Source organism: Staphylococcus equorum, from assembly GCF_029531845.1.
In the GTDB taxonomy this organism is placed as follows: Bacteria; Bacillota; Bacilli; order Staphylococcales; family Staphylococcaceae; genus Staphylococcus; species Staphylococcus equorum_C.
Genome location: NZ_JAMBPV010000003.1, coordinates 1 through 230,686, shown reverse-complemented (window position 1 = coordinate 230,686; position 230,686 = coordinate 1). Strand labels below are relative to the sequence as shown.

227 protein-coding genes and 2 pseudogenes (1 of these 229 cut by a window edge) are annotated in these 230,686 nt (G+C 32.5%); 163 read left to right on the top strand and 66 right to left on the bottom strand.

What is annotated here, in order from left to right; translation table 11 throughout:
• The 3 genes and pseudogenes from M4L39_RS05815 to M4L39_RS05805 form a co-directional block, all read left to right on the top strand.
• A protein-coding gene (locus M4L39_RS05815; RefSeq protein ID WP_277581183.1) for an aldo/keto reductase crosses the window boundary here: on the top strand, positions 1–969 show its 3' portion. 15 nt of this gene lie to the left of the window's left edge; 969 of the gene's 984 nt are visible here — the last part of the coding sequence; its start codon lies beyond the left edge, outside the window; it ends in the stop codon at positions 967–969.
• A 53-nt stretch (positions 970–1,022) separates the two neighbouring features.
• Positions 1,023–1,213: pseudogene (locus tag M4L39_RS05810) on the top strand (ketoacyl-ACP synthase III); the annotation flags it as partial.
• Positions 1,214–1,514: 301 nt separating this feature from the next.
• Complete coding sequence (locus M4L39_RS05805) at positions 1,515–2,264, top strand: SGNH/GDSL hydrolase family protein (protein WP_277581182.1); 750 nt, start codon at positions 1,515–1,517, stop codon at positions 2,262–2,264.
• A 227-nt stretch (positions 2,265–2,491) separates the two neighbouring features.
• Here the strand turns inward: M4L39_RS05805 and M4L39_RS05800 are convergent, their stop codons facing one another.
• From M4L39_RS05800 to M4L39_RS05790, 3 genes are all read right to left on the bottom strand, one after another.
• Entirely contained in the window at positions 2,492–3,370 is an 879-nt protein-coding gene (locus M4L39_RS05800; protein ID WP_277581181.1) for a PEP/pyruvate-binding domain-containing protein, read from the bottom strand.
• Between the two features lie 171 nt (positions 3,371–3,541).
• Entirely contained in the window at positions 3,542–5,194 is a 1,653-nt protein-coding gene (locus tag M4L39_RS05795) for a PEP-utilizing enzyme (RefSeq protein ID WP_277581180.1), read from the bottom strand.
• Between the two features lie 350 nt (positions 5,195–5,544).
• Positions 5,545–6,084: a TetR/AcrR family transcriptional regulator gene (locus M4L39_RS05790; protein ID WP_277581179.1), complete on the bottom strand. Its 540-nt coding sequence runs from the start codon at positions 6,082–6,084 to the stop codon at positions 5,545–5,547.
• Between the two features lie 190 nt (positions 6,085–6,274).
• On the opposite strand from M4L39_RS05790, the gene M4L39_RS05785 reads away from it, so the two are divergent.
• Positions 6,275–7,711 (top strand): DHA2 family efflux MFS transporter permease subunit, encoded by a 1,437-nt coding sequence (locus tag M4L39_RS05785; RefSeq protein ID WP_277581178.1) that lies wholly within the window; start codon positions 6,275–6,277, stop codon positions 7,709–7,711.
• A 110-nt stretch (positions 7,712–7,821) separates the two neighbouring features.
• Here M4L39_RS05785 and M4L39_RS05780 read toward each other — a convergent pair whose 3' ends face one another.
• Positions 7,822–8,136: an antibiotic biosynthesis monooxygenase family protein gene (locus M4L39_RS05780; protein ID WP_277581177.1), complete on the bottom strand. Its 315-nt coding sequence runs from the start codon at positions 8,134–8,136 to the stop codon at positions 7,822–7,824.
• Between the two features lie 163 nt (positions 8,137–8,299).
• Positions 8,300–8,653 (bottom strand): winged helix-turn-helix transcriptional regulator, encoded by a 354-nt coding sequence (locus tag M4L39_RS05775; RefSeq protein ID WP_277581176.1) that lies wholly within the window; start codon positions 8,651–8,653, stop codon positions 8,300–8,302.
• 275 nt (positions 8,654–8,928) lie between these two features.
• Between M4L39_RS05775 and M4L39_RS05770 the strand changes: the two genes are divergently transcribed.
• The 3 genes from M4L39_RS05770 to M4L39_RS05760 all read left to right on the top strand — a co-directional run bounded on the left by M4L39_RS05770 (position 8,929) and on the right by M4L39_RS05760 (position 10,949).
• Positions 8,929–9,099 (top strand): hypothetical protein, encoded by a 171-nt coding sequence (locus M4L39_RS05770; protein ID WP_277581175.1) that lies wholly within the window; start codon positions 8,929–8,931, stop codon positions 9,097–9,099.
• Positions 9,100–9,317: 218 nt separating this feature from the next.
• Positions 9,318–9,542, top strand: coding sequence for a hypothetical protein (locus tag M4L39_RS05765; RefSeq protein WP_277581174.1), 225 nt, complete (start codon positions 9,318–9,320; stop codon positions 9,540–9,542).
• Between the two features lie 402 nt (positions 9,543–9,944).
• Positions 9,945–10,949, top strand: coding sequence for a fatty acid desaturase (locus M4L39_RS05760; protein ID WP_277581173.1), 1,005 nt, complete (start codon positions 9,945–9,947; stop codon positions 10,947–10,949).
• A 233-nt stretch (positions 10,950–11,182) separates the two neighbouring features.
• On the opposite strand, the gene M4L39_RS05755 is transcribed toward M4L39_RS05760, so the two are convergent.
• A complete protein-coding gene (locus tag M4L39_RS05755; protein ID WP_277581172.1) occupies positions 11,183–11,845 on the bottom strand; it encodes an ABC transporter ATP-binding protein in 663 nt (220 codons plus the stop codon).
• Between the two features lie 15 nt (positions 11,846–11,860).
• On the bottom strand, positions 11,861–12,910 hold the full coding sequence (locus tag M4L39_RS05750) for an ABC transporter permease (protein WP_277581171.1): 1,050 nt from the start codon (positions 12,908–12,910) through the stop codon (positions 11,861–11,863).
• Between the two features lie 350 nt (positions 12,911–13,260).
• Here M4L39_RS05750 and M4L39_RS05745 point away from each other — a divergent pair, with 350 nt between their 5' ends.
• The 7 genes from M4L39_RS05745 (at position 13,261) to M4L39_RS05715 (ending at position 20,920) form a co-directional block, all read left to right on the top strand.
• The gene (locus M4L39_RS05745) at positions 13,261–14,769 is read left to right on the top strand and encodes an NAD(P)H-binding protein (RefSeq protein ID WP_277581170.1); all 1,509 of its coding nucleotides are present in this window, start codon (positions 13,261–13,263) and stop codon (positions 14,767–14,769) included.
• Positions 14,770–14,782: 13 nt separating this feature from the next.
• Complete coding sequence (locus M4L39_RS05740; protein ID WP_277581169.1) at positions 14,783–15,268, top strand: TspO/MBR family protein; 486 nt, start codon at positions 14,783–14,785, stop codon at positions 15,266–15,268.
• A 16-nt stretch (positions 15,269–15,284) separates the two neighbouring features.
• Entirely contained in the window at positions 15,285–15,752 is a 468-nt protein-coding gene (locus M4L39_RS05735; RefSeq protein WP_277581168.1) for a glycosyl-4,4'-diaponeurosporenoate acyltransferase, read from the top strand.
• Between the two features lie 18 nt (positions 15,753–15,770).
• Complete coding sequence (locus M4L39_RS05730; RefSeq protein WP_277581167.1) at positions 15,771–17,258, top strand: phytoene desaturase family protein; 1,488 nt, start codon at positions 15,771–15,773, stop codon at positions 17,256–17,258.
• A gap of 69 nt (positions 17,259–17,327) precedes the next feature.
• On the top strand, positions 17,328–18,386 hold the full coding sequence (locus tag M4L39_RS05725) for a glycosyltransferase (protein ID WP_277581166.1): 1,059 nt from the start codon (positions 17,328–17,330) through the stop codon (positions 18,384–18,386).
• 156 nt (positions 18,387–18,542) lie between these two features.
• Positions 18,543–19,418, top strand: coding sequence for a phytoene/squalene synthase family protein (locus M4L39_RS05720; protein ID WP_277581165.1), 876 nt, complete (start codon positions 18,543–18,545; stop codon positions 19,416–19,418).
• Positions 19,415–20,920: a phytoene desaturase family protein gene (locus M4L39_RS05715; RefSeq protein WP_277581164.1), complete on the top strand. Its 1,506-nt coding sequence runs from the start codon at positions 19,415–19,417 to the stop codon at positions 20,918–20,920. The genes M4L39_RS05720 and M4L39_RS05715 overlap by 4 nt, the downstream gene beginning before the upstream one ends.
• A 62-nt stretch (positions 20,921–20,982) precedes the next feature.
• On the opposite strand, the gene M4L39_RS05710 is transcribed toward M4L39_RS05715, so the two are convergent.
• Complete coding sequence (locus M4L39_RS05710; RefSeq protein ID WP_277581163.1) at positions 20,983–21,408, bottom strand: pyridoxamine 5'-phosphate oxidase family protein; 426 nt, start codon at positions 21,406–21,408, stop codon at positions 20,983–20,985.
• 409 nt (positions 21,409–21,817) lie between these two features.
• On the opposite strand from M4L39_RS05710, the gene M4L39_RS05705 reads away from it, so the two are divergent.
• The 6 genes from M4L39_RS05705 (at position 21,818) to M4L39_RS05680 (ending at position 28,402) form a co-directional block, all read left to right on the top strand.
• Positions 21,818–23,194: a cryptochrome/photolyase family protein gene (locus tag M4L39_RS05705; RefSeq protein WP_107564566.1), complete on the top strand. Its 1,377-nt coding sequence runs from the start codon at positions 21,818–21,820 to the stop codon at positions 23,192–23,194.
• 33 nt (positions 23,195–23,227) lie between these two features.
• A complete protein-coding gene (locus tag M4L39_RS05700; protein ID WP_107564567.1) occupies positions 23,228–23,953 on the top strand; it encodes a tryptophan-rich sensory protein in 726 nt (241 codons plus the stop codon).
• A 392-nt stretch (positions 23,954–24,345) separates the two neighbouring features.
• Positions 24,346–25,371: an NAD-dependent formate dehydrogenase gene (locus M4L39_RS05695; protein WP_107601460.1), complete on the top strand. Its 1,026-nt coding sequence runs from the start codon at positions 24,346–24,348 to the stop codon at positions 25,369–25,371.
• A gap of 527 nt (positions 25,372–25,898) precedes the next feature.
• The gene (locus M4L39_RS14565) at positions 25,899–26,057 is read left to right on the top strand and encodes a hypothetical protein (protein WP_164971923.1); all 159 of its coding nucleotides are present in this window, start codon (positions 25,899–25,901) and stop codon (positions 26,055–26,057) included.
• A gap of 86 nt (positions 26,058–26,143) precedes the next feature.
• Entirely contained in the window at positions 26,144–26,956 is an 813-nt protein-coding gene (locus tag M4L39_RS05685) for an alpha/beta fold hydrolase (protein WP_129303713.1), read from the top strand.
• 627 nt (positions 26,957–27,583) lie between these two features.
• Positions 27,584–28,402, top strand: a complete 819-nt coding sequence (locus tag M4L39_RS05680) for an oxidoreductase (protein WP_277581162.1) — start codon at positions 27,584–27,586, stop codon at positions 28,400–28,402.
• A gap of 50 nt (positions 28,403–28,452) precedes the next feature.
• Here M4L39_RS05680 and M4L39_RS05675 read toward each other — a convergent pair whose 3' ends face one another.
• On the bottom strand, positions 28,453–32,781 hold the full coding sequence (locus tag M4L39_RS05675) for an amino acid adenylation domain-containing protein (protein WP_277581161.1): 4,329 nt from the start codon (positions 32,779–32,781) through the stop codon (positions 28,453–28,455).
• A 276-nt stretch (positions 32,782–33,057) separates the two neighbouring features.
• On the opposite strand from M4L39_RS05675, the gene M4L39_RS05670 reads away from it, so the two are divergent.
• Together M4L39_RS05670 and M4L39_RS05665 are read left to right on the top strand one after the other, a co-directional pair.
• Positions 33,058–33,261, top strand: a complete 204-nt coding sequence (locus M4L39_RS05670) for a hypothetical protein (protein WP_346818185.1) — start codon at positions 33,058–33,060, stop codon at positions 33,259–33,261.
• 453 nt (positions 33,262–33,714) lie between these two features.
• Complete coding sequence (locus M4L39_RS05665; protein WP_277581159.1) at positions 33,715–34,989, top strand: condensation domain-containing protein; 1,275 nt, start codon at positions 33,715–33,717, stop codon at positions 34,987–34,989.
• 473 nt (positions 34,990–35,462) lie between these two features.
• On the opposite strand, the gene M4L39_RS05660 is transcribed toward M4L39_RS05665, so the two are convergent.
• Positions 35,463–35,801 carry a winged helix-turn-helix transcriptional regulator gene (locus M4L39_RS05660; protein ID WP_198456260.1) on the bottom strand — a complete coding sequence of 113 codons (339 nt, stop codon included), beginning with the start codon at positions 35,799–35,801 and terminating at the stop codon, positions 35,463–35,465.
• 90 nt (positions 35,802–35,891) lie between these two features.
• On the opposite strand from M4L39_RS05660, the gene hxlA (M4L39_RS05655) reads away from it, so the two are divergent.
• Positions 35,892–36,524 carry a 3-hexulose-6-phosphate synthase gene (gene hxlA, locus M4L39_RS05655; protein ID WP_198456261.1) on the top strand — a complete coding sequence of 211 codons (633 nt, stop codon included), beginning with the start codon at positions 35,892–35,894 and terminating at the stop codon, positions 36,522–36,524.
• A gap of 1 nt (position 36,525) precedes the next feature.
• On the top strand, positions 36,526–37,074 hold the full coding sequence (hxlB, locus tag M4L39_RS05650) for a 6-phospho-3-hexuloisomerase (protein WP_198456262.1): 549 nt from the start codon (positions 36,526–36,528) through the stop codon (positions 37,072–37,074).
• 266 nt (positions 37,075–37,340) lie between these two features.
• On the opposite strand, the gene M4L39_RS05645 is transcribed toward hxlB (M4L39_RS05650), so the two are convergent.
• The 3 genes from M4L39_RS05645 to M4L39_RS05635 are packed head-to-tail and all read right to left on the bottom strand — an operon-like array spanning position 37,341 to position 39,974.
• A complete protein-coding gene (locus M4L39_RS05645; RefSeq protein WP_198456263.1) occupies positions 37,341–38,255 on the bottom strand; it encodes an LCP family protein in 915 nt (304 codons plus the stop codon).
• Entirely contained in the window at positions 38,233–38,823 is a 591-nt protein-coding gene (locus M4L39_RS05640) for a phosphatase PAP2 family protein (RefSeq protein ID WP_198456264.1), read from the bottom strand. Before M4L39_RS05640 ends, M4L39_RS05645 begins: the two co-directional genes overlap by 23 nt.
• Positions 38,820–39,974 (bottom strand): FtsW/RodA/SpoVE family cell cycle protein, encoded by a 1,155-nt coding sequence (locus M4L39_RS05635; protein WP_431197649.1) that lies wholly within the window; start codon positions 39,972–39,974, stop codon positions 38,820–38,822. The genes M4L39_RS05640 and M4L39_RS05635 overlap by 4 nt, the downstream gene beginning before the upstream one ends.
• 614 nt (positions 39,975–40,588) lie before the next feature.
• Here M4L39_RS05635 and M4L39_RS05630 point away from each other — a divergent pair.
• Both M4L39_RS05630 and M4L39_RS05625 read left to right on the top strand, forming a co-directional pair.
• Positions 40,589–41,137, top strand: a complete 549-nt coding sequence (locus M4L39_RS05630) for a TetR/AcrR family transcriptional regulator (protein WP_277581158.1) — start codon at positions 40,589–40,591, stop codon at positions 41,135–41,137.
• 135 nt (positions 41,138–41,272) lie between these two features.
• Positions 41,273–42,733, top strand: coding sequence for an MDR family MFS transporter (locus M4L39_RS05625; protein WP_277581157.1), 1,461 nt, complete (start codon positions 41,273–41,275; stop codon positions 42,731–42,733).
• 218 nt (positions 42,734–42,951) lie between these two features.
• On the opposite strand, the gene M4L39_RS05620 is transcribed toward M4L39_RS05625, so the two are convergent.
• Together M4L39_RS05620 and M4L39_RS05615 are read right to left on the bottom strand one after the other, a co-directional pair.
• Positions 42,952–43,665 carry a hypothetical protein gene (locus tag M4L39_RS05620; RefSeq protein ID WP_057511417.1) on the bottom strand — a complete coding sequence of 238 codons (714 nt, stop codon included), beginning with the start codon at positions 43,663–43,665 and terminating at the stop codon, positions 42,952–42,954.
• Positions 43,655–44,485: an ATP-binding cassette domain-containing protein gene (locus tag M4L39_RS05615; RefSeq protein WP_172793135.1), complete on the bottom strand. Its 831-nt coding sequence runs from the start codon at positions 44,483–44,485 to the stop codon at positions 43,655–43,657. Before M4L39_RS05615 ends, M4L39_RS05620 begins: the two co-directional genes overlap by 11 nt.
• Positions 44,486–45,160: 675 nt before the next feature.
• Here M4L39_RS05615 and M4L39_RS05610 point away from each other — a divergent pair.
• Positions 45,161–45,859, top strand: coding sequence for an HAD family hydrolase (locus M4L39_RS05610; protein ID WP_277581156.1), 699 nt, complete (start codon positions 45,161–45,163; stop codon positions 45,857–45,859).
• 73 nt (positions 45,860–45,932) lie between these two features.
• Positions 45,933–46,322: a hypothetical protein gene (locus M4L39_RS05605; protein WP_277581155.1), complete on the top strand. Its 390-nt coding sequence runs from the start codon at positions 45,933–45,935 to the stop codon at positions 46,320–46,322.
• A gap of 410 nt (positions 46,323–46,732) precedes the next feature.
• On the opposite strand, the gene M4L39_RS05600 is transcribed toward M4L39_RS05605, so the two are convergent.
• A complete protein-coding gene (locus M4L39_RS05600; protein WP_277581154.1) occupies positions 46,733–47,395 on the bottom strand; it encodes a deoxynucleoside kinase in 663 nt (220 codons plus the stop codon).
• Positions 47,388–48,005, bottom strand: coding sequence for a deoxynucleoside kinase (locus M4L39_RS05595; RefSeq protein ID WP_277581153.1), 618 nt, complete (start codon positions 48,003–48,005; stop codon positions 47,388–47,390). The genes M4L39_RS05600 and M4L39_RS05595 overlap by 8 nt, the downstream gene beginning before the upstream one ends.
• A 62-nt stretch (positions 48,006–48,067) precedes the next feature.
• On the opposite strand from M4L39_RS05595, the gene tadA reads away from it, so the two are divergent.
• The 3 genes from tadA (at position 48,068) to M4L39_RS05580 (ending at position 50,117) form a co-directional block, all read left to right on the top strand.
• Positions 48,068–48,559, top strand: coding sequence for a tRNA adenosine(34) deaminase TadA (gene tadA, locus M4L39_RS05590; protein ID WP_277581152.1), 492 nt, complete (start codon positions 48,068–48,070; stop codon positions 48,557–48,559).
• A 100-nt stretch (positions 48,560–48,659) separates the two neighbouring features.
• On the top strand, positions 48,660–49,532 hold the full coding sequence (locus M4L39_RS05585) for a Cof-type HAD-IIB family hydrolase (protein WP_277581252.1): 873 nt from the start codon (positions 48,660–48,662) through the stop codon (positions 49,530–49,532).
• Positions 49,533–49,550: 18 nt separating this feature from the next.
• A complete protein-coding gene (locus tag M4L39_RS05580; protein ID WP_277581151.1) occupies positions 49,551–50,117 on the top strand; it encodes an NADPH-dependent FMN reductase in 567 nt (188 codons plus the stop codon).
• A 72-nt stretch (positions 50,118–50,189) separates the two neighbouring features.
• Here the strand turns inward: M4L39_RS05580 and M4L39_RS05575 are convergent, their stop codons facing one another.
• The 5 genes from M4L39_RS05575 to M4L39_RS05555 all read right to left on the bottom strand — a co-directional run bounded on the left by M4L39_RS05575 (position 50,190) and on the right by M4L39_RS05555 (position 53,645).
• A complete protein-coding gene (locus M4L39_RS05575; protein ID WP_277581150.1) occupies positions 50,190–50,534 on the bottom strand; it encodes a transcriptional regulator, SarA/Rot family in 345 nt (114 codons plus the stop codon).
• A gap of 4 nt (positions 50,535–50,538) precedes the next feature.
• Positions 50,539–51,378, bottom strand: a complete 840-nt coding sequence (locus tag M4L39_RS05570; RefSeq protein ID WP_277581149.1) for a transcriptional regulator — start codon at positions 51,376–51,378, stop codon at positions 50,539–50,541.
• A gap of 333 nt (positions 51,379–51,711) precedes the next feature.
• A complete protein-coding gene (gene folE2 / locus M4L39_RS05565; RefSeq protein WP_277581148.1) occupies positions 51,712–52,590 on the bottom strand; it encodes a GTP cyclohydrolase FolE2 in 879 nt (292 codons plus the stop codon).
• Between the two features lie 14 nt (positions 52,591–52,604).
• Positions 52,605–53,270 (bottom strand): bacillithiol biosynthesis deacetylase BshB2, encoded by a 666-nt coding sequence (gene bshB2, locus M4L39_RS05560; protein ID WP_277581147.1) that lies wholly within the window; start codon positions 53,268–53,270, stop codon positions 52,605–52,607.
• A gap of 12 nt (positions 53,271–53,282) precedes the next feature.
• Positions 53,283–53,645, bottom strand: a complete 363-nt coding sequence (locus tag M4L39_RS05555; protein ID WP_162492976.1) for a YojF family protein — start codon at positions 53,643–53,645, stop codon at positions 53,283–53,285.
• Positions 53,646–54,201: 556 nt separating this feature from the next.
• Between M4L39_RS05555 and hxlA (M4L39_RS05550) the strand changes: the two genes are divergently transcribed.
• The 11 genes from hxlA (M4L39_RS05550) to M4L39_RS05500 all read left to right on the top strand — a co-directional run bounded on the left by hxlA (M4L39_RS05550) (position 54,202) and on the right by M4L39_RS05500 (position 66,851).
• Positions 54,202–54,834, top strand: coding sequence for a 3-hexulose-6-phosphate synthase (gene hxlA, locus M4L39_RS05550; RefSeq protein ID WP_198456261.1), 633 nt, complete (start codon positions 54,202–54,204; stop codon positions 54,832–54,834).
• A 1-nt stretch (position 54,835) separates the two neighbouring features.
• Positions 54,836–55,384, top strand: a complete 549-nt coding sequence (gene hxlB, locus M4L39_RS05545; RefSeq protein WP_277581146.1) for a 6-phospho-3-hexuloisomerase — start codon at positions 54,836–54,838, stop codon at positions 55,382–55,384.
• Positions 55,385–55,657: 273 nt separating this feature from the next.
• Entirely contained in the window at positions 55,658–58,618 is a 2,961-nt protein-coding gene (gene fdhF / locus M4L39_RS05540; RefSeq protein ID WP_277581145.1) for a formate dehydrogenase subunit alpha, read from the top strand.
• A complete protein-coding gene (locus M4L39_RS05535; RefSeq protein ID WP_277581144.1) occupies positions 58,618–59,247 on the top strand; it encodes a DUF1641 domain-containing protein in 630 nt (209 codons plus the stop codon). Before fdhF ends, M4L39_RS05535 begins: the two co-directional genes overlap by 1 nt.
• Before the next feature lie 705 nt (positions 59,248–59,952).
• Positions 59,953–61,299: an alanine/glycine:cation symporter family protein gene (locus M4L39_RS05530; RefSeq protein ID WP_277581143.1), complete on the top strand. Its 1,347-nt coding sequence runs from the start codon at positions 59,953–59,955 to the stop codon at positions 61,297–61,299.
• 281 nt (positions 61,300–61,580) lie between these two features.
• Positions 61,581–62,942, top strand: a complete 1,362-nt coding sequence (locus tag M4L39_RS05525; RefSeq protein WP_277581142.1) for an AMP-binding protein — start codon at positions 61,581–61,583, stop codon at positions 62,940–62,942.
• Positions 62,942–64,084: a thiolase family protein gene (locus tag M4L39_RS05520; protein WP_277581251.1), complete on the top strand. Its 1,143-nt coding sequence runs from the start codon at positions 62,942–62,944 to the stop codon at positions 64,082–64,084. Before M4L39_RS05525 ends, M4L39_RS05520 begins: the two co-directional genes overlap by 1 nt.
• The gene (locus M4L39_RS05515; protein ID WP_277581141.1) at positions 64,056–64,412 is read left to right on the top strand and encodes a hypothetical protein; all 357 of its coding nucleotides are present in this window, start codon (positions 64,056–64,058) and stop codon (positions 64,410–64,412) included. The genes M4L39_RS05520 and M4L39_RS05515 overlap by 29 nt, the downstream gene beginning before the upstream one ends.
• A gap of 7 nt (positions 64,413–64,419) precedes the next feature.
• The gene (locus M4L39_RS05510) at positions 64,420–64,683 is read left to right on the top strand and encodes a hypothetical protein (RefSeq protein ID WP_277581140.1); all 264 of its coding nucleotides are present in this window, start codon (positions 64,420–64,422) and stop codon (positions 64,681–64,683) included.
• A gap of 172 nt (positions 64,684–64,855) precedes the next feature.
• Positions 64,856–66,268, top strand: a complete 1,413-nt coding sequence (locus M4L39_RS05505; protein ID WP_277581139.1) for an MFS transporter — start codon at positions 64,856–64,858, stop codon at positions 66,266–66,268.
• 142 nt (positions 66,269–66,410) lie between these two features.
• On the top strand, positions 66,411–66,851 hold the full coding sequence (locus M4L39_RS05500) for an ASCH domain-containing protein (protein ID WP_277581138.1): 441 nt from the start codon (positions 66,411–66,413) through the stop codon (positions 66,849–66,851).
• A 263-nt stretch (positions 66,852–67,114) separates the two neighbouring features.
• Here the strand turns inward: M4L39_RS05500 and vraX are convergent, their stop codons facing one another.
• Positions 67,115–67,285, bottom strand: coding sequence for a C1q-binding complement inhibitor VraX (gene vraX, locus M4L39_RS05495; protein ID WP_277581137.1), 171 nt, complete (start codon positions 67,283–67,285; stop codon positions 67,115–67,117).
• A gap of 272 nt (positions 67,286–67,557) precedes the next feature.
• On the opposite strand from vraX, the gene isaB reads away from it, so the two are divergent.
• Positions 67,558–68,067 (top strand): immunodominant staphylococcal antigen IsaB family protein, encoded by a 510-nt coding sequence (gene isaB / locus M4L39_RS05490; RefSeq protein WP_277581136.1) that lies wholly within the window; start codon positions 67,558–67,560, stop codon positions 68,065–68,067.
• A gap of 77 nt (positions 68,068–68,144) precedes the next feature.
• On the opposite strand, the gene thiD is transcribed toward isaB, so the two are convergent.
• The gene (thiD, locus tag M4L39_RS05485) at positions 68,145–68,975 is read right to left on the bottom strand and encodes a bifunctional hydroxymethylpyrimidine kinase/phosphomethylpyrimidine kinase (RefSeq protein WP_277581135.1); all 831 of its coding nucleotides are present in this window, start codon (positions 68,973–68,975) and stop codon (positions 68,145–68,147) included.
• Between the two features lie 369 nt (positions 68,976–69,344).
• Between thiD and M4L39_RS05480 the strand changes: the two genes are divergently transcribed.
• The 4 genes from M4L39_RS05480 (at position 69,345) to M4L39_RS05465 (ending at position 72,331) form a co-directional block, all read left to right on the top strand.
• Positions 69,345–70,001 carry a uracil-DNA glycosylase gene (locus M4L39_RS05480; RefSeq protein WP_277581134.1) on the top strand — a complete coding sequence of 219 codons (657 nt, stop codon included), beginning with the start codon at positions 69,345–69,347 and terminating at the stop codon, positions 69,999–70,001.
• 2 nt (positions 70,002–70,003) lie between these two features.
• Positions 70,004–70,393 carry a DUF5327 family protein gene (locus M4L39_RS05475; RefSeq protein WP_277581133.1) on the top strand — a complete coding sequence of 130 codons (390 nt, stop codon included), beginning with the start codon at positions 70,004–70,006 and terminating at the stop codon, positions 70,391–70,393.
• Between the two features lie 24 nt (positions 70,394–70,417).
• Positions 70,418–70,780, top strand: a complete 363-nt coding sequence (locus M4L39_RS05470) for a DUF423 domain-containing protein (protein ID WP_107514541.1) — start codon at positions 70,418–70,420, stop codon at positions 70,778–70,780.
• Between the two features lie 63 nt (positions 70,781–70,843).
• Complete coding sequence (locus tag M4L39_RS05465; RefSeq protein ID WP_277581132.1) at positions 70,844–72,331, top strand: APC family permease; 1,488 nt, start codon at positions 70,844–70,846, stop codon at positions 72,329–72,331.
• A 239-nt stretch (positions 72,332–72,570) separates the two neighbouring features.
• On the opposite strand, the gene M4L39_RS05460 is transcribed toward M4L39_RS05465, so the two are convergent.
• The 3 genes from M4L39_RS05460 to hemQ all read right to left on the bottom strand — a co-directional run bounded on the left by M4L39_RS05460 (position 72,571) and on the right by hemQ (position 75,160).
• Positions 72,571–73,023, bottom strand: a complete 453-nt coding sequence (locus tag M4L39_RS05460; protein ID WP_277581131.1) for a threonine/serine exporter family protein — start codon at positions 73,021–73,023, stop codon at positions 72,571–72,573.
• Between the two features lie 11 nt (positions 73,024–73,034).
• Positions 73,035–73,802, bottom strand: a complete 768-nt coding sequence (locus tag M4L39_RS05455) for a threonine/serine exporter family protein (RefSeq protein ID WP_172457968.1) — start codon at positions 73,800–73,802, stop codon at positions 73,035–73,037.
• 608 nt (positions 73,803–74,410) lie between these two features.
• Positions 74,411–75,160, bottom strand: a complete 750-nt coding sequence (hemQ, locus tag M4L39_RS05450; RefSeq protein ID WP_277581130.1) for a hydrogen peroxide-dependent heme synthase — start codon at positions 75,158–75,160, stop codon at positions 74,411–74,413.
• Positions 75,161–75,330: 170 nt separating this feature from the next.
• On the opposite strand from hemQ, the gene pta reads away from it, so the two are divergent.
• The 6 genes from pta to M4L39_RS05420 all read left to right on the top strand — a co-directional run bounded on the left by pta (position 75,331) and on the right by M4L39_RS05420 (position 82,670).
• A complete protein-coding gene (gene pta, locus M4L39_RS05445; RefSeq protein WP_277581129.1) occupies positions 75,331–76,317 on the top strand; it encodes a phosphate acetyltransferase in 987 nt (328 codons plus the stop codon).
• Complete coding sequence (locus M4L39_RS05440) at positions 76,317–77,153, top strand: lipoate--protein ligase family protein (RefSeq protein WP_277581128.1); 837 nt, start codon at positions 76,317–76,319, stop codon at positions 77,151–77,153. The genes pta and M4L39_RS05440 overlap by 1 nt, the downstream gene beginning before the upstream one ends.
• A gap of 596 nt (positions 77,154–77,749) precedes the next feature.
• Positions 77,750–78,673: a mevalonate kinase gene (gene mvk, locus M4L39_RS05435; protein WP_277581127.1), complete on the top strand. Its 924-nt coding sequence runs from the start codon at positions 77,750–77,752 to the stop codon at positions 78,671–78,673.
• Between the two features lie 5 nt (positions 78,674–78,678).
• Positions 78,679–79,662, top strand: coding sequence for a diphosphomevalonate decarboxylase (gene mvaD, locus M4L39_RS05430; RefSeq protein ID WP_277581126.1), 984 nt, complete (start codon positions 78,679–78,681; stop codon positions 79,660–79,662).
• Between the two features lie 12 nt (positions 79,663–79,674).
• A complete protein-coding gene (locus M4L39_RS05425; RefSeq protein ID WP_277581125.1) occupies positions 79,675–80,751 on the top strand; it encodes a phosphomevalonate kinase in 1,077 nt (358 codons plus the stop codon).
• Between the two features lie 314 nt (positions 80,752–81,065).
• Entirely contained in the window at positions 81,066–82,670 is a 1,605-nt protein-coding gene (locus tag M4L39_RS05420; protein WP_277581124.1) for an alpha-glucoside-specific PTS transporter subunit IIBC, read from the top strand.
• A 67-nt stretch (positions 82,671–82,737) separates the two neighbouring features.
• On the opposite strand, the gene M4L39_RS05415 is transcribed toward M4L39_RS05420, so the two are convergent.
• On the bottom strand, positions 82,738–83,487 hold the full coding sequence (locus M4L39_RS05415) for a MurR/RpiR family transcriptional regulator (RefSeq protein ID WP_277581123.1): 750 nt from the start codon (positions 83,485–83,487) through the stop codon (positions 82,738–82,740).
• Positions 83,488–83,714: 227 nt separating this feature from the next.
• On the opposite strand from M4L39_RS05415, the gene M4L39_RS05410 reads away from it, so the two are divergent.
• From M4L39_RS05410 to M4L39_RS05305, 22 genes are all read left to right on the top strand, one after another.
• Complete coding sequence (locus M4L39_RS05410; protein WP_277581122.1) at positions 83,715–84,797, top strand: Gfo/Idh/MocA family protein; 1,083 nt, start codon at positions 83,715–83,717, stop codon at positions 84,795–84,797.
• Positions 84,798–84,815: 18 nt separating this feature from the next.
• Entirely contained in the window at positions 84,816–85,532 is a 717-nt protein-coding gene (locus M4L39_RS05405) for a ThuA domain-containing protein (RefSeq protein WP_277581121.1), read from the top strand.
• A 28-nt stretch (positions 85,533–85,560) separates the two neighbouring features.
• Positions 85,561–86,598: a Gfo/Idh/MocA family protein gene (locus tag M4L39_RS05400; protein ID WP_277581250.1), complete on the top strand. Its 1,038-nt coding sequence runs from the start codon at positions 85,561–85,563 to the stop codon at positions 86,596–86,598.
• Between the two features lie 30 nt (positions 86,599–86,628).
• Complete coding sequence (locus M4L39_RS05395) at positions 86,629–87,597, top strand: sugar phosphate isomerase/epimerase family protein (RefSeq protein WP_277581120.1); 969 nt, start codon at positions 86,629–86,631, stop codon at positions 87,595–87,597.
• Positions 87,598–87,842: 245 nt separating this feature from the next.
• Positions 87,843–88,184, top strand: a complete 342-nt coding sequence (locus tag M4L39_RS05390; RefSeq protein WP_277581119.1) for a DUF1450 domain-containing protein — start codon at positions 87,843–87,845, stop codon at positions 88,182–88,184.
• A gap of 457 nt (positions 88,185–88,641) precedes the next feature.
• The gene (locus M4L39_RS05385; RefSeq protein ID WP_277581118.1) at positions 88,642–89,577 is read left to right on the top strand and encodes an aldo/keto reductase; all 936 of its coding nucleotides are present in this window, start codon (positions 88,642–88,644) and stop codon (positions 89,575–89,577) included.
• 262 nt (positions 89,578–89,839) lie between these two features.
• The gene (locus M4L39_RS05380) at positions 89,840–90,382 is read left to right on the top strand and encodes a flavodoxin family protein (RefSeq protein ID WP_277581117.1); all 543 of its coding nucleotides are present in this window, start codon (positions 89,840–89,842) and stop codon (positions 90,380–90,382) included.
• Positions 90,383–90,517: 135 nt separating this feature from the next.
• The gene (locus tag M4L39_RS05375) at positions 90,518–90,997 is read left to right on the top strand and encodes a GNAT family N-acetyltransferase (protein WP_277581116.1); all 480 of its coding nucleotides are present in this window, start codon (positions 90,518–90,520) and stop codon (positions 90,995–90,997) included.
• A 17-nt stretch (positions 90,998–91,014) separates the two neighbouring features.
• Positions 91,015–92,331 (top strand): HD domain-containing protein, encoded by a 1,317-nt coding sequence (locus M4L39_RS05370; RefSeq protein WP_277581115.1) that lies wholly within the window; start codon positions 91,015–91,017, stop codon positions 92,329–92,331.
• Positions 92,332–92,488: 157 nt separating this feature from the next.
• Entirely contained in the window at positions 92,489–93,001 is a 513-nt protein-coding gene (locus M4L39_RS05365; protein ID WP_277581114.1) for a YwhD family protein, read from the top strand.
• Positions 93,002–93,288: 287 nt separating this feature from the next.
• A complete protein-coding gene (locus M4L39_RS05360; protein ID WP_277581113.1) occupies positions 93,289–93,702 on the top strand; it encodes a DUF1934 domain-containing protein in 414 nt (137 codons plus the stop codon).
• Positions 93,702–95,369 carry an arginine--tRNA ligase gene (gene argS / locus M4L39_RS05355; protein WP_277581112.1) on the top strand — a complete coding sequence of 556 codons (1,668 nt, stop codon included), beginning with the start codon at positions 93,702–93,704 and terminating at the stop codon, positions 95,367–95,369. Before M4L39_RS05360 ends, argS begins: the two co-directional genes overlap by 1 nt.
• Positions 95,370–95,535: 166 nt before the next feature.
• Positions 95,536–96,171, top strand: coding sequence for an endonuclease III domain-containing protein (locus M4L39_RS05350; RefSeq protein WP_277581111.1), 636 nt, complete (start codon positions 95,536–95,538; stop codon positions 96,169–96,171).
• 60 nt (positions 96,172–96,231) lie between these two features.
• Complete coding sequence (locus M4L39_RS05345) at positions 96,232–96,501, top strand: MerR family transcriptional regulator (protein ID WP_277581110.1); 270 nt, start codon at positions 96,232–96,234, stop codon at positions 96,499–96,501.
• Positions 96,471–97,001 (top strand): TipAS antibiotic-recognition domain-containing protein, encoded by a 531-nt coding sequence (locus M4L39_RS05340; protein ID WP_346818186.1) that lies wholly within the window; start codon positions 96,471–96,473, stop codon positions 96,999–97,001. Before M4L39_RS05345 ends, M4L39_RS05340 begins: the two co-directional genes overlap by 31 nt.
• A gap of 197 nt (positions 97,002–97,198) precedes the next feature.
• Positions 97,199–98,083, top strand: coding sequence for an ABC transporter substrate-binding protein (locus M4L39_RS05335; RefSeq protein WP_277581109.1), 885 nt, complete (start codon positions 97,199–97,201; stop codon positions 98,081–98,083).
• Between the two features lie 143 nt (positions 98,084–98,226).
• Positions 98,227–99,177: a FecCD family ABC transporter permease gene (locus tag M4L39_RS05330; protein ID WP_277581108.1), complete on the top strand. Its 951-nt coding sequence runs from the start codon at positions 98,227–98,229 to the stop codon at positions 99,175–99,177.
• Between the two features lie 76 nt (positions 99,178–99,253).
• Complete coding sequence (locus M4L39_RS05325) at positions 99,254–99,952, top strand: HAD family hydrolase (RefSeq protein ID WP_277581107.1); 699 nt, start codon at positions 99,254–99,256, stop codon at positions 99,950–99,952.
• A gap of 3 nt (positions 99,953–99,955) precedes the next feature.
• Entirely contained in the window at positions 99,956–100,753 is a 798-nt protein-coding gene (locus M4L39_RS05320; protein ID WP_277581106.1) for an alpha/beta fold hydrolase, read from the top strand.
• 134 nt (positions 100,754–100,887) lie between these two features.
• The gene (locus tag M4L39_RS05315; protein ID WP_277581105.1) at positions 100,888–101,394 is read left to right on the top strand and encodes an SA0570 family protein; all 507 of its coding nucleotides are present in this window, start codon (positions 100,888–100,890) and stop codon (positions 101,392–101,394) included.
• 171 nt (positions 101,395–101,565) lie between these two features.
• Complete coding sequence (locus M4L39_RS05310) at positions 101,566–102,276, top strand: hypothetical protein (RefSeq protein ID WP_277581104.1); 711 nt, start codon at positions 101,566–101,568, stop codon at positions 102,274–102,276.
• A 206-nt stretch (positions 102,277–102,482) separates the two neighbouring features.
• On the top strand, positions 102,483–103,295 hold the full coding sequence (locus M4L39_RS05305) for an alpha/beta fold hydrolase (protein WP_277581103.1): 813 nt from the start codon (positions 102,483–102,485) through the stop codon (positions 103,293–103,295).
• A gap of 283 nt (positions 103,296–103,578) precedes the next feature.
• On the opposite strand, the gene sarA is transcribed toward M4L39_RS05305, so the two are convergent.
• The 3 genes from sarA to M4L39_RS05290 all read right to left on the bottom strand — a co-directional run bounded on the left by sarA (position 103,579) and on the right by M4L39_RS05290 (position 106,300).
• A complete protein-coding gene (gene sarA / locus M4L39_RS05300) occupies positions 103,579–103,953 on the bottom strand; it encodes a global transcriptional regulator SarA (protein ID WP_057512962.1) in 375 nt (124 codons plus the stop codon).
• Between the two features lie 361 nt (positions 103,954–104,314).
• Complete coding sequence (locus M4L39_RS05295) at positions 104,315–105,262, bottom strand: efflux RND transporter periplasmic adaptor subunit (protein ID WP_277581102.1); 948 nt, start codon at positions 105,260–105,262, stop codon at positions 104,315–104,317.
• A gap of 108 nt (positions 105,263–105,370) precedes the next feature.
• Positions 105,371–106,300, bottom strand: a complete 930-nt coding sequence (locus tag M4L39_RS05290) for a DMT family transporter (RefSeq protein WP_277581101.1) — start codon at positions 106,298–106,300, stop codon at positions 105,371–105,373.
• 217 nt (positions 106,301–106,517) lie between these two features.
• Between M4L39_RS05290 and M4L39_RS05285 the strand changes: the two genes are divergently transcribed.
• Positions 106,518–106,751 carry a hypothetical protein gene (locus tag M4L39_RS05285; RefSeq protein WP_277581100.1) on the top strand — a complete coding sequence of 78 codons (234 nt, stop codon included), beginning with the start codon at positions 106,518–106,520 and terminating at the stop codon, positions 106,749–106,751.
• Positions 106,752–107,005: 254 nt separating this feature from the next.
• Here the strand turns inward: M4L39_RS05285 and M4L39_RS05280 are convergent, their stop codons facing one another.
• Both M4L39_RS05280 and sroA read right to left on the bottom strand, forming a co-directional pair.
• The gene (locus M4L39_RS05280; RefSeq protein ID WP_277581248.1) at positions 107,006–107,224 is read right to left on the bottom strand and encodes a DUF2922 domain-containing protein; all 219 of its coding nucleotides are present in this window, start codon (positions 107,222–107,224) and stop codon (positions 107,006–107,008) included.
• 16 nt (positions 107,225–107,240) lie between these two features.
• Positions 107,241–107,447, bottom strand: coding sequence for a sigS mRNA-stabilizing protein SroA (sroA, locus tag M4L39_RS05275; RefSeq protein ID WP_277581099.1), 207 nt, complete (start codon positions 107,445–107,447; stop codon positions 107,241–107,243).
• Between the two features lie 148 nt (positions 107,448–107,595).
• On the opposite strand from sroA, the gene M4L39_RS05270 reads away from it, so the two are divergent.
• The 9 genes from M4L39_RS05270 to M4L39_RS05230 all read left to right on the top strand — a co-directional run bounded on the left by M4L39_RS05270 (position 107,596) and on the right by M4L39_RS05230 (position 116,492).
• Positions 107,596–108,147, top strand: a complete 552-nt coding sequence (locus tag M4L39_RS05270; protein WP_277581098.1) for a tyrosine-type recombinase/integrase — start codon at positions 107,596–107,598, stop codon at positions 108,145–108,147.
• Between the two features lie 23 nt (positions 108,148–108,170).
• Positions 108,171–110,567: a DUF4040 family protein gene (locus M4L39_RS05265; RefSeq protein WP_277581097.1), complete on the top strand. Its 2,397-nt coding sequence runs from the start codon at positions 108,171–108,173 to the stop codon at positions 110,565–110,567.
• Positions 110,554–110,979, top strand: coding sequence for a Na+/H+ antiporter Mnh2 subunit B (gene mnhB2, locus M4L39_RS05260; protein ID WP_277581096.1), 426 nt, complete (start codon positions 110,554–110,556; stop codon positions 110,977–110,979). The genes M4L39_RS05265 and mnhB2 overlap by 14 nt, the downstream gene beginning before the upstream one ends.
• Positions 110,976–111,326, top strand: coding sequence for a Na+/H+ antiporter Mnh2 subunit C (gene mnhC2, locus M4L39_RS05255; protein ID WP_002508404.1), 351 nt, complete (start codon positions 110,976–110,978; stop codon positions 111,324–111,326). The genes mnhB2 and mnhC2 overlap by 4 nt, the downstream gene beginning before the upstream one ends.
• Positions 111,313–112,818: a Na+/H+ antiporter Mnh2 subunit D gene (mnhD2, locus tag M4L39_RS05250; RefSeq protein ID WP_277581095.1), complete on the top strand. Its 1,506-nt coding sequence runs from the start codon at positions 111,313–111,315 to the stop codon at positions 112,816–112,818. Before mnhC2 ends, mnhD2 begins: the two co-directional genes overlap by 14 nt.
• Positions 112,818–113,300, top strand: coding sequence for a Na+/H+ antiporter Mnh2 subunit E (gene mnhE2 / locus M4L39_RS05245; RefSeq protein ID WP_277581094.1), 483 nt, complete (start codon positions 112,818–112,820; stop codon positions 113,298–113,300). Before mnhD2 ends, mnhE2 begins: the two co-directional genes overlap by 1 nt.
• Positions 113,297–113,599, top strand: a complete 303-nt coding sequence (mnhF2, locus tag M4L39_RS05240; RefSeq protein ID WP_277581093.1) for a Na+/H+ antiporter Mnh2 subunit F — start codon at positions 113,297–113,299, stop codon at positions 113,597–113,599. The genes mnhE2 and mnhF2 overlap by 4 nt, the downstream gene beginning before the upstream one ends.
• Complete coding sequence (locus tag M4L39_RS05235; RefSeq protein ID WP_057512954.1) at positions 113,574–114,020, top strand: Na+/H+ antiporter subunit G; 447 nt, start codon at positions 113,574–113,576, stop codon at positions 114,018–114,020. Before mnhF2 ends, M4L39_RS05235 begins: the two co-directional genes overlap by 26 nt.
• Positions 114,021–114,440: 420 nt before the next feature.
• Positions 114,441–116,492 carry a cation:proton antiporter gene (locus M4L39_RS05230; protein ID WP_277581092.1) on the top strand — a complete coding sequence of 684 codons (2,052 nt, stop codon included), beginning with the start codon at positions 114,441–114,443 and terminating at the stop codon, positions 116,490–116,492.
• A 393-nt stretch (positions 116,493–116,885) separates the two neighbouring features.
• On the opposite strand, the gene mntC is transcribed toward M4L39_RS05230, so the two are convergent.
• From mntC to M4L39_RS05215, 3 genes are read right to left on the bottom strand one after another with little or no spacing between them, the layout of a single operon-like run.
• A complete protein-coding gene (gene mntC, locus M4L39_RS05225; RefSeq protein ID WP_277581091.1) occupies positions 116,886–117,818 on the bottom strand; it encodes a manganese ABC transporter substrate-binding lipoprotein MntC in 933 nt (310 codons plus the stop codon).
• The gene (locus tag M4L39_RS05220) at positions 117,815–118,648 is read right to left on the bottom strand and encodes a metal ABC transporter permease (RefSeq protein WP_431197633.1); all 834 of its coding nucleotides are present in this window, start codon (positions 118,646–118,648) and stop codon (positions 117,815–117,817) included. Before M4L39_RS05220 ends, mntC begins: the two co-directional genes overlap by 4 nt.
• Before the next feature lie 26 nt (positions 118,649–118,674).
• Entirely contained in the window at positions 118,675–119,397 is a 723-nt protein-coding gene (locus tag M4L39_RS05215) for a metal ABC transporter ATP-binding protein (protein WP_277581090.1), read from the bottom strand.
• 120 nt (positions 119,398–119,517) lie between these two features.
• Between M4L39_RS05215 and M4L39_RS05210 the strand changes: the two genes are divergently transcribed.
• Positions 119,518–120,162: a metal-dependent transcriptional regulator gene (locus M4L39_RS05210; RefSeq protein ID WP_277581089.1), complete on the top strand. Its 645-nt coding sequence runs from the start codon at positions 119,518–119,520 to the stop codon at positions 120,160–120,162.
• Between the two features lie 103 nt (positions 120,163–120,265).
• On the opposite strand, the gene M4L39_RS05205 is transcribed toward M4L39_RS05210, so the two are convergent.
• Entirely contained in the window at positions 120,266–121,015 is a 750-nt protein-coding gene (locus tag M4L39_RS05205) for a M50 family metallopeptidase (RefSeq protein WP_277581088.1), read from the bottom strand.
• 243 nt (positions 121,016–121,258) lie between these two features.
• Here M4L39_RS05205 and tarA point away from each other — a divergent pair, with 243 nt between their 5' ends.
• A complete protein-coding gene (gene tarA, locus M4L39_RS05200; protein WP_277581087.1) occupies positions 121,259–122,005 on the top strand; it encodes an N-acetylglucosaminyldiphosphoundecaprenol N-acetyl-beta-D-mannosaminyltransferase TarA in 747 nt (248 codons plus the stop codon).
• A 77-nt stretch (positions 122,006–122,082) separates the two neighbouring features.
• Here the strand turns inward: tarA and tagH are convergent, their stop codons facing one another.
• Positions 122,083–122,877: a teichoic acids export ABC transporter ATP-binding subunit TagH gene (tagH, locus tag M4L39_RS05195; protein ID WP_057512946.1), complete on the bottom strand. Its 795-nt coding sequence runs from the start codon at positions 122,875–122,877 to the stop codon at positions 122,083–122,085.
• Positions 122,878–123,270: 393 nt separating this feature from the next.
• Between tagH and M4L39_RS05190 the strand changes: the two genes are divergently transcribed.
• The 4 genes from M4L39_RS05190 (at position 123,271) to tagD (ending at position 126,958) form a co-directional block, all read left to right on the top strand.
• A complete protein-coding gene (locus M4L39_RS05190; protein WP_069832640.1) occupies positions 123,271–124,071 on the top strand; it encodes an ABC transporter permease in 801 nt (266 codons plus the stop codon).
• A gap of 248 nt (positions 124,072–124,319) precedes the next feature.
• Entirely contained in the window at positions 124,320–125,411 is a 1,092-nt protein-coding gene (gene tarB / locus M4L39_RS05185; protein ID WP_277581086.1) for a teichoic acid glycerol-phosphate primase TarB, read from the top strand.
• Complete coding sequence (locus tag M4L39_RS05180) at positions 125,408–126,466, top strand: glycosyltransferase family 2 protein (protein WP_277581085.1); 1,059 nt, start codon at positions 125,408–125,410, stop codon at positions 126,464–126,466. The genes tarB and M4L39_RS05180 overlap by 4 nt, the downstream gene beginning before the upstream one ends.
• A 93-nt stretch (positions 126,467–126,559) precedes the next feature.
• Positions 126,560–126,958 carry a glycerol-3-phosphate cytidylyltransferase gene (gene tagD, locus M4L39_RS05175; protein ID WP_021339380.1) on the top strand — a complete coding sequence of 133 codons (399 nt, stop codon included), beginning with the start codon at positions 126,560–126,562 and terminating at the stop codon, positions 126,956–126,958.
• A 233-nt stretch (positions 126,959–127,191) separates the two neighbouring features.
• On the opposite strand, the gene pbp4 is transcribed toward tagD, so the two are convergent.
• A complete protein-coding gene (pbp4, locus tag M4L39_RS05170) occupies positions 127,192–128,484 on the bottom strand; it encodes a penicillin-binding protein PBP4 (RefSeq protein ID WP_277581084.1) in 1,293 nt (430 codons plus the stop codon).
• Between the two features lie 238 nt (positions 128,485–128,722).
• Between pbp4 and M4L39_RS05165 the strand changes: the two genes are divergently transcribed.
• The 12 genes from M4L39_RS05165 (at position 128,723) to M4L39_RS05110 (ending at position 142,524) form a co-directional block, all read left to right on the top strand.
• Positions 128,723–130,441: an ABC transporter ATP-binding protein gene (locus M4L39_RS05165; RefSeq protein ID WP_277581083.1), complete on the top strand. Its 1,719-nt coding sequence runs from the start codon at positions 128,723–128,725 to the stop codon at positions 130,439–130,441.
• A 389-nt stretch (positions 130,442–130,830) separates the two neighbouring features.
• Positions 130,831–132,060, top strand: coding sequence for a NupC/NupG family nucleoside CNT transporter (locus M4L39_RS05160; protein WP_277581082.1), 1,230 nt, complete (start codon positions 130,831–130,833; stop codon positions 132,058–132,060).
• Positions 132,061–132,577: 517 nt separating this feature from the next.
• Positions 132,578–133,414, top strand: coding sequence for a YitT family protein (locus M4L39_RS05155; protein WP_277581081.1), 837 nt, complete (start codon positions 132,578–132,580; stop codon positions 133,412–133,414).
• Positions 133,415–134,004: 590 nt separating this feature from the next.
• Positions 134,005–134,808 carry an ABC transporter ATP-binding protein gene (locus M4L39_RS05150; RefSeq protein WP_277581080.1) on the top strand — a complete coding sequence of 268 codons (804 nt, stop codon included), beginning with the start codon at positions 134,005–134,007 and terminating at the stop codon, positions 134,806–134,808.
• A gap of 9 nt (positions 134,809–134,817) precedes the next feature.
• Entirely contained in the window at positions 134,818–135,819 is a 1,002-nt protein-coding gene (locus M4L39_RS05145; protein ID WP_277581079.1) for a FecCD family ABC transporter permease, read from the top strand.
• Positions 135,816–136,832: a FecCD family ABC transporter permease gene (locus M4L39_RS05140; protein WP_277581078.1), complete on the top strand. Its 1,017-nt coding sequence runs from the start codon at positions 135,816–135,818 to the stop codon at positions 136,830–136,832. Before M4L39_RS05145 ends, M4L39_RS05140 begins: the two co-directional genes overlap by 4 nt.
• Positions 136,833–137,069: 237 nt before the next feature.
• Positions 137,070–138,035 carry a dihydroxyacetone kinase subunit DhaK gene (gene dhaK / locus M4L39_RS05135; protein WP_277581077.1) on the top strand — a complete coding sequence of 322 codons (966 nt, stop codon included), beginning with the start codon at positions 137,070–137,072 and terminating at the stop codon, positions 138,033–138,035.
• 40 nt (positions 138,036–138,075) lie between these two features.
• Positions 138,076–138,651, top strand: coding sequence for a dihydroxyacetone kinase subunit DhaL (gene dhaL, locus M4L39_RS05130; protein WP_277581076.1), 576 nt, complete (start codon positions 138,076–138,078; stop codon positions 138,649–138,651).
• Between the two features lie 2 nt (positions 138,652–138,653).
• Complete coding sequence (gene dhaM / locus M4L39_RS05125) at positions 138,654–139,016, top strand: dihydroxyacetone kinase phosphoryl donor subunit DhaM (RefSeq protein ID WP_277581075.1); 363 nt, start codon at positions 138,654–138,656, stop codon at positions 139,014–139,016.
• Positions 139,017–139,185: 169 nt separating this feature from the next.
• Complete coding sequence (locus M4L39_RS05120) at positions 139,186–139,686, top strand: hypothetical protein (protein ID WP_277581074.1); 501 nt, start codon at positions 139,186–139,188, stop codon at positions 139,684–139,686.
• Positions 139,687–140,152: 466 nt separating this feature from the next.
• Positions 140,153–141,220 carry a YkvI family membrane protein gene (locus M4L39_RS05115; protein WP_277581073.1) on the top strand — a complete coding sequence of 356 codons (1,068 nt, stop codon included), beginning with the start codon at positions 140,153–140,155 and terminating at the stop codon, positions 141,218–141,220.
• Positions 141,221–141,492: 272 nt separating this feature from the next.
• On the top strand, positions 141,493–142,524 hold the full coding sequence (locus M4L39_RS05110; protein ID WP_277581072.1) for an alpha/beta hydrolase: 1,032 nt from the start codon (positions 141,493–141,495) through the stop codon (positions 142,522–142,524).
• 232 nt (positions 142,525–142,756) lie between these two features.
• On the opposite strand, the gene M4L39_RS05105 is transcribed toward M4L39_RS05110, so the two are convergent.
• Complete coding sequence (locus M4L39_RS05105; RefSeq protein ID WP_277581071.1) at positions 142,757–143,263, bottom strand: GNAT family N-acetyltransferase; 507 nt, start codon at positions 143,261–143,263, stop codon at positions 142,757–142,759.
• A gap of 121 nt (positions 143,264–143,384) precedes the next feature.
• On the opposite strand from M4L39_RS05105, the gene M4L39_RS05100 reads away from it, so the two are divergent.
• The 5 genes from M4L39_RS05100 to M4L39_RS05080 all read left to right on the top strand — a co-directional run bounded on the left by M4L39_RS05100 (position 143,385) and on the right by M4L39_RS05080 (position 148,050).
• Complete coding sequence (locus M4L39_RS05100) at positions 143,385–144,302, top strand: 3-beta hydroxysteroid dehydrogenase (RefSeq protein ID WP_277581070.1); 918 nt, start codon at positions 143,385–143,387, stop codon at positions 144,300–144,302.
• A gap of 16 nt (positions 144,303–144,318) precedes the next feature.
• The gene (locus M4L39_RS05095) at positions 144,319–144,993 is read left to right on the top strand and encodes a response regulator transcription factor (RefSeq protein ID WP_277581069.1); all 675 of its coding nucleotides are present in this window, start codon (positions 144,319–144,321) and stop codon (positions 144,991–144,993) included.
• Positions 144,986–146,014, top strand: a complete 1,029-nt coding sequence (locus tag M4L39_RS05090) for a sensor histidine kinase (RefSeq protein WP_277581068.1) — start codon at positions 144,986–144,988, stop codon at positions 146,012–146,014. Before M4L39_RS05095 ends, M4L39_RS05090 begins: the two co-directional genes overlap by 8 nt.
• 397 nt (positions 146,015–146,411) lie before the next feature.
• Positions 146,412–147,029 carry a DUF47 domain-containing protein gene (locus tag M4L39_RS05085; protein WP_002508370.1) on the top strand — a complete coding sequence of 206 codons (618 nt, stop codon included), beginning with the start codon at positions 146,412–146,414 and terminating at the stop codon, positions 147,027–147,029.
• A 13-nt stretch (positions 147,030–147,042) separates the two neighbouring features.
• Positions 147,043–148,050 (top strand): inorganic phosphate transporter, encoded by a 1,008-nt coding sequence (locus tag M4L39_RS05080; RefSeq protein ID WP_277581067.1) that lies wholly within the window; start codon positions 147,043–147,045, stop codon positions 148,048–148,050.
• A 315-nt stretch (positions 148,051–148,365) separates the two neighbouring features.
• On the opposite strand, the gene M4L39_RS05075 is transcribed toward M4L39_RS05080, so the two are convergent.
• The gene (locus M4L39_RS05075; protein WP_277581066.1) at positions 148,366–149,181 is read right to left on the bottom strand and encodes a LysM peptidoglycan-binding domain-containing protein; all 816 of its coding nucleotides are present in this window, start codon (positions 149,179–149,181) and stop codon (positions 148,366–148,368) included.
• Positions 149,182–149,621: 440 nt separating this feature from the next.
• Here M4L39_RS05075 and M4L39_RS05070 point away from each other — a divergent pair, with 440 nt between their 5' ends.
• From M4L39_RS05070 to M4L39_RS05055, 4 genes are all read left to right on the top strand, one after another.
• Positions 149,622–150,281 (top strand): Bax inhibitor-1/YccA family protein, encoded by a 660-nt coding sequence (locus M4L39_RS05070; RefSeq protein WP_277581065.1) that lies wholly within the window; start codon positions 149,622–149,624, stop codon positions 150,279–150,281.
• 322 nt (positions 150,282–150,603) lie between these two features.
• Positions 150,604–150,960 carry a transcriptional regulator, SarA/Rot family gene (locus tag M4L39_RS05065; protein ID WP_277581064.1) on the top strand — a complete coding sequence of 119 codons (357 nt, stop codon included), beginning with the start codon at positions 150,604–150,606 and terminating at the stop codon, positions 150,958–150,960.
• Between the two features lie 230 nt (positions 150,961–151,190).
• A complete protein-coding gene (locus M4L39_RS05060) occupies positions 151,191–151,907 on the top strand; it encodes a YebC/PmpR family DNA-binding transcriptional regulator (protein ID WP_277581063.1) in 717 nt (238 codons plus the stop codon).
• 1 nt (position 151,908) lies between these two features.
• The gene (locus M4L39_RS05055; RefSeq protein ID WP_277581062.1) at positions 151,909–152,409 is read left to right on the top strand and encodes a cupin domain-containing protein; all 501 of its coding nucleotides are present in this window, start codon (positions 151,909–151,911) and stop codon (positions 152,407–152,409) included.
• A gap of 112 nt (positions 152,410–152,521) precedes the next feature.
• Here M4L39_RS05055 and M4L39_RS05050 read toward each other — a convergent pair whose 3' ends face one another.
• Positions 152,522–153,634 carry a 5-methyltetrahydropteroyltriglutamate--homocysteine S-methyltransferase gene (locus M4L39_RS05050; protein WP_277581061.1) on the bottom strand — a complete coding sequence of 371 codons (1,113 nt, stop codon included), beginning with the start codon at positions 153,632–153,634 and terminating at the stop codon, positions 152,522–152,524.
• Positions 153,635–153,846: 212 nt separating this feature from the next.
• Here M4L39_RS05050 and M4L39_RS05045 point away from each other — a divergent pair, with 212 nt between their 5' ends.
• The 5 genes from M4L39_RS05045 (at position 153,847) to M4L39_RS05025 (ending at position 158,874) form a co-directional block, all read left to right on the top strand.
• Entirely contained in the window at positions 153,847–154,575 is a 729-nt protein-coding gene (locus tag M4L39_RS05045) for a DUF402 domain-containing protein (protein ID WP_277581060.1), read from the top strand.
• Positions 154,576–154,792: 217 nt separating this feature from the next.
• Entirely contained in the window at positions 154,793–155,647 is an 855-nt protein-coding gene (locus M4L39_RS05040; RefSeq protein ID WP_277581059.1) for a LysR family transcriptional regulator, read from the top strand.
• Positions 155,648–155,742: 95 nt separating this feature from the next.
• On the top strand, positions 155,743–156,951 hold the full coding sequence (locus tag M4L39_RS05035) for a sugar efflux transporter (protein WP_277581058.1): 1,209 nt from the start codon (positions 155,743–155,745) through the stop codon (positions 156,949–156,951).
• Positions 156,952–156,957: 6 nt separating this feature from the next.
• On the top strand, positions 156,958–157,446 hold the full coding sequence (locus M4L39_RS05030) for a DUF456 domain-containing protein (RefSeq protein WP_277581057.1): 489 nt from the start codon (positions 156,958–156,960) through the stop codon (positions 157,444–157,446).
• Positions 157,447–157,713: 267 nt separating this feature from the next.
• The gene (locus M4L39_RS05025) at positions 157,714–158,874 is read left to right on the top strand and encodes an MFS transporter (RefSeq protein ID WP_277581056.1); all 1,161 of its coding nucleotides are present in this window, start codon (positions 157,714–157,716) and stop codon (positions 158,872–158,874) included.
• 237 nt (positions 158,875–159,111) lie between these two features.
• On the opposite strand, the gene M4L39_RS05020 is transcribed toward M4L39_RS05025, so the two are convergent.
• On the bottom strand, positions 159,112–159,795 hold the full coding sequence (locus M4L39_RS05020; protein ID WP_277581055.1) for a DUF1129 family protein: 684 nt from the start codon (positions 159,793–159,795) through the stop codon (positions 159,112–159,114).
• 95 nt (positions 159,796–159,890) lie between these two features.
• Between M4L39_RS05020 and M4L39_RS05015 the strand changes: the two genes are divergently transcribed.
• The 4 genes from M4L39_RS05015 to M4L39_RS05000 all read left to right on the top strand — a co-directional run bounded on the left by M4L39_RS05015 (position 159,891) and on the right by M4L39_RS05000 (position 161,948).
• Positions 159,891–160,361 carry a GNAT family N-acetyltransferase gene (locus tag M4L39_RS05015; RefSeq protein WP_277581054.1) on the top strand — a complete coding sequence of 157 codons (471 nt, stop codon included), beginning with the start codon at positions 159,891–159,893 and terminating at the stop codon, positions 160,359–160,361.
• 42 nt (positions 160,362–160,403) lie between these two features.
• Complete coding sequence (locus M4L39_RS05010) at positions 160,404–160,616, top strand: SA0632 family lipoprotein (protein ID WP_069815252.1); 213 nt, start codon at positions 160,404–160,406, stop codon at positions 160,614–160,616.
• Positions 160,617–160,977: 361 nt separating this feature from the next.
• Complete coding sequence (locus M4L39_RS05005; RefSeq protein WP_002508354.1) at positions 160,978–161,274, top strand: hypothetical protein; 297 nt, start codon at positions 160,978–160,980, stop codon at positions 161,272–161,274.
• A gap of 98 nt (positions 161,275–161,372) precedes the next feature.
• Positions 161,373–161,948, top strand: coding sequence for a GNAT family N-acetyltransferase (locus M4L39_RS05000; protein ID WP_277581053.1), 576 nt, complete (start codon positions 161,373–161,375; stop codon positions 161,946–161,948).
• Between the two features lie 144 nt (positions 161,949–162,092).
• On the opposite strand, the gene M4L39_RS04995 is transcribed toward M4L39_RS05000, so the two are convergent.
• Positions 162,093–163,523, bottom strand: a complete 1,431-nt coding sequence (locus tag M4L39_RS04995; protein ID WP_277581052.1) for a PLP-dependent aminotransferase family protein — start codon at positions 163,521–163,523, stop codon at positions 162,093–162,095.
• Positions 163,524–163,706: 183 nt separating this feature from the next.
• On the opposite strand from M4L39_RS04995, the gene M4L39_RS04990 reads away from it, so the two are divergent.
• Positions 163,707–164,324: a LysE/ArgO family amino acid transporter gene (locus M4L39_RS04990; RefSeq protein WP_277581051.1), complete on the top strand. Its 618-nt coding sequence runs from the start codon at positions 163,707–163,709 to the stop codon at positions 164,322–164,324.
• A 148-nt stretch (positions 164,325–164,472) separates the two neighbouring features.
• Here the strand turns inward: M4L39_RS04990 and M4L39_RS04985 are convergent, their stop codons facing one another.
• The 4 genes from M4L39_RS04985 to M4L39_RS04970 all read right to left on the bottom strand — a co-directional run bounded on the left by M4L39_RS04985 (position 164,473) and on the right by M4L39_RS04970 (position 167,416).
• Positions 164,473–165,039 (bottom strand): TIGR00730 family Rossman fold protein, encoded by a 567-nt coding sequence (locus M4L39_RS04985; protein ID WP_277581050.1) that lies wholly within the window; start codon positions 165,037–165,039, stop codon positions 164,473–164,475.
• A 2-nt stretch (positions 165,040–165,041) separates the two neighbouring features.
• Positions 165,042–165,506 carry a YaiI/YqxD family protein gene (locus M4L39_RS04980; protein ID WP_277581049.1) on the bottom strand — a complete coding sequence of 155 codons (465 nt, stop codon included), beginning with the start codon at positions 165,504–165,506 and terminating at the stop codon, positions 165,042–165,044.
• A gap of 5 nt (positions 165,507–165,511) precedes the next feature.
• Positions 165,512–166,213, bottom strand: a complete 702-nt coding sequence (locus tag M4L39_RS04975; RefSeq protein WP_277581048.1) for a hypothetical protein — start codon at positions 166,211–166,213, stop codon at positions 165,512–165,514.
• A 327-nt stretch (positions 166,214–166,540) separates the two neighbouring features.
• Positions 166,541–167,416 (bottom strand): undecaprenyl-diphosphate phosphatase, encoded by an 876-nt coding sequence (locus M4L39_RS04970; RefSeq protein WP_277581047.1) that lies wholly within the window; start codon positions 167,414–167,416, stop codon positions 166,541–166,543.
• Positions 167,417–167,681: 265 nt separating this feature from the next.
• On the opposite strand from M4L39_RS04970, the gene M4L39_RS04965 reads away from it, so the two are divergent.
• Positions 167,682–169,313 carry an ABC transporter ATP-binding protein/permease gene (locus M4L39_RS04965; RefSeq protein WP_277581046.1) on the top strand — a complete coding sequence of 544 codons (1,632 nt, stop codon included), beginning with the start codon at positions 167,682–167,684 and terminating at the stop codon, positions 169,311–169,313.
• A complete protein-coding gene (gene cydC / locus M4L39_RS04960; protein ID WP_277581045.1) occupies positions 169,310–170,986 on the top strand; it encodes a thiol reductant ABC exporter subunit CydC in 1,677 nt (558 codons plus the stop codon). The genes M4L39_RS04965 and cydC overlap by 4 nt, the downstream gene beginning before the upstream one ends.
• Positions 170,987–171,132: 146 nt before the next feature.
• Here the strand turns inward: cydC and M4L39_RS04955 are convergent, their stop codons facing one another.
• Entirely contained in the window at positions 171,133–171,576 is a 444-nt protein-coding gene (locus M4L39_RS04955) for a MarR family winged helix-turn-helix transcriptional regulator (protein WP_277581044.1), read from the bottom strand.
• Between the two features lie 223 nt (positions 171,577–171,799).
• Here M4L39_RS04955 and M4L39_RS04950 point away from each other — a divergent pair, with 223 nt between their 5' ends.
• The 5 genes from M4L39_RS04950 to mdh all read left to right on the top strand — a co-directional run bounded on the left by M4L39_RS04950 (position 171,800) and on the right by mdh (position 175,714).
• The gene (locus M4L39_RS04950) at positions 171,800–172,726 is read left to right on the top strand and encodes a CobW family GTP-binding protein (RefSeq protein WP_277581043.1); all 927 of its coding nucleotides are present in this window, start codon (positions 171,800–171,802) and stop codon (positions 172,724–172,726) included.
• A 31-nt stretch (positions 172,727–172,757) separates the two neighbouring features.
• Positions 172,758–173,666 carry an aldo/keto reductase gene (locus M4L39_RS04945; protein ID WP_277581042.1) on the top strand — a complete coding sequence of 303 codons (909 nt, stop codon included), beginning with the start codon at positions 172,758–172,760 and terminating at the stop codon, positions 173,664–173,666.
• A 25-nt stretch (positions 173,667–173,691) separates the two neighbouring features.
• The gene (locus M4L39_RS04940; protein ID WP_277581041.1) at positions 173,692–173,991 is read left to right on the top strand and encodes a hypothetical protein; all 300 of its coding nucleotides are present in this window, start codon (positions 173,692–173,694) and stop codon (positions 173,989–173,991) included.
• Between the two features lie 59 nt (positions 173,992–174,050).
• Positions 174,051–174,662 carry a DedA family protein gene (locus tag M4L39_RS04935; RefSeq protein ID WP_277581040.1) on the top strand — a complete coding sequence of 204 codons (612 nt, stop codon included), beginning with the start codon at positions 174,051–174,053 and terminating at the stop codon, positions 174,660–174,662.
• A gap of 116 nt (positions 174,663–174,778) precedes the next feature.
• Positions 174,779–175,714: a malate dehydrogenase gene (gene mdh, locus M4L39_RS04930; RefSeq protein WP_277581039.1), complete on the top strand. Its 936-nt coding sequence runs from the start codon at positions 174,779–174,781 to the stop codon at positions 175,712–175,714.
• A 342-nt stretch (positions 175,715–176,056) separates the two neighbouring features.
• Here mdh and M4L39_RS04925 read toward each other — a convergent pair whose 3' ends face one another.
• The 3 genes from M4L39_RS04925 to M4L39_RS04915 form a co-directional block, all read right to left on the bottom strand.
• Complete coding sequence (locus M4L39_RS04925; protein ID WP_277581038.1) at positions 176,057–176,332, bottom strand: hypothetical protein; 276 nt, start codon at positions 176,330–176,332, stop codon at positions 176,057–176,059.
• Complete coding sequence (locus tag M4L39_RS04920; protein ID WP_277581037.1) at positions 176,329–176,946, bottom strand: DUF1361 domain-containing protein; 618 nt, start codon at positions 176,944–176,946, stop codon at positions 176,329–176,331. Before M4L39_RS04920 ends, M4L39_RS04925 begins: the two co-directional genes overlap by 4 nt.
• A 381-nt stretch (positions 176,947–177,327) precedes the next feature.
• Complete coding sequence (locus tag M4L39_RS04915) at positions 177,328–177,747, bottom strand: PPC domain-containing DNA-binding protein (protein ID WP_277581036.1); 420 nt, start codon at positions 177,745–177,747, stop codon at positions 177,328–177,330.
• A 195-nt stretch (positions 177,748–177,942) separates the two neighbouring features.
• Between M4L39_RS04915 and norA the strand changes: the two genes are divergently transcribed.
• From norA to M4L39_RS04860, 11 genes are all read left to right on the top strand, one after another.
• On the top strand, positions 177,943–179,103 hold the full coding sequence (gene norA, locus M4L39_RS04910) for a multidrug efflux MFS transporter NorA (protein ID WP_277581035.1): 1,161 nt from the start codon (positions 177,943–177,945) through the stop codon (positions 179,101–179,103).
• Between the two features lie 248 nt (positions 179,104–179,351).
• Entirely contained in the window at positions 179,352–180,092 is a 741-nt protein-coding gene (locus M4L39_RS04905) for a hypothetical protein (protein ID WP_277581034.1), read from the top strand.
• 172 nt (positions 180,093–180,264) lie between these two features.
• Entirely contained in the window at positions 180,265–181,137 is an 873-nt protein-coding gene (galU, locus tag M4L39_RS04900) for a UTP--glucose-1-phosphate uridylyltransferase GalU (protein ID WP_277581033.1), read from the top strand.
• 82 nt (positions 181,138–181,219) lie between these two features.
• Positions 181,220–181,705: a Cys-tRNA(Pro) deacylase gene (gene ybaK, locus M4L39_RS04895; RefSeq protein WP_277581032.1), complete on the top strand. Its 486-nt coding sequence runs from the start codon at positions 181,220–181,222 to the stop codon at positions 181,703–181,705.
• A gap of 235 nt (positions 181,706–181,940) precedes the next feature.
• Positions 181,941–182,699: a DeoR/GlpR family DNA-binding transcription regulator gene (locus M4L39_RS04890; protein ID WP_277581031.1), complete on the top strand. Its 759-nt coding sequence runs from the start codon at positions 181,941–181,943 to the stop codon at positions 182,697–182,699.
• The gene (gene pfkB, locus M4L39_RS04885; protein ID WP_277581030.1) at positions 182,696–183,619 is read left to right on the top strand and encodes a 1-phosphofructokinase; all 924 of its coding nucleotides are present in this window, start codon (positions 182,696–182,698) and stop codon (positions 183,617–183,619) included. The genes M4L39_RS04890 and pfkB overlap by 4 nt, the downstream gene beginning before the upstream one ends.
• A gap of 1 nt (position 183,620) precedes the next feature.
• On the top strand, positions 183,621–185,567 hold the full coding sequence (locus tag M4L39_RS04880; RefSeq protein WP_277581029.1) for a PTS fructose transporter subunit IIABC: 1,947 nt from the start codon (positions 183,621–183,623) through the stop codon (positions 185,565–185,567).
• 203 nt (positions 185,568–185,770) lie between these two features.
• Positions 185,771–186,928: an N-acetylglucosamine-6-phosphate deacetylase gene (gene nagA, locus M4L39_RS04875; protein WP_277581028.1), complete on the top strand. Its 1,158-nt coding sequence runs from the start codon at positions 185,771–185,773 to the stop codon at positions 186,926–186,928.
• Positions 186,929–187,231: 303 nt separating this feature from the next.
• Positions 187,232–188,581, top strand: a complete 1,350-nt coding sequence (locus M4L39_RS04870; RefSeq protein ID WP_277581027.1) for a hemolysin family protein — start codon at positions 187,232–187,234, stop codon at positions 188,579–188,581.
• A gap of 287 nt (positions 188,582–188,868) precedes the next feature.
• Positions 188,869–189,708 carry an aldo/keto reductase gene (locus M4L39_RS04865; RefSeq protein WP_277581026.1) on the top strand — a complete coding sequence of 280 codons (840 nt, stop codon included), beginning with the start codon at positions 188,869–188,871 and terminating at the stop codon, positions 189,706–189,708.
• A 507-nt stretch (positions 189,709–190,215) separates the two neighbouring features.
• Positions 190,216–191,280, top strand: coding sequence for a glycosyltransferase family 2 protein (locus M4L39_RS04860; RefSeq protein WP_277581025.1), 1,065 nt, complete (start codon positions 190,216–190,218; stop codon positions 191,278–191,280).
• Positions 191,281–191,689: 409 nt separating this feature from the next.
• Here M4L39_RS04860 and M4L39_RS04855 read toward each other — a convergent pair whose 3' ends face one another.
• From M4L39_RS04855 to queC, 5 genes are all read right to left on the bottom strand, one after another.
• The gene (locus M4L39_RS04855) at positions 191,690–191,941 is read right to left on the bottom strand and encodes a GlsB/YeaQ/YmgE family stress response membrane protein (protein ID WP_069833301.1); all 252 of its coding nucleotides are present in this window, start codon (positions 191,939–191,941) and stop codon (positions 191,690–191,692) included.
• Positions 191,942–192,005: 64 nt separating this feature from the next.
• Positions 192,006–192,599, bottom strand: coding sequence for a hypothetical protein (locus tag M4L39_RS04850; protein ID WP_277581024.1), 594 nt, complete (start codon positions 192,597–192,599; stop codon positions 192,006–192,008).
• 239 nt (positions 192,600–192,838) lie between these two features.
• A complete protein-coding gene (gene queE / locus M4L39_RS04845; protein WP_277581023.1) occupies positions 192,839–193,555 on the bottom strand; it encodes a 7-carboxy-7-deazaguanine synthase QueE in 717 nt (238 codons plus the stop codon).
• On the bottom strand, positions 193,548–193,973 hold the full coding sequence (queD, locus tag M4L39_RS04840; RefSeq protein WP_277581022.1) for a 6-carboxytetrahydropterin synthase QueD: 426 nt from the start codon (positions 193,971–193,973) through the stop codon (positions 193,548–193,550). Before queD ends, queE begins: the two co-directional genes overlap by 8 nt.
• Before the next feature lies 1 nt (position 193,974).
• Positions 193,975–194,646 (bottom strand): 7-cyano-7-deazaguanine synthase QueC, encoded by a 672-nt coding sequence (queC, locus tag M4L39_RS04835; protein ID WP_277581021.1) that lies wholly within the window; start codon positions 194,644–194,646, stop codon positions 193,975–193,977.
• 253 nt (positions 194,647–194,899) lie between these two features.
• Here queC and M4L39_RS04830 point away from each other — a divergent pair, with 253 nt between their 5' ends.
• The 7 genes from M4L39_RS04830 to ltaS all read left to right on the top strand — a co-directional run bounded on the left by M4L39_RS04830 (position 194,900) and on the right by ltaS (position 202,113).
• Positions 194,900–195,493: an anthranilate synthase component II gene (locus M4L39_RS04830; protein ID WP_277581020.1), complete on the top strand. Its 594-nt coding sequence runs from the start codon at positions 194,900–194,902 to the stop codon at positions 195,491–195,493.
• The gene (locus M4L39_RS04825) at positions 195,477–196,619 is read left to right on the top strand and encodes a chorismate-binding protein (RefSeq protein ID WP_277581019.1); all 1,143 of its coding nucleotides are present in this window, start codon (positions 195,477–195,479) and stop codon (positions 196,617–196,619) included. Before M4L39_RS04830 ends, M4L39_RS04825 begins: the two co-directional genes overlap by 17 nt.
• Positions 196,619–197,227 carry an aminotransferase class IV gene (locus M4L39_RS04820; RefSeq protein WP_277581018.1) on the top strand — a complete coding sequence of 203 codons (609 nt, stop codon included), beginning with the start codon at positions 196,619–196,621 and terminating at the stop codon, positions 197,225–197,227. Before M4L39_RS04825 ends, M4L39_RS04820 begins: the two co-directional genes overlap by 1 nt.
• A 236-nt stretch (positions 197,228–197,463) precedes the next feature.
• Complete coding sequence (locus M4L39_RS04815) at positions 197,464–197,667, top strand: hypothetical protein (protein WP_277581017.1); 204 nt, start codon at positions 197,464–197,466, stop codon at positions 197,665–197,667.
• Positions 197,668–197,689: 22 nt separating this feature from the next.
• Positions 197,690–198,397, top strand: a complete 708-nt coding sequence (gene pxpB, locus M4L39_RS04810) for a 5-oxoprolinase subunit PxpB (protein ID WP_277581016.1) — start codon at positions 197,690–197,692, stop codon at positions 198,395–198,397.
• Entirely contained in the window at positions 198,385–199,389 is a 1,005-nt protein-coding gene (locus M4L39_RS04805) for a biotin-dependent carboxyltransferase family protein (RefSeq protein WP_277581015.1), read from the top strand. The genes pxpB and M4L39_RS04805 overlap by 13 nt, the downstream gene beginning before the upstream one ends.
• 780 nt (positions 199,390–200,169) lie before the next feature.
• Positions 200,170–202,113 carry a polyglycerol-phosphate lipoteichoic acid synthase LtaS gene (ltaS, locus tag M4L39_RS04800; protein WP_277581014.1) on the top strand — a complete coding sequence of 648 codons (1,944 nt, stop codon included), beginning with the start codon at positions 200,170–200,172 and terminating at the stop codon, positions 202,111–202,113.
• A 209-nt stretch (positions 202,114–202,322) separates the two neighbouring features.
• Here ltaS and M4L39_RS04795 read toward each other — a convergent pair whose 3' ends face one another.
• Positions 202,323–203,141, bottom strand: coding sequence for a ZIP family metal transporter (locus tag M4L39_RS04795; protein ID WP_277581013.1), 819 nt, complete (start codon positions 203,139–203,141; stop codon positions 202,323–202,325).
• Positions 203,142–203,269: 128 nt separating this feature from the next.
• Between M4L39_RS04795 and M4L39_RS04790 the strand changes: the two genes are divergently transcribed.
• From M4L39_RS04790 to M4L39_RS04765, 6 genes are all read left to right on the top strand, one after another.
• Positions 203,270–205,153 (top strand): ABC-F family ATP-binding cassette domain-containing protein, encoded by a 1,884-nt coding sequence (locus tag M4L39_RS04790; protein ID WP_277581012.1) that lies wholly within the window; start codon positions 203,270–203,272, stop codon positions 205,151–205,153.
• 12 nt (positions 205,154–205,165) lie between these two features.
• The gene (gene recQ, locus M4L39_RS04785; RefSeq protein ID WP_277581011.1) at positions 205,166–206,944 is read left to right on the top strand and encodes a DNA helicase RecQ; all 1,779 of its coding nucleotides are present in this window, start codon (positions 205,166–205,168) and stop codon (positions 206,942–206,944) included.
• Between the two features lie 267 nt (positions 206,945–207,211).
• On the top strand, positions 207,212–208,177 hold the full coding sequence (locus M4L39_RS04780; RefSeq protein WP_277581010.1) for an ABC transporter ATP-binding protein: 966 nt from the start codon (positions 207,212–207,214) through the stop codon (positions 208,175–208,177).
• Entirely contained in the window at positions 208,174–209,688 is a 1,515-nt protein-coding gene (locus M4L39_RS04775; RefSeq protein WP_277581009.1) for an ABC transporter permease/substrate-binding protein, read from the top strand. Before M4L39_RS04780 ends, M4L39_RS04775 begins: the two co-directional genes overlap by 4 nt.
• Before the next feature lie 177 nt (positions 209,689–209,865).
• Positions 209,866–210,921, top strand: a complete 1,056-nt coding sequence (gene hisC, locus M4L39_RS04770; RefSeq protein ID WP_277581008.1) for a histidinol-phosphate transaminase — start codon at positions 209,866–209,868, stop codon at positions 210,919–210,921.
• Between the two features lie 264 nt (positions 210,922–211,185).
• Positions 211,186–211,734, top strand: a complete 549-nt coding sequence (locus M4L39_RS04765) for a 5' nucleotidase, NT5C type (protein ID WP_277581007.1) — start codon at positions 211,186–211,188, stop codon at positions 211,732–211,734.
• A gap of 178 nt (positions 211,735–211,912) precedes the next feature.
• On the opposite strand, the gene M4L39_RS04760 is transcribed toward M4L39_RS04765, so the two are convergent.
• From M4L39_RS04760 to M4L39_RS04740, 5 genes are all read right to left on the bottom strand, one after another.
• On the bottom strand, positions 211,913–212,872 hold the full coding sequence (locus M4L39_RS04760) for a diacylglycerol/lipid kinase family protein (protein ID WP_277581006.1): 960 nt from the start codon (positions 212,870–212,872) through the stop codon (positions 211,913–211,915).
• A 166-nt stretch (positions 212,873–213,038) separates the two neighbouring features.
• Positions 213,039–214,547, bottom strand: a complete 1,509-nt coding sequence (locus tag M4L39_RS04755; protein ID WP_277581005.1) for a peptide MFS transporter — start codon at positions 214,545–214,547, stop codon at positions 213,039–213,041.
• Between the two features lie 258 nt (positions 214,548–214,805).
• Positions 214,806–216,320 (bottom strand): peptide MFS transporter, encoded by a 1,515-nt coding sequence (locus M4L39_RS04750; RefSeq protein WP_277581004.1) that lies wholly within the window; start codon positions 216,318–216,320, stop codon positions 214,806–214,808.
• Positions 216,321–216,643: 323 nt separating this feature from the next.
• A complete protein-coding gene (gene queF, locus M4L39_RS04745; protein WP_277581003.1) occupies positions 216,644–217,144 on the bottom strand; it encodes a preQ(1) synthase in 501 nt (166 codons plus the stop codon).
• 14 nt (positions 217,145–217,158) lie between these two features.
• A complete protein-coding gene (locus tag M4L39_RS04740) occupies positions 217,159–218,046 on the bottom strand; it encodes a DMT family transporter (RefSeq protein WP_277581002.1) in 888 nt (295 codons plus the stop codon).
• A 701-nt stretch (positions 218,047–218,747) separates the two neighbouring features.
• On the opposite strand from M4L39_RS04740, the gene nrdI reads away from it, so the two are divergent.
• From nrdI to M4L39_RS04700, 8 genes are all read left to right on the top strand, one after another.
• Complete coding sequence (nrdI, locus tag M4L39_RS04735) at positions 218,748–219,146, top strand: class Ib ribonucleoside-diphosphate reductase assembly flavoprotein NrdI (protein WP_277581001.1); 399 nt, start codon at positions 218,748–218,750, stop codon at positions 219,144–219,146.
• The gene (nrdE, locus tag M4L39_RS04730; protein WP_277581000.1) at positions 219,109–221,214 is read left to right on the top strand and encodes a class 1b ribonucleoside-diphosphate reductase subunit alpha; all 2,106 of its coding nucleotides are present in this window, start codon (positions 219,109–219,111) and stop codon (positions 221,212–221,214) included. Before nrdI ends, nrdE begins: the two co-directional genes overlap by 38 nt.
• 115 nt (positions 221,215–221,329) lie before the next feature.
• Positions 221,330–222,298 (top strand): class 1b ribonucleoside-diphosphate reductase subunit beta, encoded by a 969-nt coding sequence (gene nrdF / locus M4L39_RS04725; protein ID WP_277580999.1) that lies wholly within the window; start codon positions 221,330–221,332, stop codon positions 222,296–222,298.
• Positions 222,299–222,629: 331 nt separating this feature from the next.
• Entirely contained in the window at positions 222,630–223,598 is a 969-nt protein-coding gene (locus M4L39_RS04720) for an ABC transporter permease (protein ID WP_277580998.1), read from the top strand.
• The gene (locus M4L39_RS04715; protein ID WP_277580997.1) at positions 223,588–224,547 is read left to right on the top strand and encodes an iron chelate uptake ABC transporter family permease subunit; all 960 of its coding nucleotides are present in this window, start codon (positions 223,588–223,590) and stop codon (positions 224,545–224,547) included. The genes M4L39_RS04720 and M4L39_RS04715 overlap by 11 nt, the downstream gene beginning before the upstream one ends.
• Positions 224,544–225,344: an iron ABC transporter ATP-binding protein gene (locus M4L39_RS04710; RefSeq protein WP_277580996.1), complete on the top strand. Its 801-nt coding sequence runs from the start codon at positions 224,544–224,546 to the stop codon at positions 225,342–225,344. Before M4L39_RS04715 ends, M4L39_RS04710 begins: the two co-directional genes overlap by 4 nt.
• A gap of 105 nt (positions 225,345–225,449) precedes the next feature.
• Positions 225,450–226,496 (top strand): ferrated catecholamine ABC transporter substrate-binding lipoprotein SstD, encoded by a 1,047-nt coding sequence (locus M4L39_RS04705; RefSeq protein ID WP_277580995.1) that lies wholly within the window; start codon positions 225,450–225,452, stop codon positions 226,494–226,496.
• 219 nt (positions 226,497–226,715) lie between these two features.
• Positions 226,716–227,039: a PH domain-containing protein gene (locus M4L39_RS04700; protein WP_277580994.1), complete on the top strand. Its 324-nt coding sequence runs from the start codon at positions 226,716–226,718 to the stop codon at positions 227,037–227,039.
• 185 nt (positions 227,040–227,224) lie between these two features.
• Here M4L39_RS04700 and M4L39_RS04695 read toward each other — a convergent pair whose 3' ends face one another.
• The 3 genes and pseudogenes from M4L39_RS04695 to M4L39_RS04685 form a co-directional block, all read right to left on the bottom strand.
• The gene (locus M4L39_RS04695) at positions 227,225–227,539 is read right to left on the bottom strand and encodes a CHY zinc finger protein (RefSeq protein WP_277580993.1); all 315 of its coding nucleotides are present in this window, start codon (positions 227,537–227,539) and stop codon (positions 227,225–227,227) included.
• 11 nt (positions 227,540–227,550) lie between these two features.
• Positions 227,551–228,504, bottom strand: a complete 954-nt coding sequence (gene murB / locus M4L39_RS04690; protein WP_431197648.1) for a UDP-N-acetylmuramate dehydrogenase — start codon at positions 228,502–228,504, stop codon at positions 227,551–227,553.
• 117 nt (positions 228,505–228,621) lie between these two features.
• Positions 228,622–229,165 (bottom strand): annotated as a pseudogene (locus M4L39_RS04685) (GrpB family protein).
• A 127-nt stretch (positions 229,166–229,292) separates the two neighbouring features.
• On the opposite strand from M4L39_RS04685, the gene M4L39_RS04680 reads away from it, so the two are divergent.
• Together M4L39_RS04680 and ytxJ are read left to right on the top strand one after the other, a co-directional pair.
• A complete protein-coding gene (locus M4L39_RS04680) occupies positions 229,293–230,186 on the top strand; it encodes an EMYY motif lipoprotein (protein WP_277580992.1) in 894 nt (297 codons plus the stop codon).
• Between the two features lie 153 nt (positions 230,187–230,339).
• The gene (gene ytxJ, locus M4L39_RS04675) at positions 230,340–230,660 is read left to right on the top strand and encodes a bacillithiol system redox-active protein YtxJ (RefSeq protein WP_277580991.1); all 321 of its coding nucleotides are present in this window, start codon (positions 230,340–230,342) and stop codon (positions 230,658–230,660) included.
• Positions 230,661–230,686 lie beyond the last annotated feature (26 nt).

Below are 230,686 nucleotides of genomic sequence, written 5' to 3'. Positions count from 1 at the left end.
TTAGGTAATACAGGTATGATGATCAGTGAAGTTAGTTTTGGCACATGGGCAATAGGTGGTGCATGGGGTAAAACAAATGATGAAGATGCATTAAGTGCTTTAGAGTATGCAATTGATCAAGGTGTGAATTTCTTTGATACAGCTGATGTCTATGGAGACGGTCATAGTGAAGAATTATTAGCCAAGGCGACTGCAGGAAAAGAAGATGAAATTTATATTGCAACAAAATTCTGTCGACAAGGAGATATTGCTGACCCACAAAATTATAGTTATGAAACGATAAAATCATACTGTGAAGACAGTCTTCGTCGATTAAACAGAGATACAGTTGATTTGTTTCAAATCCATTGTCCTGCTACTGAAATTTTAAAAGATGGTAGTGTCTTTGACGTATTAGACCAATTAAAAGAAGAAGGTCTCATAAGACATTATGGGGTGAGTGTTGAGTCAGTTGAAGAAGGTTTAATATGTTTAGAATATCCTAATGTAGCAAGCTTGCAAGTTATTTTTAATATGTTCCGCCAAAAACCATTAGAGGAATTAATTCCTAAAGCTTACCAACAAGGTGTAGGCATCATTACGAGAGTGCCACTTGCAAGTGGATTGTTGACAGGAAAATTTACAGCAAAAACTAAATTTGCTGAAGATGATCATCGTAAATTCAATGAAAATGGCGAAGCTTTTAATATAGGTGAAACATTTTCAGGACTAGGTTTTCAAAAAGGGGTAGAATTATCTGATCAACTAACATGGATTAAAGAAGGTCGTCCTTCTATGGCAAGTGCAGCATTAAGATGGATTTTAGATGCTAAAGAAATATCTTGTATTAATCCAGGATTTAGAAATGTGAGACAAGTGAAACAAAATTTAGAGGCATTAAATACTAAATCTTTCACAGAGGACGAAAAGTTGAAAATCGAAAACTTTTACAAAGAAAAAGTAGAAGGGTTTATCATGGGTACATATTAATAAATTAAATTGCCAAAATAGCTGATTAAGGTTCATATGTACAGGATTAATTAGGTTGGGAAAATGCAGGAGCGCTTGATATTAACGCTGCTTGTGCAGAATTTACATATGGACTTAATATAGCGAATGGACTTATTACTTCTGAGTAAAATAAAAAGTTTTAGTTATTGATGCAGAAACATGGTCAAAAATTACTGACTACTCAGACCGAGGTATGTGTATACTATTTGGTGATGTGAACGGACTCCAATGAGTGGGAGTAAAATAAAAACACTTCCGTTGAATTCATATTAAAATGAATTTATGCGGAGGTGTTTTTTTCTACGAAGAAAGTAGCTAGTGGATTCAGTAAAAACTAACGACAAAGTAATAGAAAATGAAATTCAAGAACAATAGCAGGATAAATAATATTTGTGCATAGTGGTTTTTGAGATACAAGTAACTCTAGAGCGCATATTTAGAAAATATTGACAGTTTTTTTGCTTCAATAATTTTACAGTTGTATTATTAATATGTAAATTGCATGATGACTAGGAGGAATATAGATGAATAAACTCAGAACAATTTTGCAAGCGACAGGCGCAGTAATCTCTTTAATCAAAAATATACCGAATATAATTAAAGGTAACAAAGATGAATTTGAACCAAATGACAGTTATTTAGATAAAAACAGTAATTTGAATACTAAAAAAATACTGTTTTTAGGTTCTTCAATCACCTATGGTGCTGCAGCTAAAGGAAATTCATTTGTTGAATTTTTAAATAAAGAATACGGTGTGAACACAATTAAAGAAGCTCAATCAGGTACAACACTGGCTGGTAAACAAAAATCAAGTTATGTAGAAAGATTGAAAAGCAATGTTTCTACAGAAAATATATTAGAGGGCTTTGTATGTCAATTATCTACAAATGACGGAAGATTCAACAAACCTATAGGATCAATCAATGAATCTTATTATATTCATGATTTTGACACGGAAACAACCATAGGTGCCATTGAATTTATTATTTCATATGTTAAAGAAAATTGGGATTGTCCTATTGTATTTTATACTTGTATACGTGATAAAGACCCTTACTATGAATTTTTGATAAATAAATTATTTGAAATAAAAAGTAAATGGGGTATTCACATTATTGATGTATGGGGGGATAAGGCAATAAACAAATTAGCTAAAGATGATAAAGCAATGATGGCAGATGATGCTCATCCAACTATTAAGGGTTACCGATATTTGTATACACCAATATTCTCTGAGAAGCTTAATGCTATATTAAACGAAAATTATTCTTAAATAGTATAATTTTGATTTTGAAATGATTAAGAGACCCATTTAAAACATATATTATTTTTTGTGATATTTTTCAACTTAAAGTTTATGAGACATAAAAAATTCCCTCCAAAAATTTCACTTTTTAAGTGTCTACTTTGAAGGGAGCATATCAGTGCACAAACTTGTAGTGTTTTTTTATACAGGTAGAATTTCTATTAACCATAATTCTTTGAATATAATATTTAATTTCATGTAGTTATTGGACGAACTTGTAAAATGTAAATTCTTTCTTGTTCGATGCCAAATTCTATATCAACAGGATAACCAAAAGATGATTCCAATTTTTGAGTATACTTTGCTAATTCTTGCGCAATGTTATCATTTATACAATAAGAATTTTTCTCCAATTCAGTGGTTTCAACTTCAGATATACCTTCTTCACTAGCAAGCATTTTCATTTCTTTTAACCCAAGTTGTTTAGCTATTTCGCAAGTTGATTTATTTACAATAAAAGTATCAGGCGTAACCATACCTGATACGATACTTTCTCCTAATCCATAACTAACATTGATTATACATTCATTTAAATTATCAGTAATTGGATTTTGGCTAAAAATAACTCCGGAAGTTTCAGGAATTAAAAGCCCTTGAACCACAATACTCATCGATAAGTTGTTTGCATCAACAGCCATTGTATTAAGATAACTTTGGACACGTTCTGCAAAAATAGAGGCCCAACATAATTTAATTTTCTGAATAAGATCTTCTTTGGTTTGGACATTTAAGTATGTTTCATATTGTCCTGCAAAAGAAGCATTTTCTAAATCTTCAGCGCTTGAGGATGAACGTACTGCAACTGCATTGAAATTGTTTTTAATTAAATTGAAAGCATCTATGATTTCAGAGTAAATACTTTCAGGTATTTTACCCTCAATAATTTTTTGTTGGATATCGCTATCTTTAAGTGACAATTTATTAAATTCAATAAATTTGTGAAAAGTATCTGGTAAAACGATAAAACCATTTGGTACTGGCCAATCTGCTTGCTTAAGTTTAATTAAATTAAGCGCCTTTGATCCTATAGAATTTGTGATATTTTCTGCGTTGTCGAACGTCTGAGTAAACATATGTTATCCCTCTTTGTATTTTGTATAATTTAAATGGTTATGTGTTCTTTTTATTTGTTATAAAATGTGATCTATTCTTAGCTATGGGCGAGAATGCGACACTGATATCATTGCAGTGTTAATAAGTTGGAAAATAATGCTTGATATCAGTGTAGTTATCAATAAAAATCTTTAAGTTTGATCACCAATTTTTACGCATCCATTTGTGCCTTCAACAGTAACGATGTCTCCATCTTTCAATTCAGTTGTAGCATTTTTAGTCCCAAGTACAGCAGGTATTTGATATTCACGTGCATTAATCCCTGGATGAGATAGTATGCCTCCAACATTTGTCACAATAGCTCCTGCTCTTAAAAATAGAACAGACCAAGCTGGCGTAGTCATATGTGTTACAAGAACATCTCCATCTTCAAGTTTATTAAATTCATCTTCATTATTAATTATTTTTACAGTACCTGTATATATGCCTTTAGAACCAGCTAGCCCATTAATATATCCAGAGGCATAAGTGCTTGGGTCTTCGTTATTTGAAGCGTCGCCAGTAGCTCTTTCAGAAATAATATCTAGTTTTTTTTCATTATGAGCAGGTGGGTTGCCATAATATGAAGGACTTTGCTCATTCATATCATGTTGATACTCTAATTTTCTTTCGGAAATCATTTCTGTTAGTGATTCTGGGTTTTTTAGAACTTTTTGAAGTTCATCTAAATATAAATAAAAAACGTCTTCAGTTTCATTGATTATCTGTTGATCCACTAAAAAATTACTTAGATGCAAGAGTAATAAACGTGTCTTTGCTGTTGGCATTTCATCCATATAAAAGTGATGGTCATCATCAAGGTTTGATGCATCTAATGCCCATTGATAATATGTTTTAAATTGCTCTTTTGTCGTACCTTGTGGTATAGAAGACAAGACTTCTTCATATTTGCGCTGTCTTGTTTCAACAGCATTTTGGAAACGTTGTTCCACATTTACGTTACTACTGACATAACTTGCAATTGTCGTTAAAGGTATTGTAGGATTTTCAAACCAAGTTTGATCTGTTAATACTCTTGATCTTACGGTTTTATTACCATAATTACTTAAAAACTTTTGAAAATCGCTTTCGAATTTTCTTTCTGATGGCGTTTCATGTAAGTGATTTAATAGTTCCACAGGTTCAATAGTTTGGAATTTTAGCTTAAGATCTTTATTTTCTTTCACTTGTTGTGATAGTTTGGAAAGTTCTTTATCTATCTCTAATGATTTATTCCACACGCCAATTAGCATGTCATAAATAATAGTAGTATCTTTATCACCAGTCGCTTGCTCATAAAGTTTTTCTAATTCTTTATGTAATTGGTGATGGGGCAACATGATTTCAGATTGGTAAGTAAATGATTTAGGGTACATTTCAATTACATAGTCGAGCATTATTTGAGCATTATCAAAGGTAACTTCTTGACCTAGCATATAATCTATTTTTTCAAAAAATGGAAAAAAGAAGGTTTCTAACACGTTCTGAAAGCGAGTGTTTAATTCTGGGTATACGGGCTGCACAACATTTAAAAATTGGCTGTGTCGTTCGTTAATATCGTATTCAATAGGTTCGCGTTTCATATAAATATGACTATTTTCAAATCTCGTTTTAATTGCAGGAACAGGCGCCTTGAGTTGTTCTAAAGATTTATTTACTGAACCTTGTACTTCGTATAGAAACGAAGCGAATAAAGGTTTTATAGTATTTGAAAGTATTGTAGTTTGCTCCCAATAGCCTTCCTTTTTATCATTATCTGTTAACTGTAGCAGTTCTTTGTAGCTTTCTATCGCTTTAGTTTTCAAAAATCTTCCTCCTAATATAAAAAATACATTCTGGTAACAACATGATTTAAAGTGTTTTGCAAAAGTAAATCGCTCACTCTTTAAACTACAAAGTGTTTGTTATTTAACAATGTATAAATTATATTAACAGTTATAAATATATTATTCAATCAACACTTAATAAATAAAGTCTATTAAGTGTCATAATTTTAAAAAAAGAAAAGGCGGGAATGTGCAATCAAAATTTGATTGCACATTCCCGCCTCCACAAAGATGACTAGAAATCAGGCAGTTAAGATTCAATCCATTAAAAATAATAGATTGGAGCTTTCCATTTGAGAATGAGACATTTATGTCCCAAACTCATGAAGTTAAAATTTACTGAAATGTATTTCTGATATTTTTTCAACTAAATATTTAGGTGTATAGGGCATATCTTCTTTTAACCAACATACAATTGTTCCTATTATGGCAGAAGATTCATACCATAATTTTATGTCTTTATTCTTAGCATATTTGCTTTGTTCAATACCGTTATATATTTGTGTTTCAATGATATTTAAAATTTCATTTCTAAATCCTGGTAATTTATTAGAAACTAAAATCAATTTATAGAGACGGCTCTCTTTCTGTACGTGTGTTAAAAAATTAATAAGATTGTTCCAATTGTGTGAGTCATCTTCATATGCAGATAAATTTTCACGAACTGTATTCACAGTTTCAATTGCTAGTTTCTCTAACATATCAGTTAAATCTTTATAATGTGAATAGAAAGTGACTCTATTAATCATTGCTTTCTCACTTAACATATTGATCGTAATGCTTTCAACGTTTTTTTCTTCGAGTAAATCAATTAATGCATTTTTAAGCATATAACGTGTTCTTTCTATTCTTAAATCATGTTTCTTCATATATATCACCTCAAACAATTTTTTGGATTTTGTCTTTTATCAAACCGTTAATAAACGTAATGATTCAAATGGTATTTTAAGCAACATAAAACGATATTTTGTAATTTGTTTATCTGTTTAAACTCTATTATAATAGTTAATTGTCAATTAAACAACAATGTGTAATTTAAAAGATGAAGGAGTCTTAATAGTGAGCAATCAAATTAATATAAATAAATTTCCTAAAAAGATAATTATCACTATTTTAATTTTAGGAACATTTTTAACAGCTTTTAATCAAACTGTGATGAGTGTAGCAACACCACAAGTCATGAAAGATTTAGATGTTTCGGCAGCTACAGCACAGTGGTTAACAACTGCCTATATGTTAGTAAATGGCGTCTTAGTACCTATTACAGCATTTTTAATGAAACGATTTACGACGAAACAATTATTTACGAGTGCAATGTTCTTATTCTTACTTGGTTCATTGATAGCAGCAATGTCTACTGATTTTACATTTCTGTTAGTCGGAAGAATGGTTCAGGCCTCAGGGGCAGGTATTATGATTCCACTCTTGTATAGTGTAGTAATGATTTTATATCATCCGTCTGAACGCGGTACGGTCATGGGTATGGTTTCTTTAGCAGTATTATCTGCACCAGCCATCGGACCAACTATTTCAGGTTATGTTATTGATGTACTGTCATGGCAGTCACTATTCGGTGTTTTAGTACCTGTATCACTTATCGTTATTGTATTAGGATATTTCTTCCTTGAAAACGTAACTGAAATACAGAAAGATAAAATTGATTTAACGAGTATGTTATTATCAACAATTGCATTTTCATTTATATTATATGGTTTTAGTAGCGCAGGAGAAAAGGGATGGACAAGCACCATCGTGATGATATCATTTGTAGTCGGCATCATTTCACTGATTCTATTTATTATAAGACAATTGAAAGCTATAAATCCATTTTTGGATCTAAAAGTATTTAAATACGGCACATTTACATTAACGAATATTATTAATATAGGCGTTACGATTATAATGTATGCCGATATGATTTTATTACCTATCTATTTACAAAATGTACTTGGTTATTCGGCTATGGAATCAGGTGTTTTCATGCTTCCTGGGGCAGTATTGATGGCTGGGATGAGTCCTATAGCAGGTAAATTATATGATTTGTTTGGAGCAAAATGGATTACTATCGTAGGTGTTATTATTACAATTGTCTCAACGATACCATTTATAGACTTATCACAAGATACCAATTATTACTATTTATTAGCAGCAAGTACAGGAAGAAGGATTGGTATGGCCTTACTCCTAACACCAATTCAAACTGCGGGTCTGAATGTGATACCGAAAGAATTAAGTGCGCATGCTTCAGCAGTATGGAATACAATCAGACAAATTGCTGGCGCGATTGGCACCTCATTGCTTGTTACAATTATGACTATGGGTTCAAAAAATTATATTACCGATCATGCGAGTGCATCTGATTCGCAAGCACAACTCATGTTACAAGCTAATATACATGGTATTAATATTGCTTATTTTGCAATTGTTATAGTAGCTGTTATCAGTTTAGTACTGTCCTTTTGGATTAAAGAAAGAAAAGCTATAAAGGAAGATTAATTTTATAAAATAATCGTTATTAAGAGAAAAATTTACTGTTGAACCACTAAAGACACTTCTGTTTAAAAGAAGTGTCTTTAGTGGTTTTTCTGTTAATTACAGATTATATTTTATATATCTAGTAACTCAAATTGTTTTAGTTGTTTTTCAATACTTGTAGGTTTAGAATTTTCTTTTTCTTCCTTGCGCATATTTTTATGTTCTTCAACATGTGCTGGACGTGACACCCATGCTTGGAAATCCTTTTTTTCATTCCATTTCGATACAATAGAGTATGAAATTTTAGATTTTGTTTCGTTTTTCCAAATTTCCACGTCTATTAAACCATCATATCCTGAAAAATCATCTTTAGCATGGCTTACTTTGTTATCCAAAATCGCTCTATCTTCTATATTAGCTGTAAAATTAGCTTGTGCTATGAACATATATGTCATCCCTCCTTGACGGTATAAACTAATTTTAGCAAAAATAAAAAGTTAAAACATATGAAATGCATTAAATTAATATTCTGTGATTAATTCAACCAAAGTGTCTTAACTTTATTCCCGCTATTTGGGGGCAGTCTTTATTTATGTCCAAGGCTCGGGATTAAATGTCTCTGTATTCTCTTCCATAAGCTTCCATCATATCTATAATTGGCATGAGTGCTTGACCTTTGTTTGTTAGACTATACACAACTTTAGGCGGAACTTCTGCATAAACTATTCTATTAATAAGACCATCATTTTCTAATTCTTTAAGTTGTTTCGTTAATGAACCTTGAGAAATGCTTGTTAAAAATTTCTTTATCTCTCCAAACCTATAATCACTTTCTTTTAGATACCATAAAATTAAATTTTTATAACGACCTGATAAAATATTCTGGGTATAAGCGATACCATATACGTCTCGATGCTCTTCTATAACGTTTTCGTCAAAGTCATAATTACATATTTTAACCATCTAAACCCCTCTATATCACAATAGTACTATTTTTAATACTATGTCATTATTTATTACCTACTTCAATGATGATTCCATTCGTATTAATATACTACATAGGATATTTATTGAAAAGCAGTCCTTTTTAATTATGGCTTCTGATAATCATTTGTTATGTAAACGATACCGAACAGGTCATTTATTAAACCCCTCAGCAGATTATTAGTGAGCAGAGTTATTGTTATTTCTGCAATGTATTATTACAATTGTTTATAAGGGGAGCATGGGGGATACTAATGGTTAACTTTGATAAAAAGGAAATAGAAATAAGCAAAACAAATGAAACACGATCTAATGAAATATCTAAAATGATTGCAGAAGGCGGTTGGGGCGCTGACCAGTATTACACTATAGACAAGCAACAACCCGATCAAACCCGATCAAAAAATTTTAATAGAAAATATTGACCAATTCAAAGATGAAATAAGTCAAAAAGATAATGATGATTTAATTGATCTATTAATACTAAACGCTCAAGAAAACACCAACTCAAAAGATAATCATGCTTTGATTATTATAAAAAAAGAACTGCTTAGCCGAATGTAATAAAAATTAAATTTAAAAAAACTGAGACACCTAAATCTTTAGGTGTCTTTACTATTCTAATAATAAGGAGCAAAAATTTGTGAAAACAAAAGATCAACAACCCTGTATTTTAGATGACGAGCTAGGGTCAAGAGAAGAAGTTGAAATACATCAGCAAAGAATTAAAGAATTAGAAGGATATAATGGACAAGAGGGTAAAAGTTATAATAGTAAAATCATTATTTTTACAAATATACTGCTATTTACATTAACAATCATTTTATACGTTATTATACAGGCAAATAAAAATAGCACTTTAAGATAAACAATGGTTATAAACAAACTAATTCTTTTGAAAAATAGAATTAGTTTGTTTGTAGTCATAACACAAAATTTTACGTACCAAAACAATTGTAATAATAAAAGAAGCTATTGCCGAAATGATTAAGAAACTTCTTGTCGAATAGGAAGTCTCTTTTAATATATTTTGTTTGTTTACTACTCTTAAAGGGAAAATTGATTAAAATTGTTAAATGAAGTTTAAGGGGTGAATCTTTTCTATATTAGCACTTAATAATTTTTTCTAGAAATATAAATATAACAAGGGTAAATAAAAAAGTTGAAAAATGTATTGCTAACAAATCATTCACAACTTTAAAAATAAATCATACAGTAGTTTAATCTCGTTGTACTTATCGCAAGTAAATAAGAGAAGGGAAAGGAATTTATGGAAAAAGAAAAAAAGAATTTATTAAAAACAGTAAAACCTTTTGCAGGATCAAATTCTAAAAAGAGTATAATTCAAATTATAGGCACTTTGCCTCCGTTATTTGTTCTTCTTACTATGGCCGCGTTTTTATTTTATGTTCATTGGTCCTTAGCAATATTATGTAGCGTCGTTGCTTCTTGCTTTCTGGTTCGGACATTTATCATATTTCATGATTGTTGTCATGGGTCTTATTTGAAAAAGAAAAAAAATAACGATTTACTTGGTAATATTACAGGGCTAATGACAACTTTCCCGTATACAAAGTGGCGCCGTGAACATATGGCACATCACGCTGGGAGCGGCAATTTAGAAAAACGTGGCATCGGAGATATTTGGGTGATGACAGTTGAAGAATATCGAGAGTCTTCACGTATAGACCGTTTAGCATATCGTGCTTACCGAAATCCTTTTGTTATGTTCGTCTTAGGACCTTTTTTCTTAGTCTTCATTTCAAATCGTTTTAACTCAAAAAAGGCTAAACAGAAAGAACGTCTTAACACTTGGATGCATAATATACTATTAGTCGTATTACATGGCTCATTAATCTATCTCTTGGGCCCTGCTGCATATTTTGCGGTGATTGTACCTATGGTTTTCATTTCAGGTATGGCAGGTATATGGCTATTTTATATCCAGCACACGTTTGAAGATTCTTATTTCGAGGAACCCTCAGAATGGGAGTTTGTCAAAGCGTCTATCGATGGTAGCTCATTTTATAAGTTACCTAAAATCTTGCAATGGGTTACAGGCAACATTGGCTATCACCATGTACACCATTTAAACCCAGGAATTCCAAATTATTCTCTAGAAACAACACATAATAATGTTACTCCTTTACACCATGCGACCTCAATAACATTTAAAGAGAGTTTAGCATCGCTAAAATACAAATTATACGATGAAAGACGTAAGCGATTTATTACATTTAGAGAATTTTCTCAAAAGTATGATTTTTCGGGATAATCGTGTAATCGGAATCAAAAACTCGTTTGGGAATATGTGAAATAAACCAATGCCAAATCATGCAGTTTAACAATATAAATTATTATATAATCAACAATTAAAAACGATAGTTATTAAGACAAAATTTGATTATGAAACGATTAAAAGACTCCTTATTAATAAGGAGTCTTTTTTGATATATCTTCTGATAATCATTCGTTCTGTTAACTATCTATTTTTATTATAGTTTAAAATTATTTCAAATTGAGTATTCCATCATTCATATGGTAAATTTTATCACAATAAGCCGTTAGTCTTTCATCATGAGTGACTATAATACAAGTTTTATTTCTAGTTTTAGTTTGTTCTTGTAACATTTTCATGACTTCCATAGCATTATCAGTATCGAGTGAAGCCGTAGGCTCATCAGCTAATATTATAGAAGGATTGGTGTAGAGAGCCTTTGCGATAGCAACTCTTTGTTTTTGTCCCCCAGATATTTCACTTGGTAATTTACGTCCTAAGTCATTTAATCCCAATTGGTCCATCATATTTTTGTAATCTTCATCAGCTAAAACATCTTTTTTTTGTTTCTTTAACAGTTTAAACTGCTGTTTAACGCTTAAAAAAGGTACTAAATTTGTTGCTTGTAAAATAAAACCAATTTCTTCCATTCTAGTATGTGCTAATTGTTTTTGATTCATTTTAGATACAGGTTTGTTGTTAATAACCACTTCTCCTGAACTAGGTGTTTGTAATGCCCCAGCTATAGTTAAAAAAGTACTTTTACCAGATCCTGAAGGTCCAACTATAGCAATAAGTTCATTTTTATAAAATTTTAAATTTGTTGATTTTACAGCTTCAATAGTTTGGTCGCCATCTTCGAAAAATTTTGTTACATCTTTAAATTCTAGCATTTATTATACTCCAATCTATCCTATGGCTTTTAATGGATCAATCTTTCTAATCGTTAATACAGAGAACAAGCTACCTGCGAGTGAAATTAAAATAAGCACAATTCCAAATATAATCAGTGTAAGGAAATTGAACATTATTGGTACAGCATTTGGTAAAAAGATACTTGTTAGTAGAGTTAAACCTAAACCAATTAATGTTCCGATAAAAGATAGGATGAATGTTTGTGATAATACTACTTTTGCTAAATAGCTATTGGTAAAGCCTTGTGCCTTAAGCACTCCAAATAAATTTGTTTTTTGGAGTGTTATTACATATAAAAATATACCAATTACAGTAGCAGATATAACAAATAAGAATGTAATCATAAAGTTTAACGTTAGATTTTGAGCTTGATAACCTGGTAAGTTTTCCACAAATTTATCAATTTCTATTGCCTCTAAATCGTTATCAATATTTTTATTTGCCCATCTACTATCTTTCACGACTATAGCATTTGTCTTATCATTAGTAAGCATTGGATTGATTTTTTCTATTGTTTTATTATTAGAAAATAATACAGGTGATGCATTATATTTAGCACTTTCGCTAAAACCAACAATTTTTAACTTTTCATCTGATTGAGATAAAGTCAAATTATCACCAATATGAAAGCCTTTTTCTTTTAATGTAGCATCTGCCACTACTTCGTTGTTGTTTTTAATATTACTTCCTTCAATAATATTAGGTACTAAAAATGAATTAGCTGTAACACCAAATAATAGGGCATTTTCTTCTTTCTTACTATTAGAAGCAATCACACCTGTTTGTTTAAGCGTGGTTTGTTCTTTATATTTATCAGATAACTTATTTTTATCAAAGCTAGATTGTTCTACCGTTTGATTGGCATCTTTGTTAAGAATAATTGCATCTGCTTCCCATTTGTCTATGCCTTCTTTATTCATATTTATAAGACCATTTGCCAAACCAGAAAGTAGAAAAAGCAAATAACTAATCATAATAAGTACACCGATAATTAAGCTGAATTTTAATTTATTTCTTTTGATTTCATTCCAAGCTAAAAACATGTATGCCTCCTTAAAAACTGATAAGTATATGTATCCGTAAATGATTTTTTATTAATAGTATTATTGTACATCTAATTGTGCACGAATCAAAGAGATTGAAAGTTTATTTTTAATTTTAAAATCAATTTAGATTCATCTGATTTAAAAAACATATATTAAATATATGTTTTTTTCTGAAATTATGGGGAATATTTTCTATAAGAGACATAGAACTCTTCTCATTAAATTATATTTTTTAAAACTACATGTTATATAACGTAAGTTTTATTTAAGCGAGGTGGGAATTCCTACTCGCTTTTTTTATTAAAATATAATTCATTTTAAACTTTATATGATAGGAGAATGAAAATATGACTGAAATTTTACTAACAGGCGCTTCTGGCTATATTGGTGGACATCTTAAAGAGAGTTTAAAACAAGATTATGAAATAGTAGCTATTTCTAGAAATATAGATAATAAAAAAAATGAGAACAATGTAACTTGGAAATCTGCAGATTTATTTGCTTTAAATGAGATTAGTAATGTAATGGAGGGCGTTGATACTGCAATATATTTAGTACACTCTATGATGCCATCAGCAAAACTTACACAAGCAAATTTTGAAGATATGGATGCTTTACTTGCAGATAACTTTGCTAGAGCTGCTAAAGCAAATGGTGTTAAGCATATTATTTTCATGAGCGGATTGATTCCAAAAACCAATACATTGTCTCCTCATTTAAGAAGTAGATTAGAATGTGAAAAGATTTTAGGCTCATATGATGTTCCTGTCAGTACTTTGAGAGCTGGATTAATTATAGGTTCAAAAGGAAGTTCATATCCAATACTAAAAAAACTTGTTGAACGTTTGCCTATGCTTGTTTTACCTAGTTGGGCTTACAATACGACTTTACCTGTGGCAATTGAAGATATCATTGATGGTTTAGTTGCTATGGTCAAAAGATCTCCTGAATATAATGAATCAATAGATATTGGTGGCCCTGAACATATGACTTATAAGGATTTGTTTAGACGTACTTCAAATGTACTAGAAAAACCTTTACCTATGGTAGATTTACCAATTATCCCAATATGGTTAAGTAAATATTGGGTGAAGCTGATTTCTGGAACGCCCAAAGAAATGCTCTACCCTTTAATGGATAGTTTGGTTCATGATATGAATAGGAATAAAACAAAAACTGTGGAAGATATTTCTATTGGAAAAGTTAATTATGAAGAGAGTGTTGAAAAAGCACTAGAAGAAGAAAAAAATACTACATCCAAAAAAGGAAAGTCGAAAAAGCAGCCATTAAAAATCAAGGATGTTAGAGCAATTACACGTATAGATATTCCTCGTGAGTATACAATAAGTGATATTGAAAGTGTGTATGCGAATTTCTTAAAACGTTTTACTTTTAATGTTATTGAAGGCGAAATTAATGATAATTATTTTGGAATTAAAATACCTTTCTTGAACAAAATGTTATTTCTATTAGAAAAAGATCATGATGCCTCTGATGATAATCGTATTTTATATCGTATTATTGGTGGTGATTTTTCATATTCAAACAGTGGTGGTAATGCAAGCCTAGAGTTTCGACGTATTTTAGATACAGATAAAGGGCTAGTTGCTTTACAAGAGTATCAACCTACGTTGCCATGGTTGGTATATAAATTGACTCAGGCTAAACTACACAAAAGTGTAATGAATCTGTTTGCTAATAAAATGAGTTATTTAGCAAACAATGGGACAAATAGAACTGATAAGATGTGTAAAATAGTTAAACCAATTGTAATTGCATCAGTAAGTATTACTCTTTTTAAGAAATACAAAAAATATTTAGCAAGAAGAAATAAAATGTCTAATGCTGAATTGTAAGGAGTCTGAATCGATGTCTTTAATTAAAAATATAGCTAGAATAACCGTTCCATTTATAGGCGGAAATTTAATTGGAAAATTTGCAGTAAAAAATGCGCGTAAAGACTATAGAAAAAACGTGAAGCCACCATTTTCACCACCTGGCTATGTATTTCCAATAGTTTGGCCCATACTCTATACAAGTATGGGTATTGCATATACGATAGCTAAAAACACTAAAAATATAAAAAATACTAAAAGTGTTACAAACTCCCATTATACTCAATTAGGACTGAATTATTTATGGTCTCTTTTATATTTCAAATACAAATTAAGAGGCTCAGCATTGATAGAAAGTTATGTGCTTTTATTAGCAGTTATTGTAATGAGCATTAATTTTTATAAAACGAATAAATTTAGTGGTTTAATTATGATTCCTTATATTATGTGGTCTACTTTTGCAAGTTACCTTACAACGGGTAATTGGATATTAAATAAAGATAATCCTGATTATCATTAAAATGGGGCTATAATTTATGAAAAAAGAAGCTTTTATTTGTACACTATATTGGTTTTTAATGCATATGAGTATCTCAATGATAGGCACTATATTATCTAACAAATTTTTCGAAAAAAATACTAGGTATTTCAAAACCTTTAATTGGGAGCATGAAGGCAGATTTTGGGAAAAATGGTTTAGGGTAAAATCTTGGAAAGATCATCTTCCTGATGGAAATAAATTAAATTCTAAAATTAAAAGCAAAGTAAGATTAGAAAAAATCTATTCAAAAACATATATTGAAGAATTTATCATAGAAACAAAAAAGGCTGAACTCATTCATATATTATCTGTTACCCCTTGTTTGATATTTTTGAATCAAGAAAGAAAAATAAAAAATATAAACATCTTATATGCTATCTTAGTTAATGTCCCATTCGTAATTGTTCAGAGATATAATCGGCCTAAATTAGAACGTTATTATCAGCGTAAGTTTTTAAAGTAGAAGCGAGGTGTTTTAGTAATGAAAAAGAGTGTTGTCGTTATTGGTGGCGGATTGGGAGGTATCACTGCAGCTATTAGAATGGCTCAAGAAGGGTATCAAGTTGAATTATATGAAAAAAATGGGCATATTGGCGGCAAAGTAAACCGTTTAGAAACAAAAGGGTTTGGGTTTGATTTAGGGCCTTCTATTTTAACAATGCCCGAAATTTTTAAAAGCTTATTTCGCTATAGTAGTAAAAAAATAGAAGATTATATCAATATTGAAAAATTAGAATTACAAATAAGAAATTTTTATCATAACTACGAAATTATTGATTTATATCAGTCATTACAAGATACATTTGAAAATAACCAAAATGTCTCACAAAAAGATATAGATGAAATGCAACAATTTTTTGATTACGCAGAGCGCATACATCGCTTTACAGAATTAGGTTATTTTAATAAAGGGTTAGATTATATTAAAAATTTAATTCAATTTCATGGTCCACTTAGCGCGCTTAAAGGATTTGATTATTTTCATACTATGCAACAAGCTATTAATAAGCGAGTTAGTAATCCCTATCTTCAAGAAATGCTAGGGTACTTTATTAAGTATGTAGGGTCGTCTTCATATGATGCCCCTGCAGTGATGTCTTTACTACCACAAATGCAACACGAACAAGGTCTGTGGTACGTTTCAGGTGGTATTCATAAATTAGCAGAAGGATTAGAACAACTTGCTTTAGAAGAAGGTGTAGAAATCCATCTTAATCAAAGTATAGTTGCAATGGGAACAGGCCAACAAAATCAAATTACATATATTGAATTAGAGGACCAAACACGTATTAAGGCTGATTACTTTATTTCTAACATGGAAGTATTACCCTTGTATAGAAAGTTATTAAGTATTAATGAAAAAAAATTAGAAAAACTGGAAGATAAATTTGAACCAGCAAGTTCAGGTTATGTGATGCATTTAGGAGTTAGTAAGCAATACCCACAACTTAAACATCATAATTTCTTTTTCTCAATTGATTCTAAACGTAATTATCATGAGGTGTTTCATGAATATAAATTACCTACAGATCCGACTATATATGTGGTTAATTCAAATAAAACAGATGAGAAACAGGCACCAAAAGGGTATGAAAATATTAAAGTGTTACCTCATGTTCCATATATTCAAGAGCATCCATTTAGTAAAGTTGAATATGAACAGTTTCGAGAAGTGATTTTAAAAAAATTAGAAGCAATGGGTCTCACTGATTTAAGACAAAATATCGTTTATGAAGACACATGGACGCCGCATGATATTGAACAGAAGTACTGTTCTAATAAGGGTGCAATTTATGGTGTGGTGTCAAATCGCAAGAAAAACCACGGCTTTAAATTCCCTAAGAAAAGTCCATATTTCAGCAATTTATACTTTGTAGGAGGTTCAGTAAATCCAGGGGCAGGTATGCCTATGGTGGCATTGAGTGGAATACAAGTTGTAGATCAGATTATAGATGAAGATGGTGAATAATCCAAAATGCATATCATATATGGGCTATTTATATGTTTAATATTTATATCAATAGTAAGTGGATACTTTATGTATAAATTTCGTCGAAAAATACCACACATATCAAATAATGTTAGTGATAATAGCCAAGTAAGTATTATTATTCCCGCACGCGATGAGGAACATAACTTAGCGCAATTACTTTCTTCGATTCATCATAAGAATCAATATGACATTATCGTTATGAATGATGCGTCTTCTGATAGAACGAAGGCAGTCGCTGAATGTTATAATGTAAGGGTATATGACGTTTCTAATGATTCAACTTGGAAAGGAAAGTCTCATGCTTGTTTTGAGGGTGCAACTTTTGCACGTGGCTCTTTGTTGTTATTTTTAGATGCAGATGTAATGTTAACAGATGCCTTTAGCATCGATAGATTGTGTGAACAATACAAAGTACAACAAAGCAAAGGAATATTATCTGTACAGCCCTACCATGTTATCCAAAATTGGTACGAAAATATCTCGGCTATATTCAATTTAATGACAATTGTAGGTATGAATATATTTTCAATTACTAAAGGTAAGAAGGGCACTAAAAGTGCTTTTGGCCCCATACTTTTAACAAATAAAGCAGATTATAAAGAGGTTCAAGGTCATTTGAATGCTAAGAATGAAATAATAGAAGGCTTTGCATTAAGTAAAGCTTATAACGATGCAAACATGCCTGTAGAAATGTTTGAGGGCGAAGGTATAGCTAACTTTAGAATGTATCCACAAGGTTTTAAAGCTCTTATCGAAGGATGGAGTAAGCATTTTGCACTTGGTTCTATGATAACTAAAAGGAGTACAATGTCTTTAATATTTATATGGTTAATGGGCTCTGTCCTCTCTACTTTGCTTATATTAGCATCAACGCAATTAAACGCTGTTTCTATTATTTTTTCAATAATAGTTTATGTTATTTATACTTTTCAATTCTATCTTTTAATTAGAAGAACGGGAAATTTTTTCTTTATTGCTAGCGTATTTCACCCAATACTTTTTATGTTTTTTTTAGCAATATTTACTAAATCATGGATTGATATAAATATATTCAAAAAAATCATATGGAAAGAACGGGAAATAACTTTCAAAAATAAAAAGTGAAGGTTTTATTTTTGGTATGGACCTACAATTGTTATGATGCTGAAATTTATAAAAATATGGACAATTAATTAGAAATGAAGCAAGTACTGTATACTTTAATTCAATAGAAAAATAAATTTAAGAGTAAATAAAATTTGTTCAAGGAGGTGTAGATTAGTGAATCAATTAGAGAAAGATTATAACTATTGCCATAATGTTATGAAAAACCATTCAAAAACATTCTCATATGCTTTTGATTTTTTAGAAACCGAAAAGAAAAGCGCAGTATGGGCTATATATGCAGTTTGTCGAATTATCGATGATAGTATTGACAGGGATAAAGATGTAAATCAGTTATTAAAAATAGCATCAGACCTAGAAGGTATTTATAATAACTCACTTCAACGTTACCAAAGTGATAAAGCTATTATGAATGCTTTCAAAGATACTTTGAATTACTATGCAATACCGCATGAGCCACTGCGTACTTTAATAAATTATGTTAAAGCAGACCTGGATTTAAAAAATATTCCTACAGATGCTGAATTATTTAATTACTGTTATGGTGTGGCAGGTACAGTGGGAGAATTATTAACACCTATATTAGCTTCGAAAAATAAAGAAAACAATACATATGCAAAAAATGCCGCCATTGAATTAGGTAAAGCACTTCAATTAACGAATATCTTAAGAGATGTTGGTGAAGATTTCGAAAATGGAAGGGTTTACTTAAGTGAAGAAAAGTTAAATCAATATATAATTAATTTGCAAGAGATTTATCAATCGGGCGTTACACAAGACTATATAGATTTATGGGAAAGCTATGCTCAAGAGGCTACCCAATTTTATAAAAAAGCGTTCAATGGAGTAAACTATTTTGATACAGAGGTTCAGCATATTATTGAATTAGCATCTCTATCGTACTTTGAAATTTTAGAAGAAGTGAGAAAAGCACATTATACGCTATATAAAAAAGTATATGTAAGTAAAGTTAAAAAAATGAAAATCTATAGTAAAATGATTTCGAAATATAATAGGAGTGAAACAATATGAAGATTGCAGTAGTAGGTGGCGGTGTTTCAGGTTTGGCTGCAGCTTCAAGGTTGTCAGAAAACGGCCATCAAGTCGATGTATATGAGAAAAATAAGCAAATCGGTGGTAGGATGAACCAAATTAAAAAAGACGGCTTTACGTTTGATATGGGTCCTACAATCGTTATGATGTCTGAAATATATCATGATGTATTTAATTACGCACAGAAAGATATGAATGACTATTTAGAAATTAAGCAATTATCTTATATATATGATGTGTACTTTAGTGACACAGATAAAATTCGTGTCCCGACTGACCTTGCACAATTAAGAGATATGCTTGAATCGATTGAACCGAATTCTACGCATGGATTTATGTCTTTTTTAACTGATATATATAATAGATATGAAATTGCACGTAAATACTTTTTAGAGCGCACATTTAGAAAACCTTCAGACTTTTATAATCCTTTTACGTTATATCAAGGTATGAAGTTGAAAACATTTGATACTGCGGATAATTTAATTGAGAAATACGTAGATAACGAGAAAATTCAAAAGTTATTAGCATTTCAAACATTGTACATAGGCATTGATCCTAAGCGTAGTCCTTCACTGTACTCTATCATTCCGATGATTGAATTGATGTTCGGTGTTCATTTTATTAAGGGTGGCATGTATAGCTTTGTAAATGCCCTTGAACAATTAAACTATGAATTAGGAACTCAAATTTATACGAATGCAAGTGTTGAAGAAATTATTATTGATCAAAGATTTAAACGTGCGGAAGGATTAAAAGTAAATGGTAAAATTGAGAAATATGACAAAATACTGTGTACCGCAGATTTCCCTTATGCCGCATCTGAACTATTAAATGAAGATAATCAAACTAAAAAATACACACACGAAAAAATTGAAAAAATGGACTATTCTTGTTCTGCATTTTTAATGTATATAGGCTTAGATAAAGATTTATCAGAGGACGTGTTGATTCACAACATTATTTTCTCAAACGATTTTAACAATAATATTGAAGAAATTTTTGGAGGTGAATTATCACATGATCCATCAATATATGTGTATGCACCAAGTGTCGAAGATGAATCATTAGCGCCGGAAGGTCAGACTGGCCTCTATATATTAATGCCAGTTTCTGAACTGAAGACAGGGGATGTTGATTGGTCTGATAAGCAATCTATAGAAGACGTGAAAAATATAATTTATAAAAAATTGGCTACTGTCAAAGCATTAGATAATTTGAAAGAACATGTAGTCACAGAAATCATATATACACCTAATGATTTTGAAGGTGATTATAATGCAAAATTCGGTTCTGCGTTTGGCTTAATGCCAACATTAGCACAAAGTAATTACTATAGACCCCCTAATGTAAGTAGAGACTATGCCAATTTATATTTTGCTGGGGCAAGCGTACATCCAGGGGCAGGCGTGCCAATCGTATTAACAAGTGCCAAAATAACCGTTGAAGAAATATTAGAAGATATAAAAAATGACATTTAAAAACAAGCGTTTAGTTTTACTGTATTGTTCCAAGTAAACTAAACGCTTGTTTGTGTTTTAAATTAGTCAAAAGTAATCGTTTGAGGCGTACCTAAAGCGCCATCATTCATAATTTTAATAGCCTTTGGTGTTACTTTGAGTACGCATAAGTCAGGATCTTCTTTAGACTCAAAGTAAGTTTTATCTTGTTTTTCCCATAGCCAATCAATTGTTTCTTTATCTTTGATGATTTCAACAATTGCGTCTATTTCAAGAAAACTGCGATTTTTCGTATCATCATACCCTAGTAAGATATAGGCTTTCGGATTATCTTCAAACTCAGTAACTTTGGTAGAGTTTATACTCGTTTTAGTATAAAGCGTAAGGTCATCGTTATAAAAAACCATATATCTACTATTAGGCACGTTATTATGCGCTGTTGATAATACACCAATTTTTGATTGGTTCAATACATTTTCAATGTTAGATAGTACTTTCTCTTTATTCATATTAAATTCACCTCTTTTATTTGATACCCTGAATTTTTAGTCGATACTCGTAAGTCATGCTATAAAGTCGTTATATTTATATGCAGGGGAGATAGGGTAAAAATATAGAAGTATTGTTAAAACAAAAATATTTCATATAAATTAATTGAATCTATGATAAAAAAACTTAGAACTGTAACCAACGAAACCTAACAAAAAAAATTATTCTGATTACACTTAAAATATTTTAAAAATTATGATTTAACAGGTGAAAAATAGAGTTATTAAAACTTAATATAGTGTTTAAATCTAACAATATTAATGAGGAAATAATAAGGGGTTTTTAAAGCAATTTGTACATCAATAACCAACAAAATATTTAAATTAAAGTAATAACTTACTTTAATTTAATAAGTTTAGGAGGCAAAACATGCATTTAGGAGTTATTCTTAACCGGGTGTTTAGAATAAAAGATAATCCTTTGTTTGATTATGTAGTAAACAATCAAGAAGAAATTGAAAAATTATATCTCATTTTACCTTTAGAAGATCTATCAGATGCAGGGGAATCAAAACAACAATATTATGATACAGTAGCGAGTGGTTTCGTTAAAACTTTGCATAAACATAATATTTATCCTTATGTAGTATCTTACAAAAGTTTAGGAAAACTAGCCGATCAATTAGGGTTAACACATGTTTTGGTTGGTAAAGATATCATGAGCTATCATAATATGGAATATGATTATCCTCATCTCAAATTAGCATTTCAAAAGCATAGTATAGAGGTCATTGGAGAACGCGTAAACCACTATTTCCAACCTTTAATGACTGTAAATAAGCAACAACAACCTTATAAAGTATTTACAAGTTTTTATAAAGCCAATAGAAGAAATTTAGTACATACTCCAAGTAAGCATTACCAATATAAACAGTTAAGTCAATACGCTGAGAAAGGTTCAAATCAGAGCAAAATATCCCTGAATTCAGCAGAGGATATAGAACAACAAGCACGTAAAGCTTGGGAAAGCTTTTTAAGTGAAGATATTTCAAATTATAAAAAAATGACAGATGATGTTTCACAAGATTATGTCAGCGGGTTAGGTAAATATTTGGCATATGGTTTGCTTGATATTCATGAAATTATTAATGATTTGCTTGAGTATTATGAAAATGATGAAGCTAGCTATGAGTCATATATTAGAGAAGTGATGTTTAGAGAATTTTATTATATTTTAATGACGCAATATCCAAAAACTGCAACTAAGTCCTTCACTGAAAAATATCGTAATATGCAATGGTCATATAGCAAGCAAAATTTTGACGCGTGGAAAATAGGGAAAACTGGATTTCCAATTGTAGATGCAGCAATGCAAAAGCTTAACGATACTGGGTATATGCACAACCGTTTAAGAATGGTTGTTTCCCAATTTTTAACAAAGAATCTATTTATTGATTGGACTTGGGGAGAAGAATACTTTAGACAATACCTCATCGATTATGACAATGCGTCCAATGTGCATGGCTGGCAATGGTCTGCATCTACCGGCACGGATGCGGCGCCGTATTTCAGAATGTTTAACCCAATACGCCAAAGTGAACGTTTTGATGCCAAAGGTTATTTTATTAAATCTCAACTAGAACTATTTAAGGATGTTTCAAGTAACTATATTCATAATCCTTCAAAAAATAAAGATAAACTGAAAGAAAATTATGATATTGAAATAGGGAAGGATTACCCTAAAACTATGGTAGACCTTAAATTAAGTAGAGAATTCGTTATGAACAAGTTTAAAAGTTTTCGGTAATAATTAAATAATTTAGACACGGAGGTAATAATAGTGATTAAGCAAAACAAATGGATTATTTTATATTTTATATCTTTTTTAATTATGATTTTATTAAATTATTTAAGTGGTGGAAATATAGGAAGTGTGACAGAAGATAACCAGGCAATTATACAACCTGCAGGTTTTGCGTTTTCAATTTGGGGGTTAATTTATGTCCTTATTTTAGCATGGATTATTAAGCTGTTTGTTTCAAATAGTCATAAAAGTATCATAGTTAATGAATTAAAATACCTGCCTATCATTAACTTTCTATTAAATGGTTTATGGGTGGTAGTTTATACACAAAAATGGATATTTGCTTCAGTTTTAGTAATCATTGCGCTGCTATACACGATTTCAAAAATTTATACTACACTAAATAAATATAAAGGCTTTAATCGCTTGCCTTTTTCAATTTATTTTGGTTGGGTTACTGTTGCTACTATAGTTAATATTTTCACGTTAGTTTTAAATCATAATATTGAAACAATCTTAGGACTGAATGAGTTGATTTGGACAATAATCATATTAATTATTGCTACATTAATAGGGATTTTTATATCCATTTCATTTAAAGATTGGTTATATCCACTTATCTTTATATGGCCTTACTTTGGAATATATTTTGAAAATAAAGATCTCTATTTAAGTTTAAATATTACATTGATTTTAGCAAGTTTATCATTAATCATTGTTTCTATTATTATAGGTTTTCAAAGAAAAAATTATGATCGTTAGAATAATAACCACTTAGTTAAAATGTTAATATCCGTAACGCTGTTATATAAATAAGTAAATGTTTTGAAAATATATAACCCCCTCACTATAGTTTATAGTGAGGGGGTTATATTGTTATGTTCTTTAATATCTTTCTCATGAAAAATTGTTTGCCCTGTCATGTGTAAGTAAAGCTTAGTATCATATTTACTTTTGCATTATATAATCATTTAAGTTGCACAATATCATTTGATATATCTTAAAACTATTGGAAAATTTTCGACCCATCCAAGTTCGTAATCATAAATAACGCCTAAGGATAACAGTATGTCTATTACCTTTTTTATATGATTAAAATTAATGAAAAAGGTAATAGACATATATAAACTCTTATAGAATGAGGTTGATAAATTATGAAAATCGTTGGATTATTTCCTTCAGACTCTAGTGGAAAAAGCGAAAACCAACTTTTAAACGATAGATATGCATTAGGCATTGAATCGTTTTTAGAAGATAAAGACCATGAATTTGTAGTCATAAATAGCGATGAAGAGGTAGATCAGCATTTAGAAGACATGGACGTTATTATTAGTTCCCCATTTTTACCAGCTTATATGGATGAAAATAGAATTAGAAAAGCTTCTCAACTTAAGTTAGCTATAACAGCTGGCGTTGGTTCAGATCATATAGATTTAAACACAGCGAGTCAAAATGATCTAACAGTAGTAGAAGTTACAGGTTGTAACACAATTAGTGTTGCTGAACATACTGTGATGGATGTTTTAATATTACTCCGTAACTTTATGGAAGGTCACCGCCAATCTTACGATGGGGAATGGAATTTATCTAAAGTAGGTAATCATGCGCATGATCTTCAACATAAAAAAATTGGTATTTTTGGATACGGGCAAATTGGAGAGCTAGTAGCTGAAAGATTACAACCATTTGATGTTAAAGTACAGCATTATAGACGTTCAAGCCAAGAAAATACACCATATTCTAAATATGTTGATTTTGATGAATTAGTTTCCACAAGTGATGTCATTGTAATTTTGTCGCCGTTAACTTCAGAAACAGATAATTTATTCAATTACGATGTGTTAAGCCGTATGAAAGAAGGTAGTTATTTAGTCAATACAGCACGTGGCAAGATTGTAAATAAAGACGATTTAATAGAGTTAGTAAATAATAACCACATACAAGGTTACGCGGGCGACGTTTGGTACCCACAACCAGCGCCTCAAGACCACCCTTGGAGAACGATGCCACGTAATGCGATGACAATTCATTATTCAGGGATGACATTAGAAGCACAAAAACGTATAGAAAATGGCGTGAAAGGCTTCTTAACAAACTTTTTTAATGAAGAACCTTATGATGAAAAAGACGTTATTGTTTCAGGTGGTACAATAACAAATAGTAGTTATAAATCTAAATAATTTAACAGATAGATTTTATACCATAGGACAAAGAATTCATGTAAATCGTATATTAATGATAAAAATTATACGTATGTTTCTGAAGATCTATGAGAACAACAACTGAGAGAGATAGAAAATATTAAAGTGATTTATGCTGATTTTATTCATTATGGCCTACATCCTCTAATTTTGCAGGTGTATACAAAACAATCGTTATTGCTTCAAAATTTGATTTTGAAACGATTGAGAGACTCTTTTTTCAATAAGGAGTCTCTTTTAATATGCTTTCTGATAATCGTAGATTATGTAAATATTCATTATTATAACAAAACAATCATTAAGACATTTGTGTACAACAATATATACAAAAAGCTGTCAATGAGATTGATAACCATGTTGGTGTTATTGCCGCTGTATGTCATGACATAGCAGCTTTATTAAATGTAAAAAATGAAAAGGGTAGATATTTTATTGATTAGAAATCTATTACGGGTTTTTCAAATACAGAAGAAATACTCGCTAAACGGAAATATGATGTTCCATTTATGTTAGCAATGCAATTGAAAAATAACGGTGCTCGTTATAGTGAAGCTAAGCTTCCATTTAGACCTTATGTACAAGTTGACGGTAAACTCGTCACAGGCCAAAATCCACAGTCTCCTAAACAAGTTGCGCAAGCTGTTTCTAAGTTGTTACATCAATAAGTATTGTGTGAGTGTGGTTTAAGTTTATATAATTAAGTGAAATTAAAATGTGAAATACTTTTTAAATTTAAAAGGAGGACGTTTATATGACTCATAAAATTAAAGTAGACGAAAACACATATTTGAATGTTGAAGATATTGGTGAAGGGCATCCGGTAGTATTTTTACATGGATGGCCAGCAAACAATAAAATGTTTGAATACCAAGCACAACGCGTTGTAGAAAATGGTTATAGATATATCGGTATTGATTATAGAGGCTTTGGCTTATCTGATACCACAGCTTTTGACTATGATTACGATAGTATTGCAGATGATATACAAAAAGTCATTGATGAATTAGAAATTGTAAATTATAGTATCGTAGGATTTTCTGTTGGCGGTGCTTTAGCATTGAATTATGCAGCTAAACACAATAACCCTAATTTACAAAAAATGGTTCTTTTAGGGCCAGCGGGACCAAGTTTCGTGCAACGTGATGGTTACCCATATGGTATGAAAGCAGATGAAGTGACTGAATTAATGGAATCCATTTCTGAAGATCAACCTAAGACAATTACAGATTTTGGTGAGGTATTCTTTAGTTCAAATACAAACGTCTCTGATGCTTATAAAACATATTTTAGTAATTTAACATTAACATCATCATTAATTGGTACAGTAAAATTAGCTGAGTCATTAAGGGATGAAGATATCAGAGAAAAAGTTAAAAATATAGATTTACCCGTTTATGGCATCCATGGTACAGATGACGCTGTTTGTCCTATTGAATTTTCTGAAGAACTCGAAAAAATAATGCCTAACTATCAGTTAACAAAAGTTAAAGATGTCGGTCATGCCTTGTTTGTAGAAAAGAAACAAGAAGTTAATGATTTATTACTCGAATTCTTATCGAAATAAAAAGACATATTACAAACTAAAAAACACCTAATATATTAATAGACGTGGTTCTCGCAGGTATTTTTATAACTTTAATTTAGTTATTTAACGTTCGTTAAAGACACTTCTTTTAAAAGAGGTGTCTTTTTACTTAAGGTATAGAAGTGCTGATTTCTTTAGATTCACTAGTTTGAAAAATTCTAATATTATTGTTTAATAGACAATACTTGAACTTGTACCAGTAATCAAATTGTATTTCGTGATTTTAATGTTTTCTCAAGCTTATATTATATAAAATAATAATGTAGTTTAAAGATTTCGAATAACTTATCATAGAGAATCATAATTTCAGCTGTTTACTCATTCTTCCTAAACTAGTTATTCTATAATTCAATCACTTCATTTTTAATTTTATTAATCACTATAATAAGTGCTGACGTTTAATGCTTTATAATTCATTGAAAACGTAGATATATTCAATTACTTAATAGGTTATGGGATGGAAATTTTTGAATTATGATTTGATAGATTATTGTATATGAAATTCAATATATACTTAAGTTAAATAAAAATACAAATTTTTATAATTTTTAAAAAAATATTATGGGTGATATGATTGTTTCATACTTTAAAGAAAAGGTGATTTAGATGACAGTTGCTTTAATTACAGGCGCAAGTAGTGGAATTGGATTTGAAACAGCTAAAATGTTAGCAAAAAAAGACTATCGCGTTTATGCTGTTTCAAGAAATATAAAAAACATGCAAGCTTTATTAGCGTATAATGTTAACATAATTCAATTAGATATAACAGATTATACTGCAATTCATGAAGTGGTTAATCATATTTTAACCCAAGAGGGACATATAAATATTTTAATAAATAATGCTGGATATGGATCCTATGGTGCTGTTGAAGATGTATCTATTGAAGAGGCCAAAAGACAATTTGAAGTGAATTTGTTTGGCTTATCAGAATTAACAAGAGCTGTTATACCTTCTATGCGTGAACAAAAAGCAGGAAAAATTATTAATATATCATCTATTGGGGGACGTATACCTAACTATTTTGGAACTTGGTATCATGCGTCTAAATATGCATTAGAAGGATATAGTGAAAGTTTACGTCTAGAACTTTCTGATTTTGATATAGACGTTATTGTTATTGAACCAGGTGGTATAAAAACGGAGTGGGGAATGATTGCAGCTCAAAATCTTAAATCAGTCGCAAAAGGGGGGCACTATGAAGAAAAAGCTTTAAAAATGGCACAATCAATGATTAAACAGCAATCAGTCAACTTTCTCTCGCATCCTTCTGTAGTAGCAAAAGTCATTATTAAGTCTATTGAAAAGCGTCATGTACAAACGAAATATGTCGCAGGATTCATTGCTAAACCACTTATCGTTTTACATGCGATATTACCAATCAAATTATTTAATTGGATTTTAAAAAAACAAATATCTAAATAAATTTAGTTATAAAAAATGAGGTAGCAAAATATATTTTGCTACCTCATTTTTTAGAAATTATTTTTAGTGTGGCTAACCATTTTAGTTAACAGGTTTGTGCTTATTGGTCTCCATTGAAAATCTAATTTTTCGAGTATAAAGTTAGTTTTGTAATCTAATGTTTCAAAATGTGATTTGTTAAATAATGTATTGTCTAAAATACCTGTGTGTAGTAAAAAAGCGTTGACATCATCATTTAACATATCTAATTCAATACATTCTATTAAGTAATCCATAAAATCATTCCAATGTACATCTTCAATATAATTACCATTTTCGTTATAAACTGACATTAACTTTTTAAATGGTAAGAAATGTGTATTATAAACATGATAAATTTCATTTTGTAACTGATTATTCAATATCAATTTATTACACGCTTGTGCGGCTTTGTTTACGGGCGTAAAGTCTAAATTGTCCAAGTTCGGAAATTTTTGTAATTTCTTGAATGATTTGATGACATTGTAAAAAGCATTGTTTTCTTCATTCTTCTGGAAAATACCTGTTTCAGAATCGCATTGCAGATTACCTAATCTATAAATATTTGTTTGAATACCCTCATCACGGTAAGCAACGAGCAATTTTTCAGCTTCTATTTTACCATCCATATAAACATTGTTTGGTTTCTGACCAATGTCAATATCATCTTCTGAGAAAATAACAAACTTTTTATTTTCGATGTTACCTGAAGCAACACTTTTCGTGGACATATGGTGAATTTCTTTAGGCTTGTTTTCTTTAGCAAATTTGGCTAAATTATTAATTGCGTTAACGTTCGTTTTATAGGATGAATTTTCGGTTGCAAAATGATTTACGTTTGCTGCAGCATTAATAATAATATCTACATTATTCGTTAGGTATTCATAAGTATCATTGTCAAAATCTAAACGTTCCATTTCAATATTTCCTTCCACAAAATGAATACGCTTTTTATATTTAAGGTTTAGTGGAGAACCGAAATAATATAACCAATTTTCCTTTAGTTTAATTTCGCCACTTAATTCTTCACTACTTCTTACCATGATATAAATAGTGAAATCTGTACGGGCAAGTAAATCTTTTAATACATGGATACCAAAATAACCTGTCGCACCTGTTAGTAGTACTTGCTTATCTAATTTAACTATATTTTTATCAATGTTTTTATAATTTTCACTACTTTTCTCTTTATAATCGTTGATAGCATTCATAAACTCGCTATGAAAATGATGCTTTTGTTCTCTATTAATGTCTTTAAGTGAATTCAATTTTTCTATGGTATTCGTATCTCCACGTTCAAGTAATGCTTTACTAATACATCTAATCGTTTTTAATTCAAATATATCTTTAATAGATATATTATATGATCTCGATAACAATGACGTTAATTTGATGGCTTTAATTGAATCTCCACCAACTTCAAAAAAATTGTCTTGTACACTCACACGATTCATATTTAATATTGATTCAAATGCCTCCGCAACTATGCTTTCCATTTCATTACTTGGCTCAATATAAGTTTTACTTCCAACTTTAATTTCAGGTAATTGCTTTTTATCCAATTTACCATTGGATGTTACGGGTAACTTGTCTATTTGTGTCATGTAAGATGGAATCATATAAATTGGTAATTTTTCACTTAACTTCGTTTTGATATCATCAAACGCTATTTCTTCATCTGAGAGTAAATACGCACAAATAGCTAATTCTTCTCCTACCATTGGTTTAGCAACAACTGTAACGTCTGAAACTTGGTCAATTTGACGTAAAGTGTTTTCAATTTCTCCTAGTTCAATACGATAACCACGGATTTTAACTTGCTCATCTATACGACCTAAGTAGCTAATATTGCCATCGGCATTCCACTTCGCTAAGTCACCTGTATGATATAATTTACCTTCACCAAACAGATTATCAATAAATTTTTGTTGTGTTAATTCAGGACGATTTAAATAACCATCGGTTACACCTACGCCCCCAATACAAAGTTCTCCTGGCACACCAATACCCATGAGATTATTATCTTCGTTCATAATATACGCTTGCGTATTCGCAATAGGTCGTCCAATTGGAACAGCGTCATAAATAATATTATTTTCAAAATCAAAATTTGTGACATCAATCGTAGTTTCAGTGGGACCATAGACATTGATTAATTGTGTATTGTTTTTTTTACCAATCGACTCATTAAATTGATTCACTAATTTTGGTGTCACTGCTTCACCACCAACTAAGACGTAGTTTAAGCTAGAAAGTAAGTGCGCTTGCTTCGTCGACTTGATGTAATCGATAAAGGGGATAAACATCGAGGGTACAAAGACAGCCATCGTTACCTTAGACATTTGGATTAATGAAGTAATTATTTCTGGGTTGCCTTCTTCACCTGAAGGTAAAAGTGTTGCTTGTGCACCCACCATGGCCCATCCAAATAATTCCCATATTGATGGATCAAATGTAAATGGCATTTTGAATAAAATGTTATCATTACTACTTATATCAAATCGATTAATTCTCCTATTAAGGTTATTCATCACACTTTTATAGGGCATCTTAACACCTTTGGGCTTGCCTGTTGTACCAGAGGTATAAATAATACACATTAAATCGGACACATTTGTGGTATATGATAAATTATCGGTAGATTGTATAGGTGTATTTATATCCTCCATTAAATTTATAACCGTTTGATTAAATTCAATGGAAGTATCTAAAACGCTATCCGTTAATAAAGTATGGGGTTTACTGTCAGTTAAAATATAGTTGACACGTTCACTTGGATAATCTGGGTCAATTGGTACATAGGCCCCGCCTGCTTTTAAAATACCGTAAATACCAATTATCATTTCTAAATGTCGATTTGTCATTATACCTACAAGACGATTCGATTTTACGCCTTCATGTCGCAATTGATGCGCGAGTTGGTTCGCTTTAACATTCAACTCACTATAACTGAGACTTTCACCTTCGTAAGTAATCGCCGTTTGATTAGGTGTTTGCACTACTTGATTTTCAAAGCGTTCCACAAAGGTCTGTGTGTTGTTCAAATTCATCTCTGTGTTGTTAAATTCGTTCAATATAGCTCTTTTCTCATCTTCACTAATTAACTCTATGTCTTTAATTTGCTTATTTGGATTTTCTATTGCTGTTTCTATAATTTTCAATATAAAATTATGTAAATCTACAATTTCTTTCTCATTCACAACAGCAACTTGATAATCATAATCTATAGCTAAAGCGTTATCTCTATTTCTATTACTTATACTTATAGCTAACGATGTATTGTTTGAGCCATTATCTAGCCATTCGTCTGAATAACCATTTTCTATAATTTTCGAATCATATTGCTTATTTTGAAAAGAGACCATACAGTCTAATATTCCAGCTTTACTCCCACTATCTTCTATAATTTTTCTATAGGGATATTTTCTATGCTTTAGTAAATTAAAACTTTCGTATTTTGTTTTGGTTAGTAAATCAGTAATAGAATTATCACTAGAAACATCTACTATAATAGGCAAGGTTCTTGAAAAAGCGCCTGTAAGCTCTTTTTCTGTTTTTTTATTTCTGTTATGCATTATTGAGCCAATTGAAATTTTTTGTGCTAAAGTTTTTTTATATTTTAAAATAATCATGGCAGTAGTAAATAAGTTGCTAATACTTATATTATTTTTTTCGCAAAATGTCTTTAATTTAACTGTATCTACATCAGTTAAATTATAACTTTGCCTATCTCCTTGAGCACAGTTTGTTGCGTTTTTTTTAAATAATTCGTTATTTTCGAAATTTTCTAACTTTTGCAACCAAAATTGTTTATCTTTTTCAAATCTTTCCGAATTTTTATATTTTATTTCTTCTCTAACATAATCAAAATATGTAGATTTCAATGTTTCCGTTTTAGTTCCATCAATTAAGTAATTACAAATTGTATTCACAGCTATCGTCATACTCCATCCATCTGAGATAACATGATGTTGTAATAATAATATTCCAGTTTTTCCTTCAGGTAACTTTATTATTGTAAATTCAAACAAATTACTATTTATGGAAAATATGCTTTTGCTCACTTGTTCATCAATCCAATGACGATATCCTTCTTGATCATTGGTAAAATCAATAACATTAAACTTTTCATCTTTATGTTCACTAATATATTGTTCATATCCTGATTTTTCTTTTTTAATTTTAATTCTATAACTCTCGTGTTTTTTTATTAAATTATTTAATGCTTTTTCAGTTTCCGATATCGTTACTTTATTTTTAATGTTAACAATTCCTGCTATATTATTGATACTAGTATTTTCGTAATATTCTTGTAACTGAATAATTTCGATTTGTGCATCTGATAAAGCAACTTTTTCCATAATTCAACCTCCAAAAAATTTATATTCTAAGATTAACATATTTTTAATAAAACTTAGTATATAATATTTTATTTTAATGAAGTATAAAGAAATAATAAATGTTTTAGAAAATGGTGATTAAACAACTCAAAATATAATTCTTTATGATAAATTATTCGAAATCTCTAAACGATAATATTATTTGATAATATAAGTTAGAAGATCACCAAAAGGATTAAACGTTCATTAAAACCAGATTATAAGACGGCAAGTATCTCCTCATATATACAAGTAAAATTGGGTTTGAAAAGTATATGGGAGATTGATATTAATGCTGCTTGCGCAAGATTTCCTTGCGGACTTAATATAGCGAATGAACTTCTTGCTTCTGGGCAAAATAAAAAAGTATTAGTTACAGAAGCAGAAACATTATCAAAACGACTTATTACACTGATCGAGGCATATGTATATTATTTGGGGAGGCTGCCGGTACCTTTTTAGTAGATATAGCGAAGATGAAATGAATTTTATAGTAAGTAGTGCTGGATTTAGATGGGGATAAAGGGTATAAGTTATATTGCTCAGAGTCATTTGAAGCAAAGCTTTGATGAGGATTAAATATTATTTGAGAGATTATTGTATATAAAAATCAATATATACTTAATTAAAATAAAAAAAGTTTATATTTTTAAAAAAAGATTATGGGTGATATGATGGTCTTATATTTATAATAGGAGGTGGTTACTAGGCAAAAGCTTAAATAATCTGCACAAGGAAGACACTACGAAGAAAGGGCTTTAAAAATTGCAAAATTCGTGATTGAAAAACCAAGATATGTCGGTGGTTTTTTGACTTAAATGATTATCTGTTTTTTATTCAATATTACCATTTAAATTATATACTTAGATTTTAAAAAGACTAATATCAAAATAATTTATGAAGGAGAGACATTGAATGTTTACTAAAAATCTAACCTCTGCACAAATGAATTACGTAATGGGTGAATTAACTTATTGCAATACAAGCCGTTACAGTCTTTCCTTTTTATTACATACTGACAATTTTTACTCTTATGATGCTATAAATAATGCACTAAATAATCTTGTTGAAAATTTTGATGCATATAGAATTCATATAACTACTGAGCAGGAAAGCCCAAAACAATATATAGAAAAATTTGAATTCCAATACTTCCCATTAGTAGAATTTCAAGACACTAAGCAATTTGAAAATTGGATTAATCAACAAAAAAATAAATGCATATTTGATTTTAATCAAGATTTATATGAGGTTAAAATTGTGAAAAAACCTGACGGAAACCATTGTATTTTCTTCTTACATCATCACACCATTACTGATGTTTGGAGCATAACTCATACAGTTAATTATATAGCTAAAACTCTTATTGGTCTGAATATGGAAGATAATTCATATTCTTATATAAGTACAGTGGAAAATGAACAGAAGTATGTAGCATCGAGCCGTTTTGAAATTGATAAAAACTATTGGACTGATAAACTATCCAATTATGAAATTGTCAGTTTTTTACCGGTATTAAAAAGTACAGGTTATAAGTCATTAAGAAATTCATATCATCTCAATGAATATGAATTTAATCTACTTCATAAAATATGTAGTGATTTTTCAATTAGTATTAGTACATTGTTTATGTCTTTAGTACACTTATACATCAGTAAATTATCAAATAGAAATAAAAACTCAATAGGTTTGATGTTACATAATAGAAGTAGTAAAATTGAAAAATCAATTTGTGGTTTGTTTACCAATGCTTTACCATTAATTGTTGAAATAAATCCCGAACAATCTGTTGAAACATTTATAAATTTAGTTAAAAAAGAGAATTTCAGTCTACTAAAGCACAGAAAATTTCCTAGTCATTTATTAGTAGAAGAAATGAAAAATAACAACCCATTAGCCTTAGTCGATTGGATAATTTCGTATCAAAGTGTAAAGTATGATAGTGAAATCACAAAAGCAGGTTTTAATGATGAATGGTTAATAAATAAAGAATCTGTTTTCAATACATTAAATATACATCTTAGTGATAGAAATAATGAAAACACATTGCATATCGATTATGATTTTAATACGCGATATTTAAATGCTTCAGCCGTTGAACGCATACACCATAGCTTAATGAATATTTTAATTCAATTTCATAATAATCACGATGCATACTTAAAAGACATAGAGATTGATACCATTTAAGAAATGATTAACCATAAAAAATTTTTTTATGGTTAATCATTTCATGTACAATACAATCACATAAGCTTCCGCCTTGGGATTGTATTGTACAATTAATGCTGCATTTTAATCGTTCAAATGTTCTTTTCGAATAAGTATTATTCTAAATTAGCGATAGAAGAAGCTAATCAGTTAGAGAAAAAGGTTCAAAGTAATCATAGCCAAAAGAATTAAAGTAACAAGTCTTTAGATAAAAATACGTAGATTTTTAAACGTTCGTTATTGCTACAAGATTTGATTTGGAAACGACTAAGACACTTCTTTCTTAAAAGAAGTGTCTTTTATTTATTATAGGTTAAAAAGATAATTTATAATTGAAGAAATACTGAATTTTTTAGTATTAGTATTATAGAGAACGTTAGTCTTAAGCTCTGGGAACTCATGTTTTAATGAGAATTGTGTGAAATTCTGGTAGTTATCTATTATTATATATTTTAACTTTTAAGTAATTTTAGATATTCATCTCCCCATTCGCAAATACCATAGACTACGTTCTCGAGAGACAAGCCAATATCAGTTAAACGATATTCAACTTTCGGAGGGACTACTGGGTACACAGTTCTTGTAATTATCATATCTTTTTCAAGTTCTTTTAATTGTCTGATCAGCATTCTTTGGTTAATATCGGGTAATTTTTTTTGTAACTCACTTAACCTAAGTACTTCTGATTGTAATAAGTGGTAAATAATAGGGATTTTCCATCTACCGCCAATTACCGATAAAGCTAAATCTTTAGAAGTGTAAAACAATTTATTATTATATTCTATTAACATAGACTACTCCTTAGTGACAAATATGTCAGTATTGTATTAATTATGACATTGTATCATACTGGCGATACAATACTTAGGAGGTAATAACTTATGGAATTACAACTAGCAATTGATTTATTGAATAAAGAGGAAGCTACAGAACTTGCGAATAAAGTTAAAGATTATGTAGATATCGTAGAAATTGGTACACCAATCGTTATTAATGAAGGTTTACCAGCGGTTCAATATTTAAACGATAATATAGAAGGCGTAAAAGTACTTGCAGATTTAAAAATTATGGATGCTGCAGACTACGAAGTAAGCCAAGCAGTTAAATTTGGTGCAGACGTAGTAACAATTTTAGGCGTTGCAGAAGATGCATCAATTAAAGCAGCAGTTGAAGAAGCACATAAAAGTGGTAAAGAATTATTAGTAGATATGATTGCAGTACAAGATTTAGAAAAACGTGCTAAAGAATTAGATGATTTAGGCGCAGACTATATCGCTGTGCATACTGGTTATGACTTACAAGCTGAAGGTCAATCTCCTTTAGAAAGTTTACGTAAAGTTAAATCAGTTATCTCTAACTCAAAAGTAGCTGTTATTGGTGGTATTAAACCAGATACAATTAAAGAGGTTGTAGCAGAAGAACCAGACTTAGTTGTTGTTGGTGGCGGTATTGCTAACGCAGACGATCCAGTTGAAGCTGCTAAACAATGTAGAGATGCGATTGAAGGCAGATAATATGACTGAAATTACAAATTATCGCTTAATATTAGATGAATTAGACCATACACTATCGCACGTTAAAGATAGTGAAGCAAAAGCGTTTTTAACACAAGTAGTTGAAACGAACCAAATATTTGTTGCAGGCAAAGGTCGTTCAGGCTTTGTAGCAAATAGTTTTGCAATGCGTTTAAATCAATTAGGCAAATATGCGCATGTTGTGGGTGAGTCTACGACGCCGTCTATTACTGAAAATGACTTGTTTGTGATTATCTCTGGGTCAGGTTCGACAGCGCATTTAAGATTATTAGCAGATAAAGCTAAATCTGTAGGTGCAGAAGTTGTGTTATTGTCGACAAACCCGGCTTCAGCGATAGGTGAACTTGCAAATGCAGTTATTGAATTACCGGCAGGGACGAAATATGATGCTGAAGGTTCAGCACAGCCCTTAGCTAGCCTATTTGAACAAGCATCACAAGTGTTTTTAGATAGTATTGTTTTAGACTTAATGATTGCATTAAAAGTTGATGAAGAAGCAATGCAACAAAACCACGCAAATTTGGAATAACCAAATATAAGTGTTAATAAAAGTAAAAAGAGAGAGGAAACTAAATTTTAGTTTCCTCTCTCTTTTTATTTCCATATATTAAAATTAATCTAAATGTTTAATGGTTTTTATATTAATTACAATATTAAGATGAATTTTGATTTTAATATGCTTTCTGATAATTATTGATTATGTGAATAGTTATTAAAGTGAAACGCTAAGTTAGTTTATTACCATTTAACCACGCATTTTTAGAATTTTTCATTTCATTAAATAAGGACTTATTGTTATTTTAAATTATTTTTATATTCGGCTATTTTATTTATGTTATCTGTTTCGTCTGGTTCAAAATACCAAACACCGTCCGACTCTACTAAATTTTCTCCGTCAATCGACATTTTTTCCATTGATTGTGTAGCGTCTTTATAATTTGAATATAATGATTTTAAATCTCCTACATTGAGATTAGTTGTAACATTATTTTCACTTACTTTGAGTATTTTGTTTAATTTAAATATACTTGAAGACTGGCTAGCAGATTTAGCTAATGTATGAATAACTTGGCGCTGTCTTTCGGCACGTCCTTCATCACCGCCTGCACCTTCTTCTTTACGGCTACGTACATAATCCAAGGCTTTTTCCCCATCTAAATCTACTTTTTTCCCCTCTTCAAAACTCGATCCATTGTAGCTGAAAGTAGCATTACTTGTTACAGTTACTCCATCAAAGATATCAATAACCTGTTCAAACCCGTCCATGTCTAAAGTCACATATGCATCAATCGGCACGCTTAAATTTTGTCTAAGTGTATCCATTGCTATTTTTGGACCTCCATAAGCATAGGCATGTGCAATTTTTTCATTGCCGGCAACACCCGGAATCTCACTACTCATATCTCTAGGGATTGAAATAAGTTTTGTTTTTTTCTTTTCAGGGTTAATAGATGCAATTAATAAAGTATCTGTTCGTTGCCCCATATTTTCTTCTGCACGTTCAATATCTGAATCTACCCCGAAAATCGCAATAGAAATTGGTTTTTTAGATTTTATTTTCGCTTGGGCTGCTTTCGATTCTTCACCTGTCTTCTGTGAATCATGTATAGATTGATTTAAATGGATTAATTTATACGTAAAAAAACCGATGAGAATAATTAAAAGAATAAGTATAGTAATTAAGATTTTACCTTTTTTCGTTAGTTTCATAATGTGACTCCTTCTCTTCGGCTAGTCTCAAGCTTAATAACATAATTGTTAATACAATTAGGCTGCCTATCGTGTCAGAAAAATAATGTGCGTTAACATAAACTCTCGATATCATCATCGTAATAATTAAGGCGGTTCCAACGATTTTTGTCCATTTATTTTTTGTAATTAAAATAAGCAAAGTTACTAATAGACTTACACTTAATACATGCATACTTGGAAAGCTATAACCATCAAAATATATTGATGGTCTTGGACGCCCAATTGTATATTTCATAATTGTCCCAATTAAAAAAACACTGAAACTCCAAAATCCGTATAATAAAAATTGATCTTTGTTTTTAAAAAACAGAATAGCTAAAAGAAACAATACTAATAATAAGCAATTAAATGGAGAAAAAACATTAGATATAAAATGTAGCGTTTGTACAACCGTACCGCTAGGTAGATATTGATTTAAAAACTGGTGTACATAATAATCTATATTGAACATAAAACCATTGATAATCGATAACATAAGTAGAACGAGACTTGAATATAATAATGTGGAGAAATATATTTTATTCATTTATATCGCTCCTCTTTCTTAATTTCTCTTATAACCGCTAGCATACTGCCTAAAGCGATACTAATGCTTAGCATAGATGATCCCCCGTAACTTAATAACGGTAATGTTACGCCTGTTAACGGAATCAAGCCTGATACACCGCCTAAGTTTATAAATACTTGTATAAATAAGTAACTCACTACGCCCACACAAATAAGTTTGTAGAAATGATTGTTGGTTTTATTAGCATATGTAAAACCTTTAAATATTATAAAAGCATACATAATTAATATGAACATCACGCCTATGAGTCCCAACTCTTCAGAAATAACTGTGAATATAAAATCTGTATGTGGTTCAGGTAAATAACCTAATTTTAAAATTCCGTTTCCTAATCCACGTCCAAAAAAACCGCCGTTACTGATTGATACAAGCGCGTTAGTAAGTTGATAACCGTCATCATTTTCATATTTAAAAGGATCTAAAACCACTTTTATACGCTTCATCCTATATAGATTTTTAGAATCAAAAACTAAGGTATAAATTATGTATAATACTGTTGGTATTGAGGTAATAGCTAAAATTTGAACTTTTATTTTATTTTTGATATCAGAATACATTAAAATTGAAGCAATAATTGCAACAGTTAATAACATTCCTCCTAAATCTCCTTGCATTAATACAAGTACTAAACCTGCACCTAAAACACCTAAAGGTGGCACTAAATTTTTCAATTTATAGTCTCGTTTGTTTGTTAAGCGTTTATCTATAATAAATGCAAGGTAAAAAATAGCTACTAATTTTAAGAATTCTGATGACTGCACACTAAATAATCCTAGGTTAATCCAATTCCTCGAACCATTAACGTCTTTACCAATTAAAAGTGTTAGTAACAGTAGTGCTATCGTGCCTATAACCATAAACTTTTGGATACTAATACTTTTTAATGCATTAATATTAAAATACATACTAATAAATAGCATTAAGATAAAACCCAGAACGGAAAAAAGATACTGTCTTTTCATAAAGAAATTGGCCTCTATTGGTACTCCGTTAGTTAAGGTTCCTTTTGAAGCCGAAACCATGCTCGCACTGTAAATCATTATTACACCTATAACACTTAATATTATAAAAATGGATAGAATACCTAAATCCAAATTCTTAATGCGCATTTTAATTTTTTTTATTACCTTTAACATTACCTTAACCCTTTCTTAACTATTTATTTACAATTGTCACATAATTTTTATGTGCTGACAAATAATTTTAGGTTGACCTAAAATATATTGATTTTTTAGAGTTAGGTAGCCTCAAGAGATCAAATAAAGTACAACGTATTTGATTATTATATTTTATAAATAATCTGTCACTTCTCAAAAATAAGTATTAAGTTTTCCCGTAACTACTTTTTTAAGAGATTCTGCAACTATGGCTTTTAAATTATATGTAAATCGGAAAATGTAGTGGCTAATATAATAGAATTTTAGATATTAAAGCATTTGAATCAAAACAAGAGTGTACATTTAGCCCCTACCTTGATTAAACATTTAAAGATTCTTGTGAAATACTGTTTCTATTTGTACGATTAGGGCGTATGAGAATGGGTGTTTAAAATAATTGTAAGTGAGACAGAATTTGCTTTTGAAACGATTAAGCCACTTCTTTGAAAAGAAGTGGCTTTTAATATTTTAACCTTTCGATAACAACTCATTACGTTGACCAAACAAAAATACCGTGTTATATTCACTATACTGAACGGTAAGTATAGTAAAATTGAGATTAGGGCGTGAATCAAATCAATAAAAAGCAAGAATTATTAAGTTTAGCAGCAAAGATTATACAAGAAGATGGTATGCATAAATTGACCATGGATTATTTAGCTAAAAAGGCAAATATCACTAAAGGTGGTGTCTTATACCACTTTAATAATAAAGAAACATTAATAAAAAAAATGAATGAAATGGTTATAGAAGAATTTGAAACGGCCATAGAATATCACATTTCTATGCTTTCAGGGTCTTATAAGTTCACCAGAGCATATGCTCTGGCAACCCTTGACTGTTTACGTGAATCAAATAACACACAGTTAACAGCGGTTTTAATTTCTTCTCGCGAAGATAAAAATAGTTTGAAACTATGGAAGGATGTTACGCAGACTTGGCAGGAAAGATTTGCACTAGACGAAGGCAATCCTGATGAAATTTTAAAACTGCGTTTAATTAGTGATGGTCTTTGGTTTTCTATAATGTACGAATACCTCGACATGGAACAAATGCAACAAATGGAAAGAATCGTTTTCGAAATTTGTAATTCCTTAAATCAGGAGAATAAATAAATGGTCATTTTAATTGAAGGCACTTATATAAATTTCATCATTCTTAATATGTACCGTAAATACATTTCATAAGTATTAAGCAGATGATTAAAATTTTTAGTTAATTTAAATATTTATGACAGAGAGGGCCTTAACATGAACAATAACAAGCATCAAAAATATGAATATCTAGCAGATGATCCAAATTTTAAAACATTACCGATTATATTTTCACTAATTATTGGAGCTTTTTTTGCTATATTAAATGAAACATTATTAAATATTGCCCTTACATCTTTGATGAAAGAATTTGATATCACTTTACCAACTGTACAATGGATGACGACAGGGTTTATGTTAATTATGGGAATCGTAGCACCGATTTCTGCGCTGTTATTGCAGTGGTTTACGACAAGACAGTTATTTTTAAGTACTATGACCATTTTCACTCTTGGAACAATAATTTGTGCGGCGGCGCCAGCCTTTTCTATACTCCTTATTGGACGGTTCATTCAAGCAATCGGGACTGGGATGCTTTTGCCTATTATATTTAATGTATTTTTGCTGATTTATCCCCCCTTGAAACGTGGAAAAATCATGGGAATCGTTGGGTTTGTTATCATGTTCGCGCCAACTATTGGCCCAACTCTATCTGGAGTGATTGTTGAATATCTAGGTTGGCGTTTTTTATTTATTATGGTAATCCCATTTTCAATATTCTCAATTGCATTTGCGTTTAAATTTTTAATTAATGTTTCAGAAGTTACTAAACCTAAAATCGATTATTTATCATTAGTGTTTTCAACTATAGGTTTTGGGGCTGTTATATATGGCTTTAGTAGTGCTGGAGAAAGTAAATCAGGCTTTTTAAGTATAAATGTATTAATCCCAATAATTGTTGGAATCATTGGAATTGTCTTATTTTCAATAAGACAATTAAATTTAAAAGAACCTCTAATAGATTTAAGAGTATTTAAATATCCTATGTATACACACGCTGTTTTAATGTTTTTAATAATCATCATGACGATGTTTGCTTCAGAAATAATTTTACCTATCTATATGCAAGGGCCATTGGCTTTAACTGCAGCTACTGCGGGGTTAATTTTACTGCCAGGTAGTTTACTTAATGGGGCAATGTCGCCGTTGATGGGATATCTATTTGATAAATTTGGCCCGCGTGTTTTGATGATTCCTGCATCAATTGTGCTAAGTGGGGCAATGTATGTGATGAGTAGATTAAATGTGGACACGCCTTTGTGGGTTGTTATTGTTAGTTATATCTTGTTGATGTTATCTGTTTCAGCAATTATGATGCCTGCTGAAACCAATGGGTTAAATCAACTTCCAAAACACTTATATCCACACGGGACTGCAGTGATGACAACTTTACAACCAGTTGCTGGAGCAATTGGTGTTGCAGTATTTGTTAGTATTATGAATGCAAGACAGCTTCAATTTTTACAAAATTCAGGGAAACCACAAGATCCTGACACAATAAATCAGGCAATGGTCGCAGGAGTTGAACTCGTTTATTTTATTAGCTTTGCTATATCCATTATTGCCGTTATCTTATCGTTTATTGTCTACCGAGCGACGCCGAAAAAAATAGATTAATTATTTAACAAATAATTATACATTTTAAAAGGTATGACTAAACAATAAGACATAGCAATCCAACAAGAAAAAATGATCGTTATTAAGACCTGTGTTAATTTTGAAACAATAAAGAGACTCCTTTTAACAAGAGTCTCTTTTATTATGTTTTGTGTTAACTATAGATTATGTAAATTAAAAGTGGTTAAAAATATGGCTCTAGTATAGTTATTTTAGTTTTATTCTTTCAAATCGCTTTTTTTAATTATTATGAAAAAAATTAAAACTAAAACAATTAAATAAAAATAAGTGTATCCCATATTGAAAAGCAAAGTAGTATTCATTTTCACATTATCTCCATATGTTAATATCTCGTTTATCTCAGAAAAAGGAGGTAGTATCCAAGATATGGATTTTAAAAAAGGAATATATGTTATGAATACTTCTTTTAATAAAGAAATGAGTAAAATAAATACACCCATTAACCAAGCGTATTTTTTATTTGATAATGAAGTATTGGCAAGTATAAATGCAATACTTATTCCCAATATACAACCAGAGATGTGAGAATAGACTCCTAAAAACAAATGGAAAAATTGAATGTTTTTATCATATACATTCATTATTACTGGGTATCCAATAGCAAACAAAATCAAAGGAAGTAATAGTAATAATGAAAATACAAATTTGCCTATTAAATATTTGTATAATGACTGTAGTTGAATATAATGTAATTCTTTTTCGCTTAAAGTATCACTCTGTAAAATCATTACAGTAAGCCAAGTAGAAATGAAAGTAAGAACTATAAAACTTATTCCATAGCTAGATAAAATAGGGATGTCCTTATATACATATAAAAGCATAATCCATGTAATATAGATAACGTAAGGAGGAATGAATTTATAACTCCTTCCAAAATTTCTAAATTGATATTTGAGAAAATTATTCATCATTAAACAATTCCTTTACTTCTATGATGTGATTATTACGCTCTATTAATGACTTAATAACTTGGTCACTTTTATCGGACGGTAAAGTAATGAATATAATATCTGAGTCATATTTCAAATCAGTTAACGTAGTATATGTCCTTAGTAGTTCTAAAGCATCGTTACTAAATTTAGTTATAATTCGTTTTAAATGACTAACTTGTTTAGATGATACATCATTTACATTTTGTACAAAGCCTGTTTTCATATCTAAAACGTGGGTGCAAATGCTAGTTGCAAACTCATTTTCATGAGAAGTGAAAACAACCGTTGCTGTACCTTTTAAATCATTTAAAATAGTTTTCACTATATCTTGAGTAGCTGAGTCTAACCCAGATAAGGGTTCATCAAATAAATATACATCTGAGTCAGATAATAATGACTGTATTATGTTTATTTTCTGCAAAGTACCTTTAGAACAATATTTTAACTTCCCCTTTTTTTGAGAATTAAGTTTAAACAGTTCCAAATAATACAGAGTAGTTTCTCTTTTTTGGTTATATACTTTTGATATGTAATCAAGATATTCTAAAATTGTAAAGTTTAAATTTGATGGGAAATTGTCAGGCGTATAAGATACTTTTTTGTATTTTCTTTGAATATCGCCTTCTGTGGGATGTAGAAAACCAGCGATTAATTTCAAAGTAACACTTTTACCAGAACCATTTGCCCCCTGTATAAAAGTGGTTGATTTTTCTGGTATTTCAAAAGAAATATTTTTTAAAATATAATTTCCACTAAACTTTTTTGATAATTCATTTGCTTTAATAGCTATATCATCCAAATTAAAACCCTCGTTTCTTTCCTTTTTAACATGCCCTATATTTATCATAATATATTGATAGTATATACTTCCTACTATATTATTTAAACGTAATAAATTTTATTAGCCGTAATTTTTAAAACGTTCGATTTTGATACAAAACTTCTTAAAGTGATAAAAAAAAGTTTTTTTGATTATTTAAATCCATAAACTTGTCTTATAACCAATGTATGATAATTATTAAAAAATATGAGCTTTAGACAGCTTAAACATAACTGCAATTATGGCAGTTATGTCTTTTATTTTGTGTTTTGTCTATTTTGAATATTTTCCTGCGCTTTCTTAGCGCCGTTCAAAATTTCATCTATATGATAAAAGCCATTTACAATAATGATAGAGAGAATAATTAATCCAATACCCTTTAACCAACTTTTGGAAGAGTTAGTTTTTTGTCTCTTTGAAAAAATATGCCAATTAATGTTGCAGCTACAATGATTACAAATAGATATACCATATATCATCTTCCTTTTTTATAAAAAATATTAATATAAACAGATCTTTTCAAAGTTCTCCAAAACATTGAATTTTAGAATAATATTCGCTCAGTTTCATTATTTGTTTAGGCCTATATCTTTATATTAAAATAAAGTGCGATATAATTTAGTATGAAGTTAATACATAGGAGCTGTTCAAGCGATGAAATGGATTTTATTTGATAAAGATGGCACGTTAATATATTTTGACGGTAGTTGGATGAAGATTGGCTTGCAACTCGTCGACGATTTCATGGAAGCATATAAGGACGATATCCATGATATAGACGCAGCATATAAGCATTTAGGTGTCGTAGATGGAGAAATTCAACCTGGCACAATAATGGCTTCAGGCGCTTTAGAAGAAATGGTCAAAGCGTTATGTGGTATTGCTGGTCAGGACGTTTCTAAGTGGGCTCAAAAGAGAAGCCAAACACTTGTTGATAATAGAGTGCCAGAAAATGTTCTGGTAGAAGGCATTTATGAAACGTTGGAGACGCTACAAAATCAAGGTTATAAAATGGGGATAGTAACAAGTGATTCTAAAAAAGGCGTGGAACAATTTTTAGAAGTAACTGGTTTTGATCATTTCTTTGATGTAGTGATATCTACCGAAGCCAATGCAGTTGAAAAACCTAATCCAGAAGTACTTAACCCCTTGTTTAACCATTATGACGTGTCACCACAAGATGTAACCATCGTGGGTGATACTGCGAATGATATACAAACAGGTGTAAATGCTAAATTAGGCCTTACAATTGCTGTACTAACAGGTGTAGGTTTAGAACAAGAATTTGATAAAGCTGACCATGTTGTAGATAATGCGAATGACGTTCTAGGAATATTAAATCAATATGCGTAGTTCACAAATTATGTCATAATATACGTATCGTATATTATGACTTTTTCTTTATTATAAACTTTGAGGTGATTGAATGATTGATGGAAAATACGCAGATTATCAAGGTGAAACTTATAAAGTAGTTGATATTGTTGGTAATGAATTGGTACTGGCAACAGAAGACGAAAAGGCATTGGAACGTGGTTTTGAAGCACAAACAGCAAATCAATCAGCGCATACATTATATTTTAAACATATCGCGAGAGATGATGTAGATGAGCTTTATGCGTTATTTCAAGAAGCGAGGTATGAAGGCGCCGTTTTTGATTTATACCAAGATACAGAACAACAGCTTTATATTGGGACAGAAGATCAAGACAAAGCGAGCACATTTGGATTAGATCAGACGGATGAACATTACTATAGTAAGTATGTGTCAGAAGAGGAAATAGAGAAAATTATCTATCGCAGACATATTGAATAGTACATTGTCATAATAGTGAAAAAGGAGTGGGACATATAAATGCCTCACTCCATTCTTTTTTATAGCTGCTTTTCCTTTAGACAATATTTCTTTAAATAATGTCAGTACTTTGGGCCAATTCCTGACTAGTTAATATAACACCAGTACAAGACTACAAGAAGAGGTTTTATCATATCTAGCGAGTGTTGGATATATAAAATTGACTTGCGCTATAATCGTTTTAGCATTCCTAACTTGATTTCATACGAGACGCCTGAGGAAACAACACGAGTCGAAGACTACAGGCTGAGACCGTGTCCTAGGCAAGCGAGTATGAAATATATAGAAAAATCGAAGTTTTACTTTAGGAAAACGTGCAAAAAAATGCCAACAAAGTCGCAGACTCTGTTGACACTCCTTTTGTATTTGTATTAGCGTTGATCCACTTTACGATGTGTTTCAATGATATGACGAATCTTATCAATAACTGGGTTTAATGAGTCTGGATCATCATGTAAGTCATATTCATTAATATTCACACGTACAACAGGACATGCATTAAATTCACTGATCCAGTCGTCGTAACGTTTGAACAGTTTTTGCCAATATTCTGGGTCAGTTTCCATTTCCATCTGACGACCACGTTGTTTAATGCGATCAAGGACTTCATCATAATCACATTCCAAATAAATCAGTACATCTGGTTTAGGGAAATAAGGTGTCATGACCATAGCATTGAATAATTCAGAATATGTTTCAAAGTCTTCTGGGCTCATTGTACCTTGTTCTTCATGCATTTTTGCGAAAATGTCGACATCTTCGTAAATCGAGCGATCTTGAATGAAACCACCGCCATATTCAAACATGCGTTTTTGTTCTTTAAAACGTTCAGCTAAGAAATAAATTTGCAAGTGGAAACTCCAACGTTCAAAGTCGTTGTAAAACTTATCGAGGTAAGGGTTATGGTCGACGTTTTCAAATGAAGTTCTAAAATTCAAACGTTCGGCTAAAGCTTTAGTTAATGTTGATTTTCCTACGCCTACAGTACCAGCGATAGTAATCACAGCATCTTGAGGGATACCATATTTATTCATGCAATTGTCCTCCAATCAGTGGTTTCACTAATTCTAAAATATAATTATAATCATCATTGTGTTTAACGAAATCAAGGTGCGTCGTGTCGATGCGAATTACGCGCTCTCCGTCAGCTTTTAACGAATTGTAATAGGCATTATAATCACGCTTTAAATTAAGTAGGTAATTATCCTCAATTTGATGTTCAAAACTGCGGTTACGTTGTGCTATACGTGCTTTTAAGGTTTCTAATTCTGCATCTAAAAAGATGATGATATTAGGCATTTCTAGATCTTCAGTTAAAATATCATAAATTCTTGAGAATTTACTGTATTCGGCACCCGTTAAGGTATTATGTGCGAAAATTTTATTTTTATAAATGTGATAATCACTAACGATACCACTTTCATTTGAAACAAGATCCTGGAATTGTTTGTAACGATTACATAAAAAGAACATTTCTGTTTGGAAACTCCATTTAGAAATATCTTCATAGAAATCTGATAAAAAAGGATTTTCATTTACAATTTCTTTTTCTTCATAGTAATTGTAAGTTTGACTAAGTTTGTGCGCTAAAGAAGACTTTCCGACACCAATCGGGCCTTCAACAGCAATAAATTGTTTTTTCATATTTACCGCTCCAATGTTAAAATAGACAATAAATATTGTACCATATGTGAGGTGTAAGACACATGACAACTGACCAAAATTATATGAAAATTGCGATTGAAGAAGCTAAAAAAGCAGGGGATATTGGTGAAGTACCTATTGGTGCTGTTATCGTTCAAGATAATGAAGTGATTGCCAGAGCACACAATTTGCGAGAATCATCACAAGATCCGACTGCTCACGCGGAACACCTTGCAATTCAAAAAGCTGCTGCTGTCGTTGGTAGTTGGCGTTTAGAAAACTGCCGACTTTATGTCACGCTAGAACCATGCGTGATGTGTGCTGGAACGATTGTAATGAGCCGTATCCCGCATGTGATTTATGGAGCTAAAGATCCAAAAGGAGGCTGTGCAGGCAGTCTAATGGACCTGTTACAAGAACCAAGATTTAATCACCGGGCAACGGTTCAAACAGGTGTATTGGAGGAAGCGTGTAGCTGTTTATTAAAAACATTTTTTAAAAATTTAAGAAAAAATAAAAAAATCATACGAACAGACGATAATACAAATGACTAAAGATTTGGTAGAATATGAATGTGTTACAAATTTGTGGCAAATGAGAATGATGTGTAATCAAGATTGTGTTATCGATCATAGAAGGAAACGAGGTAAATTAATGATAAAGTTAATTGCAACAGATATGGATGGTACATTATTAAATGCGGCACATGAGATATCAGAAGAGAATATTAAAGCAATTCAATATGCACAGTCGCAAGGCATAACAGTAGTTATAGCTACAGGGCGTGCTTTTTATGAAGCGAATTCACCTGTGAATCAAACAGATTTGAAAGTACCTTACATTTGTTTGAATGGTGCAGAAGTAAGAGATGAATCTTTTAATATCATGAGTACATCTAAATTGAATCGTGAGTTAATTAATAGAATCACAACAGAGATGAATAAGGAAGATATTTATTATCAAGTTTATACAAACTTAGGTATCTACACTGAAAATCCTCAGCGTGATTTAGAAATATATATAGATATTGCAGAACGTGCTGGTCAAAAAGCAGATGTAGAAAAAATTAAAGCTGGTATTCAAAAACGAATTGATAATGGTACTTTAAAAGTTGTAGATAATTATGACAAGATTGAAGATACACCTGGGGAAATCGTCATGAAAATCCTTGCTTTTGATAGTGATTTAGAAAAGATTGACCGTGCAAGTGAGAAACTGGCGCAATCAGAAAGTCTTGCGATTTCTTCTTCCTCAAGAGGTAATATTGAAATTACACACTCAGATGCACAAAAAGGTATAGCGTTAGAAACGATTGCAGAGCGTCTTAATATAGATATGGAAAATGTTATGGCAATTGGTGATAACATGAATGATATTTCTATGTTAGAGCGTGTAGGTTACTCTGTAGCAATGGATAACGCAACACCTGAAGTAAAAGCAGTATCCAAGTATTCAACAGATACAAATGAGCAAAGTGGTGTCGGAAAAGCGATTATCAAATTGCTCAAAGAAAATAATGAAATTTAGTATGAGGAGAAGTGTATTATGAAAGGTTTAATCATTGTAGGGAGTGCGAAAATAGGTTCACACACAACAGCACTATCCCAATATTTAAAAGGGCATTTTGAAGAACATGAATTTGAAGTTGAAATTTTTGATCTAGCAGAAAATCCAATTCATCAACTCGATGTTTCAGGAGCTTCTAGTCCAAGTGAAACATATAAAAATAATTTAAGTACATTACAATCTAAAGCAAGAGAAGCGGACTTTTTCGTTTTAGGAACTCCGAATTATCATGGTTCATACTCTGGTATTTTGAAAAATGCTTTAGATCACTTAACTATGGACGATTTCAAAATGAAACCTGTAGGCCTTATTGGTAATAGTGGTGGCATTGTAAGTTCAGAACCGCTATCACATTTACGTTTAATTGTACGTACATTATTAGGTATTGCAGTACCAACACAAATTGCCACGCATGATACAGATTATAAAAAATTAGACGATGGTACATTATATTTAGATAATGAAGAATTCCAATTACGCGCTAGATTATTTGTAGATCAAATCATTTCTTTTGTTAAAAATAGTCCTTACGAACATTTAAAATAGGTTAAATGATTAAAATATACTAAATAACTGTTAGGTTTCTACATAGGAATCTAACAGTTATTTTTATGTATGCTATTTTGGGGTTGATGGTTTTAAAATAGAAGCTACAATTGTATGATATTGTTCTAGAATAGACTTTATCTTGGGTAGGTCGATATCATGTAAATGAATGCAGCGCTCATCATATGTATCTCTAGATTTTTTTAATAGACCCAGCTCAATAAGATTGTTGATTTGTATTGAAATTGGTGTGTGTTGACTATACAACAGCCTTTTGAGTTCAACCGCTTCAATACTTTCTTTGTTAATAAAAAGTAATTTATCCAATATAACTATTTCAGTAAATGTAAGATTCAAATTTTGTTTCACTACTTTTTTAATTAATTTTCTCTTTTCTTCGTACGTTATCATATTCATGTCATCACCACGTTAAGTTATTTTTTTGAATGTTTATTTGTTTTTGAATAATGGGTGCACATCTATTTTGAATGCCTTCTATAACAGGTTGCTTGTATTTAAATTCATAGGGGCTTACACCTCTGATTTCTTGAAAGTAATGTATATAATCCTTGAGTGAACGAAAATGATACTGTCGCCAAACAAAATCTAAAGCACAACCATTTAATAAGGCACATGCTGAAAAGTGAATTTTTAAAGCAATGATGTAGTTTGATAAAGTACAACACATAAGTGCTGAAAATTCACGCGATAAAAAGCTGTTATTCACAAAAAAATGGTGCGCAATGTCCTGACAAATTAACTTTCTTTCACAATTGTTATTAATATATAGAATTACGTCTTTAATCAATACATTTTTAAAATTTCGTTCAGATTTAGAGTGGGGTATTGTATCAATGTTATTAAGATAGATCGCTTCAATTAGAAATAATAATTTTCGTTCTATATCTGAAATAATTGATTTATTTAAAATAGATAAGATGACGTCGCTATAATGTGCTTTCAAATCGGGTTTATCATTACCCATTATATTATTCTTTTTTTGAACATACTTATTCGAAAGTTTATAATAATAGTAATTATTTATAGATAGACATAATAGCGTGCCTTCGAAGTTGATATCATTAATACATTCATAGTCTTGAATATAAAAGATGTCTCCAGCACGGTAATGTTGAAAATCGTTATTTTTAATTATTGTAATTTCTCCCTCGAAAACTAAGTAGATATTTAAAAAATGGTTAGTACGTAAACATTTGAAATTGGATGTTTTATTATTATATATCTTTAAACCATAATCCATTATTTATTTCACCACACCTATAGACTAAGGAGTATGTCCTCTATAATAATAATTTTAATATGAAAAGTGTATATAGAACATCAACAAAATTTAACTCTTGATAGACATTATTTTAAAATTAATATGGGACTTTAAATTTTAGAGTAAATAATTTAATAGTAACCCTTAAAATTTTACTTTTTAATAATTAAAAACATAACGTCAAATAAGTAATGTAGAAAATAGAAATAACATTAACTAGATATATTCAAATTATGAACAAAAAAAGAGTACTAATAAATATCTATTAGTACTCTTATAATAAATAAAGCGTATGAGTTAAATTGTGCTTAACTATTTTTGATATTTTAATTTGGCGAAAGCATCATGTTGGTGAATAGATTCTTCATTGCGACATTCTATTTCAAAACCATCAAGCCACTCGAATCCTACTAAATCTGCAGCGATAAGACGGATAAGGTCTTCTACAAATCTTGGATTTTCATAAGCGTGTTCTGTAACGCTTTTTTCATCAGGACGTTTTAAAATAGGATATAAAATAGAGCTTGCATTAGCTTCCATTGCATCTAGAATTATTTCTTTATAATCACTTATTAAATCAACATCTTTACTTAGATAAGCTTTTACAGTGATAATACCACGTTGGTTGTGTGCTGAGTATTCACTAATCTCTTTTGAACAAGGACATAGTGTAGTGACCGCAGCTTGGATTGTAATCTCTTTACGTGTTACGTCATCTTTATCAATCGCTAAACCATAAGTTACATCGGCATGACCGATAGCTTTAATTTGAGTGACTGGGCTGTAACGGTCGAAGAACCACTTAGCTGAGACATCTAAACCAGCAGCGTTTTGTTCCATGCTAACTTGTAAGCTACGTAATAATTGATAAAGTGCGTCAAAGTCTAGTTCGATACCATTATCATAATGCTTTTCGACACTTTCTAATATACGGCTCATATTAATGCCTTTTTCGTCTTGGTTTAAACTTGTTGAAAAACTAAAGTTTCCAGCAGTTTGGAAACGATCTACAAGTACTGGGTAAACTAGGTTTTTTATGCCTACCTCTTCGATTTCAAATAAGAAATCTTTATGCGTACTTTGTAAGTCTTTCATATTTTCTTTTTTAGTTGGTTTCGTACCTTCGATAGGGTCAACGGAACCAAAGTGCTTCCATCTGCCTTCTCTAGTAGATAAGTCAAATTCTGTCATGCTATTGCCTCCACTTAAGATTCAAAGTTATAAGTCCAATAAGGTTCTACTTCTAAGAAACTGTGTGCTTCTCCAGGTACGTCAGGTGTTGCAAGTGACTCTAAGAATGGACCTGTTTGAGATGCATGTGCTTCAAATGTACGTAGTTTAACCTCTTTATAATCACTGATCTCATTTAGAATGTCTGGCGCACCTAATTTTTCATGTGCGTCATTACTAAATGCTACAAGCTGTAAACGTGGTCTTTCAGATTCTGGCATACGACCAACTGTTCTCACAACTGCTTCTGCAGTAGCTTCATGGTCAGGATGAACAGCAAACTGTGGATAGAAAGAAATAATAACAGATGGTTGTAATTCATCAATTAGGGTTTTAACCATTGCATCCATTTCATCGTGTGGTTCGAACTCTACAGTTTTATCTCGTAAACCCATTTTACGTAAATCAGTTATGCCTATTGCTTCCATTGCTTTTTCTAATTCTTTTTCACGAATATCTGGTAATGTCTCACGCGTAGCAAAAGGTGGATTGCCTAGATTGCGTCCCATTTGTCCGAGTGTCAAACATGCGTACGTGACTGGAACTCCATTATCGATATAGCGTGCTAATGTGCCTGCAGATGAGAACGATTCATCATCTGGATGTGGAAAAATTACTAATACTTGGCTTTCCTCTGCCATGATACGCCCTCCTTATGCTTTGAACGGTTGAGTACTAATTTCTAAAGCAGCAGCTAATTGACCTTCATAGTTAAACCCTGCTAGAAGAAACTCACCATTCTCATTCACTTCATAATGTGTTAACCCTTGGACATAGACCCAACCGCTATCTTTCAGTTTAAGACCGACACGGAAAGGATCTTTGTTGCCACCTTTAAGTTGAGCGTGCTCGTAGGTCACTTGAATATTTCTTAAAAAAGTTCCTGCATTAAATACACGTTGGTCAAAGTGAGCAGCATATGCGCCATTTGTTGTTTCAACATGTAAGTATACAGGTTTATGCTCATATGAAGAAAGTAATGCTTGTACTTCCTCATTGTTTATTTGTTCCAAAATTTTGCCTCCTTGCTTCCAAACCCAACATTACAAAATGCAATTATTTATAATTACTTAACAGAATAGTTTTCGATGATATAAGTCTATACTTTAGTGTAAACCGACTCGTATATATTTTCTACCAGAAAAGTGAATTTATATCTAAGAATTGTATTTTATATTTTGATTATCTCTTCATTCTACTAAAAACCACAACAGAAATGTATCACTCTGCTCAATTTATAGTAAAAAGTCTCAACTTAATAGTGAAATAGGGCTGGAATCCAATTCCTGTTAAAAATATATAAAAGAAGTATAATGCATAAGTGTAATAACATTTATATATAATTTGCATAATAATTAATTTATTATGACTGTAGTTTTAACAATAAAACATAGAATTAACATAGGTATTAACGGGTATATTCATTTTATGTAGAGGATGTACGGGTATTTGTCGTGTTATTTTACTAGTTTAATATATGAAACTAAGGGTAAATAGCTTAAGTGCAACATTATATAGTAAGTTAAGTCACAACGGTGGCTCTATAATTTAATTCAAGAAGGGATGATCATTTTGGAATTACAACTAGCAATTGATTTATTGAATAAAGAGGAAGCTACAGAACTTGCGAATAAAGTTAAAGATTATGTAGATATCGTAGAAATTGGTACACCAATCGTTATTAATGAAGGTTTACCAGCGGTTCAATATTTAAACGATAATATAGAAGGCGTAAAAGTACTTGCAGATTTAAAAATTATGGATGCTGCAGACTACGAAGTAAGCCAAGCAGTTAAATTTGGTGCAGACGTAGTAACAATTTTAGGCGTTGCAGAAGATGCATCAATTAAAGCAGCAGTTGAAGAAGCACATAAAAGTGGTAAAGAATTATTAGTAGATATGATTGCAGTACAAGATTTAGAAAAACGTGCTAAAGAATTAGATGATTTAGGCGCAGACTATATCGCTGTGCATACTGGTTATGACTTACAAGCTGAAGGTCAATCTCCTTTAGAAAGTTTACGTAAAGTTAAATCAGTTATCTCTAACTCAAAAGTAGCTGTTATTGGTGGTATTAAACCAGATACAATTAAAGAGGTTGTAGCAGAAGAACCAGACTTAGTTGTTGTTGGTGGCGGTATTGCTAACGCAGACGATCCAGTTGAAGCTGCTAAACAATGTAGAGACGCGATTGAAGGCAGATAATATGACTGAAATTACAAATTATCGCTTAATATTAGATGAATTAGACCATACACTATCGCACGTTAAAGAGAGTGAAGCAAAAGCGTTTTTAACACAAGTGGTTGAAGCGAATCAAATATTTGTTGCAGGCAAAGGTCGTTCGGGCTTTGTAGCAAATAGTTTTGCAATGCGTTTAAATCAATTAGGCAAATATGCGCATGTTGTGGGTGAGTCTACGACGCCGTCTATTACTGAAAAGGACTTGTTTGTTGTCATCTCTGGGTCAGGTTCGACAGAGCATTTAAGATTATTAGCAGATAAAGCTAAATCTGTAGGTGCAGAAGTCGTATTATTGTCGACAAAACCAGCATCAGCCATTGGTGAACTTGCCAATGCAGTGATTGAGTTGCCAGCTGGGACGAAATATGATGCTGAAGGTTCAGCACAACCATTAGGTAGCCTATTTGAACAAGCAACACAAGTGTTTTTAGATAGTATTGTTTTAGATTTAATGACTGAGTTAAAAGTTGATGAAGAAGCAATGCAACAAAACCACGCAAATTTGGAATAACCATAATTTAAATAAAACAACATCATTGAACAATATTAAAGGCTTCTGTGTAAAATTAACAGAAGCCTTTTTATTATGCTAAAAATCATGTATATAAATTTTACTTTTCAGATATAGAGTTTAATTAACTTGGTTACGGCAGGTTTTATCAACCTTATATTAATCGAATAATTAAGTTAATCCTTTTATTATTTATTGCTTTTTTATATAAAAAGTTTTAATTCTATAACCTAGGGAAAAAGGTAATAAATTGGGTAAAAAGGGGCGATGTTAATGTCTATATCAATGGCTTTTGATTTTATGTTGAATGATGAGATAAAGCGGGTTGAAGCACCGGAAACAGTACGTAGTTATTTAGAAAGAAATGATGTTGAACTGCCGAGTCTTTGTTATCACCCAAGTCTCGGTGCAATTGAAACTTGTGATGCTTGTATCGTCAAAGTGAATGGTGAATTTGAACGTGCGTGTTCGACAGAATTAAAACCAGGGGACGTCATTGAAACTAAAGATAATGAAGTCCATGAGGCACAACTTATTGCATTGGACCGAGTTTTAGGCAACCATGAACTTTATTGTACAGTATGTGATTTTAACAACGGTAACTGTGAAATACATAATACAGTTAAACAGATGAAAATTGAACACCAAGAGACGCCACACACAACTAAAGGTTCTGAGGTTCAGCGAAATGCATTTTACCGCTATGATCCAGATCAATGTATTCTTTGTGGAAGATGTGTAGAAGCTTGTCAGGATCTACAGGTCAATGAAACTTTATTAATTGACTGGACCTTAGAAAGACCACGTGTCATTTGGGATAATGATACGACGATTGATGAGTCATCATGCGTTAACTGTGGACATTGTTCAACAGTGTGTCCTTGTAATGCAATGATGGAAGTAGATATGGAAGGAGAAGCAGGTTTCCTTACAAGTATGGCAGAGAAAAATTTCAGGCCATTAGTAGAGGCGACAAAAGAAGTTGAAACAGGATACGGTTCATTAATGACTGTTTCAGATGTTGAAGCACAAATGAGAGAACAGCGTATTGAAAAAACAAAAACAGTCTGTACCTATTGTGGTGTGGGATGTTCATTTGACGTATGGACGAAGGACCGTGAAATTCTAAAAGTTGAACCGTCTATAGATGCGCCAGCAAATGGTGTATCTACATGTGTAAAAGGGAAGTTTGGATGGGATTTCGTAAATAGTGAGGAACGTCTTGAAAAACCACTCATTCGTGAAGGTGACTCATTTAGAGAAGCAGAATGGGAAGAAGCATTGAACTTAATTGAAGACAAATTCAAAGCGAAGATTGCCCAAAAAGGTGCAGATGCGTTAGCTTTCATCTCATCTTCCAAGTGTACAAATGAAGAATCTTACTTAATGCAAAAACTTGCGCGGGGCGTAGTGGGTACAAATAACATTGATAATTGCTCAAGATATTGTCAGTCTCCGGCGACAATGGGCTTATGGCGTACAGTAGGGTACGGCGGTGATTCTGGTGGAATTAATGAAGATATTGCTGAAGCTGAACTTATCATTTCAATAGGCTCTAATACTGCTGAATCACATCCTGTTTTAGCCACACGTATTAAGCGTGCTCAAAAATTACACGATCAAAAAGTTATCGTAGCAGATTTACGCAAACACGAACTTGCCGAACGCGCAGACTTATTTGTACAACCAGCACCAGGCAGTGATTTAGTATGGTTGTCAGCAGTAACAAAATATATTATTGACCAAGATTGGCAAGATGATGCTTTTCTTGAACAGCATGTTAATGATGTTGATGAATATATGGATAGCTTGGAACAATATACGCTTGAGTATGCGGAAGAAGCCACAGGCATGTCACAAGAAACGTTAATTGATATAGCCCATTCAATACATGAAGCAGAGTCTACTTCTATTTTATGGGCGATGGGTGTTACACAACATGGCGGTGGTAGTGATACAAGTACAGCAATTTCTAATCTGTTGCTCATTACTGGTAACTATATGAAGCAAGGTGCGGGCGCATACCCACTTAGAGGTCATAATAATGTGCAAGGTGCCAGTGACTTTGGTAGTATGCCAGACCGTTTCCCTGGTTATCAATTTGTATCTGATGATGAAGTACGTCATCGCTTTGAAGAAAACTGGGGAACAAAAATCCCTACAAGATCAGGTTTAAATAATCATGAAATGGTAGATGCAATTCATGAAGGCGAACTCGATATTGTCTATATCAAAGGCGAAGATATGGGCATCGTTGATTCGAACATTAACTATGTACAAAAGGCTTTTGAAAAATTAGATTTCTTTGTAGTGCAAGATATATTCTTCTCTAAAACTTGTGAATATGCTGATGTAATATTACCAGCAAGTCCGAGTCTTGAAAAAGATGGAACATTTGTTAATACAGAACGTCGTTTCCAACGTATTTATAAAGCATTGGAACCATTAGGAGAATCTAAACCAGACTGGCAAATTATTACAGAAATTGCCAACCGTTTAGACGCAAATTGGGATTATGCACATCCAAGCGAAATCATGGATGAAGCGGCATCTCTAACACCTCTTTTTGCAGGTGTAAGTTATAACCGTTTAGATGGGTACAATAGTCTTCAATGGCCAGTAGCTGCAGATGGGGCAGATACGCCACGCCTATTTGAAAAAGAATTTCCACTGCCGGAAGGTAAAGCGAAACTTTGGCCAGTAGAGTGGACTAAACCACTGGATTTCGGTAATGAATATGATCTACATGTTAATAATGGTCGTTTATTAGAACATTTCCATGAGGGCAATATGACATATAAATCTGAAGCAATCACTGGAAAAACACCGAACGTCTTCCTTGAAGTTTCACCTGAACTAGCGAAAGAACGTGGGATCGAGGATGGCACTAAAGTTCGTTTAATGTCACCTTATGGCAAAGTGAAGGTCGACTGTATTGTTACTGAAAGAGTAACAGGAAATCAACTTTATCTTCCTATGAACACGAACGGAGAAGGTGCGATTAACCATTTAACAAGCTCACATGCTGATAAAGATACTGATACACCAGCTTATAAAGAAGTTTCAGTGAAAATGGACATATTAAAACCAGAAGGTGAAAGTCCATTAACTACAAAAAATCACCGTTATGGTAATCCACAACCACAAATTGGTGTAAACGTTAAAGAAAAATGGGCACGTAGTGATTATAAATTCCCTGGAGATGTCGTAAAAGAAAAGAGGGTAAATAAATAATGGCTAAAGCAACGAAAATCATTTATAAGCAAGAAATCGACCCTGAAATTAAGCATGAACAAGAAGTGAAAGAACTAGAACAACAACTACTGGAACATAAAGATAGTTTAGAGGACTTGTTTTCTATATTGGAAAAAATGAAAGATCATAAACTTCTCGAAATGATGGATGCTGGTCTTGGTCAGAGTGAAGATATTATTCACCGACTAGTAATGTCAGTGCAAGAAACAGATGCTTCAAAATCTATGAAAAATATGCTTATGATTGTGCAGTTACTAGGTACAATAGATATGGAAGAGCTAGAACCTATAGTACTCAAATTTAATAAAGGAATTGAAAACGCAGGTAAATTTGAACATGGCAAAGGTCATGGAGGATATCTAAGTCTGATATCTGCGTTAAGAGATCCTCAAGTGATTGAAGGTACAAATGTAGTGCTTAGAATTGTTAAAGGACTTGGGGTAGATGTAAGCGATGAGAAAAAATCTACATCACAATTAGAAAAAGATGAAGAAAGACATCAGCGAGAACAGCAAAAAAATAGTGGGAAACCATCTTCATCAAAATGGGTTGTCCTATCAGTTGCAGCAATTGGAGGATTAATTCCATTACTATTTATGAAAAAGTAAGGATTTCATGTATAAAAGGTGATGTTTTATTTAGTACAAAAATGCCGACAAAGCATTTAGGCTCTGTTAACAATATATAAGAGAGAGAAAGACTAAATGATACGTTTTTCTCTCTCTTTATTTTTGCATTTTAAAATTAATCTAAATGAACTCGATTATGATCTTCCATACTATTTTCTTTTGTCATATCTAAACATTGTTTGCATGTTATAAAAGTGATTATTGCAAGTGAAGCTATGATGTTAATAGTTAAAAGTTTCTTCATTTTAATCATCCTAACTGTTTAATGGTTTTTATATCAATTACAATGCACTAAGTTCGTTTTTGACGAGTTTTTATTTTCAAAAAAGCACAATAGATATGCGTGATAAAAATTTGTTGCATATTACCTTTTCCCTTATGCTGAATTTCTAATCAAACATATCTAAAGCGTAAACGTTATAGCTATGTTAAATAAGTCATTGATAACAACGTGTATAGTAATAATTATTTAATACTACAATTTATTTTAATATTAAAAATAATAAATTTAAAAATTATAAAAAGGCTTAATTAGAATCTATAAGTGAATTTTAAAAGGGTAACTAATGATTAGAAATAAAACAAATAGGGGATACTATAAAAAAATAGTTTAGTTACCTTTAGACTGTTTTTACGCAAATCTATGACAATTTGATTTTAATACATTATTAAAGGGGAGATGTAATGGAAAAAATCGTTGCTTTTTCAGATTGGCTTTGGGGATTTCCTTTAGTTACTTTATTATTAGTTGCAAGTTTATATTTAACAATAAACTTGAAATTTATTCAATTTAGACATTTCTTTTATATGATGAAGCAGACCTTTGGAAGTATCAATAAAAAACCAGAAGGCGAAGGTACAATCACACCGAGGCAAGCACTGACTTCGGCGTTATCATCTACGATAGGCGCTGCGAATATTGTTGGGGTGCCTACTGCTATTATGATGGGCGGTCCTGGTGCTGTCTTTTGGATGATGGTAATTGCTTTTCTAGGCATGGCTTTAAAATTTAGTGAAAACGTACTCGGTGTACATTATCGTGAAAAAAACAAAAAAGGCGAATTTGTTGGTGGACCTACATATTATATGAAGAAGGGTTTTAAAAACAAAAAATTAGGAGCCATTTTCTCTACCATCTTCGCTTTTGCGCTTATGATAGAGCTTATACCCAGTATTATGGTGCAGGGTCATTCGGCAGCGAGTACTGTTCATGATACATTCAATATAAATATGGGTGTAACTGGCGTTGTTTTAGCTATTCTTGCAGCATTAGTCGTGTTTGGTGGTATTCAACGTATTGCATCATTTGCTGAGAAGATTGTACCAATCATGGTGGGTTTATATTGTTTCTTAGGGTTTACCATTATTATTATGAATATCACTCAAGTGCCGCATGTCATTGCACTTGTTGTTGAACAAGCTTTTAATCCTAGTGCAGCATTAGGTGGAACATTCGGTGCAGCGCTCGCAACTACAATCCGTTGGGGGTTTGCGCGAGGTATATACTCTAATGAAGCAGGTCTTGGTACGTCACCTATTGCCCATGCAGCTGCTAAAACGGATCATCCTGTACGTCAGGCTTTTTGGAGCGTCAGCGAAATTGTAGTTGATACGCTTGTCGTGTGCAGTACGACTGCTTTCGTTGTGCTTGTTTCTGGCGTATGGAAAGCAGATGATGCCAAATCACAATCTGCAGCACTCACAGCCAGAGCATTTGAAGATGCTTTTGGACAATTTGGCAGTATGAGTGTATCGATATCAATGTTATTTTTCGTGTTTTCAACGGTTATCGTCGTAATCTTTTACGGCTCTAGAATGGCAGAATTCTTATTTGGATTAACAGGTGCTTGGATTATGAAAGTCGTCTACGTATTATCATTAGTCGTAGGTGCTTTAGGAGCAGCAACACAACTGTGGGATTTATTAGATTTAGCACTCGCAATTGTGCTTATACCTAACGTTATCGCTGTCCTCATACTTTCGCCAAAAGTAAAATCATTAACCATAGATTTCTTTAAAAATTACAAATAAATTTCTCTATGTTAATAGAAAATCCCCCACTATAAAATGCAGTGGGGGATTTTTGGTATGCAGATTTCGCTATAATTGGGTTTGAATTTTTTATTGTTGAGAAATTAATTAAGTTAATGGGATTTGAATTGAAAGTATTATCGAATTCTAAATAGAATTGGGATTAAGATGCTATGAATCGCCACGAATAAAATTTATCAGTGATTCTCTAAAGATAAACTACTACAATAAATGTTAATATGATTCATATAAAAGTTTACAATTTAAAGGATGACATGAAAATGGAAATATTAGCAAAAATTAATCAATACGCACAAGAACAGCCGCAACGTTGGGCATTGCAATTTGATGATTTAAAGTGCAATTATAAACAGTTGAAAATAAAAATCGAATTAGTGGTAGAAGATTTAACGAATATTCCTAGTTATCAATTTGTAGCACTCGTCATGAAAGACCCACTGGAAACAATCATATATTACTGTGCATTGTTAAGGCGCAATTGTATTCCATGCATATTAGACTTTCAATGGTCACAAAGCCAGATAGACGTATTGCTAGAGCATTATGGAATTTCTTATGTAATTAATGATGAAAAAGAAGTAATAATTAAAGACATTAAAGATAATCAATTGAAGTGGCATGATGATTTGTTACATATTGGTTTTACTTCAGGAACGACGGGCTTACCAAAAGCTTATTATCGTAATGAAAAATCATGGTTATATTCTTATAAAGAAAACGAAAAACTATTAGAAGAACCGGTTAATATACTAGTTGCACCTGGTCCTTTATCTCATTCACTGTCTTTATATGCATGCATTTATGCGTTATATAGTGGTAGAACATTTATCGGACAAGGTCAATTTGATGCGTCATTGTTATTACAAACGATTGAAAAAGTATCTAAAATGACCGCCATGTTTTTAGTACCAACGATGTTAACATCATGTTTGGCTGAAAATATTAAAATGAATCAAGTGCGCTATATTTTTTCTACAGGTGACAAATTACCTCCAGATACAAGAAATAAAGTGCAAAGATATATGCCACAAACTATATTAATAGAGTTCTTTGGCACATCTGAAGCAAGCTTCATAAGTTATAACTACAATAATGAAGCCCCATATAATTCTGTCGGTTTACCTTTTCCAAATGTGAAAATAAATTTGGCATCTCAAGATGGACAAGGTGTGGGCGTGTTACATATTAAAAGTAATATGGTATTTAGTGGTTATGCAAATCGTGATGTTTCACAGAGTGAATGGATAGAAATTGGTGATTTTGCTTCACTTGATCATAACGGATATCTCTATTTGTACGGACGGCAGAGTGACCGCATGATTATTGGTGGCCGAAATGTTTATCCGTCTGAACTTGAAAGTGTATTACAAGCGTATGACTATTTTAATGAAGTGTGCATAGTGAGTGAACCACATTCGAAGTTTGGTGAAATTGCAGTACTACTTTATACAGGCACACAAGATGTGTCTTACCAGTCTTTAAAAAGTTTTTTATCCGTACATTTGGCAAGATATCAAATACCATCTAAATTAATTAAAATAGACAAAATGCATTATACAGAAAGTGGGAAAATTGCTCGTAGACAAATGAAGGAACGTTACTTAGGAGGAGAGTTTAAATGATGAAAGAAGCGGTGATTGTTGCGGCAAAACGTACAGCATTTGGCAAATTTGGAGGCAAGGTTAAACATGTAGAGCCAGAATATCTCATAAAGCCATTATTTACATATTTCAAAGAAACATCCCCACAGGTGATGTCAAATATAGATGACGTTATTCTCGGTAATGTCGTAGGCAATGGAGGTAATTTAGCAAGAAAGTCCTTACTCGAAGCTGGATTGAGCCAAAATATTCCTGGCGTAACCATCGATAGACAGTGCGGCTCAGGTTTAGAAGCAGTTTTACAAGCTTGTCGTATGATACAAGCAGGAGCAGGTACGATTTATATGGCAGGAGGTGTAGAAAGTACGAGCCGTTCACCTTGGAAAATAAAACGCCCTCAATCTGTTTATGATACGCAATTACCAGAGTTTTTTGAACGTGCATCGTTTGCTCCTGAGAGACAAGACCCATCTATGATTGAAGCAGCTGAAAATGTAGCTCAAACTTACAACATTTCAAGAACGGCACAAGATTATTATGCATGGATGAGCCATCAAAAAACGATGGTTGCATATGAAAATCAAATCATTTCCCGAGAAATAATTCCATTTCAAGTTAAGGGAGAAACGTTTCAACAAGATGAAAGTATTAAACCCAAGCTAACTGAACGGACTCTGAATCGTTTGAAGCCACTCATACCTGAAGGGACAGTTACTGCAGGAAATTGCTGTATGAAAAATGATGGGGCAGCGTTATTAATGATTATGGAAAAAGAAACTGCTAAAGCATATGGTTTTACTACGGGATTAGCATTTACTGATGGTTTAACTGTAGGCGTAGACCCGAATGTATTAGGTATTGGTCCTGCACCAGCAGTGAAACGATTATTAGAAAAAAACCATTATACTATTGATGAAATTGATGCTGTTGAATTGAATGAGGCCTTTGCATCACAAGTGTTAGCAAGCCAAGAAATGTTGGGATTATCTGCTGCGAAATTAAATGTTTATGGAGGATCAATCGCTACGGGGCACCCATATGGTGCAAGTGGCGCAGCCTTAGTGACGCGATTGTTCTATATGGAAACATATCAAAGAACCATTGCTACAATGGGAATAGGAGGGGGCATGGGCAATGCATTATTATTTAAAAGATGGACATGAAGAGCAAGAAATTATATTTAATGAAGCCGAAGTAATGGCTTATAATCAATACTTCAACCAACATCCCTTAAACAAAGTACCTCATTTATACTGTGCTAAGTTATGGCCACAATTTCAGTTATTTCAACAACATGCAAGTCGTAATATTTTACTGAAAGAAACAGAAATTAAGCAATCAAATTCACTTAAAACGAATGAAACGTATCTTGCGCATATGTATATTGCTGAGAAAAAGAAAATAAAACAATTTATGAAATATACTTTCAGATTAGAAATAAGTAAAAATAGTGAAAACTATATTACGATTAAACAAACATTTTTGGAGTAGATATAGCATGATACAAATAACAGCAGAACAAGTGAATGACTATTTGGAGTTAATCCATGATCAAAACCCAGTGCATCAAAGGATAGTACCTGGTCAAATGATTGTGCAACTTGCACTCACGAATAAAAAATTAGCATGGACATCCTACAAAGTGAAATACGTAGCATCGGTTGAAATAAATGAGACTTTAGATATTGAACCTGTGACAAATGAAAAAGTGGTTGTTTCTAATCAAAGTGGTGATGTTAAAATTTTTATATTTAAAATATAAAAGCGATATTTAATCTGTGAATATAGGAAAGTAACTATGCATTGTTAATTAAAATGGAATATAATAATTATCGAAAAATTATTAAAAATAAAAAGTAATAAATAGATATCAATTTGACAATGCAAACTAACTCCGTATAATAATATAGCATGTTAAAAGGAGTGAGACATTCATGGATTATGATAAAGATTTTGATGAAAGCAAGATAAATAAAGTTAATCCTAAAACGGCTAAAAAAACAGTGTTTGCCACAGGTATCGGTAATGCTATGGAATGGTTTGATTTTGGGTTGTATTCTTATTTAGCAGTAATACTCGGACAAAACTTTTTCAGTTCGGTAGAAAATGATCAACTCAAAACAATTTTTACATTTGCAACATTTGCAATCGCCTTTCTACTACGACCTGTTGGCGGTATTATCTTTGGCATTATTGGAGATAAATACGGTAGAAAAGTAGTGCTAACCACAACCATTATTATGATGGCATTCTCGACATTGTTCATTGGCCTATTGCCTACATATGAACAAATTGGTATTTGGGCTCCAATATTACTATTACTAGGTAGAGTGTTACAAGGATTTTCAACAGGTGGAGAATATGCAGGTGCTATGGTGTACGTTGCAGAATCTTCTCCAGATAGAAAACGAAATACACTTGGTTCTGGACTTGAAATAGGGACGTTATCGGGTTATATTGCTGCCTCGGTAATAACCGGATTACTATTTTTCTTTTTAAATGATGATCAAATGGCTTCATGGGGTTGGAGAATTCCGTTTATCTTAGGTTTATTCTTAGGTATTTTTGGTTTCTATTTAAGAAGAAAATTAGAAGAATCACCTGTTTATGAAAATGAAATCGCGACAAAATCAAAAAGAGATACAATTGGTTTCTTAACTATTATTAGATATTATTATAAAGATATAATTGTATGTTTCGTAGCAGTGGCGTTCTTTAATTGTACTAATTATATGGTAACTTCATACATGCCTTCTTATTTACAGCAAATTGTTAAACTCGATAGTACAACAGTTTCTGTAATTATCACACTTGTAATGGCTGTAATGATTCCATTAGCATTAATGTTTGGCAGAGTTGCTGATAAAATTGGCGAGAAAAAAGTATTCTTAATTGGATTAATTGGTACAGCCGTATTGAGTATATTCGCTTTTTCACTTTTCCAGTCAACTTCAATTATCTATGTTATTGTTGGTATCTTTATTCTAGGGTTCTTCTTATCAACATATGAAGCGACAATGCCTGGCTCGTTACCGACGATGTTTTATACTCATATTAGATATAGAACATTAGCAGTAACGTTTAACGTATCTGTATCATTATTTGGTGGGACAACACCATTAATTGCTTCAGCCCTTGTAGCGAAGACAGGAGATCCCTTATCTCCTGCTTATTATTTAACTGCGATGAGTATTGTTGGTATTATCGTCATTTCGCTATTACATGTAAGCACTTCAGGTAAATCGCTTAAAGGATCTTATCCAAATGTTGAAAGTGACGAAGAATATGAATATTATGCAGACAATCCTGAAAAAGCAATGTGGTGGGCTAAAGATAAACGCGTATAATAAAATGAATTTATAGGTTCGGCTTATTCGGGTCAAAAACAATCGACATGGTTAGAAAACTTTGTCGATTGTTTTTTTGTGTTAATTTAAAAGAGTACGGTACAATAATAAGTAAAGTAACAAGTATACTAGGAGGATAACTATGACAGTAGAAACATATTGGAGATCTTTTATCGAAGCATTTCCTGAATATAAAGGTATGCAATTTGATGCTTGGTCTTTTGGTGTCGACGAAGATGAATTAGCTGATTTAGTGAAAAAGGGTATAAAAACTGCGACGACAAGTGGATTATCGTCTTATAAAGTAGAGGAAGAAGCGTTACCACAAGTCGGTGATATCAGCGTTGTATTAAATGAAAAAGGAAACCCGCAATGTATCATTGAAACTACACGTGTTTACCAAACGCCATTTAATGATGTTACTGAAGAACATGCATATCTTGAAGGTGAAGGAGATAAGTCACTGGCATATTGGCGCCAAGCACATATCGAATTTTTCGAATCATATTATGCTGAATTAGGTATTCCTTTTGATGAAACAAAAATCATGGTGTGTGAAGAATTTAAGTTATTGTATGTATAGAAAAGAGCGGTACATAAGTTAGCACTGCTTCGAGTATTCTCTCCAAGCACAACAAAGGGGACAATCTTTGTCTAACTATGTACCGCTCATAGGGTGAGTGTTTATAGGGTTGTGTTATTCAAAGGCAACATAAGGGGACAACTTATGTTGCCTTTATTCTTTTTAAACTTCTAATTTCTAAAGGGGAGTTAATTGCATCTATATTCTTCTGAATTCTTCTTAAAGCTAAATTTTGAAAAGTCTAAGGTGTAAAGTAAATGTTATTAATAAGTTAGTTTCATATTATCAACATCACTTTCAAGTAGAGAGAGTAACTTATATAATTCATTCATGCTGAAATTTTCATCAAATTTAACAGAAATTGATTTGAAAGTTTTAGTGATAATTTCATATATTGGGTTACCATTTTCAAAAGCTTGTTTGTAGATAATCATGCTGTGATTCCCTCCTTTGTCTCTCTACACTTAATATACTAATAGATTTTCTTGAAAAATACATGAGTCTTCAGTATCAACTTTGTCTCGGTCTTATGTCGTATATGATTTGAAAGGTAAAAAGTATGTAAAAATGAATATTTGAAAATTTATATTTAATAGTAAAAATGGTGAGTGAAGTATAAGGGTTAGAATTGAATTATTTTGAAAAGTGGTGTAAATTGTAACTAAGATGTAACATCTTTTAAAATTCAAGCTTGGAGTGATAATGTATGAAAAAAATTGCAAAAACTTTTGTAGCGTGTAGTCTCGTATTTGGCACTACAGTAGGACTAAGTATTGCTAACCAAGACATATCACAAAGTGAAGCGCAAGCAGAAACGACGCAGCCTTATTATGATTATCAAGGGTACACAGCTAAAGGTGGAGATTTTGTATTAGATCAATCCTTTTATAATGGATTAAAAGCAGGCAATGTTACTTTTAATGACATTAAAGTGAATAGCAAATATGATTCAGGTTCTGAGAGCAAAGTAATTTATGATCAAAAATTTGAAAAAGTAAATGGTAATAAAGCTAATTCAGTAGAATTTGATATAGCGGAAGATACGGTAAGTTTACAAGATATGAGAGTGCAATTTGGACAAAACTTTAAATATCAACCACCGCTTCATGGGGACAAAGTAAACAGCTCCGATGGTTTATATGGGTATGAAGTAGGTGAAGGTTATATTGTATTTCATATGAGTGATGGCTATGTAACGAGTGCGACTGTATCATAAAGCATATTTAACATACAAAAAACCAAGCAGAAATATATTCAATTTCTGCTTGGTTTATTTTATTGATGGCGTTGCTTTTAAACTTCTGTAACGTCAACATCAATGTGTTCAACACGGTTATATGCACCGTGATCAACAGGTCCTACAAAGTCATTCATCTTCCAACCATTTTTAATTGCAGAAGCTACAAAAGCTTTGGCAGCAATAACTGCTTCTTTAGGTGTTTTACCGTTTGCTAAATACGCAGTAGTTGCAGCTGCAAAAGTGCAGCCTGCACCATGATTATAGCTTTGTTGGAACATATCAGTAGTTAATTGATAGAAATGTTCACCATCATAGTAAAGGTCATAAGATTTATCTTGATCTAAAGCTTTACCACCTTTAATAATGACATGCTTCGCACCTTGTTTATGAATGATTTCAGCAGCTTTTTTCATATCATCTATTGATTTTAAAGTACCTAGATTTGCAAGTTGCCCCGCTTCAAATAAATTTGGTGTTACGACAGTTGCTTTAGGTAATAAATGTTCAATCATTGCATCAGTATTGCCAGGATTTAACACTTCATTTTCGCCTTTACAGACCATCACTGGATCAACAACAAAGTAGTCGGCACCAGATTCTTCATATGCTTCACCAGCACGTTTGATAATTTCTTGTGTACCGAGCATACCGGTTTTCACAGCATCTGGCTGGATTGAGATTGCTGTCTCTAATTGTTTCTCAAATACATCAAATGGAATTGGCGTTACGTCATGAGACCATGTCGCTTTATCCATTGTTACGATTGATGTCAGGGCAACAATACCGTATGTCTCTAACTCTTGAAATGTTTTTAAATCTGCTTGCATACCTGCGCCTGCGCTTGTGTCTGAACCTGCAATCGTTAATGTCTTTTTCAATGCCATGAATCTTCACTCCTAAATTTCTTTTGTACATATCATACCACGTTTGTCGAGTATTCTAAATAATGACCTTTTAAATAGCGAGCAATATTTAACTACTTTGTATAATGTAGATTAATTTTATTTCGATGAAGTGAAATAGGGTTAATTGTAATATTTTTAAAATGACTTAAAGGATTACCTGAGCTGGTTTAAAGGTTTACAAGTGCTGATGCACTTGCATAAGTGGTTCTATTCTTGTGGATGTAAAGTAGAAATAATGGTTCGCCTGAGCTGAAGCTCATGCATAAGAACTACTTATTCACGCGCATAATTTCTTGCACGTGAAAGTAGTTCTAATATGTTAAAATATTAACTGAGGTGAGAGGGAATATGGAATGGTCAGATGTTTTTCGTGAAATTACTACGCGACAAGACTTTAGTACGATGCACGAATTTTTAGAAAAAGAATATACAACAGAAATTGTATATCCGGATAGAGACAATGTTTATCAAGCATTTGATTTAACACCATTTGAACAGGTAAAGGTTGTCATATTAGGTCAAGATCCATATCACGGGCCCAATCAAGCACATGGCTTAGCTTTCTCAGTACAACCAGATGCTAAGTTTCCACCTTCATTGCGTAATATGTATAAAGAACTTAAAGATGACATTGGTTGTGAAAGAACAACGCCACATCTACAGGATTGGGCGCGCGAAGGTGTTTTGTTATTGAATACAGTTCTGACTGTCCGCCAAGGAGAAGCACATTCTCATAAAGACATTGGCTGGGAACTTTTTACAGATGAAGTGATTAAAACAGTATCTGAACAATTAGAAAATGTTGTGTTTATTTTATGGGGAAAACCTGCACAACAAAAAATTAAATTGATAGATACGTCGAAACATCATATTATTAAGTCTCCACATCCAAGTCCTTTATCTGCTTATCGTGGTTTCTTTGGTTCAAAACCATATTCTCAAGCAAATACGTATTTACAAGAAAATGGTAAAGCACCAGTGAATTGGTGTGAAGGTGAGGCATAAACATGGAAAAAGATAAGATTATACAGTTAATTGAGCAAGAATTGGTAGCAGCAGATGAGGCAAATAATAATGCTGAATTTGAAAAGCACATTTATGCGATTCACACATTGACTTCACTTGTTACCGGGTCGACAAATCATCATAAAAATTATAAAGATAACACGTATGATGTTTCTTCATCATTCCAAACATCTACTATAGTAAGTAATGGTACTTCAAAACCGCAATCAACTTCTGAAAAACAAGGTGTGTCTGCGGAAGAGATCAGAGCGATGGGCGGTAAAACCTCGCAACCCGCTTCTCAAAATAGCGTTTCCGACACGTCACTCACATCTAACAAGTTGGTTACTGATGATGAAATAGGTAATGGAGATTCAATATTTGATTTTTAATTAAGAAGGGAAGTAAATAGCATGATGAAAGTATTTATTATATTAGGTGCATTGAACACAATGATGGCAGTAGGAACTGGCGCATTTGGTGCACATGGCTTAGAAAATAAACTATCAGCAAAATATTTGTCAGTATGGGAAAAGGCAACGACTTACCAAATGTACCATGGTCTAGGCTTACTCGCGCTTGGTATAATCAGTGGTACAACTTCAATTAATGTGAATTGGGCTGGCTGGTTGATGTTCTTCGGTATCGTCTTTTTCAGTGGCTCATTATACATTTTGGCATTAACTCAAATTCGTATCCTTGGCGCGATTACGCCAATCGGTGGGGTTTTATTCATAGTAGGTTGGTTAATGCTAATTATCGGAACATTTAAATTATAAAATTTTAATTGTTATAGAATTCATCTTGTGGGTATAATACAGTCCATGAGGTGAATTTTATTTATGAGTCAAAATGATAAGGCAGTAGATAGAGGAGATTTAAAACAAAACTTATCTGAAAAATTTGTATGGGCTATTGCCTATGGTTCATGTATAGGTTGGGGCGCATTTATCCTACCTGGTGACTGGATTGGTCAATCAGGACCTATATCTGCAGCGATAGGTATTGTAATTGGTGCATTATTAATGATACTGATTGCAGTAAGTTATGGTGCTTTAGTTGAACGTTTTCCAGTTTCAGGTGGAGCTTTTGCATTTAGTTTTTTAGGATTTGGAAGGTACGTCAGTTTCTTCTCATCCTGGTTTTTAACTTTTGGATATATATGTGTTGTAGCTTTAAACGCAACAGCATTTAGTTTATTAATTAAGTTCTTACTACCAGATATATTAGAAACTGGTAAGTTATATACCATAGCAGGATGGGATGTTTATATAACTGAGATTCTTATCGCATCGTTATTATTAATTGTCTTTATGTTTATAGCAATTAAAGGTGCAAGTGTATCAGGGTCTCTACAATTTTATTTCTGTGTAGCAATGGTTATAACAATCTTATTACTATTTTTCGGTTCATTCTTCGGGAATAATTTCTCTTTTGAAAATTTACAGCCGTTAACTAATGAAAAAGAGGGTTGGTTCACATCCATTATTATGATTGTAGCAGTAGCGCCATGGGCATATGTTGGATTTGATAATATTCCTCAAACAGCAGAAGAATTTGATTTTGCACCGAACAAAACGTTTAAATTAATCGTTTATAGTTTACTTGCCGCAGCATTTACTTATGTATTAATGATTTTATACACAAGTTGGTTAAGTAGTTCATCAACAAGTTTAAACGGTAATTTATGGTTAACAGGTGCTGTGACACAAGAAGCATTTGGTTACATTGGTTTAGCAGTGTTAGCAATTGCAATTATGATGGGGATATTCACTGGTTTAAATGGTTTCTTGATGAGTTCAAGCCGTTTATTATTCTCAATGGGACGTTCAGGCATTATGCCTTCCGTATTTAGTAAATTGCATAAAAAATATAAGACACCTTATATTGCAATTTTCTTTTTAGTTTCCATTACATTAATCGCACCATGGCTAGGTCGTACTGCATTAACATGGATTGTTGATATGTCTTCAACAGGTGTATCAATTGCTTATCTTATTACATGTTTATCCGCAGCAAGACTTTTTAGTTTTGATAAATCAAGTAACACATATGGACCTGTATACAAAGTTTTTGCGATATTAGGTTCAATCGTTTCATTTGTGTTCTTACTGTTATTGTTAGTCCCTGGGTCACCAGCAGCACTTTCAACACCATCGTATATCGCATTGGGCGGTTGGTTAATCATTGGTTTAATCTTCTTTGTTGTACGTTATCCAAAACTGAAAAATATGGATAATGACAGATTAAGTAAACTTATATTAAATCAATCAGAAGATGAAATAGTAGATTTAATTAATAAAAATAAATCAGATAAAGCGAACAACTAGTTATTTTTTAATAATAATCATGTTATTTTCATGTAAAATTATATAATTTTTAAGGTTTAAACTTGGATTATAGATTTTCATAAATGCCCTTCAATAGAGATACGTTAAAAGTGTCTCTATATGAAGGGCTTTATTGTTAGGCGCTTAGACCATTATAGAAAATGTGTGTAACAAAAAACCTGAGAAAAATCATTCGTAACAATGATTTTTCTCAGGTTTTTGATTTAGAATCATACGCTTTAAATTCTTTTTTTACCTATTTTCGTACCAGACACAATAAGCTTCGATATTTGATCTGCAAAGAGTAATCCTAAAGCGATAGCACCAGCAATTAAAGTTACTTCCAACATTGTATTAATTGCTTTACTAAACTCTAATAGAATTAAGTTTTTTGTTGCATCGAATGCAAGTCCACCAGGCACGAGTGGGATGATACCTGGAACCATAAAAATAATTACAGGTTCCTTTTTATAACGGGCCATCATGTGACTTAACATACCTAACGCAATACTTCCAAAGAAACTAGAATATATAGTATGGAAATGAAAACCTTCATAAAATAAAATATAAAACATCCATCCACATGCACCTACAATACCAACTGTGTTGTATAGGCGTTTTGGCACATCAAATATCACACCAAAGAAAAGGGAAGCAGTATAACTAAATATTAAATTTAAAATCCAAAACATAGACATTGCTCCTAAAAAATAATGAGTATGGTACCAACACCGGCGCCTATGCCAAAAGCAGTCACTAGAGCTTCTAATGATTTAGTGGTAAACAGTAACATATGGCCAGCGAATAAATCTTGAATGGCGTTCGTGATTAATACACCAGGCACGATAGGCATTACTGAAGCTATTATGATAGTAGATATCGAACCACCGGGTATTAAATGATGTCCTGAAACAGTTATGAGACCGATGACAATTGCGCCCATAAATTCTGGGATAAATTGGGCATGTAGTTTCCGTTGAAGCGTTTCTACAACAATGAAGCCAAAGGACCCAGCCAAAATGGCAGTAAGTACATCTGTTAAGATACCACCTTGAAGATATAAAAAACTCGCTGCGATTATCGCGGCAGCAATAAATTTAAAAATCAGATCATGGTTGATGCTCTGTTCATGATATATTTTTTGCAGTTCTTGAAAGGCATCTTCAAGTGAAATGTCACCTAAAGCAAGCCGCCTAGATATACCATTTGTTCTTGATATGCGATGAAGATTCGTATCTCGCGTTTTAATTCTGAAGATTCTAGGATAAGACTCGTTATGTAACATGAAGTTGATAACTGTATTTGTTACGAAACTATTGCTCTCTGGATAACCTAACGTAGTTGCAATCCGAGTCATTGTATCTTCAACTCGGGAGCCTTCTGCACCAGATTCTAACAGGATGCGTCCTGCGAGCAATATGACATCTTTCGCCATTCTTTCATCATAACTTTCAACTGTTTGATTGTATATTGTCATTTAATCACCAATAATGAAGTATTTAACTAAAACTATGTTTTTGTATTCATAGCATAAGAATAAGTTATTGAGTTAATAATTTTTATTGTAACACTTTACTCCTAGAAATTGTTAGAAGAATCAGAAACTAACTTATGCGCTTTATAAATTTTAAAATATAACATTTTATACAATTTAAGTAATTTAAATATGTTTCGGATTTCGCAAATAGGCTAAAATAATATTAGTTAACTGTTTCAGACAAATATTGAGTAGCGACAATATTAAACAGTTAATATTAAATTAAGTAGTGATTAAAGTTCTCCCAAACACACTACACAGACTCAGGCACACTTGTTCAATAGCAAGTGTGCCTTTTTACTCGCTCTGCTTTCAACGGGTTGAAAGCTAGAGCGAGTTATGCAAGCGTAAGCTTGTGAACCATAAGTAGCAACGGGTTGAAAGCTAGAGCGAGTTATGCAAGCGTAAGCTTGTGAACCATAAGTAGCAACGGGTTGAAAGCTAGAGCGAGTTAGGCAAATGAAAAAATGCCGACAAAGTTGGGTACTTTGCCGACAGTCTTAAATAATTCCATTAATATGAAGGAAATCGTTCATTGTATTTTATATTGAAAATAGATTTTGTAAGACTTCTTTTGTGATGATATTACCTACGAAGAAACTACCAAAGTCTCCATAGCGTGCAGTCGTTTCATCAAATCTCATTTCATAAACAATTTTTTTGAATTGAAGTGGGTCTTCTGCAAAAAGTGTAACGCCCCATTCATGATCGTCAAAACCAACAGATCCAGTGATGAATTGTTTGATTTTACCTGCATATTGGCGGCCAATCATGCCGTGATCATGCATAAGTTTCTTTCTGTCTTCAAGTGGTAACATATACCAGTTATATGTTTCACCACGACGTTTATCCATTGGATAGAAACAGATATATTCAGTACGAGGTAATTCTGGGAATAATCTTGGTTTAATATGAGGGTTTTCATATGGATCTTCATCAGATTTTCCTGCAAGATAATTACCTAATTCTATGATAGAAACATATGAATATGTTGGGATTAAGAAATCTGTAATTTTTAATTTATTAAATTCATTTTCAAAAGCATTTAAATCTTTCATTTCTGGACGTAATACCCATAAAAGAAGGTCTGCTTTTTGACCATTAATATTATAAAATGCATGATCTCCTGCATTATTTGTACGTGCTTCTTCGTGCTTATCTAAAAACGATTGTAACTCTTCCACGAGAGATTGACGTTCTTCCTCTGGAACTAAACGTAAAGTAGTCCAATCAATAGCATATAATAAATGTAAACTATACCAACCGTCTAATGTTTCTGGTACTTGTGGCATTGTAAATCGCTCCTTTGTGAAAATTTCTATGTCTTCACTATAAAATTCTACCATAAAGGCAGTGTTAAAACATAAGTAAATGATTACAAATTGGTGACATGGAATTCTATAAAAAAATAACGTATACTATATAGTGTAAATAAATAGATTTAAATTTCGAGGAGGCTCCTATGTCTTTATTAGATGTATTACAAGAAAAACTTTCAGGAAAAAATGTGAGAATCGTATTACCTGAGGGTGAAGATGAACGCGTATTAACAGCAGCAACACAATTACAAAACACAGAATATGTTACACCAGTAGTATTAGGTAATGAAGCTAATGTGAAGGCTTTAGCTAACGATAAAGGATTAGATATTACTAACATTGAAATTATCGATCCAGAAACAAGTGAATTGAAACAAGAGTTAGTAACTGCTTTCGTTGAACGCCGTAAAGGTAAAGCGACTGAAGAACAAGCGCAAGAAATGCTAAAAAATGTAAACTACTTTGGTACAATGCTTGTTTATACTGGTAAAGCTGAAGGGCTAGTCAGCGGTGCAGCACATTCTACAGGCGATACAGTTCGCCCAGCATTACAAATTATTAAAACGAAACCTGGTGTTTCAAAAACATCTGGCGTTTTCTTTATGATTAAAGGAGAAGAACAATATATCTTCGGCGATTGCGCAATCAATCCAACACTTGAAGCACAAGACTTAGCTGAAATTGCTGTAGAGAGTGCAAAAACTGCTAAAAGCTTTGACATGACACCTCGTGTAGCAATGTTAAGTTTTTCAACAAAAGGTTCTGCAAAATCAGACGATGTTGAAAAAGTTGCAAACGCAGTGAACTTAGCTCAAGAGAAAATTGAAGCTGACAATATTGAAGATGTTGTTGTAGATGGTGAATTCCAATTTGACGCAGCAATAGTACCAGAAGTTGCTAAGAAAAAAGCACCAGACGCAAAAATACAAGGTAATGCTAATGTATTTATCTTCCCAAGTTTAGAAGCGGGTAATATTGGATACAAAATTGCACAACGTTTAGGCGGTTTTGATGCAGTAGGTCCAGTACTACAAGGACTTAATTCTCCAGTGAATGATTTATCTCGTGGTTGTTCAACAGAAGACGTGTATAACTTATCAATCATTACTGCTGCGCAAACATTACAATAATGGATTTAGCAAACAAATATTTTAATGCTATAGATTGGCGTTATATTGACCATTCTTCTGGGTTAGCGCCTATGCAATCATTTGCATTCGATGATACATTTTCAGAAAGTGTTGGAAAAGATTTATCATGTAATGTTGTACGTACTTGGATACATCAACATACAGTCATTTTAGGTATACATGATTCACGTCTGCCTTTTTTACAAGACGGCATTCGTTATCTTACTGAAGAACGTGGCTATAATGCGATTGTTAGAAATTCAGGTGGCCTGGGTGTAGTCTTAGATCAAGGTATACTCAATATTTCTCTCCTCTTTAAAGGTAAACATGACATTACAATAGATGAAGCTTTTACAGTGATGTATTTATTGGTTTCGAAAATGCTTGAAGATGAAGACGTAGAGATTGAAACTCATGAAATTGAACGTTCATATTGTCCAGGAAAATTTGATTTAAGTATTAATGGTCGGAAATTTGCGGGCATTTCACAAAGACGGGTGCGTGGCGGCATTGCTGTACAAGTATATCTTTGTGTAGAAGGTGATGGCAGTGAACGCGCTGATATGATGAAATCTTTTTATAAACGCGCATTAAAGGACGCAGAAACAAAATTTACTTATCCAAATATAGACCCACAATGCATGGCGTCATTAGAGTCGTTATTAGGTAAAACAATTACTGTTCAAGACGTAATGTTTAAATTATTATACGCCCTTAAAGATTTAGGCGGACGATTAAATATGGAACCTATAACAGATGATGAATGGCAACGCTATGAAGGTTATTTTGAAAAAATGATTGAACGTAACGCCAAGATCAATCAAACAATGGATTAAACAATTATTAAGACCAGAAACGGTACTTTTTTATTAAAGTAACGGCTCTGGTCTTTTTTAATTATTATAATAATTATTGATATAAATCTTGCTAATTGTTGAATTATAGAAACTAAATAAGTAATATAGGAAAAGTGTAGCTTAAAACTAAGTGTTTTAAATAAAATTACGTAAAATCATGTTAACTTTTTGAATATAAGGCTATAGAGTTTTATAATGGAAAAGTATTGATTATAATTAGTAGCAGGTATTAACTTTTGAAAGGACATTTTCTGTTATTTAATTAAAAACAAACAAAGTAACTATGACTAGAGTTGTATGGCATAATATAAAATTTATGAGATAATGTATAATAATGTGTGTAAAATTAGTTAAGGTTGAGTATTTTCCTATAGAATACGAGCAGTCTTTTCAAATTAATTATGATAAAAGACATATTAGATTCGCTAACAACGAGACTTAAAACACGGAATTTCCTGGGAAATTTCAAGGGAAATTAATTGTGGTGTTCTGAAATGATTAAAATCAGTGTGGTCTGTAATGTGTAGCGTACTTAAAATATAAAACTAAAGAAAATACTAAAGGTGATTGAGAATATGACACAACAAGGATATGGGGAAGCGAATGGAAAAGTAATATTAATTGGCGAACATGCTGTTACATTTGGCGAGCCAGCAATTGCGATTCCATTTACGACCGGGAAAGTGAGAGCGAAAATAGAATCTATAGAAGAACCTCTTTCTTCATGTATTAAAAGTGATGTATATGAAGGTGAGTTAGTTAATGCGCCTGAACATTTAAAGGCAGTGATAACTCGTTTTGTAGAAAAATACGAAATCCAAACGCCTGTAAAAGTTTCGATTGATACAAACTTACCACCATCTAGAGGACTAGGCTCAAGTGCTGCAATGGCGGTTGCTTTTGTGCGTGCAAGTTTCGATTACCTCAACAAACCATTATCTGATGAGCTGTTGATAGAAGAAGCCAATTGGGCAGAACGTATCGCACATGGTAAACCAAGTGGTGTTGATACACAAACGATTGTATCGAATAAACCAGTATGGTTTAAGCAAGGAAAAGTAACAACACTAAAACCATTAGAATTGAATGGTTACATGGTTGTTATTGACACAGGCGTGCTTGGCTCTACAAAAAAAGCAGTAGAAGACGTACATAATTTATGTGAAGCAGATAGCGAGTACTTAGAACATGTGAAACATATTGGTCAACTTGTATACGAAGCAAGTGACTCTATAGAGCATCATAACTTCGAGAAATTAGCCTCTATCTTTAATTTGTGTCAAGAAAGCTTACGTACATTAACGGTTAGTCATGATAAAATTGAAACATTACTTGAGGCAAGTGAACAACAAGGCGCTATTGCTGGAAAATTAACTGGCGGCGGTCGTGGCGGTAGTATGATTGTACTTGCTTCAACCTTAGAAGTGGCTGAGAAAATTGTTGGAAGTGCGCAAGACTTAGGTGCACATCACACATGGATTGAATATTTAGGAGGTTAAGGACGTTGGTTAATAGTGGTAAAGCACGTGCACATACAAATATCGCGCTAATAAAATATTGGGGTAAAGCTGATGAAACTTATATTATCCCGATGAATAATAGTTTGTCTGTAACATTAGATCGCTTTTATACTGAAACTAAAGTTACATTTGATGAGCGCTATACTAAAGATACGCTTATTTTGAATGGTCAAGCAGTAAATGACGCAGAAGCGGCTAAGATACGCCGTTTTATGGATGTGTTCCGAGAATTAAGTCAAACCTCAATGTACGCATATATTGAAAGTGATAATTATGTTCCTACAGCGGCAGGGTTAGCGTCTTCAGCGAGTGCTTATGCGGCATTAGCAGCAGCTTGTGATGCAGCTTTAAATCTTGGGTTAACAGGCAAAGCGTTATCTAGATTGGCACGTAGAGGGTCAGGTTCAGCTTCTAGAAGTATCTATGGCGGTTTTGTAGAATGGGAAAAAGGATATGATGATGAGACATCATACAGTTTTCCTGTTGAAGCAGATAATTGGGAAGATGATTTAGCAATGATATTTGTAGTCATTAATAATAAATCGAAAAAAGTTTCGAGTCGTGCCGGTATGTCACTTACACGTGATACATCACGTTTCTATCAATATTGGTTAGACCATGTGGATGAGGACATAGCGTCAGTTAAGCATGCAATAAATCAAAAAGACTTTAAACACTTAGGTGAAGTGATTGAAGCCAATGGTTTACGCATGCATGCAACAAACTTAGGTGCACAACCTCCATTCACTTATATGGTCGACGACAGTTATTTAGTGATGGACATCGTAGACCAATGTCGTAAGGCGGGTCATCCTTGTTACTTTACGATGGATGCTGGCCCAAATGTTAAAATTTTAGTAGAAAAGAAAAATAAACAAGCGGTTGTTGATGCATTACATAAATCGTTTAAAGAAGAACAAATTATTGCGAGTGACATTACACGTACAGGTGTAGAAATTATTGAGTAAGGAAGAGATAAAATGATTCAAGTTAAAGCACCAGGGAAGCTATATATTGCAGGTGAATACGCAGTTGTTGAACCTGGGTATAAATCAATATTAATCGCAGTAGATCGCTTTGTAACTGCTTCTATTGAAGATTCAAATGCGCCACAGGGCACGATACATTCTAAGACCTTACATCATGAACCAGTCACATTTCAAAGACGTGAAGATAAAATTGTACTTTCAGATTTAAATGCTGCGAAACAATTGAAGTATGTCATCACAGCAATTGAAATCTTTGAACAATTTGTAAGAAGTAATAATATGCCTTTAAAACATTTCAATTTAACAATTGATAGTAATTTAGACGATACAAATGGGCATAAATATGGTTTAGGTTCTAGTGCAGCTGTCTTGGTATCAGTTGTTAAAGCTTTGAATGAATTTTATGGTACGCATTTATCTAATTTATATATTTATAAACTTGCAGTTATTGCAAATATGAAATTACAAAGCTTAAGTTCTTGTGGTGATATTGCTGTCAGTGTTTATACTGGCTGGTTGGCTTATAGTACATTTGATCATGAATGGGTATCACAGCAAATTGAAGATACGTCAGTCAATGATGTATTGAATAAAAACTGGCCTGGCCTTCATATCGAACCATTACAGCCACCAGAAAATATGGAAGTGCTTATAGGCTGGACTGGGTCACCAGCTTCATCACACCATTTAGTGAGTGAAGTAAAACGCTTGAAATCAGATCCTACCTTTTACGGTAAATTCTTAGAACGCTCTCATTTATGTGTTGAGAAGTTGATACATGCTTTTAAAACGAATCATATTAAAGGCGTGCAACAAATGATTCGTATCAACCGTGAGATTATTCAATCTATGGATAAAGAAGCGACAGTTGATATTGAAACTGCCCATTTGAAAGTGTTGTGTTCTATAGCTGAAAAATATGGCGGCGCTGCCAAAACATCAGGTGCAGGCGGTGGAGATTGTGGCATAACGATAATTAATAAAGGCGTTAATAAACAACGTATTTACGGTGAATGGCTAGAAAATGAAGTGAAACCTTTGGAGTTTAATATATACCACGGTCAATAATAAAATGAACAGTATGAAGCTGAGGCATAAATATATGTCCCACTCACTACTGTTTTTTATTTTGCTGAAATTGAATAAAAGTAAACTATGAAGCAACTAAATCCTAAGACACTGATAAGCAAAACATAATACGTTGTCGTTAATCTGAATACATCTAAATAACTCAATGGAAAATTTACCTCTTAATGGAAATAAATTCAGTTGTAGAAATGAATTGTCTAAATGTACGAATGTTATTGAACTCATTGGAATTAAAGCATACTATCATCATAAGAAAGCGCTTACAATAGTGCGGTGATAGAAAGGTGATTATTATGAATTTCGGACGTAAGTTTGGAGATGCAATTCGTAGATTTGGTGGTGCAATGATTGTTCCAGTATTATTATTTCCATTTTTCGGGATTATTATTGGCATAGCTACACTGTTTAAAAATGAAGCGATTATGGGTCAGCTGGCTGATCCTAATGGTTTATGGTTTCAAATATGGTCATTAATTGAAAATGGTGGGTGGACCGTATTTGAAAATATAGAACTTATTTTCGTTATCGGATTACCTATATCACTAGCTAAAAAATCAGCTGGTCATGCAGTAATGTCTTCGGTAGTAACTTATATGATGTTTAATTATTTTATAAATAGCATATTAACAACATGGGGACCTGCTTTTGGCGTGGACTTTAAGGGTGATGTAGGAGAAGTCACAGGTATTACTGAACTCGCAGGTATTAAAACGTTAGATACAAATATTATCGGTGCGTTGATCATCTCAGGCATCGCGATTTGGTTACATAATCGATATTATGATAAGAAGTTGCCAGAATCATTAGGCATTTTTCAAGGTTCACCGTTTGTTGTCATGATTTCATTCTTTGCTATGATACCTTTAGCTTTTTTAACAAGTTGGGGATGGCCTATTGTTCAAGGATGGATTGCTTCGTTACAAGTATTTTTAGCTTCATCAAGTTATGTGGGCGTATGGCTCTTCCACTTTTTAGAACGAATTTTAATTCCGACAGGGCTACATCATTTCATATACACACCATTTGAATATGGGCCGGCAGTGGTCGATGGTGGTATAAAATCATATTGGATTTCTCATTTAACTGAGTATTCGCAAACAACAAAACCGCTAAAAGAAATTTTTCCAGGGGGTGGATTTTTATTACAAGGTAATATTAAAATGTTCGGTTCAATTGGTATAGCACTTGCGATATATTCAACAGCAAAAGCACATAAAAAGAAAGAAGTTGGGGCATTATTACTAGCGGCTACTTTAACAGCTGTGTTTGCAGGTATCACAGAACCTTTAGAATTTACGTTTATCTTTATAGCACCGTTCCTATTTTTAATCCACGCTATACTTGGAGCAACAATGGTAACAATTATGCATGGGTTTGGTCTCGTAGGTAATTTAGGTGGTGGCTTCATTGAAATTGCAGCAACCAATTGGATTCCGCTGTTTGGTTCTCACTGGGGAACGTATGTCGCCCAATTTATTATAGGTATTATATTCATATTCGTTTATTATTATCTATTCAGATTTATCATCCTAAAAATGGATATACCTATGCCAGGTAGAGAGAAAGACGATGATAAAGATACTAAGCTCTATACGAAGAGTGATTATAAAGAAAATAAAAATAAAAAAAATAGTGATAAAAATGAATATGAAACAAAAGCTGCGATTTATTTAGAAGGTTTAGGTGGTACTGAAAATATTGCTGATATAACAAACTGTGCCACAAGATTACGAGTGACTGTTAAAGATCCTGAAAAGGTTGAAGAAGATGGCTATTTTAAAACAGTAGGTGGTGCGCATGGTCTCGTGAAAAGCGGTAAAAACGTGCAAGTCATCGTAGGTCTTTCAGTTCCACAAGTGAGAGAAGCGGCAGAGCAAATTATTAAACACGAAGAATAAAACTGTAAAACCAACTATGATGTAAAACAAGGCAGTATCATTGTTTTACATCATATGATTCATAGCATTATTTTGAAATTTTATAGTTGTGATAGGTTCTAGCAATAAAATCAAAAACAACATAATATGGAGTGAAGCTATAATATTCCGTATTATTAAAAAATTGCAGCGGAGCGCTGTTGACATAAATATTGAAGGCCGCATTTTTCGCAATATAGTTGTCATGTAAAGTAGTGATAGAGACGTAATGCAGTTCACGTGATTTAATGAGTTGAATAGGTTCTTTTAAATTTTTTGTTTCACCAGATAACGAGATGATGAAAAGTAAATCTTCTGGTGACATTTGATCTATAGCTAAGCGCAGTTCATTTTCATCATTAACTACAATAGAGCGTTTAGAGATAGAAAGCATATGACGCTGGGCTTCCCGCGCCACATTTTGTTGGGCCATGCCTGTGCCGAAGATATAGACGAAAGGTGCAGCTTCTAATAAACGGTTTAAAAGTTTATAGTCGAACATTTCAAGGTGTTCTACAGTTCTTTGCACATCTTCGACAATCGGGTCAGTATTTGCTAAATGTGATGGTTGCGTGCTATTTTCCATTTTTAAGTAAAATTTAAAGTTGCTATAGCCTTCAAAGCCCATCTTTTTAACAAGTCTATGAATCGTTGAGATGGAAGTATGCGTCAGTTTACTTAAATCATGAATTTTCATAGCTGACATGTCATCCATGTTTTGACGTATGATATTGATGATATGTAAATCATTTTCAGTTAATTGTTCAAAGTATTTATTTATAAGATGATCAAGTACCATATGTGCGGATTCCACCTATTCATTGGAAAATTTTCCGAAATTTGAAAATATATTCTAATGTTAATATATAAAATCTAAATACGTCAAATTTATTGGTATTTGTAGCATTGTATTTTAATATGAAATTAAGTATTAAGCTTTTAAATGTAATAAAGGTTAAATTAAATGTGATATTTTGTAAGCGTTTACTTTAAAAGTGAATAAATCTAATATAAAGGGATGAGTCTATGAATGTGAAAATTGGAATAATTGGATGCGGCGGCATAGCGAATGGTAAGCATTTACCAAGTTTAGAAAAAATTCCAGAAGCAACTATGGTCGCTTTTTGCGATATAGATATAGAGAAAGCTGAATCTGCAGCGGCAACATACGGAATAAGCAATGCTGCAATATATGAAGATTACAAACAATTACTCGAAGATAAATCTATAGAAGTAATACATGTGTGCACGCCTAACAATACACATAAAGATATTACAGTCGCAGCATTAAATGCTGGCAAACATGTGATGTGTGAGAAACCAATGGCTAAAACATCAGCGGAAGCGCGAGAAATGATTGAGGCTGCGGAGCGCAATAATAAAAAATTAACGATCGGTTACCAAAATAGATTTAGAGCTGATAGTCAACATTTACGAAAAGTAACGCAACGTGGAGACTTAGGAGATATTTATTACAGTAAAGCACAAGCAATTCGTCGACGTGCTGTACCTACATGGGGTGTGTTCCTAGATGAAGAGCAGCAAGGGGGCGGGCCATTAATTGATATTGGTACACATGCTTTGGATTTAACATTATGGATGATGGATAATTATGAGCCTGAGTCTGTTATGGGATCTACCTTCCATAAATTAGGTAAACAAGAAAATGCGGCCAATGCGTGGGGGCCATGGGATCCAGATAAATTTACAGTTGAAGACTCAGCATTTGGATTTATTAAGATGCGTAACGGCGCAACCATCATCTTAGAATCTAGTTGGGCACTTAATTCATTAGACGTAGACGAAGCGAAATGTGCACTGTCAGGTACTCATGGTGGTGCCGACATGAAAGATGGTTTGCGAGTCCATGGTGAATCATTTGGCACTTTATATACATCTCAAATTGAAGTGGACAATGCAGGCGTTGATTTTTATGAAAGTGAAAAAATCGATGAAGCTGAAGAAGAAGCACGTGCTTGGATAGATAATATTATTCATGATACTGAACCTGTCGTAAAACCCAAAGAAGCATTTATAGTGACTCAAGTTTTAGAAGCGATATATGAATCTGCAAAAACAGGAAAAGCGGTATATCTAAATAATAATTAATCAAAGGGGATTTTACTATTGAATATTACAATTTGGAATGAATTTCGTCATGAACAAGAAAGCGCTGAAGTAAAAAAAGTTTATCCAGAAGGTATCCATAAAGCACTAGCCTCTTTTTTAGAGAACGAACACCAAGTTAAAACCGCAATACTAGACGAACCTGAACATGGCCTGACAGATGATGTATTAACAAACACAGATGTATTAATTTGGTGGGGACATAAAGCACATGATGAAGTCGATGATGTCATTGTAGAAAAAGTGAAACAACGTGTCTTAGATGGCATGGGACTTGTAGTGCTACATTCTGGACATTTCTCGAAAATTTTCAAAAACTTAATGGGCACCACTTGTGATCTTAAATGGAGAGAGGCAGATGAAAAAGAAAGGTTATGGGTAGTTGATCCTACACATCCGATTACTGAAGGCTTAGATTCATATTTTGAATTAGAGAAAGAAGAAATGTATGGAGAACATTTTGATATTCCAGCACCTGATGAAACCGTGTTTATTAGTTGGTTTGAAGGTGGAGAAGTCTTTAGAAGTGGAGCCACTTTTAAAAGAGGTAATGGCAAAATATTCTATTTCAGACCAGGTCATGAAAGTTACCCGACATATTATAATGCCAACATCCAACAAGTGATCAAAAATGGTGTGAAATGGGCATACAATACCAATACGCCGAAACATCAGTATGGCAATGCTCAACCATTAGAAAAAATAAACAAAAAATAGGGTTGGGAGTTTGATTACTATGGAGAATATGGAAAAATTGAGAATCGGTATTATTGGTTGTGGCGGTATCGCGCAAGGCAGACATATACCAGCATTTCAAAGTTTAAGTCATCTTGCTGAAATTGTGGGAGTGCAAGACGTCAATCAAACATTAGCACAAACGGTAGCGGATAAATTTGCAATTGATACAGTGTTTGAAAATTATGAAGATATGTTTGAAAAGATTGATGCCGTAGCTATTTGCACGCCGAATAAATTCCATGCAGAAATCAGTATTGCTGCTTTAGAAGCGGGTGTTCATGTGTTTTGTGAAAAACCGATGGCGATGGATCAATTAGAATGTGAATCGATGGTTAAAGCTGCTAAGCATGCTGACAAATTATTGGCGATAGGCTATCACTATCGGTTTACGGATGCTGCGATTACCGCAAAAAATGCCGTGGATGAAGGAGTCGTTGGTGATGCGCTTGTTACACGTGTACAAGCTTTACGAAGAAGAAAAGTGCCAGGGTGGGGTGTATTTACGAATAAAACATTACAGGGCGGTGGAAGCCTGATTGATTATGGATGCCACTTGTTAGATTTATCATTATGGTTATTAAAAGATGTTGAACCAGTTGAAGTGATAGGCAAAACATATAACAGGCTAAGTAAAACACCAAACCAAATTAATGACTGGGGAGAATTTGATCATGAAACGTTTGATGTAGACGATCATGTCACGAGTTTTATTACTTTTGAAGATAATTCAACGATGCAATTTGAATGTTCCTGGTCAGCAAATATTAAAGAAGATACAAAACATATAAGCATTTCAGGTGTGGACGGTGGCATAAGTTTATATCCTTTTGAAATTTACCAACCACGGTTTGGCACATTTTTTACAGAACAAGCTGATGCAGCGCATGATGAAGAAATTGCAGCTCAGAGACAAGCACTTAATTTTGTGAACAGTTGTCTAGGACATGAAATGCTAGTCGTACGACCTGAACAAGCGCAAAAAATTAATATATTAATAGACGCAATATATCAAAGTAGCACAGAAGGACATAGTATTCGATTGTAGCGTTATAAAATTTTGAGGAGGGTTTAATTTATGAAAATTGGTGTATTCTCTGTATTATTTCAAGATAAGAATTTTGAAGAAATGTTGGACTATGTAGCCGATGCAGGTGTTGACATGATTGAATTAGGTACAGGAGGTAATCCGGGTAATCAATTTTGCCCTTTAGATGAATTATTAGAAGATAAAAGTAAAAGAGGTGAATATTTAGAAAAAATTCATCACCGTGGTTTAGGTATAAGTGCTTTAAGCTGTCACAATAATCCAATTTCACCAAATCAAGATAATGCACAAGAAGCGCATGATACTTTGTTTAAAACAATAAAATTAGCTGCGTTATTAAATGTGCCAGTGGTTAATACTTTTTCAGGTGTAGCTGGATCAGATGAATCAGCAAAATATCCCAATTGGCCTGTAACACCATGGCCAACAGCCTATTCTGAAATATTGGAATGGCAATGGGAAGAAAAACTGATTCCATATTGGAAAAAGGCAGCGCACTACGCAAAAGAACAAGGTATCAAAATTGCGATTGAACTACACGCAGGCTTTTTAGTACATACACCTTATACTTTATTGAAATTAAGAGCAGCAACAAATGATACGATTGGCGCTAACTTGGATCCTAGTCATTTGTGGTGGCAAGGTATTGATCCAGTAGCAGCGATTAAAATTTTAGGTCGCGAAAATGCAATTCACCATTTCCACGCTAAAGATACATACATTGATCAAGAAAACGTAAATATGTACGGTCTAACAGATATGCAACCTTATGCCAATGTACAAACACGTGCCTGGACATTTAGAACTGTAGGATACGGTCATAACCCTCAAGTATGGGGAGAAATCATTAGTGCATTAAGAATCAATGGCTATGATTATGTCGTGAGTATCGAACATGAAGATCCAATCATGTCGATTGAAGAAGGCTTTACAAAAGCAGTAAATAACTTGAAATCGGTTAATATAGAAAACCCTGCACCAGATTTATGGTGGACTTAGAAGTTGATGAAGTGAACTTAGTATGCGAACAAGTAAGCATATACTAAGTTCACTTTTTATTTATAAGACAACTTGAATCAAGTCATAATAGGCAAAGATATAATTAAAAACTTGAAATTTTTACTAAAAAGAGTAAAATAATTAGAGTTGTAAATACAAAATAAACTGCGAATGCGTGTACATATACATATTAAATAAGTATTGGATTTTCGAGTCTGTATATTACTAGAAAGGTGAGGGTGTAGTTGCAAAATAAGTTTCTGATTTGTGATGATTGTCAGGGCGTGGATTGTAAATCATTAGAAAAAAAGCTGACGAAATTAGACCCTGAAGCTGAAATAGAGATTGGCTGTCAGTCTTATTGTGGTCCAGGCAGACGAAAAACATTTGCATTTGTTAATAACCGTCCACTCGCTGCACTAACAGAGGAAGAACTCATGGAAAAAGTAATGAAACAGTTACAAAAACCGAGAGACCCGGAAGAAGAAGAGCGTTTGAGGCAACGTAATGAAATGCGGAAGCGCCGTAAGGAAGAACAAGATAGAAAATTGAAAGAAAAACTCGCACAGCGAAAAAGTGTGAAATAATATATAGATGCAGTGTTTATGTTGTGAAAGTTTGAAAGCGAATCGACGGCAGTGAGACTTATGAATTTAAGTTGCACTGCCTTTTTTAATGTGTTTTTTGTGGATATTAGTGATGTTCTGACTCAAACAATTTATTTAATATATTAGAATTATCATGATAAATTTTATAAAGATAGTATTATATTTGCTTTAGTTGTTGATATAAGTAATAAAATGGTTTAAAAATACAATTTCTTTATGAAATCACTCATAAAATGAGCTAAAAAGGGTAAATACAAATTATGAAGTTAGTGAAACAATTAAATTTCAATTGTTCTATGCGCGTCGCTAGATTTTTAGATATTGATTTATTAAGACGTGCATAGATTTACAATATCATTGCGGGGCTAACGAGAAAAATATAGAAAGCGTACTTTAAAATACGTAATTCATATTTTATATAAGGAGCTGAAGAAGTTTGACGGAAAAAGTACAATTAGGCAAATCAGATGTTAAAGTATCACCCATTGCCTTAGGAACAAACGCAGTAGGTGGTCATAACTTTTATAATAATTTAGATGAAGAACAAGGGAAAGAAACTGTACGTACAGCAATTAGAAATGATATTAATTTATTAGATACGGCGTTTATCTATGGACCAGAACGTTCAGAAGAACTTGTTGGGGAAACGGTGAAAGAATTTACGAGAGAAGAATTTGCGATAGCTACAAAAGGTGCGCATTACTTTGATGAAGACGGGAATGTACAAATCTCTAATGATCCGCAATTCTTAAAAGAGCAAGTAGCACAAAGTTTAAAACGTCTACAATTAGACTATATAGATTTGTATTATATTCATTTTCCAGATGATTCAACACCTAAAAATGAAGCTGTTGCAGCTTTAAAAGAATTAAAAGATGAAGGCAAAATAAAAGCGATTGGCGTTTCGAATTTTAGTTTAGAGCAGTTGAAAGAAGCGAATAAAGATGGCTACGTGGATGTAGTTCAAATGGAATATAATTTGTTGAATCGTAAAAATGAGGCGATTTTTGAATATACTTCAGAAAATAATATTACATTTATTCCATATTTCCCATTAGTATCGGGTCTTTTAGCTGGTAAATATACAGAGAACACTAAATTTAATGATATTCGTGCTGAAAATCCAGAGTTTCAAGGTGAAAGATATCAAGAAAACTTAGAAAAAATAGATCAACTCAGAATGATTGCTGATAATCATAGAGTAGATGTAGTACATGTTGTATTAGCATATTATCTTACTAAACCATCATTAGATGTGATTATTCCAGGAGCAAAACGACCAAACCAAGTTGTAGATAATTTAATAGCGATAGATTTCAAATTAACTAAAGAGGAAATCAATAAAATAGAACAATTATTTCCAATAGAATAATAACATTGCAGTAGATGAACCACGTAGCGTTTATCTACTTTTTATATTTATAAACTTTAAGGCTAATAATATACATGAATAGCATGATGGAAAAGTAATATCTTTAAGCAAACAGTTTAATATATTAATGTATTTTCATTTATCTGTTTAATAATTACAATATTTAGTGTAGGATTATTAATTAAGTTTACCTAAATAAAAAAATGTATAATTATAAAGTTCAGCAGATATATTATTAATTTAGTAGTAGAAGGAGATTATTATGATCACAGTTTTATTCGGGGGCAGTCGACCAGAGGGAAATACTGCTCATTTAACTAAGACGGCCATAGCAGGATACGACTACGAATGGATAGATTTAACACAATATCAATTAAATCCAGTTAGAGATGTAAGACATGATAATAAGATAATAAAATCATATAATGACGATTATAAAGAGATTATTGATAAAGTATTAGCGAGTGATACGATTATTATTGCTTCACCAGTTTATTGGTATAGTTTATCGGCATCAGTAAAAGCATTTTTCGACCATTGGTCTGAAACATTAATGGATCCAAATTATAAAAATTTCAAAGAAGAAATGGCAAAAAAAGATTTTAGGTTAATCATCGTTGGTGGCGATTTCCCGAAAGTTAAAGGGAAACCATGTATCACACAAGTGAAATATAGCTTGGAATTTATTGGTGCAACGTTATCAGGTTATATTATTGGTACTGCTGAAAAACCAGGCGATATTGAGAAGGACGTTTATGCGCTAAACCGTGCGCAAGAATGGCAACAAACATTAGGCGAAAAGTAAATATATAAAAGATAGTTTGGGCAAATAATTTATATTGTTCAAACTATTTTTAATCTAGATAGATAAAGTATTTTGAATACTAAAATTATGTTATAATGTAGCTATTATTACCTATCTAAATAGGGGGAGAGCAACATGCATAAAGTAAGAAAAGCAACTGCAGAAGATGTTGTCAGCATCAGAGATGTAGCAACAAAAGCTTGGTATAATACGTATTTAAATATTTACGCAGCTAAGACAGTAAATGAATTATTGGCTGCTTCATATAATGAACAACATTTACTTAAACGTTTAGAAGATCAATTGTTTTTAGTAGTTGAAGAAGACGAAAATATTATTGGCTTCGCTATATTTATTTATGGCACTGAATTATTCTTGTCTGCACATTATGTGAGCCCGTCATGGCAACACCATGGTTATGGTTCTAATCTATTGACTGAAGGCATTAGTTATTTTAAAGATGAATATAATGAGGTTTATCTAGAAGTAGATAATAAAAATGATGAAGCTATGACGTTCTATCAACAAAAAGGTTTTGAAAAAGTACGCTCATACACACATGTAATGTACGGTGAAGCAATGGACTTAGCGTTGTTACGTAAGCCATTAAAATGATCTGTAAAGTATAGGGTATGAACAGGAGGACTACATTGACATTTACAACTTATGCTACACAAAAGTTACCTGAAGAAAAAGTTTTTAAAGACCCAATTCATAGGTACATTCATGTCAGAGATCAAGTGGTTTGGGATTTAATCAAGACGAAAGAATTTCAACGCTTACGCCGTATTAAGCAGTTAGGCACATTATACTTATCATTCCATACAGCGGAACATAGTAGATTTGGGCATTCACTCGGTGTTTATGAAATTGTACGTAGATTGATTGATGATTCATTTGATGGCAGAGAAGCTTGGAATAATGATGACAGACCCTTAGCATTGTGTGCTGCATTGTTACATGATTTAGGACATGGGCCATTTTCACATAGTTTCGAAAAAATATTTAACACAGATCACGAAGCATTTACACAAGCGATTATTACGGGGCCAACTGAAGTCAATGAAGTATTAAAACGTGTCTCAGATGATTTTCCGCAACAAGTTGCAGATGTAATTAATAAAACGCATAAGAATAAATTAGTGATTTCTATGATCTCATCACAAATTGATGCAGATAGAATGGATTACTTACAACGCGATGCTTATTTTACAGGCGTATCTTATGGCCAGTTTGATATGGAACGTATCTTAAGATTAATGCGCCCATCTAAAGATGAAGTGCTGATTAAAGAAAGTGGTATGCACGCAGTAGAAAACTTTATTATGAGTCGTTATCAAATGTATTGGCAAATTTATTTCCACCCAGTAAGTCGAGGTGGAGAAGTGTTACTAAATAATTGTTTGAAACGCGCAAAGCAGTTATATAATGAAGGTTATACATTTAAAATGCATCCTACAGATTTCATACCGTTCTTTGAAGAATCTATGACAATTGAACAATACGTGGATTTAGATGAAGCAGTGGTATTGTATTATTTGAAAGCATGGGTAAAAGAAGACGATGCAATCTTAAGTGATTTATCTCGTCGTTTTATTAATCGTGATTTATTTAAATACATGCCGTTTGACGGTTCGATTATTACAATTACAGAATTAACCGATTTGTTTATACAAGCAGGTATAGATCCGAATTATTATTTTGTAAGTGAATCGTTCTCGGATTTACCATATGATTATGATAGACCAGGGTCAGATAGACAGCCTATTCATTTATTGCGACGTAATGGTAAAATACGTGAAATTAGTAGTCAGTCATTAATCATTCATAGTATTACTGGCATAAACAGAGAGGATTATAAATTATATTATCCTAAAGAGTTTATTACCGAAATTGAAGATGAAAATATAAGCAATGCGATTATCAGTATTTTAAACGAATTAAATTAGTGTTTACCAATGCTAGAAAAGTATTGGCAATTAAAATGTCGTTTTGGATGCAATTTTTAAAAATCATTTAACTATACATGAGGCGTATTGTGAATTTAAAATAGAGTGTAGATATAACAATGAATTATGAAACTTATTTTATGGGAGGTGTTTGCTAGTGGCTGAAAGCAAAGGTTTTAAATTTAACATCATTAAGAATGATCCACTAGATGGACATAAAGGTACGAATATCGGTTCAATCAGTTTAGATAACGTAGCGCCTGTCTTTATTGATGTTCAAAATAAGGAAGCCTTTATAGATATCGGTGGTATGCATGCTCGTGCAAGTGTTGAAAAAGGTGTTAAATGGATTAAAGAAAAAGAAGTCGTTGAAGGTGAAGATGCCAAAGAGTATTGGTTGTGCTGGGTTACGACTGAAAGAGGCGAAAACGGTCCGTACTATGCAGGTGTTACAGGATGTTATTTAATGGTGAATAAAAGTATTCGTAGAGGATATAAAAGTATGCCTGAACACGTCAACATGATGGATAAATCTATGAAACGTCAAATAGAAATTGAACACATTGGTGAACAAAATAAACAAGTGTTAAAAGATTTTCTTAAAGCACATGATATAGAGATGTGGAATAATTCTAAGCAAGCTTTGCATGACGCATTAGATACTAAGTGAAAATAATGTAAGTAACATCTAAGACGTTTTTGTTTTAGATTAAGTAAACAGCCGAATTGTTTAAATTCTGGCTGTTTTTATTATATGGAACCAACTTAGTTGTAAGTATCGATATAAAATCTAAACAGTTATTTTTACATTATCGTTAACTATGCGTGTAAAAAGAAATTCCACACTTTCAGTTAGTGTGAAATTAACGTTTTGAAAATTGTTTCCGCAACTGTATTGCTCATTTCAAGTATGCTATAATAGTTTGTATTATTTTAAAGATTAGGGTGAAACGCACATTGGAAAACAATGTTAATATCCAAACGAAACAAATTGTTGAACAATTTGATAATAAAGAGAAATTTTCGCAAAATATGCAAGGATTTTGGCAAAAACGCAATGCTGAATTTATCCGATATCAAGAAGAAATTAATGATGTGACTGTAAATGTAACGGTGAAAATTGAGAAATCAGGTGTCAAAATCATTCGCAACGGTGAAATTAAGATGATTCTTCATTTTGTTGAAGGTGAAGATACGATTACTTTATATGAAATTAGTGGCGGACGCATTCCACTAACAGTACGTACACATTCCATTTTACATTTTGTTACTCCAGATGGTGGCAAATTGAAAGTACATTATGATTTAATTCAAGATGAAGAGAAAATGGGATCTTATCAATATGAAATTACTTATAAGGAGACACCATAATGAATATAATTGATCAAGTCAAACAAACGTTGGTTGAAGAAATTAATAACAGTATTCAACAAGCACAACTTGCTGATACGAGTGAAATTCCAGAAATAAAAATAGAAATTCCTAAAGATAAAAGTAATGGTGACTATTCAACAAATATTGCGATGGTCTTAACAAAAATAGCAAAGCGCAATCCACGTGAAATTGCGCAGGCTATTGTAGATAATTTAGATACAACAAAAGCTAAAGTAGAAAAAGTAGCTATCGCAGGTCCTGGTTTTATTAATTTTTATTTAGACAATTCTTATTTAACTGCAATCATTTCTGAAGCGATGGATAAAGGCGACAAATTTGGCTATACTGAAGAAGCCAATGGTAAAAGTATCTTGGTAGAGTATGTTTCTGCGAATCCAACGGGTGACCTACATATTGGACATGCGCGTAATGCAGCAGTTGGAGATACGTTGTCAAATATCTTAGAAGCAGCAGGTTATCAAGTAACAAGAGAATACTATATCAACGATGCTGGTAATCAAATTACGAATTTAGCGCGCTCAATTGAAGTACGTTATTTTGAAGCACTTGGTGATAACTCTTTAGAAATGCCAGAGGGTGGTTACCATGGTAAGGATATCATTAATATTGGTAAAGATTTAGCCGATAAACAGCCTGAGTTAAAAGACCTTTCAGAAGAAGAACGTATAAAAACGTTTAGACAATTAGGCGTCGATTATGAAATGGAAAAATTAAGAACAGACTTGTCTGATTTCAATACACACTTTGACAGTTGGTTCAGTGAAACATCATTATACGAAAAGGGCGAAATTAAAAAAGTCTTAGATAAAATGACAGCACTTGGCTATACTTATGAACAAGATGGCGCAACGTGGTTACGTACGACTGATTTCAAAGATGATAAAGATAGAGTGTTAATCAAGAAAGATGGCAACTACACATACTTCTTACCAGATATCGCGTATCATTTTGATAAAATAGAACGTGGTAATGATGTATTAATTAACTTATTTGGCGCGGATCATCATGGCTATATCAACCGTTTGAAAGCATCGTTAGAAACATTCGGTGTAGAAAATGACCGCCTTGAAATCCAAATTATGCAAATGGTTCGCTTAATGCAAGATGGACAAGAAGTGAAAATGAGTAAACGTACAGGTAATGCAATTACGTTACGTGAAATTATGGATGAAGTCGGCGTAGATGCTGCGCGTTATTTCTTAACGATGCGTAGCCCGGATACACATTTTGACTTTGATATGGAACTTGCGAAACAAGAATCTCAAGATAATCCAGTGTATTATGCACAGTACGCACATGCACGTATTTGTTCGATTTTGAAACAAGCTGAAGAAAGAGGGGTTAAGCCTTCAAAAGAAGCGGATTATTCATATATCACAAATGCAAAAGCAATCGATTTATTAAAAAAAATAGCTGAATTCGAAACAATGATTGAAAGTTCAGCAGTTCAAAGAGCACCTCATAGAATTACGAATTATATTCAAGAGTTAGCTTCTCACTTCCATAAATTTTATAATGCGGAAAAAGTATTAACAGATGATGTTGAAAAGACAGCAGCGTTAATTGCGCTTATTAATGCAGTCAAAATCACAATGCATAATGCATTAGATTTAGTCGGTGTTAATGCACCAGAATCTATGTAAGTAAAAGTCTAAAGTGATCAGATTTGATTAACGAGAGCGAGTAATATATTTGTATGGATTAGATAGTTTATCAACTTATCCAACAACAAATCGTTGCTCGTTCTTTTTTTATAAATTAATATACAAGTAATTATAAAACTTAAAATTGAAGAGAGGTGGTTATGTTATGTTGGATACAAAAACCTTATATCAACTGCTATATGAGCATATGGGTCCGCAGGGTTGGTGGCCAGCAGAATCAAAAATAGAAGTTATATTGGGCGCGATTCTAGTTCAGAATACGAATTGGCGAAACGCAGCATATGCAATTGAATCTTTAAAGCAAGTAACACACTTAGAACCCCATCACATCTTGAATTTAAAGTTAGAAGAGTTACAAGTATTAATTAAATCGAGTGGATTTTATAAAAATAAGGCACAAACAATTCTCTCTTTATTAACTTGGTTGGATCACTACGATTTCAATTATCAAGTGATTAATGATTACTATAAGCAAGACTTGAGAAAAGCGTTGTTAGAAATTAAAGGTATTGGTAGTGAGACAGCTGATGTACTCATGGTATACATCTTTGGAGGCGTTGAGTTTATTGCAGACAGTTATTCTAGAAGACTATATCGAAAATTAGGGTATACGCAAACTGATAGTTATGAAAAATTAAAGCGACACATTAAACTACCAGATGACTTTTCAAATCAAGATGCTAACGAATTTCACGCATTATTAGATAATTTCGGCAAAAATTATTTTAACGGCAAAATAAATACAAAATACACTTTTTTAAATGCTTATTTTGAAAATTAAAAAGAGGTTGACCTCCACGTAACGTCATACTACATACTTCGTTTATAGGAGGCGAGACAAGTGAAACAACAATTTAACCCGAAAGACATTGCAAATATCACTGGTGTAAGTACGCGTACATTACATTACTACCATGAAATAGGTCTATTAATACCCAATCAGGTTTATGAGCAAGGTTACAGATCATATAACATGGAAAATTTAATAAAACTACAACATATTTTATTTTTAAGAGCATTAGAATTAACGTTAGAAGAAATAAAACAATATTTTGAAAGTACTATAAATGAAAAAATAAAATACTCAGTACACGTTATGAAATTGTTTTAGGTAAACGTAATCAATTCAACTGTATTTTAGAGAAATTAGATGAACATTTTGATAACCATAAACATGAGCCGCTAGAGATTGAAGCTTTCAGCGGATTTGATTTAACCGGACAGTATGAACGAGAAGCATACAGCAAATATAAAGATTCTAATTATTACAAAGCATTTGAACAGAGTAACGCTCAAAAAAGTAAACATCAGCAACAGTCTGATAATGATAAAATTAAAACGCAACTTGAAGCGTTTTTTAATAAAATGAATCAGCTACAAAATGAGGGTATTACACCTAATCAAGCAGTGGATAACATTGAAGAATTCAACTGTATTTTATCCATTCAAATACCTAACTGTGATAATCAATTTATAGAATATATGGCACATACGTATGAGCAAGACGAGCGATTTATAAAGAATATTAACAAAAATCGCAACACTGATTTCCATCACTATTTGATTCAAACAATGCGTATATTTGTTAATAAAGAGGAAAATTTAACTTAAATTTCTATTCTGTTGAATTTGTTTATAAAATATGACATAAGTGCTTAACCAGGTACCAAATGACTTATAATAGTCATTTGGTTTTTTTAATGATTTCGCAATTAAATGTGTATTTATAGAAAAAATTTAGCGTTGCTAATTAAAATGAAGCAGAATTTTGGTATGATAAAGAAAAATATGAACTAGGAGATTACGACGTGAAAAGACATCATAAAATATTTTATCTTTTTATTGTTTTAGCATTTTTATTAGCAGCTTGTGGCACAAATGAAGATCAATCTAAAGAGAAAGCACAGAATTCGGACAAACAATCTTATGATAGGATAATATCGTTGATGCCTAGTAATACAGAGATTTTGTATGAATTAGACTTAGGAGATAACATTGTGGGTGTCTCGACTGTGGATGATTATCCGAAAGAAGTTCAAGATAAGAAGCAGTTTGATGCAATGAAATTAAATAAAGAATCCTTATTAAAAGCAAAACCAGATTTAATTTTAGCGCACGAATCACAAAAATCGACAAGTGGTGACATATTAAACACACTTAAAGATAGTGGCGTTAAAATAGTCTACGTGAAAGATGCACAGTCAATCGCTGAAATGTATAGCACGTTTAAACAAATTGGGCAGGTTACTGGTAAAGAGAATGAGGCAAATGCACTCATTAAAGAGACAAAACAAAATATTAAAGAAGTGAAAGCATCTGTGCCAAAAGATGCTAAACCACAAAAAGTGTTTATGGAAGTATCTTCCGAACCTGAAATATATACAGCAGGTAAAAACACATTTTTTGATGATATGTTAACTCAATTAAACACAACGAATAGTTTTGCGAATTTAGAGGGTTGGCAAAAAGTAAGTAAAGAAGCAATTATTAAGAAAAATCCGGATATTATGATTTCGACAATGGGTATTTCTAAAGGTGAATACCAAAAAGTGTTGAACCATCGTGGCGGGTTTAGTGACATAAAAGCAGTGCAACAAAATCATGTTGAAGCTGTGGATGGTGATCGAATTTCACGTCCTGGCCCCCGTATTGATGATGGTCTAAAAGCTTTGAAAGAAGCAATTTACAAATAGTTGGATGTTCACCTATATATCCAAATAACCATACAACCTTGAGTTTATGAAATTTCTGGTATTTATTTGGATGGGTGTAGTGTTAAGCGTTAACAGATGGTATTGTAATAATTGAAAGATTTCACTGAAAGCGTGGCAAAAAAATGAAGTACTATAAATCAATCATAATATGGCTAACAGTACTCATTGCTAGCATATTGCTAAGTTTATTATGGAGTATTGGAGATATCAGCGATGCATTGACCCAAACAATCCTCTTTCAAGTTAGAATACCCAGAATACTACAAGCATTGCTTGCAGGTATTGGCTTAACACTTGCTGGTCATATGTTCCAAACATTATTAAACAATCCATTAGCGGATAGTTTTACATTAGGATTAGCGAGTGGTGCAACATTTGGATCAGGCTTGGCTGTCGTTCTAGGAATGTCATTTATATGGTTACCGATATTTTCAGTTGCATTTAGTATTATTACATTGGTTTTAGTCCTTGGTTTAACGATGGCGATGTCGAGAGGTTATCCGATTAGAACATTGATATTATCGGGTATTATGATAGGGGCTTTATTTAATGCTTTTCTATATATACTCATTATATTTAATCAAAATAAAATGAATAATATTGTTAATTATATGTTTGGTGGATTCTCTTCAGCTGAGTATAACGAAGTGGTATACATTGGCACAGTGCTACTCATTGGTGTTATTATTTTAATAAGCATGATTTCTAAAATTAAATTATTACAACTTGGCGATTTACGAGCTAAATCATTAGGTTTAAATGTTCAAAGTATGACATATAGTGTCTTATTGATTGCATCAATTTTGACCGCAGTAATTGTTGCTTATGTTGGGGTTATTGGCTTTATTGGTATGGTTATACCACAACTTGTACGGCGACACAGTGGTCATTATGATTTAGGGCAACAAATGATACTTAATATGATTATTGGTGGTACAATTATGGTGCTTTCAGATTGGTTAGGAAGTGTTGTTTTAGATCCCTTCCAAGTACCTGCAAGTATTATACTCGCTTTACTGGGTATTCCAGTATTATTCTATATCATGATTACACAGCCACGTATGTATGAATAATGAAGTATAAGTAAATGAATATGTATGTTGTTAAGTATGAATTAAAGTAAAAGTTTGAATTAAAGAGGTAATGATGATGGACTTAACACAAGTGAAAGCGGTCGTCTTTGATTTAGAAGGTACACTTTTAGATCGAAAAAAATCACGCGAAAAATTTATTGAAGAACAATATGAAAGATTTCATGATTATTTAGTACGTATACAACTTGCAGATTTTAAGAAAAAATTTATAGAATTAGATGATGATGAAGATCATGATAAACCAGAGTTGTACAAAGCAATTATTAAAGATTTTCATGTTGATCGCTTAACGTGGAAAGACTTATTTAATGATTTTGAAATGCATTTTTATCGTTATGTATTTCCTTATTACGATACGCTTTATACGCTTGAAAAGTTAACAAGTAATGGCTATCTCACTGGTGTGATAGCAAATGGAAAGTCGAAAATCAAGCAATTTCGAATGCATACCTTAGGTGTAGAAGATGCGATTAACTATTTGTCTACGTCCGAAACAGTAGGCTATCGTAAGCCACACCCTAAGATTTTTGAAGATATGTTATCACAACTAGGGACAAAGTCCGAAGAAACGATGTATGTTGGTGATGATCCATTAAATGATGTAGCACCTGCAAGAGCAATGGGAATGATTAGCGTTTGGTTTAAGGAAGACGATGATGTTGAAGTAGAACCATTACCTGAAGAAATAGATTTTACAATTAGGAGCACTGAAGAATTATTAACAATATTATCTATTGCGAAGAAAGGAAGATAATCAATGAATTTATTTACAACAAAAGATGGTGTCGCTTTGAATTACAGAACAAGTGGTGAGGGCAATGCGATTGTTATGATCCACACTGCTTTAGATAATTTATCTGTATACAATGAGATTGAAAATACTTTAAATAAAACGCATCAGGTTGTGCTTATTGATTTAAGAGGTCATGGTTATTCAGATAAACCAAATGATATTGAATTTAAAACATATGCAGATGATATTAAAGCGTTATTAGATTATTTATATATTACAGAGTGTTCATTTATTGGTCATGAGCTAGGGGGATCAGTTGCAGTCTCTTTTGTAGCTCAATACCCAGAAATGGCAACGACACTGACATTAGTTAATCCAACGTTACTTAACGAAATAACACCAGAAGAGCGTTTGTATCGTAAATATGCGGATAAAGTACGAAATTGGGAACACGAAGCGCAGCAAAAGTTTTTCGATAAGCACTTGTATTATTCAAAACGCAAAGCTAAAAAGTTTTTAAAACAAGTAGATGATACTAATGCGATTGCTACAAAAGCGGAATTAAATGCAGTTAAAGAATCATTTAATGATAATAATATTATGTATTATTTAGGAAAAGTCCAGCTACCAACTTTAATAATCGTTGGGCAACATGGTGAAAGAACAACTGTTGTAGAAGCTAAAGAAGTGGGCGACTATATCGGGGATGTATCATTTGAAGTGTTCGAAGAGTCAGGTTTATATCCATTTATAGAGCAACAAGAAAAATTCCTCAACGTTGTAGCAGATTTTATTAAAACAAATGAGAAAACAAAAATCTAGTATAGCCGCGCTATTTATATTACAAAATGATATAAATATGTAATCTTTTTGTAACATCCCTGTTAATTACGTAATATTTATAGTACACTGTTGATAAGCACAAAATAACTTATAAATAGAAGGAGAGAGTGCTTATGAAAAAAATATTTGCGGCAGTTTTAGTTTTAGGATTAGCGTTTTCTGGAATTGGTGCAGGTAGTGTGGATGCGGCTTCAGGTAACTCTATCCAAAATGTTAAAGCATTGCAAGATGGAGATACAACATTAGAAGGCGCAACATTAGGCGAGTCTATTCAAAGTGTATTGAAAAATAACGATACGCCAGTCTATTCTCATCGACCTGATAACAATGAACATTATTACGAATTTAAAAAAGAGAATGGTGTGCTTGTTGTAGCAACTGATGGTAAGAAAAACGAAGGCAAAATTACTCGTGTTTCTATGAGTTATAATGATACTGATGGCCCAACTTATGATGAAGTTAAAAATGAAGTAAGCAAAGATGCGGTCACACGTGAGCATTATAATAACGTAACTGGTAACTTTGGCTATGTGCAAGATGATGAACTTTCATATCAATTCAGCTCGTCATCTCCAAGTGATAAAAACATTAAACTATATCGTATAGATATTGGTGAATAATTATTACTTATAGCATTTAAAAAGAATAATTTGACCGGCGAGTGTAAAGCTATATACTTGTCGGTTATTTTATTGTTAAAATAAGTGTAAGTATGAGATTATAAATTAAATTATAGTAAATAAAATATTAATTTACTTGATACAGTTCAAATATTATTAAAGGAGCCTGTCATGAGAGTTAACGATAAAGTACTAGTGGAAAACATTAATGATTACTTCACTCATAAAGGTCTTTCTCCAAATTTAATAGATGATATTAAAGTGAAATTGAAAAAAGATTTTCAAAGATCTGAAGCAAAAGATGAAGATTATATTGAATATAGAAAAAAATCACCCGCTGAGGTTATTTTGACGATACAACGTAATTTATTTACATTGCAGTTAAATCCTATTGTGTTTTTTATGCTTAATTTTATATTGGTATCGTATTTATATGATAAACAATTTGTGCCGTTTCAAGCAGCAACAGGATTGTCTATCTTTTATTGTTTAGTGATCTTACCGATTTCGATTTTTATATATTTGCGCATTGATTGGAAAAATTACCTTTATAGTAATAAATTCGAAAGAATTATTGGATTAGTTGTTGCAGGGGCGTCCTTAATTCTTATTATTGCACACGGATTTAATATGAATTTAGGCATCGTTGCAATAACAACATATGGACATCAAAGCGTCTTTTTTGTAGGAATTATATTTAGTATTGCGGGTCTTTATTTTAGAAGATTAGAATTTACTGGTATTGGTTTACTACTTTGTCAAAAAACAATAGACGCTATGATAAGTAACCCTGAAATTGCTCAGATTGGATCCATCATTATTTGGGTATTGTTATTAATTGTCATTATTTATTACACTATACGAATTTCATCTAGAAATTAAAGCTGCATCAGTATATATAAATATGTTTTTATAACTCTCTTCAAGATGTTAACTGAAATAATTCGTTAACCTGAAGGGAGTTTTTTAATAGCTGGAACAGAAAAAACAATAAATTTATAAATGATATATTCTGACAAAAACGAAAATCATAGCGTAATAAACGTGAAATAAGGGTATATTACTTCTGTAAAGGGAGGTGGCCCATAATGATAAAAATCGAAACAAGTTGTAACAACGAGATAGCATATATCCGTGAGGGTCAAGGTTTTCCTGTTATATTAATACATGGACTAGATAGCAATATGGCTTCTTTATATAACTTGAAAGATGCATTGAAAAATAAATTTGATGTCATTGTTTATGATGTGAGAGGGCATGGTAAATCTTCTAAGCCGAACTCCTTTAATTTAGAAGATCATATTGAAGATTTAAAAATATTAATGAAAAAATTAGATGTTGAACAAGCGCATTTAATTGGCCATGATATGGGTGGCTTAATAGCTAAAAATTTTACTAATAAATATGAATCAATGGTGGCATCATTAACTTTAATTGCATCTAATCTGATAGACAGCGTACATGGATTAAATAAATTAATGATAGAACATCAAGATGAAATAGAAGGTTTTGATAAATCTGAAGCACTTATTCTATTATTACCGTATATGTATAAAGACCTAGAAAAAGCTAAAAAATGGTTTCAAAATCAGCTTATTTATAGTAGACAATCAGCTGAAGATAGTGCTGTTGCCACAAGAGCATTAATGGGATTCCCAGTTTTTAATAAAGATATTGTGGTTGAACATGTTAATGTTCCAACGTTGCTAGTTAATGGGAAATATGACCCTTTATTTATGGGAGAACCAAGGGATAGATATAATCATGCTTTTCAGACTTTAACTATTTTAGAATTTGATCAATCAGGTCATGCACCGCATATTGAAGAACCGAATCATTTTGTGGAAGTGTATTTAGATTTTGTAGAGACTTTGAAATATCAAAAGAATGATTTAGTATAAATGGCACTTGAAAAGTTGTTTTAAAATACACATTGCTATTTTATATAGCATCGCTAGTGCAATGTCTTTTGTTTTTCTATGAAACACCGCCGATAACGTCTTAACACTTTGTCGGCGGTATTTTTTACTTTTTATAGGGATTGAAGATTATGAAGAATTGTTGTTATCGTGAACAGGACAGTACATATAAAAAAAGGGATTTTCCAATTTATTGGAAAATCCCTTTAAAAGATGAGTTAGACATATTATAAAAACTTGTTTGATTATAGAAATTTAAATTAACTTAAACTTCTTTTTCGTCGTTAGCTTCTTTAATACGATTATTAACACGAGTTAATAATTCATTGATTTTTTTACGTTGCTTAGTGTTAACTAAGATTAATACAGTTCTTTCATCTTGTTCGTTACGTTTCTTATCAAAATAATCTTCTTGAGATAAATTTTTAACGGCTTTAACAACTTGTGGTTGTTTGTAATTCAAGTGATTAATGATATCTTTTAAATAATATTCTTCACTCTCATGCTCGCTAATGTATGTTAATACAGCGAATTCCTCGAAACTTACTGAAAATTCTTTTTTGATAATACCTTTTAGTTTGTCAGCATAAGTGACCATAGCTAATAATTCAAAGCAATCATTGATTTTGGTGATAGCCATCCTAATTCCTCCCTATTCTAAATGCCCAATCAAATATACATATTAATAATTTTTTTGTATGATTATTTGTCTTAATTCAAAGTTAAATACAAAGTATTTGTCATAATTTGTGGCTCGATTATATTTAAGTGAAATATATTAAAACCACTATTATTTAGTTTATTATAACTAAATAAAAATAGAAAGTAAACAAAAACATGTTTAAGCGTTACGTTAATGATTTCTATTATTAATTCAATTCTTTAAATACCAATACGTTAATCGAAATTTATTTTTCTATTTTTCAATTTACCGTCATATGATAAAAAGGCTAAATAATCTTATCGAATTTTAAAATGATAACTTTTTATAACGTGTACGTCTAATTTTTAGACAGCACTGTATCGGCGTTTTTAGCTATGACATCTCCTTGATTTAAACCTTCAAGAATCAGCATATCTTTGTTATTACCCGAATTTTGTGTTTTAATAACTCGTTTTATAAATTTTTTATTTCTTTGCACGAAAACAAATTGTTTATCATGTATTGCTGTTTTTGGAATTTCAATGATGTGGTTAGGTATTTCTACTTTGAAATGCTTACCAAAAACAGCGGTAGAATTTGAATTTATCTCAATTAAATATTTAGAATGTTTAGTTGATCTATCTATATCAATTGGAAAATTAGAAATATACTTCACTTCACCGTCAAATGTTTGCTGGTTGTTATCTTTAATGGAAACTTTGTCTTTTAAATGAAGCTTGTCAATTATCGCTTCATCAATTTCAGCTTTGATTATTGTAGTAGGATCATAAATTTGCATGACAGGAGACTTAGTTTGGTTAGGCCATGATTTAGTAATATGGACGATGCCAGGCGCTGGAGCATAAACTGTGATACGCAGTTGCTCTTGGAGTTGTGAGATTTGATTTTGTAGATGTAATATTTCTGAATGGATCGGGGTAGTGGGGGATTTATTGTTTTGTTTTAATTGTGCAAGGTGCTTTTGCTTATTACTAATTTGATGTTCAATACGAGGATTGTAATATTCAAATAGGGGCTGATTTTTTGCTATTTTGTCATTTGATTTAACGTACCAATCGTTAATATAACCTTTATGGGGTTCATAATGGACTGGAAATCGTTGAGCAGGCTCTTGTCTTCCTATAAAGGTGTAGGGTTTATTATAAGTTATTTTCAAAGTGTCAATATGATGCTGTGGTTTACTTGTGCCTATTTTAATTTTGAAATAGTAAAAACTTAGAACGCCGATACTACAGAGTATTATCAACACAGTAAATAAAACAATTATTTTCTTCAATGATGTCACCTCTTGATGTATTATTGATTTGATTATACAAGGAAAAGTTAAGGTTTTGTTATAAAAAAAGGAGTCATTTACTAAATGTCATAAGTAAATGACTCGAGTGAACAATTTTTAAAATAATCTCAATAAAATTATACCAATCATTATGGCAATAATTCCAAAAACTTTTCTTTTAGTAACTTTATTTTTGTAAGTACCGAGCAAGCCAAAATGATCTATAATAATACCCATTAACATTTGACCTAGCATAACAATAATTGTAGTCAATGCAGCGCCAAGGTGAGGCATTAAAATAATATTCGTAGTTACAAAAATTACACCAAGGATACCCCCGATAAAGTAAATGGGTTTAAGATGTCCTTCTTTAGGTGTGAAAGTAGTAAGTTTAAGACTTCTATTGAAAATCAAAGTAAAAATAAATAATACGATTGTACCAACTGTGAATGATATCAGTGAAGCCATTACAGAGGAATTTATTTGTTGACCCAATGCGCTATTAATAGCAGTTTGAATGGGTGGACAGAAACCAAATATAAATCCAATGATTAACCAAATATATATGGAACTGTTTTTATTTTTATCTTTAGGGTTGCTACGAACATAATTCATCAGAATGATACCGAATATCAAAAAGATAATGCCTAGTATTTTAAATGCTGTAAAAGCTTCTTTGTCAGCTCCAAACCAGCCAAATGTGTCAATTGTCACGCCCATAATGATTTGACCTGCTACAGTGAGTACTACAGTGAGAGATGCACCTAAGCGGGGTAAAAGGAGTAAATTCCCAGTCAGAAAAATGACGCCAAGCATCCCGCCGACAAACCATATGTAACTAAAAGATTGGTTACTGTAAAATTGTGCAGTAAAGACATGAGGATTAGTGATAAGATTGATTAAAATTAAAAAAATTGTACCTGTAGCAAATGAGATTGTTGAGGCATAGAATGAAGACTTTGTATAAAGGCTTAGTCTAGAATTGATTGAAGTTTGGAAGGGTACAACCATACCTGCGATAATCCCAATAATATATAAAAGGAACATTAAATCACGCTTTCTATTAGGATAATTTCATTATATAGGAAAGGTTGAGTTTTTCCTATGTTTAAATTATTTAAAAGATTATTAGCTTTTTAGCTTATTATAATGTACACAACACACAAAATATAATAGAATACGTATGTTAATAGTTTTTGGGAAATAAGATTAACAACTATGAAGTAATAATAAAAGCTTTTGAAGAAGTGAGTGACTAATTATATTGAAACAGCTTTCCATAATTCGACTAACAGATGAGGAAACTTTTTTTGTTGGAGCAGGAACTAATGATGGCATTAAAAAAAATCAATTTATAGAAGTGTTGAATCCAAGAAGATCTTATAAAAATTTAGCTCAAATTGTTGAAGTGTATGATAAATATGCAATGTGCAAGAAGTTAGGTAAGAAGAAGATTTTTTTTGGTGATACAGTTAGATTAAGACCCTATAGAGATTAATGGTATAAATTAATAATATTGTGGTTAATTGAGGAGCTGTATTAACAGTCAATTATTCTACGTAACAAGAGAGAGGCTGGAACATAAATACATGTTTCAGCCTCAATCTTTATTTGGCAGTAGCTGACTGAATTGAAAATGTGCTTACGTTAAGCTTTTAAAGAACTTCAGCTCCTGTATGTCATTTTCTAGTCAGCTGTCCTGCTCCCCTTTTTAGTTAATCATCTAAGTAAATAGATTTGTATTAGAATTAACTAATTTTCAAATAGAAGGTTAGTTGTCTTATCTATTACCTGTGCAGAATGAACTTTTGTGGGAATGCCTGTTTTCGGTCTCAAAATATCAAGCGTGATTAATTTATTCATTCCTTCTTTAACTGTGCCTTCGTTTACCGAATGTTCGATATTAGGTAGTTGTAATTTGATTGTTTTATTCACTGCATCGTTGAAAATAAGTTCTAATGTTTGGGACATCATTTCATTTTCCTCCTTAATTAATTATTTCAGTTTTAATAACTTCGATTGTGTCAAAGTGCTCTCCAGTAATTTGCTCAATAATAGACTTGAAGCTTTTTAATTGCTCGGGTGTTGATTCTGTATTTAAATTTGCAAAATGACGTTTGAACTTTGTAGCTTTTCCATCTTTATCGTACAAAATACGGGATAGTGTGACTGCAAGCTGTTTGATTTGATTCATTTGCTTAACCTCCTTTCACTTTATATATCGAATAAACATCCTAAAATGGTCAAAATTTTTTTGAGAAATTCGGTTTAAATACTTCCATGTGACATAAATATCATATATCATTAAATAAGAAACATTCAATTTGTTAAGAGGTGAATATATGAATCAAGTGGACCCTATTAGGGATATAAAAGAGATAAAGTCTATGTATGAAGTCTTAAGTAATAAGTCGAAACGAGATTATTTATTATTCAAGTTTGCAATACATACTGGCGTTAAACTTTCTGAATTACTGAATCTTTGTGTGTCGGACGTAAAAGACGAACACAATGATATTAAACAGTATTGGCTAGAGGACCATGCTCCCAATATTCATATTAGATTACCTGACACGTTGAGAAATGAATTAATGCGCTTTATTACTGAGGAAGATCTTAATAATGATGAGCTATTGTTTCAATCAAATAGAACTTTAAAAGGTTTATCAAGACAACAGGCATATCGTATTATCCATGCTGCAGCTGAAGAGTTAGGTATGTTACATATTGGTTTGACGACGTTAAGAAAGACATTTGCTTACCATGCTTATCAATCTGGTATTTCTATTTCTATTATTCAAAAATATTTAGGTCATCAAACAACTTTTGAAACTATGAAATTCATAGGTATTTCAGCGAAGACAACTAAAACAACAATAGCTTTAAATTTATAAAATATAATTAAAGGAGGGATATGATGAGTTTAATATATTTACTTAGTGCCTTGATTTTAATCATGGTAGCGGTATTGTTCACACTTACAAATCCTAAATTCCAGCGATTTGCAGGTCAAATTGCCTTAATTGCACCGATTATTTCTTCAATTTACTTTTTATGGCAAATACCTCGAGTGATGGCAGGGCATTTTGTAACGGTTAAGATACCATGGCTAACACTATTAGATATCAATATTGATTTCAGATTAGATGGATTGAGTTTATTCTTCAGTTTATTAATTTCACTTATTGGATTAGCCGTATTTTATTATGCAACTCAATACTTATCCAAAGAACATGATAATTTACCACGCTTTTATGTATATTTATTACTGTTTATGTTCAGCATGCTTGGTATCGTTACTGCTAACAATACGATTCTAATGTATGTGTTTTGGGAGTTAACGAGTGTATCTTCATTCTTGCTTATCGCCTATTGGTATAATAAAGGTGATAGTCAATTTGGTGCTATACAATCATTTATGATTACAGTATTTGGTGGTTTGGCATTATTAGCAGGCTTCATTATGATTTATACTGTAACAGGAACAAATTCAATATCTTCAATTATTGAACAGAGCGATAAAATCGCACAAAGTGACTTGTTTATACCTATTATTATTCTCATCTTAATAGGGGCATTTACAAAGTCAGCGCAATTTCCATTTCACATTTGGTTACCGAAAGCGATGGCAGCTCCAACACCAGTAAGTGCGTATCTACATTCGGCAACCATGGTTAAAGCAGGTATATTCTTGCTATTTAGATTCACACCCGTGTTAGGTTTAAGTGATTTCTATATTTATTGTGTGACCTTCGTTGGTTTAATTACAATGATTTTTGGGGCTATCAATGCGATACGCCAAGTCGATATGAAAGCAATATTAGCTTATTCTACAATCAGTCAACTCGGTATGATTGTATCAATGGTAGGACTTGGTGGTGGGTTTGCACAACATCCAACAGGTGAACTTTCTAAAATTTATGGTTTAATACTGTTTGCAGCTTTATTCCATTTAATGAATCATGCTTTATTTAAAGGTGCGCTGTTTATGGGTGTAGGTATTATTGACCATGAAACAGGCACAAGAGACATTCGTCGCTTATCAGGTTTAAGGAAAGTATTTCCTATTACACATATTATAATGTTACTTTCTGCCTTATCGATGGCAGGTATTCCATTTTTAAATGGCTTCTTGAGTAAGGAAATGTTCTTTGACGGACTTGTGAGCGCACACCAATTACCTCAATTCAATATATTCCTTACGGTAATTATTTCGGTAATAGGCGTTGTAGCAAGTATATTTACTTTGATTTATGCAGTTTACATGATTAAGGAAGTTTTCTGGGGGGGCTATCAGAAAGCGGACTTACCAATAAAAAATCCACACGAACCATTCATGTTCACACTACCTTCTGCAATTATGATGATTTTGTTACCGGTCATATTCTTTGTTCCGAATATATTTGGGCATCATATTATTTTACCGGCGTTACGAAGTATCACAATTGGAGAAAATGTAGACAAAATAGCGCCACATGTATCGCAGTGGCACGGATTTAATTTACCATTGATTTTAAGTTTGATTGTAATGGTTGTTGGTTTCACAGCAGCATTTAAAATCGATTGGAAAAAATATGCTAATAAGATTAAAGTGACATCAATTACAGATTTATATTTAGGATCATATAAACAATTTGAACACTATTCAGGATATGGTATTCGTACTTTAATGAATAACCGTTTAAATCATTACATCACATTAACGTTACTTATTTTTATAATGGTTGTAGTATATGGAGTTATTCAAGCAGGATTTCCAAAAGTGCAACAAATTCATGTGAGTGAATTTGGCCCGTTAGAAGTAATCACATTAATTGTTGTATTTGTACTAGGTATTGCTTTAACATTTATACGTCAGCGTTTAACGATGGTTATTTTAAACGGAATTATCGGTTATTGTGTAACAATATTCTTTATATTAATGAAAGCACCAGATTTAGCATTAACACAATTAGTTGTAGAAACGATTACAACAATATTATTTATTGTTAGTTTTTCAAGACTACCCAACGTACCGCGTACAAAAGTTCACAAAAAACGTGAAGCGGTCAAAATCATTGTATCGCTCTTGATGGCAGTGATTGTAGTCATGCTCGTATTTATTGCACAACAAAGTGACACGATGCCTACGATTTCGACGTTTTACCATGATGCGTATGAATTAGCAGGCGGTAAAAATATTGTAAATTCCATTCTTGGTGACTTCCGTGCACTAGATACTTTATTTGAAGGTATGGTGCTCATTATTGCTGGTTTAGGAATTTATACATTACTTAACTTTAAAGAACGGAGGGGTCAAGATGAAAGAGAATGATGTCGTATTACGAACGGTAACCAAAATCGTCGTCTTTATATTATTAACTTTTGGATTTTATCTGTTTTTGGCAGGGCATAATAATCCAGGTGGCGGCTTTATTGGTGGCCTTGTATTCAGCTCAGCATTTATTTTAATGTTCTTGGCCTTTGATGTTAAACAAGTGTTAGTTGCTTTGCCTTTAGATTTTAGAATATTAATGATTACAGGTTCATTAGTTTCATTTGCTACTGCAGTTGTACCTATGTTTTTTGGTAAACCGTTCCTTTATCAAACTGATGCGTATGTACAATTACCTTTATTAGGAGAAGTACATTTAACGACCGTAACCTTATTTGAAGCAGGTATTGTGTTATCTGTTGTAGGCGTCGTCGTAACGGTTATGTTATCTATAAGTGGTGGTCGCTCATGAATCTTATATTATTAATGGTTATTGGCTTCTTAATATTTATCGGAACGTACATGATATTATCAGTCAATTTAATAAGAATCGTTATAGGTATTTCTATTTACACACATGCTGGCAATTTAATTATTATGAGCATGGGTCAATATGGAAAGAATATGGTTGAACCTTTGATTGGAGAAGGTAGTAAAAACTTTGTTGATCCTTTATTACAGGCAATTGTGTTAACGGCGATTGTAATCGGATTTGCAATGACAGCTTTTTTATTAGTACTTGTATATAGAACGTATCGTGTAACAAAAGAAGATGAAATCGATGTATTGAGAGGTGATGACGACGATGCTAATGAGTAATTTATTAATACTACCATTACTTCTTCCAGCAGTTTGTGCATTAGCCCTTGTCTTCATCCGTACACATAGTAGATTGTCTCGAATGTTTTCAATTGGGACGATGGCTGTTACAACAGTTATTTCATTATTCCTATTGATTCACGTAATGTATAACAAACCCATTGCCTTAGATTTTGGAGGGTGGGAAGCACCTTTTGGTATTCAATTTGTTGGTGATTCATTAAGTTTATTGATGGTTACTACATCCAGTTTCGTTGTTACGTTAATAATGGCTTATGGCTTTGGTAGAACAGAGAAAAGAGCAATACGTTATTACCTACCAAGTTTCATCTTATTCTTAACTGTAGGTGTTATAGGCTCATTCTTAACGGCTGACTTATTCAATATATATGTCATGTTTGAAGTTATGTTGTTGGCATCATTCGTACTAATCACCTTAGGACAATCAGTGGAGCAATTGCGTGCAGCGATTATTTACGTGGTACTTAATATACTTGGTTCGTGGTTGTTACTTTTAGGTATTGGGTTGCTGTATAAACTCACAGGTACGTTAAACTTTGGCCTTGTAGCACAGCGATTGAATGAGATGAATGACAAAAGCGCTATAACGATTGTGTCTATGGTCTTTCTAATTGCATTTGGTGCTAAGGCAGCATTAGTACTCTTTATGTGGTTACCTAAAGCATATGCAGTTTTAAATACAGAACTTGCAGCACTTTTTGCAGCATTAATGACTAAAGTAGGGGCATATGCGCTAATTCGTTTCTTTACATTGATCTTTGATGGTCATGAAGGTATTACGCATCCATTACTGGTATTTTTAGCTTGTATTACAATGCTGATTGGAGCATTTGGCGTACTGGCTTATCGTGATATTAAAAAGATTGCAGCGTATCAAGTTATACTTTCAATTGGATTTATCATATTAGGGTTAGGATCAAATACCTACGCTGGTGTCAATGGCGCTATTTTCTACTTAGCTAATGACATTGTCGTTAAGACACTGCTATTCTTTATTATTGGTAGTTTAGTGTATATTACTGGATACAGACAATATCGAAATTTAAATGGTCTAGCGAAACAAGAACCATTCTTTGGTGTAGCTTTTGTAGTTATGATTTTAGCTGTCGGAGGCGTACCGCCATTTAGTGGTTTCCCTGGTAAAGTATTCATTTTTAAAGGTGCTATAGAAAACGGTAATTATATTGGCTTAGCTTTAATGATAATTACAAGTTTAATTGCAATGTTTAGCTTGTTCAGAATCTTCTTTACGATGTATCTGGGTAATGAGAAGAAAGCTGAAGAAACAGCATTTAAAAAAATTCCGACGTATCGTAAAGGTCTCATTGGGATATTGACAGCAGTGATACTAGCTATGGGACTTGCGGCGCCATTGATTTTCAAAGTGACAGATAATGCGACACATTTAAATATGGATGATGGACTATATGGAAAAATGGTTAATCCCCATTTAGTGAAGGAGGATAAATAATGCAACAAGTCTTGCTTAACATTGTCATTGCTTTTTTATGGGTGCTTTTTCAAGACGAAGAATCTTTTAAAGCATCGACATTCTCCTCAGGCTACCTTATTGGTTTGATAGTTATCTATATTTTGCATCGCTTTTTCGGACAGCAATTTTATTTAAAAAAAGTTTGGGTAACGATTAAATTTTTAGCCGTTTATTTATACCAATTAGTCACATCTAGCATGACGACAATTAATTACATTTTATTCAAAACTAAGGATTTAAACCCAGGTTTAGTAACTTATGAAACAACATTAAGTAGTGATTGGGAAGTTAGCTTTTTAACAATTTTGATTATTATAACGCCTGGTTCAACAGTTATAAGAATTTCAAAAGAAAAACAAAAGTTCTTTATACATGCAATTGATGTCTCAGATAAAGAAAAGCAAAAATTGCTAAAAAGTATAAGACAATATGAAGGACTCATATTGGAGGTGGCAGAATGATAGGATCCCTTATTGATTTTTTCATTACAAGTGCGCTGATTTTGTTTGGAATTGCATTATTATTAACTTTATTTAGATTGATTAAAGGGCCAACGACTGCTGATAGAGTGGTTGCTTTTGATACTGCAAGTGCAATACTTATGTCCATGGTAGGTATGCTCAGTATCGTCTTTGGTACGTTCTCATTCCTTGATTCAATCTTACTAATCGCTATCATTTCATTTGTAAGTACCGTGTCAATTTCTAGATTTATAGAAGGGGGGCACGTCTTCAATGCAAATAACAAGCGAAATCGTTAATTTAATAGCAGCATTTATGATGTTTTTAGGAAGTATTATTGCATTAATAAGTGCAATAGGCTTAATTAAATTCCAAGATGTGTTTTTACGAAGTCACGCATCGACTAAAAGTTCTACACTTTCAGTATTATTGACACTTGTAGGTGTTATTATCTATTTTATTTCTTCACAAGGTTATTTAAGCGTGCGACTTATTTTGGCATTGGTGTTTATTAATTTAACATCGCCAGTCGGAGGGCACTTAATATCACGTGCCGCCTACCGTACAGGTGCTTACATGTATCGTAAAAGTGATGCACCAAGACAAACCAATATATTATTGAGTTCTAAAGAAAATAATACATTTGATATGTTAAAAAAACGTGCAGAAGATCGTGAAGAACGTAGACGCAAAACATACGAAAAAGAACAGGATTACTAATATATATTAATATTTAAAAATGATGATTTCTACTTAAAACAAAGTAGAAATCATCATTTTTTATTGTCTAGAGCAACTAATGTACCAGACCCATTTTGCATATGCATTCTATTGTGATTTTAGTATTAAATTATACGACACTATTTAATAAGGTATGAGACTATATATTAGAAGATAAAAAACAAAATTTAACTTTTCAAGTGTAATACGTTTAAGGTAATGGTAAAAAAATGATAAAATAATATATATTTGTAATTGTGTTAATTTTAAAATAATTAATCAAATAGTTAAAAGGGATCACACTATTTGTTATTAGGGTGTAAGAGTTTGAGACACAGTATGTTCATTTAAAAACGATATTATTTATTGTTTCAACCTCAACAATTATGAAAAATAATTAAGTTGAAAAGAGGTGAAACCTTGCAAATATTTGAGACGATACTAATTTTTTTAGCGCTTGTTATCGTTAGCTCACTTGTGCACATTTTTATACCGAAAGTGCCTTTAGCCTTCATTCAAATTATACTCGGGATGTTGGTGTATGTAATACCTGTGCCTGTTGAACTTCATTTTGATTCAGAATTATTTATGGTTGCATTAATTGCACCGTTACTGTTTGTTGAAGGGGTTAAGGTTTCGCGTGTTCACTTAAGACGTTATATTAAACCAGTGCTGATGATGGCATTAGGTTTAGTCATTACTACTGTGATTGTAGTAGGACTTTTTGTTCATTGGATTTGGCCTGAATTACCAATGGCTGCAGCTTTTGCGCTTGCTGCTATATTATGTCCTACAGATGCTGTTGCGGTTCAAGCTATTACGAACGGGAAAGTGCTACCTAAAGGATCTATGACAATTTTAGAGGGTGAATCACTTTTAAATGATGCTGCGGGTATCATATCTTTTAAAATTGCTGTAGCAGCACTTGTTACAGGTGCGTTTTCAGTGACGCATGCTGTTGAACAATTTCTTGTTTCTTCAATAGGTGGTTTTGTTGTTGGGCTTCTTATTGGTGTAGCTTTAGTAAGATTTAGAGTGACGCTATCTAGACGTGGTATTGAAAATATTAATATGTTCACATTTATACAACTTGTTACACCGTTTGTGACGTATATAGTGGCAGAAATGTTTCATGCTTCAGGTATCATTGCCGCTGTAGTTGCAGGTTTAGTACATGGTTTTGAACGTGATCGTATTGCGCAAGCACGTACGAGATTGCAAATGAGTTATAACCATACCTGGAATATATTAGGCTATGCATTAAATGGTTTTGTATTTTCTATTTTAGGATATTTAATACCTGAAGTAGTGGGAAGAATTATAGAAAACGAACCACATAATTTAATTTTCTTAATTGTCGTTACTTGTTTAATTGCACTTGCGATATATTTATTTAGATTTTTATGGGTGTTCATACTATATCCTTACTTTTACTTACCAATCAGTCCATTCCAAAAAATGATTTCTTATAATGAAGAAAATGAAAAATCGACAGAAGCACCTCCGAAACGAGGCATGTATGCATTTGTCATGACAGTGTGTGGTGTTCATGGAACCATTTCGTTAGCAATTGCCTTAACTTTACCGTATGTGTTAGCAGATCATCATTCTTTTGTTTTTAGGGATGATTTGCTTTTTATAGCATCTGGAATGGTAATTATTAGTTTGATTGTTGCACAATTTATCTTACCATTAGTTACACCAAATGCTGAAAAACCGAAACAAAAAGGAATGAGTTTCAAACAGGCGCGTGTTTTAATATTAGAAAAAGTCATTGATAATTTAAATCAAATGTCTTCTGTAGAATCTAGTTTTCAATATGGTAATGTAATCAAAGATTATCATGAAAAATTAGCGTTTTTAAGAACTGTAGAAAATGAAGATGAAAATACGAAGGAACTTCAAAGGCTACAAAATATTGCATTTGCTGTTGAAAATAATACATTAAATAGTTTAGTAGAAAATGGAGATATTACATCTAATGTTTTAGAAAACTATATGCGTTATTCAGAACGTACGCAAGTCTATAAGCAAGCTTCTTTAATTCAACGTATTAAGGTTGAACTTAGAGCAATGATTTTAAAACGAAGAATTAAACGTAAAGTTAAGACCAATGCAGCTACTTCATTATCCATCATCGACAACTTGCGAGAAATTTCTAATGTTATGCGTACGGTACATTATCGTGTCGTAAGTCGTTTAGCTAAAGAAACAACTGAAGATAATAAATTAGAAGTAGGTATGATTTGTGATAGTTATCTTATACGTATAGATAACTTAACGCCGTCTAATTTCTTTAATGCAAAAAATGAGAATTCGATAACAAAAATTAAATTAACGGCGCTTAAAGAACAACGCCGTGTGTTGAACCAACTAGTCGAAGATGAAGAGGTAAGTGAAGTTACTGCTTTAAAAATACGTGAAGCAATAAATTATGACGAAATGATTATTGTAGATAGTTTAACTGATTAATGAATATTTTCTTGCTGATTCTGGGACATAGATATCTCATTCTCAAATTTAAGGGCACCAATCTATTAGTTTCTAATAGATTGGTGCTTTTCTATTTAAAATCGTCCAATTAGGAAAGAAACGCCTACGGTATTTTAGTGATCACATACGCTGAAGCATATGCATAAGACTTACTAATCCGAATGAATTGGAAATTAAGTCTTTATGCATAAAAACACCTAAACACTAAAGTGTGAAGGTGTTTTAAAAAGCTCCATCAATGGGGGAGGAACTACCATTGATGGAGCTAAGGAGATGATTTAAGGCTTGAATACCACCATGCCGTACGTTATAAGGAGGGTAACGAACGACATGGGGCTATTCACCTATAACTAGGTTAAATAGCCTATTAATTTATTCCATGCTACCATGTACTGTTTCGATATTTTCTTTCATCATATTGTAGTAAGAATCACCTTTAGATCCTTTTTCACCGATTGAATCAGTAAATACTTCGCCAAAGATGTCTTTTTTCGTTTCTTCACTTAAGCTTTGCATACTTTTCTTATCAACGCTCGTTTCAACAAGTAAATGTTTCAAATTATTATCTTTTACGAATTGAACGGCTTGTTTCATTTGCTCAGGTGTACCTTGTTTTTCAGTATTAATTTCCCAAATATAACCAGGTTTGATGTCATATTGTTTAGAGAAATATTTGAAGGCACCTTCACTTGTGATCATTGCGCGTTGCTCTTTAGGAATATCATTGAATTTATCATGACTTTCTTTATTAAGTTGTTCTAATTCTCCAATGTACTTTTCACTTTGAGCTTTTATTTCATCATTATGATTTTTATCATGTTTTAATAATGTATCTTGGATTGTTTCAACATATTTAATGCCATTGTCTAAACTTAACCAAGCATGTGGATCTTGTTTTGATTTGTCACCTTCACCACCTTCTAAATATAGAGGTTTTACATTTTCAGAAGGTTTTACTACGGAATCATCTTTAGTTGATTTATTGGCTTGAGTTAGTGCTTTTTCAAACCAACCATTTCCAGTTTCTAAGTTCAAACCGTTATAAAAAACTATATCTGCATCAGTTAATGCTTTGATATCCTTTGGTTTAACTTCATATTCGTGAGGGTCTTGTCCAATTGGCACAATGCTATGTATTTCAACATTATCACCGGTAGTGTTTTTGACCATATCGTATAATATTGAATTTGTCGTAACAATTTTTAATTTATCATTTGAAGCTGCTTCATTCTTTTCATTGCTCCCATTACTACATGCACTTAAAAAAAGGATGAAAACGAGTGCAATTGCTATTATTTTTTTCATATAGTTTGTCCTTTCTTATTAAAAATTTGTAATTTACTTAGTATAAAAGTAACGATGTAAATCAAGAATGCGCATAGTACTATTGTTGCGCCACTTGGTAAATTGTAAAGATAGCTAAAATAGAGACCAACAATCGCGCTGACTGTACTAAAAAGACTTGATATAATCATCATTGTATGTAATTTTTTGGCAATTAAGAATGCTGCTGATGCTGGCGTAATTAATAACGCGACAACTAAAATAATGCCTACAGTTTGAATACTAGCTACAGTTACTAGTGATAGTAACAGCATTACAAAATAATGAGTTATTGTAGTGTTTAGACCACTCATTCGACTAAATACTGGATCAAATGTTGAGACCATTAGCGGTCTGTAAAATAGAATGATTAATATCATAACAATCAAGCCAACAACAATTGTTGACCAAAATGTTGATTGAGTTACAGCGAGCAAATTACCAAATAATATATGGTATAAGTCAGTTGTACTGTTAATCAAACTGATTAAAATAATACCCATTGCTAAAAATGCTGTGAAACTAATACCAATAGCAGCGTCTGGTTTGGTTTTACTATTTTTCGTAATAAAGCCAATGAATATGCTGGCAATCATACCTGTAATTAATGCTCCGATAAACATAGGAATGCCGAATAAAAAAGATAGGGCTACGCCAGGTAACACAGCATGACTCATGGCATCGCCCATTAACGAAAGCCCTCTAAGGACGATGAGACAGCCAACTGTTCCACATACAATTCCTACTACGATTGAAATAATTAAGGCATTGCTTAAGAATTTATAATCGAGTAAATGTTGAAAGAAATCCATAATAAATTTATCTCCTTTCTGTTGTTTTAATTCGTTTCAATTTTTGTGGTTGAATTTAAAAAAGTATTATTTAAATTTTCCGGTAGCATTGCAGTACTACTGTCACCAAAATAACGAATTGTTTTGTTTAGAAGTATGACACGATCAAAATACTCTTCAGTTTTTGATAAATCATGATGAACGATTAAGAGTAACTTACCTTCACTTTTCAATTTTTGAAGTTGTGTCATGATAATTTGTTCACTATGGAAATCAATACCAACAAAGGGCTCATCTAACAAATAAAGCGTACTTTCGGTCATTAGTGCACGAGCGACAAGTACACGTTGTAATTGACCGCCACTTAACTGTGAAATTTGACGATGACGTAAACTTTCTAATTCCAAGGTTTTCATCAATTGATTTAACCGTTTTTTAGTTTCAGACGTTACCCATTTAATCCAACCAATATCTTTGTATGCACCTGATATAACAACATGTTCGACATCAATTGGAAAATCTAAGTCAATATGTGCTTTTTGTGGAATATAAGTGATAGATTTTAATGAATTATGTATATAATCATCGTTTAAGTGTGCGGCCCCAGTAGATTTAAACTCCCCAATAAAAGATTTGAGTAATGATGATTTCCCAGCACCATTTGGCCCCATTATGCCAATAATCTCGCCTTTTATGGGGATGTTTAGATTAATATCTTCTAAGACATGCTTATTCCCTAAAGTTAGATTTAGATTTTTAACTTTTAACATATTAGACCTCCTTAATAATATTTTTAGGCTAACCTAATTTATTTTATAATATACCATGAAGATTTAGCGTGTCAAGTCGATTCGTGATACAATAAAGTGAATGAGTTGAGAGGTGAGATAATGCTAACTGAAGAAAAAGAAGACTATTTAAAGGCGATTTTAACGCACAATGGTGATTATTTTTTTGTTTCAAATAAGACACTATCCCAATATTTAAACATCAAACCACCTTCAGTCAGTGAAATGGTTCACCGTTTAGAAAAATCTGGGTATGTTGAAACAAAACCATACAAAGGTGTGCACCTTTCAGATAAAGGTTTGATGTACACACTAGATATCATTAAGCGTCATCGTTTAATAGAATTATTTTTAATAAAAATATTGAAATATAATTGGGAAGAAGTACATCAAGAAGCAGAAGTTTTAGAACACAAAGTATCCAATTTGTTTGTAGAACGTTTGGATAAATTATTGGATTATCCAGTCACTTGCCCACATGGTGGTGTGATTCCGCGTGATAGTAAATACAAGGAACTTTATACAACGAATTTACTTTCATTTGAAGCTGATGATAAGGTGACGATTAAACGAGTTCGTGACCGTACTGAATTATTAATATATCTATCGAGCAAAGATATATTAATTGATGAAGAAATTAAAATTATTAATAAAGATGATACAAATAAAGTCATTATCGTTCAAAAAGAAGAAAATGTGACAATTTTAAGTTATGATAATGCGGCGCATATTTACGCTGAAAAATAAATGTTATTTCTGGAGTGGATGGTTTTTAGCATCCACTTTTTTCATTTTGGAAAAATAAAAAGCTTGAGATAGATGTTAGAAACATCATCTCAAGCTCAGTAATTTAAGTGAAAAAGTACCCATGAAATAATTGATAAATTGTGAAGATATTAATCGCTATCCATATTAAGCTGTAAATAAAGGTAGGGATATGTGTTAACTCTTTTAAAGTGCTGCCATCCCAAGATACAGGCTGCTGTGAAAAGGTTAGCTTAAAAATAGTGACCGAAGATTGCAAGACTTCACCTAATAAGACACCCAATATAAAATGAGACGTAAGGCTTACAATGTAAAACATCATCAATTGATTATCACTTTGGAATAAAAAATAGAGTAATGCAATAAGTAAAATAACCATCAATATTGGTAATATCTTTCTTGAAGTCAGTACTAAAAAATAAATGAATATAACTAAATATGCACTTATAAATAAGCTGGGGTATTGAAATTCAATAGCTAAGAAGCCTAAAAATAACATGAGTGGTGGCATTATATAACCGCCAAATGTAGTGATAGATTGACCGAAGAGACTTTTTGATTGTGTGACAGCGAACCCTTGTTGCGACGTAGCAATACGTTCAGTAGGGGATGCAACAATAACTAAATCTTTGGCTTTCCCGCCACTTAATTTGTTGAATAAAATGTGCCCGAATTCATGTGTTAAGACAGGGATGTAATTTAAATAAATATCTAAAATTCTGTTTATCGGTTTATTACGATAATTATGAATAATTATATAAAACAGAGCTATAATCATAACCCAATATAAATTGAGCTGAATAGCTGAACTGAAAAATTCATGTATTTTTGTCATATGATTACCTCGATTTAATATTTCAACAACCTGATGTTCAATAAAGAACTAAGGTTGTCATAGCATAATCTATAGTATAAAGTAATTTTGACAAGAAAGCATTTAGACTTTTGATGTATATTTTACGAATGGAAAGTAAGAATAGTTTCAAAATATCTGTAAAACGAGTAATGTGTTAATATTACAATAATAACTAAACGTTAAATTACATTTGATGTATTTTGAGTTAGGAGATCATGAACAATGACGGAGAACAACAAACTAAATAAAGTAAATGTTTTATCAGTATATTTTGATAATGTTACTTTAGAGGACATGCGAGAGAATATTAAGCATTTTTTCTTATCCCAAAGTCCAGAAAATTTATTCATTGTTACTGCAAACCCAGAAATAGTGGATTATGCTACGGACAATATTGCATACCGTAATTTAATTAATAGTGCGAATTATGTTGTCCCGGATGGAACAGGCGTTGTAAAAGCTTCTAAGTTACTTAGAACTCCTTTGAAAGAACGTGTGCCTGGTATTGAAATGATGGAAGAATGTCTGAAAATCGCTAATGCGAATCATCAAAAGGTTTTTTTACTAGGTGCTAAGAATGAAATTGTCATAAAAGCACAACAAAATTTAGCACAAAAGTATCCAAACATTAACTTTGATTTTCATCATGGATTTTTCGACTTAACAGATGAGACGGTATTAAGACAAGTAACCACATTTAGTCCTGATTATGTTTTTGTGGGGATGGGCTATCCTAGACAAGAACATTGGATTGAACGACACATGAATACTTTTACTCAAACGATATTGATGGGCGTAGGTGGCTCAATAGAAGTGTTTAGTGGCACGAAAAAAAGAGCGCCTGCATTATTTAGACGTTTGAATTTAGAGTGGGTCTACCGTCTGATTATAGATTGGAAACGCTTAGGTAGAATGAAAGCAATACCACGATTTGTATTTAAAGTAATCAAAGAAGCACGCAAGAAGTAAAAAAGCGTAAACTGCAGTTAAAATTCACTGCAATTTACGCTTTTATTTTTTACATGAAACGAGTAGAGATTTTTGTGTTATTTAACGACAAATCTAGAATTATCTAAATCACTTCTGAATTTCTTTTGATCTGCCTTAGAACGTTTTTTAAAATCATTCAAGAATTTTTCATATTCAGGTAATACGTCGTCTAATTCACCAAATTCTTTAAGTTTACCTGCTTCGATCCAAGCAATCTTAGTACAGAAATCACGGACTTGTTTCATATTATGACTTACAAAGAAAATAGTTTTTCCTTGTTTTTTATATTCAAATATTTTATCTAAACATTTTTGAGCGAATGTTTGATCACCAACCGATAATGCTTCATCAATGACAAGAATATCTGGATTAGTGGTGATATTGATAGAAAATCCTAATTTTGCACGCATACCACTAGAATATTTTTTGACGGGTTGATAAATAAATTCTCCTAGTTCACTGAATTCAATGATTTCAGGTGTTAATTCTTTAATTTCTTTTCTAGTGAAGCCCATACATAACATTTTAAATTCGATGTTTTCAACACCTGTTAGTTGGCCGTTTAACCCTGCGTTAATAGCAATCACACTTACATCGCCTTCACGTTTGATACCGCCACTTGTAGGAGATAATGATCCACCAATCATATTACTTAGTGTAGATTTACCAGAACCGTTGATACCAACAAGACCAATGACATCACCTTCATGTGCCGTTATAGACAGGTCATTTAGAGCATAAAAAGTTTTATTCTCATGAAAAGGAAGAAGGACATCCTTTAAGCGTTCTTTGTTATTACGATAAATACGATATTCTTTAGTTACATTTTTAATGTCAACCGATACATTCATAATTTAACCTTCCTTATTTACAGTTACTATTAGTATATTATATATTATATTAGTTGTTAAATTTATAAACCTATTGTAAAGTAAGTGAGTACAATTTAACGAAGTGAAGTTTTATACAGTTGTTAAATTTTACTGAACTTATGTTATAAAATCAACTATAAAGATAAATTAATGAAAATATAAAGTTACGATAGCTTATATCTCCTTTTTCATTAACGTTGTTTCATCACTTAGTATACAAAAATATATCATTTATAGCACTTTTTAGCTATTCTGATTTACGATAGTAAATGAAAGTTGTTAAGATAGACAATAAAGCGTATATTAAAATTAAGTGTAACATCGCAAATGAAGTGTGATAAGGTAAATCGATTGAAAGTGTGGTTTATTTAAATGAATGCAGTGTGGGTAGTTTTTAGAGAGCATTTTAAAAATTTCTATCTTATTCAAAGATTGGCACAGTTCCAAATGAAAATCACTAATACGAATAACTATTTAGGCACGGCTTGGGAATTGATTAATCCAGCAATGCAGATTATGGTTTATTGGTTCGTGTTTGGTTTAGGAATTAGAGATAATGGACCTGTAGATGGCGTACCATTTATTTATTGGTTGCTTGTAGGTATTAGCATGTGGTTCTTTGTTAACCAAGGTATATTAGAAGGTACAAAATCAATAGCGACAAAATATAATCAAGTGGCAAAAATGAATTTTCCATTGTCGATTATTCCATCGTATATTGTAATGAGTAGATTCTATGGACATCTTGCGTTACTTGTTGTAGTTATTTTACTGTGTATGTTAGCAGGTTATTATCCTACGATTTATACGTTGCAGTTGTTTTTATATGTGCCGTTTGCACTAATTCTTACAACAGCAATTGCATTATTTACTTCAACGCTTGGTGTACTTGTGAAAGATACCCAACAAGCGATTCAAGCATTGATGAGAATGGTGTTCTTTGCATCTTCTATTTTGATTGTACCACCAGAAGGCATTGTTAAAGATGTAATGAAATTAAATCCTATATATTATCTTGCAGAAGCATATCGTTCTGCAGTGCTACATAAAGAATGGTACTTTATTACGCATTGGGAATTAACGCTTTACAACATGTTTATTATTATCTTCTTATTTGTAGTAGGTTCTATTATGCATATGCGTTATAGAGATCAATTTGCAGACTTTATGTAAGTTGAAATTGAAAAAGAACTTATATTAAGGTTTTAAAGAACTACTTCTTCATTTATGAAGATGCATAGTTTTTTATGCAAGAGTTTCAACTCTTGTATTCCTTTTTCTAGTCAACCTTGTGGGGGCGGGAATATGAAATCAAATTTCGAACTTTGATTTCTATCTCGCTCCCTTTTTCTATAATTTTTAGTGTAAGACAGATATAATGTAAATAATAGTAGTCGAAATTAGAATTGGCGGTGGAATTTGTGAGACAGATAATCAAAAAGCTTTATATGTTTATTATTAGCTTGTTAAATTTAATTTATAGTAAAAAAAAGCTGAAGAATAATCATATCGTGGTCATGATGACATTTGCAGAAGATGTATTACCCATTGTAGAAGCGCTAAATAGAAAATTATATAAAATTACAGTAATAGGTAAAGAAGAAAATAGAAAGTATATGAAACAATTTGAAAATGTCACATTTCTACCTGCAGGTAATAAACAAGTATTTCAACATATTAAAGCGTTAAGCACAGCCAAGGTGATTATAATAGATACGTATTATTTAATGTTTGGTGGTTTCAAGAAAAAAAAGAACCAGACTATGATTCAAACATGGCATGCTGCTGGTGCACTGAAAAACTTTGGACTCCGAGATCATCAAGTAGACTTATCGAACCAAAGTATAGTCAATCAGTATCAAAAGGTTTACCAAGCTACAGATAAGTATTTAGTCGGTGGAGAACCAATGGTCACTTGTTTTAAAGATGCATTTGAAGCTAAGGATGAGCAATTTTTAAAAACAGGATTACCCAGATTGATGCCTTACACTATGTTAAATGTTGAAAAAAGACAACAAGAGCTTAAGGAACAATATAGTATAGAAGGGAAAGTAGCAGTGTATGTGCCGACGTATAGAGAACATAAGCAATTTAATCGTAATATTGATAAAGTGAATTTTGAAACGGCATTGCCGGGCTATACTTTATTGAGTAAATTACATCCTTCTATAGCAAGTGATAATCAAACAACGATTAATCTGCAATCTCTTATGATTATGGCAGATGTGATTATAAGTGATTATAGTTCATTGGCCATTGAAGCAAGTATTTTAAATAAGCCTACATTATTTTATGTATACGATGAAAAACAATATGAAAAGGAACGCGGTTTGAATTCATTTTATTATGAAATACCCGCTCAATATAAAGCTTATAGTGAAGAAGTGTTAGTATGTAAACTACAAGAAAATAGTACTGAATGGTCACCATTATTTGAAGCGTGGCATGAATACAATGCTAAAGATAGTTTAACGCAAGTCATTCACTATATAGAGAAAATGGTGAAATTATGAAGATATCAATAATTATTCCTGTATATAATGCAGCAAACACAATTCGTAGAGCAATTGCATCGGTAGATACGAAGCAAAATTATGAAATCATCTGTATCAATGATGGTTCTACGGATAAGAGTAAAACAGTTCTAGAGCAATTACAAAAAGAGTATAAAAATATTACGCTAATTAACCAAGAGAACAAAGGTGCAGCCGCAAGTAGAAATAAAGGACTTGAACATATGACTGGTGACGTTTTTATGTTTTTAGATGCTGATGATGAATTTTTAACGAGTAGAATTGATTTTATGGCAGATTTTTATCAAAAAGCGGAAGATGTGGATATCGTTTTAGGGCAAATAGCTAAAGGCAAACATGGTGAGTGGCAACCAATATATACGCATCAAGAGATTCAAAAGCTAGAAAAGATAGAGTTAGCGCAATGCCCTGATATCATGCAGTCAATTGGTCCAGGTGGAAAGATGTTTAACGCACAATTTGCTAATTTACGGTTTGATGAAGATGTTGTTTTTTGCGAAGAACATTGTTTTATTATAACAGCGTATAAAAAAGCGAGAAAAATTCAATTATTGCCAAACATTGTATATGGATATAATGAAGTGGAAGGATCCGTTACAAATCAACGCGCAGAACAATTTGAAGCATACATGTTAGATGCTTTAAAAGTGAGGACACGTGTAATGGATATATTGCCATCCAAAGATGAAAAAACATATTATAGCTATCGTATGGACGAATTAATAGTAAGTTACTTACTACAAGCATATATCGAAAAAAATAATATAATCACTAAAAAATTATTAGATACTGTAACAACATACATCAAAACGATGCAAAAAACAGATTACTCTGGTAAGGCTATGTTTAGAATTATTAAAGTGGTTGAACAAGGGAGTAAAAAATGGAATAAAGCACTCTATCAACAATGGAGAGAAACCCTTTTAAACGTTGGAATCGGCAGACCTAATTATTATCGTTTTAAAGTAGAAGTACTGCCAAAGCGTGCAAAATTAAGAGGAAAGATGAAATTAAAATATTATTTGAAACGCTAAAAAATGGCGGAATTCGTAAACTTTTGAGCAATATGCTATAATTTTTAAAAATGTAAATTTTAAATTAATATTTTGTAAAGGGAGCATATACTTATGAAACGAGTTATTACTTATGGCACGTATGATTTATTACATTACGGACATATAGAATTATTGAGAAGAGCTAGAGAAATGGGCGATTACTTAGTTGTAGCATTATCAACAGATGAGTTCAATCGTGTAAAAAATAAAAAATCATATTATAATTACGAACAACGTAAAATGATGTTAGAATCAATTCGTTACGTTGATTTAGTTATTCCAGAAGGCGGTTGGGGTCAAAAAGAAATCGATGTTGACCGTTATGAAATAGATACATTCGTTATGGGTCATGATTGGGAAGGTGAATTTGATTTCTTAAAAGAGAAATGTGAAGTCATTTACTTAAATCGTACAGAAGGTATCTCAACAACTAAAATTAAAAAAGAACTTTATGGTGACGCAGAAAAATAAAGTGAGCTTGATATTGATATGATGTCGAAGGAATCATTTTTTTAAAAACTGAACATCAAAGTTAACGAAACCAAGTCGTCTCGTTTTTGTGTTTACACAAAATTGAGACGGCTTGGTTTTTTATAATGAAAAAACCACTGTCATATAAATTCATGTTGGGTCGAATTTAATGACAGTGATTTTGATTTAAATGTGTTGAATAGGAGCAGTACTATTCAATGGTTAAGGCTTAATTATTTACGTTTTGATATTTTTTTGAATCTATCCAAAATCAAGTACACAATAATTGCAAGTGCGGCGATGAGTAAGACCGTGCCCAATAATGTTAATATTGGATGATCATCCCAAGATGATTGTACAACTGTAGTTGCTTTATGAACGAGTGGTTTTTTCACACTTACTGTTGGTGGACCGTATTTATCAGAAATAAATTTTCGATCGTAATCAACGTGTATTTTGCCATCTTCTACCACAAGTTTGTAATTATTTTTATCAAAATCTTTTGGTAACACATCATAAAGGTCTTTTTCTACATAGTACGTATCGCCATTAATTTCTTGTTCACCTTTAGATAATATCTTTTCACGTTTATATTGATCAAAAGACATATTCATTAAGGCGTTCCCAATCTTATTACGTTCTTTCTCGCCACCGAGCGACTTGTAATTGCCGGCTCCCATGATAGCTTGATTAATTCTTAACCCATCACGTTCAGTTGTAATTGTGTGGTTGTAATCTGCGATGTCACTTGAACCGGTCTTCAAACCGTCAGTACCTTCTAAGCTCATATCAGCACCTTCAAGTGAATGATTGAAAGTGTAATAAGTAACGCTGTGTTGTGTAGGTGCAAGTTGTTTTGTAAAGTGTAAGATTTTTGGTGTGTCTTGAACAGCACGTTGTGATAAGATAGCAAAATCTTTCGCTGTTGAAGTCGAACTCTCTTCATCTTTATATTTCTCTGGTGCAAAGTCTTTTAACAGAGTATTTTCTGCACCTGTTGGGTTAACGAAATGAGTGTTTTTCATACCTAAAGATTTTGCTTTTTTATTCATCGTGTCTGTAAAATCTGAAACATCACCAGAAACTTCTTTTGCTAAAATGAGTGCTGCCGCATTACTAGAGTTTGAGACTGTTATTTGAAGTAATTCTTTGATAGTGTATTTCTCACCTGGGTAAAGTTTTGTGTTGCTAATTTTTGGTAAAGTGGACATCCGATAATGATCTTCTGTAATTTTTACCGTATCATCTAAAGATAAATTTCCTTTATTGACTGCATCAAGTGTAAGGTACATCGTCATCAGTTTGGTCATTGAAGCAGGATACCAATCTTTATTCATCTGATACTGATAAAGAATTTGACCTGTTTGAGCAACGTTAACTGCACCTTCTGGCTGGTAGTCTTCGGAAACACTTTGACCGTATTGGTTTGCTATTTGCGTAGGTGTTACTGTTTCTGCATCGGCAAAAGGTGTTATAATTGTACCAAAGAAGAGTACAGTTATGATTGTCAGAATTAACTTTCTCATAATTACATTCCCTCTTAATATTCAGTTTTAGTGCAATAGAAATATCTTAGCACATTTAGGGCAATAATAAAATGTTATAGCAATGCTTTTTAGCCTTGTTGTGCTATAGAGAAATGATTGTGCAAAACATAGTTGTGTGGAATTGTATGCGTAACATCTGTATTACTATTATGTTGAACTGCTCACTTTCATTAAATAGTAACTGAATTTCAAAATCATTTTAGAAGAGGTAATAAACATGAAGCAAGAGAATCCATTGTTCTACTTATTTAAAAAATTATCTTGGCCAGTGGGGCTGATTGTGATTGCTGTAACAATTTCTTCATTAGGTAGTATCACAGGACTACTTGTACCCTTTTTCACTGGTAAACTTGTTGATAAATTTTCTTTTGAAGATGTTAACTGGATGTTCATTGTCGCGTTTATATCTATTTTTATCATAAATGCGTTATTAAGTGGTTTAGGTTTATATTTATTAAGTAAGATTGGTGAAAAGATTATTTATGCTATTCGCTCAGTTTTATGGCGACACATCATTCATTTGAAAATGCCCTTTTTTGACCAAAACGAAAGTGGACAATTAATGAGTCGTTTAACAGATGATACAAAAGTCATCAATGAATTTATATCTCGTAAGTTACCGAATTTGTTACCTTCAGTATTAACTATTATAGGTTCGTTAATTATGCTTTTTATTATGGATTGGAAAATGACTTTATTAACTTTTATCACTATTCCAATATTTATTCTTATCATGGTACCTTTAGGTAAGGTTATGCAAAACATTTCTAAAAAAACTCAATCAGAAATTGCCAACTTCAGTGGCTTACTTGGCCGTGTATTAACAGAAATGCGCTTAGTTAAAATATCAAGTACTGAAAAGCTTGAATTGGATAATGCTCATAAAAATTTGAAAGAAATTTATTTTTTAGGTTTAAAACAAGCAAAAATCACGGCTATCATACAGCCTATATCTGGTGTGATCATGTTACTTACAATAGCTATTATTTTAGGCTTTGGTGCGATTAGAATTTCTACTGGTGCGATTACAGCGGGCACATTAATTGCAATGATTTTTTATGTTATTCAACTTTCTGCGCCACTCATTAATTTATCTACTTTAGTGACAGACTATAAAAGAGCAGTAGGTGCTAGTAGTCGTATTTATGAAATTATGGAAGAACCTACTGAACCTTTGGAGTCTAATCAAGGAAGCAAAATCATTGATGGTAGCCTAACATTTAAGAATGTTGATTTTAAATATGGCGTTAAACCAATACTTTCAAATGTCTCTTTTGATATACCACCGAGCAAAGTGACGGCATTTGTTGGACCATCGGGGTCAGGTAAAAGTACGATCTTTAACATTATTGAACGTATGTATGAAATTGAAGACGGTCACATTACATATGGTGGTAAATCTATTTACGATATCTCGCTTGGAGATTGGCGTGAGAAAATTGGCTACGTGATGCAATCAAACGCATTAATGAACGGTACGATCAAAGATAATATTTTATATGGTATTAATCGTGAAGTGACAGAAGATGAGTTAATCCATTATGCACGCTTAGCCAATTGTCATGAGTTTATCGAACAATTTGATGATGGCTACGAAACAGTAGTGGGTGAACGTGGCTTAAAATTATCTGGTGGACAGCGTCAACGTATAGATATTGCACGAAGCTTTGTTAAAAATCCAGATATTTTATTATTGGATGAAGCTACTGCCAATTTAGATAGTGAAAGTGAACGTAAAATTCAGGATGCCTTAGAAGAATTAATGGAAAATCGTACGACAGTTGTTATTGCACATAGACTCTCTACTATTAAAAAAGCAGAACAAATTATTTTCATTGATGGTGGTGAAGTTACAGGCAAAGGAAGTCACCAAGAATTAATGGAAAACCACGAAAAATACCAACAGTTTGTACGTACACAAAATTTATCGAAATAGTAAAAAGCGAAAACCACGATTAAAAATCACTTCTGTGTATTCGCTTTCATAAGAAAATACGTACATTGTCCTATTAGATTTGTGTTTTTCACTACGATAATCGAACCATAAAATTGTTATTTTATATAAAGTCCATACATGCTATAATTATTGTGCATTATTAAGAAACAATGACTTGAAAAGTATATATTTAAATATATAAATAAATGAATTAACTAAATAGGGATAAGTAATATAAAAGTGAACACATTAGAGGTTGTTATAAATGTGCAATTGCCGAATTTGGCAATCATATAATGCGTTTGCTTTAATTATTCCGATACATAGCAACAAGTTACTTTTAGAAGTTCATTGTTATCATCGATTTAAAAAGGAATGGTGGGTGTATTATGTTTTTAGTGATCAACATAATTGGATTATTTGTTTTCTTAGGACTTGCTGTACTATTTTCTAGAAACAAAAAAAATATCCAATGGAAGTCGATTGGGATATTAGTCGTTTTAAACTTATTCTTAGCTTGGTTCTTTATGTCTTTTACTTGGGGAAAAACAGCTGTACAAGGTTTAGCAAATGGGATTTCTTGGGTTATCGATTCTGCCCATGCAGGGACTGGCTTCGCTTTTGCGAGTTGGGTAGAACCTGGCGCAATGGATATGGCAGTAAGCGCGTTATTTCCAATATTATTAGTTGTTCCATTATTTGATATCTTGATGTATTTCAATATATTACCAAAAGTGATTGGTGCAATTGGCTGGGTGTTAGCTAAAATTACGCGCCAACCTAAATTCGAATCATTCTTTGGGATTGAAATGATGTTTTTAGGTAATACTGAAGCACTTGCAGTATCAAATGAACAATTGAAACGAATGAAAGAAACACGTGTACTAACGGTCGCAATGATGTCGATGAGTTCGGTTTCAGGTGCGATTGTAGGTGCATATGTGTCTATGGTGCCGGGCGATTTAGTATTGACGGCAATTCCATTAAATATCATTAATGCGATTATTGTTTCTTCAATTTTAAATCCTGTATCTGTAGAGGAAAAAGAAGATATTATTTACAGTATTCGAAATGATGAAATAGAGCGTCAACCATTCTTCTCATTCTTAGGAGATTCAGTATTAAATGCAGGTAAATTGATTTTAATTATCGTAGCATTTGTCATCAGTTTTGTAGCACTTTCTGATTTGATTGATCGCTTTATCAACTTGCTTACAGGTCTTGTAGGTGGTTGGGCAGGCCTTAAAGGAAGCTTTGGATTAGATCAAATTTTAGGTGCATTCATGTATCCATTCGCATTACTGCTTGGTTTACCGTGGGATGAAGCATGGATTGTAGCACAACAAATGGCGAAGAAAATTGTAACGAATGAGTTTGTAGTAATGGGGCAAATTAAAGATACAATAGATTCTTATTCTCCTCATAGACGTGCAGTTATTACGACATTCTTGATATCATTTGCGAACTTCTCAACAATTGGTATGATTATAGGTACATTAAAAGGTATTGTTGATAAAAAAACGTCAGACTTCATATCTCAATACGTACCTATGTTATTACTTGCAGGTATCCTAGTGTCATTAATGACTGCAGGATTTGTAGGCTTGTTTGCTTGGTAAGAGGTTGTAGTTAAAAAATAGCTTCCAATATGGCATTTATCAAAAACTACTCACAAAGTATTATAACTTTGTGGGTAGTTTTTTGCGTTTTTTCAAAAATTTTTTCATGGCTTGATATTTTACATAAAAATAAAGCCAAGTAAATGAAGTGAGGAGACACATTCATCATTACTTGGCTTTTACGGGAAATGAATTAATTATATACTAATAGTAAGGACTAGGTACCATTAATATACTCGAGCAAAAATTGTTTTGTTTGTTACTATAAACAACACAAAGGAGATGGCTTCTTATTGGCTATCAATAAGAAGATAGATTTTATTATAGCAAAGGAATGTGCTAAAGTAAACCGAAAATTCAGAATTTTTAAAAATCAAATTTTTTTCGTTTTATAACACTCTTTATAATTGCGTTTTGAATATAATTTTTATGGATTTTTATGCTAGTGGATGTTGTGGTATTGCTCATTTTTTGCTAACATTCAATTGATTGAAGCAAATACAAGGGGGTCGTGTAGGTGAATAAAACAGTACGTGATTTAATATTAGTCCTATTTGGGTCATTTGCATTCTCAGCAGGGGTAAATACATTTATTATATCTGCTGATTTAGGTGAAGGAGGAGTGACCGGTTTAGCAATCGTACTATACTATGCCTTTCATATTTCTCCTAGTATTACCAACTTTGCATTTAACGCTGTGCTTATTGCAATTGGTTATAAATTTTTAAGTAAAAGAAGTATGTATTTAACGATTGTAGCTACAATATTAATATCCATATTTTTAGAGCTAACAGCAAGTTGGCAAATCGAAACTGGAAATATCCTAGTTAATGCTGTATTCGGTGGTTTATGTGTTGGTTTGGGTATTGGTGTTATTGTACTCGCTGGTGGTACAACAGCTGGAACAACGATCTTAGCAAGAATTGCTAATAAATATTTGGATATCAGTACACCATATGCATTACTATTTTTTGATTTGATTGTAGTAGCAATTTCACTAACAGTAATCCCAATTTCTAGTGCGTTAGTAACTGTTATCTCATTATATATTGGTACTAAGGTAATGGAATATGTAATTGAAGGTTTGAATACGAAGAAAGCAATGACTATCATCTCAAGCAACCCTGATGAAATAGCAAAAGTTATTGATGAACAAGTTGGGCGTGGATTGACTATTTTAAATGGTAGAGGTTATTTCACCAAACAAGATAAAGATATACTTTATGTTGTAATCACGAAAACGCAAGTTACAAAAGCGAAGCGTTTGATAAGAAATATAGATGATGAAGCCTTTTTAGTTATTCATGATGTGCGCGATGTTTATGGTAATGGTTTCTTGATTGATGAACATTAATCTATTTTAAAACTTACGTTCTTGTAATGTAAATAAAGATTTTTTTTACTGTCGATGAAGTTTCTTAACTTCATGGCAGTTTTTTTGTGCACGCTTTCCGTGGGAGTCGGCACAAGTGACTGCCTTTTTGGGAAGTAAAGTTATGGATAAAATATACTGAATTTAAATGAATTCATGTATTAAATTGTTGATAGGTATTACTATATAATCATATTCTACTCGCTTGGCTAGGACAGGGTCTCAGTCTGTAGTCTTCAACTTGTACTAAATTCTCCTGTTAGCTGTCGGATGAAGATCGACGACACTAAATTAATTGTAAAATATCTAATCGTTTTCATTGTAATATCACACTATATAGGACTATAAAAGCGATGTTATTCTCCTTTTAATGTATAATAAATTCATCGAAACATGGGTTGGAAATGGTGAGATTTAATAGTCATAATATATAAAAAATGATATAATATCATCTGTGATAATGATTATCATTTATTAAATTGAACTAATGATATATAGGATGAATTGAGACGAATTAAATGTAAAAACATATATAGCGCATTAAGCTTATTTATATAGGAAGAAGGGAATTTATGAATCGCTTAGAAGGAGAACAAGTTACTATTGGATATGGGGAGAATGTCATAGTTGAAAACTTAGATGTCCATATACCTGACGGTAAAATTACATCCATTATAGGGCCAAATGGTTGTGGGAAATCCACATTATTGAAAGCGTTATCGAGATTATTGCCTATTAAAAGTGGCGAAATCAAGTTAGATGGTGGGAACTTACACGCACAAGCAACCAAAGATATTGCCAAGAAAATTGCGATTTTACCACAATCTCCTGAAGTTGCGGATGGTCTTACAGTTGGAGAATTAGTATCTTACGGGCGTTTCCCACATCAAAAAGGTTTTGGACGTCTTTCAGCAGAAGATAAAAAAGAAATCGATTGGGCGTTATCAGTTACAGGAACATATGAATTTAGACTACGTCCTATTAATGATTTAAGTGGGGGTCAACGTCAAAGAGTATGGATAGCTATGGCATTGGCACAGCGTACAGATATTATCTTTTTAGACGAACCAACGACTTTTTTAGATATTTCACATCAATTAGAAATTTTAGAGTTAATCACGCAATTAAATAGAGAACAAGGTTGTACTATTGTTATGGTTTTACATGATATTAACCAAGCTGTACGATTTTCAGATCATTTAATCACTATGAAAAATGGCGATATTATTGCTAATGGTGAGACTGAAGACGTATTAACTAAAGAAATTTTAGAAAAAGTATTCAATATAGACGTTGAAATTAGCACCGACCCAAGAACTGGGAAACCTATGCTAGTGACATACGATTTATGTAGAAAAAGTTATTCGGAAGTTTAGAGGCTAGTTATGACCACAAAGAAAAAAGGGAAATTGAATTTTACTACTACATTTATAATAGTGTTTGTATTGTTAGTAGTTGCTTTAATTGTGTCGATTCTATATGGGGATGCAAAAATCCATATATCTACTATATTCGATGCAGTGTTCAATTATAATCCTAAAAACCAACAACATAATATAATAAGTGAAATACGTATTCCAAGAGATATCGGGGCAATCTTAGTAGGGGTTGCCTTAGCAACTTCAGGCGCTGTAATTCAAGGTGTTACTAAAAATGGACTGGCTGACCCAAGTTTAATTGGTTTAAATGCTGGCGCATCATTTATGTTGGCACTTACTTTCGCATTTTATCCATCAGCACCCTTCATCATATTGATGTTAGCAGGCTTTATTGGTGCACTTATAGGTGGTTTCTTCGTCTTAATGATAGGAAGATCAAGAAGCGATGGCTTTAACCCGATGAGAATTATATTAGCCGGAGCAGCAGTTAGTGCGTTGTTAACAGCCTTAAGTCAAGGTGTCGCGCTATTATTTAGATTAAACCAAAGTTTAACATTTTGGAGTGCTGGCGGCGTATCTGGAACAACTTGGAACCAGTTGATGTGGGCAGCACCGTTTATTTTGGTGGCGCTGATTATTATGGTTAGTATGAGTAAACAATTAACGATTTTAAATTTAGGTGAAACATTGGCTAAAGGCTTAGGACAAAATGTGGCGTTTACACGTGCTATCACTTTAATTTTGTCTATGGTAATGGCTGGTGTAGCTGTTGCTATGGTAGGACAAATTGCATTTGTTGGCTTGATGGTGCCACATATTGTGAGATACATAGTCGGTACAGACTATGCCCGTGTAATTCCACTCACAGCATTGGTTGGTGGCTTGTTGATGCTTGTAGCTGATACAGTTGCACGTATGTTAGGTGAAGCACCAGTTGGAGCCATTATTTCCTTTATAGGTGTACCTTACTTCTTGTATTTAGTTAAAAGAGGAGGTCGCTTCTCATGATAGATCCAAAACTGAGATATAAACAATGGTTAACAATGGTGGTTTTGATTGTACTTGTACTACTTGCTTGTGCGTGGAGTATGACCTCAGGTGAGTATAAAATGTCGATAGGAACGTTCTTTAAGACATTATTTGGTCAAGGAGCATACACGGACACATTGATATTAATGGAATTTAGAATGCCACGGATGATTATTACGATTTTAGCTGGTGCAGCATTAGCTATGAGTGGTGCCATTATCCAAAGTGTTACAAAGAACCCGTTAGCTGAGCCAGGTATACTAGGCATTAACGCAGGTAGTGGTTTTGCTATAGCGCTATTTATTGTTATAGGCAATGTAGATGCTGGGAATTTTGTCTATATACTACCCCTCGTAAGTATGATTGGCGGTGTCTTAACAGCATTTATCATCTTCTCATTTAGTTATAATAAAGGTGAAGGCATTACGCCTGCAAGTATGGTACTTGTTGGGGTAGGTATGGCTACTGCATTAAGTGGTGGTTCACTTACTTTAATGTCTACATTTGATGAAGCTCAATCAGAATTTATTGCATCTTGGCTTGCCGGTAATATTTGGGGCGATGAATGGGCATTTGTAATCGCATTTTTACCTTGGGTTCTCATATTGATTCCATTTTTATTATTTAAGTCTAATGTTTTAAATTTATTAAATACACATCAACACATAGCTCAAGGTGTGGGTGTGAAAATTGGTAGAGAACGCATCGTATTATTACTCGTTGCAGTTATATTATCTTCTACAGCTGTTTCAGTAGCTGGTTCAATTGGTTTTATTGGTTTATTAGGACCACATATTGCTAAATCGATTGTTGGTCCAAGACACCAACTCTTTCTACCTATTTCAATATTAATAGGTGCATTTTTACTTGTGTTAGCGGATACGTTAGGGCAAGTGATATTACAACCTTCAGGTATCCCGGCAGGTATCGTGGTCGCAATCATTGGTGCACCTTATTTCTTATATTTAATGTATAAAACAAAATCAGTATAAATTATACGAGATTGAAATCTGGGACATCAATATCCCATTTTTCTAATCAGCCTTGTGGGGGCGGGAATATGAAATCAAATTTCAATTTTTGATTTCTATTCCCGCTCCTTTTTTATTTAAGTAATGTTGTTAATTTAATGATTTCCAAAGAAATCATTATCAACTTTCATATGTTAGCGTTTGCATTCGTGTGTAGGGTATACTATAAATGAACATTCAAATTAGGAGGTCATCTCTATGAAAAAACTAATTAAAGATAAAACACAATTTTTAACAGATATGTTGGATGGGCTTTCATTAACGAATAATGAAATTGAAGTCATTGCAGATACTGTTGTTGTAAGAAAAGATAAGAAAAAGCAAGGCGTTGCTCTAGTTTCTGGTGGTGGAAGTGGTCACGAACCTGCACACGCTGGCTACGTAGCAGAAGGTATGCTCGATGCAGCTGTCTGTGGAGAAGTATTCACATCACCAACACCTGATAAAATTCTAAGTGCAATTAAAGCAGTTGATAATGGAAACGGTGTATTACTAGTAGTGAAGAACTACGCAGGCGATGTTATGAATTTTGAAATGGCACAAGAAATGGCAGAAATGGAAGACATACAAGTGGCAACCGTTATTGTTAAGGATGACATTGCAGTCAGCGATGAAGATAAAAGAAGAGGCGTTGCTGGCACAGTATTAGCACATAAATATGCTGGTTATTTAGCAGACCAAGGTGAGTCATTAACTAACATTAAAGAAAAAGTAGACCAATTTTTACCGAGTGTTAAAACGTTGGGAATGGCTTTAACTGCACCAATGGTACCGACAACTGGTCAATATGGATTTGATATTGAAAGTGATGAAATGGAAATTGGTGTAGGTATACACGGAGAAAAAGGACTTTCTAGAGAAAAAGTGGAAACTGTAGATCAAATTGTCGAGAGATTAATTAAAGCATTAATGGAAGAAGTAAGCTCAGAAAAACTTATAGTTATGGTAAATGGTATGGGTGCTACGCCGTTATCCGAGCTTAATATCGCAGCAAAATATGTAGCAGAAAATTTTCAAGAGAAGCATATTGATGTTGCACATTGGTTTGTAGGAGATTATATGACTGCATTAGATATGCAGGGTTTATCTTTAACATTAGTCCCATATACAGAAGAAGTATTAACAGCATTAACTGAACCTACAGCAAGCCCTTACTTTAATTAATAATTAATTAGTCTTAGATACGATAAGGAGTGGAACGCAAATGAATGTAAATGAATTAAAGGAAAGATTACTTAATTTAGTCGAAGTGTTTGAAGAAAAAGAAGCATTATTAACAGAATTAGATAGAGCTATAGGTGATGGCGACCATGGTGTGAACATGGTTAGAGGATTTAAAGCCTTGCCAGATAAAATAGATGATAGTTCCATGCAAAATTTATTCAAGTCTACAGGTATGACATTGATGTCTAATATCGGTGGCGCTTCAGGTCCGCTATATGGTTTTAGTTTTGTAAAAATGTCGCAAGTTGTAGGAGATGAGTTAGATGCTACAAACTTAAAAGAAGTATTGAATTCATTTTCTGAAGCAATTAAGCAAAGAGGGAAAGTTGAATTAAATGAAAAAACAATGTATGACGTTATAGAACGCGCAAATGAAGCGGCACAACAAGGTGAAATTTTAAATGCAGATGTGCTTCAAACATACGCAGAGGAAACAAAAGATATCGTTGCGACAAAAGGACGAGCATCGTATTTTAAAGAAGATTCAAAAGGTCACATTGACCCAGGTGCACAGAGTAGTGTTTATATCTTAAACGCATTGATTGGAGATGAATAATTATGACGAAAATTGTAATTGTGAGTCATAGTAAAGATATTGCAAACGGTACGAAAGCATTATTGGAACAAATGGCAGGAGATGTTCCAATATTAATACAAGGTGGCGTCAGAGGTAAAATTGGAACATCTTACGATCATATTCAAGAAATGATTAATGATTTAGACGATGATGCACTTTGTTTTTATGATATTGGCTCTGCAGAAATGAACTTAGATTTAGCTATTGAAATGTATGAAGGTGAGTATCAAGTAGAAAAAGTCGATGCACCAATTGTTGAAGGCAGTTTTACAGCTGCTGTCAAATTATCAGTAGGCGCTTCTATCGAAGAAATTGTTGAAGATTTGAAACACAATTTAGGATAAATAATTTATTAATTGATGAAGACTTCTGATAAAAATCAGCTAATAAATATATTATAAGGTCTTCAATTAATATGGCAAAAAGATTCATTTTTATATGAATATATAAATGGTCTGTGGTAGAATAGAACCTAACTGTTATAGAAATCTGGATACCTAGGAGGACATTGCCATGAAAGATTTAATACAAAAGCATGTCTTAAACGGCGAATTCGAATCAGTAAAACGTTTAATGTCCCAGACAGATTTTATGGAATTTGAAGAGGCTTACATTTCAAGTGCACATGAAGTAGAAAGTATCATGTTTTATACATGCATTTTAGATATGATGAAAGTAGAAGAAACTGCAGAAATGCATGATTTAGCTTTTCTATTATTAGTTTATCCATTAAGTGAATTACAAGGTGCATTGGATTCAGCTTATTATCATGCAGAATCATCCATAAAACTTACGGACAGTAAAGAAGTGAAAAGTCTGTTACAAATGTTATTGTTACACGCAGTTCCCGAACCAGTCATTTCTGATAAAAAAGCATTTGATGTGTCTCGACAAATACTTAAATTAGATCCGTCTAATAGTGTTGCGCGTAATGTGCTTAAAGAAACGGCTAAACGTATGGATAATGTCGTTGTAGACTTCAATGAGCTTAATCGTTATAAAAATGCACATTAATTAACATGCTTAGCAATAAAGCGTATTTAACCGAAAAACTCATTTTTTAATTGAGGTTTTCGGTTTTTAATTTTTCTTTTCTATAAAAAGCTGCTTGTCACACTATACATAATAAAATTGCACTATAGTTATAGAAATACAGTAATCATTTAAAGGATGGGATATGTAGGTAAACTTGAAAGCAATAAAAAATTAAAAATTTTAGAGTTTTAAATCAGTGATAATTAGTGCATAATAAATGTATAAAATTTCAAAAACAAAAGCTTTAGACTGTTTTAAGCCCGATAATATAGAGTTTTAATTTATATTTAAAAATAAAAATGAATTTTTAAATGTATGTAAATTCATTGGAAGGTTAGTGTAAAAAATAATTAATAGTGTGAATTTTAAATTTGTCGTGTTGCAAAATAATGACAGTGCGTTATAATAACTCAATGTGTTAACTTAAGAGGAGGTTATAAATCACATGGGCTTGAATAAAGAAGCTATAAAAATTGGTTTCGCTTATGTTGGTATCGTAGTAGGTGCTGGCTTTTCAACGGGACAAGAAGTAATGCAATTCTTTACTCCTTATGGACTTTGGTCATATTTAGGAGTTATTATATCAGGGTTGATATTAGGATTTGCAGGTCGACAAGTTGCTAAGATTGGTACTGCATTCGATGCGCAAAATCATGAATCCACTTTAGATTATTTATTCGGTGGTGTATTTAGTAAGATAATTGACTATTTACTTATCTTCTTCTTATTTGGTATCTCAGTCACAATGATTGCAGGTGCAGGATCAACGTTTGAAGAAAGTTTTGGCATACCAACGTGGTTAGGTGCATTAATTATGGTTATTGCTATCTACATTACATTATTAATGGACTTTAACAAAATAGTACGTGCGTTAGGTATTGTAACGCCATTCTTAATTATTTTAGTTGTTATCATTGCAGTATTTTACTTATTTAATGGAAATATTTCCTTTGCAGAAGTGAACCAAACAGTTCCAGAGGCGAGTATTTGGAAAGGTATTTTTTACGGTATTATTTATGGTGGTTTAGCATTCGCAGTTGGTTTTAGTACAATTGTTGCTATTGGTGGCGATGCTTCTAAACGTAAAATATCTGGTGCAGGTGCGTTATTTGGTGGGGTTGTATATACAATATTACTAGGGCTTATCAACTTTGCATTACAATCAGAGTATACGGCAATTAAAGATGCTTCTATTCCAACACTAACGTTAGCAAATGAAATTCACCCTTGGATTGGTTTAGTATTATCTATTATTATGTTAGCAGTTATGTATAATACAATTCTTGGTTTAATGTATTCATTTGCTGCAAGATTTACAGCGCCATATAGTAAAAATTATCATGTATTTATAGTTGCAATGGTGCTCGTAGCTTTTGCATTAAGTTTCGTAGGTTTTGCAGACTTAATTAACTTCTTATATCCAATCATGGGTGTAATTGGCTTAGTTGTAGTTATTGCAGTTATTATTAAATACTACTCTAGAAAAAATCAAAATAAAGATCACATTGCTTAATTGTGGTGAAATAAAGTATAAATAGAACTAGGACATAAATCTTAGGTTTAATAAATGGCTGTTAGAATCCAATTGGATATCTAGCAGCCATTTATTGTTTTAAAATATTATATTAACCTAGATAGAAATAGAATTTATAATTATAAACGGCAGTTGCTTAATTTGATTTTAAAATAAAGAATATAGCAGTTTTTTCTATTATAATCGTTCAAATAAATACTACTACGTACTTATTAATTATGATACAATGCATGCGAAAGGGAAGGTCGAGCATGAAGAAAAAACATAAATGGACAATTATCGCTATTGTTGTTTTTGTTGTCGTTGCAATTGTGATTGCAATATTACTCAAGCAGCAATATGATCGACAAAGTGCACAAGAATATAAAGAAAAAGTACAAATTAATAATGAAAATGTCAATGCATTTACTAATATAACGTATAGTAGTGGGATACCCAATAGTCGCTTAGATATTTTAACACCTACTGAATTAGATCAAGATAATAAATTGCCTGTCATTTTTTGGTTACATGGTGGAGGATTTATCGCAGGAGATAAACAATATAAAAATCCGTTATTATCAAAATTTGCTGAACAAGGTTATATCGTAGTGAATATTAATTATGCACTTGCGCCTGACTATAAATACCCCACACAGTTAAAACAAATTGATCGTGCAGTTCAGTTTATTAAACAGAACAAACATGAGTTACCTATAGATTTTGATCAAGTTGTTTTCGGTGGTGATTCAGCAGGTGCCCAATTATCCAGTCAATTTACAGCTATCCAAACAAATGAATCATTACGAGAAGATATGGAGTTTAATCAACAATTTGAACCAGATCAAATAAAGGCAGCAATCTTTTTTGGCGGTTTTTATGATATGAAAACAGTGAGAGAGACAGAGTTTCCTAGAATTCAGCTCTTTATGGAAAGTTATACTGGCAAAAGAGATTGGGAACAACAGTTTAGATATATCAGTGAAATGTCTACGATAAACCAAGTGACAAAAGACTATCCACCAACATTTTTATCAGTAGGGGACGCAGATCCATTTTATAGTCAAAACATTGATTTTTATAAAAAATTAGAAGAAAAAGATGTTCCTGTAGATAAACTGTTTTATGATGGATCACATAATTTAAAACATCAATACCAATTTCATATGCAATTACCAGAGTCACAGCAGAATATGAAAAACACATTGAGTTTCTTAAGTAGAAATACAAGTGCTTCTGGTGTAGAGAGAGAATTGAAACCCGAATCAAAAAATCCAGACGGTGTTCAATTGAATCCTTATTAAGGTGTTGAATTAGTTCGAAGTAATAAAGTTTATATATATGATTTCAACAAAACAGCTTATAGATCTCCTGTAATGGATACTATAAGCTGTTTTTAGTTCTAGTCTTCTTTGACAGGCCGGACTCATATAACGAAATATTATTAGGAAAATTAGATTTCTGTTCTATTCCCATTTATTAATTTATAATTAAACTACAATAGTGAAACGTTTAATATATAAACATTGAGGTAGACTAAAGTAATAACTTAGACATTATATATTTATTGAAATAACGCCCATCAATATAAAGTTTATCTCGAAGTTCACCTTCAATTTGATATCCAGCTGCTTTAAATAAAGCTACTGCTGTTCCATTCTCTGGGACTACAGAAACTTCGATGCGGCGAATGTTATGGTTTAAACACCATGCTTCAATAGAATTAATAAGTGATTGACCGAGACCTTTTTCGCGATAGTGTCTAATAACACCCATAGAAAAATTTGCTTCATGACGTGCACGTTCCAACTTTTCAGTTGTAACGATTGAAAAACCAACAAGTTCTCCGTTGTTTTCCGCAACATATATTGCGTTTGAAGGTGATGTTATATAATGTTCCAAGTTTGAAACGGCATCACTGTTCGATGGAGCATATTCACCAGGATTATAAACTAAATATTCAGATTCATCATAGATAGTAGTTAATAATTTTATAAATGGATCTATATCATTGATACCGATTTCACGAATTTGATGAACCATATGTGTCCACTCCTCATTTCTATTTTGCTAATACTCAGTTATAGTATAACTTAACATCATTAGCATGATTTTACTAGGAGATATTTAAATTGGGCCAAACTAATATAAAGGAAGTATAACTATGAAACCTAATATTTTATTAGCAGGTGTAACAGGCTATATAGGAAAAAACTTAATACAATCCATTAAAGATGACGCGCTGCTTTTTACGATGTCGAAATACCCTAAAGAAGATGATTTTCAAGAGGTAACATGGTTGAAAAAAGATATTTATAATTATAATGATGTCCTGGAATCAATGGAAGGCATGGATATGGCTATCTATTATTTAGATCCAACCAAGCATTCAGCAAAGCTGACAAAAGCAACAGCTAGAGATATGAATTTAATTGCTGCTGATAATTTTGGGCGTGCTACGGCTAAAAAAGGGATTAAAAAAATTATTTATATTAGTGGTAGTCGCTTTGATAATGAGTCAGTAGAGCGATTGTCAGCATATGGAACGCCTGTTGAAAAAACAGAAGTAAAAGTTTCACGACCTCATGTGGCAGTGGAGTTGCAAGTTTCAAAGTATGATGATGTGCGCAGTGCGCTCAATGTACAGCTACCAATGAACTGGACCTTAAATCAGATGGTAGAATATTATTTCGATTGGTTAAATGAAACTAAAGGAACGATGTTACATACTTATAATGAGGGCGATAATTTCGTTGTTTATATAAAAGATAAGCGCAACCCAATACTCGTACTTCATAAAAGGATAACAGAAAGCGATATGATTACATTAGATTTAGTAAGTGGATCGATAGTGAAACCGAATCTTACAAAACAAGGAAAATTAGAATTTCGAAAACTGGAAGGAACACAAACTGTAATCGTTCATTTATATGATTATATTCCTAAACTCATCTGGCCGGCGTATTATTTGTTTCAATCGCCATTTCAAGATTTGATGATGAGAGGATTCGAAATAGATTGTCGTATTAAACATTTCAATGGTCGTATACAGTCAGGTGAAGAAATAAAATATACTAAATAACTGAAAAGGTGATCATGTGGAGATTTTATTAGTAGAAGATGATATGACATTATTTAAAGAACTGAGTGAAGAATTAGAGCAATGGGATTTTCAAGTACATGGCATCAGTGATTTTAATGATGTTATGTCAAAGTTTGAAGAAGTGAATGCTGCAATTGTAATTATGGATGTTAAATTACCTAAGTATGATGGTTTTTATTGGACTCGAAAAATAAGAGAAATCTCCAATACACCTATTCTATTCTTATCTTCACGGGATAATCCAATGGACCAAGTTATGAGTATGGAATTAGGGGCAGATGACTACGTCCAAAAACCATTTAATACGAGTGTACTTATTGCAAAATTACAAGCTATATACAGACGCGTCTATCAATTTAGCATTGAGGAGAAGCGTGTATTGTCCTGGCAGGAAACGACTTTAGATTTATCTAAAGATAGCATTAGTAAAGGTGATGCTCAAATCTATTTATCTAAGACTGAAATGGTTATTTTAGAAATGCTAGTGAAAAAGCAAAATCAAATCGTTACTAGAGATACTTTGATTACAGCATTGTGGGATGATGAAGCATTTGTAAGTGATAATACGTTAACAGTTAATGTGAACCGTTTAAGGAAAAAGTTAGCTGATATTGATATGAACGATGCGATTGAAACTAAAATAGGTAAAGGATATATGGCACATGGCTAATATCAAATGGTTACTTATCTTTCTTCGCTCACGTTTAAATTGGATACTTTGGCTAATATTATTACATTTCATCTTTTTATTTATTGCATATTTAGATTATGATATCAGTGTAAGTAGTATTTTTTATATTATTATTTTAAATTTAGGAATCTCAGTTATTTTTTTATTATATACATATATAAAGGAAGTAAAATTTTTCAAACACTTGTACAATAACATCGAGCCTGAGGAACTAAAGCATAAATCACTTGCTGATACACCGTTTCAACAAGAAATGGTAAATTATTTATATAATCAAATTACAAGTCAGAAAATGTTAGTTACGAGTCAAAAAAAACAAATTCAAACAACTGAAGCCTCATTAACTGATTTTGTGCATGATATTAAGACACCAGTAACAGCAATGAAGCTACTGATTGAAAAAGAGCAGGATGTAGAGCGAAAGTACGCCTTGCTTTATGAGTGGTCTAGAATTAATGGAATGCTAGACAGGCAATTATTTTTAACGAGATTAGAGTTTCAAAATAATGATTTGTACTTTGAACATGTAGCGTTAAAACGTCTTATTATAGAAGAAATACAAATTACCAGGTATATTAGTCAATCTAAAGGGATTGATTACAATCTGGATTTCGAAGCGGATTACGACGTCTATACAGATACAAAATGGTGTCGGATGATGATAAGGCAAATTTTATCTAATGCCATCAAATATAGTGAAAATAGTACAATTCACATTAAGGCACATCTAATTAAAAACCATGTAACACTTGAAATTACAGACGAAGGTAGAGGAATTAGTAAGAAAGATTTGCCAAGAATTTACGATAAAGGATTTACTTCCACTGCTTATCGTAATGAGACCACTTCATCAGGTATTGGTTTATATTTAGTAGGTAACGTCAAAGGAAAATTAGGAATTCGAGTGGATATCACTTCAGAAGAACAAATTGGGACAAAGGCTACATTCATGTTTCCTAATCAAAATGAACTTGTTGCAAGATTATCTGAAAAGCTTTGAAATCTTTTATGATTTCAAAGCTTTTCTAATTATGAATATAAAGCATTAATTATGAAATTCACTAATTTAAAATGAGAAATATAATATATCTTTGAGAAAATTATATTTTGAATAAAACTTTGAGTTACGCAAAATTGGAATGTTAAGAAATTGTAAATTTAATTGTGGAAATGTAAATTTTGTGCTATTTTCATATAAGGACAAATCAACATTTGTGAGATTTTTTAACCGGTATAGAAGCAAAGGCTCATTTACATCAATATAAGGACAGGGTAAGTGATGAAATCATGAGTGAATTGTAAATCTTGCTAATCTTAATTTGTCTTAAAAGGATTTTGATTTTTTAAATTTATTGAAGCTGATTGGAGACAGTCGCTGTAAATGGAGGATTTTTTGGATGTTTAACAAGAAAAAAGATAAGTTCATGGTGCAACTTGAAGAAATGGTCTTTAACTTAGATCGAGCGGCAATTGAATTTGGGAAAATGGATTTTAATACGCACTTAGATCTGAAAGCTTATTCAGACAATATTAAAAAATATGAATCACACGGTGACGAATTAATGCATCAAGTGATCTCAGATTTAAACCAAACTTTCATCACACCAATTGAACGTGAGGATATCCTTTCATTATGTAATGCAATTGATGATGTCTTAGATGCAATAGAAGAAACGTCAGCGATGTTTGAAATGTATTCAATTGAATATACAGATGAATATATGGCTGAATTTGTTGATAATATCCAAAAAGCTATTGCAGAAATGAAATTAGCTGTTGGTTTACTTGTTGATAAAAAATTATCTCATATGCGTATTCATTCTATTAATATTAAAGAATTTGAAACAAATTGTGATGGCATTTTACGTCAATCAATCAAACACATTTTTAACAGTGAAACAGATCCAATAACGCTTATTAAAATAAAAGAAATTTATGAAAGCATGGAAGAAATTGCAGATAAATGTCAAGCTGTAGCGAATAACTTTGAAACTATAATTATGAAAAATAGCTAAGGAGTCCTAACTAATGGAATATATTTTGATCATCACAGTAGCTATCGTTATTTTTTCACTTATATTTGACTTTATCAATGGTTTTCATGATACAGCCAATGCTGTCGCTACTGCTGTTTCAACTCGTGCCTTAACGCCTAGAACTGCTATTATATTAGCATCAGTTATGAACTTTATTGGTGCATTAGCTTTTACTGGAGTTGCAGGTACAATAACTAAAGATATTGTAGACCCATTCAAATTAGAAAATGGGCTTGTTGTTGTGCTATCAGCAATCATAGCAGCAATTTTTTGGAACCTACTTACTTGGTTTTATGGTATACCGAGTTCATCTTCTCATGCGTTAATTGGTTCCATTGCAGGTGCAGCTATTGCATCTCAGGGATCATTTGCCGTATTACACTATGAAGGTTTTACAAAAATCATTGCTGTATTACTTATATCACCAGTAATTGCTTTTTGTGTAGGTTTCATTATGTATTCAATTGTTAAAGTCGTATTTAAAAATGCGAATCTAACAAAATCAAATAGAAACTTTAGATTTTTCCAAATTTTTACTGCGTCGTTGCAATCATTTTCACATGGTACGAACGATGCGCAAAAATCAATGGGAATCATTACGTTAGCTTTAATTGTAGCTAATTTGCAACCAAGTGGTAGTGTTGAACCACAATTGTGGGTTAAAATTGCTTGTGCCACTGCAATGGGCTTAGGTACAGCGGTTGGTGGTTGGAAAATCATTAAAACAGTTGGTGGCAATATTATGAAAATTCGTCCAGCTAATGGTGCTGCGGCAGATTTATCATCAGCGTTAACAATCTTTGTAGCGTCATCATTACATTTTCCATTATCAACGACACATGTTGTATCTTCATCTATCTTAGGTGTAGGTTCATCTAATCGTATTAAAGGCGTGAAATGGAATACAGCGCAACGTATGATTGTTACATGGGTTATCACAATGCCAATCTCTGCAATTGTTGCAGCACTTGTTTATTTCGTTATGAATATCTTCTTATAAGTAGGTATGTTATAGCACATGATTATTGTTTGAAAGATAAAAAGAGTTTGGACATGATTGTCTATTCTCAAAATAAGGACACCAAATTATTTTTTCTATAATTTGGTGTCCTTTTAATTTTTAGCCTTCAGTGACTCTGTTATGAGTGTTTTATAAGATATGTTATAAAGGGACAGTTAAGATGTTTATACGCTCATAAGACGACTGATTGAGCTTATGAGCGTAATTAAAGGTAATCTTGTTTAAAATATTTCAAATTAAAAAGCAGTTAGATTTCTAAAGAGAAGTCTAACTGCTTTTTATTCAATATAAAAATTAATGAATATAATTATAGCTTGAAGCTTGTGAAGCTGGGATTGTACGATAATCCACTGTCCCTGGTGCTGTATTATAATTCATTTCTGAAATTAAAATACTACCATCTGGATTAACTTGTTCTACATATGCTACGTGACCAATAGGGCCTTCGTAATTTTGCATAATTGAACCAACGCTTGGTGTATTATTTACAGTATAACCATCTGATGCTGCATTGCTTGCCCAATGATCAGCGTTCCACCAATATGTGCTGATTGGTTTACCAGTCTCAGCTCTACGATTGAATACGTGCCATGTACATTGACCCCAATCGTATAGATTAGCATCACTTGCTGATGAATTACCTGTATTAGGGCTTGGTGTTGTTGTTGTACCACCAGAACCGCCAGAACCACCAGTTGCCCCTGGAATTGTTAATGTTTGATTTGGATAGATTATGTACCCACTCAAATTGTTTGCTGATATAAGTTCATCTACTGAAACACCATAATTGTTGGCAATTGTGTTTAATGACTCACCAGATTCTACGGTATGCGTTGAGCCGCCAGATGATTGTGAAGAAGAGTTTGAACTTGAGCCTTGTTCTTGTGAACCACTTCCACCAATTTCAATAACTTGTCCCGGAAATACGATATTGTTATTGATATCATTACTTTGTTTGATTTCATCTACTGAAACACCATATTGTTGTGAAATTGTCCAAAGTGACTCACCAGATTTCACTGTATGTTGTGTTGATGCATCGGCTTCTTGATTAGAAATAACCGCTGCAGCGCCTGAAGCAGCTGTTACTGCAAATGCTAACTTTTTCAAAAGAACTCCTCCTTCAATTCCTAATATATCTCAAAAGCAGATACGTATTAAATATATGTGATAGTTTCTTTAATCTGAATTCACGTTCCATACTATCAAAAATCAGATGTTTTGTGGGTGTTGTTATAAAGATGTAATATTATTAATATTTGAGTGAAAAAGGATTAAGTCCCTTTAAGACGTTTATTATGCGGTTTATAAGGCATTATAAAGAGAGAATTGTATTGAACTTTTTCGTGTTTGTAACAATTAAGTTGCTTGTAATTATAAATAAATAGTCTCAGCTAAAGAGACTTGGAAAATTATGGGGATCATGTTTGGTATTGTTTGAAATAGTGAAAGTTAAAGTATTACGTTTATTGAAAGGTTATAGTATGTTATTAATGTTATTATAATATTCAAGTATTTAAATATTTTTTAATAGTTAAGGAGTGAATCAATTGGCTGAAACGGCACAACATGTAAATAACCACAAACAACAGTCTAAAGATAAATCTAAGTCTCGTGCTTATGGAAAAGTATGGCTCTTTTTTGTCTATTACTGGATTATTTTTGGCATTGGTTGTTACTTCGGACAATATTTGCCATTAGAATGGAGAAGACCTTTATCATTCGTATTACTTGGTTTAGTTCTTATCACTGTTATTTTTAACAGAGCTCGTAAATACGGTCTAGTAATATCTCACATATATGCAATTGTAGTTGGACTGCTATCATTCGCAACATTTACGACATATATGCAAAATTTAGGACCTGAAGTATTTTATAAAAATGTAATTCTTGCTATTGCAGGGTTTATGGTATTCGGTATTATAGGCTTTTTTGTAATTGGAAACGCCGCAAGTATGGGCAAATATTTATTTGTAACATTAGTAGCGCTAATTGTTGCAAGCTTGATTGGTATGTTTATTCAAAACTCTCTATTTCACACGATTATTACTGTGGTAGGTCTATTATTGTTCCTACTGTACACGTTATACGACTTTAACCGTATGAAACGGGGGCAATTCTCACCAAGAGAAATGGGCTTTAATTTATTCATCAACTTATTACACATTATAAAATATGTTTTAAGACTAGCGAATAAATTTAGAAAATAAAACAACTATCGTTAAAATAACTTATTTATTTATAGTTAAGTATTTAACATATTAACACCCTTAAAGTAGATTTTGGTATTTAACTTTAAGGGTGTATTTTTATATATAACGAATATTTTAATAATGATACGATCAAAAAAGAGTGGTCTAATTAGCATTTAGTTAAATTTATAAAAAAGCGTTGACAAATTTAATTATTTTATTCGAAATTGCGTAAAGATAAAAGTATGTTGATTCAAACAAAAAAATAAAAAATAAAACAGTGTTACTTTAATAGGTGTCAGAAAAATTCATCATAATTTCATTTGGAGGTGTGATAGCAATGAACGAAGAGAAAAAGGCGCAATATTTAAATGTTTATAAAAAATATAAAACTTTAACGCATTACATAGAACAAAAATACAAACTGACGATAAATGATGTAGCAGTTTTAGAACTGATTCAGCAAAATTGTAGTGAAAAAACTATGTTAATGCAGCCATTTTTAAAAGTTGCTACTGCGGAATTGGATTTGAGTAGAACCAAAATGCTTGCTTCAATTCGTCGTTTGATTGATCAAGATAGAGTGAGTAAGATACGTTCAACAGAAGATGAACGTAAAGTATATCTATTAATGACCGAACAAAACGCAGCACATTACAAAGCGTTATTAGATGAAATTGAATCATATACTAAATAAAAGATATAATCCAAGTAAGGAAATGTACCTTATTGATTCATATTTTAAGTTGATTAAAAAGGCTAGCCGTACACATGAAATTCTATTGTGTATGACTAGTCTTATTTATTATGTAATATACAAGGTAGGGTTATTCTTCATTTATATACGTAGTTCTATGTAATAGAGCGAAATTATTGTATAATATATCATGTTAATAAAAATATTTATCGAGAAAGTGTGATGAAAGTATGGGACGTAAGTGGAATAATATTAAAGAGAAAAAAGCTCAAAAGGATAAAAATACCAGTCGAATTTACGCTAAATTTGGTAAAGAAATATATGTAGCGGCAAAATCAGGTGAACCAGACCCGGAATCTAATCAAGCGTTAAGATTAACTTTGGAAAGAGCTAAGACTTATTCTGTACCGAATCATATTATTGATCGAGCGATAGAAAAAGCTAAAGGCGCGAGCGAAGAAAACTATGATGAATTAAGATACGAAGGTTTTGGTCCAAATGGTTCAATGATAATCGTAGATGCATTAACTGATAATGTTAATAGAACTGCTTCAGACGTTCGTGCTGCTTTTGGTAAAAATGGCGGTAATATGGGTGTTTCTGGTTCGGTTGCTTATATGTTTGATCATACGGCTGTGTTTGGCATTGAAGGCAAATCAGCGGATGATACATTAGAAGCGTTGATGGAGAAAGATATCGATGTGAGAGATATTATTGAAGAAAACGGGTTAACTATTATATACGCTGAACCAGATCAATTTGCTCAAGTTCAAGACGCTATACGTGAAACAGGAGTTGAAGAATTTAAAGTCGCTGAATTTGAGATGTTACCACAATCAGATATAGAATTATCTGAAGAAGATCAAGAAGCTTTTGAAACATTAGTTGATGCTTTGGAAGACTTAGAAGATGTGCAAAATGTTTTTCATAATGTGGATTTGAAATAATATGGATAAAAATATTCAGTATTGGATTAACCAATTGGATTTACAGCCACATCCAGAAGGTGGCTATTATAAAGAGATTATCACAGCTAATTCAAATGATCTAAATGAAAGAGCAGCATATTCAAGCATTTACTTCTTATTGACACATGACAATATATCGCATTTTCATCGTATTGATGCAGATGAAATATGGTATTATCACGCCGGGGATTCTCTAACAGTGCACATGATTCATCCAGATGGAATTTATCAATGTGTGACGATTGGTAAACACCTAGAAGCAGGCGATGTTTTACAATATGTGGTTCCAAAAGGAACGATTTTTGCTTCTTCAATTGAAGATAAAAATGGTTATGCACTTGTTGGCTGTATGTGCCAACCTGCATTTGAATTTGAACATTTTGAACTACTTAGTAAAGAATGGTTAAATAATCAATTTCCAAGTTTGAAAAATATTCATGAGTGCTATGCTTTATCCGAAAGTGATATAGTTGGAAATTAATTAATTTCTAATTTAAAGCATCCGGATATGAATAAAGGCCTGTCAGATTTTTAGAATCTGATAGGCCTCTCATTTTTAATATTAATATTTCGTACTGGAAGGTGAAGTATATTTATTTTGCTGTTCCAAAGACTTCATTTGCAATTTCCACAACGTAAGCTAGTTTTTTCCATTGCTCATCTTCAGTCAATTTATTGCCTTCTTCTGTTGAAGCAAAGCCACATTGTGGACTTAAACAAATTTGATCTAAATCAACATATTGTTGAGCTTCTTTAATACGTGCAAGAATAGCAGATTTATCTTCTAAATCTCCTGTTTTTGAAGTGAAAAGACCTAATACAGCTGCTGAATTTTCTTTAGGAAAGAAACGTAATGGCTCAAAATCACCAGAACGATCATCATCATATTCTAAGAAAAAGCCACCTAAATTTTCTTTGAATAAATAAGGTGCAACTGGCTCGTAGCCACCTGAAATTGCCCAAGTAGATTGATAATTACCACGACAAATATGTGTAGTAATTAGTAGATCTTCGGGTAAATCTTGGACTGCTTTATTTACAACGCGATATGCAAGTTGACGGGCTGCTTCTTTGTCTGCTTCAGTACGATCACGGCCACGTGTTTTCTGAGAACCGGAAGTTAGGTTAGCCCAATAAACATCATCTAATTGAATGTAACGAGCGCCTAATTCATAAAATTTAAGTAAACTTTCACGATAAGCCTGTGCCACATCATGTGCATAAGCTTCGATATCTGGATAGATGTCTTCATTTAAAATATTTGGATGGAACAGTTGGTTTGGACTTGGGATGGATACTTTTGCTGTTGCACGGCCGTTAACTTTGCCATATAAAAATTTGAAGTGTTCAAAATGTGGATGATTTGGGTTAAAAGCGACTTTACTCTCAATTTTAACGTTATGATTTCTTGTCTCAACGCCTTCAAATGCTAAACCACGATCAGAAGTATAGCCTTTGACGCCATCTAAATTTTCTAAAAAATCGAAATGCCACCAGCTTCTACGGAATTCGCCATCACTGATACTATGTAAACCTACTTCTAGTTGTTTTTCTATGATGTGCTCGATTTCTTTGTCCTCGATATTTCGTAATGTTTGTGCATCGATGACTTCATTTTGATAATCTTTACGTGCATCTTTTAGGCGTTGTGGTCTTAATAAACTACCGACATGATCCGCTCTAAAGGGTCTTTGAATGACTGTCATGTTACTATCTCCTTTATTTATAGAATTTTCAGAAAAATATAGGTAAAATCTATCAAACTTTATTATAATTGTCAATTTCGCTTTTACACTATGAAATATAGTACAATAATAATAATTAAATTCGTGATACAAAATTGGAAGACGTTCAGTATAATCCATAAGATGACATAAAGTAAACAGTTTTATATAATAATGACAAGGAGTTGGTGACAGTGAAAGTAAAATATATTGATAAGCGTCACTGGCGTCGTATCATTGACAAAGAGTATACAGAAGTCAAAGTAAACAACAACAAGTTCAAGGGTATTATTGGTTTGGTGACGATGAAAAAAGTACGCGAACCATTAGAGGTGACAGTGGTAGGCCAAAATATTATTGTTGCGGACGATAACTATCAATGGCTACAAATATTGCCTGAAAAAAAACGATATAGCATTACAGTGATGCTAGATGACAAAGGCAACCCGTTAGAATATTACTTTGATATAAATATTAAGAATGTTACACAAAAAGGAAACGCACGTACAATTGATTTATGTTTAGATGTACTTGTATTGCCAAATGGCGAATATGAACTTGTAGATGAAGACGATTTACAAAGAGCTTTAGATCAAGGACAAATTACTAAAAAGCAGTATCACGAAGCATATATTATTGCTCATCAATTAATGATAAAAATTGAAGATGATTTTTCAACTATGCAAGATAAAATTATGTATTGTTATTACAAGATTAAACAAAAATCAAAAAATCAAAACCATCCATTACATGGTAAACACAAACACAATGAGCAGAAACATAAACCATACAAATACAAACCGCACAAGCCACAAGACAATAAACATTCAAATAAGCATATTAAAAATGAAAACCACAATCAGCAAAGTCACAATTACAATCAAAACCATTCAACGCGTCGAGATTCAGAGCCAGAACATTAAAGTAATGTGAAGCTATTTAGTTGAATCGTACATGTATTGTGAAACGATGTATGAGTATCATGTGAATCGTGTTATAGTGACACTGCTAGACGGTAAATGATAAAGAACATAGATATAATTTTAAGCTTAAAATTAAATTATAAAATGTTTTGTGAAAATGAATAATAATCAATAAATGAAGTGATTAAAAGTGCTTTTAATAATATAGGGGGATAATATGAAGATTGACGATTATCGCTTGTTAACCACCTTAGATGAAACAAGAACACTAAGGAAAGCAGCAGAAATATTATATATTTCACAACCTGCAGTAACACAACGTTTAAAATCAATTGAAAATGCTTTTGGTGTAAATGTTTTTATACGTACTAAGAAACAATTGATTACCACAACAGAAGGCTCAATGATTATAGAGCATGCAAGAGATATGCTGAACAAAGAGCGCTTGTTTTTAGATAAAATGCAAGCGCACATTGGCGAAGTCAACGGTACGATTTCAATCGGTTGTTCTTCATTAATTGGACAAACTCTATTACCGCAAGTATTAAACTTATTTACACGCCAATTTCCTAATGTAGAAATTCAAGTTCAAGTAGGTTCAAGTGAACAAATTAAAGCAAACCACAGAGATTATCATGTGATGATTATACGTGGTAATAAAATTATGAACTTAAGTAACACACATTTATTTAATGATGAGCATTATTTTATTAATCCTAAGAATCGTTACGATGATGTTGATAAAATGCCATTTATTGAATTTCAAGCAGATCCAATTTATATTAACCAAATTAAAGAATGGTATGGGAGTCAAATAGGTCAGGATTATCATGCTATGATTACTGTTGATCAAGTGGCCACGTGTAAAGAAATGTTGTTAAATGGTGTCGGTGTAACAATTTTACCTGAAATCATGATGAAGCATCTAGACCGTGACCAGTTTGAATTTAGACGTGTAAATATAGATGGAAAACCGTTGATTCGTTCTACGTTTTTAAGTTATGATTCTAGCATGTTGCAACTGCCTCAAGTAGAGTCATTTATCAATTTAATGATGGAATATGTTGAATAACATCGATGAGAGCTAATACATAGACATTTATACATTGCGGATTTAAGGTATTTACAAGGATTGACACCTAATATATTAGAATAGAGGTTTGTTATATGTTTAGTGCTTTATTACATATTAAGAATTACAAACTATTTGTAGTCAATATGATGCTTTTAGGTATGGGAATTTCAATCACTGTACCTTATCTCATTTTATTTGCGACCAATGATTTGGGGATGACTTCTACACAATATGGTCTGCTATTAGCATTAGCAGCAATCAGTCAATTTATAATGAACACGATTGTTGCACGTTTTTCTGATACACATAATATAAATAGAAAAGTCATAATTATTACAGCACTGTTAATGGGGGCTATTAGTTTTTCTATTTACTTCTATATTCATGAAATATGGATATTCATTGTCATGTATGCACTTTTCCAAGGGTTTTTCGCGCCTGCAATGCCTCAAATGTATGCTTCAGCTAGAGAGTCTATCAACGTTTCTGCCTCGAGAGATAGGGCAAAGTTTGCTAATGCTGTATTGCGTTCCATGTTTTCATTTGGATTCTTATTTGGTCCGTTAATCGGTGCTTTATTATTAGGTGTTAATGGTTATGCAGGGTTATTTACTGGAACTGTTGCTATTATTTTATTTACACTGATGTTACAGATCTTCTTTTTTAAAGATATCAAAACAAAACAAACTGCGACTGATGTGAATCACGTTGAGGCGAAAGCCCCTAACATGTTGCATGACAAGGCATTATTCGTTCCATTTTTAGCCTTTATTTTATTACATATTGGTCAATGGATGTATACTTTGAATATGCCGTTGTTCGTCACTAAATATTTGAATGAAGCTGAAGGTTATGTAGGTGGCTTAGCCAGTCTATGCGCCGGTTTAGAAGTTCCATTTATGGTTGTGTTAGGTGTTTTATCAGCGAAACTCACGACGCGTGTTTTACTGATGTTAGGCGGACTGTTTGGCGGGCTGTTTTACTTTAGTATTGGCGTTTTCGAAAGTTTGGTGATGATGTTTGTAGGCCAAGTGTTTTTAGCTATTTTCTTAGCAATATTACTTGGTTTAGGCATCAGTTATTTCCAAGATATTCTACCGGATTTTCCAGGATATGCATCTACACTTTTTGCTAACGCGATGGTGATAGGTCAGTTATGCGGAAACTTATTAGGTGGTATTATGAGTCACTGGGTAGGATTGGGTAATGTATTCTTTGTATCAGCGATAGCTATATTTTTAGGTATGATATTAATATACTTTACGAAAGATCAAAAATTCACAGAAGAAAGTATGGAGTAGATAAAAATGACAGTAATTTTATGGATATTAATTATCGCATCATTCATCTTAGCATTTGTAGGTTTAATTAAACCTATTATTCCATCAGTGCTTGTATTATGGGTAGGATTTTTAATTTATCAATTCGCATTTCATAATGGTAATTTATCATGGGTATTCTATGTATCAATGATTTTATTCACTGTGTTTATACTAGTAGCAGATTTCATCATGAATAAATACTTTGTAAATAAATTTGGTGGTTCTAAACTCAGCGAGTATGCAGCACTTATCGGTGTAATCGTTGGTTGTTTTGTATTTCCACCATTTGGAATTATTATTATTCCATTTATCGCGGTACTAGTCGTTGAAATGATACAAGAACCTAACTTTTCAAAAGCTTTAAAAGCAAGTTTTGGATCCATCGTAGCATTTTTAGCGAGTGCTGTTGCGCAAGGCATTATCATGTTTATCATGGTAGTTTGGTTCTTTATTGATGCATTACTAATAAATTAAAATTAGCGAGTTAGCTATTGTCAAAAGAAGGGAAGTTGCGTGTTCTAAACACTTTTAACTTTCATTTGATGATTGCTAACTCTTTTTTAATTTTCTTAGTAGTATTATGATGTAAAATAATTTATTAAATGAATATAGCTAAATTGAATGTAAGCGAATTATTTAGAAAAACAGAAGAAAATCAAGCAACTCCCTTGTTTTTGGCAACTGTATTTTAGTATAATCACAAACATGTGAAAAAAATATGATTTCGGAAGGGAGTCAAAAATGAAATATCCAATTGCTATATGGATGCTTGCAATCGGCGCGTTTGCAATAGGTATGACAGAATTTGTAATTATGGGATTATTACCTAATATTGCACGGGATTTTGATGTAACTGTAAGTCAGGCAGGACAACTGATAACTGGCTATGCATTAGGTGTTGCAATCGGTGGACCTATCATAGTTATGTTGACGATTAAATGGAATAGAAAATATTTACTACTCGCCTTAATGGTTATTTTTATATTAGGGAATTTTGCTGCTTCATTTAGTACGAGTTATGGATTTATGATGACAAGTCGTATCATTACATCGTTGGCTCATGGTTCATTCTTTGGGATAGGTTCTATTTTAGCTGCGAATATGGTGCGGCCAGAGAAACGTGCAAGTGCGATGGCACTAATGTTTATGGGATTAAGTTTAAGTAATATTTTAGGTGTACCATTTGGGACATTAATAGGTCAAAACTTTGGCTGGCCGATGACGTTTATTATTATTTCAATTATAGGAACACTAGCACTTATAGGCATTATTATTTTTGTGCCTATGCAACGTGATACAGTAAAATCATCAATGAAAAAAGAATTGCAAATTTTAAAAGAAAAACGTTTGTGGTTAACTTTAGCAGTGACATTATTTGGTTTTAGTAGTGTGTTTGCATACTTCACTTATATTTCTACAGTATTGACTGATGTATCAAATGTTCAAGAAAACCTTATTTCGTATCTGTTAATTATTTTTGGGGTAGGTGTTACATTAGGTAACGTCGTAGGTGGTAAACTGGCGGATTGGAATTTAAATAAAGCATTACAAATTATTTTCTCAATCTTTATCGTTTACTTCTTACTATTATACTTTATACAAATGAATGGTTTCTTAATGGTAGCAGGCATATTCTTCTTTGGTTTAATCGGCTTTAGTATGAGTCCATCATTACAATTTAAAAGTACGATTATTTCTAAAGATGCGCCTACGCTTGCAAGTACTTTAAACCAATCTGCATTTAATTTAGGTAATGCGTTAGGTGCCTTTATTGGTGGCGTCGTCGTGACGAATTTACCGATAGCATCATTAAGTTTAATTGCGCCAATATTGACTGCAATCGGTCTGGTGTTCTTGTTTATTAGTATCGCTGTGGAAAGAAAAGAAGGTATGGCGCCATAATAACAATGCATATGACGTGACAATATAATCAAGGGTCTAAGATAGATTTTATCCAGGCTCACAATAAAAGATCTCATCATTAGTATTTAAACTAGTGATGAGATCTTTTTGTTTTAAAATATTTCACTTTTGAAAGTGGGTGCTAGTTGGTACGCAAAATTAGTTGGTACAAGATCTAGCGTTTTATTAACAGGTTAGGCACTGTACCAAATAGCCACTATTATTTAAACAACAAGATTATAAAGATGTATTTGTATCTTTATTTATATAATGATGATCAATAAATAGAGCGATAGGTATAACGACAAATGAGATTATAATAAAGGCCCAATTGCTTATTAATATATAAGGCCCAAATGCTAAAAATGATTGAGGAATAAAAAATACATAAAATATTGCATATAATAGTAATAAAATGACGATATACGTTAAAATCCATGTCCAATGTGACTTTGTAAAACACTGCATTTGAACAGTTCGGAATATCATCCATATAAAGAGAAAGATGATACCAATTCCAACAAGTAAGACAACAGGAAATGAATATAAATATAATCGCTTCGCACCAATGAAAAAGCCAATAAATCCTTTGAGAAAACAAAATATACCAAATAGCAAGAGGATATGTTGAATAATGTATTTGAAAATATTTAAAATTGTCTCATTCGGTAATTTTTTGAGTTCCTTTTTGGCGTGTGATTTAGGATCATGTTCAAAGAAATCCATTGCGAGTATACCTTCTTTTTCAGCTTCCAATAATTGATTTAAAATGCGATTTAACATTTTTTCAGAATCGTGAGGATTAACACTTAAATCTGCTCGGACGTATGTCATGTAATTTTCGAATGCATCTCTATCTGTATTATTTAATCGCAAAGCTTTTACATTATTTTCCCGCATTAATTTGTCAGTAGATTTCATTTGAATTTCGCAGTCCTTTTTATAGAATGTAATGATAAGGCTTATTATGACGAATATAACATTATAAATCAACATTACTTTTTAAAGGAGAAAATATGGAGAAACTTTCACTTACACAAAAGCAATATATCACTGAAATCGCAAACATCCATGAAAGTGAGCTTGCAAAACAAAATGAAGATTATAGTAAAAGTCGTTTATCTGTTGGACTACGTGAAGAAATGATAAATCATGGACTGAAATATGATACAGATTTAGTATGGCTTGAAACACAAAAGGAACAACTTATAGGTTTTATTTGGGCACGCTACTTGAAAAATTATAATAAAGTAATAATAGAAATGCTATATGTTGATGAAGCATTTCGTAAGCAAGGGATTGCTAAGCGGTTTAAAAATGAAATTGAATCATGGGCACAATCACAAGGCGCTCAAAAGATTGAAAGTACAGTGGCCAATCACAATGTTCAGATGCAACAATTAAATCTAAATATGGATTATCATGTAAGTAAAGTCATAATGACTAAAAATTTAAGGGTAAATAATGAAGATAATAGAGAAAAATGATAAAATTAATTTATTATAATTGCATGAAAAAGGAGTATTTATATGAAAAAGTGTTTAGCACTCATATTAGCATCAACAATTGCATTAACTGCTTGTGGTAAAGATGATGAAAAAGCTTCTTTAGAAAAAGATATAGATAAATTAGAGAAGAAGAATAAAGATTTGAAAAAAGAAAAAGAAAAACTGGAAAAAGAACAAGATAAACTACAAGACCAGTCGAAAAATTTAGAAAAAGAAATCAACGCTGAAACATAAAACATATGGTATTAAGGTGTTATTCATTACTATTCCCATGTGTAATTTATAGTAAAAATAAATGGGTTTGATACAAAATTGACGAACAAATTTCCGGAAAAATGAAATATTATTTGTATAACATATAGAAATCACATTTAATGCTATTTCAGATGATATTTTTTATTTCCTAGGAAATCATTGTATTATGGTTTTAGTAATTGGTATAATGGGTATCATTAAACATAATACAGATTAATATAAAAATAAATTTTTAAAATATGAATTTTGGAATATAGGTCGATTAATATTCACTTCATAGGACAAATGTAAGAATGAAGTAGATTAATAAATCGTCTATATAGAAAGAGAGGTAAGCATTATGCATGAACAAGATTTTAATTTATTAGAAGGTCGTTCAATTACTTTACCAGAACTAGGTAGAGAATTAGAAAATATTACAGGTAGAGAAATAAAAGATTCAACAGGTGAGATTAAACGCGTGATTGCGCATTTACCTAACTTTGAATCTGACACAGATACGTTCGTTGCGACTTATAAATTAAACCATAAAAATGATTTTATCGATGCAACATTTACTGCACCAAAAAGTGAACGTAATCGTTTAAAAGAAGTAGCTGTTAATCTTGAATTAATTAGCTATATTACACGAGCATAAACAAATTATAAAAAACATTACGGTAGCGCGATATGAAAAAACTCATAACGCGTTACTTTTGTATAGAAAATTATTTTTCCAGTATAGAGGTGTAACATATGACAGTTTATATTGAAACTGAACGTTTAAGGTTACGAGACTGGCAAGAGGAAGACTTATTATCATTCCAACAAATGAATGCGAATCAACAAGTTCGTAGATACTTTCCGAGCTTATTAAGTTATCAACGTTCAGAATACGATATGAATAAAATGAATGAAATGATATTAGATGATGGCATAGGTTTATTTGCTGTAGAACTTAAAGAAACAAATGGATGGTTAGGCTTTATAGGTTTAAATTATGTGACACAAGAGAGTGATTTTCCCTTTGAAGAACTACCATTTTATGAAATTGGTTGGCGACTTATTCCAGAAGTTTGGGGCAATGGCTTAGCTACTGAAGGGGCAGAAGCGGTATTAGAGTATGCGAAACAACAAGGTTTAGATGAGGTTTATGCCTTTACTTCAGAAAACAATGAACCTTCACTCAAAGTTATGGAAAAAATAGGGATGGAAATTTATGATTATTTTGAACATCCAGAATTAAGTAAACATCATCCGCTTAATAGACATGTACGATATTATAAAAATTTAGCTATGTTAGTTGATGAAGAATTCAAGTCGAGTAGTTAAATGTAATTTGAAGCAAACACTTAATCGGAATATGTTAGTGGATATACATGAATTTAGGGCGTAAATAAACTTCTTCAAAATAATAGATCTCATCATTAGTATTTAACCTTGTGATGAGATCTTCTTTTATTTTAAAAATATGACTTAATTTACCGAAGTAGATGTGTGATATTGAATTAGATCACTTAATTTTTTTAATGCTTTGTCTATATCTTTGATATCTATATATGAATAAGAAAAGCGTATATAATTTTTAGATTTTGTATCATATATTTCTCCAGGATTGATTAAAAGTTTGTGTTTTATAGCTTCGTCAAATAATATTTTCATATCAATAGATACGTTTAATTTAAACCATATATAAAAGGAACCTTTTGGTGTTGTCCAAGTTCCAAGATGACTTAAGTGCTTTTCTAATGAATGTAAAAATGCATCTCTATTCTTTAAAAGCTGCTGTTTTAATTTTTTTAAATGTCGTTCATGATAGGAAGGTAGATTTAGCCATTCAGTAGCAACGTATTGTGAAAGTGAGCTTGCCCCATAATCATTTTGCATTTTTAAGTCAGCTAAATGTTGAACTACTGAAGGCTTTCCTATAATCCAACCAATTCTTAAGCCAGGGCTGACAGTTTTTGACAAGCTATTGAGATATAATATATTATCATTATCTTCAAAAGATTTTAGGGGCAGTGGTCGTTTATCATCAAAATATAAATCGCCATAAACATCATCTTCTACAATGGGTATCCCGGCTTTTTTACATTGAGTGATTAATTTTTGTTTTTCATCTATAGTATATGAATTTGTGGTTGGATTATGTAATGTAGGAATACAATAAAAAATACTATTATTGTATTCTGATTCAGCATTAAAAATATTGTTAATATTTCTTTTTATTTTAAAAATAGGCATATGTTTAATATCTGCTCTAATATTATGCCAAGTACGTATAGAATTAATGTATGATGGCGTTTCTATGATGATTTTGGATTGCGGGACGAGTAAGCCATCAGCAATTAACTTCAGACCTTGTAAAGCACCGGAAGTGATACAAATATTATCCTCATTACATATTATGCCTGATTTTTTTACATGGTTTGATATAGCTTGTCTTAATTTCAAACTACCTTGTGGATGCTCATAGTTTGTATTAAGTAAGTCTTTGTTACTTGTGGAAAGAATTTCTTTGAATTTTTCGTTTGGAATTAAGTCTGGTCTAAGTTCTCCAGTGCTTAAACGAATTAAATCAGATTCAAACTCTAATTTATTAATCATTTGTATAAAGTATTGGTTGTTTTTTGAGCTACTATTACTAATATACTTTTGCCAATTTGTATTGCTATTTATATAAGTATTCCACTTGTTGTCTGAAAGATAAAGTCCACTTCTTTCTTTTCCTTCTATAATTCCGTAACTTTGAAGAATATCTAAAGCTTGTATGATAGTTGAACGGTTTACATCATAGTAGTTTGCCATTTCCCGTTGAGATGGCAATTTCATACCACGCTCAAATGTCTCATCATTTAATTTTGAAATGATATCATCGATGATTTTTTTGTATTTGGGTTTGTACATATATACGCTCCTATATAAAATCTGGTTGGTATTTTAATTGCTTTCTGGTTGGCCCGATTTCCTTGGATTTATTATAGTATAGTACTTATAGACTTTATATTCATATGTTTTAAATAAAAAACACATTTTAAAACTGGTCTGGTTTAATTTTGACAATTTAAAATTGAGGAATGAGGAATAAATATGTTTCAACCATTAGCTCATGGCTTTTTATTAGCGTTGGGTTTGATTTTACCATTGGGTGCGCAAAATGTATTTGTATTTAATCAAAGCGCCAACCATAAGAGTGTATACAAAGCGATACCCGTAATTATTACAGCGGGTTTGTGTGATACATTTCTTATTGTGTTAGCAGTGTTAGGTGTGTCGGTTATTTTACTCTCATTTCCTATGCTGCAAGTATCTATATATTGTATAGGTTTAGTTTTTTTAATATATATGGCTTGGTCGTTATGGAAAGCAAAATCGGATGAATTGAAGCGCTATCGACCTATGACGGCGAAGAAGCAAATTGGTTTTGCGGTTTCTGTATCGCTACTGAACCCACATGCAATAATGGACACAATTGGTGTCATTGGAACGAGTGGGGCTGTTTATGAGGGTGTAGATAAAGTCTTGTTTACTATTTCAACTGTAGTTATATCATGGATTTGGTTTTTCTTTTTAGCGATTTCTGGAAAAATGATAGGTAACATTGATAAAACAGGTAAGTACATTATGATATTAAATAAAGTGTCTGCTATTATAATTTTAGTTGTTGCGATTATGATTCTAAAACAATTAATAACGCTTTTACTATAGGGTGATGTAGTGTAATGAACATTCGATATTTATTGTTAAAAAATGCATATTAAAATAAGAGGGAGATCAGATTTCGAAAAATCTGATCTCCCTCTATTGAAGTTTAGGGTTTATATCCCAACGTTATGTTTTTTATAATACGATATATTTAATCATAAGTTCTAATGCCGAGCGGTTTATAATTGTTTATCGCTTCGAATAGTGATTCTTTCGTATTGCACAAAGGAGCAAGGTTTTTATATTTAGAATCTATAAAACCTTCTTGAATCATATGATCTAAAAGTGTTTGTAAGGAATCGAAAAAACCATTGATATTGAATACAGCAATAGGTTTCTCATGAATACCGATTTGAGACCAACTATACATTTCAAAAAATTCTTCTAATGAACCTGCACCGCCTGGAGCCATTACAAAAGCATCAGCTAATTCAGCCATTTTATTTTTTCTTTCGTGCATAGAATCTACTAATATCAGTTCGCTTAATTTTCCACTTGTGATTTCTTTTTCATTTAACATATTTGGCATGATGCCTACAGCACGGCCACCATGGTCTAATACGCCGTCTTGAATAGCGCCCATGATACCTACAGAACCAGCACCAAATATTAATTCATAACCTTGTTCGGCCATATATTTACCTAACTGATAAGCTTCAGTAATATAGGTTTCATCATTTCCTTTACTGGCACCACAGTATACCGCAATGCTTTTCATATTTATTCCTCCTTGTTTGACATTTGATTTGAAATTATAGATGAAAAGATGGATTCAAATTCAGCTACATCTTGCTCAGTAAAAGCTGAGGGACCTTTTGTACGTCCGCCACTCCTTCTAAATTGAGCACTCGCATGACGTTGCTCTAATAATGTATCAATGTTTTGTTGCGTGTAGATGTAACCTTTATGATGCATAACAATTTTCGTCTTGTTTAAAAGTAAGCTAGCTAAGCCATAGTCTTGTGTGATCACAATGTCGCTAGGGCGTACCAGTTTTACAATTCTAAAATCAACAGCGTCTGGTCCGTCGTCTACATAGATAATATTCACGTGGTCTGGTTGTACTACAGTAGAAAAGTGACTAAAGCTGCGAACAACAGTAACAAAAATGCCTGTCCCTTCAGTCAATTCAATTACTGAATTGGTTACAGGACAAGCATCTCCATCAATAATGACTTGTGTCATTAGGGTTATTCACCTTTTTCTTCTTTGTTTTGTTTAACAACACTCTTGGCCACGTAGTCTTTATATTTTTTGAATTCAGATAAGCGCGCTTTTTTATTTTTCTCTTGCACTTTTTCTTCTTCTTTATGACGTTTGTCTATATTCTTTTGCAGTAATTTATCAAGCTTGTTTACTTCTTTGCGATTTTCTTTCTCTAACTTTTCGCCTTTTTTCTCTGTTTCATCATCAAGTTTACCTGGAGTTAGTCCAACTTTTTCCATGTGTTTATTTGATTTTTTCATGTCTTTGATACGTTGTTTCTTATTATCTTGACGTGCGTTTTCTTCTTCTTTATGACGTTTGTCTATATTTTTTTGCAGAAGTTTATTCATTTTGTCTGCTTCTTTGCGATTTTCTTTTTCTAATTTTTCGCCTTTTTTCTCAATATAGGCTGGATCATGTTCTTTCGCAATACGTTTAAGTTCACGTTTTTGATCCATGTCATGTTTTTTATCTGCAACGTAGTCTTTTGCGTGAGAAGATTTTTCTACAACATTATCTTTAACGCGTACAGATTTATCTGCAACTGTTTTAGAAGCACTAACTGTTGCGTCACTTGCTTTTTTCACATCAGGATGATCCTTAATACGTTTGCGTTCAACGATTAGCGGTACTAAAAACACAGGTGCTACTGTGATGATTGTTTTGATTAATTGCTTTTTGTCCATACTCGTTGCCTCCATTTAATTTTATACTATCTACATATTACCCTATAATACACGAAAATAAACGCTAAATACAGTCTGTACAGAAAGATAAACGCTATTTATGATAGCGATAATAAATAGAAGAGGCTAAGACAAGTACTTGTCTTAGCCTCAATTATTATATTGGCAGTAGCTGCCTGAACTAAAATGCGCTTGCATTCTCTTTCTAGTCATCTTTGTCAGTCTGAGTTCATACAACGAAATCTTATTATAAAAATAGATTTCTGTCTCGTTCTTTTAAAACATTAAGTTATATTGAGTCATAAGAACGTACAGTTCATTGAAATATTATTCCCCTGTAATACCTTGTCCGATACCGAAACCGAAATAAAGGATTGCGATAATAATAACTAAGACAATTCTATAAATAGCAAAAGGGATCAATTTAACTTTACTAATTAAGTAAAGGAATGTCTTGATTGCAATTAAACCAACAACAAATGCTGCAATAAAGCCTAATGCATAAAAGCCAATGTGGTCTAAATGAATATATTCAAAGTTTTTAACGAGTGATAAGCCACTAGCCGCTAGCATAACTGGGACAGCCATAATGAAAGTGAAGTCTGATGCTGATTTGTGATCCATCTTCATTAATACACCCGTAGATATTGTAGAACCAGATCTACTGAAACCAGGCCACATTGCAACTGCTTGTGATAACCCAATGACAAAAGCTTGGACATAATTGATTTGGTCAACTGATTGTGGATTTGTAACTTTTTTACTATAGATATCGGCTATTATCATATAAATAGCACCAATAAATAATCCAATCATTACAGTTGGTACACTGAATAGATATTTTTGAATAACGTCATCAAATAATAAACCGAGAATACCTGCAGGAATCATACCGACAATAATATGTAGTAAGTTTAAGCGATTAGGTTTTTGACCAACGCCGTCGATAGAAGATGCTCTGTACTTACCAATGTGTAGCATTTCGAAATAACGTTCACGGAACACCCATGCACCCGCAAAAACAGAACCAAGTTGTATTACAATTTTAAAGGTAAAAGCTGATTCTGATCCTAAAAATTCACTTGATTTTAACCACATGTCATCGATAAGGATCATATGACCTGTCGAAGAAACAGGCGCAAACTCTGTTAACCCCTCAACAATACCTAGAACAAGGCCTTTAATCAATTCAAGTATTAACATAATTTACCTACTTTCATATTACTAATTAAATTTCATACATTTTCATTTTATAATGATAGCACAATAAAAATGTAATGCGCCACATATAAATGTAATTTTAGACTAAAGACTGAGATTAATATAATAAAAGGAATTCAAGCATTGAAAAAGAGGAATTTCTAATTATGTCTGAAATATGAAATTAACATAAAAAAGTACTAATAATAATGAGCGAATTCATTTAATTTTCACTGAATCAGTTTATAATATGTGGCAGGTGATAATTGTGAAAAGATTAACAAATTTAGCATTTAAATATAAAATATACCCAATATTCATGTTTGTAATCAGTACATTATTAGCTATTACCGTGGTCGTTCAGAATATTGCTATTGCAGAAATTTTAAATGCAATGTTATTGGAAACGAACCAAAATTTGTTAATACTATTACTGTTTACATTATTTATTTTAATCGCACGCGCAACATTTAATACAATAAATCAAATGATAGGTAATCGCATGTCTACAAAAGTGAAATATGATTTGCGACGCCAACTTATATTAAAACAGTCAAAAGAGCCAATTGGGGTTCAAATGAATACTTTGACTGAAAGTATTGATGGTATTGTTCCGTTTTTTAATAGTTATTTTCCACAAGTATTTAAATCAATGATGATTCCATTGTTTATCATTGTTGCTATGTGTTTTATTCATTTAAATACTGCTTTAATTATGATAGTCACTGCACCATTTATTCCTCTTTTTTATATTATTTTTGGATTGAAAACACGTGATGAATCTAAAGATAAAATGACCTATTTAAATCAATTCAGTCAACAATTTTTAAATAAAGTTAAAGGACTTATCACTTTAAAACTGTTTAATAGAACAGCTCAGACAGAACAAGAATTATATGAAGAAAGTACGACATTCAGAGATTTAACTATGCGTATTTTAAAAAGTGCTTTTCTATCCGGACTCATGCTTGAATTTATCAGTATGTTAGGGATTGGTCTTGTAGCTTTAGAAGCTGGATTAGGATTGATTTTATTCAATAGTATTGATTTTAAAACAGCTGCGATTGCAATCATATTAGCACCTGAATTTTATAATGCGATTAAAGATTTAGGACAATCGTTCCACACTGGAAAGCAAAGCGAAGGATCAAGCGACGTTGTTTACGAATTATTAGATAAACAAGAAAAAACGCTGGCACCTGAGGTACGTACTAATGCACAACAATCTGCATTAATTAAATTGGTAAATGTAAGTTTTAAATACGATGATGCACAACAAAATGCTTTAAATAATATTAACCTAAATATTTCTAGAGGAGAGCAAATTGCGCTCGTCGGGAAAAGTGGTGCCGGTAAATCTACGTTAGCGCAGCTTATTGTACAACATTTCGAGGCTCAGTCAGGTGAAGTGACTTATCAAAATTCTAATTTGCAATTAGGCTTTTTAAGTCAAATGCCTTATATCTTTAATGCTTCTATACGCGATAATATTACGATGTTTCAATCGATGGACGAAAATAAAATATTGAAAGTGTTAGAAGATGTTGATTTAAAAGAAAAAGTACTATCTTTAAAAGATGGATTAGATACTTGGATTGGAGAGGGCGGAGAGATGCTCTCAGGCGGTCAAATGAGACGCGTAGAACTATCTCGAGTACTAATGACTCAACCAGACGTACTCATCTTTGATGAGCCTGCTACTGGCTTAGATGTGAAAACAGAAAATATTATACAAGATATAATTGCGCAACAATTTGTGGATACAACTGTAATCACGATTGCACATAGAGAAAATACTATTAAAAATGCCGATAGACGTATATATATTGAAGAAGGTTATTTGACATCAATAGATACACAAGAGAGAAGAAACCATGATAAAGGTGGTGCCGTAACATGAAGCCACGTATTCAATTTAAAATAGATAGAGATTTGTTACTTTCAATCGTTGTGGGTGTTATAGGAAGTTTAGTAGCACTAAGCATGTTCTTTTTAAGTGGTTATATGGTAACGCAAAGTGCACTGGGAGCCCCGTTATTTGCATTAATGGTTCTGATAGCTTCAGTAAAACTATTTGGATTTATAAGAGCAATTGCTAGATATATTGAAAGATTGTTGTCACATAGGGCGACTTTTACAATGCTTAGAAACGTTAGAGTTCAATTTTTTAAGCATTTAATTCCAGTTGTTCCTGACGTATATCGAAAATTTAATTCTAGTGATTTAATTGCACGAATGATTGGCAGAGTTGAAGCTCTGCAAAATATATACTTGCGTGTTTATTATCCACCTGTAGTAATAGGTGTTACAGCAATCATTTCTACAATCGTAATGATTTACTTTTCATATGTACATGCAATTATAATATGTATTAGCATGATTGCTACCTTAGTAGTTATACCATGGTTAAGTGCTAAGCGTGCACGTATACTGAAAAGACAAGTTAACGACGTTCAAGGCGATTTTTTAAACCAATTTTACGATTATAAAGAAGGTTATGAAGAGTTGGGTCGTTTTGGTCGAACAGAATTTTATAAAAAACAAGTGCTTAATCAATTGGGTGACTATGAAGCAGCTCAAGCAAAAGAGCAACGATTTTTATCACTATACGAATATAGTCTAAATATTGTGTCGATGATTGCATTGTTTTTCACATTGTATTTGGGTGTGGTTCAAGTACAAAATCAAGAATTAGACGTTGTTTATTTAACAAGTATCGTATTAATGATGTTGACGCTTTTCGAACAGGCGATACCTATGAGTAATGTAGCATACTTTAAAGCGGATACTGATGAAGCTTTCCATGACATTAACGAAGTGATTGCTCATCCTATGAAGCAGGGGGAGGAAGCAATGCATGTAGAAGTTTTACCTACCGAGCCATTGTACGAGGTTCGAGACCTCAACTTCAAGTATTGGAACCAAGCAAGTTATGTATTACAAGATATCCAATTATCAATTGATAAAGGCGAGCATGTTGCTATTATTGGACCTTCAGGGTCCGGTAAAAGTTCGTTATTGCAACTCATGTTAGGTTTGTATCAAAGTGATACAGGGGATATATTATTAAATCATCAAGATATTACAAATATCGTAGATGAAGAAAAATATAGTCAAATCAATGCTTTATTACAAACGCAACAGATATTTGACGGCACAGTGAGAGAGAACTTATTTACTGAAAAAGATGATGTTGAGTTACGCAGCGTTTTAGCTAATTTAGGTTTGGATCATATCGATTTAGATAGATACATTACCATATCTGGTAATACATTATCAGGTGGTGAAATACAGAGACTTGGTATTGCAAGATTATTATTAAGAGATGTACCGATTTGGATAATGGATGAACCTACTACAGCGCTCGACAAATACCATACAGATAGCGTAATGGATATCATTCATGCCAAAGCTCAAACCTTAGTTGTTGCAACACATGATTTAAGGTTACTACCGTATTTTGATAAAATCGTAGTTATGAGTGAAGGGAAAATTGTAGAAACTGGAAGTTATCAATCTCTGATTGCAGAAAGAAGCTATTTATACCAAATGGTTGAGATGAACGTTTCATAAACGTACAAGTTAAATTATTTTGTTTATAAGTTAAAAAAATGGAGCTCAAACACAAATGTGTTTGAGCTCTCATTATAAATCAAGTATATTTAATGAATAAATTTTGATAGAAGAACTATCTAATATTTACCATTGCCATTGAAAAATTATTTTGCTTTTTCTTCTGTGAAGGCGGTGATTACTTTTGAAAGTAATCGGTTTAGTTCTTTAGATTCATCTGGGCTCAATGAAGATGCTACTGCAACATCTTGACAAGCTGTATCTAATTCAGGGCGAATTGCTTCGCTCTTGTCAGTTAAATGAATGAATACTTCACGTTGATCAATTTCAGAACGCTCGCGTTTGATTAGGTCAACTTGTTCCATTCTTTTAAGTAATGGAGATACAGTACCTGTATCAAGTGCCAATTCAGTAACGACTTTCTTAACATTGACAGGTGAATCAGCCCATAAGATTGTTAAAACTAAAAACTGTGGATAAGTCAGTTTGTATTTCTTAAAGACATTATTTGAATAATAGCGATTTACTTGTCTTTGAGCATTATACAAACTGAAACAAAGTTGTTCTTTTAAATTAAGTGGTTCAGACATAAAGTTCTCCTCCAGACATTCTATCCGTTTTCTTCTGTATCGGACCTGAATCCGTCTTATGATGTGTGTGACACTTCCTCAAAACACTTTTGCACTGTGCCATGCTAAAATGTAGTGTACGTATAAAGTTTAGAAGAAATCTAATGTTTTATCAAGTAAAAGTTTAATTATACGAATAATTGTACTTTTATGCAGACATTTGTATTAAGAAATGAGTGGTTATATGAAAAAAAATAAAAATCCAAAAACGTCAATTACAATCATAACAGGTTTTTTAGGTAGTGGAAAAACTACTTTTCTCAGTAATTATGTAAAATATTTACTAAGTAATAATGAAAACCCGAGTATCATCGTAAATGAATACGGCAATTTAGATATAGATAGCCGTGCAATCGGCGATGATATTGAGGTTGCGTCAATATTAAATGGTTGCGTATGTTGTGACTTGCAACAAGATTTAATAAAACAATTAAAACATTTTCTAAACAAAAGTGCAATGCACCATATTATTGTTGAAGCGACAGGTATAGCACATCCAATCGAAATCATTGCGGCATGTCAAGATCCTGAAATCGTCGCAAGCGTTAATCCACCAGTGGTTATTGGCTTAGTTGACGCGCCAAGATTTTTGACCAGAGCCCAATATACTCATAGTACAACACAATTGATGGAAGAACAATTATCTGCGAGCCATACAGTTGTAGTCAATAAAATGGATTTGATTGATGAAGTAGAACGAGAACGTATAAATGAAACTTTTGAAATTAATCCATATGCACCGACATTCTATACGAGCTATGCAAATATAGATATGGAGCAATTAATTTCAGTAACGCAAAATGAAGGACGAAATATGAAACAACATACACATCATCATGGGATTAATAGTATGCAATATCAGTTTTCTGGACCAATAGATAGGCAACTATTCTATCAATTTATTTTACGGTTGCCAGATAATGTTTTAAGATTAAAGGGATACGTAAAGTTTCGTGATATGCCAAATGATACATATGAATTTCAATATGCGTTTGGTTTGCCAGACTATCAAGTTATCGATGCATCTATGCCTTTAACCATTGTGCTTATTGGTGAACAAATAGATGTTAATCGCATACGCAATCAATTAGACATGCTACAATTCACTTAATTTTTTAAATAGTAAAAGGGGTGTTGGTAATATGGATAAAGTAAAGATTAATCAACATGTTTCATTTTCAAAAGTAATACAAGGTTTCTGGAGAGCAAAAGATTGGCAGTGGACACCACAACAATTAAATCGTTATCTCAATGAATTGGTAGAACGTGGGATTACTACCATGGATCATGCTGATATATATGGTGGGTACTCATGTGAAGGTATATTTGGAGAGGCATTGAAATTATCTCCTCAATTACGTGAACAAATGGAGATTGTTACTAAGTGTGGTATTGTGTTGCCATCAGAACGTATACATGAAGCAGACGGTCACCGTTATGATCATAGTAAGCATCATATTCAAAAGTCTGTAGATCGTTCTCTACAAGAATTGCAAGTAGACCATCTGGATTCACTACTTATTCATAGACCGTCACCTTTGATGGATCCTCAAGAAGTGACTGAAGCAATCACTGCTTTAGTTAATGAAGGGAAAGTGAAATCATTTGGTGTTTCTAATTTCAATAAATCAGAATATGATTTATTGAGTAAACATCTTGTTTCTGATAAGTTGCATATTACATTAAACCAGTTAGAAATTTCACCATATACTATAGATGTACTTGAAAATGGTATGATGAATCATATGTATAAAGATAATGTTAAAATGATGTCATGGAGTCCTATGGCAGGCGGTAAATTATTCGATTTAGAAGATGCAAAATCTGTTCGGATTATGGCCGTAATTTCACCTTTAGCACAAAAATATCATTCTAGTGTGAATGGCATTGTTATGGCATGGTTAAATAAGCACCCAGCAACAATCATGCCTGTATTAGGCACTCATAAAATAGAACGTATTGACGAAGCAATCGAAGGTTTAGAAGTTACAATTACAGATCAAGAATGGTTTGATATTTATACAGCTTCCCTAGGCCACGATATCCCTTAAAGTACATGTTGAAGGAGCGTAACTAATGAATACACAGAACGAACAACATCAAAGAAACCAACTTAAATTTCAGCGTAATTTTATTAATTTCCCGTTTTTAGGATTTGCACTTGTCATCGCAATTTTAAATTTAGCATTCCCTGATATAACTTTAATGATGACGCTATTTGGACTGTTTTTCTTTTATAACGCGGGTATATTATTTGTAGCATTTATAAAACATTACAAACGTACTGCAATATTATCGTTAATATTAACGATTTTATCTATGGCATTATTTGTTGCATCAGTTTATTTATATGCAACTGCAAATAATTTATTTTAATAAACGAACATTCAAAGTAATAAATATAATGTATTATCGAACAACTTAGGAGGAAATAAATGGAACAGTGGATTACACAATTTATGGAGCAATATGGATATTGGGGCATAGGCCTACTTATCTTTTTAGAAAATATATTTCCACCAATTCCATCTGAAATCATTTTAACGTTCGGTGGTTTTATGACTACCCAATCTGGATTAGGATATACTGGTGTTCTAGTTACCTCGACAATTGGTTCTGTAGTCGGAGCAATTGTGTTATATGGTATAGGCGCTTGGATTGGTGAACGTAATTTGTACCGTATTGTAGAAAAGTATGGAAAGATTTTACGTTTGAAGACGAAAGATCTAGATAAGACAATTCAATGGTTTGAAAAATATGGTTATTGGACAGTCTTTTTCTGTCGCTTTGTTCCTTTATTGAGAAGTTTAATTTCAATACCGGCTGGTTTAACACGTATGAATATCCCCTTATTCTTAATGTTTACTACGGTAGGTACTATCATTTGGAACGCAGTGTTAATTTATTTAGGCCAAGCCGTAGGTGGTAATTGGCACACGATTGTTTATTATATGGATATATATTCTCGTATTATTTATATTATTTTAGCTATGCTAATTATTTTTGTCATTTGGAAATGGTTCAAACGACAAAGGAAGCAAAAATAAGATTGATATTATCCTCAGATTAAATTTAAGGTTCTTATGATTTAAATAGCGTGATACATATTTTGAATGTTATAATAAACATACAATATGTATTGACGATATAGGGGGATTGCATTATGACAAAGCAAAAAGTTTCGATTATAGGTGCTGGAAATACTGGCGCAACATTAGCTTTTATTGTGGCCCAACGAGAACTCGCAGATGTCGTACTCATTGACCGTCCGGAGAGTGAAGGCCTTGTGAAAGGAAAAGCACTAGATATATTGGAAAGTAGTCCAATATATGGTTTCGATGTTAATGTAACAGGATCTATTGATTATGCTGATTCAGTGAATTCTGATGTAGTTGTCATTACTGCTGGTGTGGCACGCAAACCTGGTATGAGTCGTGACGATTTAGTTCAAGTCAACGAAGCTGTAATGCATGATGTAACGAAAGAAATTGTAAAATATTCACCTGATTGTAAAATTATCGTACTTACAAATCCTGTAGATGCCATGACTTATTCTGTATTACAAGTTTCTGGATTTCCCAAAGAACGCGTGATCGGACAGTCGGGTGTCTTAGATACAGCAAGATACCAAACGTTTATTGCCGAAGCACTGAATGTATCCATTAAAGATATTAGAGGGTTAGTGTTAGGCGGCCATGGTGATACGATGCTACCTTTAATTACATCTACAAATGTAAACGGTGTGCCTCTGAATAAACTTCTGGACGATACGCAAATTGCACAAATTGTAGAGCGTACACGAAAAGGCGGCGCAGAAATCGTAGAATTACTTGGGAATGGTTCGGCGTATTATGCACCTGCCTCAGCGGTTTATAATATGGTTGAAGCAATTTTAAAAGATCAGAAGCGTTTATTGCCAAGTATTGCATTATTAGAAGGAGAATATAGTTTTTCTGATATATGTTTAGGCGTACCAACAATCTTAGGTTCTAAAGGTATAGAGCGTATCGTAGAATTACAATTATCTGAAGAAGAACAAGCGCAATTACAAGTTTCGGCAAACGCAGTTACAGAAGTAAAACAATCACTAAAACACTAAAAAATATTGAAATGCACTAGGAAAGATTATAAGAACTACTTCTTCATTTATGTAGATGAGTAGTTCTTGTATTTTTTTCTAACCTTGTTTTATTTCAACGCAAAAAGAGGAGGCTGAGACATGTAATTATGTCCTAGCCTCCTCTTTTTGCATTGGCAGTGGCTGACTGAATTGAAAATACGCTTATACCAAGCTCTTGTATGCCATTTTCTAGTCAGCTTTGCCGGGGTGGGACGACGAAATCTTATTAGAAAAATTAGATTTCTGTCCTGCTCCCCTTTATTCAACTTAAAGCTACGTTCTAGATTTACTTATTTATATTTATAATTAAATCTAAATTAATTACATTTTAAAAATACAAATGTATAAAGCAACATATTCAAAGAACGTTAATATATACATGTATTTCAATCTTAATCTTATCTTTTTTGGTACGTTCCAGTTAGGGAAACGGCGTTCGTAATAAAATAATTGTAAATAAAATAATCCAATACCTAAAGGGAGGCACATGAGAATGATACTGCGTGTATATGAAAAGCCTATATCATGCAAGAGATGTCCAATAATTAATTGAAATACGATAAGCACAATAAGCAAAATTATAATATTAAATGTCATCTTGCACTTCGTACTCCTTTCGCCAATAAAATTAATACACCTTGTAGTGCCACAAGTAATAGCACAAAGCCTATTGCCTCAAGATTTAAATTTGACCATACTTCATTGATAATGCGAAGCGGTTCATTAATAAGATAGACTGAATGTAAACGTAAGAAACGACCAATATAAATGCCTAAACCGTTTAAAAACATCATTGCAATGATTATTGTCCAATTTAACCAGAGGTGACGCGTGAATTTTTCCATTTCTAAAAACATTAAAATTAAAAGATACAGCGCCAGTAACACCGCTGACACTAGAAAAGTGAAATATGCCCATTCTACTAATATTAAACCTTGATAAAAATTGAATGTAAATTGGTTTAAATGAATTAAATCTGTAACCATATAAAGTGTGTTAGGCACCATAAATAAGAAAATAAGAGCAAAAATAATAAATAGTGGCCATTCGTATTTATGTACAGGTTTAAATAAATTTAAGAGTAAGCATAGTTCAAATGGCACATATGCTAGAAATAAATTTAAAGTCATAAACTGATAATAATCATTAAAGAAAATCGAAATAATCATTAATATTAGAAATACGGTTCTAGCGATATAACGAGCCTTCATAAATACACCTACTTCCTTTCTGAATAAAGTATTTAAATATATTGTGAAAATTACTAGTTATAGTAAATTTATTGAAAAATAAAAAATGCCAATAAAAATTCCCTCTCTTAATATTAAAAAGCCAAGGGAAAAATTAACTCGTATTTTTGAATATAAGATTATATAATACATTTTTTTAATGTAAATTTCAATGATAATGTTTAATTATTATTAACTAGATGGTTTACAGTTAAATAAAAAAACGATTAAACACAAGGTTAAATGATTTTAGTAAGAAAAGAAGTCAAGACTGATGAATTGTCTATATGTGGAACTTTTCATCAGTCTTTAATGAGTGGACAGTGTAACTGGTCTGCATTCTATCCATTGGTCAATATGCATTTATAAATCTAATAAATTAAGGCCAATTGCTTCATCATGTTTACGGTTAATATTTAAGTCAGTCATGGTGATTACAATTTCGGCTGTAGCTGAAACAACCGCTTTCGTTAAATGCCCGCTAAGTGTTGCGTAAGCATTAGTTCCGAAGGTTGCGTGTAAATGTGCAAATGGTTTGTCATCGATGTGAGAAATATTACCTAAAAGACTAATTAATTCTAATGGTTCTTTAAACGATTTTTTCTCATAAGTTTTCGTGTCGATGTTATAAAAATTAAGTTCTACATCTTCACAAGCACCGATGCCACTTACTGTACCGAATTTACCACCTTGCTCTTTAGCTATATCTGTCACTGCTTCTACAATGTCTTCGCCTCGTTCTAAAACAAGAACAATTGTCTTTCCGTCAACCTGATATACCATGTGAAACCTCCATTCTTAAATTTGATTACAACTATAGTATACAAGTTCTTTTTTATAGTTTATATAAAAGTGATTAAAAACGCGTATTTTTCTATTGTCTTTTGATGTATTAATGTTATAAAATACTCTAATATTATATATATACTAAAAGAACGTATCATGATATGAATGGTATAAACGAATGGAGTGAGAAACGTGAATAAGCAATTTGTAATTTTATATTTTAATATTTTCCTAGTCTTTTTAGGTATTGGTTTAGTTGTTCCAGTTCTTCCTGTTTATTTGAAAGATTTAGGATTGAAAGGTAGCGATTTAGGGGTTCTTGTTGCCGTCTTTGCATTAGCCCAAATGGTTATATCACCATTTGGTGGGACGTTAGCAGATAAATTAGGTAAAAAATTAATTATTTGTATTGGGTTAGGACTCTTTGCTATATCAGAATTCTTGTTTGCGGCTAGTCATACCTTCTCACTCTTAATTGTGTCCAGAATTCTTGGTGGGTTCAGTGCTGGAATGGTTATGCCTGGTGTTACAGGCATGATTGCAGATATTTCAATAGGTAAAGATAAAGCTAAGAATTTTGGTTATATGTCAGCAATTATTAATTCGGGCTTTATTTTAGGGCCAGGTATAGGTGGATTTCTTGCAGAATTTTCGCATAGGCTCCCATTTTATGTAGCTGGCTTCAGTGGCTGTTTAGCATTAGTGCTTTCTCTTATCCTGATTAAAAATCCTAAAAACGAAACACAAGATGGATTCACGGTGTATAAACCTGAATTACTTACTAAAATTAATTGGAAAGTCTTTCTTACACCAATTACTTTAACACTCGTGCTCGCTTTTGGCTTATCAGCATTTGAAACATTGTTCCCATTATATACAGCAGATAAAGCGCATTATTCACCTTTAGACATTTCATTTGCAATTACAGGTGGCGGTATATTAGGTGCTGTATTCCAAGTATTCTTCTTTGATAAATTTATGAAACATTTTAAAGAACTAACATTTATCAATTATTCGCTGATATATTCAGCAATTGTATTACTCGCTTTGACATTTGTGGACAGTTATTGGTCTATCATGTTAATCAGCTTCATTGTGTTTATTGGTTTTGATATGATTAGACCTGCAATCACGAATTATTTTTCTAATATTGCAGGAGATCGGCAAGGTTTTGCAGGCGGCTTAAATTCCACCTTTACGAGTATGGGGAATTTTATAGGACCCTTAGTGGCTGGGACGTTATATGATGTTAACTTTGAGTATCCTTTATATATGGCAGTTGTAGTAATGATACTGGGTATGTTTGTTATTCTAGTAGAAAAAATGATAAGAACGAACCTTAGAAAATCATAAGTTAAAAACCGATAAATAAAGTAGAACGTACGTTAGTTTATTCACGTGCGTTCTTTTTTAGTATGTTTAACATTTGTGGGATATAACACGCGTAATATGACATTAATATTAAATAAAGTCATATTGCGTAATATTAATGTTACAGAGATTACGATTGGTTTAAATTGTGGTCTATATAAGTTTTTGGTTAATAAAATATGCTAGTATGTAGGAAATATTAAAAAATAATGTTAAGTAAGGGGATGAACTTGAAAAATTTAATTTTATCAATCATGGCATTCCTTCTTGCTTGTTGTTTATGTTTCCTTTTATTTATAGCTACAAATCAGCAAGCACTAGCAAAAGTTCATGAAACAATTTCTAGCTGTTCAGACAATGATAAACGAACTGAAACTAAAGGTGACGATAATCACAACAGTGATAACACTATTAGTGCAGCAGTAAAAGATGTTGAACAAGAAGAACCTTATAATGCCAAAGCATATGTACCAATAGCTAAAAAAACGACACACAATTTAAAAAATAATGAAATCGGGAATTCTAATTTACCAAAGTTCTCTGATGCACAAAAAGAAGCACAAACACTTGTGAATAAAGATAATAACACTGCTAATGCATATAATGATCATGGTATTGATCGTACATGCCAAGGGGCCTATTATTATATTTTTACTTTTGAAAATAAAGAAGAGCCCAACACATATTATAGAGTTACAGTAGATAAAAATAATAAAGCGCACATTTTTGATGATTCTTATCGCGTGAAAGACCAACAAACTACTAATGCACCTAGTATTTCACCTCAAGAATCTAAAGTCATTGCTGAAAAGTATGCGAAAGATGAACTCGGTGAGAATGCAATTCTCAAAAAAGTTAAAACGTCTAAAGAAGGTATGTTTTATACTTTTTATGAGTCTAAGATAGGAAAAGAGTATAAGGTGATAGTGAATAAAGCTGGTGACGTAATCCGTCAGCCGTCGTTAAATTAAAAGTAAATTAAAAGTCGCGTAAACTGATGATAAAATCGAGTTGCGCGGCTTTTTTGTACTATGAAATTAGTATAAAGCAATAAGTATCAATGTTATGATAATACTATTAATTGAAATGACTGAATTCTATATAAACCAGAGTTAAAAATTTTTAATGAAAAGGATGAGCATTTTGAAAAAGATAAAAAAAGCAATCATACCTGCAGCTGGCTTAGGAACAAGATTTTTACCAGCTACGAAGGCTATGCCAAAAGAAATGTTACCTATATTAGATAAACCTACAATCCAATACATAGTCGAAGAAGCAGCACGTGCAGGCATCGAAGATATCATTATAGTTACTGGTAAACATAAACGTGCAATTGAAGATCATTTTGATAATCAAAAAGAATTAGAAATGATTTTACAAGAAAAAGGCAAAACAGATTTACTAGAAAAAGTTAAATATTCTACAGAACTTGCTAATATATTTTATGTTAGACAAAAAGAACAAAAAGGTTTAGGTCATGCCATTTATTCTGCGCGTCAATTTATAGGTGATGAGCCATTTGCTGTGCTTTTAGGCGATGATATTGTTGAATCTGATAATCCAGCTATTAAACAATTAATAGAAGCTTATGAAGAAACTGGAAAGTCTGTCATCGGAGTACAAGAAGTAGAAAAGAATCAAACGCATCGTTATGGTATCATCGATCCTTTAGAAAAGTCAGGTAGAAAATATGAAGTGAACCAATTTGTTGAAAAACCAAAACAAGGCACTGCACCGTCAAATTTGGCAATTATGGGTCGCTATGTACTTACAGCTGACATTTTTGATTACTTAAAAACTCAAGGCAAAGGCGCGGGCGGAGAAATTCAACTTACGGATGCAATTGAAAGATTAAATAAACAAGATCAAGTTTACGCTTATGATTTTGAAGGCGATCGATATGATGTAGGTGAAAAATTAGGTTTTGTGAAAACTACAATTGAGTTTGCTTTAAAAGATAAATCTATGCACGAGGAATTAACGCGTTTTATAAAAAATTTAGACTTAGATAAATAGATATTAGATGTTGAATAAAAGAAGGATTAAAATCGGTTATAACGTGGTGAACTATCATCAGTATGTGATATGAGGTGTTGTAATGAAGCAAGGTAAAACGAATGCAATGCGTATGCTAGATCGCTTGAAAATTGAGTATTGCGTTAATACTTATGAGGTGTCAGAAAGCCATATGGATGGAAAGACTGTAGCTGAAAAAGTTGGTGTAGATGTGGCACAAGTGTATAAAACGCTCGTGTTAGAAAATGCGAATCACGCACACTTTGTATTTATTATTCCTGTAAACGCATCTCTTGATATGAAGGCGGCAGCGCAAGCGGTGAATGAAAAGAAATTACATTTAATGCCACTTGATGATTTAAAAAAAGTGACTGGATATGTCCGTGGCGGTTGCTCACCGATTGGAATGAAACGGCAATTCCCAACAATTATTGATCGACAAGTTGAAGAAATGGATGCTATTTATGTCAGTGGTGGAGAACGTGGTATACAAATTAAAATAAATGTAGCGCATCTAATCAAAACAACACGAGCAAAAGTTGAAAAAGTGACCCATGAAGCGAATTAACACAATTGAATATTCTTAATCTAATGACCATAAAGTAACGGCTTGTTTCGTACTTTGTGGTTTTTTGTATTTTGTGAAATAACTATAAAGTTGATTTTATTTTTAAGGCAGGCAGCAAAATGAGAGGTTTTTGAAGCGTACTAGTTATATTTGATTGTTTTTGATTGTTTTTGACAAATAATGATTGAAAAATGAAAACGGAAACATTATAATGGTATTGAGATGAGGTGAAGCGATGATCACGGAAAAACGCCATGAATTAATATTGGCTGAATTGTCACAAAAAGACTTTTTAACACTACAAGAACTGATTGATCGAACAGGTAGTAGTGCTTCAACAGTTCGTCGCGATTTATCAAAATTGCAACAAATGGGGAAACTAAAAAGAATACATGGCGGCGCAACGCTTAATCAATCATCTTTATTAGAACCTAATTTAGCTGACAAAAGAAGTACTAATCTAAGAGAAAAACAAGAAATTGGGAGACTAGCAGCGAGCCAAATAGATGATGATGATTGTGTGTTTTTAGACGCGGGTTCCACAACTTTAGAAATGATTCCATATATTAATTCAAACGATATCATTGTAGTAACAAATGGTTTAACGCACGTAGAAGAATTATTAAAACGAGGTATTAGAACACTTATTCTTGGTGGAGAAGTTAAAGCCACAACATTTGCTACAGTAGGTGCGAGTGCATTGAATACGCTGAATCGTTATCGTTTTGATAAAGTGTTTCTTGGTATGAACGGAATTGATGTGAAATATGGTTTAACTACGCCAGATGAACAAGAAGCAATCATAAAGCATCATGCTATGGAATTAGGTACACAAGTTTATGTATTAGTAGACCATGCTAAATATGAAAAAGTATATTTCGCACATGTCCCTTTACTAGAGAATGTGGCATTAGTCACTTCTGAAAAAGCGATACAGGGCGCGAATTTTCAATATTATGCTGACAAATATAATTTTATTGGAGGAACATTATGATTTATACAGTAACTTTTAATCCTTCTATTGATTACATTATGTTTTCAAATGATTTTGAACTTAATGGGTTAAACAGAGCAACTGAAACAAATAAGTTTGCAGGTGGTAAGGGCATAAATGTTTCAAGGGTTTTAAAAACATTAGGTGTTCAATCTACAGCGTTAGGTTTTACTGGAGGGTTTCCAGGTCGATTTATAGAAGAGACATTAAAGCAAGCAGAAATTGACACAGATTTTGTACACATTGATGAAGATACGCGAATTAATGTCAAATTGAAAACAGGTAACGAAACAGAAATTAACGCGCCGGGACCCAATATAACTAAAGTACAATTTGAAGCGTTGTTAACACAAATCAGAGACACTTCAGAACATGATACAGTTATTGTTGCTGGTAGTATACCTAAAAGTGTACCTGCTAACGCATACGAACAAATTGCGGAAATCACACAAGATACTGGTGCCAAACTTGTTGTTGATGCTGAAAAAGAACTCGTTGAATCAGTATTGAAATATAACCCATTGTTTATCAAACCAAATAAAGATGAATTAGAAGTGATGTTCGATACGACCATCACCTCAGATAAAGAGGTAATGAATTACGGTCGTGAAATTCTGAAAATGGGTGCGACTTCAGTCATTATCTCTCTTGGTGGCGATGGAGCAGTATATGTAGACGAAAAACATAGTTATAAAGCGCTTGTACCAAATGGACAAGTAGTGAATACAGTCGGGGCTGGTGACAGTACTGTAGCAGGGATGGTTGCAGGGATAAATTCTGGTTTATCTATTAAAGAAGCATTTGAACTGGCCGTATCAGCTGGTACAGCAACAGCATTTAACGATGACTTAGCAACGAGAGAGGCTATTGAAAATATTAAATCACAAGTAATGATTACAACATTAGGTGGGAGTGAATAAGATGAGAATAACCGAGTTATTAACAAAAGATACAATTGCAATGGACCTTTCTTCAACAGAGAAAAGCGGTGTTATTGATGAGTTAGTGAATCAACTTGATAAAGCTAGTAAACTCAATAATGTAACAACTTTTAAAGAAGCGATTCATAACCGTGAATCGCAAAGTACTACAGGTATTGGTGAAGGCATCGCGATACCTCATGCAAAAGTAGCGGCAGTAGAGACACCAGCGATTGCATTCGGTAAATCAAAAGCAGGTGTTGATTATCAAAGTTTGGATATGCAACCCGCACATCTATTCTTTATGATTGCAGCGCCAGAAGGTGGGGCACAAACCCATTTAGATGCATTAGCTAAGCTATCAGGCATTTTAATGGATGAAAAAGTGCGCGAAGATTTACTTCATGCAAACTCCCCACAAGAAGTGCTTCAAATTATAGATGCAGCAGATGATGAAGCAACTGAAGAAGAGGAAGCAGAAGCACAAGCAGCTGCGACACCATCAGAAACGGATTCTGATGAACCATATATCTTAGCTGTTACAGCATGTCCAACAGGTATCGCACATACTTACATGGCTCGTGACGCTTTGAAAAAACAAGCTGAAAAAATGAACGTAAAAATAAAAGTTGAAACGAACGGTTCAGGTGGCATTAAAAATCACATTACAGATGAAGATATTCATCGCGCAACTGGTGTCATTGTTGCAGCAGATGTAAATGTGGAAACAAATCGTTTTGATGGTAAAAACGTCGTGGAAGTGCCAGTTGCAGATGGTATTAAACGCCCTGAAGAACTTATCAACATAGCGCAAGATACTTCTCGTAAACCATTTGTAGCCAAGGGTAATCATAAAGGTACGCAACAATCTGAGAGTAATGAAAAACAAGGTTTTGGTAAAACAATTTATAAACACTTAATGAATGGTGTTTCCAATATGTTACCACTTGTTATTGCCGGTGGTATTTTAATGGCAATCGCATTTTTATTTGGACCAAACTCGTACGATCCAAATAGTTCTGAGTATAATGCGTTTGCTGAACAATTATGGAACATTGGTAATAAGAGTGCCTTTGCGTTAATTATCCCAATTCTTGCTGGTTATATAGCGCGTAGTATTGCAGATAAACCAGGTTTTGCAGCTGGTTTAGTTGGTGGTATGTTAGCAATTTCAGGTGATGCAGGTTTTATTGGGGGTATTCTTGCAGGTTTCTTAGCAGGTTATTTAACACAAGGTATTAAGAAACTTGTCAGTGGTTTACCTCAATCATTAGAAGGATTGAAACCAACATTGATTTTCCCAGTGTTATCAGTAACTATCACAGGTTTAGTAATGATTTATGTATTAAATCCTCCAGCATCGTGGTTGAATAATTTATTACTTAATGGTTTAGAAGGTTTATCAGGAACGAATATTATGCTCTTAGGATTAGTCATTGGTGCAATGATGGCTATCGATATGGGTGGACCATTTAATAAAGCAGCATATGTATTTGCGACAGCAGCGTTAACAGAAGGAAATGCTGCACCAATTACAGCAGCAATGATTGGTGGTATGGTACCTCCAATCGCAATTGCAACAGCGATGTTGATTTTCCGCAAAAAATTCACTAAAGAACAAAAAGGGTCTATCGCACCAAACTACGTAATGGGGCTATCATTCATTACAGAAGGTGCAATTCCATTTGCGGCGGCTGACCCACTGAGAGTCATTCCATCAATGATGGTAGGTTCAGGGGTTGCAGGTGCAATCGCATTAGGATTAGGTTCTTCAATTCAAGCACCACATGGCGGTATCTTTGTTATAGTAGGTACTGATTTCAGTCACGTGATTCAATCACTTATTGCGATTGTTATAGGCTCGATCATCGGTGCAATCATTTATGGTTTATTGAAACCAAAAGTGACAGAAGTGGAAATACAAAGTTCTGAAATTAAGGAAGACTAATTCATAAAGCTTTAAAAATGAATGAACTTAGAAAAACCAGTAGAAGCTCACAATTCAATGAGTATTTCTGCTGGTTTTTATTTATATGCAAGACTGGAATGGAAAAACTTTTGAATATAATAAAAGACTTAAGTTTGGTAAAATGAAAAACGAAGTGTTGAAATAGGCACATAGCGTAAAACAACGAAAAGAAGGTAGAGAAAATGGCTGAATATGTGATTGGAAATGGGAGAATTTATACTGAAGAAGAAATAATAGAACGAGGATATATTATTGTTAAGGACGATAAAATTACTGGCGTAGGCAAAGGTGATTATGAAGGTGCGTTAACAACTTATGATGTTCAGGGTCAGCATGTTTTGCCAGGTTTTATAGATATTCATATGCACGGTGGTTATGGAGAAGATGCAATGGATGCTTCATATAATGGGTTGAAACATCTAGCAGAATCTCTTTTATCTGAAGGAACGACAAGTTTCTTAGCCACAACAATGACACAGTCTGATGAGAATATTACAAAAGCATTAGAGAATATCATTAAATATCAGAAACAACAAGATGCCCTAAAAGCAGCTGACATCGTAGGCATACATTTGGAAGGACCATTTATTTCTGAACATAAAGTAGGAGCGCAAAACCCAGCCTATGTTCAAAGACCATCTATAGAAAAAGTAAAACAATTTCAAAAAAAAGCGAATAACCAAATTAAAGTGATTACATTTGCACCTGAGGTTGAAGGTGCTCACGAAACATTAGAAGCGTTACATGATGAAATACGTTTCTCTATTGGACATACGGTTGCAACTTTTGATGAAACAAATGAAGCGGTAGCACGCGGCGCTAAACATGTGACACATTTATATAATGCTGGCACACCATTCGAGCATAGAGAACCAGGTGTTTTTGGTGCGGCATGGACGAATGATGGCTTAAGTACTGAACTTATCGTGGATGGTATTCATTCACACCCTACAGCGATTCAAATTGCTTATAAACAAAAAGGGAACACACGCTTTTTCTTAATTACTGATGCAATGAGAGCAAAAGGTATGCCAGATGGTGAATACGATTTAGGTGGCCAAAACGTTATAGTAAAAGGTTCTGAAGCTCGATTAGCATCGGGTGCTTTGGCGGGCAGCATACTGAAAATGAATGAAGGGCTGAAAAATTTAATGCAATACACGGGTGATTCACTAGATAATTTATGGCGTGTAACAAGTTTAAATCAAGCAATTGCATTAAACATCGACGAGCAAAAAGGAAGTTTAAAGGTCGGAAAAGACGCAGACATCGTTATTGTAAATGATGATATTAAAGTTCAAACTACTATAAAAGCAGGCGGAATCCACAAATTTTCTTAATAATAGTATGAAATTTAAAAGTCTTTAAAACGTATTATGTTAAGTGTAAATTGAATCAAAAAGTTGACGTAACTTAAAATTTGCGTTTAAATGTTAAGTTAGAGAAATAAAATTTCATACGTACAAATTACATGACAACCTAACATTGTGATAAAATAGAAGAAATGCGTATTTTTCGGGAGGTGTCACCAATGGGAAGGATTTAGTATATAACATGAAAATGCAACATAGCAATAAATCTTATGTACGGTCACCTATTGTGACACGAAATTTGGAGGTGAATCCCTAGAAATAGGGAACTAATTGGAAACTGTGACCATAATAAATTTAGTATTATTTGTTTTTTTAATAGCATTAACAACGGTATTCGTAGGATCGGAATTTTCATTAGTGAAAGTCCGTGCGACAAAAATTGAACAACTTGTAGCAGAAGGCAATGGTAATGCACGTATAGTGAAAAAAATGATTAAAAACTTGGACTACTACTTATCAGCATGTCAACTAGGTATTACGGTGACATCTTTAGGATTAGGTTGGTTAGGTGAACCGACCTTCAGTAAATTATTGCATCCATTATTTGAAGCAGTTAATTTACCTGAAGCGTTAACAACGACAGTGTCATTTATTGTCGCATTTGTCATTGTGACATACCTACACGTAGTACTCGGTGAATTAGCGCCAAAAACTTTGGCTATTCAACATACTGTGAAAGTAGCATTGATATATGCTAGGCCATTGTATTATTTCGGCGCTATTATGAAGCCATTGATATGGCTAATGAATGGTTCTTCAAGAATGATTATACGTATGTTCGGTGTAGATCCTGATGCGAATAACGATGCAATGTCAGAAGAAGAAATAAAAATTATAATAAACAATAGCTATAACGGTGGAGAAATAAACCAAACAGAATTGGCTTATATGCAAAATATCTTCTCATTCGATGAGAGACAAGCCAAAGATATCATGGTGCCACGTACACAAATGACTACATTGAACGAACCGTTTAATGTCAATGAACTGTTAGATACGATTAAAGAACATCAATTCACACGTTACCCGATTACAGAAGATGGGGACAAAGACCATGTGAAAGGTTTTCTTAATGTAAAAGAGTTTTTAACAGAATATGCTTCAGGTAAACCTATTAAGGTAGGTAATTACGTGCATGATTTACCAATGATTTCTGAAACGACACGTATAAGTGATGCGTTAGTACGTATGCAACGTGAACATGTTCATATCAGTTTAATTATTGATGAATATGGTGGCACAGCAGGTATCTTGACGATGGAAGATATCTTAGAAGAAATTGTTGGGGAAATTCGTGATGAATTTGATGATGATGAAGTTAACGATGTTGTAAAAGTTACAGACAGCAGATATCAAATCAGTGGTCGTGTATTATTAGACGATTTAAATGATGAACTCGGAATTGAATTTGCTGATTCTGAAGACATTGATACAATCGGTGGTTGGTTGCAAGCACATAATACAAACTTACAACAAAACGATTATGTCGATACCGAATATGATCGTTGGATTATGTCAGAAGTCGACAACCATCAAATCATTACTGTTTTATTAGAAGTTGAATACAATGCAACACGTCCAACACCTGAAAAAAATGAAGACGATGAAGATAACGATTAATCATTGTCTCTATACATTTAAAGCTATCGATAAAGTCTCTGACTGTGTCGATAGCTTTTTTGTGCACGCTTGTCGTGGACGCAGCCTAATCACTGCTTTTATATTCACATAATAGTGATGGTGTTTATATTGAAATAAATATGCGTGATACATGTATTACGTATTGCTATAATGATTAGAGTGTAACGATATGTCTTTAAATATGCATAGTTTTTTACTACATATGAATTAAATTGAAAAGATGTATCCATTAAATAAGTTTAACTCAGTTGAAAGGGGATTAAATCATGTTAGAAGACGTGTATTATTTAAATAATGGTTACCCAATGCCGAGAGTGGGTCTTGGCGTATACAAAATTGCAGATGAAGAAATGGAACCGGCAGTAACAGCTGCTTTAGACGTGGGGTACCGTGCATTTGATACTGCTTATTTTTATAAAAATGAAATAGCACTAGGTAATGCATTAAAACAATCTGAAATACCTCGTGAAGATTTATTTCTCACATCAAAAATATGGAATGATTATCAAGGTTATGACAGTACAATAGAGTTTTTCACAAAATCGATTGAAAACTTAGGGACAGATTATTTAGATTTATTTTTAATACATTGGCCATGTGAAGCGGATGGTTTATTTGTTGTAACATATAAAGCAATGGAAAAATTATATGAAGAAGGCAAAGTTCGAGCAATAGGTGTCTGTAACTTCAATGCCCATCATTTAGAAAAATTAATGTCGCAAACTGATATCGTGCCTGCTGTGAATCAAATAGAGGTGCATCCATACTTCAATCAACATGAACTGCAAACCTTTTGTGATAAACATGATATCGCTGTGACAGCGTGGATGCCATTGATGAGAAATAGAGGTTTATTAGAACAAGAATTGATTACAGATATGGCAAGTCGTTATGGTAAAACACCAGCACAAATTGTATTGCGTTGGCATTTGTCACATGATCGTTTAATTATTCCAAAATCAAAAACGCCAGAACGTATTAAAGAAAACTATGATATTTTAGACTTTAATTTAGAATTGACAGACATTGCTGATATAGATCGCTTGAATTATGATGACCGTCAAGGAAATGATCCAGATAAAGTACGTATAGGTAGTTTGAAATAGTAATTTGATAAAACGATTTGAGACATAAACATCTTATTTTCAAATAGAGAGCACCAATCTATTAGTTTTTCTGATGGATTGGTGCTTTCTATTAAGCATAGGCCCTTTAAAAAATCGATGCATATATATGTAGAAAAATCATGAAGCTTTCAAACAGTTTTAGTAGCGATGATAAAGGCTATTGTTTCCAAATTCATCAAATAGTTGATAGACTAAATTTACAAATTATAACTTTTAATAATTTTAATACTGAACAATATTAGTAATCACGTTTAAAAGTCGAAATATTATTTTGTTTTGTAACGCTTAAATCATTTTGTTTCGTCTTTTAAGGTGTGCCTAACGTAGATTTATATATTTTTTTGAAATATAAGTTGCCTAAGTTAAGTTTCGATAATGAATATTAAGGCTATATAAAGAATATGTAAATCTAATTGGTTAGGATGGCATTATAGTGATGAAAATTGATAGAGTGAAATTGAAGTAATTGAAATGAAGGTGTTTAATATGCAAATAAGAGTTATAGTACCCTGTTATAATGAAGGTGAAGTAGTATTAAAGACTTATCAACGTTTGACTGAAATATTATCAAAAGATTGTCAACATCATCAATATGACTATGATTTACTATTTGTAGATGATGGTAGTAAAGATCAAACAATAAAATTTATTCAAGACGTAGCGACTAAAGATAACCATGTGAAATTTATTTCGTTTAGTCGTAATTTTGGAAAAGAATCTGCGATGATTGCAGGTTTCCAAAATAGTAAAGCGTGTGACGCAGCAATTATGATAGATGCGGATCTGCAACATCCGCCTGAATTAATCCCCCAAATGATTGCTGGGTATATGGACGGCTATGATCAAGTTGTTGCGAAGCGTGACAGAAAGAACGAAAAACCAGCTAGAAAATTCATGACAAAATTGTATTACAAAATGATTAACCATTTTGTAGAAGATATTAAATTGGAAGATGGCGTCGGCGATTTTAGATTGCTGAGCCAACGTGCTGTCCATTCATTGACTGAATTAGATGAATACAACCGATTTTCAAAAGGGCTGTATGAATGGATTGGGTATAACACCAAAGTATTTACTTATGAAAACGTAGAAAGGGAAGACGGAGAATCTAAATGGTCATTCGGCAAATTATTAAATTATGGTATCGATGGATTGATATCCTTTAATAACAAACCCTTACGTGCAATGATTTATCTTGGTTTTATTGTGTTCTTTATTAGTCTGTTGTATATCGGTTTTAGCTTTGCTGGAATTGTGTTTAATGGCATTGAAACACCAGGTTATTTCTCAACTATTGCTGCGATATTACTACTAGGTGGTATACAAATGATTTCAATTGGAATCGTTGGAGAATATATTGGCCGCATTTATTATGAGGTTAAACAACGCCCAAAATATATAGTACAGGCATCGAATTTAAATTGCTCGAATCATAGAGCAGGACGTAGTTTTGAAGAAGATATGAATGAGCGTTTCAAACAAGATAACCAAAATTATGAAAGTAAGATAAAAGAAAACGAAGAAGAGAAAAAACTTGTTAAAAACAGATAATAATTATAAAAGTTCGGCTGTTTTAGAGTGTCGACAAAGTCTCCGACTTTGTTGGCATTTTTTGTGCACGCTTTCCGGGGACTCACTCTCAGACCTTAGTCTTCGGCTAGTACTTTATTAACTAGTCAGGAGTTGGCCCAAATCAATGCCATTATTAAAACAAAAATAATATAATAAATCAATCGTCATTATTGATTGAACTTATAAAATGACAAAGGCATATAATTAATGAATATATAGCTGAACTAACAAAAAGTTTACTTCCATTTTCAATAAGAATTAGATAACGTTTTGACATGAAAAAGCACCCCTAAAAGTTAGATTTTTAAGTCCAACTTTTGGGGTGTACATCACATTTGGTTTGTTCAGTTGATTTGAATTATTACATTAGTACTTTTACTCTTTGTTTTTACTTTTTACGTAATTTACCGAAAATAAATGAAACAATTGCTACTAGAATAATTGTCCCAATAAGTGCTGGGAATATCGCAATGCCACCTAAATGCCAACCCCAATCACCAAGTAACCAAGAGCCTAGCGCTGAACCTACAATACCAGCGATAATATTGCCTAAAATACCACCTGGTATATCTTTACCTACGATAGCACCAGCTATCCAACCGATTAAACCACCGACTATTAACATAAGTATAAAGCCCATATTGATTTGCCTCCTTTATTATTCGTTCGACTTCTAATCTATACCACGAAATATAAAATCTTAATCATTTATGTGAAGAAAATATATTCTGCCATAATAAGAACAATATAAATAATAAATGAATAATCACAAAAGCATACCAATAAGGCGTTAATAGCGTCATGATTGTCGAAGATACAATAATTAATATTTGGCCCACAAAAATAGGGCGTCGAATACGATTCATAAATTTAAGTTGTTCTTTTTCCTTTGGTTGAAATGTGCTATAAAAAAGCATGATAGCGCCAATGATAAAAATGGCTGGAGCTAAATAAGGAATGGACATATAAAATGAATCATGACTTGTACTATAAGTAAGTATTAATGACGTGCTCATTATAATAGTAAGAACGACCGCAATGAATTTTTGGTTTGTTATAACGTATACAGTTACTTTTCTATTTAAATACAATTGTAATATGGTCCAAATGATGAGTTGCGCACTTGTATAAAATGCGATGTAATCATATTCACCGACGATAAATAAATTGATGAGACCATTTACAGTTAAAGCAATGAGTATAGAGCTAAACCTAAGTTGTTTGAAATTCTGACGATATAAATCAATTCCAAGAATGATTAATACCGCAGCTATATTTATAATTATATTTATTAGCATGTTGCTCTCCTAACCTAGATACTTCACTGCAACATTATACCAATTAATATTACGTTAATCATTTAATAACAATTAATTATTTAAATTTACATAAAAATACTAGGTCAAATTGAAATAAATATTTTTTCCTTTAATATATCAGCAGTGATAATTATCCTAACGCTTTAAAATCACTAAAAAATAGCGCCGCGTTATACGGATAAGAAGCATTATACAACGTATCGCATGAAATACTCAATTTAAACACCTTTTTTATTACTCCAAAGTAAAGTATGCAGCTGTGGTAAGACATAAACATTATTCATATCACTGCTTGCCATAACACGGTCGACAAGTGTTTCATATAATGATAATAACTTTTCGGTATGTGATTCGACGTGATCACCATCTAGGTATGGGTTGCCTACTTGTAAATAAAAAGGAACGGTGGGGTATCTGTGGTGTATCATTTTAGCAAAATCATAATCTTGATCATCAAATACTACAACTTTTAAATTTAAAGAAGCAGGTATACAATTTTCGATAACTTCATCTAATATTGGTAGATTAGGTTTCATTTTTGAACTTGGGGGTTTCGGACTAATAGTTAAGTCATCGATTTGTGTCATCCAAGCTTGGAATTTACTACCCTGTGTTTCTAATGCACTCTTAATGTTTTTAGTTTCAAAAAGATCGACTAAATCTTGAATGCCTTTAATCAGGGCAGGGTTACCTCCAGAAATTGTTACGTGATTAAATGATTCGCCAGCAATTTCATATAGTGAAGCGTATATTTCTTCAGCGGTCATCATGCGTATATCTTCCTTAGCACTGCCGTCCCATGTAAAGCTTGAATCACACCAGCTACAACGATAATCGCAACCAGCTGTGCGAACAAACATTGTTTTTCGTCCAATAACACGGCCTTCTCCCTGAATTGTTGGACCGAAAATTTCTAAAACAGGAATTTTACTCATATTTGGACTCCTTTGGTCTATAGACAACATAACTCGTTGGTGTTTCTCTAACATAGACTTGTAGACATTTAGGCTGGTTGTCTCGTTCATTTAATGAAGCTTGCACCATTTCATAAACGGTCTGCGCAACGATTTCTGTTGATGGACTTTTGCCTTTGAATTGAGGTAAATCATTGAGTAAATGGTGATCAAATTGGTCATGAACTAATTTTTTTAAGTCACTAAAATTCACTAAAAAACCATTATGATCTAATGTATCGCCACCAATTGTTAGATTTACAAAGTAAGTGTGACCATGCGTACGCATACATTTCCCAGCATCTTCACTAGGAATATAATGCGCTGCAGAAAAGTTAAAGTCTTTATTAAGCTCAAAACTGTAAGGATGTTGAACGCTAGGATAATGTTGTTGAAACATCTTATTCAGCTCCTTTTTCTTTTAGATAAGCATCTAAACCTCGTGTTCTTAATTCACAAGCAGGGCATTCTCCGCAACCTTCACCGATAATGCCATTGTAACAAGTGAGTGTGTTGTATCTGATATAGTCTAATACACCGAGTCCATCACTTAGTGCCCAAGTTTCTTTTTTATCTAACCACATTAATGGTGTGTGTATAACGAAATCTTTATCCATAGATAGTGATAAAGTAACATTCATTGATTTAATAAAACTATCTCTACAGTCAGGATATCCAGAAAAATCAGTTTCACATACGCCAGTTATAATATGTTTCGCATTTGTTTGATAGGCGAGTGCACCCGCAAATGATAAGAATAAAAGATTTCTGGCAGGTACAAACGTATTTGGTACGCCATCTTCGCCAACTTCAATATTCATATCATGCTGTGTTAATGCATTTGGTGTAAGTTGAGAAAGTAAAGACATGTCTAATATGTGATGTTTTAAATTTTGTGTTTCGGCAATTTGCTTAGCTACTTCAATTTCTGTATCGTGTCTTTGTCCATATTCAAATGTTACTAATTCGACATCATCGTAATGTTGTTTTGCCCAGAATAGGCAGGTTGTGCTATCTTGACCACCACTGAAAACGACGATGGCTTTATTGCTGTTTAAAGATTGTTGCGTCATATATCTTGCACTCCTTAATAATGTCATACTAGCTTTTACTCATATTTGCTATGACACCATAAAAAAACGCCTATCCTTATAAAAAAGATAGACGTTGTTTATGTGTCTAGTTTTTTATAGAGGGTGTCAGCTAGGAACCTCTTTATATTCATTTATACGGTGATAAGAATAATACATTTAAACTGTAAAATCAAGTTGAGATTTGTGATAATGAGTATAATAGGTAGTGAAAGATACATAAAGGGGTGATGAAATGATACTAATCATTGATAATAAAGATTCATTTACATACAATGTTGTAGACTATATTAAGCAAAGTTATAGTGGAGCAGTTAATGTGGTAGATGTTGAAGTGATTTCTATTGAGGAGATTACTCGAATTTCTCCAGATGCTATAGTTATTTCACCGGGACCAGGATCACCTGATGATTATCCTATACTAAATGAAGTAATAAATTTTTTTTTAGAAGACATTCCAATTCTAGGTGTATGTCTAGGGTTTCAACAAATAGTGACCTTTTTTGGTGGAGACATTATTAAAGGTTATAAACCGATTCATGGTCACACAACGCAAATCCAACATGATGGTAGTGGTATTTTTAAAGGTCTAGCCGGTACATTTTATGTTATGCGCTATCATTCTTTGATTGCTGATACTAAGACATTTCCCAAAAAATTAAAAATTACAGCCACGAATCAAGAAGGTATCATTATGGCTTGTGCACATAAAACGTTACCTATTTATGGTGTACAGTATCATCCTGAATCTATTCTCAGTGAACATGGCATTGAACAAATAAAACTATTTATAGAAATTGTGGAGGGGTCTCATGCAAATACAATTTAATTATCGCTATTTATTAGATGAATCAGAATATGAAACCCACCAATACCAGTTTACGCAGTGTAAAGATAAATTAATCGCATATCATTTAGATGAAGTAGTCAGTGTTATTCACTTTGCAGAATTACATCAACGAGAAGGTTGTTATGTAGCATTGTATTTACCCTATGAAGCAGCACCTTTTTTTAATGAACAAATGGTTACAGTTCAAACTAGTAATGAATATGTTTTTGCAGCTGCTTATGTTTTTGACGAAAAAGAGGATATGGCTTTAACCGAAAAAAAGAAACAATACATACCAAAATGTAATTTTAAATTTCAATTAAATAATTCTCAATTGATCACTCATATTAAAGCAGTTCAATCTGCAATTATTGAAGGTAATACATATCAAGTGAATTATACGACACGTTTGACTGATGATATTCATTATCCGATTGCTACATTATATGAAGTGCTACAGCGTCAAAATCATGGTTTTTATTCTGCTTTAATAGACACAGAGGAAGTGCAGTTAGCTTCTCTCTCGCCAGAATTATTTTTTCAACGAGGTCCGTTTAAAAATCGGGACGATGTGTTATTAAGTAAACCGATGAAAGGTACTATAGCTAGAGGACATTCTGAAACGCAAGACCAACAAAATTTACATACGTTAATGTATTCATCTAAAGATAAAGCGGAAAACGTCATGATCGTGGACTTGTTACGAAATGATATTAGTCGGATTGCTCAGACGGGTTCTGTAAAAGTCTATAAACCATTTAATATCGAACGCTACAGTACTGTGTTTCAGATGACGTCGATGGTGACAGGAATTCTACATCAAGAGATTAAACTCATGCATATTTTAAAAGCATTATTTCCATGCGGTTCTATTACAGGAGCACCAAAAATCAATACCATGAAATATATTGCAATGTTAGAACAAACACCGAGAAATGGTTATTGTGGCACAGTTGCATTACTGTTGCCAGATGGTAAGTCCATTTTTAATGTACCTATTCGAACAATTCAATACATGGACAACCAAGCCATTTACGGTGTGGGAGCCGGTATTACTATAGATTCTAATCCTGAAGATGAAGTACAAGAATTTAAGGATAAAACAAAAATATTGGAGAGATTATAATGCAGTTATTTGAAACAATGCGCTTGGAAAAGGGGAAATTTCCTCGCTTACCTTATCACACAAAAAGAATAAAACAGTCTGCTGAACGACTTAATTTTAAATTTGATGAAGCGAATTGGAATCAATTAATTGAAATGTTAATTAATGAACATCCAACAGGTGCTTATCGTATAAAAATATTATTAGACCAAGATGGATTACTAGATTATGTAGTTGCAGCATTATCAGATAAAAATAAATTTACGGCAAAATTATTACTTTTACCTGATAATATAAATAAACCTGAATTAATAAATAAAACCACTGTTAGAAAACATTTATCGCATAATCATCAGACTGATCTTGTGTTGTTATATGATTCAAATGAAAAATTATTAGAATTTGATATTGGAAATCTCATGATAAAAGAAGATGGACGCTATTATACACCAATATATAATCAAGATTTCTTGCGTGGTTGCATGAGACAATCACTTATAGATGATGGAAAATTATCACAAAAAAATTACGATTTAAACGATTTTAAAGATAAAGTATTGAGAAATCAGATACAGGTTTTTCTTATAAATAGTTTGCGAGAGGTTGCCGAGGTTGAAATTTATCTATAGAATATAGAAAGTATAAACATTGGGTTTACCATGAATTTAGAGGTGGTAATCATTATAGAAAACTGACAATGTGAAAATATATGAGTTGTGACAAATTAACCTTTGATTTGCATAAGCATGATAAGACGTATCATGGTATTAAAGCCATTGATACGTAATCATTCCCAATAGACTATATACAAGGGTGCACTTAAATAATTACGTAATAAATTATAAACAGCGAGTGAGGCATAACGATGATATTGGTTTGGATACTGACAATGATATTAATAACCTTGCTTTCAAAATGGTATGTAGACCGTTTGCTGAAGAAACAACAGATTTATATTGCAAGATTCGTAATTACAATCTCTTGCATGATTCAATTTGTAGTAGTCTATTTTCTAGTGAAAGCACTAGTGGGTTATTTGGTACAAGGATTAAATGTGTTTTATCGTTAGTAAGAATATAAGGGGTGAGCCTATGAAAATATATAGCCAGGGAGACCAAGCAATTGTAGTTTCTATTGAAAAAGAAGTCTCTAAGGATTTAACAGAAGATTTATTAGCATTAAAAACGTATTTATTAGAAAAAAACTATCCTTTTATTACTGAAATTGTACCTACTGAATCAGATATGATGATCTGTTATGATGCCCGAGATATGATCAAACACTACAATATTAAATCACCATTTTTATATATGAATGCATTAATGCAAACCGTGCAACTAGAGATTAAGCATGAAGAAGAATTGATTGAACCAATGGAAATTCCGGTTGTTTATGGTGGAGAATTTGGGCCTGATTTAGCGGATTTATTAACGCATTACAAATTAGATTTTGATAAATTTGTGAAGTTACATACGAAACATACGTATTTTGTGTCAATGATGGGTTTTACACCTGGTTTTCCTTATCTTACCGGTATGGATAAGCGCTTATTTGTTAATCACACAGGTGGCAAAAAAACGTTTATTCCAGCAGGTTCTGTCATTATAGAAGGGAAAAAGACAGGTATTACTACAATAGATACCTATGGCGATTGGTTAGTCATTGGCTACACGCCCATTCGCTTATTTGACCGAGAACGAACTGATTTTACTAAGCTAAAATTAGGCGATAATGTTAAATTTAATGCAATAACAGAAGAAACGCTGGATTTAGGAGGCTTCGAACCATGTCAATCATAATAGAAGGTGAAGGATTATTTTCAAGTTTCCAAGATTTTGGTCGTAAAGGCTACGAGCATAATGGTGTTATTCCTGGAGGCGTACTAGATCCGTTATCTCATGAAATAGCGAACAGACTTGTTGCAAATGATAAACGTGAAGCTACGATAGAGATGACTAATAGAATGGCAAGCATTCGCTTTACTGAATCGACATTGATTGCATTAAGTGGTGGTAGTTTTAAAGCTAAAACAGAGCATATGAAAGTATTACCAAATAAATTATACTTAATGGAAAAAGGTGACGTGCTTGTATTTACAGAGACGAATCGCACTTCTAGAGTATATTTAGCAATCGGTGGAGGTTTGGAATTAGATGAGTGGTTAGGTTCAACCTCAACTGACTTTAAAGTGAAAATCGGCGGTTTTCATGGACGTAAATTGAAAAAAGGCGACGAAATTAATATGAAACGTGACTATACTGAACGCCATCTTAAATTGTTTGAAAATCTAGAAGAAAAACATCAAACAGATTGGGGCATTGATGGTTACGCACTTTCTTTTAATTACATGTCTGATGTTTTTCATGTCATTAAAAATAAAGGGACAGAAGACTTTGCACAAGAAGCACTAAGCCATTTCACCCTTGGGGAATATAAAGTCACGAGTAAAGCGAATAGAGTCGGGATGTATGTAGAAGGACAACCCGTGAAGGCTTTTTATGAAGATATGCCAGCACATCAATCTGTACAAATAGGCACGATACAAGTTAAAAGAGATGGCACGCCGATTATTTTACTCAATGACCACTACACAATAGGTAGTTACCCACAAATTGGGACAATCGCGAGTTATCATTTAACTAAGTTAGGTCAAAAGCATCAAGGTACAAAATTAAAATTCCAATTTATAGATATTGAAACTGCAGAAAAGAATTTAATTAAATATACGAATTGGTTAAACCAATTATTTCATGGTATTGAATATAGAATGCAATTAGAGATGTTGAAATAAAAAATAGAAGGTCTATGTATATTACTAATTAAGGATAATATAATGGTTACTGATAAGCTGTAACGCCTCAAGTTGATTTTATGGGGGTTACAGCTTCTTTACATCGCGCGTCCAGGTATATAACTTTTAAGATTTTTTCAGAAAAATTTATAAAATGTCATTATCATTTCGTAAAATATTAAAATAAAAATTTATTTTATATACGACTCTAGTCCGATTAATATAAAATCCAAGCAGAGTATAATTAAAAAGCATATTATTTCTTAATGATATATTCATAGCTCGTTAACAAGCCTTTAACAAAACGATGCAAAACATTAAATTACGTTTGAAAGTGTGTTTTTACTTGAAATTTGACCAGAATTGCTTTATATTTATACATTGAACTATATGCTTTTTGTTACGGAAAGATTACAAAATGATAAAAATTGTGAAGATGACGTTAAACGACAAACGAAAATGTTAACGCAATTTACACTATATAGACAAATGAAACGTTTCTAATTAGAATATATAAAACTTAAAATTTTAAAACTATAACTTTAGTTCACAATTGAAGAAGTTAATAAAATTCTAGTGTATAGAAATTCAACTTACATACACAGCTGTTTAGGATTTTAAAGAACTTAACCTAAAGAAGATAACTTTTGCCAATAACGACCTTTGCTTAGTTAGGGGTACTAACATCGCTAACAACATATGATCACAATAACTTTGCCAATTTTTTACTAGGTATGGATTATTTTCCAACCTATATTAATTTATATCGGGGGAACAAACATGAGTCTACACAAAAAGAAATTAACTCTTTTTGCGTTTTTTATACTGACCGTGCTCACTGTCGCATTTAAAACGTATTTTTCATATTATGTTGATTTTTCTTTAGGTGTTAAAGGGTTAGTACAAAACCTAATCCTATTAATGAATCCATACAGTTTAATCGCTTTAGTATTAAGTATTTTCTTATTCTTTAAAGGGAAGAAAGCATTCTGGTTCATCTTTATTGGTGGCTTTATTTTAACTTTCCTATTATACGCGAACGTTGTTTATTTCAGATTCTTCTCTGATTTCATAACGTTTAGTACATTGAATCAAGTTGGAAATGTTGAATCAATGGGCGGTGCAGTGACAGCTTCGTTCAAATGGTATGACTTTGTATACTTTATTGATACAATCATTTATCTTTTTGTCTTGATATTTAAACAAAAATGGTTAGATAAACGTGTATTCAGTAAAAAGTTTGTGCCAGTAGTTATGGCAGCTGCAATTGCTTTATTCTTCCTGAATCTAGCTTTTGCTGAATCAGACCGTCCTGAATTATTAACACGTACATTTGATCACAAATATTTAGTTAAATATTTAGGACCATATAATTTCACTGTCTACGATGGTGTGAAAACAATTCAAAATAATCAACAAAAAGCTTTAGCAAATGAAGATGATTTAACTAAAGTGTTAAATTATACGAAGCAAAAACGAGTTGAACCGAATCAAGAATATTTCGGCGCAGGTAAAAAGAAAAATGTTATAAAAATACACTTAGAAAGTTTCCAAACTTTCTTAATTGATAAAAAAGTAAATGGTGAAGAAGTAACACCGTTCTTAAACAAATTATCATCGGGGAACGCAGGTTATAGATATTATCCAAACTTCTTCCATCAAACGGGTCAAGGTAAAACATCAGACTCTGAGTTTACGATGGATAATAGTTTATACGGCTTACCACAAGGTTCAGCCTTTTCGTTGAAAGGTGATAACACTTACCAAGCATTACCAGCAATTCTTGATCAAAAACAAGGTTATACATCTAATGTAATGCATGGTGACTACAAAACATTCTGGAACCGTGACCAAGTGTATAGACACTTTGGTATAGATAAATTCTATGATGCGACCTATTATGATATGTCTGAAGAAAATCTTGAAAACCTAGGTCTTAAAGATAAAGAGTTCTTTAAAGAATCAGCAGATTACTTAGCTAAAGAAAAAGAACCATTCTATAGTCATTTAATTACATTAACAAATCATTATCCATTTACTGTATCACCAGAGGATGCAACAATAGAATCGCCAAACACTGGAGATTCAACGGTAGATGGCTATGTTCAAACAGCTAGATATCTAGATGAATCATTAGAAGAATTTGTTAATGAATTGAAGAAAAAAGGTATTTATGAAGATTCCGTTATAATGATTTACGGTGACCACTATGGTATTTCTGAAAACCATAATAAAGCTATGGAAAAATTATTAGGTGAAGAAATTACTCCAGCTAAATTTACTGACTTAAACCGTACAGGTTTCTGGTTGAAAATACCAGGTAAAGAAGGAGCAGTAGATGAAACCTACGCTGGTCAAGCAGACGTTATGCCTACACTCCTTCATTTAATGGGTATTGATACGAAGAATTACCTAATGATGGGTACAGATATGTTATCGAAAGAACATAACGACACAGTGCCGTTCAGAAATGGTGACTTTATAACGAAAGATTATAAATATGTTAATGGCAGAATTTATGATAATAAAACGAATGAACCAGTAACAGAAGAACCGAAAGATTTCGATAAACGTAAACAACAGGCTGAAAAAGATCTACAAATGAGCGATGACCTTATTAACGGTGACTTATTGAGATTCTATGACAACCCAGATTTCGAAAAAGTGAAACCTTCTGAATACGAATATAAGCCAGGTTCAAAAGCAAAAGAGCAAAAAGAATAGTTAAATAAAAGAGCCAATATACCTAATTTAGGTGTGTTGGCTCTTTTTAAAATTCACTTTAATTTAATCCACATCGATATGTATAAAAAAATTGGATTACATAAAAAAATAGACACAAAAATAGCTATGAGACTCTTTGAGCGTCCATAGCTATTTTTAGTTATTAGGTTTATGTCTAAACAACCGTTTTTAATATGAAATTTACGTCCTTATCCAAGCGCGACATCAAGTATCATCATGATTGTGAACCCTAACATTAGGCTTAATGTTGCAAGGTCCGTATTATTACTTGCCTGAGAATCTGGTATAAGTTCTTCTACTACAACGAATATCATTGCACCTGCAGCAAATGCTAAAGCATATGGCAACATAGGCGTAATCATTATTACCGCAGCAGCGCCGACTACAGCAAATATAGGCTCAACGATGGCTGAAGCTTGTCCATAATTAAAGGCTTTCCATCTTGATGCACCTGCAGCGCGTATTGGCATTGACAGTGCTGCACCTTCTGGAATATTTTGTATCCCAATACCGATAGCTAATCCAACAGCGCCTAAAAACGTTGCTTGACCATTACCAGAAACAATACCACCAAAGGCTACACCTATAGAAAGACCCTCGGGAATATTGTGCAACGTAATTGCCAATACAAGTAATGTATTTTTGTTGAGCTTTTTAGTACCTACACCTTCATGAAATTGATTAGTGTCTTTGGTATTTGGATGTATATGAGGGATCACTAAATCTAATCCACGAATAAATAATCCACCTAGTAAAAAACCAATAGCGGCTGGTAGCCATGGGAGTGCTGTGCCTTCACCATAAGCAATGGCTGGCTGTAATAATGACCAAAAGCTTGCGGCAATCATAATACCTGCAGCAAAGCCTTGCATTGAGTTCAGTAACTTATCGTTAACTCTTTTGAAAATAAATACCGATGCTGCTCCTAATGCAGTAAGTAGCCATGTAATAAGGCCAGCTATTAATGCTTGGATGTAAGGAGGTAAGTTTTGGAAAAATTCCGACATAAGCTTCTCTCCTTTGTATCATTTGAGTTCAAAAAGGTGTATAATATATAGAACTGAAATTAAGTTTAACAGATATAATTATTATTTTCGATATTTAAAAATTTCGATATTAAAAAGGATGTAGAATGATGGAAGCTTACAAAATTGAACATTTATATAAGTCATATGCTGATAAGACTATTTTCGATGATTTGCATCTCTCTATTTCTGAAGGAGAAAAAATAGGACTAGTTGGTATAAATGGGACTGGCAAGAGTACTTTGTTAAAAGTAATGGCAGGACTAGACGAAGATTACGATGCGGAAATATCGCATCCGAACGCATATCGCATCCGTTATTCTTCTCAAAAACAAGATTTCGATCGAAACATGTCTGTTTTTGAAGCAGTATTGACCTCAGAAACTAAAACACTTCAAGTAATACGTGCATATGAGTCTGCACTAAATCAATATAGTACGACCCAAAGTGAGTCAAATCTACAAAAAATGATGCAAGCACAAGATGCTATGGATGCGAACCAAGCATGGGACTATAGCGCAGAAATCAAAACGATACTTTCTAAATTAGGTATTCATGATACGACAAAAGAAGTAAGTGAACTTTCAGGTGGTCAACAAAAAAGAGTAGGTCTTGCGAAGACACTTATTGAACAACCTGATTTATTACTTCTTGATGAACCTACCAACCACTTAGATTTCGAATCTATCAATTGGTTGATTAATTATGTGAAACAATATCCACACACAGTGTTATTTGTAACGCATGATCGCTATTTCTTAAATGAAGTATCCTCACGAATTATCGAATTAGACCGCGGAAAATTACGCACTTATTCTGGTAATTATGAAGCTTATATTGCACAACGTGCGGAAAATGAAATTATCGAACAAAAGCAACAATCGAAACAACAATCATTATATAAAAAAGAACTTGCTTGGATGCGTGCTGGCGTAAAAGCACGAACTACAAAACAACAAGCACGTAAAAATAGATTTAGCGATTTAGAACAAGACGTCAAAAACCAACATCAACAAGATAAAGCATCTTTAAATCTTGCTTATTCAAGATTGGGTAAACAAGTTTTTGAATTTGATGCTCTGACTAAGCGCATAAATGGTAATACACTATTCGAAGATATCACTCAAATTATTCAAAGTGGTCAACAGATTGGTATTGTCGGCCCTAATGGTGCTGGTAAAACAACATTGTTAAATATATTGAGCGGGGAAGATCAAACTTTCGAAGGTAAGCTAAAAATTGGGCAAACTGTAAAAGTTGCTTACTTTAAACAAAGCGAGGAACGATTAGATCGTGATGTAAGAATGATTGATTATTTAAGAGAAGAAAGTGAAGTAGCTAAAGAAAAAGATGGTACTTCAGTTTCAATTACACAACTACTTGAACGCTTCTTATTTCCGAGTTCCACACATGGTAAAAAAATATATAAATTATCAGGTGGCGAACAAAAAAGACTATATCTGTTGAGATTATTAGTTCATCAACCGAATGTCTTGTTGTTAGATGAGCCAACAAATGACTTAGATACTGAAACGTTAACAATACTTGAAGATTATATTGAAACATTTGGCGGCGCGGTAATCACAGTAAGTCATGATAGATACTTCTTAAATAAAGTAGCCCAAGAATATTGGTATATTCACGACGGGAAAATGGAACGTATCATAGGAACGTTTGAAGATTATGAAGCATATAAAAAAGAACAAGATAAAGCCCAAGCACAACAAAAGCAACAGAAACAACAAACGAACGTAAAACAAAATACGAACAAGAAAAAAGGACTATCTTTTAAAGAAAAGCAAGAATATGAAACGATTATCGAACGTATTGAAACTACTGAACAAAGATTAGAAACCATCGATGAAGAAATGATTGCAGCAAGTTCAGATTATGCTAAAATCAAAGAATTAAATGAAGAACAACGACGTCTTAATCAGACGTACGAAGATGATATGGCAAGATGGAGTGAACTAGAAGAACTAAAAGAACAATGAGGGATTGTTAACATGGAATCAACATTATCGCATTATTTTGGCTACGATACATTTCGTCCGGGTCAAAAAGAAATCATAACAAAAGTAATGAATCATCAAAATGCGCTAGGTGTATTACCTACTGGCGGGGGAAAATCAATTTGTTATCAAGTGCCGGGATTAATGTTGGGCGGTACGACAATCGTCATCAGTCCATTAATTTCGCTAATGAAAGACCAAGTTGATCAATTAAAGGCCATGGGTGTACGTGCAGCGTACTTAAATAGTAGTTTAACTCAGAAACAACAAAAAGAAATAGAGTCACAACTTAGAAAAGGTGAAATTCAATTTCTATATGTGGCGCCTGAACGTTTCGACAATGCTTATTTTGTTCAAATGGTGCAACAATTAAATATACCGTTAGTTGCTTTTGATGAAGCACACTGTATTTCTAAATGGGGGCACGATTTTAGACCAAGTTATCGAGATGTGATTCATAAGGTATTTGCATTACCACAAGATTTTACAATTGTAGCGCTTACTGCAACTGCAACAATTGAAGTTCAAAAAGACATTATGGACCGCTTGAATATTAATAAAAATGATGAGGTTAAAACAAGTACAAAACGTCGAAATTTAGTCTTTCAAGTCAATCCTACATATCAACGACAAAAATTTGTGTTGGAATATGTTAAAAAATATCAAAAAGAATCCGGCATTATTTATTGTTCAACACGAAAACAAGTTGAGGAATTACAAGAAGCGTTAGCCATTAATGATATTAAGAGTACAACTTATCATGGTGGTCTATCGAACAAAGAGCGTGAAGCCGCACAAAATGACTTTGTTTATGATCGCGTACGTGTAGTTGTAGCTACGAATGCTTTTGGTATGGGTATCGATAAATCCAATGTGAGATTTGTTATTCATTATAATATGCCTGGTGATTTAGAATCATACTACCAGGAAGCAGGTCGTGCAGGTCGTGATGGCTTAAATAGTGATTGTATTTTATTATTTAGTGAACGTGATATCGGTTTACATCAGTATTTTATATCTTCATCGAAAGCAGATGATGATTATAAAGATAAGATGGGCGAGAAATTAAATAAAATGATACTTTATACAAAAACAAAAAAATGCTTAGAAGCAACGCTCGTCCATTATTTTGAGCCGAATGAAAAGCTTGAAGAATGTGAACAGTGTAGTAATTGTGTAAGAGAAAATAAAACGTACGATATGACTAATGAAGCAAAAATGATTGTGAGTTGTATTGCACGTATGAAACAGAAAGAAAGCTATAGCGTCATTATACAAGTATTAAGAGGCGAAGAATCTGATTATATTCGCTATTGTGATTATAATGACTTGTCGACACATGGCATTATGAAAAACTATACTACATCAGATTTAAGTCATCTGATTGATGAATTGAGGTTTAAAGGTTTTTTAAACGAGTATGATGAAATATTAACTTGTGATAACTCCGTGAAAAGTTTATTGAGTGGTCAAGTCTCTATATTTACGACAGCATTTAAACGCAAAACTACAGAAAAAGTTAATATTAACACCGTTGAAGGTGTGGATCGTGCATTATTTGATGAACTTATAGCTGTGCGTAAACAGCTTAGTGAGGACTTGAGCATTCCACCAGTAAGTATATTCTCTGATTTTACACTAGAAGAATTTGCTAAAAGAAAGCCAGAATCAAAACAAGATATGATTTTAATTGATGGTGTAGGGAGTTATAAACTAAAACATTACTGTCCAATGTTTTTAGAAACTATTCAATCATATAAAGCAAAGATATAATGACTTAGTTATTGTATTTACGCATAGCTTGCTGCTTTTAATAACTATAATTGCGAAGTTAATTTTTAAATTTTAATATACTATGTAATAAAAAGATCATAGGTATATTTTTGATTTGAGTTAACTTCGCTTTTTTAATGAAGTAAAACAAAACTTTTGAAAATCACTTGATAAATACATGGATTATATGAAAATAGGGAATAGTTGTGGTAAATGCGAATTTAATCTAATTTTAAAAATAAAGGACAGTAAAGTGAAGGTGACAAAGTGATAGAATTTAAAAATGTAGTGAAAAAATATGGAGACAAAACTGCAGTCGATGACATCAGTTTTAATATAAAGGAAGGCGAATTTTTTGTGTTAATTGGTCCTTCAGGTTGCGGAAAAACAACGACCTTAAAAATGGTCAATCGCTTAATTTCTTTATCTGAAGGGTATATTTATTTTAATAATAAACCAATTAGTGATTATTCTATTTATGAAATGCGTTGGGATATTGGCTATGTACTGCAACAAATCGCACTTTTCCCCCATATGACAATCAAAGAGAATATCGCACAAGTGCCACAAATGAAAAAGTGGAAAGAAAAAGATATTAATCACCGTGTGGATGAATTATTGGATATGGTCGGTTTAGAACCTGAATTATATAAAAATCGTAAACCAGATGAGTTATCAGGGGGACAGCAGCAACGTGTTGGGGTGGTTCGTGCATTAGCCGCCGATCCACCAGTAATATTAATGGATGAGCCATACAGTGCGCTAGATCCTATTAGCCGTGAAAAGTTACAAGATGATTTAATTGAATTACAACAAAAAATTAAAAAAACGATTATTTTCGTAACTCATGACATTCAAGAAGCAATGAAACTGGGTGACCGTATTTGTTTATTAAATGAAGGGCGAGTTGAACAAATTGATACGCCAGAAGGTTTTATTAAAAATCCTAAAAATGACTTTGTGAAGCAGTTTATGGGAGATAAAGTGAAACGTACGGTTAATGATATGAAATTATCAGAACTGGTTAGTAATTTACCAAACAATAAATCAGAGATGTCTCATGAAAGTTATCCTGTCGTTCAGAGTGATTATTTTGTACATGATATTTATGAGTATCTAATTGACCATGAAGCAATTATTGTCGATGATGAAGCAACTTCTGCGCAGCATGTGCTAAAACGTGAAGATATATTTAAAGTTTTGTCAGAAGGCAAAGGAGGTCATAATGGATGAATGAATTCATTAACACTCTTGTAGAGCGCAAAGGTCAATTATTAACTACGATTTTCGAGCATATGCAAATATCTTTTATTGCTTTATTAATAGCGACTCTGATTGGTGTTCCATTAGGTATTCTACTAACAAAAACACGTAAACTTTCTGAAGTAGTGATGAATATTGCAGCTATACTACAAACGATACCATCACTTGCTTTACTTGGTTTGATGATACCACTATTTGGTATAGGTAAGGTGCCTGCAGTGATTGCTTTAGTTGTCTACGCACTACTGCCTATTTTGAGAAATACATACACAGGTATTAACGAAGTTGATGCATCGTTAATAGAAGCAGCAAAAGGTATAGGTATGAAGCCAGGGCGCCGATTGAGTAAAGTAGAATTACCTATTGCGATGCCCGTAATTATGGCGGGTATTCGTACAGCTATGGTATTAATCATTGGTACGGCAACATTAGCAGCTTTAATTGGTGCAGGTGGTTTAGGTGACCTTATATTATTAGGTATTGATAGAAATGATACGTCGTTAATACTTATAGGTGCCATTCCAGCGGCCTTGCTCGCAATCTTATTTGATTTAGCCTTGCGCTTTATGCAAAAAATGTCATACAAAAAATTGCTGATATCATTAGGTGCCATCGTAATGATTTTACTATTATTTATAATTGGTCCTATGTTAGCGCAAAAAGGGGATAAAGTGACGTTAGCAGGTAAACTAGGTTCAGAACCTTCAGTGATTACCAATATGTATAAGATCTTAATTGAAGAAGAAACAGACCATACTGTTGAAGTTGAAGACGGATTGGGTAAAACAGCATTCTTATTTAACGCCCTAAAATCAGATGATATAGATGGTTACCTTGAATTTACGGGGACAGTGCTCGGTGAATTAACGAAAGAAGATTTAAAATCTAAGCAAGAAGACAAAGTATACGAACAAGCTAAATCGAGTCTAGAAAGTAAATATGATATGACGATGTTAAAACCAATGGAATACAATAATACGTATGCTTTAGCAGTGAAAAAGGATTTTGCTGAAGAACATGATATTAAAACGATTGGTGATTTAAATAAAGTCAGTGGCAAAATCAAGCCTGGCTTTACATTAGAATTTAATGATCGTGAGGATGGATATCCCGCAGTGAAAAAAGCATATGACCTTGATTTAGGAGACGTCAAAACGATGGAACCTAAGTTACGTTATCAAGCGATTGAAAGTGGCGATATCAATTTAATAGACGCATATTCAACAGATGCAGAATTAAAACAATATGATATGGTCGTCCTAGAAGATGATAAAGATGTCTTTCCACCATATCAAGGTGCGCCTATGTTTAAAGAATCTTATTTAGAAGAACATCCAGAGATTAAAGCACCACTAAACAAACTAGCAGGTAAAATCTCAGATGAAGAAATGCAACAAATGAACTACAATGTAACCGTGAAAAAAGAAGACCCATATGAAGTTGCAAAAGCATATCTAGAAAAACATAACTTAATAGATTAAACGTTAACCATTTTTATACGGGTTCGGATAATGAGCGCTTCATTGATCTGAACTCGTGTTTTATTATTTGCAAACTAAACTGATTGATGAGGACACATTGATTTTAAACTATTATTGGGTTTATAATAGTTATTAAGTTTTGAAATTTCTGTAAATTTAAGGAGGCCCGAAGCAACAATGAAAAAGCAAATTGAACAATTATCAGCATATGAACCAGGTTTATCGCCTAGAGCATTAAAGGAAAGTTATGGGATTGAAGGTGAATTATATAAATTAGCTTCAAATGAAAATTTATATGGTCCGTCACCAAAAGTTAATGAGGCGATTCAAGCACATTTAGATGAATTGCAATTTTATCCTGAAACCGGTTCTCCATTAATTAAAGAAGCAATTAGTAAGCATTTAAATGTTGATGCATCACGCATATTATTCGGGGCAGGACTAGACGAAGTCATTTTAATGATTTCACGTGCGGTACTCACTCCTGGAGATAAAATAGTAACAAGTGAAATGACATTTGGACAGTATTATCATAATGCAACTGTAGAAGCTGCAAATGTAGCACAAGTACCGATGCAAGATGGATGTTTTGATTTAGAAGGTATTTTAGCAGAGATTGACGATAATACGAAACTCGTATGGTTATGTAATCCGAATAATCCCACAGGCACATATTTTACGCATGAAGAATTACAACATTTCTTAACACGTGTACCGAGACATGTCCCAGTGATTATAGACGAAGCCTATGTAGAATTTGTAACTGCGGAGGATTTCCCTAATACATTAGCGTTACAAGAACAATTTACAAATGCGTTTTTATTACGCACATTTTCTAAAGCATATGGTTTAGCAGGCATGCGTATCGGTTATGTAGTTGCAGCTAAAGAAGCGATTGAAAAATGGAATATTATACGTCCGCCATTTAATGTAGGGCGTTTATCTGAATATGCAGCGTTGGCAGCATTAGAAGATCAAGAATACTTAACATCTATTCGCGAACATAACGCGCAAGAGAGAGCAAAATTCTTTGAATTAGCTGTAAGTGATAGATTTTATCCAAGCCAAACAAACTTTGTCTATATCAATACAGACAAACCGCATGATTTATATGAAGCATTTTTAAATGTTGGCTGTATTACAAGAGAATTTCCTAAAGGGATTCGAGTGACAATCGGTTTTCCAGAACAAAATGATAAAATGATCGAAGTACTTAAAAGTTTTGAATTTTAATCAATGATGATGACGTTCAACGAGACTAAAATGTGTATGGAAAGATAAATATAATAAACTAATTCATTTAAGATGCTGAGAAGTGTTGTGTAAATAGCATTTAACATGGTTTGAATTATATTTATAAGTACAATTTTGGTTTAGTTGAACGTTATTTGCTATACTTAGAAGTGAAAAAAGGAGTTATATGTAGTCGCTTTTTACATAGTGTTCAGGCTATATATAATAAAGATTGAAGCTATTGAAAAGGGAGTAGAGTAGTAAATGACGAGAAAATCGATTGCTATTGATATGGATGAGGTGCTTGCTGATACAGTAGGTGCATTACTTGATGACGTGAATAAACGTACGGATTTAGGAATTACATATGAGATGTTAGACGGAATAAAGTTGAGACATGCAATGCCTGAGCATGATGGATTACTAACAGAAATTTTAAGCGAACCTGGCTTTTTCAGAAGATTACAAGTTATGGACGATGCACAAGATGTAGTTAAAAAACTAACTGAACATTATGATGTATATATCGCAACTGCGGCAATGGATGTACCGACTTCATTTCATGATAAATATGATTGGTTAAGACACTTCTTCCCATTTTTAGACCCTCAGCATTTTGTATTTTGTGGTCGAAAAGACATTGTTAAAGCAGATTATTTAATTGATGATAATCCAAGACAGTTAAGCATATTTACAGGAACATCGATTATGTATACTGCAACGCACAATATCAACGATGACAGATTTGATCGTGTGAATAATTGGAAAGATGTTGAAAATTATTTCCTAGGAGATAGTGAGTACAACATTTAATCTTTCAAGTGTTTGCATTTGATATGTGAATTTTAGATATAAATATATAACAAAATACCCTTGCTTAAAAAAAACACCAATCCATTCATTTTTGATGGATTGGTGTTTTCTATTTAAAATATTATGATTTTAAAAATGCATGTTTGCCTGTAATTTAAATCATAATGTTAAAGCTTAATTATTCAGATTCAGTATCGTTCGCTTGTTTCTCTTCTGGCAGTGTCAGTATTTGAATTGCATTTGGCACAACTTCTATTTGAAGCGGTGTTTTTAAGCCAATCTCACCATCAATGTCAACTTTCATCTGTGGGTCCGTAGCGATGGTGATTTTCTTCGCTAATACATGTTTAATACCATCTGTCATATTATTCCAATTCATGCTGTCACGTTGTTTAAATATATCGTTTAATACACTTGTTCTTTCTTCTGTGAAGATAAAAGTATTTAAGTAACCATCATTAGGAGACAAGTCGGTTAAAGGTATACGACTGTCGCCTATAAAGGGGCCATTCGCTACCACAAGCATTGTGGTATTACCCTCAATTTCATTGTTATCGACAGTTATTTTATACTCAAAGTGTTCTGGATTAAGTAATGTTTTTACTGTAGAACCAACGTAACTTAGTTTTCCAAAGACATCTTTGTTACCGTTTTGTACGTTTTCAGCATTTTGTACAATAAGACCCATGCCTACAAAGTTTAAAGCATATTCATCATTAACTTTCATAACATCATAAGATTTTAATTCTGCTTCCTTGAGTTGTTCACTTGCTACTTTATGACGTGGATGTAAATTTAATGTTTTTACAAAATCATTAAAAGTCCCGCCTGGTATAATACCGATTGGGATATCGAGTTGGCTTTGCATCATCCCATTAACGAGTTCATTGACTGTGCCGTCGCCACCTAAAATAAAGATAATATCTACATCATCACTATAACTTTCCTCTTTTATTTTTTTACAATAGGTGATAATGTCTCCTTCATTTTCACTTAATTGGATAGATAGATGTTTACAAAATGTTGTAAGTGATGACGCAACATCTCCGAGTCCTCTATAAATATCTTTTATACCTGAGTGTTCATGGTAAAATAATACACCGTGTTTAAATTTTGATTGAGTCAATTCATTCACCATATTTCTTAGAATTTTGATTTCCTATTAAGTTTACCCGATTTTTAATAAAAATAAATAAAAAAGAACGAGATAGAAATCAAAATTTGAAAGTTGATTTCGTATTCCCGCTCCCACAAAGCTGACTAGATATCAGACAGCTACTGTACAAACTCAAATCATTAAACTATTATTTAACACCGCGCATACCTTTGATGATTTTTGGTACAAAGGCAAGGATGATCAAACTGACTACAATCGCGATTATTCCTAGGAATAGGAAATAATTTTTATAACCAAGTGGTTCAATAAGTTTTACTAACGTACCGTTAATGGCTTGAGCACATGCATTTGTTAATAACCATAAGCTCATCATTTGCGTGTTGAAGGCTTTAGGTGCAAGTTTTACTGCTGCACTATTACCAGTAGGTGATAAACATAATTCCCCAATAACACAAATAACATATGACAGGATAATCCAGTTCACACTTATCATTGCACCACCGGATGAAATGCCAATTAAGCCAATCATTATGTACGAAGCACCTGCTAAAAATGCACCTAAGACAAATTTCGTTGCTAGACTTGGCTGACGTCTTGCCATTTTAGCCCAAATAATTGAAAGTACTGGAGCAAGTAATACGATAAATAGAGGATTGATAGATTGGAACCAGGTTGGTCCAAAATCTGTTGTCCATCCAAATATATTTAATGACATGTCACTACTTTCAAGAGCGAAAATGTTAAGTACATTTGCACCTTGTTCTTGAATTGACCAGAAAACCACACCTAAAATAAATAAGGGTATGAAGGCTATTACACGTGAACGTTCATCAGATGTAACTTCTTTACTACGAATCATAATTGTAAAGTAAATGATAGGTAACGCGACCCCGAGTATCAATACAGTTGTACTTACAATGTTAAATGAAAGTGTTCCAGTTAATCCAGTGATGATTAATACGGCTGCAATAATTACGGTTGCAGCTGCGAATATCAGACTGTATTTCTTTTTCTCACTTTGATTTAAAGGATTCGTAGGTTTCGTTCCTACATCACCAATATTTTTCTTGTTGAAGATCATGTACCAAATTAAACCTAATGCCATACCTACAGCAGCAATTAAAAAGCCAGCATGGAAATCGGCTGATTTAACGAATTGATCTAATATTAATGGCGAAAGTAGTCCGCCTAAGTTTACAGACATATAGAATATAACAAATCCAGCATCCATACGTGTATCATTTTCAGGATATAGTCTACCTACGATATTAGAAATACTTGGTTTCATTAATCCTGAACCCACGATAATAAAGAACATGGATATAAATAAACCGACAATATCTAACGGTAAACTTAAGAATATATGGCCAATGATGATCAGTACACCACCATAGAATGTGGCTGAACGTGTACCGGTGATTCTATCAGATATCCAACCTCCAAGTACTGAAGTCATATAGATTAAAGCGCCATAAACAGCCATGACTGACTGTGCAGTACCCTTGTCCATACCGAGCCCGCCGTCTTTGATTGCGAAATACATATAAAAGATAAGTAACGCGCGCATCCCATAATAACTAAACCGCTCCCAAAATTCAACGAAAAATAAAACCCCTAGACCTTTCGGATGGCCAAAGAATCCTTTTTGTGGAATGGATTGAATGGCTTGGTCCTGGGTTTTGTCCTGATTTTGCATAAAAAATTCCCGTCCTTTCTTGCTCCCAATAAAAATGTATAAAATAGATTTTACTCCTAATAAAAATAAATTTCAATAATATTCTCACAATAACAATATTCGGAAGATTCAGTTAATTATTACAAATTATTTTAATTTGTTTTAATTTTAAAATATTAACATTAAGTTAAAGCTATTTATGTTGATTATGTGCGTAAAAAAGTAGTGGCACAATGAAGTACCACTACTCTTGTTTCAATCGTATTTAGTTTTAAATTTTTAGTAAACGCCTTTCATAGCACGTCTCACTTTTGGTGAAATAATCAGTAAGAGAATACCTATTACTACAGCAACTAGACCTGAATACATAAAGTAATCACTTTGATTTATCTTTGTATAGACTACAACAAGTTGAGCGTTAAGCCCTTGTGCTGTTGCATTACTTAGCATCCATAGGCTCATCATACGTGCGGTGAACGTTATTGGTGCAAGTTTAGTAGTTGTAGATAAACCTACTGGTGAGATACAAAGTTCACCAATCGTAATCAATAAGAAACTCAGTACAAGCCATAATGGATTAATAAGTGTGTTACCTGTAGCTAATGGAATAATCATGATTAAATAAGAGAAGCCCGCGATAATCGCCCCAATGGCAAATTTATGTACAGTAGGCGGGTTGTATTTCCCTAATTTCATCCAAAGTGTCGCGAAAATTGGCGCTAAGAGCACAATGAACACTGGATTTAATGACTGCGCCCATGCTGCAGGTATTGAAAAATCAATCAAGCCGTTTGTTAAAACAGACATTTCTAATTGAGTTTTTTTATCTGCAAATGTTGCAAGTATCGTTGAACCCTGTTCTTGAATCATCCAGAATGCAACAGATGTGATGTATAAAGGCACGTAACTATAAACACGTGAACGTTCATCTTTCGTTATATTCTTACTTAATATCATATTAAGGAATATGTATACCGGTAATACAATACCTAACAATGTAATTAAGAAACTAAAGTTACCTAATGTTAGCGCATTATTTAAATGTAAGATCCACAAATATATTAAGAATAAAACGATAACGCCAACAGTAATAAGTACGAATTTTTTGATTTCTGGTCTTGTTAACGGGATTGGCACATTGCGTCCAGCTAACCCTAAATTCTTCTTACGTTTGATTGCATAAACGACTAGACCCAAAAACATTCCAATTGCTGCTGCTAAGAAACCAGCATGGAAACTGATTCTAGTTTGCAATAACCCAGTAATAAAAGGCGCTAATAAAGCCCCTAAATTAATCCCCATGTAAAATAACGTAAATGCTGCATCGCGTCTTGGATCATTACGATCGTATAATTCACCAACAGTAGCAGAGATATTTGGTTTTAATAACCCAGTACCTGCGATAATTAGAAGTAAAGCTATCATTACTAATGTTAAGTTCCCTGGAATTGATAATAAGATATGTCCAAGCATGATAAGGAACCCACCATAAAAGACGGCATCTTGCGTCCCGGTAATCCGGTCTGCAATCCAGCCTCCGATAACACCAGACATATAAATTAAAGTTCCGTATATAGCAACAATTTGCATAGCAACTGCTTGGCTGAGGCCGAACCCACCGTCAGCTACACTATAATATAAATAGAAAATTAATATGGCTTTCATACCATAATAACTGAATCTCTCCCAAAACTCAGTCAAGAATAGTGTGCTTAGTCCTTTTGGATGTCCGAAAAAACCTTTGTTTGGAATGCTTTTCATGATTTCTTCGTGACTGTGATAATCTTTTTTCATAATTTCCCTCCCCTTAAATGGTTGGATTTATTCTATACTGTTTTCATAAAAAAAACAAGTGTGTCCCTGAATTATTCAAATATAAGTAAATTTTACACTATATACTTAAAAAGTATAAAAAGAGCTTAGATATGTATATGAAAATAAGGTGGGAATGTCATATTAAAATTTTTATTTTCATGATTTGTGCCCTCGAAAAACGTAAAAAAACCATCGACTAAGTTAAATCAATTAGTCGATGGTTTAATGGAGGAAGACATGTATTTATGTCTCGAAATTTCAATGAGTGTATGTGAGGAGTAGATATAATAAAATGAAGTCTATTATCTATTATCTATTTTCTCTGGATAAAGGTCATGATTCATTAAACGATGTTCTGCCATTTTTTCATATTTAGAATCGGGACGACCATAGTTGGTATATGGGTCTATTGAAATACCACCACGTGGCGTGAATTTGCCCCAAACTTCAATATAATGTGGATCCATTAGATCAATCAAATCATTCATTATAATGTTCATACAGTCTTCATGGAAGTCGCCATGGTTTCTAAAACTAAATAAATAGAGTTTTAACGATTTAGATTCTACCATTTTAATATTAGGAATATAAGAAATATAAATTGTTGCAAAATCAGGTTGTCCCGTAATAGGACAGAGTGAAGTGAATTCTGGGCAATTGAACTTCACAAAATAATCACGACCTGGGTGTTTGTTATCAAATGATTCTAGAACATCAGGTCTATAATCAAAATCATATTTATTATTTTGATTACCTAATAACGTAATATCTTCTAATTCTTCTCTCTTGCGTCCTTCAGTCATTGCATATCGCTCCTTTAGCGTTTAGGTTTTTGTTTTTCTTTTTGAATAGTAATTGGTTGTCGACGTGCTTTTTCAAACATATAGTAACTGGCACCTATAATAATAAGATAGCCTAAGATAGCGAATGAATCTGGTGTTTCACCGAATAATATAAAACCAAATGCTGCGGTAAATATAATAGATGCATATGTGAATATTGAAATATCTTTAGCTGGCGCGTAACTATAGGCCAATGTTATGCCAATTTGTCCTGCAGCAGCTGCTAATCCTGCACCGATTAAATAAACAACTTGCATCATAGACATTGGTTCAAATGTAAACACAGTAAAAGGTATCAATACTATAATAGAAAAGAATGAAAAATAAAATACAATAGTATAGGGCGCTTCACGTGTACTCAATGCTCTGACACACGTATAAGCGCTTGCTGCAAAAATACCAGAGAATAACCCGCCCAAAGCAGGAATCATGGTGGAGGAGAATTCTGGTTTAACAACAAACAACATACCAAAAATGGCTACAATCATAGCTACAAATTGGTAATTACGTACTTTCTCATTTAAGAAGATAATACTTAGTAGTATCGTCCAAAATGGATTGAGCTTCATTAACGTATCTGCATCACTTAACAGCATGTGATCGATAGCGTAGATATTAAGTAACACACCAATCAAACCCAATGTAGAACGAGAAATCAATAAAGGTTGACTACTTAATTTGCCAAATAATGGCTGTTTATACTTTAAAATAAAATATAATGGTATAAACATTGCTACTAAATTTCGAGCGAGAGACTTTTGAAATACAGGCAAGTCACCAGCTAATCGGAAGAAGACAGTCATAAAACTAAAGCCAACTGCTGAAACTAAGATAGCAATGATACCTTTAACTTTAGGATTCACATGTATCGCCTCAATTTTTAATTTTTAACGTATTCATATTAGCATAGATGCTCTGAAGATGTATATATGGTTGAAAGTTGAAGGAAAGTATATTAACATATAAATACGAACAAATGTTCTATTTATTTGGATGAATCTTATACTTATAAGATTCTAATATATGATAGTTATACATTGTATTTCGCACAATGTATAAAGCGATTTTGTGTAAAAGACGACACATCAAGCATTGCAAGATTTTTAAGAAAAGCAAATAATCAAACCATAAAATCACAAAAAAATATTTTTTGATTCGTGAATATCACTTTAAGGTTGAATTGGTGCCATTTCTATTGATTATTCAACATTTTGTCGCAAATAAAAGCCTTTTAATAATCTTCTGAGTTATGTATAATGAAACACATAATATAGTATTGATGACCAGGATAAAACACAATATATAGTGTTTTGCTACGTGGTCAATTTATTTATAATAAATCAAAATTTATGTAAAATCACACTGTTTTAGGCTTTTAAATATGACAAATCAAGCATTAATACTTAATTATTGAGTTTTTACATAACTACATATAGATATAGAAATTACTATATATTGTGGTTACCTCTAGAAGTTAAGTTGTTTTGATTTTTCAAAGCGCATTTAAGTATAATATATGATTTTATCATAATAAGATAAATATTTTTAGAAAGTAGGTGATCCGATGAAGGTTGTATATTTTTCATTTTCTGGCAATGTGCGTAGATTCATAAAACGAACTGAACTTACCAACGTAATGGAAATTACACAAAATAATTGTTCTGAAAGAATGGATGAGCCTTTCATATTGGTCACTGGAACAATAGGATTTGGTGAAGTACCGCCACCTGTTCAGTCATTTTTAGATATTAATCACGACTTATTACAAGCTGTTGCAGCTAGCGGAAACCGAAACTGGGGCCAAAATTTTGCAAAAGCTGGACGATCTATTTCGGAACGATATCATGTTCCATTATTAATGAAGTTTGAATTACATGGCACAACGAACGAGATAAGCGAATTTAAAGATAAGGTGGGGCATTTCAATGAAGATTATGGACGAGAAGAAATACAATCATATTGAATTAAATAACGAAGTTACCAAGCGTAAAGAGAATGGGTTTTTTGATTTAGAAAAGGATCAAGAAGCATTAACAGTCTATCTAGAAGAGATACAGGATAAGACGATTTATTTTGATACTGAACTTGAACGTCTTCACTATCTCGTTGATAATGATTTCTATTTTGATGTATTTGCAAAATATTCAGTAGCGGACCTAGAAGAAATCACTGATTATGCTAAAAGCATTCCATTCAATTTTGCGAGTTACATGTCCGCAAGTAAGTTTTACAAAGATTATGCATTGAAAACGAATGACAAAAGCCAATATTTAGAAGACTACAAGCAACACGTAGCGATTGTTGCATTATATTTAGCAAACGGCCATAAAGCCACAGCTAAACAGTTTATTTCTGCAATGGTTGAACAACGTTATCAACCTGCAACGCCAACATTCTTAAACGCTGGACGTGCACGTCGTGGAGAACTTGTATCTTGTTTCTTACTTGAAGCAGACGATAGTTTAAACTCAATTAACTTCATAGATTCTACAGCCAAACAATTAAGCAAAATTGGTGGCGGTGTTGCTATCAACTTGTCTAAATTACGTGCGCGCGGTGAAGCAATCAAAGGTATTAAAGGTGTAGCAAAAGGTGTACTACCTGTTGCAAAATCACTTGAAGGCGGCTTTAGTTACGCAGATCAACTAGGACAACGTCCAGGCGCTGGAGCAGTATATTTAAATATCTTCCACTATGACGTTGAAGAATTTTTAGATACGAAAAAAGTAAACGCTGATGAAGATTTGCGTTTATCTACAATATCAACAGGTTTAATTGTTCCGTCTAAATTCTTTGATTTAGCAAAAGAAGGTAAAGACTTCCATATGTTTGCACCACATACAATCCATAAAGAATATGGTGTCACATTAGATGATATTGATCTTGATGAATATTACGATGAACTTGTTGCAAATCCAAATATTGATAAAAAGAAAAAAGATGCACGTGACATGTTAAATACAATTGCTCAAACACAATTACAATCTGGTTATCCTTACTTGATGTTTAAAGACAATGCTAATAAAGTTCACGCTAACTCAAATATTGGCCAAATTAAAATGAGTAACTTATGTACTGAAATTTTCCAATTACAAGAAACATCAATCATTAATGATTATGGTACAGAAGATGAAATTAACCGTGACATCTCTTGTAACTTAGGCTCATTAAATATCGTTAACGTAATGGAATCAGGTAAATTCAAGAATTCTGTACACACAGGTATGGACGCATTAACTGTAGTAAGCGATGAAGCAGACATTCAAAATGCGCCAGGTGTAAGAAAAGCAAATAGTGAATTACATTCAGTTGGTTTAGGTGTAATGAACTTACATGGTTATTTAGCGAAAAATAAAATTGGCTATGAGTCTGAAGAAGCAAAAGACTTTGCTAACATCTTCTTTATGATGATGAACTATTATTCTATTGAACGTTCAATGGAAATTGCTAAAGAAAGACAAGAAACTTATAAAGACTTTGATAAATCAGATTATGCTAATGGTAAATATTTTGAATTCTATACTTCACAAACATTCGAAGCGAAATTTGAAAAAGTACGCAAGCTATTTGATGGTTTAGAGATACCATCTCCAGAAGATTGGAAAGCATTGCAAAAAGAAGTTGAAGCAAATGGTTTATTCCATGCATATCGTTTAGCGATTGCACCAACACAAAGTATTTCTTATGTACAAAATGCGACAAGCTCTGTTATGCCAATCGTTGATCAAATTGAACGTCGTACTTATGGTAATGCTGAAACATTTTATCCTATGCCTTTCTTATCACCAGAAACTATGTGGTACTATAAGTCAGCATTTAATACAGATCAAATGAAATTAATCGATTTAATCTCAACGATTCAAACACACGTGGACCAAGGTATTTCTACAATTCTTTATGTTAATTCAGAAATATCTACACGTGAACTGTCTCGACTATATGTTTATGCGCATCACAAAGGATTAAAATCGTTATATTATACTAGAAATAAACTGTTAAGCGTTGAAGAATGTACAAGTTGTTCGATATAAGATTTTAAGTAACGGATAAGCAAAGTGGTTTTTACAAGCAGCCTAGTCTTTTATATAGATTAGGCTGTAAATCACTGCTTAATTAAATTTTTACTAGATAGGGGAATTTATCTAAATGAAAGCAGTCAATTGGAATACGCAAGAAGACATGACAAATATGTTTTGGCGACAAAATATTTCACAAATGTGGGTAGAAACAGAATTTAAAGTATCAAAAGATATTGCAAGTTGGAAGACTTTATCTGATGCAGAAAAGAACGCCTTCAAAAAAGCTTTAGCAGGTTTAACAGGACTGGACACACATCAAGCGGATGATGGCATGCCACTTATCATGTTACACACAACAGATTTACGTAAAAAAGCAGTCTACTCATTTATGGGTATGATGGAACAAGTCCATGCTAAAAGTTATTCACACATCTTTACAACGTTACTACCTTCCAGTGAAACGAACTATTTATTAGATAAATGGGTTATAGAAGAACCGCATTTAAAATATAAATCAGATAAAATTGTAAATAACTACCACAAACTTTGGGGCAAAGATGCATCTGTATATGATCAATACATGGCACGTGTTTCAAGTGTATTTTTAGAAACATTCTTATTCTATTCTGGTTTCTATTATCCACTGTACCTTGCAGGACAAGGAAGAATGACAACATCGGGTGAGATTATACGTAAAATCTTATTAGATGAATCTATTCACGGTGTATTTACAGGTATGGATGCACAAAGTATGCGTAATGAACTGTCAGAAAGTGAAAAACAACAAGCAGATCAAGACATGTATAAGTTGTTAGATGACTTGTATAAAAACGAAGTAGCATACACACATTCACTATATGATGAAGTAGGTATAGCAGAAGACGTGTTAAATTATGTTAGATATAATGGTAATAAAGCATTAGCTAATTTAGGCTTTGATTCATACTTTGAAGAAAAAGAATTTAACCCAATTATTGAAAATGCATTAGATACTTCAACGAAAAATCATGACTTTTTCTCAGTTAAAGGTGACGGTTACACATTAGCGTTGAATGTTGAAGCATTAAAAGATGAAGACTTTATATTTGAAGATTAAAATAAATTTGGTGCAGATATGTAATTTGATTTAGTCTGTTTAGGACTGTATCGATAGCATGATGTCACAAGATAATACTAGGAACAATGCTTCCTATTTTAAGAGCTGCTAGATTTTCCGAAGGGGGAATCTGGTGGCTTTTTGTTTGGTGAAAAGTAATTTGAAAGAACATTTTTTTACTTAACTTACGAATACTTTTACTAAAATGGCCTATTGCTATTGAATTTACCGCCAAAAATGTTAAAATTTTAATATAACTATTGATAATGATTATCAAAACCAATAGTGTTTGTGAATTCATTGTACATCGAAAGGATTAGGTTACCTCATTATGAAATTCTTACTTAATGGTATTGTCCTATTTATCATTTTATTATTATTAACTATCCTTTCTCTATTTATTGGTGTCAGTAACGTTTCAATTACAGACATATTCCACTTATCTAAAGAGCAAATAAATATTATTGTATCTAGTAGGATACCGAGAACGGTGAGTATATTAATTTCTGGAAGTACGTTGGCACTTGCAGGATTGATTATGCAGCAAATGATGCAAAATAAATTTGTAAGTCCAACAACTGCTGGAACGATGGAGTGGGCTAAGTTAGGTATTTTAATATCGCTGATACTATTTCCAGAAGCAAATATCATTATTAAATTAGTATTTGCAGTCACACTAAGCATCGGGGGCACGTTCCTGTTTGTGAAATTAGTCCAATATATTCGATTTACTGATGTTATTTTTATCCCACTATTAGGGATTATGCTTGGTGGTATCGTTTCTAGTTTTGCTACATTTATTGCCTTAAGAACAAATGCAGTACAAAGTATCGGAAACTGGATGAATGGGAATTTTGCCATCATTACAAGTGGAAGATACGAAATATTATACTTAAGCATCCCTTTATTAGTACTTACATATATATTTGCGAATCAATTTACGATTGCTGGAATGGGGAAAGATTTTAGTAATAATCTAGGTGTTAATTATGAAAAAATAATAAACGTCGGTTTATTTATTACTGCAACAATAACTGCTTTAGTAGTAGTGACAGTTGGAACGCTTCCGTTTTTAGGTTTAATTGTTCCAAATATTGTCTCTATATTTAGAGGAGATCATTTAAAAAACGCATTGCCACATACAGCAATGTTAGGTGCTATTTTTGTAATGTTTTCAGATATAATCGGCAGAGTCATTGTATATCCTTATGAAATCAATATAGGATTAACAATTGGTGTTTTTGGCACTATTATTTTTATAATCTTGCTGATGAAAGGACGACATAACTATGCAAACTAGCCCTAAAACAAAACTATCCATTTTATTTGTAGTAACAGTGATAGCTGCAGCGCTTTACCTTGTGATAGGCATAGATTTTGATATTTTCCAATACCAATTTTCTAGTCGATTAAGAAAACTGATACTCATGATATTAGTCGGAGCCGCAATCGCAGCCTCAGTAGTGATATTCCAAGCGATTACAAGTAACCGGTTATTAACACCTTCAATTATGGGACTTGATTCTGTATACATGTTTGTGAAGGTCCTAATCGTATTTGCATTTGGCGTACAATCTGTATTTGTTACTAACTTGTATCTCAGCTTTGCAATTTCACTGATAGTGATGATTGTATTTTCATTACTTTTATTTCAAGGTATCTTCAGGATTGGTGATGTTTCCGTTTATTTCATCCTACTCGTAGGGGTTATACTCGGCACATTTTTCAGAAGTATTACTGGATTTTTAGAATTAATTATAAATCCAGAAGATTTCTTGGCTGTACAAAGCTCCATGTTCGCAAACTTTGACGCATCCAATAGTAAATTAGTAACGCTCTGTGGTGTCATATTAGTTATTCTCATTTTGATTACGATGCGGGCCATACCATATTTAGATGTGCTTTTATTAGGAAAAGATCAGGCAATCAATTTAGGTATTTCATATAAAACGTTAACGAGATTATTGCTAATACTCGTTTCAGTGCTTGTATCTATTTCAACAGCACTTGTTGGTCCAATTACATTTTTAGGATTATTAACTGTTAACTTAGCACATGAATTGATGAAGACATATGAACATAAATACATATTACCGGCAACAATTTTGATGAGTTGGTTAAGTCTATTCATAGCACAAGGTGTAGTAGAGAATTTATTCCAAGCAACGACGCAAGTAAGTATAATTATTGATTTAGTAGGTGGAAGTTACTTCATTTATTTATTAATAAAAAGGAGACATGCGAATTGATACGAGTACAAGGGCTTAATAAAAATATTCAAGACAAAGAAATTTTAAAAGATATTAATGTTGATATAAATAAAGGACGTCTAACTTCTATGATTGGACCAAATGGCGCTGGAAAAAGCACATTGTTAGCGGCAATTACGCGTTTAATGGACTTTGAAGATGGCTCTATAGAAATCGAAGGTAAATCAATTAGTGATTATAAAAGTAATGAATTAGCTAAAAAATTATCGATACTCAAACAATCCAATCATACAGAACTCAATATTACGGTAGAACAATTAGTTAATTTTGGGCGATTTCCATATTCTAAAGGACATCTAAAAAAAGAAGATAAAGAACAAGTTGAATATGCCTTGGAATTGCTACATCTTAAAGAGATTAGAAATCGCTACATAAAAACATTATCTGGTGGGCAACGTCAACGTGCGTATGTAGCAATGACTATAGCGCAAAATACAGATTATATCTTGTTAGATGAACCATTGAATAATCTTGATATGAAACATTCAGTTCAAATTATGCAAACATTACGACAACTTGCAAAAGATTTAAATAAAACTGTAATCGTTGTTATTCATGATATTAACTTCGCTTCATGTTATTCAGACGATATTATCGCGTTAAAAGATGGTGAAGTTGTCAAAGCAAGTACAAAAGATGAGGTTATTCAAACAGATACATTAAAATCGCTATATGACATGGATGTAAGAATTGAAGAAATCCGCGGTCAACGTATTTGTGTGTATTTCGATGAGCTAACAGCAACTCAAGATTTAGAGCTTGCATATTCAATGTAATTCCATTCGTAACATTTGAAGGGAGTGATGCAACTGTAACGTGGTTATACTTTTTAAGGGCATAAAAGGAATACATCATTAAGAAAATCAGGAGGAGTAAGAAACATGAAAAAATTATCTTTATTATTAGTTGTAGGTTTAATGTTTTTATTAGTAGCATGTAGTAATGGTGGATCAGAGGATAAAAAATCATCTGATGCAAAATCAGAAAGCGAAGATTCAAATAAAACTGTAAAAATTGAAAATAATTATCAGGCTAGTGGAGAAAAACGTGATGGCAGTGATGCTAAAACGGTTAAAGAAACGGTAGAAGTGCCTACAAATCCTGAAAATGCAGTTGTTTTTGATTATGGTACATTAGATACATTGAAAGAATTAGGACTTGAAGATAAAGTTAAAGCAGTTTCAAAAGGTGAAGGTGCTAAATCATTACCTGATTTCTTAAGCGAATTTAAAGATGAAAAATACTTAAACACAGGAAGCCTAAAAGAAGTTAATTTCGATAAAGTTGCAGAAGCTAAACCAGATGTAATTTATATTTCTGGCCGTACAGCAAACCAAAAAAATCTAGATGAATTCAAAAAAGCAGCACCAGATGCAAAAGTTGTATACGTTGGTGTTGACGATAAAGATGAAGTGAATTCAATGAAGAAAAACACTGAAAAATTAGGTAAAATTTACCAAAAAGAAGATGAAGCAAAATCACTTACTAAAAAATTAGATGATAAAATTGCTGGCATCAAAGAAAAAACAAAAGACTTAAAAGATCAAAAAGCATTATTCTTATTAGTTAACGAAGGTGAATTATCAACATACGGTGCTGGAGAAAGATTCGGTGCAATGATTTTTGATACAATGGGCTTCACAGCTGCAGATGAAAATATTAAGAGTAGTAAACATGGTCAAAACGTAACGAATGAGTATATAGCAGAAAAAAATCCTAATATCATCTTTGCCATGGACCGTGGACAAGCAATTGCTGGTAAGTCAACAGCTGAACAAGCCTTAGGTAATGACGTTATCAAAAATGTAGATGCTATAAAAGAAGACAAAGTTTATGAATTAGATCCAAAACTTTGGTATTTCGCAAGCGGTTCAACAACTACTGCAATTAAACAAATTGAAGAAGTAGAAAAAGCGCTTGAAAAATAATATTTAAAAGGATAACCGTGGGGGATACAATTCCTTTCAGAAAGTCGACAAAGTCTTATGGCTTTGTCGACTTTTTTATGTTTCAAGAAGATAGTTTATAGTGGGTTGGAACTTTAGTCCCAACATTTTGTTTGTTATGCTAAATATGAATTGAGCAAGTAAGTAAAAATTCATTTTTAAAACTTGTATAATGAACTAAAGAAAAGGGGAGTGAAGTACATGATTTTAGATAACGTAAACCCAAGTGATTTATTTCCAACTGAGAAAAAGGGGCCAAATGTTTTAGGAACAATAGAATATTCAGTTCAAGGTTCTTCAGAATTTGAAGGTGCTTTTATCGCAACCAATGAACGTATTATTTTAAATGTTGATATGAATGGCGAATTTTATTATAGAAGTATTGCTTATAATGAGGTAGAACAAATTAGTTATGATGGTGAAAAAATTAATTTCACTTTCAATATTGGACCAATGCCAATGAATCAAATACAAAAAGGTGATGCAGAAGCCTTTGTCCAATTTGTAAAAGAACAAATAAAATAATATGAGAATTTTAAAATAAAGTACATAATGCCAAGCCACAAAGTTATTTCATACTCGTTTTCCTAAGCACAAGCATGCACTTGAAAATCAGTACAAGTCTATTTTAAATATAGAAAAGGTACTAATCCATTAAAATAACGGATTAGTACCTTTTTCAATTCATTGTTAAGCATTGCGCATGAAATTTATATAGAAAAATAAAGGTGATAATGATATTTACAACGATTATTAAAGTGACCATCGCACTTAGGACAGGCTTCAATCATCATATATTCATTAATTGTCATTTCATGTCGACACACACCACATAAAATTGCTTTTTCATTAAATTCACTAGAATCCCATCTTTTTATTTTATGTGATTCATGTTCATTATGACATTTATAGCAAGGATAGTATTTATCGCAACATTTAAATTTAATTGCGATAATATCTAATGGTGTTGGATAATGCGTGCAGCGTGCTTCATTGTCTACAGTAGAACCATATATGTTAATCATAATAAATTCTCCTAATTATCGTTTGGATGTTCGCCAATAATTCTAACTTCTCGATGCAATTCAACATCAAATTTTTCTTGTACTACTTTTTGAACATAGTGGATTAAATCTTCATAGTCTGTCGCGCTTCCATTGTCAACGTTCACCATAAAGCCAGCATGTTTCTTAGACACTTCCACGCCACCAATGCGATGACCTTGTAGCTCAGCATCTTGAATTAATTTACCGGCAAAGTGACCAGGAGGACGTTGGAATACACTACCACATGATGGGTATTCTAAAGGCTGTTTGGACTCTCTTCTTTCTGTTAAATCATCCATTTTTTCTTGGATATCTTGTTTGTTACCAGGCATTAAAGTGAATGCAGCTTCGAGAACGACTAAATGTTCTTTTTGAACGATACTATTGCGGTAATCTAACTCTAAATCGTTATTAGTTAAGGTGATGAGTTCACCTTTATCATTTACACACAGTGCATAGTCAATACAATCTTTGACTTCGCCACCATAAGCACCAGCATTCATAAATACAGCGCCTCCGATTGATCCTGGGATCCCACAAGCAAATTCTAAGCCAGTTAGTGCATGATCTCTAGCAGTGCGAGATACATCGATGATTGCTGCACCACTACCAGAAATAATAGCATCATCTGAAACGTCTATATAATCTAGTGATAGTAAGCTAATTACAATGCCTCTAATACCACCCTCACGAATAATAATATTTGAGCCATTGCCTAAATAAGTGACTGGGATATCATTTGTATATGCATAGTGAACGATAGATTGGACGTGTTCATTTTTGGTAGGCGATAAATAGTAGTCTGCCTGACCACCAGTTTCAGTATATGTATAACGTTTTAAGGGTTCATCTATTTTTATAATTTCTTTTGGAACAATTGCTTCTAATTCTTTTAAGATGTCATCTTTATGCAAGTCTAGAACATCCTTTCCTGTTGAATTCATTTTGTTTATTATACCAATGATTACCCGTCTTTGCTAAATAGTATAGCAATTTACTATAGATTTTATAAATTTTTCCAAATTTCAGGCTTTAAGATTAAATTTGTAAGCCATCATGGCTCATTTTAATAATGACTTGGGTTCTCTTTGTTTTGTTAATTGTTGAAATAGTATTTGTTTGTGATTTTCGTAATCACGAATTGTTACGTTATGATTTGCTAAGCGTTGCTTTTTAATACTAAAATGCTTAGCAATATGACTGTTTGTAGCCAGAAGGTGCTCCATTTTTAAAAAATCATTATAGAGTGGTGTGCCTTTTTGAATAATATGTAGTCGTGTAGTCTGTTTTAACTCAATAAGATTGTTAAATTGAGCCATGACTACTTTTTTCTTATATGGATGGTGCAATCTATAAAAGCCTACATAATTCAAACGTTTTTCATCTAAAAAAGTCACAACATGTAAATTATCAACCCCAACTAAAATATCCAATATAGACTCGGTAGGGTACATGAAGTGTCTTGTGCCTCCGATGTGATGTGTTGATTTAACAGGTGTATCCAATAAATTCAATAGAATGTTTAATGTTTCTGAGATGATTGTATCGCTGTGTGAAATGTCTGTTATTATCTTTAGTTATAAATAATTGTATGCTCGAATACATATAGGTTGACCACTCCTTTAAATGTTATTATATAACTGTTAAACTGTAAATTCTGAAACAATATATCATATATCATTTTCAAGTTAAATAAGTTTCTGTATAATATGGAATGATAAGGAGTTCAGAAATGAAAAAAATACTGTGCATTGTTTTAATAGTTTGTTTTTCTATTTCACTTACTGCCTGTAACAATAAAGGAGAAAACGAATTTAAAGATTTTGACAGTTCGTTAAATGACGTGAAAAATAAAGAAAAAGAACTAAGAAATGTTATGGATGACATACAATTACAACGTTTAGATAACTTAAGTAAGACAGATATGACAGATAAGAACAAGAAAGCATTTAATGATTTGCAAAATGAATTAAACAGCAAATTGATACCTAAACTTGAAGAATACGAAACAGCAGCAAAAAATTTACCAACGGATTCAAATGAAACAAAAGAACTTAAATCTAGTTATTTAGATTCAGTAAAAAAGAAAAAATCAGCTATCAATGAGTTGAGAACGTTTGTTGATTTGTGTAATCAATCGATTAAAGCGAATGAAGATATTTTAGAATACACTAAATTATTTGAGAAAAACAGATCACAAGTTGAGGACAACATACAAAAAGCTAGTAATACTGGTAATAGTACAGATGTTACTAATTTTAAAAACAAGTTAGAACAAAACAATAAAGACTTAAAAAACACTGCAGAAACAGAGGCTGATTCTACAGATTCAAATGAAATAAAACAATCTATTAATGAACAAATCATGCCATTAATTACTAAGCAAATTAGGGACTTGAATAAAGCTGAAATAACAGATGGCTATGTGAATGATGCTCGAAAAAATGCTATTGAGATGTATTATAGCTTGCAAAATTATTATGAAACAAGAGAAGAAACTATTGAAATTAGTGAGCAATTAGCGAAAATAGATTACAATAAATTACCTCGAAAAGGTGAAGAATTAGAACAGTTCGAAGCCGCTTTTAATAAGAAATATCAGCAAGTTAATGATAACTATAATTAATAGGTGTATTAGTGAAATTATAAGAATTTGGATAAACTGTTAACAATAAAAAGAGAATTGTGTATAATTGGAAACAATGATATGAGAATATCATGGAACTTTCACACTTGGGTGAGACTTAGGGTGTGTTAAATATTTTTAGAGGTGAATAGAATGGCTATAAAGCTGAGTTCGATTGACCAGTTTAAGCAAATTATTAAAGAAAACAAATATGCATTTGTATTGAAACATAGTGAAACATGTCCGATTTCAGCAAATGCAATTGACCAATTCAACAAATTTTTATACGAAAGAGATATGGATGGTTACTACTTAATCGTACAACAAGAGAGAGATTTATCTAACTATATAGAAGAACAGACAAATGTAAAACACGAATCACCACAAGCATTTTATTTTGTTGAGGGACAAGCAATTTGGAATGCAAGTCATGATAAAATTAATGTCGCTTCTTTAGCAAGCGCTGAAGAATAAAAACAAATTAAATTATATTTAGAAAC

What these genes read in the sequence shown, in the direction of transcription:
- M4L39_RS05805 (WP_277581182.1), top strand. Translation starts at nt 1,515, where the DNA reads ATGAATAAACTCAGAACAATTTTGCAAGCGACAGGCGCAGTAATCTCT.
- M4L39_RS05800 (WP_277581181.1), bottom strand. Translation starts at nt 3,370, where the DNA reads ATGTTTACTCAGACGTTCGACAACGCAGAAAATATCACAAATTCTATA.
- M4L39_RS05790 (WP_277581179.1), bottom strand. Translation starts at nt 6,084, where the DNA reads ATGAAGAAACATGATTTAAGAATAGAAAGAACACGTTATATGCTTAAA.
- M4L39_RS05780 (WP_277581177.1), bottom strand. Translation starts at nt 8,136, where the DNA reads ATGTTCATAGCACAAGCTAATTTTACAGCTAATATAGAAGATAGAGCG.
- M4L39_RS05775 (WP_277581176.1), bottom strand. Translation starts at nt 8,653, where the DNA reads ATGGTTAAAATATGTAATTATGACTTTGACGAAAACGTTATAGAAGAG.
- M4L39_RS05770 (WP_277581175.1), top strand. Translation starts at nt 8,929, where the DNA reads ATGGTTAACTTTGATAAAAAGGAAATAGAAATAAGCAAAACAAATGAA.
- M4L39_RS05760 (WP_277581173.1), top strand. Translation starts at nt 9,945, where the DNA reads ATGGAAAAAGAAAAAAAGAATTTATTAAAAACAGTAAAACCTTTTGCA.
- M4L39_RS05755 (WP_277581172.1), bottom strand. Translation starts at nt 11,845, where the DNA reads ATGCTAGAATTTAAAGATGTAACAAAATTTTTCGAAGATGGCGACCAA.
- M4L39_RS05750 (WP_277581171.1), bottom strand. Translation starts at nt 12,910, where the DNA reads ATGTTTTTAGCTTGGAATGAAATCAAAAGAAATAAATTAAAATTCAGC.
- M4L39_RS05745 (WP_277581170.1), top strand. Translation starts at nt 13,261, where the DNA reads ATGACTGAAATTTTACTAACAGGCGCTTCTGGCTATATTGGTGGACAT.
- M4L39_RS05740 (WP_277581169.1), top strand. Translation starts at nt 14,783, where the DNA reads ATGTCTTTAATTAAAAATATAGCTAGAATAACCGTTCCATTTATAGGC.
- M4L39_RS05735 (WP_277581168.1), top strand. Translation starts at nt 15,285, where the DNA reads ATGAAAAAAGAAGCTTTTATTTGTACACTATATTGGTTTTTAATGCAT.
- M4L39_RS05730 (WP_277581167.1), top strand. Translation starts at nt 15,771, where the DNA reads ATGAAAAAGAGTGTTGTCGTTATTGGTGGCGGATTGGGAGGTATCACT.
- M4L39_RS05725 (WP_277581166.1), top strand. Translation starts at nt 17,328, where the DNA reads ATGTATAAATTTCGTCGAAAAATACCACACATATCAAATAATGTTAGT.
- M4L39_RS05715 (WP_277581164.1), top strand. Translation starts at nt 19,415, where the DNA reads ATGAAGATTGCAGTAGTAGGTGGCGGTGTTTCAGGTTTGGCTGCAGCT.
- M4L39_RS05710 (WP_277581163.1), bottom strand. Translation starts at nt 21,408, where the DNA reads ATGAATAAAGAGAAAGTACTATCTAACATTGAAAATGTATTGAACCAA.
- M4L39_RS05705 (WP_107564566.1), top strand. Translation starts at nt 21,818, where the DNA reads ATGCATTTAGGAGTTATTCTTAACCGGGTGTTTAGAATAAAAGATAAT.
- M4L39_RS05695 (WP_107601460.1), top strand. Translation starts at nt 24,346, where the DNA reads ATGAAAATCGTTGGATTATTTCCTTCAGACTCTAGTGGAAAAAGCGAA.
- M4L39_RS14565 (WP_164971923.1), top strand. Translation starts at nt 25,899, where the DNA reads ATGTTAGCAATGCAATTGAAAAATAACGGTGCTCGTTATAGTGAAGCT.
- M4L39_RS05685 (WP_129303713.1), top strand. Translation starts at nt 26,144, where the DNA reads ATGACTCATAAAATTAAAGTAGACGAAAACACATATTTGAATGTTGAA.
- M4L39_RS05680 (WP_277581162.1), top strand. Translation starts at nt 27,584, where the DNA reads ATGACAGTTGCTTTAATTACAGGCGCAAGTAGTGGAATTGGATTTGAA.
- M4L39_RS05675 (WP_277581161.1), bottom strand. Translation starts at nt 32,781, where the DNA reads ATGGAAAAAGTTGCTTTATCAGATGCACAAATCGAAATTATTCAGTTA.
- M4L39_RS05665 (WP_277581159.1), top strand. Translation starts at nt 33,715, where the DNA reads ATGTTTACTAAAAATCTAACCTCTGCACAAATGAATTACGTAATGGGT.
- M4L39_RS05660 (WP_198456260.1), bottom strand. Translation starts at nt 35,801, where the DNA reads ATGTTAATAGAATATAATAATAAATTGTTTTACACTTCTAAAGATTTA.
- hxlA (WP_198456261.1), top strand. Translation starts at nt 35,892, where the DNA reads ATGGAATTACAACTAGCAATTGATTTATTGAATAAAGAGGAAGCTACA.
- hxlB (WP_198456262.1), top strand. Translation starts at nt 36,526, where the DNA reads ATGACTGAAATTACAAATTATCGCTTAATATTAGATGAATTAGACCAT.
- M4L39_RS05645 (WP_198456263.1), bottom strand. Translation starts at nt 38,255, where the DNA reads ATGAAACTAACGAAAAAAGGTAAAATCTTAATTACTATACTTATTCTT.
- M4L39_RS05640 (WP_198456264.1), bottom strand. Translation starts at nt 38,823, where the DNA reads ATGAATAAAATATATTTCTCCACATTATTATATTCAAGTCTCGTTCTA.
- M4L39_RS05635 (WP_431197649.1), bottom strand. Translation starts at nt 39,974, where the DNA reads ATGCGCATTAAGAATTTGGATTTAGGTATTCTATCCATTTTTATAATA.
- M4L39_RS05625 (WP_277581157.1), top strand. Translation starts at nt 41,273, where the DNA reads ATGAACAATAACAAGCATCAAAAATATGAATATCTAGCAGATGATCCA.
- M4L39_RS05620 (WP_057511417.1), bottom strand. Translation starts at nt 43,665, where the DNA reads ATGATGAATAATTTTCTCAAATATCAATTTAGAAATTTTGGAAGGAGT.
- M4L39_RS05610 (WP_277581156.1), top strand. Translation starts at nt 45,161, where the DNA reads ATGAAATGGATTTTATTTGATAAAGATGGCACGTTAATATATTTTGAC.
- M4L39_RS05605 (WP_277581155.1), top strand. Translation starts at nt 45,933, where the DNA reads ATGATTGATGGAAAATACGCAGATTATCAAGGTGAAACTTATAAAGTA.
- M4L39_RS05600 (WP_277581154.1), bottom strand. Translation starts at nt 47,395, where the DNA reads ATGAATAAATATGGTATCCCTCAAGATGCTGTGATTACTATCGCTGGT.
- M4L39_RS05595 (WP_277581153.1), bottom strand. Translation starts at nt 48,005, where the DNA reads ATGAAAAAACAATTTATTGCTGTTGAAGGCCCGATTGGTGTCGGAAAG.
- tadA (WP_277581152.1), top strand. Translation starts at nt 48,068, where the DNA reads ATGACAACTGACCAAAATTATATGAAAATTGCGATTGAAGAAGCTAAA.
- M4L39_RS05585 (WP_277581252.1), top strand. Translation starts at nt 48,660, where the DNA reads ATGATAAAGTTAATTGCAACAGATATGGATGGTACATTATTAAATGCG.
- M4L39_RS05580 (WP_277581151.1), top strand. Translation starts at nt 49,551, where the DNA reads ATGAAAGGTTTAATCATTGTAGGGAGTGCGAAAATAGGTTCACACACA.
- M4L39_RS05575 (WP_277581150.1), bottom strand. Translation starts at nt 50,534, where the DNA reads ATGAATATGATAACGTACGAAGAAAAGAGAAAATTAATTAAAAAAGTA.
- M4L39_RS05570 (WP_277581149.1), bottom strand. Translation starts at nt 51,378, where the DNA reads ATGGATTATGGTTTAAAGATATATAATAATAAAACATCCAATTTCAAA.
- folE2 (WP_277581148.1), bottom strand. Translation starts at nt 52,590, where the DNA reads ATGACAGAATTTGACTTATCTACTAGAGAAGGCAGATGGAAGCACTTT.
- bshB2 (WP_277581147.1), bottom strand. Translation starts at nt 53,270, where the DNA reads ATGGCAGAGGAAAGCCAAGTATTAGTAATTTTTCCACATCCAGATGAT.
- hxlB (WP_277581146.1), top strand. Translation starts at nt 54,836, where the DNA reads ATGACTGAAATTACAAATTATCGCTTAATATTAGATGAATTAGACCAT.
- fdhF (WP_277581145.1), top strand. Translation starts at nt 55,658, where the DNA reads ATGTCTATATCAATGGCTTTTGATTTTATGTTGAATGATGAGATAAAG.
- M4L39_RS05535 (WP_277581144.1), top strand. Translation starts at nt 58,618, where the DNA reads ATGGCTAAAGCAACGAAAATCATTTATAAGCAAGAAATCGACCCTGAA.
- M4L39_RS05530 (WP_277581143.1), top strand. Translation starts at nt 59,953, where the DNA reads ATGGAAAAAATCGTTGCTTTTTCAGATTGGCTTTGGGGATTTCCTTTA.
- M4L39_RS05525 (WP_277581142.1), top strand. Translation starts at nt 61,581, where the DNA reads ATGGAAATATTAGCAAAAATTAATCAATACGCACAAGAACAGCCGCAA.
- M4L39_RS05520 (WP_277581251.1), top strand. Translation starts at nt 62,942, where the DNA reads ATGAAAGAAGCGGTGATTGTTGCGGCAAAACGTACAGCATTTGGCAAA.
- M4L39_RS05515 (WP_277581141.1), top strand. Translation starts at nt 64,056, where the DNA reads ATGCATTATTATTTAAAAGATGGACATGAAGAGCAAGAAATTATATTT.
- M4L39_RS05510 (WP_277581140.1), top strand. Translation starts at nt 64,420, where the DNA reads ATGATACAAATAACAGCAGAACAAGTGAATGACTATTTGGAGTTAATC.
- M4L39_RS05505 (WP_277581139.1), top strand. Translation starts at nt 64,856, where the DNA reads ATGGATTATGATAAAGATTTTGATGAAAGCAAGATAAATAAAGTTAAT.
- M4L39_RS05500 (WP_277581138.1), top strand. Translation starts at nt 66,411, where the DNA reads ATGACAGTAGAAACATATTGGAGATCTTTTATCGAAGCATTTCCTGAA.
- vraX (WP_277581137.1), bottom strand. Translation starts at nt 67,285, where the DNA reads ATGATTATCTACAAACAAGCTTTTGAAAATGGTAACCCAATATATGAA.
- isaB (WP_277581136.1), top strand. Translation starts at nt 67,558, where the DNA reads ATGAAAAAAATTGCAAAAACTTTTGTAGCGTGTAGTCTCGTATTTGGC.
- thiD (WP_277581135.1), bottom strand. Translation starts at nt 68,975, where the DNA reads ATGGCATTGAAAAAGACATTAACGATTGCAGGTTCAGACACAAGCGCA.
- M4L39_RS05480 (WP_277581134.1), top strand. Translation starts at nt 69,345, where the DNA reads ATGGAATGGTCAGATGTTTTTCGTGAAATTACTACGCGACAAGACTTT.
- M4L39_RS05475 (WP_277581133.1), top strand. Translation starts at nt 70,004, where the DNA reads ATGGAAAAAGATAAGATTATACAGTTAATTGAGCAAGAATTGGTAGCA.
- M4L39_RS05470 (WP_107514541.1), top strand. Translation starts at nt 70,418, where the DNA reads ATGAAAGTATTTATTATATTAGGTGCATTGAACACAATGATGGCAGTA.
- M4L39_RS05465 (WP_277581132.1), top strand. Translation starts at nt 70,844, where the DNA reads ATGAGTCAAAATGATAAGGCAGTAGATAGAGGAGATTTAAAACAAAAC.
- M4L39_RS05460 (WP_277581131.1), bottom strand. Translation starts at nt 73,023, where the DNA reads ATGTTTTGGATTTTAAATTTAATATTTAGTTATACTGCTTCCCTTTTC.
- hemQ (WP_277581130.1), bottom strand. Translation starts at nt 75,160, where the DNA reads ATGCCACAAGTACCAGAAACATTAGACGGTTGGTATAGTTTACATTTA.
- pta (WP_277581129.1), top strand. Translation starts at nt 75,331, where the DNA reads ATGTCTTTATTAGATGTATTACAAGAAAAACTTTCAGGAAAAAATGTG.
- M4L39_RS05440 (WP_277581128.1), top strand. Translation starts at nt 76,317, where the DNA reads ATGGATTTAGCAAACAAATATTTTAATGCTATAGATTGGCGTTATATT.
- mvk (WP_277581127.1), top strand. Translation starts at nt 77,750, where the DNA reads ATGACACAACAAGGATATGGGGAAGCGAATGGAAAAGTAATATTAATT.
- M4L39_RS05425 (WP_277581125.1), top strand. Translation starts at nt 79,675, where the DNA reads ATGATTCAAGTTAAAGCACCAGGGAAGCTATATATTGCAGGTGAATAC.
- M4L39_RS05420 (WP_277581124.1), top strand. Translation starts at nt 81,066, where the DNA reads ATGAATTTCGGACGTAAGTTTGGAGATGCAATTCGTAGATTTGGTGGT.
- M4L39_RS05415 (WP_277581123.1), bottom strand. Translation starts at nt 83,487, where the DNA reads ATGGTACTTGATCATCTTATAAATAAATACTTTGAACAATTAACTGAA.
- M4L39_RS05410 (WP_277581122.1), top strand. Translation starts at nt 83,715, where the DNA reads ATGAATGTGAAAATTGGAATAATTGGATGCGGCGGCATAGCGAATGGT.
- M4L39_RS05400 (WP_277581250.1), top strand. Translation starts at nt 85,561, where the DNA reads ATGGAAAAATTGAGAATCGGTATTATTGGTTGTGGCGGTATCGCGCAA.
- M4L39_RS05395 (WP_277581120.1), top strand. Translation starts at nt 86,629, where the DNA reads ATGAAAATTGGTGTATTCTCTGTATTATTTCAAGATAAGAATTTTGAA.
- M4L39_RS05380 (WP_277581117.1), top strand. Translation starts at nt 89,840, where the DNA reads ATGATCACAGTTTTATTCGGGGGCAGTCGACCAGAGGGAAATACTGCT.
- M4L39_RS05375 (WP_277581116.1), top strand. Translation starts at nt 90,518, where the DNA reads ATGCATAAAGTAAGAAAAGCAACTGCAGAAGATGTTGTCAGCATCAGA.
- M4L39_RS05370 (WP_277581115.1), top strand. Translation starts at nt 91,015, where the DNA reads ATGAACAGGAGGACTACATTGACATTTACAACTTATGCTACACAAAAG.
- argS (WP_277581112.1), top strand. Translation starts at nt 93,702, where the DNA reads ATGAATATAATTGATCAAGTCAAACAAACGTTGGTTGAAGAAATTAAT.
- M4L39_RS05350 (WP_277581111.1), top strand. Translation starts at nt 95,536, where the DNA reads ATGTTGGATACAAAAACCTTATATCAACTGCTATATGAGCATATGGGT.
- M4L39_RS05330 (WP_277581108.1), top strand. Translation starts at nt 98,227, where the DNA reads ATGAAGTACTATAAATCAATCATAATATGGCTAACAGTACTCATTGCT.
- M4L39_RS05325 (WP_277581107.1), top strand. Translation starts at nt 99,254, where the DNA reads ATGGACTTAACACAAGTGAAAGCGGTCGTCTTTGATTTAGAAGGTACA.
- M4L39_RS05320 (WP_277581106.1), top strand. Translation starts at nt 99,956, where the DNA reads ATGAATTTATTTACAACAAAAGATGGTGTCGCTTTGAATTACAGAACA.
- M4L39_RS05315 (WP_277581105.1), top strand. Translation starts at nt 100,888, where the DNA reads ATGAAAAAAATATTTGCGGCAGTTTTAGTTTTAGGATTAGCGTTTTCT.
- M4L39_RS05310 (WP_277581104.1), top strand. Translation starts at nt 101,566, where the DNA reads ATGAGAGTTAACGATAAAGTACTAGTGGAAAACATTAATGATTACTTC.
- M4L39_RS05305 (WP_277581103.1), top strand. Translation starts at nt 102,483, where the DNA reads ATGATAAAAATCGAAACAAGTTGTAACAACGAGATAGCATATATCCGT.
- sarA (WP_057512962.1), bottom strand. Translation starts at nt 103,953, where the DNA reads ATGGCTATCACCAAAATCAATGATTGCTTTGAATTATTAGCTATGGTC.
- M4L39_RS05290 (WP_277581101.1), bottom strand. Translation starts at nt 106,300, where the DNA reads ATGTTCCTTTTATATATTATTGGGATTATCGCAGGTATGGTTGTACCC.
- M4L39_RS05280 (WP_277581248.1), bottom strand. Translation starts at nt 107,224, where the DNA reads ATGTCCCAAACATTAGAACTTATTTTCAACGATGCAGTGAATAAAACA.
- sroA (WP_277581099.1), bottom strand. Translation starts at nt 107,447, where the DNA reads ATGAATCAAATCAAACAGCTTGCAGTCACACTATCCCGTATTTTGTAC.
- M4L39_RS05270 (WP_277581098.1), top strand. Translation starts at nt 107,596, where the DNA reads ATGAATCAAGTGGACCCTATTAGGGATATAAAAGAGATAAAGTCTATG.
- M4L39_RS05265 (WP_277581097.1), top strand. Translation starts at nt 108,171, where the DNA reads ATGAGTTTAATATATTTACTTAGTGCCTTGATTTTAATCATGGTAGCG.
- mnhB2 (WP_277581096.1), top strand. Translation starts at nt 110,554, where the DNA reads ATGAAAGAGAATGATGTCGTATTACGAACGGTAACCAAAATCGTCGTC.
- mnhC2 (WP_002508404.1), top strand. Translation starts at nt 110,976, where the DNA reads ATGAATCTTATATTATTAATGGTTATTGGCTTCTTAATATTTATCGGA.
- mnhD2 (WP_277581095.1), top strand. Translation starts at nt 111,313, where the DNA reads ATGCTAATGAGTAATTTATTAATACTACCATTACTTCTTCCAGCAGTT.
- mnhE2 (WP_277581094.1), top strand. Translation starts at nt 112,818, where the DNA reads ATGCAACAAGTCTTGCTTAACATTGTCATTGCTTTTTTATGGGTGCTT.
- mnhF2 (WP_277581093.1), top strand. Translation starts at nt 113,297, where the DNA reads ATGATAGGATCCCTTATTGATTTTTTCATTACAAGTGCGCTGATTTTG.
- M4L39_RS05235 (WP_057512954.1), top strand. Translation starts at nt 113,574, where the DNA reads ATGCAAATAACAAGCGAAATCGTTAATTTAATAGCAGCATTTATGATG.
- mntC (WP_277581091.1), bottom strand. Translation starts at nt 117,818, where the DNA reads ATGAAAAAAATAATAGCAATTGCACTCGTTTTCATCCTTTTTTTAAGT.
- M4L39_RS05220 (WP_431197633.1), bottom strand. Translation starts at nt 118,648, where the DNA reads ATGGATTTCTTTCAACATTTACTCGATTATAAATTCTTAAGCAATGCC.
- M4L39_RS05215 (WP_277581090.1), bottom strand. Translation starts at nt 119,397, where the DNA reads ATGTTAAAAGTTAAAAATCTAAATCTAACTTTAGGGAATAAGCATGTC.
- M4L39_RS05210 (WP_277581089.1), top strand. Translation starts at nt 119,518, where the DNA reads ATGCTAACTGAAGAAAAAGAAGACTATTTAAAGGCGATTTTAACGCAC.
- M4L39_RS05205 (WP_277581088.1), bottom strand. Translation starts at nt 121,015, where the DNA reads ATGACAAAAATACATGAATTTTTCAGTTCAGCTATTCAGCTCAATTTA.
- tarA (WP_277581087.1), top strand. Translation starts at nt 121,259, where the DNA reads ATGACGGAGAACAACAAACTAAATAAAGTAAATGTTTTATCAGTATAT.
- tagH (WP_057512946.1), bottom strand. Translation starts at nt 122,877, where the DNA reads ATGAATGTATCGGTTGACATTAAAAATGTAACTAAAGAATATCGTATT.
- M4L39_RS05190 (WP_069832640.1), top strand. Translation starts at nt 123,271, where the DNA reads ATGAATGCAGTGTGGGTAGTTTTTAGAGAGCATTTTAAAAATTTCTAT.
- M4L39_RS05180 (WP_277581085.1), top strand. Translation starts at nt 125,408, where the DNA reads ATGAAGATATCAATAATTATTCCTGTATATAATGCAGCAAACACAATT.
- tagD (WP_021339380.1), top strand. Translation starts at nt 126,560, where the DNA reads ATGAAACGAGTTATTACTTATGGCACGTATGATTTATTACATTACGGA.
- pbp4 (WP_277581084.1), bottom strand. Translation starts at nt 128,484, where the DNA reads ATGAGAAAGTTAATTCTGACAATCATAACTGTACTCTTCTTTGGTACA.
- M4L39_RS05165 (WP_277581083.1), top strand. Translation starts at nt 128,723, where the DNA reads ATGAAGCAAGAGAATCCATTGTTCTACTTATTTAAAAAATTATCTTGG.
- M4L39_RS05160 (WP_277581082.1), top strand. Translation starts at nt 130,831, where the DNA reads ATGTTTTTAGTGATCAACATAATTGGATTATTTGTTTTCTTAGGACTT.
- M4L39_RS05150 (WP_277581080.1), top strand. Translation starts at nt 134,005, where the DNA reads ATGAATCGCTTAGAAGGAGAACAAGTTACTATTGGATATGGGGAGAAT.
- M4L39_RS05145 (WP_277581079.1), top strand. Translation starts at nt 134,818, where the DNA reads ATGACCACAAAGAAAAAAGGGAAATTGAATTTTACTACTACATTTATA.
- M4L39_RS05140 (WP_277581078.1), top strand. Translation starts at nt 135,816, where the DNA reads ATGATAGATCCAAAACTGAGATATAAACAATGGTTAACAATGGTGGTT.
- dhaK (WP_277581077.1), top strand. Translation starts at nt 137,070, where the DNA reads ATGAAAAAACTAATTAAAGATAAAACACAATTTTTAACAGATATGTTG.
- dhaL (WP_277581076.1), top strand. Translation starts at nt 138,076, where the DNA reads ATGAATGTAAATGAATTAAAGGAAAGATTACTTAATTTAGTCGAAGTG.
- dhaM (WP_277581075.1), top strand. Translation starts at nt 138,654, where the DNA reads ATGACGAAAATTGTAATTGTGAGTCATAGTAAAGATATTGCAAACGGT.
- M4L39_RS05120 (WP_277581074.1), top strand. Translation starts at nt 139,186, where the DNA reads ATGAAAGATTTAATACAAAAGCATGTCTTAAACGGCGAATTCGAATCA.
- M4L39_RS05115 (WP_277581073.1), top strand. Translation starts at nt 140,153, where the DNA reads ATGGGCTTGAATAAAGAAGCTATAAAAATTGGTTTCGCTTATGTTGGT.
- M4L39_RS05110 (WP_277581072.1), top strand. Translation starts at nt 141,493, where the DNA reads ATGAAGAAAAAACATAAATGGACAATTATCGCTATTGTTGTTTTTGTT.
- M4L39_RS05105 (WP_277581071.1), bottom strand. Translation starts at nt 143,263, where the DNA reads ATGGTTCATCAAATTCGTGAAATCGGTATCAATGATATAGATCCATTT.
- M4L39_RS05100 (WP_277581070.1), top strand. Translation starts at nt 143,385, where the DNA reads ATGAAACCTAATATTTTATTAGCAGGTGTAACAGGCTATATAGGAAAA.
- M4L39_RS05090 (WP_277581068.1), top strand. Translation starts at nt 144,986, where the DNA reads ATGGCTAATATCAAATGGTTACTTATCTTTCTTCGCTCACGTTTAAAT.
- M4L39_RS05085 (WP_002508370.1), top strand. Translation starts at nt 146,412, where the DNA reads ATGTTTAACAAGAAAAAAGATAAGTTCATGGTGCAACTTGAAGAAATG.
- M4L39_RS05080 (WP_277581067.1), top strand. Translation starts at nt 147,043, where the DNA reads ATGGAATATATTTTGATCATCACAGTAGCTATCGTTATTTTTTCACTT.
- M4L39_RS05065 (WP_277581064.1), top strand. Translation starts at nt 150,604, where the DNA reads ATGAACGAAGAGAAAAAGGCGCAATATTTAAATGTTTATAAAAAATAT.
- M4L39_RS05060 (WP_277581063.1), top strand. Translation starts at nt 151,191, where the DNA reads ATGGGACGTAAGTGGAATAATATTAAAGAGAAAAAAGCTCAAAAGGAT.
- M4L39_RS05055 (WP_277581062.1), top strand. Translation starts at nt 151,909, where the DNA reads ATGGATAAAAATATTCAGTATTGGATTAACCAATTGGATTTACAGCCA.
- M4L39_RS05050 (WP_277581061.1), bottom strand. Translation starts at nt 153,634, where the DNA reads ATGACAGTCATTCAAAGACCCTTTAGAGCGGATCATGTCGGTAGTTTA.
- M4L39_RS05040 (WP_277581059.1), top strand. Translation starts at nt 154,793, where the DNA reads ATGAAGATTGACGATTATCGCTTGTTAACCACCTTAGATGAAACAAGA.
- M4L39_RS05035 (WP_277581058.1), top strand. Translation starts at nt 155,743, where the DNA reads ATGTTTAGTGCTTTATTACATATTAAGAATTACAAACTATTTGTAGTC.
- M4L39_RS05030 (WP_277581057.1), top strand. Translation starts at nt 156,958, where the DNA reads ATGACAGTAATTTTATGGATATTAATTATCGCATCATTCATCTTAGCA.
- M4L39_RS05025 (WP_277581056.1), top strand. Translation starts at nt 157,714, where the DNA reads ATGAAATATCCAATTGCTATATGGATGCTTGCAATCGGCGCGTTTGCA.
- M4L39_RS05020 (WP_277581055.1), bottom strand. Translation starts at nt 159,795, where the DNA reads ATGAAATCTACTGACAAATTAATGCGGGAAAATAATGTAAAAGCTTTG.
- M4L39_RS05015 (WP_277581054.1), top strand. Translation starts at nt 159,891, where the DNA reads ATGGAGAAACTTTCACTTACACAAAAGCAATATATCACTGAAATCGCA.
- M4L39_RS05010 (WP_069815252.1), top strand. Translation starts at nt 160,404, where the DNA reads ATGAAAAAGTGTTTAGCACTCATATTAGCATCAACAATTGCATTAACT.
- M4L39_RS05005 (WP_002508354.1), top strand. Translation starts at nt 160,978, where the DNA reads ATGCATGAACAAGATTTTAATTTATTAGAAGGTCGTTCAATTACTTTA.
- M4L39_RS05000 (WP_277581053.1), top strand. Translation starts at nt 161,373, where the DNA reads ATGACAGTTTATATTGAAACTGAACGTTTAAGGTTACGAGACTGGCAA.
- M4L39_RS04995 (WP_277581052.1), bottom strand. Translation starts at nt 163,523, where the DNA reads ATGTACAAACCCAAATACAAAAAAATCATCGATGATATCATTTCAAAA.
- M4L39_RS04990 (WP_277581051.1), top strand. Translation starts at nt 163,707, where the DNA reads ATGTTTCAACCATTAGCTCATGGCTTTTTATTAGCGTTGGGTTTGATT.
- M4L39_RS04985 (WP_277581050.1), bottom strand. Translation starts at nt 165,039, where the DNA reads ATGAAAAGCATTGCGGTATACTGTGGTGCCAGTAAAGGAAATGATGAA.
- M4L39_RS04980 (WP_277581049.1), bottom strand. Translation starts at nt 165,506, where the DNA reads ATGACACAAGTCATTATTGATGGAGATGCTTGTCCTGTAACCAATTCA.
- M4L39_RS04975 (WP_277581048.1), bottom strand. Translation starts at nt 166,213, where the DNA reads ATGGACAAAAAGCAATTAATCAAAACAATCATCACAGTAGCACCTGTG.
- M4L39_RS04970 (WP_277581047.1), bottom strand. Translation starts at nt 167,416, where the DNA reads ATGTTAATACTTGAATTGATTAAAGGCCTTGTTCTAGGTATTGTTGAG.
- cydC (WP_277581045.1), top strand. Translation starts at nt 169,310, where the DNA reads ATGAAGCCACGTATTCAATTTAAAATAGATAGAGATTTGTTACTTTCA.
- M4L39_RS04955 (WP_277581044.1), bottom strand. Translation starts at nt 171,576, where the DNA reads ATGTCTGAACCACTTAATTTAAAAGAACAACTTTGTTTCAGTTTGTAT.
- M4L39_RS04950 (WP_277581043.1), top strand. Translation starts at nt 171,800, where the DNA reads ATGAAAAAAAATAAAAATCCAAAAACGTCAATTACAATCATAACAGGT.
- M4L39_RS04945 (WP_277581042.1), top strand. Translation starts at nt 172,758, where the DNA reads ATGGATAAAGTAAAGATTAATCAACATGTTTCATTTTCAAAAGTAATA.
- M4L39_RS04940 (WP_277581041.1), top strand. Translation starts at nt 173,692, where the DNA reads ATGAATACACAGAACGAACAACATCAAAGAAACCAACTTAAATTTCAG.
- M4L39_RS04935 (WP_277581040.1), top strand. Translation starts at nt 174,051, where the DNA reads ATGGAACAGTGGATTACACAATTTATGGAGCAATATGGATATTGGGGC.
- mdh (WP_277581039.1), top strand. Translation starts at nt 174,779, where the DNA reads ATGACAAAGCAAAAAGTTTCGATTATAGGTGCTGGAAATACTGGCGCA.
- M4L39_RS04925 (WP_277581038.1), bottom strand. Translation starts at nt 176,332, where the DNA reads ATGACATTTAATATTATAATTTTGCTTATTGTGCTTATCGTATTTCAA.
- M4L39_RS04920 (WP_277581037.1), bottom strand. Translation starts at nt 176,946, where the DNA reads ATGAAGGCTCGTTATATCGCTAGAACCGTATTTCTAATATTAATGATT.
- M4L39_RS04915 (WP_277581036.1), bottom strand. Translation starts at nt 177,747, where the DNA reads ATGGTATATCAGGTTGACGGAAAGACAATTGTTCTTGTTTTAGAACGA.
- ybaK (WP_277581032.1), top strand. Translation starts at nt 181,220, where the DNA reads ATGAAGCAAGGTAAAACGAATGCAATGCGTATGCTAGATCGCTTGAAA.
- M4L39_RS04890 (WP_277581031.1), top strand. Translation starts at nt 181,941, where the DNA reads ATGATCACGGAAAAACGCCATGAATTAATATTGGCTGAATTGTCACAA.
- pfkB (WP_277581030.1), top strand. Translation starts at nt 182,696, where the DNA reads ATGATTTATACAGTAACTTTTAATCCTTCTATTGATTACATTATGTTT.
- M4L39_RS04880 (WP_277581029.1), top strand. Translation starts at nt 183,621, where the DNA reads ATGAGAATAACCGAGTTATTAACAAAAGATACAATTGCAATGGACCTT.
- nagA (WP_277581028.1), top strand. Translation starts at nt 185,771, where the DNA reads ATGGCTGAATATGTGATTGGAAATGGGAGAATTTATACTGAAGAAGAA.
- M4L39_RS04865 (WP_277581026.1), top strand. Translation starts at nt 188,869, where the DNA reads ATGTTAGAAGACGTGTATTATTTAAATAATGGTTACCCAATGCCGAGA.
- M4L39_RS04860 (WP_277581025.1), top strand. Translation starts at nt 190,216, where the DNA reads ATGCAAATAAGAGTTATAGTACCCTGTTATAATGAAGGTGAAGTAGTA.
- M4L39_RS04855 (WP_069833301.1), bottom strand. Translation starts at nt 191,941, where the DNA reads ATGGGCTTTATACTTATGTTAATAGTCGGTGGTTTAATCGGTTGGATA.
- M4L39_RS04850 (WP_277581024.1), bottom strand. Translation starts at nt 192,599, where the DNA reads ATGCTAATAAATATAATTATAAATATAGCTGCGGTATTAATCATTCTT.
- queE (WP_277581023.1), bottom strand. Translation starts at nt 193,555, where the DNA reads ATGAGTAAAATTCCTGTTTTAGAAATTTTCGGTCCAACAATTCAGGGA.
- queD (WP_277581022.1), bottom strand. Translation starts at nt 193,973, where the DNA reads ATGTTTCAACAACATTATCCTAGCGTTCAACATCCTTACAGTTTTGAG.
- queC (WP_277581021.1), bottom strand. Translation starts at nt 194,646, where the DNA reads ATGACGCAACAATCTTTAAACAGCAATAAAGCCATCGTCGTTTTCAGT.
- M4L39_RS04830 (WP_277581020.1), top strand. Translation starts at nt 194,900, where the DNA reads ATGATACTAATCATTGATAATAAAGATTCATTTACATACAATGTTGTA.
- M4L39_RS04825 (WP_277581019.1), top strand. Translation starts at nt 195,477, where the DNA reads ATGCAAATACAATTTAATTATCGCTATTTATTAGATGAATCAGAATAT.
- M4L39_RS04820 (WP_277581018.1), top strand. Translation starts at nt 196,619, where the DNA reads ATGCAGTTATTTGAAACAATGCGCTTGGAAAAGGGGAAATTTCCTCGC.
- M4L39_RS04815 (WP_277581017.1), top strand. Translation starts at nt 197,464, where the DNA reads ATGATATTGGTTTGGATACTGACAATGATATTAATAACCTTGCTTTCA.
- pxpB (WP_277581016.1), top strand. Translation starts at nt 197,690, where the DNA reads ATGAAAATATATAGCCAGGGAGACCAAGCAATTGTAGTTTCTATTGAA.
- M4L39_RS04805 (WP_277581015.1), top strand. Translation starts at nt 198,385, where the DNA reads ATGTCAATCATAATAGAAGGTGAAGGATTATTTTCAAGTTTCCAAGAT.
- ltaS (WP_277581014.1), top strand. Translation starts at nt 200,170, where the DNA reads ATGAGTCTACACAAAAAGAAATTAACTCTTTTTGCGTTTTTTATACTG.
- M4L39_RS04795 (WP_277581013.1), bottom strand. Translation starts at nt 203,141, where the DNA reads ATGTCGGAATTTTTCCAAAACTTACCTCCTTACATCCAAGCATTAATA.
- M4L39_RS04790 (WP_277581012.1), top strand. Translation starts at nt 203,270, where the DNA reads ATGGAAGCTTACAAAATTGAACATTTATATAAGTCATATGCTGATAAG.
- recQ (WP_277581011.1), top strand. Translation starts at nt 205,166, where the DNA reads ATGGAATCAACATTATCGCATTATTTTGGCTACGATACATTTCGTCCG.
- M4L39_RS04775 (WP_277581009.1), top strand. Translation starts at nt 208,174, where the DNA reads ATGAATGAATTCATTAACACTCTTGTAGAGCGCAAAGGTCAATTATTA.
- hisC (WP_277581008.1), top strand. Translation starts at nt 209,866, where the DNA reads ATGAAAAAGCAAATTGAACAATTATCAGCATATGAACCAGGTTTATCG.
- M4L39_RS04765 (WP_277581007.1), top strand. Translation starts at nt 211,186, where the DNA reads ATGACGAGAAAATCGATTGCTATTGATATGGATGAGGTGCTTGCTGAT.
- M4L39_RS04760 (WP_277581006.1), bottom strand. Translation starts at nt 212,872, where the DNA reads ATGGTGAATGAATTGACTCAATCAAAATTTAAACACGGTGTATTATTT.
- M4L39_RS04755 (WP_277581005.1), bottom strand. Translation starts at nt 214,547, where the DNA reads ATGCAAAATCAGGACAAAACCCAGGACCAAGCCATTCAATCCATTCCA.
- M4L39_RS04750 (WP_277581004.1), bottom strand. Translation starts at nt 216,320, where the DNA reads ATGAAAAAAGATTATCACAGTCACGAAGAAATCATGAAAAGCATTCCA.
- queF (WP_277581003.1), bottom strand. Translation starts at nt 217,144, where the DNA reads ATGACTGAAGGACGCAAGAGAGAAGAATTAGAAGATATTACGTTATTA.
- nrdI (WP_277581001.1), top strand. Translation starts at nt 218,748, where the DNA reads ATGAAGGTTGTATATTTTTCATTTTCTGGCAATGTGCGTAGATTCATA.
- nrdE (WP_277581000.1), top strand. Translation starts at nt 219,109, where the DNA reads ATGAAGATTATGGACGAGAAGAAATACAATCATATTGAATTAAATAAC.
- nrdF (WP_277580999.1), top strand. Translation starts at nt 221,330, where the DNA reads ATGAAAGCAGTCAATTGGAATACGCAAGAAGACATGACAAATATGTTT.
- M4L39_RS04720 (WP_277580998.1), top strand. Translation starts at nt 222,630, where the DNA reads ATGAAATTCTTACTTAATGGTATTGTCCTATTTATCATTTTATTATTA.
- M4L39_RS04715 (WP_277580997.1), top strand. Translation starts at nt 223,588, where the DNA reads ATGCAAACTAGCCCTAAAACAAAACTATCCATTTTATTTGTAGTAACA.
- M4L39_RS04705 (WP_277580995.1), top strand. Translation starts at nt 225,450, where the DNA reads ATGAAAAAATTATCTTTATTATTAGTTGTAGGTTTAATGTTTTTATTA.
- M4L39_RS04700 (WP_277580994.1), top strand. Translation starts at nt 226,716, where the DNA reads ATGATTTTAGATAACGTAAACCCAAGTGATTTATTTCCAACTGAGAAA.
- M4L39_RS04695 (WP_277580993.1), bottom strand. Translation starts at nt 227,539, where the DNA reads ATGATTAACATATATGGTTCTACTGTAGACAATGAAGCACGCTGCACG.
- murB (WP_431197648.1), bottom strand. Translation starts at nt 228,504, where the DNA reads ATGAATTCAACAGGAAAGGATGTTCTAGACTTGCATAAAGATGACATC.
- M4L39_RS04680 (WP_277580992.1), top strand. Translation starts at nt 229,293, where the DNA reads ATGAAAAAAATACTGTGCATTGTTTTAATAGTTTGTTTTTCTATTTCA.
- ytxJ (WP_277580991.1), top strand. Translation starts at nt 230,340, where the DNA reads ATGGCTATAAAGCTGAGTTCGATTGACCAGTTTAAGCAAATTATTAAA.